We start from the raw sequence: 197,329 nt of genomic DNA, 5'->3' as shown, positions 1-197,329 counted from the left end.
AAGCTGCCGTAAAAGGCAATGGAGGACCGAACGCACATCCGTTGAAAAGGGTGGCGATGAGTGTGGATAGGGGAGAAATTCCAATCGAACCCGGAGATAGCTGGTTCTCCTCGAAATAGCTTTAGGGCTAGCCTCGGCAAAGGTTTATGGAGGTAGAGCACTGAATTTCCTAGGGGGCGTCAAAGCCTACCGAAGAATATCAAACTCCGAATGCCATGAAACTGATTGCCGGGAGTCAGACTATACGAGATAAGTTGGATAGTCGAAAGGGAAAGAGCCCAGACCTCCAGCTAAGGTCCCAAAGTACGTGTTAAGTGGAAAAGGATGTGGGATTTCAAAGACAACCAGGATGTTGGCTCAGAAGCAGCCATACATTCAAAGAGTGCGTAATAGCTCACTGGTCGAGAGGTCCTGCGCCGAAATGTCCGGGGCTGAAACACGACACCGAAGCTGAGGAATCCTGAAAAGGATTGGTAGAGGAGCATTGCATAGGGAAGAAGCAGTACCGGAAGGAGCTGTGGACTTTATGGAAGAGAGAATGCCGGAAATAAGCGAGATAGAGTGGGAATCCTCTAGGCCGAATATCTAAGGTTTCCAGGGTAAAGCTGATCTGCCCTGGGTAAGTCGGGCCTAAGGCGAGTCGAAAGACGTAGCCGATGGACAACAGGTTGAGATTCCTGTACTACGATATGACAGAACTGTGGGGACACGTGTGGAAAGCACAACCCGGAATGGAAGCCCGGGCAAGCGGGTAGGAGTCACATAGGAAAAACCGTGTGGCAATCTGAAGACGTGAAGCGGACCGAAAGAAGTAGGAAGTGTGTGAGCCATGCGTCGAGAAAAGCCGCTATTGTTTATATCGTACCCGTACCGTAAACCGACACAGGTGGATGAGGAGAGAATCCTAAGGCCGGCGGAAGAAGCATTGTTAAGAACTCGGCAAAATGACCCCGTAACTTCGGAGAAGGGTGCCACAGAGATGTGGCCGCAGAGAATAGGCTCAAGCAACTGTTTAGCAAAAACACAGGTCTATGCAAAACCGAAAGGTGAGGTATATGGGCTGACGCCTGCCCGGTGCTGGAAGGTTAAGAGGAGAGGTTAGCGCAAGCGAAGCTTTGAATTTAAGCCCCAGTAAACGGCGGCCGTAACTATAACGGTCCTAAGGTAGCGAAATTCCTTGTCGGGTAAGTTCCGACCCGCACGAAAGGCGTAATGATTTGAGCGCTGTCTCAACAATGCATCCGGTGAAATTGAAATACCAGTGAAGATGCTGGTTACCTGCGCCAGGACGGAAAGACCCCATGGAGCTTTACTCCAGTTTGGTACTGGGACTCGGTATTGCATGTACAGGATAGGTGGGAGGCTGAGAACACATAACGCCAGTTGTGTGGGAGCCGCTGTTGGGATACCACCCTTGCAGTATTGGGTTTCTAACCAGCCGCCGTGAACCGGCGGTGGGACAATGCCAGGCGGGGAGTTTGACTGGGGCGGTCGCCTCCGAAAGGGTATCGGAGGCGCCCAAAGGTTCCCTCAGAATGGTCGGAAACCATTCGAAGAGTGCAAAGGCAGAAGGGAGCTTGACTGCGACACCGACGGGTGGAGCAGGTACGAAAGTAGGGCTTAGTGATCCGGTGGTATTAAGTGGGAATGCCATCGCTCAACGGATAAAAGCTACCCTGGGGATAACAGGCTTATCACTCCCAAGAGTTCACATCGACGGAGTGGTTTGGCACCTCGATGTCGGCTCATCGCATCCTGGGGCTGTAGTAGGTCCCAAGGGTTGGGCTGTTCGCCCATTAAAGCGGTACGCGAGCTGGGTTCAGAACGTCGTGAGACAGTTCGGTCCCTATCCGGCGTGGGCGTAGGATATTTGAGAGGAGCTGCCCTTAGTACGAGAGGACCGGGGTGGACGGACCGCTGGTGTACCGGTTGTTCTGCCAAGAGCATGGCCGGGTAGCCAAGTCTGGAAGGGATAAACGCTGAAGGCATCTAAGCGTGAAGCCCCCCTCAAGATGAGATATCCCATTCGAAAGAAGTAAGACCCCTTGAAGACGACGAGGTAGATAGGACAGAGGTGGAAGTACAGCAATGTATGGAGCTGACTGTTACTAATCGGTCGAGGGCTTGACCTGATAGTGGAGAAAGCGGCGAAGGTGAAACTGGAACGGAGAGGAATGTTTACATTCCGAAACGTGGAAGTGGCACCGGAGTCATTTGCGAAGCAAAGGACATGAGTAAATGCGGAGCATTTAGGAATGACCGCTTCGGAACGGAAGAAGCCGAAGACTCCATAAAACGGTAAGTTGGAAATGGTTTGGTTTTGTGTATGCGGTTTTGAAGATATATATGAAAAACTTCTATAAACAGGTGATGTTTATAGAAGTTTTTTTGTTGTTTGGAAAAAAATAATCTTTTTCCAAACCCACACCCCCACAGTCTTCTGTGGATTTACCGCCTGGCACACAAAAAGATTCCCCACAAGCGAAAGCAGCATAACAGCATCTTCAGACGTAAACTCCATTTCGCTGACAAGAAAATCACAGAATGCTTCCGCAGCAGCTTCACACGCTTCGTCCAGGGTCTTTCAGGACGCCAAGATGATTAATTTCTCCTCTGTTTCCACAATAGGATAAGGTTTCTGTTGTCCGGAAATCACAGAAACCCGCAGTGTAACCTCACCTGCAATTTCTGCACCGCAGCCCCCGATTTCCCCGTCACCCATACAGGCATGCAAGTCACCCAGAGCCAGCAGGGCGCCGGGAACCTGTACCGGGAGGTACAGACAGGAACCTTCCCGAATTTGTGTGCAGTCCAGATTTCCGCCGTGGATATCAGGGGTGTCTGTTGGGATACTGCCCTCCCTTGGTGAAACGCCAATCACTCCAATCATTGGCTGCAAATCAAATTGTAAATCAGAGCGGGAATCCCTGTGAAAAAGGATTTTGTTTTCCTGTATAGGAAGTGTTTTTGCAAGGCTATTTTTTACCAGATGGGGCAGAACACCGAAATCTGTATCAATTTCCGTAATTCCCTGCTTTTCCACATCTATTTTTAAAATCTCAATTTTCAGCGTATCTCCGGGCATAGCCCCATTGATATATACAGGACCTGTGGCAGGATTACAAGGCTGGTTTAAAGCCTCCGGAGGGCAAATGCCATCTTTTTTCAGACGGCCGCAAAAGCAGTCCAGGGTCTGGAGCTGAAAGATTTCCTGATTATTCACATACAAAGCCGGCTTGTTCTCCGGGGACATGGAAAAAATGTGGTGTTCTTTTGCTAAATATTTCATAGATACTCCTTTCAGAAATGAAAAATTCCTTCTATATAATGTAATAGAGGTATGGTTCAACGGTCTTTTTTCGCGCTTGTCTGAAACTGTTTTTTGTAAGCACGGGAAAAAGTAGAATAATTTTGGAATCCGCTGGCGTAACAGGCGTCTGTGACAGAAGCGCCGCCACGAATCAAGGCACGGGCGTAGAGTAGTCGTTTGGTTGTAATATAGCTTCCGATAGTATATCCGGTGGCGTCTTTAAAACTGTGCATCAGATGATAGCGGCTGATAAAAAAACGGGAGGATAGCGTGTCAATAGACAAAGATGCAGCCAGATTGTTGTTGATGTAGTTTAAAATCTGTGTGATTTTTTCATTTTTAAAGGTATTTTCCGGATAAACACTGCAATGATTCAGAGTGGCTCGGTTCAGCAGAATCATAAACTCTCCTACCAGATATTTAGGGCGGAGAGTTCCGGCAAAAAGGGAGGGGGCTTTCAGCTCTTCTTCCAGGCAGGAACAGAGATGAGACAGATTCTTTTGAAAAGTGGATAGAAGCCGCATAACATTGTTCTGATGTTTTTTTGCCTGAAGGAAACAGTGATTCAGGTCTGTATCTTTATTTCCGGCAGCAGTCAGGAAATCAGGGGAAAGGTATAAAATAATCCGCTCATAAATCTGGGCGCTGTTTAGAACCGGCTTATGAATTTCTCCGGCAGGAATCAGCACCACATCTCCCGGAAACAGATGAAAAACTCTTCCTTCTATATGATAGGAAACATCTCCCTGCAAAAACAAAAGCACCTTATGAAAATCATGATAATGGTATTGAAATTCCTGCATTTTTCGGGTATGCAGATGAAAATATTGAAAATCTTCTTTGAGATAGCCGGATTTTTCGTAGGTATTCATATGTTCCTCCTGAAAACAGCATTATTTGCAATGTTTATGACACTATATGGATATTATAACATAAAAGTGTCTGATACACTAAAAGTAATATAGAAAATATACTGATAATAAGAGAAAAAAATTTGGTGTTTTGGAATGTGAAAGTTATCTCAAATTGGAGGAAAGGATTATATGGAATTTTATAAATATCACAGTCTGGGAAATGATTATCTGGTATTTGACTGTCAGAAAAATACAGAGGAATTAAATACAGAAAAAATCAGAAAAATCTGTGACCGTAATTTTGGAATCGGTGCAGATGGAATTGTAGCAGGACCGTATATGGACGGAGAAAAGATGTATGTCAAGGTCTATAATGCAGATGGCTCAGAGGCGGAGCAGGGCGGCAATGCCATTCGTATTTTTGCTCATTATTTAAAGATTACAGGCGTTGTGCAGAAGGAGAAGTTTTTTCTGTATACCAAAAGCGGAGAGGTAGAACTGCGCTATTTGAATCGGGATGGCAGCAGAATTCAGATGTCCATGGGACAGCTTTCCTTTAACAGCCGCAAATTAGGGCTTACAGGTCCGGAAAGGGAGGCAGTCCATGAATATTTTAACTTTGGCGGGGAAGAATATGACTGTACCTGTGCGTCTATTGGAAATCCTCATTGTGTGATTATTACCGATGAAATTTCCAGAGAAAAAGTGTGCCGTATCGGAAAGTATTCCGAGGGTGCAGATTATTTCCCGGAAAGAATTAATACTCAGATTGTGAAGGTTCTTGATAAAAATAATATTCAGATAGAAATTTTTGAGCGCGGCGTAGGGTATACACTTTCCTCGGCCACCTGTAGTTGTGCGGCAGCAGGGGCGGCGCTGAAGCAGGGGCTTATCAGTTCTGACGTTATGGTGCATACACCGGGAGGAAAGCTGTGGACACAGATTGATGAAAACTGGAACGTAAAAATGATAGGAAGTGTGAAAAGAGTCTGTAAAATAGAGCTTTTTGAGGATTTCTTTTCTATATAAAATGTGTTATACTGACCAACGAGAGGTTTTTATATTGGGATTAAGGGGCGGAAATGGATTTTCGTCCCCTTTTGCAATGTTTTATCCGTAAGTTATTATTTTATAGAAAGAACAGAAGGGAGAAATGTAACATGACAAAAATTGATATTTTTTCCGGTTTTCTCGGAGCAGGAAAGACCACTTTAATCAAAAAGCTACTCACTGAAGCATACAAAGGAGAACAGGTGGTGCTGATTGAAAATGAATTTGGAGAAATCGGCATTGACGGTGGATTTTTAAAAGAGGCGGGAATTGAGATCCGCGAAATGAACTCTGGTTGTATTTGTTGTTCTCTGGTGGGAGATTTTGGCGAGGCGTTAAAGGAAGTCATTCAGAAATATAGCCCGGACAGAATTATTATTGAACCTTCAGGTGTAGGTAAGCTTTCTGATGTAATCAAGGCAGTACAAAAGGTAGAAGGAGAAGTTGACATAAAACTTAACAGCTTCACTACAGTTGTAGACGTGACAAAGTGCAAAATGTATATGAAAAACTTTGGTGAGTTCTTCAGCAATCAGATTGAATACGCAGGCACAGTGATTTTAAGCCGTACAGACACACCAAAGGCAACTGATGACAAGGTGCAGGCAGCCGTTGAATTAATCCGTTCTCTGAATCAGACAGCGGCAGTGATTACAACACCTGTTGAGCAGCTTTCCGGTGCGAAGATTCTGGATATCATGGAAAATAACCGTTCTCTGGAAAAAGAACTGATGGAAGAGGAAACCTGCCCGGTATGCGGCGGACACCACCACGACCATCATCACCATGACCACGAGCATGAGCATCATCATCACCACGACCATGAGGAGTGTGGCTGCGGCCATGACCACGAGCATCATCATCACCATGACCATGAAGAATGCGGTTGCGGCCATGACCACCACCATGGTCATCACCACGCAGATGAGGTGTTCACAAGCTGGGGCAGAGAAACTGTGAAATCTTTCAGCCGTGAAGAAATCGAGCAGATTCTGAATACGCTTTCCACAGATGAGTCCTATGGTATGATTCTGCGTGCAAAGGGAATGGTTTCCAGTGAAAACGGAGAATGGATTTACTTTGACATGGTTCCGGGCGAGGCAGATATTCGTACAGGTTCCCCGGATTATACAGGAAGACTGTGTGTCATCGGCTCTAAAATTGATGAAACAAAACTGGCAGAATTATTCGGAATTTAAGAAAGGACAGGAAAATGGAAGACGAAATCAGAGTTCCCATATATTTTATGGCAGGTTTCCTGGAAAGCGGTAAGTCCACATTTCTGGATTTTACCATAGCTCAGGACTATTTTCAGATAGACGGCCCTACTCTTCTGATTCTCTGTGAAGAGGGAGAAGTGGAATTTGATGAAAAGCAGCTTAAAAAGAGCAGAACCTCTGTAGAGGTTTTAAACAGCCTTGAAGAGCTGACACCGGAGAGATTGGTGGCATACGATGCCTTTTACAGCCCGGAGCGCGTGATTATTGAATACAATGGTATGTGGCAGGTAAGCAAGTTTGAAGAAATGCAGCTTCCAAAGGACTGGGGCATTGTGCAGCACATTGTTACCGTTGATGCCAGTACTTTCCAGGTATACATGAACAACATGAAATCCCTGTTTGTGGAAATGGTGCGAAACGCAGATATGGTGCTGTTTAACCGCGCTTCCATGGACATGCCGCTGGCTTCCTTTAGAAGAAGCGTGAAGGTGGTAAATCAGGGCGCAGAGATTATTTTTGAGGACGAGGAAGGCGAAATCGAAGATATTTTTGCAGAAAAAATGCCCTTTGATGTGGACGCAGATGTGATTGAAATTATGGATGAGGACTATGGCATCTGGTTTGTAGACGCCATGGATCACCCGGAAACTTATGAGGGAAAAACCGTATCTTTTACCGGAATGGTATTAAAATCCAGAGAATTTGCAAAGAATGTGTTTGTACCGGGAAGAATGGCAATGACCTGCTGTGCAGATGACACCAGCTTTATTGGCTATGTCTGCAAAAGCCCGGAGGCAAAGCATCTGAAAACCGGAAAATGGGTAAAGGTCATCGCAGTTGTGGACTATGAATATGTGGAATCCTATCACAAGGAAGGTCCGGTTCTGAATGCTTTGTCCGTAGAAGAAGTAGAGTCTCTGGAGCAGGAACTGGTATATTTTAACTAAGGAGTATCATATGTTTTTAATAGCAGGGCTTGGAAATCCAGGCAGACAATATGAAAAAACCCGTCATAATATGGGATTTGACACCATTGACGAGCTGATTGACCGTCACAGGATTCCCCAGGGCGGCATTGCCCATAAAGGAATGTATGGCAAGGGTATGATTGCAGGCGAAAAGGTGCTTGCAGTGAAACCTCTGACCTACATGAATTTAAGCGGAGATTGCATTGCGGAATTTGTGAATTACTATAAATTAGATCCGGAATCAGAGCTGATTGTTATTTACGATGACATCGATTTGGAACCGGGACAGCTTCGGATTCGGAAAAAGGGAAGTGCGGGCGGACATAATGGAATAAAGAGCATGATTACCCGTCTGGGTACACAGAATTTTTACCGGATTAAGGTAGGCGTAGGCGCCAAGCCCCAGGGTTGGGATTTGGCTGATTATGTGCTGGGAAGATTTTCAGCAGAAGACAGAGAAGTTGTAGATATTGCCATTAAGCAGGCAGCAGACGCTGTGGAAATGATTCTGGAAAAGGGTATTGACGCTGCCATGAATCATTATAATGGTGCAGGCAAAAAGAAGAAAACACAGGAGTAGGCAAAATGCAGGTATTCATGCAGCCCTTGGAAAAACTCAGCGAATACGGGGAGTTGAAAGACCGGCTCCCCAAACATAAAGGTATCCTCCAGCTTTCGGGCTGTGTGGAATCTCAGAAAGCCCATATGATATATGGGCTTTTAGAAGGTTTGCGAAAAGACGGCAAAGCGTGTGGGAAAAACTGTTTGATTGTTGCTGAGAATGATTTAAAGGCAAAGGAATTATATGAAGATTACCGTCTTTATGACAGGGACGTATATTTGTATCCAACAAAGGATTTGATTTTCTTTCAGGCGGATATTCACGGGAATCTCCTGACCAGAGAGCGAATGAAGGTTATTGCCGCTCTTTTACAGAAAAAAGGCGTGACAGTGATTACCAGTATGGGCGGGTGTATGGATTATCTGCTTCCCCTTTACGTACTGGAGGAGCATACGTTGCACTTTGGCGGGGACAGTCCTCTTGATATGGAAAAATTAAAGAAAAAGCTGCTGGGCATGGGGTATGAGCGATGTGCCCAGGCAGAGCTTCCGGGACAGTTTTGTTTCCGGGGTGGAATTATTGATATTTTTCCTCTCACAGAGGAAAATCCGGTGCGTATAGAACTGTGGGGCGATGAAATTGATTCAATCCGCAGCTTTGATGCAGAGAGCCAGCGTTCTATAGAAAATCTGGACGAAATCACCATTTATCCTGCCTCAGAAATCGTGTTAAGTCCGGAGGTTTTGAAAAAAGGTCTGGAAAAAATAGAAAAAGAGAAAAATCTTACAGTAAAAAAATTCCGGGAGGATTTTTTGACAGAAGAAGGCGCCAGATTGAAACAGAGTGTGGAAGAGGCTGTGGACTGCCTGAAGGAATTTGAAGATTTTTCTGTGGCAGAGCATTTTTTACGGTATTTTTATAAAGATGCCGTAACCTTTACCGATTATTTCCAGACAGAGGAAACCCTGGTAATTCTGGACGAAACAAACCGTCTTGTGGAGCAGGGGACTGCAGTAGAAGCAGAATTTCAGGAGAGCATGAAGCACAGGCTGGAAAAAGGCTATCTTCTGCCCGGACAGACAGACCTTCTCATTAGCTGTAAGCAGGCGGTTTCCAAATTAAATAAGAAAAAATGTGTATCTCTCTGCACTATTGAGCAGCAGAAGGGGGATTGGGACATCAAAGATCAGTTCCACATTTCTGCCCAGTCTGTCAGCCCTTATAACAACAGCTTTGAACTTTTGGTAAAGGATTTGAAGCAGTATCGCAAAAACGGCTATCAGGTGCTGCTTTTATCCGGATCCCGCACAAGGGCAGCCCGACTGGCGGAGGATTTAAGAGAAGAAGGGCTGAACAGTTTTTATACAGAGGATATGAACCGCGTTCTTGCACCGGGAGAGATTATGACCGCCTTTGGACGTATGCGCCGGGGCTTTGAGTATCCTCTTGTAAAATTTGTCATGATTACAGAGTCTGATATTTTCGGTGAGGCGAAGAAGGAAGCGGCGGAAAAAAGCAGAGTACAGCGGAAAGAAAATACAGAATTTTTCAGAATTGAGCATTGGTGATTATGTGGTGCATGAAAATCACGGTCTGGGCATATATAAGGGAATTGAAAAGATTACTGTAGACCGGGTGACAAAGGATTATATCAAAATCGACTATGCCGGGGATACGACCCTGTATATTCTGCCGAACCAGTTAGACGTACTGCAAAAATATGCAGGTGCAGACGCAAAGGTTCCGAAGCTGAACCGTCTGGGCGGTCAGGAATGGAAGAAGACCAAGACAAAGGTGCGGGGCGCAGTAAAAAATATTGCCAAAGACCTGGTAAAGCTTTATGCTGCAAGACAGGCGCAGTCAGGATTTCAGTATGAGCCGGACACAGTCTGGCAGAAGGAATTTGAGGAAATGTTTCCTTACGAGGAAACAGAAGACCAGCTTCTTGCCATAGAAGCAGCCAAAAAGGATATGGAAAGTCCGAAGATTATGGACCGCCTGATTTGCGGGGACGTGGGATATGGTAAGACAGAGGTAGCAATCCGCATTGCCTTTAAAGCTGTGCAGGAGGGCAAGCAGGTGGTGTATCTGGTGCCAACCACGATTCTGGCACAGCAGCATTACAATACCTTTGTTCAGCGTATGAAAGATTTTCCTGTGCGGGTGGATTTGCTTTGCAGGTTCAAAACTCCGGCGCAGCAGAAAAAGACTATTGCAGACCTGCAGAAAGGTCTTGTGGATATTTTAATCGGAACCCACAGAGTGCTTTCCGATGATATTAAATTCAAGGATTTGGGGCTTTTGATCATTGATGAGGAGCAGCGGTTTGGGGTAACTCATAAAGAGAAAATCAAGAAAATGAAGGAAAATGTTGATGTACTTACTCTGACTGCCACGCCGATTCCCAGAACCCTTCATATGAGTCTTATCGGTATCCGTGATATGAGTGTGCTGGAGGAAGCCCCCATGGATCGTATGCCCATACAGACTTTTGTCATGGAATACAACGAAGAAATGGTGCGGGAAGCTATCAGCAGAGAAATGGCGCGGGGCGGTCAGGTGTATTATGTATACAATCGCGTCAATGATATAGATGAGATTACAAATAGGGTAGCCAAGCTGGTGCCAGAGGCAAATGTAGCTTTTGCCCATGGACAGATGCATGAGCATCAGTTGGAAAAAATTATGTATGGTTTCATTAACGGGGAAATTGATGTGTTGGTTTCCACCACCATCATAGAAACCGGTTTGGATATTTCCAATGCCAATACCATGATTATTCACGATGCAGACCAGATGGGCTTATCCCAGCTTTATCAGCTTCGGGGAAGAGTCGGACGTTCCAACAAGACTGCTTATGCTTTTCTCATGTACCGGAAAAACAAAATGCTGAAAGAGGTTGCGGAAAAGCGTCTTCATGCTATCCGTGAATTTACAGATTTGGGAAGTGGTTTTAAAATTGCTATGCGGGATTTGGAAATCCGCGGAGCAGGAAATCTTCTTGGTGCAGAGCAGCATGGACATATGCAGGCAGTAGGATATGATTTGTATTGTAAAATGCTGGAAGAGGCTGTGCGGGAGGAAAAGGGACTGAAGAAGCAGGAGAGCTTTGAAACTGCCATTGATTTAGAGGTAAACGCCTACATTCCGCCCTCTTATATTCCAAATGAATATCAGAAGCTGGATATTTATAAGCGGATTGCAGGAATCGAATCTCAGGAAGAGTATGAGGATATGCTGGAAGAGCTTTTAGACCGTTTCGGAGAGCCGCCGAAGACTGTGCAGAATCTTCTGACCATTGCAAATCTCAAGGCGTTGGCGCATAAGGCTTATATTCAGGAAATCAAACAGAACGGAAAAGAAGTGAAAATATCCATGTTTGAAAGGGCAAAGGTAAATCCCGCAGGTTTCCCGGCCATTCTGGACAAATATAAAAACAATCTGAAAATGAAACTGGAGGAAACTCCGTACTTCCTGGTATCCCTAAAAGGACGCAGACCAAAGGAAATTCTGGACGTACTGGAGCTTTTGGGGAAGATTTTGCAGGATTTCCAGACTGTCATAGAGGAAGCAAAGTAATTTCACATTTTCCCGTGAAAATTTTCTTGCCCCTTCAGGAAAAAGCGTCTATAATGATAAAAGACATTGCAGACAGGGAGGAACATATGAAGAAACTAGCGAAAAAGCTTGCATGTGCAGTGCTGGCAGGAACCATGGGATTGTCCATGCTGGCAGGCTGCGGCAGTGACAAAATAGATGGAACCAAACCACTGATTACAGGAGGGGAGGAAACAATAACCATAGGAACCGGAAATCTGATGCTTCGTATGAATCAGGCACAGATGGCATCTTATTATGCCATGATGGGAGGAAGCACTGCTGGTATGTGGGAGCAGGACGCAGGAAACGGCAAAACCTATGCAGATACTACCAAGGAAAGTGTAACAGACCAGTTAAAAACTATGGTGCTTTTAAAGCAGCATGCAAAGGATTATGATGTGACAGTTTCCGAAGAAGAGAAAAAAAGTATTGAGGAAGCAGCAAAGGCATTTACAGAGGCAAATGACAAAGCAATTCTGGAAAAGCTTGCTGTGACACAGGCGGACGTAGAAATGCTTCTGGAACTTTACACTTATCAGAATAAAATGTATGCCCCAATGACAGCAGATGTGGATACCAATGTGGAGGATTCTGAAGCTGCACAGAGTAAAATTACTTACTGCAGAGTAGATACAGGTGATAAGCAGAACGAAGACGGAACGACCACACCGCTGACTGATGAAGAGAAGAAGGCAAAGAAAAATCAGGCACAGGCTGTTCTGGATAAAGTAAAGGCAGCAGAAGATACAGGAGCGGCTGATATGGACGCCCTGGCAAAGGAAGTCGATGAGAATCTCAGCGTTTTGGACACCACCTTTGGAAAAGACGATACTCTTGTGGACGAGAAAGTGAAGGAAGCAGTAAAAAATCTGAAGGACGGCGAGCTTTGCGGTGAGGTTGTAGAAGGCGAAAACGGCTACTATGTTGTGCGTATGGACAGTGTACTGGACAGAGGGGCAACAGACCAGGAGAAATTAAGCATTGTAAATGAGCGTAAGCAGGAGGCTTATAATGATTTAATAGAGGACTGGGAAAAAGATACAAAGCTCACCGTAGATGAAAAGGAATGGAAAAAGGTGACACTGACCGATGCAGATCAGTATACCATTAAACAGCCGGAAGTAGAAACAGAGGAGCCTGTAGAAACGCAGGTGGACAAGGATGCAGAGGACAAAACAAAAGAGAGTACAGAAACTGCAGAATAGTGGAAGGATGCTTTGATACATACGGAGCAGATAACGGTTTTGCCTTTTTGGTTTAATCCCTGCACATACATTAGAAAATGTCAGGCGCAGCTTGAGGGCTGTTGCCTGGCGTTTCTTTATTGTATAGGAAATTCCTTCGGAAACCTATACAATAAAAAACACATTTCGTGTGAAAATATGCAGTTCGCAGAAGGGAATTATGTTGCTGATGTGACATAAAAATAGTGTAAGAGAGAATAAAATTATAGACGGATAGATAAACCTAGGGTATAATGTAGAAATTCAAAAACCCAAAAGGGAAAAGAAAGGAGAGAAGATAGTGAAAAAATTATTCAATAACTTACCTTTTCGCCTGCTTTTAGGAGTGATAATCGGTATTCTCGCAGGGCAGGCAGCAAATCTTCCAGTGATGCACGTAGTGGTAACTGCCAAGTTTATTCTGGGGCAGATAATTACCTTTTGTGTGCCACTGATTATTATCGGTTTTATTGCGCCGTCTATTACAAAATTAGGAAACAATGCGTCTAAGATACTGGGAGTGGCAATTCTTTGCGCCTATTCCTCCTCTGTTTTGGCAGCTCTGTTTTCTATGGGAGCGGGGTATGGACTTATCCCTCATTTGTCCATTGTTTCAGAGGTAGACGGATTAAAAGAACTTCCTGAACTGGTATTTAAACTGGAAATTCCTCAGATTATGCCAGTTATGAGCGCCTTGGTCTTATCTGTTCTACTTGGCCTTGCGGCAACATGGACAAAGGCAAAGACCACAGTAAAGCTTTTGGATGAATTTCAAAAGATTGTGCTTTTAATCGTATCAAAAGTACTCATTCCGATTTTGCCATTTTTTATTGCCGTTACTTTTTGTGCATTATCTTATGAAGGAACCATTACAAAACAGCTTCCTGTATTCTTAAAGGTAATCTTAATTGTCATGGCAGGGCATTATATCTGGCTGGCGCTTTTGTACCTCATAGGAGGCATTTATTCCGGCAAAAATCCGTGGAAGGTATTGAAAAACTATGGTCCGGCTTATTTGACAGCCGTGGGAACGATGTCATCTGCGGCTACCTTAGCGGTTGCCTTGCGTTGTGCCAAGAAATCAGAACCGGAGCTTCGTGACGATATGGTAGATTTTGGAATACCTCTTTTTGCCAATATCCATCTTTGTGGTTCTGTACTGACAGAAGTTTTCTTTGTTATGGTAGTTTCCAAGATTTTATACGGAGAACTGCCGTCTGTGGGAAGTATGATACTGTTTTGTATTCTTTTAGGCGTATTCGCCATTGGAGCGCCGGGAGTACCGGGTGGTACGGTTATGGCATCTCTGGGGTTGATTATCAGCGTTTTAGGATTTGACGAAACAGGTACAGCTTTGATTTTAACAATTTTTGCATTGCAGGACAGCTTTGGTACGGCTTGTAACGTGACTGGTGACGGAGCATTGACTATGATTTTAACTGGATTTGCGGAGAAGCATAAAATCGAACAACAAAAAATAGAAATTGACTTATAAATGAAGCATATTGCACAGAAAGAGCCCGGAAACATGGAAATTGAACATGTTTCTGGGTTTTTTATTATATTTTTTTCAGCCCTGCATAGATATAATATAGACAAACAAAAGAGCACGTAAATAAAGGGAGGTAACTAATTATGAAATTTAAAAAAGTATTTGCAATGCTGATGACAGCAACTATGCTTACATCTATGCTGGCAGGATGCGGTGGCAGCACAGAAAACGAAGACAAAGAACCATCAAAGGAAGAGTCTTCCGAAGTACAAGGTGACAAGGAAAAAGGTGGAGACGGAAAGGTATATTATCTGAACTTCAAGCCGGAGCAGGCAGACCAGTGGGTAGAATTGGCAGAAACTTATACAGATGAAACCGGTGTGGAAGTAGAGGTACAGACAGCAGCAGCCGGTACTTATGAGTCTACTTTGAAATCTGAAATGGCAAAGGACGAGCCTCCTACACTGTTTCAGGTAAATGGTCCGGTGGGACTGGCTTCCTGGAAGGATTACTGCTATGATTTATCCGACTCTCAGATTTATAAAGATGTGAGCAGTGACGATTATGTATTAAAAGACGGAGATGCTGTTCAGGGGATTGCTTATGTAATTGAAACTTATGGTTTGATTTATAATAAGGCACTGCTGAATAAATACTTTGAACTTCCGGATGCAGAAATCAAATCCATTGATGAATTAAACAATTTTGAAGCGCTGAAAAAAGTAGCAGACGGCATTCAGAAAAACAAAGATGAGTTAGGTGTTTCCGGCGCATTTACATCTGCCGGTATGGATGCTTCTTCTGACTGGAGATTTAAAACACATTTAGCAAACCTTCCGGTTTACTATGAATATAAAGAAGACGGAATTACTTCCTCAGAGGCAATCAAAGGCACTTATCTTGAAAACTTCAAAAATGTATGGGATTTATATTTAAAAGACTCCACTTGTGAACCTTCTATGATTTCCTCTAAGACAGGTGAAGATGCGGCTTCTGAATTCGCACTTGGCGAGGCTGTTTTCTATCAGAACGGAACATGGGCTTACAATGATATTAAAGACATGGAAGTAGCAGATGAAGATATGGGAATGCTTCCTATCTACATTGGTGCAGAAGGTGAAGAAAATCAGGGACTTTGCACAGGTTCTGAAAACTACTGGTGTGTAAATAAGAAAGCATCAGAAGAAGATATTCAGGCAACCTTGGACTTCCTCACATGGGTTGTAGAAAGTGAAGAAGGACGAGATATGCTTGCAAATGAAATGGGATTTATTACACCGTTTAAGACCTTTGACGAGTATCTGCCGGAAAACCCGTTGGTAAAAGCAAATGATGAATATGCAAAAGCAGGCAAAACACCGGTAAGCTGGAACTTTACAACCATGCCTTCCGAAGAATGGAAGAATAAGGTTGGTTCTGCAATGCTGGAATATGCACAGGGAACAGGCGAATGGGACGCTGTGAAAACTGCATTTGTAGATGGCTGGGCTTCTGAATACGAAGCAGCACACGCAGAATAAAGAAGAGAAGAAACAGGGCTGCTGTGTAAAAGTTTTTTATACAGGCAGCCCTTTTCCTGATAAAAGGGGGAAGAAAATTGGAAAAATCAATTAAAAAATATTTTCCTGTGTTTGTACTGCCTACCATGCTGGCATTTGTTTTAGGATTTATTGCACCCTTTGCTTTGGGTATTTATCTTTCCTTTTGCAAATTTACAACAGTAACAGATGCCAGATGGGTAGGATTTCAAAATTATTTAAAAGCTTTTCAGGACACAGAATTTTATCACGCTTTATGGTACACGGTTCTATTTACAGCAGTATCTGTTATTTTGATTAACGTATTGGCATTTACAGTGGCAATGCTTTTAACAAAGGGAATTAAAGGAACAAACCTTTTCCGTACAGTATTTTTTATGCCGAACTTAATCGGCGGTATTATTTTAGGTTATATCTGGCAGCTTTTATTAAATGGCGTGTTAGCACAGTATGGAAAAACTTTAACCTTTTCCTCCACCTATGGTTTCTGGGGATTGGTTATTCTGGTGTGCTGGCAGCAAGTAGGTTATATGATGATTATCTATATTTCCGGTATTCAGAATATACCGGGTGAACTCATTGAAGCGGCAAAGATTGACGGGGCAAATGCAAGACAGCTTCTTCGTCATGTTACCCTTCCTATGGTCATGCCGTCTATTACCATCTGTACGTTTTTGACACTGACCAACGGCTTTAAGCTCTTTGACCAGAACTTAGCTCTTACCAACGGCGCACCGTCAAATATGTCAGAGCTTATAGCACTAAATATTTACAGAACCTTCTATGGTCGTCCCGGCTATGAAGGCGTAGGACAGGCAAAAGCCGTTATTTTCTTTGTCTTAGTGGGAATTATTGCTTTAATACAAAATAGATTGACCAGAACAAAGGAGGTGCAGCAGTAATGAAAGCAAGAAAAGCAAAACATGGTTGGCTGCTGACACTGATTTTCTCAGTTATCAGCGTACTGTATATGTACCCCATTATACTGGTATTTATCAACTCTTTTAAAAAGAAAGCGTATATCAGCCGTTATCCCTTTAAAATTCCAAAGGGAAATATGTTTGTAGGCTGGGAGAACTATATCCGAGGTCTGGAAAAGACGGGATTTTTCGAAGCATTTTTATGGACCTTATTTATTACTGTGTGCTCGGTGGCTTTGATTGTGGTCTGTTGTTCCATGTGTGCGTGGTATATCAGTAGAGTAAAAACATTGAGTACAAAAATTATCTATGTTTTATGTTTGTTTGCAATGGTAGTTCCTTTTCAGATGGAAATGTATACCTTATCTAAAATTGCAAATATGCTGAAGCTGGATAATCCTTGGGGATTGATTATTATTTATCTGGGATTTGGCGCAGGACTTGCAGTCTTTATGTTTACAGGATTTGTAAAGGCAATTCCGATTGAAATCGAAGAAGCAAGTATGATTGATGGATGTACGCCGCTGCAATGTTATTTTAAGGTTGTATTTCCTATTATGAAACCTACTTGTATTACTGTAGCAATTCTGGATGCCATGTGGATATGGAATGACTATCTGCTGCCTGTGCTGGTGCTGGACACAAAGAAATATAAAACAATTTCCATTGCCATTCAGTATTTGAAGGGCGGATACGGCTCGATTGACATGGGAGCCATGATGGGCGTTTTGGTATTGTCCATTCTTCCGATTATTGTGTTCTATCTTTTCTGTCAGCGTTATATTATCGAAGGTGTTGCAGCAGGCGCTGTAAAAGGTTGATTTCGTTGACAGAATAAAAATACATGTTACAATAAAAGAAATATAGGAAAACAGAAACAGGGCTGGCAGAGAACGTCAGTCCTGTTTGGTAATTATAAAGGTGGGAGATATGTACAGGATTTTAATTGTAGACGATGAAAAACTGGAGCGAAACGGCATTAAGTTTTTATTGAAAAAGACAGGAACAGAGCTGGAAGTTTTTGAAGCGTCAAACGGAAGGGATGCGCTGGAACTTTTGAAGCATCAAAAGGTGGAAATTCTTTTGACGGATATTAAGATGCCCTATGTGAGCGGTTTGGAGCTGGCAGAAAAGGTATCTTCACAATATCCGGAAATGAAAATCATGATGTTCAGCGGATACAGTGACTTTTCTTATGCACAGACAGCAATCCGATACGGGGTTTCTGATTATATTTTAAAGCCCGTAGATCCTTTTGAATTTCAGAAAACCATGAAAAAGCTGCTGGAAGAAATCGAAAGAGAGAAAGCAGAAGAAGTACAGCTGATTAAAACACAGGATTATTTATACCAGTTCTTTTTGCAGAATTATTTGTACGGGGGAAAAGTCGATATTGAGGAAATGAAGAGAAATCTGGATTTCCAACAGTATCATTACATGGTTTTAATTCAGACATCCAGCAGTTTTTTTGAAATGGAAGAAGAAATCTTTAAAGAAAAATTAAAAGAGGAAATTCGCCGTGATTTCTTTTATCTGAATTTAAATGCTGGAGAAGGACTTTTCTTCTTTAAGGAGAAACACAGCGATTATGAGCTTTTGTGCAGGGAAATTTATCAGTTTTTTAAGCTTCGTTATAATACAGAATGCTTATTGGCTGTCAGCGAGGAGTTAAAAAGCTTTGAGGAGCTGCCGGCGGTTTTCGCGGCGTTGGAAAAGGTGCTGGAAGACCAGTTTTATCAGCCGGAGGAGCATATTTTTTCTTTAAAAGAGAGCGAAGACAGAGAAACCAACACAGCGCTTGGAGATGCAGAGCTTTTAAAGCGAATTTTAGAAGACATTCATCATCAAGATATGGCGCATTTAAAAAATCATTTTGAACAGTTGAAAATCGTGTATCATCCGGAAAAAGCATATTCTGAAATGTATGTGAAATTTTTATTTTCCAGTATTATAAAAGAAATTTATGAAGCCATGGATCTGCCTGATGAGAAAAGATTGAGCAGAGAAATTGACCGCTTATATCGTGCCAGAAGGCTGCAAGATGTATGGAAGCTTACTGAGAAAGCCATGGAAGAGCTGGAAGAATATCTGGCAGAAGAAGAAAAGGGTACGAGAAGTGAAGTGACGCAGGTGAAAAATTACATTTATCAGAACTATCAGGAGGAATTAAGTGTAGATATTCTGGCGGAAAAAGTATATTTGTCACCAGGGTATTTAAGCTATATTTTTAAACAGGAAACAGGCATGAATTTAAACCGTTTTATTAAAGCCTTTCGTATGGATAAGGCAAAAGAGCTGCTGGAAAACAGTCAGAAAAAGATTTCTCAGATTGCCAGGGAAGTGGGATTTTCCAATAACTCCTATTTTTGCCGAAGTTTTCGGGAATATTTCGGAGTGACACCGGAGTCTTGCAGGAAAGGAACTGCGGAGTATGAAAAAATGGGTACAGAAATATAAAGACCTGAAATACCGCTATAAGCTGACCATTATGATGATTTTATGCAGCCTGATACCGGTATGCGTCATCAGTGCGTATACCCAGATGAGAACGATACAGATTATGCAGGAAAAGGAAGAAAGCGGATTAAATCAGGTGTTGGAGCAGTCTGTGGACAGCATTGATAATCGGGTACAGATTTATATAAATCTGATAAATTATTTAACCTATTCCTCTGACTTACGGGAAATTATGGAGAAAGAATATCGCTCGGATTACGAGGCATATCTAGCATATACAGAAATTGCCGATCCGCTGTTTACCATGCCGCAGCTTTATCATGAGGAAATCAGAAGTATTACCTTATACGCTGAAAATATTCAGGTAGAGCACGGAAATACCTTAGCGCCTTTGTTTGTGGCGCAAAATCAATCATGGTATACGGAAATCAATGAAAAGGGGACAGTGCAGTGGCTGGTAAAGCAGGGGAATAAAAAAGAAATTCTGGCAGTGAGAAAGTTTTACCAACAGGATAAGATACAGGCAATGTTGGTTTTAACTCTGGATTACAATAGGGTATTAGAGCCTTTTGCCGATTTGCTGACGGAAAACAGAGGGGGCTTAATCTTAGATGAACAGGGAAATGTGGTGTATTCCGGATATCACATGGATACTCCTTATAAACCGGATAAAGAAACTTCTCTAAACTATTTAAAAGAACATTATGTATGTATAGAGAAAAAAATAGAAGATACGAAATGGAATTTCTGTCTTTATCAGCCAAAAGAGGAGTTGGAGAAATCTGTTTGGACATTGCTTCTTGGAAATATTCCTGTTTTGCTTCTTTGTCTTTTCCTGATTTTACTTTTGGGATATTTTTTCTCAAGGAAAATGGTAGAACGATTGGAACAGCTTACAGAAAATATGAACCAAATCAATCTGGGGCTTCGTAAAGTTACGGTGGTGAGCCAATCTAAAGATGAAATCGGTGTGCTGGTGCGTACCTTTACCAGAATGATGGATGAAATCAATAAATTGATTTCTCAGGTATATGAGGCAAAAATTAAGCTGCAAAAGACAGAAATGAAAGCCCTTCAGGCGCAGATTAATCCTCATTTTCTCTATAATTCTCTTTCCATTATTAATTGGAAAGCCATTGAAGCAGATAATGAGGAAATCAGTCGGATTACGTTGGCATTGTCTACCTATTACCGTACCAGCCTGAACAAAGGAGAAACCATGACAATCGCTGCAAACGAAATCCGAAATATTGATGCCTATCTCCATATTCAGCTTATTATGCACGACAACAGTTTCCAGGTTATCAAAGAAGTACAGGAAGATGCTTTAAGCTACTCTGTTCCCAAGCTGATTTTACAGCCTCTGGTAGAAAATGCCATTGAGCATGGATTAGACGTATCGGAAAAGGAAGAAAAATGGCTGAAAATTTCTGTCCATAAAGAGGGAGATACCTTAATTATGGCAGTGGAGGACAACGGAATAGGAATGTCAGAGGAGCAGGCAAGGAGTATTATCACCTATCGTTCCAAGGGCTACGGGGTACGCAATGTCAACGACAGAATAACACTGCTTTACGGAGAGGAATATCATTTAAGGGTAAAAAGCCGTCAGGGAGAGGGATGCAGAATAGAGATTGTTATTCCTGTCAACAAGGAGGAAAAACGATATGAATAAAAAATTGTTCTGGGGAATTGTTGTGACAGCAATAATCATTTTTGGCATGCTCTTTTTTAGTATGAAAAAAGAGTCTGTAAAAGAAGAATCTCCAAAAACGGATAACAATGCAAAATGGCAGGAAGCAGTACATACTCCTTACGGAAAATATCCGGAAACGGTTACCTATACGCTGGGAAAAATATCAGGAGGCAATCATTCTAATCTTCCGGCAGGAGATACGTATGAAGACAATGGTTATACACGTTATTTAAAGAGAATGCTGAATATCCAAAACAAGGATGTATTTGAGCTGGAGGATGGAAATCAGTATGAGGAAGCAGTAGAAATCGCCATAAAGGATAACCATTTGCCGGATATTATGGTGGTGAAAGGACAGGAAACCGTGCAAAAGCTGGCAGAGGCAGATATGATAGAGGATTTGACTGAGGTTTACGAGGAATGTACCACATGGCGAATTAAAGATATGTATGCCAGTTATACAGATGCACTTTTAAATTCAGGAAAGTATGAGGGAAAACTTTATGGATTTCCGGATACGGTTATCGACCACGGTCCAACGTTTCTATGGATGCGAAAAGACTGGATAGACAAGCTGGGACTGGAAGAACCTGCCGACATGGACGAAGCAATGGACTGTATTTTAGAATTTGTCAATCAAGATGCAGCAGGCAATGGAGAAACTATTGGGCTTGCTTGTACGCCGGAACTGGTGGCAGGAAGCAGTGAAACCTATTCTGCTGACGGGATTTTTTCCATGTTTCATGCAAACCCCAGAAAGTGGGTGCAGGATGCAGGGGGAGAAATGGTATACGGTTCTGTAACACAAGAATGTAAAGCAGCCTTGGAGTATTTGAATATATTGTATACAAGAGGTGTGCTGGATAAGAGATTTCTTCTTCGGACCTCACAGAATATAGAGGACTTAATCAAAAACGGCAAATGCGGAGCTTTTTTTGGAAAGTGGTGGGCGCCAAACAATCCTTTGATGGAGTCTTATGACTATGACAGGGAAGCAGAATGGAAGCCTTATTTCTTTACAAAACAGGATGAAAATGTTTTGCAGGAATATGAAACCTTTGAAGACAGGATGTATGTGGTCGTGCGAAAGGGATATGAGCATCCGGAAATCGTGGCAAAATATATCAGCGTAATTTTTGACTATTCTCGTTATGATGACAAAGGGGCAAATGAAGTAAACGAATATTTTTCTTTAAATGTAGATCCCACGGCAAGACCTTTGAATATTAACGTAGATTATCGTGACACTTTGTATCAGACAACGGAGAACATTCGAAATGCGTTGAATGGAGAAAAGCCTCCGTCTTCTTTAACAGGACTGGAAAAGTCTTATTATGATACCTGCAAAGCTTATTTAAACGGAAGTTTGACAACGGCAAATGCGTGGGCTGCTTATACTTCACGTATCACAGCCGTAGGGGCACTGGTAGACTTAGGTTTTAAAAGCCGCCAGCCTTTGCCTCTTTCGGGAGAGGGATTAAAGGCGGAAGAAAATCTTTTAAAGCTGGAGCAGCAAACCTTTATACAGATTGTCTGTGGAGAAAAGCCGGTGGGCTATTTTGATACCTTTGTGAAAGAATGGTATGCGGCGGGAGGAAAGGAGCTGACACAAAAGGCAAGAGCAGCTTTAGTTATGTAATTTTCTGTGAATTTGTGAAAAAATAAAATTGAATACACAATTCTGAAAAATAATATTAATTTACAGCTTAAATAAAATATGAAATAAAAATATAAAAAAATAAAACTTTTTTTGAAAAAATATATTGACAAATACAGGCGGTTGGTGTATTATAAAATCAACAAAAAACAAAACACCTTATAACATTACTTCATATCCAATTTAAAATTTGAAACGAGAAATCAATTTTAAAGTTGGCTACAAGGTACAAAAGAAAAATCATTATGAAAAAACTTTAGGTGTACGGAGAATACAAAATAAGTGATAAAGATAATGATAAAGTACCAAGGACAAAGGTAATAAAAGGTGAAAGGGTTTTTGAATACGGATAAGGAGGTTCAGTCCAGTGGAAGTGAAAGAATCTAATTATCAATATGAGAGTGGTAAGGCATAGAAATCCCCTCGGAAAGACCTGAAAAGCAGATGAAAAAATAACTCCTCATAATAATAAGAATATAAAATGAAGGAAAAGATTTCAGGTAAATATCAAAAATGTCCTCATATTGAACATTTACCACAAAAGTAATAAGAAGGTTTTAAAATATATGTAAAGAAATATATTTTAAAAGGGCAAAGTATTTATACATCATTTGAAAGTATAACGAGTAAAGTAGTATGATGAGTTGTATTCGTTGAAATAAACCTGTTGTATTCCGTGAATCTGAAAAGATACGTTATATTCAAAAGAAATGTATAAAGAAAGGCTTTGAAAATAAATAGCCCGAACTATTTATTCAGAAACTTGTTATTATCTTAATATATAGATTGATAGAAACTTTCAATAAATTCTATAGGAATTTATCAAATGGGGAAAAAGAAAATCGTTGGTTCTTTAACTTATAAATGTCAATTTAGAAGTTTAGAAAGAAAGGAAAAAAGAAAATTGAATAACGCAGATCATTAGAACAACCGTTATATCAGAAAAGGTGAAGATATAGCGGTTGTTCGATTTTTGTGTTATGATAAAAGAAAAAATGAGATACGGGGTTATAATGAAAGAGATAAAAGCAGAAGATATCATATTATATGAAGATGAAGATTTGCTGGTTTGCCACAAGCCGGCAGGTTTTCCGGTGCAGAGCAGAAGAATGGGGACTATGGATTTGGAAAGCCTTCTGAGAAATTATCTGGCGGGAAAGGGAGAGCAGGCATATGTGGCAGTGATTCACCGTCTGGATCAGCCGGTGCAGGGGATTCTTGTGTTCGCAAAAAATAAAGAAAGCGCAGCAAAACTTAATCAGCAGATACAGCAGGGAAAAATGGAAAAAAGATATCTGGCGTATGTCCAGGGGAAACCGGAGAAAAAGGAAGCACATCTGGTAAATGAAATGGAAAAAGATGCAAGAACCAATACCTCCAGAGTCGTAGAAAATAAAACACCTATAAGTAAAAGAGCAGAACTTGTTTACCGTGTTTTGCAGGAAACAGAGGAGGGCAGTCTGGTAGAGATTCACCTTCTCACAGGGCGTCATCATCAGATACGGGTACAGATGGCACATGCGGGAATGCCTTTGTTCGGGGATACGAAATATAATAAAGAAGCAACAAAGCAGCAAGAGTGGCAGCAGATTTCTTTATGTGCCTATAAGGTTTCGTTTTTTCACCCGAAAACAAAGAAAAAAATGGAATTTCAGGTAAAACCGGTTGGAAACTTTCCTATAGTATAGGAAGGTTTTGTTTCACCATACTATGAATAACAGGATAAATGAAAGTATGGGAGGAACAGCAGATGAACCGGAGAAAAATTTTGATGATTATGGGAGTGACACTGGGGGTATTTCTGGGAATGAGATATCTGTTGCCTGTGCTGCTCCCTTTTTTGTGCGGCTGGCTTTTGGCAGAGCTCGTTTATCCAACCGCCTCCCGTCTGGCAGAGAGCAGAGTGGGAAAGGCTCTGCATGTGACAAAAACAGGTATTGGAGGAGTTTTGATTCTTCTGATTATTTGTGGGGCCGCCTGGGGACTTTTGGCAGGAGTGCAGTATCTTACAGGGAGAATCGGGGAGTGTCTGCGGTATTATCCGGTTCTAAAGAGCCAGATGGACGCATTGCTTGCACAGTGCTGTAAAGGTGTGGAGCGTATGACCGGAATTCCGGCAGAGAAAAGCAGCTCTTATTTTTATTGTCATATAGAAGAATTGGGAAATTATTTTTTTCAGGACGGGCGGGGAATGGACACTGCAGTGGACTCCATTCGTTGCTGTGTATTTGTAGTAGGTATGCTTATGGTGGGAATTGTTTCTGCTGTTTTGTTTTTGCAGGAAAGAGAAAAAATCAGGGGTTTTTTGGAAAAACAGCCGTTTTTTATGAAAACCAGGCAACTGATACGGGAATTATTTCAAAGTATGACACAGTATTTTAAGGCACAGATAAAGATTATGACTGTGATTTGTCTGCTGTGTGTGGCAGGACTGTGGATTTTAAGAGTTCGTCACTTTTTTGGCTATGGTCTGGCGCTTGGTATTTTAGATGCATTTCCGGTTTTAGGGACAGGTTTGTTTCTGGTACCTGCGGCGGTTTTTCAAATTCTTATGGGAAATCAGTTTCAGGGAATCGGGTTTCTTGTTCTATATGGAATTACCGCGGTGGTGCGTCAGCTTCTGGAGCCGAAATTCATCGGGAATCATGTAGGTGTGTCGCCGCTTCTGGTATTATTTTCTGTGTACGCAGGTCTGTTTGTATACGGAGGTACAGGATTTATTCTGGGACCTTTCTCTGCTTTGCTTATCTTTACAATTTCAAAAAATTTTATAAACAAAGGGGAATAGCTATGGACTAATAAGGGCTTTCGTGTATAATGGAAACGTAGTTTAAATCCAAAGATAAATTGTTGTAAAAGGCAGGTAAAATCATGAAAAAGCTAACGGTGATTTTTTTATGTGCCGTGCTGGCTCTGGGAAGTGTCAGCGCATGCGGGAAATCCGGGGCAGATACAGACGAAGAAAACAATGCTCAGGCACAGGCAGAGCAGGAAGATAAGACAGAAGAGAGTAAGACAGAGGAAAGTAAGACAGAAGAGAGTCAAATAAACGGAAAGCAGGACAAAGAAAACAAGGACAATCCGGAAGAAACAGATAAAGAACAGGAAAAAACTCAGGAGGAATCCGGGGAGAGGGACGATGCTCAAAAGAATAAGGAAGAGGTAAAAGAAGAGCAAAATGAGAAAACGGATATGTCACAGGATTTGACCATGCAGGTCTTAAAACAGGCAGGAACAGTTGACTATACTTCCTTAGAGGAACTGAATCCAGTGCCGGGAAGCCATATTGCAGTGGTGGTAAAAAATACAAAATCCGCTTTCTGGCAGACTGTAAAAAAAGGTATGACAGCTGCGGTAAAGGATTTGAATGAAAAGATGGGATACAAAGGAGAGGATAAGGTTAAACTATCCTTTGAAGGTCCGACAGACGAGCTGGACGTGGAGAGCCAGATTAATACTATTGATGCAGTTCTGGCAGAAAATCCTTCTGTTTTATGTCTGTCAGCCATAGATATGGAATCCTGCAGCGCACAGCTTGAGGAAGCCATGGGAAATGAAATCCCTGTGGTGATTCTGGATTCCGGCGTGGAGAGCGACCTTGTCAATACCATTTGCGCTACAGATAATTATGCGGCAGGAGCAGAGGCTGCAAAGAAAATGGCAGAGGCGGTTGGAAACAAAGGTCAGATAGCTGTCATGGCTCATGCAGAAACTTCTAAGAGCAGTCAGGACAGGGAAAAAGGTTTTACAGAGGAAATAACAAAGAATCACCCGGAGATAGAGATTGTCAATATTTCTCATGAAAATGGGGAACACAGTATGGCAGAAATGGCAGAAGCAGTTTTGGTGCTCTATCCGGAATTAAAAGGCTACTACTGTACCAATGAATTTGCGGCAAATGATGTTCTGGACATAGTAAAGGCTTCTGGTAAAGAAATTTCCATTATAGGATTTGATGCCGGAAAGAAACAGATTGGCGCTGTTAAGGAAAAGACAGAGCTTGGAACCTTTGTGCAGAATCCTTACGGAATGGGATATGCCACAGTGATTGCCGGTGTTCGTGCAGACCTGGGACTGGAGAATGACAAGTTTATAAATACAGGGTACCAGTGGATTGACAGTACGAATGTAAATTCATCGGAATATGCTAATTATTTATATGAATAAAGCGGTGGTGTGAAAGTGAATAAAAGAAGCGCTTTGCTAATATGATAATTTGTTACATTATACAAAAGATAAAGGGAGAGATTGTACAAAATCAACACAATCTCTCTTTTTGTCTTTTAAAATAAATGGAGGCTTTCATAAAATTAGCGAGAAAGTATACAAAATTCGTTATTAAATTGACAAAATGCATAATTCATAGTAATATCAAACTATGCGAAGGTGGTGATACTGTGGTAGAAGAAACAATCAGGGAAATCCGGAAAACTGAACAGGAAGCAGAGGAGATTACAGCCCATGCAAAAGGACAGGGGACGCAGCTTCTCGAGCAGACCAGGCAGGAAACGGAACAGGCGAAAGCCGCTATGATTGAACAGGCGCAGGAGAAGGCAAAAGCAGCCAGAGAAACTGCGCAGGCTGCCGGAGAGAGAAGACTTGCGGAAGCTCTGGAATCGGCAGAACGGGAAATTGCAGAAATAAGAAAAACTGCAAAGGAAAAAGAAGAGAAGGCAGTACAGACCGTTATTGCGAGTCTGGTATGAAGCTGTCAACAAAAACAGAAAATAAAGGAGTGATGCGAATATGGCAGTATTGCAGATGCAAAAAGTCAGTATCTGCGCGCTGAAAAAGGACAGAAAAGCCATTTTGGAGAAAATTCAGTCCATGGGTCTTATGGAGGTTTCCGGATTTGAGAGTGAGGAAGAAGGCTTTCAGATGGTAAATACCCAGGAAGAGAGAAGTGCATTTGAAAAAAATGCTGCTCTGGCGGACACAGCACTGGATATTCTTCAGGAATATGTACCGGAAAAGGTATCTATGTTTGCCAGTCTGGAAGGCAAAAACCTTATCGAAAAGAAAGAATATCTGGAAATTACTCAGAGGGAAAAGGAAATTCTGGATATGGCTGCACAGGTTGCAAGATTGCATAAGCAGATTGCAGAGTGCAAGGCCGGGGTGCAGAAGCTGGAAAACCAGATAGAAGCCCTGACTCCATGGTTAAAGCTGGATATTCCCGTAGACTTTAAGGGGACCAGAACCACTGCGGTTCTCATTGGTTCGATTCCGGGGACTATGACGCTGGACGAGATTTACAGTTTGCTTAATGAGCAGACACCGGAGCTTTCGGGAGCTGATATTTCCATTTTGTCTTCGGAGAGAGATGCCGTATATCTTGCAGTTTTGTGCCTGAAAAAAGATATGGCAAAGGTGGAAGAGGTTCTCCGGCAGAGCGGTTTTGCCAAGCCGTCCCAGAGTATGAGCAAAATTCCGCTTCAGGAAAAGGAAGAGCTGCAGAAGCAAATCGAAGCTCTGCAGAAGGAACTGGAAGAATGCCGAAAGGAAATTGCTTCCTATGCTTCTGAAAGGGAGAATTTTAAGCTGATTTCAGATTACTTCCGGGCAAGAGCTGAGAAGTATGAGGTTTTGGGGCAGCTCCCTCAGTCCAGGAAAACGTTTATTTTAAACGGCTATGTACCGGCAAAATCTCTGGAGGTTTTTGAAAAAACGCTGACAGAAAACTTTATTCTGAGTCTGGAGAGCATGGACGTTCCCAAAGATGAAGAAATGCCGGTGCTTTTGAGCAACAATGGATTTTCTGAGTCTGTCGAGGGTGTTTTGGAATCCTATGGACTTCCAAAGAGAGGAGAAGTAGATCCTACAACCGTGATGTCCTTCTTCTATGTGTTTTTATTTGGACTGATGTTATCAGACGCAGCATATGGTTTGATTATGTTCCTGGGCTGCTTTATCGTATTGAAAAAGTTCCCGCGTATGGAACAGTCTTTGAAAAAAGCAATTAAGATGTTTATGTATTGTGGTATTTCCACACTTGTCTGGGGTGTACTTTTCGGCGGCTATTTCGGAGATGCCATAGATGTGGTAGCCAGAACCTTTTTCCATGTAGAGGTGCCGGAAGGCGGGCTGGTGAAAGCTCTCTGGTTTGTTCCGCTGAACGACCCCATGCGTATGCTGATGTATTCCATGGCCTTTGGACTGATTCATTTGTTTACAGGTCTTGGTATGAAGGGTTATATGTTACTGAAAGAGAAAAAGGTGTTGGACTTTTTCTGTGATGTAGTATTGTGGTATGTATTTCTTATCGGATTAATACTCATGCTGCTTCCGAGTCCAATCTTTGCATCTATTTCTCAGATTCCGCCTGAAACGTTCCCTGCATTTGTGGGAACAGCAGGAAAGGTATTGACCATTGCAGGTGCGTTGGGACTGCTGTTTATGTCCGGACGTTCCAGTAAGAATTTCGGACTACGTCTGGCTCTGGGCGCCTATGACCTTTATAATGTAACAGGCTGGCTCAGTGATGTGCTGTCCTATTCCCGTCTTTTGGCCCTTGGTTTGGCTACCGGTGTTATCGCATCGGTTATCAATCAGATGGGAAGTATGGTAGGAGATGGCATTTTCGGCGCAATTGTCTTCATTTTGGTCTTTATTATTGGTCATGCCATGAATATGGCAATTAATATTTTGGGCGCGTATGTGCATACAAACCGTCTGCAGTTTGTTGAGTTTTTCGGCAAATTTTATGAGGGTGGAGGAAAGCCCTTCAACCCATTTAAGTTAAATACGAAATATGTGGATATCAAGGAGGAAATGAATTTATGAGTGGAGTTGTTTACGCATTATTAGGAGCTGCATTAGCAGTTATTTTAGCAGGTGTAGGATCAGCAATCGGTGTTGGTATTGCAGGTCAGGCCGCATCAGGAGTTGTTACAGAAGATCCAAGTAAGTTTGCAAAGGTTTTGATTATGCAGCTTCTTCCAGGTACACAGGGTATTTACGGTCTGTTGGTAGGGTTTATTACACTTTCTAAAATCGGTCTTTTAGGCGGCGGTTTACTGGAACTGACCAAAGGCGAAGGACTTCTGGTACTGTGTGCATGCCTTCCAATTGGTATTGTAGGACTGATTTCTGCATACTATCAGGGAAAAACCTCTGCAGCAGCTATCGGTATTGTGGCTAAGAAACCGGAACAGTTCGGTAAAGCGATGCTTTTCCCGGCTATGGTTGAAACTTATGCGATTCTGGCTCTGCTGGTTTCCATTCTGTCCGTTACAAACCTTCCATTCTAAGGGTTTGAGAAGAAGGAAGACGGAGGAAATTAAGTAAAGGAGAGCAGAAGAATGACTGGATTAGAAAAAATGAAAAGCCAGATTCTTGAAGAGGCGAAAGTTTCTGCGAAAGAGATTCTTGCAGATGCCGAAAAGCAGGCAGAAGCAATGAAAGAAAAAGCAAAAGAAGAAGCAGAAGCTGTGTGCAGAGAAATCTCCCAAAAGTCCGACGAAGAGGTAAAAGCCATTGAGGAGCGTGCCGTTTCTTCCTGTGATTTGCAGAGAAGAAAGGCGCTTCTGACTGCGAAACAGGAAATCATTGCAGAGGTGTTGGCGTCTGCGTACCAGACTTTGCTGGAGGCAGATGATGAAACCTATTTTGCAATGCTCCGGAAAATGCTGCATAAATTTGTGCTGCCTCAGGAAGGAGAAATCTGTTTTTCAGATGAGGATTTAAAGAGATTGCCACAGGGCTTTGAAGAAGAGATTCAGGCAATTGCAAAAGAAAAAGGCGGTGCGCTGGCACTTTCAAAGGAAAGCCGGAGAGTGCATGGCGGATTTGTCCTTATCTATGGTGGAATTGAAGAAAACTGTACCTTTGAGGCAATGTTCAGTTCCAAGAGAGATGAACTTTCAGATGAAGTTCACCGTTTATTATTTTTAGAAGCATAACCGCAAAAAGGAGGAATGGACTTGTCTAGTACGAAATATACCTATGCGGTTGCGCGGATTCGAGCGTTGGAAACAGCGTTGTTTACGTCTTCCGTTATTGAACAGCTTCTGGCCTGCAATACGGAGCAGCAATGTCTGCAGCTTTTGCAGGAAAAGGGGTGGGGAGATATGGACACGCCTGGGAATGCAGAGGCAATTTTAAACCGGGAACAGGAAAAAACGTGGGAAACCATTCGGGATATGCGGGTGGATATGTCTGTGTTTGATGTGTTTTCCTATCCGAACCTGTTCCATAATTTAAAAGCAGCTATTAAAGAAGCCTGTACCTCGGAAAAAGGAAGAAACCGGAAAATTTATTATGAGGATACCAAAATTTCGCCGGACGAAATGCTGGAAATAATCCGGAAAAAAGAATTTTCCAAGCTTCCTGAGGATATGTCGGAAGCAGCAAAAGAGGCGTATGAAACGCTGCTGCATACCGGGGACGGACAGCTGTGCGATGTGATTATCGACAAAGCGGCGCTTGAGGCGGTTTATAAAGCCGGCGAGAGGGCAAAAGACAGTATTATCCGGGATTATGCAGAATCCATGGTAGCAATTGCGGATATTAAAATTGCGGTGCGTTCACAGAAAACCGCAAAAACCATAGAGTTTATGAAGCGGGCGATGGTTCCCTGCCGTTCTTTGGACACAGAGCAGCTGGCAAGAGCAGCGGTAAGCGGCATGAATGCCATTGTGGAATATCTGGCAGGAACGGTTTATGCAGAGGGAGCAGCAGCTATTGCAGAATCCCCTTCTGCATTTGAGAGATGGTGTGACAATCGTATGATACCGCACCATGCAGCCCCAGAAGTATGAAGCCTTTTCCGTAGGACCGCTGGTAGCGTACCTGCTGGCAAGGGAAAATGAAATAAAAACCGTGCGGATTATTCTCTCCGGGAAACAGAATGGTTTCTCTGAAGAGGCTATCCGGGAAAGGGTAAGGGAAATGTATGTATAAGATTGCAGTGGTAGGTGATTACGACAGTATTTACGGATTTGCCGCACTGGGTCTTGAGATTTTCCCGGTGGCAGACCGCAAGGAAACAGAAGAAAGATTGATTGCTCTGGCTGAAAGCGGATATGGGATTGTCTATATTACAGAGGCGGCAGCAGCAGAGTGTGAACAGATTATCGGGAAATTTCAGGAACGGCTTTTACCTGCGATTATCCGTATTCCGGGTGTGTTTGGGAATACGGGAGATGGCGTGCAGGGAGTAAAAGATTCGGTAGAACAGGCTGTTGGCTCTGATATTCTGTTCAGTAATAATTAGAAAGCAGGTGATGCGTGACCATGAGCAAGGGTACAATTAAAAAAGTAGCAGGACCGCTGGTTATTGCAGAGGGTATGCGTGACGCGAATATGTTTGACGTGGTTCGTGTAAGTAATCAGCGTCTGATTGGTGAAATCATAGAAATGCATGGAGATGAGGCATCTGTTCAGGTATACGAGGAAACTTCAGGTCTTGGACCCGGAGAACCGGTAGAATCCACAGGCGAACCTCTTTCCGTAGAACTTGGACCGGGTCTGATTACCAGTATTTATGATGGGATTCAAAGACCTCTGGACGATATTATGAAGGTTTCCGGCACCAACTTAAAGAGAGGTGTAGAGGTTCCTTCTTTAAAGAGAAATCTGAAATGGGACTTTTGTTCCAACAGTAAAACCGGGCGATGAAGTAGAAGCCGGCGATATTATTGGTACAGTACAGGAAACCATTGTGGTAAACCATAAAATCATGGTTCCCTACGGTGTAAAAGGTACGGTAAAAGAGATTAAAGCAGGAGAGTTTACGGTAGATGAAGTGGTGGCTGTTATTGCCACAGAAAATGGTGACAGAGAACTTACTATGGCGCAGAAATGGCCGGTTCGTAAGGGACGCCCATATCTGAAAAAACTTCCGCCGGAAATGCCTCTGGTAACAGGACAGCGTGTTGTAGATACCTTCTTCCCTATTGCAAAGGGCGGTGTGGCAGCGGTTCCGGGTCCTTTCGGAAGCGGAAAAACTGTTATCCAGCACCAGCTTGCAAAATGGGCGGAAGCAGATATTGTGGTCTATATTGGCTGCGGTGAGCGTGGAAATGAGATGACAGACGTATTGAATGAGTTCCCGGAACTGAAGGACCCGAAGACCGGTCAGTCTTTGATGGAGAGAACCGTACTCATTGCCAATACCTCTGATATGCCGGTTGCTGCCCGTGAGGCATCTATTTACACTGGTATTACCATTGCAGAATATTTCCGTGATATGGGATATTCCGTAGCCTTAATGGCAGACTCAACCTCCCGTTGGGCAGAGGCGCTTCGAGAGATGTCGGGGCGTCTGGAGGAAATGCCTGGTGAAGAAGGTTATCCTGCATACCTGGGTTCTCGTCTGGCACAGTTCTATGAAAGAGCCGGACATGTGGTTTCTCTTGGAAAAGATAAGAGAGAAGGTGCACTTTCTGTTATTGGCGCCGTGTCTCCTCCGGGTGGTGATATTTCCGAGCCGGTTTCCCAGGCAACTCTTCGTATTGTAAAGGTATTCTGGGGTCTGGACGCTTCTCTTGCTTATAAAAGACATTTTCCTGCCATTAACTGGCTGACCAGCTATTCTCTGTATCTGGACAATATGGAAAAATGGTTTAATGAAAAGGTAGCGCCGGACTGGATGGAAGGACGTCAGAAAATGATGAGCCTTTTACAGGACGAGGCAGAGCTGGAAGAAATTGTAAAAATGGTCGGTATGGACGCTCTATCCGCAGGCGACCGTCTGAAAATGGAAGCAGCCCGTTCTATTCGTGAGGACTTCCTGCACCAGAACTCTTTCCATGAAATAGATACCTACAGCTCTCTGAAAAAACAGCATTTGCTCATGAAACTGGTAGTGGCTTACTATGAGCAGGGCAAAGAGGCGCTGGACAAGGGCGCCGGTATTCAGAGTCTTGTAAAACTGGAAGTTCGCGAAAAAATCGGACGTTTTAAATATGTAACAGAGGATAATCTGGACAAAGAATATGAAGCCACATTGAAACAGCTTGCAGAAGAAATTGCCAATGTATTAGGGAAGGAGGACTTCTAATGCCGAAAGAGTATAGAACCATACAGGAAGTTGCCGGCCCTCTTATGCTGGTGCGCGGTGTTGAAAATGTTCATTATGATGAATTAGGTGAAATTGAGCTTGCCAGCGGGGAAACACGCCGCTGCAAGGTTCTGGAAATTGATGGAAGCAATGCGCTGGTGCAGTTGTTTGAAAGCTCCACAGGTATTAACCTTTCAAACAGCAAGGTGCGTTTTCTGGGACGAAGCATGGAGCTTGGCGTATCTGAGGATATGCTGGGACGAGTTTTCGATGGTCTGGGACGTCCTATTGACGATGGCCCGGAAATCCTGCCGGACGAGAGAAGAGATATTAACGGTCTGCCTATGAATCCGGCGGCAAGAAGCTATCCGGAGGAATTTATTCAGACTGGTGTTTCTGCCATTGACGGTCTGAACACTCTGGTTCGTGGACAGAAGCTGCCGATTTTCTCAGCTTCCGGTCTGCCTCATGCAAACCTGGCTGCACAGATTGCAAGACAGGCAAAGGTACGCGGCTCAGGAGAGAACTTTGCCGTTGTATTTGCAGCTATGGGTATTACTTTTGAAGAATCTAACTTCTTTGTGGAAAGCTTTAAGGAAACAGGCGCCATTGACAGAACTGTTCTGTTTATCAACCTGGCAAATGACCCGGCGGTAGAGCGTATCGCTACGCCGAAAATGGCTCTGACTGCTGCAGAATATCTGGCATTTGAAAAGGATATGCACGTTCTGGTTATTCTGACAGATATTAACCAACTATGCAGACGCTTTGCGTGAGGTTTCCGCAGCCCGTAAAGAGGTTCCGGGACGCCGTGGTTATCCGGGATACATGTACACAGACCTGGCAACCATGTACGAAAGAGCCGGACGTCAGAAAGGTAAAAAGGGAAGTATCACCATGATTCCGATTCTGACCATGCCGGAAGATGATAAGACACACCCAATCCCTGACCTGACAGGATATATTACAGAGGGACAGATTATCTTAAGCCGTGAGTTGTACCGAAAAGGTGTGACCCCGCCAATCGATGTACTGCCTTTCCCTGTCCCGTCTGAAGGATAAGGGTATTGGAGAAGGAAAGACCCGCGCAGACCACGCCAATACTATGAATCAGCTTTTTGCGGCTTATGCCCGTGGTAAAGAAGCAAAAGAGCTGATGGTTATTCTGGGGGAAGCGGCGCTTTCTGATATTGACCTTATTTATGCCAAGTTTGCAGATGCTTTTGAGAAGGAATACGTTTCTCAGGGATATACGGCAAACAGGGATATTGAAGAAACACTGAAAATCGGTTGGAAGCTTTTGTCTATCCTGCCGAGAAGCGAACTGAAACGTATTGATGATAAGTTCTTAGATGAATATTACGGCAAATACTAGAAAGAGGTGATACTTTGGCATCTACGCAGGTAACTCCTACCCGAATGGAACTCACCCGCCTGAAAAAGAAGCTGGTTACGGCTGTCAAGGGTCATAAACTCTTAAAGGATAAGCGAGATGAGCTTATGCGCCAGTTTCTGGATTTGGTAAGAGAAAATATGGCTCTGCGCCAGAAGGTGGAAAAAGGGATTTTGTCGGCAAATAAGAACTTTGTTATTGCAAAGGCAGGCATGTCTGAACAGATTTTAAACACAGCCTTAATGGCGCCAAAGCAGGAGGTGTATCTGGAGGCAGATAAGAGAAATGTTATGAGTGTGGATATTCCGGTTTTCCATACAAAGACCAGAACCGCAGACGCAAATGATATTTATTCTTATGGTTTTGCCTTTACCTCCGGGGATTTGGACGGTGCAGTGAAATCTCTTGCCGACATTCTGCCGGATATGTTAAGGCTTGCAGAGGTGGAAAAATCCTGTCAGCTTATGGCAGCGGAAATCGAGAAGACAAGGCGGCGTGTCAATGCGCTGGAACATGTGATTATTCCGGAAACCCGGCAGAATATTAAATATATCACCATGAAGCTGGACGAAAATGAGAGAAGTACCCAGATTCGTCTGATGAAGGTGAAGGATATGATGCTGGAAGAAGCGCATCATTATAAAGAAAAGAATATGTAAAACAGGAATCTCCCGATGGGTCTGTGGTATGTAAGAAGTACGGCAGACTGCCGGGAGATTTTTTTTATTTCATCGGAAAGTGAAAGGAATGGTTGATTTCCTCTATACCGATTGGTATAATAAGGGCAGAGATATCAGGAATGCGAAGTACAAGGGTGGTGATTGGAATGGACAACAGGGCAGAAATCTTAAATGCGGCGCTGGATTTATTTCATGCCAGAGGCTATGATGCCGTAGGCGTGCAGGAAATTGTAGACCGGGCGGGAGTGACAAAGCCAACGCTTTATTATTATTTTGGCAGTAAGCTAGGGCTTTTGAAAAGTCTGTTGGAAAGCGGTTATAAGATATTGGAGGACGGTGTTTTAGAAGCTGCCGGAACCAATGCCGGGCTGCCGGAGGTTTTGTACCGGGTTGCAAGGGTGTTTTTTGATTTTGCAGCGACCCATGAGAAATTTTATCTGTTTATGCTGGCTCTGTTTTATTCGGGAAGAGAAAATGAAGCTTTCCAGACGGTTTCGCCGTTTATTGAGCGCTATTACAGAATTATTGTAGGAATTTTTGAAAAGGCGGCTCCTCAGCTTGGCAACATGAGGGGAAGACAGCGGTTGTTTGCCGTGGGATTTACAGGAATTTTGAATCATCATATTATGACAGTAAGCTATGGTCTTTCTGAAGATGAAGAGTTTGAGATATCCAATGAAACCACATACGAAATTGTACGTCAGTTCTTATACGGAATTTATTCATAAGCAGGAGGAATTATTATGGCATGGTATGAAGAGGCAGTGTTTTATCATATGTACCCAATCGGTATGACAGGCGCGCCCAGAGAAAACAGAGGGGAAGAGGTTGTACACAGATTTGAAGCGCTGGACAAATGGATTCCTTACATTGCGGATATGGGCTGCACCGCCATTTATATAGGACCGCTGTTCGAATCCAGCACCCACGGATATGACACAAAAGACTATAAGCTGGTGGACCGCAGACTGGGGGATAATGAAGACTTTAAGCGTTTTGTAAACAAGGCGCATGAGGCAGGAATTAAGGTTGTGGTCGATGGCGTATTTAATCACACGGGAAGAGAGTTTTTTGCCTTTCAGGATATTCAGAAAAACAGAGAACAATCCCCCTATTGCAGCTGGTACAAGGGTGTGAATTTTGGCTGGAACAGTCCTTACAATGATGGCTTTGGTTATGAGGCGTGGAGAAACTGCTTTGAACTGGTGAATCTGAATCTGTGGGAGCCTGCTGTGCGGGAATATCTTCTGGAAGTCATTGATTTCTGGATTGATACCTTTGATATTGACGGTATCCGGCTGGACTGCGCGGACTGCCTGGAGTTTTCCTTTATGGAAGAAATGAGAAGGAGAACCGGGGAGAAAAAGGCGGATTTCTGGCTTATGGGAGAGGTAATCCACGGAGATTACAGTCGTTATATTCAGGACGGTCAGAAAATGCTTCACAGCGTTACCAATTATGAACTGCACAAGGGGCTGTATTCCGGACACAATGACCACAATTACTTTGAAATTGCTCATACCATTCGCCGGGAATTTGATGAAAACGGCGGAATTTATAAGGGTATGAAGCTGTATTCCTTTGTGGATAACCATGATGTGGACAGAATCATCAGCAAAATTAACATAAAAGACCACATTTATCCGATTTACACGTTGCTGTTTACTCTTCCGGGAATTCCCTCTGTTTATTACGGCTCGGAATGGGGGATTGAGGGACGCAAAGAGGGTGGAAATGACAATCCCCTGCGTCCGGCAGTGGATGTAGAAGAGGTCTTAAAGCAGGAAAAGAATTCTGAGATTTTGAAATGGGTTCAGTGGCTTGGAAATCTGCATAAAAAGTATAGGGATTGTCTTGCTTACGGAAGATATCGGGAACTGATGCTGACAAACAGACAATATGCATTTGCCAGATTTACTCAGGAGCAGGGGCTTGTTGTTGCAGTGAACAATGATGAGCAGGAAGCAAATGTGAGCATTCCGGCACCATTTGAAAATAAGGTTTATATAAATCTGGAAACAGGAGAGCCGATACCTGTGGAAAATGGCAGAATTTCTCTTTGTATGAAGCCGGCAGGAAGTGTTCTCATAGAAATTCGGGAATAAAAATATCGGAAAAAACAATATACAGAAAACAAAAAGGTATGAAAAGGGGAAGAGTTTATGGGAAACAATATGAAATTTACAGAACTGGACAGATATTTGTTCGGGCAGGGGACACATTATGAGATTTACAAGCTTTTTGGAGCGCACCCGGGAACACAGAGGAAAAAAGAAGGCGTGTTCTTTGCCGTTTGGGCGCCCCATGCCAAAGCTGTGTCTGTGGTAGGGGATTTTAATGGCTGGAATCCGGAAGTAAACGTGATGAAATGTGATAATGATATGGGGATTTATCAGCTTTTTATTCCAAAGGTACGGGAAGGAGATTTGTATAAATACTGCATTACTACACAGAATGGTGAGTTATTATACAAGGCAGACCCTTATGGAAACTATGCGGAGATGCGTCCGGGAAATGCTTCCAGGGTTGTGAACCTGGAAGGATTCAAATGGGGGGATACTACATGGCTGAAAAACCGGCAGAATTTTGACCCGCAAAAGGACGCCATGTCTATTTATGAGGTACACCCGGGTTCCTGGAAAAAACACCCTGCAGCCCATGAAGACGACCCGGGCTTTTATAATTACCGGGAGTTTGCCCATGCTCTGGCAGATTATGTAAAGGAAATGGGCTATACCCATGTGGAACTTATGGGGATTGCAGAACACCCCTTTGACGGTTCCTGGGGATATCAGGTGACCGGGTACTATGCGCCGACTTCCAGATATGGAACGCCGGAGGATTTTCGGTATTTTGTAAATTATATGCATAAAAACAAAATCGGCGTAATTTTGGACTGGGTTCCCGCGCATTTTCCAAAGGACGCTCATGGTCTGGCAGATTTTGACGGAACTCCTACTTATGAATATGCAGACCCGCGGAAAGGGGAACACCCGGACTGGGGAACAAAGGTGTTTGATTATGGGAAGAATGAAGTGAAAAACTTTTTGATTGCCAATGCGCTGTTCTGGATTCAGGAATTCCATATTGACGGGCTTCGTGTAGACGCTGTGGCTTCCATGCTGTATTTGGATTACGGAAGGGAAAACGGTCAGTGGGTTCCCAATCAATATGGAGAGAATAAAAATCTGGAAGCCATTGAGTTTTTCCGCCACTTAAATTCCGTGGTTTTGGGTAAACATAAAGGAACCGTGATGATTGCAGAAGAATCTACAGCCTGGCCCATGGTAACGGGAAAGCCGGAGGACGGAGGTCTGGGATTCAGCCTGAAATGGAACATGGGCTGGATGCATGATTTTCTGGAATACATGAAGCTGGACCCCTATTTCAGAAAATACAATCATCATAAAATGACCTTTTCTACCTCTTATGCATACAGTGAAAACTATGTGCTGGTGCTTTCTCATGACGAGGTGGTGCATTTGAAATGTTCGATGATTAATAAGATGCCGGGTCTGGGACAGGATAAGTTTGAGAATTTGAAGGCAGGTTACTCCTATATGATTGGACATCCGGGAAAGAAGCTTTTGTTTATGGGACAGGACTTCGGACAGTATCAGGAGTGGAGCGAAGCCAGAGAGCTGGACTGGTATCTGCTGGGAGAAGAAAGTCACCAGAAGCTGCAGAATTATGTAAAGGCATTGCTTGCCATGTATAAGAAATATCCGGCGCTTTATGCCAATGACCAGAATCCTCAGGGACTGGAATGGATTAATGCAGACGATGCGTCAAGAAGTATTTACAGCTTTATCCGCTGGTCCCCTACAGGCAGAAACAATCTGCTGTTTGTGCTGAATTATACGCCGGTAGAGAGAGAAGATTACCGGGTAGGAGTGCCGAAGAAAAAGCAGTACAAGCTGATTTTAAACAGTAAGGAACCGGAATTTGGCGGTGATGTACATAAGGAACAGACGGTTTATAAGGCTGTGAAAAAGGAATGCGACGGAAGAGAGTTTTCCTTTGCTTATCCTCTGCCTGCTTATGGCGTAGCAGTCTTCCAGTTTTAAGAAAACGGGGCTGTTGTATGAATATAAAAGGCTTCATGCAACAGCCCTAAAAATAATCTTTATTTTTAGTAGATATGCCAGTTGTCAAATGCAAGAGAGTGTGATATGTTATATTGCACACAGAACATGTTTGTGAAAATCTTTTTTATTATATTCTTGTCAGGTGTTCTGCCTGAGATATTTTCCATTTGTTGTATGAAAAAATGTTTTTGGTGATACGGTATCAGGAATTTTGATGCAAATTAAGAATGAAGCGAATTGAAAAGAAAGAGTGAAAAATGAATTATTTGACAGCTGTCCACACAGATGTGGGAATTCGAAAAAAGACAAATCAGGACTCTGTGTTAATTGAAACAGCTGCTACAGATTACGGACAGGTTTTGTTGTCCGTGGTGTGTGATGGTATGGGCGGTCTTGCGAAAGGAGAGGTTGCCAGTGCTATCCTGGTAAAGGCATTTTCCAACTGGTTCCACAGGGAATTTCCGGAAATCCTTTATAAAGGCATGGAAGCCAATACCTTAAGAAGCAGTTGGACAAACCTGATTTTGGAACAGAATCAGAAGATAAAGGAATATGGTTTGAATTGTAATGTGAGTTTGGGAACAACAGCGGCTGCCATGCTGTTGACAGATCATATTTATTACATAATTAATGTGGGAGATTCCAGAGTGTATTACTTAAAGGACGGAATTACCCAGATGACGGTTGACCAGACCTTTGTACAAAGAGAAATGGATTTGGGAAGAATGACTTTGGAGGAAGCCGGAAATCACCCGAGAAGAAATGTTCTGCTGCAGTGCGTAGGCGCCAGCAGTGTCATTGAACCGGATTTTTATGTGGGAGAGTTTGAGAAGGATTCTGTATTTATGATGTGCTCAGACGGATTTCGACATGTGATTCAACCGGAGGAATTCTATGAAAGACTGAAGCCGGAATTGATGGTCACGGAAGAGAAGATGAAAGAAAGCGCTGTATATTTTACAGAATTAAATAAATCAAGAAGAGAAGATGACAATATTTCTGTCGTTTTGATTCGGGCATATTAGGGGGAAAGACCATGCTTGAAACAGGTTCATTGGTTGACGGAAAATATAAAATATTGAATAAAATCGGGCAGGGAGGTATGAGCATTGTTTACCTTGCCATGAACGAAAGAGCAAATAAGCAGTGGGCGATTAAAGAAGTGCGCAGAGACGGAGTGAAGAATTTTGAGGTGGTAAAGCAGGGACTGCTTGCGGAAACCGATTTGCTGAAAAAGCTTCATCACCCCAACCTGCCAAGTATTATTGATGTGATTGACAGTGACGGAACCTTCCTGATTGTCATGGATTATATTGAAGGGCGTCATCTGGAGAGTGTGATTAAGGAATACGGGGCGCAGAATCAGGAGGACGTTATTAAATGGGCGAAGCAGCTTTGTGAGGTACTGTCTTACCTGCATTCCAGAAAGCCGCCGATTATTTACAGGGATATGAAGCCCTCCAATATTATGCTGAAGCCGGACGGAAAGGTTATGCTTATTGATTTTGGAATCGCCAGAGAGTTTAAGGACACCGGTGTGGCAGATACCACCTGTCTGGGAACACAGGGGTATGCCGCGCCGGAGCAGTACGGCGGGCAGGGACAGACAGATGCCAGGACAGATATTTACTGTCTGGGGGCGACTCTTTACCACCTGCTTACCGGGCATAATCCCAGTGAGCCGCCTTATGAAATGTATCCCATACGGTATTGGAATCCTGAACTGTCTTCCGGGCTGGAGGAAATTATTCTGAAATGTACCCAGAAAAATCCGGACGACAGATACCAGTCCTGTGCAGAATTGTTGTATGCGTTGGAGCATTATAATGAGTTGGATATTGAATATAAGAGAAAGCAGACACTGAAATGGAGAAGTTTTCTTTTCGCCAGTATTCTTACTGTGCTGGCAGGGGCAGGATCTGAGGGATTTTATCTGGCAGAAAAAAATGTGACGGCAAGTACTTATGATGTTTACATAAAAGAGGCGGAAACGCTGGAAACGACCAGTCCAAAAGAAAGTGTGGAATATTACAAAAATGCCATTACCTTAAATCCCATGGAAGGAGAGGCATACGAAAAACTGCTGAAATTCTTTTTGTGGCAGAACAATGAAGAAGGCAGCAGTGCTTCCGACCAGGTTTCCTGTGTGTTTTCCGATACAGAGGAGCAGACGGTGCGGAAGGCTCTTGGCATTAACGGAAATGGAAAGAGAAGTAATGAGGAATATTTAAAGGGAAACAGCGACGCGTACAATAAGTTTGCCTATGATTTGGGAATTGCTTATTTTTATTCTTATAACGGTACCGGAAACAAGGCAGCGTCCCGGAAATGGCTGGGAATTGCGGCAGGGGCAGAGCCTACAGAGAAATTAAATGAAAAGAACATTGCCAGGGCGAAAAATCTCTATAAGATTGCAGAGTATTATGACAGCTTGGGAGTGAGAAATCAGGCGGGAGATTCCATGGTTTCTTATTCTGATTACTGGCTGGATTTAGTAAAGATTGTGGAAACCGATGTAAAGGCAGGGGACAATAACGTGAATATTTTGTTGTCTTACAAAGAACTGACTGCCAGAGTTGTTTCCAATGCCACGGATTTTAAGAGAGCAGGGGTTACAAAAAAACAGATGGAAAGCCAGCTTGATGAGGCGGTTTCCGTGTTGATTTCCATGGAGATTGTCACAGGAAGCGCCAATGCAGATTATGAGCAGGAAATGAAGGAAGCGTTACGGGAGAATATTGCGGTGGCAAGGGAGATTGTGGAATCCACCTTTAACACCTCAAATATTACAACGGCACAGGGAGGTGAGGAAGATGCAGCAGATACAGCAGCAGATTAATTTGTTTCACACGCTGTTTTATGTGTGTCTGGGATTGAGTATCTTCTGTCTGGTACTGAGCATTTTCTTTTTCTTTAAGTTCGACATCAGGAATATTTTCAATGCCAGAACAGGACGGTCTGTAAAGAAGACGGTGCAGAGAGTGGAAGAGATGAATGCGAAGACAGGACCTCTCAGAAGACCAGTAGGAAGAGGAAATACGGGAACTTTGAGTCGTTCGGGAAATCTGGGGAAAAGCCGGAAGCTGAGCGGTGTGCGTCAGGTAAATAGGGAGGATATTATACAGCCGCCAAGTCAGCCTACAGAACCGCTTTCTAATGCGTATACAGAGGAAGCAGGCGTTGCAGAGGTGCTGCATATGGAGAAAAGGGAAGCGCTGACTCCGGAAAAGGCGCAGCAGGAGGCTGATGAAAGCTTTGGCATGTTCAGAATTGAAAAATGCATCTTGCTCATTCATACAGACGAGGTGGAGGGGGGCAGATGAAAGATATTTTCGTATATAGAAAAAAGAAAAGTAAAGGAGTTGGGGGAACATGAAAGGAAAACGAAAGTTAAGGGAAAGACTCATGGTATTGGCGCTGACCTTTACAATGACAGCCGGAATGATGGTTGAGCCGGTGCGGATTCGCGCGGCACAGTCCGGTGAAACTGTGAATGTGACAGCAGTGAACAATGCGGAGGCAGTACCTGAGGCTTTAGAGGGCGGGGGAGGTCGGCCTGTAGAAAAATACCGTGTTTCCGTGTCCGAAAAAAATGGAGTTACAGAGGCTTATTCAGGTGATGTTTTAACCTTTGTGGCAGCTATTGAGGGTACAGCGCCGGAAAACCCTGGAATTACATGGAGTGCAGATAATAATGCAGTCGTAACTCCAAGCGGAAACGGTATGGAAGCAACTGTGACTGTACCGGAAGGACTGGCAGCAGGCACAAAGATTACAGTAACTGCAGTATGCGGAGATGTTTCAGGAAGTGCGTCTGTAACTGTAAAAGAGAAAACCTATAACGTAAGCGGAACAATTACCTCCGGTGAAAGTGTAGTTCCCGGTGCAGAAGTAAGACTGGGGAATTTTGAAGCCCAGACCACAGATGACAACGGAGCTTATTCTGTGAGCAATGTGCCAAGCGGAACCTATAATCTGGTGGTGAAAAGAAACGGATTTGAGGAGTATCAGGATTCTGTAAATGTGAATTCTGCAGATACTCCAGAGGTTAATGCTGCATTAATCTTAGCTGAAGGAAGTACAACGATTGATAACAGTAATATCGTAGTAGGAGAAACTATGCCGGCTGGATATACCTGCGGTTTGACAGAGAGTGAGATTCAGTCTGTGGAATGGCAGTCTGCAGATGCGACTATTGCAGAGGTTAAAAACGGAACAGTAAAAGGTGTAAGGGCAGGAACAACGACGATTACAGCGACAGTTCACTCGGTATATGGCGATGTACCTATGACAGGAATTGGCGTTACTGTTGAAGAATGTGGTACAGAGATTACAAAGATTACGATAAATAAAGAGGGTATTTTTAAAAAGAGATTAAACATTGATGTAACAGTAACAGCGCTTGCCGGAACATCAATACCTGGCGGTGGAGAAGTAGAATTTAAAATCAAGCAGTTGGGCGTCAATGATGATGCAGAAGAAAAAATTTATACAGAAACTCTTGATAATGGAACAACACGTCTGCAATTACAGAAGAAAAACTTTGATTTTTCCGGAGGATATCTGATAACAGTTACTTATAAGGGAAATCCTGGTTACTATTTTGCAAGTGCAGAGAAAACAACGAATTATAATTATGCCATCAGTGGATTAGAATATGAAGATGAAAGAGGAAAAACAATTGTTTCTGATGAAAAGAATCCATTGACACTTACGTATGGTGATGAAAAGAAGATTTGGATTTCTGAAGAGAATGAAACAGTGAATGAGTTGTTTTCAAAAGACCTTGCCAATGTCAACATTGTAAAACAGGACACATCTGAAAAAAAGGGATACACAGAATTTCTTATCACTGCACAAAAGGCTGGGACATGTGAGGAAGTATTTAAGAGAACAGCAGGAGAAGAAAGAATATATCCGTATTTATATATCAAGGTAGAACCTAAAGAGCTTGTTATTGATGAGGCGAAGGAAAAGACTTATATGACTTATTCTAAAATCTATGATGACAATAAGAAGGTTTTTGCAAAGGCAGATACAAACGATGTTATTGTACTAAATCGTATGAAATTTAAAGACGGAGTGAAACTCGGAGATACAGTAAATGTAGATTTAGATGCTGTGGGAAAGATCAATGGAAGTTTATCAGACGGTTTTTCCGGAAATGTAACACCTGGAACCGAAACAGAGATAACCTTTAACCAGAATCAGCTCAGTCTTAAAAACAATACTGATGGAAACTATGTTTTGGCAAATCAGGAAATTACGGTATCGGCAAATGTGATTGTAAACAAAAGACCTGTAGATATAAAAGTCAGTGATGCAACAAGGTCTTTTGGACATGCATACAAGAATGGTATTGGTAATACTGCGGACTATGTGTTTACACCTGCAGACTGGTTGGCGGTAGCTCTGGGTACCGGAGAGGGAATCAGCGGTGTCATTCAGAAAGGATATAAAGACCCGTCAAGTGAGCGTGCATTAATCGAGCAGCAGGAGGGTGGAAACGTAGCAAATCCGGGAAAATATCCGGGAGTATTATCTGTTGATACTGAAAACATAGAATATAATCAGGAAGATCATACCGGTATTAAAAATAAAGATAATTATGAATTTAGGATTACGGCAGGTGATTTGACAATTGTACCGGAAAAAATCAGTGAGCTTACAGAGTATCTTAATTTACAAAACACACCGGATAACCCGACGATGTATTTTGAGAATGAAAATAAGCTTTGGGTAAAGGCGGATAAAGGCAGGTTAAAATTAACTGCAAACGAGAAAAAACTGTACGACGAAGTATTGTTGAAAAAGATAGGCGAACAGGAGATTTCTCCGGCTGTTTCCTTAACAGGCAAAGGATATGAATTTAACCGTAAAGATGTTGTTGGGTCAGAGGAAGTAGCTCTGGCATTACAACTCAAAAATAAAGCCGGGGCTCTTTCTCAGGAATTTGATTATCGGGTTTCTCTGGATAATACAATTCCGAAAGTTCGTATCAGTGATGCAGAGGGTACAAATACTTCTTTGGGAGATTTTGTAAAAACGATATCCTTCGGCTTATTTGGTAAGACAAAGTATAAAGTAAATGTTCAGGTAACAGAAACAGAAACGTCAGGACTTAAAGAATGGACTTATATGGTTCTGCCCTTGAAGGAAGACATGGTAAATGATACAGATGGCGTCTATGATGTGGATAATCCTACAGAGGAGGAAATGTCTAAAAGTAAACTGTTACAGTATATGGAAAGCTTGAAGGACAGCGGAGAGTATACATGGAAGCCTATGGAAACATCTGCTGATATGACAGAGATTCCGATAGACAGAAAAGATGTGGGTGAAGATTTTGTTGCCAACAATTATGTAGTGCTTGTAAAACCCTATGATAATGTTAAAAACAGCAAAATTTACACCTCACTGGGAATTATTCTGGATAATAACGACCCATATGTGGAATTGGATTTGGACTATGAGGGCGGACAGGTTTACAGAGATGTATACAATGATGATGTAAAACTGCATATGTCTATTACAGATAATCATCAGCCAGCAGACAAAATGGTTTCGGGATTAAAGAGGGTTTATTATCAGGTAGCTATAGGAGAAAAGAATCTGGACAAGGCAGAACACGTTCCTTTGTATGATGCAGCGGAAGGGAAGATCTATACTTTAGAGGAGCTTCAAAATGAAATTTTCCAAAGAAATATTACGATTCAAAAGGAATTAAATTCCAATGATATCTGGGTGCGTGTTACAGCAGTAGATAATTCCGATAATGAATTTCAGGCATTTAAGCAGTTAAAAATTGATATTACAAAACCGAAGGTATCTGTGAGATATGAAACGAAAGCAACCGAACACTATGCGCCTTATTATAAGGAAAACCGGACAGCTATTGTAACTGTAGAAGAAAGAAATGCAGATATCAATAACGTGGAAGAACTGTGGTTTGACCTGAAACGAGAGGGAGAACAGAAGGCTTCAAAGTATACGGTGTCTTCACTGAAAAATATTGAAGGAATTACCGTGGAGTCTGTAACCGATTTTCAGGAAGGACAGGATGCATCGCAGTATACAGAAGGAAGAACCATAGAAATAAGAATCTGTTTCAGTGGTGACAACAAGTACAACTTTGATGTTCATTGCAAGGACAAAGGGGACTGGGAAAATGAGCAGGATAACAGCGCTTACTTTGTTATTGATAAGACTGCCCCGAAAGTAAATGTAACTTATTATAATGCGGATGGTACAATCAGTGTGACAGAAAACGAAGTGGGACGTTTTTACAGCCACAGGCAGATAAGCGTTAAAGTGGAAATCAAAGAACACAACTTTGCACTTGATGATAAAGAGGTTCCGATTGATGTAAAAGTGACTGCAGACAAAGTAGGAGCAGAGGAATCCATACCGGATTATGCAGCAGAGAATAAAAATCTGAAAGAATGGAGCCAAAACGGAGATATTTATGTAAATACATATGACTTTATTTCAGATGCAAACTATACGCACGCCATCACCTATACAGACCTTGCGGGAAATACCGCTTCCTACGGACCGGGATATTTCACAGTAGATAAAACTAACCCAACCGGTAAGGCAGAAATCAAAGGGTTTGGGTTCTGGGAAAGTCTGCTGGAAAAAATAACCTTTGGACTTTTCAGCCCATCAACCGTAGATGTGGAAGCAACAGGTTCTGATTATACCTCACCGATTCATCAGGTGCAGTATACAAGAGTACATGACCAGATGACAAGAGATGAGTTGGAAGCATACAACAGCTGGTCATCTGCTTCTGAGGACAGACCGGGTTTTGCAGGGTTTTCTGTAAGTCCTGACGAACAGTTTATTGTATACATAAAGGTAACAGATTATGCCGGAAACTATGAGTTCTTTAGCTCTGACGGTATGATTGTGGACAGCACCAAACCGGATCCGGTTGTTACCATTACAAACCTGAGTCCATCTCAGAATGGAATCTTTAATGAAGATGTAACTCTGCAAATTGATGTAGAAGACCCTACCGTGGGAGATACTTATTCAGGATTGGAAAAAGTGTGGTATATCGTAAGCGGTGCAGGTAATGTCAATACCAGTGAAACCATTGAGCTTTTGAACAACAGCAAAAACAGGACGCAGGGAAATAAAACGTTCCGTCAGGTCATTACAGTTCCGGCAAGCGTATATAACAGCAATGATGTAAAGGTACAGGCATTTGCACAGGACTTCTCCGGCAATCAGGGAGAGAGCGAAATTACAGAGCTGAAAATTGACGTGACAAATCCGACGATTTCTGTTTCCTGGGATTTGAACAATCCTTCCAACGGCAGATATTACAAAGATACCAGAACCGCGACGGTCACAGTCACAGACAGAAACTTTGATGAAGACAATGTGAGATTCAATGTCACAAACACAGACGGCACAGAGGCAAACATCAGCGGCTGGAGCAGCAGCAGTAACATTGGTGTTTCCGATCATGCTACAAGTACCTGTCAGGTGTCCTTCCCGGCAGACGGTGATTATACCTTTACCCTTGGCTGCACAGATTTGGCAGGTAACAGTGGGGAGTATGGACAGACAGACGAATTTACCATTGATAAAACCATTCCGGTCATCACAGTTTCTTATGACAATAACAGTGCAAGAAACGGCAATTACTTTAAGGAAGTCCGTACAGCAATTATCAAAGTTCAGGAACATAATTTTAATTCCGCAGACGTCCGCGCTGCAGTAACGGCTGCACTGCAGGGCAGAGGAATTTCCGCACCTTCTGTCAGCGGTTTTTCCGACAGCGGAGATGTGCATACAGCAACCGTGCGCTATGCCGCAGAAGGTGATTATACCTTTGATGTGGATTACATAGATATGGCAGGCAATCAGGCGGCAGATTACACATCGGACAGCTTTACCGTGGACTTAACAAAACCGGAAGTTGAGATTGTGGATATTAAGGATAAATCTGCGAATAATGATGTAGTTGCACCGGGAGTAAAAGTAACTGATGTAAACTATGATGCCCAAAATGTTACCATTAGCGTAATCGGAGCCAATAACGGCAAGGTGGATATCGGCAAAGCAGTCAGAGGGATTGAAAACGGACAGAGCATTAAAATGGATGATTTTGCAAGAGAGGAAAAAATGGACGACCTTTACAAGCTCACTGCAAAATCTGTAGACAGGGCAGGAAATGAAACAGAAAAATCCGTGATGTTTTCTGTAAACCGTTACGGTTCTGTTTATATATTGGACGATGATACATGGGCAGATAAGGGCGGCTGGCTTGATACAAAGGATTATACCTATATCCGCAAAGAACAGGATCTCGGCGTTGTGGAATACAATGTAGATACCATTGAATCCAATAAAATCACAGTCAACAGAGATGGTGAGCTGGAAACTTTGAAGGAAAATCAGGATTATACAGTGAAGAACTCCGGAAGTAATGTACAGTGGAAGGAAAATCACTATGTGATTGATGCAGAGAACTTTGCAGAGGAAGGCAATTACAATGTGCTCTTCAACACCCGTGACCGTGCAAGCAATACGATGAACAACACCAGTGTGAAGAAAAATAACAAAAATCTTCCAATCGAGTTTACGGTGGATAAGACAGCGCCGACCGTTGTGGTATCCGGTGTTGAAGACGGCGGACAGTACCGCTCAGCCGAAAAGAATATGATTGTTGATGCCAAAGATAATCTGGCGCTTGCAAAGGTTATCATCAGCGTAGATGGAGAGAAAACAGTATACAATGCAGAGAAATTAAGGAAGTTAAACGGTATGATTGAAACTGCTGTTTCCAGTGCAAACAGTTGGCAGAATATTGAAATTACTTCGGAAGATGCAGCAGGAAACCAGCTTGGTCAGACAGAAGAAAATGACAAGGCACAGCCGGTTGTTATGAAGATTCTGGTAACATCGAACATTGTAATTCAGTATTACATGAATAAGCCATTATTCTATGGTTCTATTGCGGTCATAGTTATCATGGTGGGACTGATTGTTTTGCTTGTATGGAGAAAGAAAAAGTAATTGCTTCGTTGATGCTGTTTAAGGCAGTTCTCCTATTCGTCATTTTTCCGATATACTTTCATTCGTTTCTTTAACTCCTGAAATTCCATATCCTCAGGATTTACCTGCAAAACATATTCTATTTTTCCCAGAAGCCGCTGCAGATATTTAGCAGAGCTGTCCTGACAGCCTGTCTGTTTTAAATGATTTTCCAGACCAAACTTTTGAATATAGTAACATTCCTGTCGAAGTTGTCGGCGGTAGTTTTTCGGAACCTGGAGTTTTTCATTTACAGTAATCCCGGTGACCTCCTGACGATTTTTCTGAGAAATTATATGGGTCTTTCGGGAATTCACTTCAAAACCAAGACGGTTTAAAAATCCTTTTGCTTTTCTGTACACTTCTTTGGGATTAAAGTCGCCGGAAAAAGTGAGGTCATCACAGTATCTTGTATAAGCAATCTCTCTTTCCCTGCACCAGTTTCCCATATATTCATCAAAAGGTTTCATTACAAGATTAGAAAGATAAGGGGAAGCAGGTGCGCCCTGAGGAAGCATATCCTTATAACAGCACAGATGTGCCAGCAGTGTGCGGACCGGGTCTGGTATCCGTTCGCAGGGAAACCCGTGCTGGTAGACACTGATATAGGAAATACTGCCAAAAAAGTCATGGATATCCAGCTTTAGCAACAGCTTCTGTCCTTTATGTGGCGCTGCGTTTTGGGAAAGGGAGCTTCCTTTTTGATAGGCACAGGAATAGGAAGATACAGGGATTTCCATTAATACCTGCCGCAATATTTGCTTTTGTACATGTTTTAACACACTATCCGGTACATGAAGTATTCGTTTGCTGCCGTCCTTTTTTGGGAGAAGCACTCTTTCGTAATGTTCTTCCGCGTGATTGGCAAGCCCGTATAAAAGCGCAAGTTCTGCCTTAGGCGAATGGGTTAAAGTACCGGTCAGATGCAGAGAAAGAAGGAAATCCTGTATTTGATTTTCTGTGCAGTAATTACAGAGGGAAGAATTCATAAGATATCTCCTGTGTTTTGATTGCTGTATGTTTATAAATTCGCTGAAAACACAGCAGACACAAAATGGTGATACCGGATTTGGCGAAGAGGTACTGCGCCGCAGGCGGGCAAAGCACATGAAATGTGCAGATGTACCTCGAAGCCAAAGAAGGGCTGGCAAAGCCATTCCTTTTATTGAAAAAATAGAAAAGCGACTCGCTTCTCTGACAGAAATCTGTCCTCGCTGTCTGCTGTGTATAAAATTACTGTAGCACAGCAGTATCAGAAAGTAAAGCGAGAAAACTTTGTGAGAGAAACATTCAGTTATTGTTTCGTCTGTTTACGATGTTTAAAAGACGAAGCAGCTGCATGAGGGAAACTGCCAGAGCCGCTACATAGGTTAAGGCTGCGGCTGTAAGCACCTTTTTGGAACCATAAATTTCATCAGAACTGAGGATTCCGCAGGTTTCAATGGCCCGTATGGCCCTGCGGCTGGCGTCAAACTCTGTGGGAAGCGTAAAAAGCTGGAACAGCGTGGAAAAACCAAAGCAGGCGACACCCACATAGGCCAGCATTCCCATAGAAGAGCCTGTACCGGCAAAAAGCAGACCAATTAAAATAAGAGGCATAGCCAGCTTGGACCCCAGATTGGTAATGGGAATAATAGCATTTCTAAGACGAATGGGTATATAATGCTGTGCATATTGGATTGCATGTCCGGCTTCGTGGGCTGCGACCCCAATGGCTGCTGTAGAGGTCTGGGAGTATACGCTGTCTGAAAGGCGTATCACATTGCTTCTGGGATCATAATGGTCAGTCAGACTTCCGTTGACCCGTTCAATGCGTACATGGTACAGACCATTGGCATCAAGCACCCGTCTGGCTGCATCATAGCCGGTCACATTTCGCATAGAGTACTGTGTGGAGTAGCGGCGAAACGTGCTGTTTACATGAGCGCTGGTCCACATGGCAAAAAGTACGGCAGGAAGTACATAAACGATATAAGAGTAGTCTATAAACATTTCTTTCATCTCCTGTAATGTAATCTATAATAAGTATACTACCTTAAAAATTTTTATATGCAAGAAAAAGAGTATTAAAATTTATAAAACTTATAGAAAAAAATATACAAATATATAGAGGAGATTTTAGCTAAATTTACAAGATTGAAATTTCAAGGAATGTGTGGTAATGTAAATATACAAGCTTTTTGGAAACGTTACCGATATCGTTACCGGAAACGATTCTCAGAGCCGTACAGTAAACTAAGAAGAGAAAGAATTGATACATGGATTGGACTGGCTGTTTGTTGTACGGGAACCGTAGGGAATAAAAGGAATAAAAAGGAGAAGATTATGAGAGCAAGCGGAATATTGCTTCCTGTTTCAGCCCTTCCGTCAAAGTACGGAATTGGCAGCTTTTCGAAGGAAGCCTATACATTTGTAAACCAGTTAAAAAGGGGAGGACAGAAATACTGGCAGATTTTACCATTGGGACCTACCGGGTATGGAGATTCTCCATATCAGTCGTTTTCCACCTATGCAGGAAATCCCTATTATATTGATTTAGAAACCTTAACAGAAGAAGGGCTTCTTACAAAAGAAGAGTGTGAGGCCTGTGATTTTGGAGATAATGCCTCTTATGTGGACTATGAAAAAATTTATTACGGAAGATTTGATATCCTGCGGAAAGCCTTTCACAGATTTGTACCAGATACAGATTTCGAAGAGTTTGTAAAGGAAAATGCTTTCTGGTTGGAAGATTATAGCTTATATATGGCTGTGAAAAACAGTCAGGACGGGGCAAGCTGGAGCGAATGGGATTCTGAACTAAAGCGAAGAAATCCTGAAGTGATGAATGCAAAGAGAGAAGAACTTTCCGAGGAAATTCAGTTTGTGCGTTTTCAGCAGTATGAATTTATCAAACAGTGGACAAAGCTGAAAGCCTATGCAAATGAGCTGGGAATTCAGATTATCGGAGATATTCCTATTTATGTCGCCTTTGATAGCGCTGATGCCTGGGCAAATCCTCAGCTTTTCCAGTTTGATGAGGCGTGTATTCCTCTTGCAGTAGCAGGCTGTCCGCCGGACGCTTTTGCTGCCACAGGACAGCTTTGGGGGAATCCACTGTATCGCTGGGAGTATCATGAGGAAACTGACTTTGCATGGTGGATTCAAAGACTCAGATACTGCTTTAAACTTTATGATGTAGTCCGGGTAGACCATTTCAGGGGATTTGATGAATACTATGCGATTCCGTATGGTCATAAGACAGCAGAGTACGGGGCATGGCAGAAGGGACCGGGTATTAAGCTGTTTGATGCAGTAAAAAAAGCCCTGGGAGAAGTAAATATTATTGCAGAGGATTTGGGATATCTTACGGAAAGTGTCCTGAAACTGGTAAGAGATACAGGATATCCCGGAATGAAGGTACTACAGTTTGCCTTTGATTCCAGAGAAGAAAGCGATTATCTGCCTCATAATTATAATAAAAATTGTGTGGTTTATACAGGAACCCATGATAATAATACAGTGCTTGGCTGGCTGGACGAAATGTCGCCGGAAGATAAGGAATTTGCACAGAGTTATATGAATAACCGGAATACAGAAAAAGAGGAGATGCCGTGGGATTTTATCCGTCTTGCTATGGCCTCTGTTGCAGATTTGGCAATCATTCCTGTTCAAGATTATTTATGTCTTGGAGCAGAGGCAAGAATTAATAAGCCTTCTACTTTGGGAACAAACTGGAAATGGAGAATTCGTTCAGAGGAGCTTACAGAAGAAATTCTGGAGAAAATGTACAATATGACAAAACTTTACGGAAGACTTTCCTAAGGAAAGCGGGAGGAAGATACCGTAATGGGAAACATGACAATAAAAGATATTGCGAAAAAGTGCGGGGTAGGTGTCAGCACCGTATCCAGGGCCATGAACAATCATCCGGATATTAATCCGGAAACAAAAGAAAAAATTTTGCAGACGATTGCAGAGTCTAATTATGTACCAAATAACAGCGCAAGAAATTTAAAGCGAACAGATGCAAAGGCAATCGCTGTCCTTGTAAAAGGAATTGGAAATACTTTTTTTAACGATTTGGTCAGCGGGCTGGAAAGAGAATGTCAGCGTATGAATTACAGTTGTATTTTACAGCATGTAGAAGAACAGGAAGATGAGCTGGATATTGCTTTGCATATAACAAAAGAGAAAAAGCCCCGTGGTCTGGTCTTTCTGGGAGGAAGCTTTTCACACCCCAGAGAAAAAATGGAGCAGCTTGAGATACCGTATGTACTCAGTACCATTCGAGCTGCAGATATGGAAGAAAAATATGCGGCTGTTTCTGTAGACGACTTTAAGGAGAGCTACAAGATGACAGAATATCTGATAAATCTGGGACATGAGAGAATTGCAATTCTGACAGCGCCGAAGGAGGATAAAAGTATTGGAAAGCTGCGTCTTTTGGGATATCGAAAGGCATTGCAGGATTATGGAATTCCTTACTCGGAGGAGTTGGTAAGCTACATGAATGCAGAGGAGGATCGTTATTCTTTTCGCTCCGGCTATAAGCTGACAAAGCAGCTTTTGCAGGATACAGAATTTACAGCTCTTTATGCAACTTCAGATACCATGGCCATAGGAGCCTGCAGGGCGCTTAAGGAAGCAGGGATTTCTGTTCCTGCGCAGTGTTCTGTGGCGGGATTTGATGGTATGGATACAGGGGAGTTTTATATTCCAAGTATTACTACTATACGTCAGCCTGTAGAAAAGATAGCAAAAGCAACCGCAGATTTGCTTTTTGATATGATAAAAGGGAAAGAAAAGCCCCATCAGTTAGTCTTTGAGGGAGAGCTTTTAAAAAGGGAATCTACTGTTCCGCCTGTAAAAAGGAAATTTTAAAATTCAAATGTTTATACAAAGACCATAAAAAGAGATTACAATAGAGGAGAAAAAACGTGGAAGAAAAATTAGAAGCATTACTTGCCGGCAGATTTCAGAAAAATTTGGATAACTGTACAAAAGAAGAGCTTTTTGAAGCATTGCTCCTGTTTACCAGAGAGGCAGCAGAAAAGCTTCCGGCAAATACAGGGAGAAAGAAATTATATTATATTTCTGCAGAATTTTTGATTGGAAAACTTTTATCTAATAATCTGATTAATTTGGGATTATATGAGGAAGCAGAAAAAATATTGAAAAAGCATGGTTATGAATTATGCGAGATAGAGGAACTGGAAGCAGAGCCTTCTCTTGGAAATGGAGGTCTGGGAAGACTGGCAGCCTGTTTTCTGGATTCCATTGCAACATTGGGTTTACCGGGTGATGGGATTGGGCTGAATTATCACTTTGGACTGTTTCAGCAGAAATTTCAAAATCATAAACAAAAAGAAGTGAAAAATCCATGGATAACAAAAGAGAGCTGGCTGATGAAACAGCCGGACAGCTTTTTGGTACAGTTTAAGGATTTTGCGGCAGAGGCTGTTTTATATGATATTGCTGTTCCGGGATATGAGTCAGGCTGCGGAAGACTGCATTTATTTGATGTGAAGACGGTTGATGAGAGGATTGTACCAGAGGACAGTATTGATTTTGATAAGGAAGCGATCCGTAAAAATCTCACTTTGTTTCTCTATCCGGACGATTCCGATGATGCGGGACGTAAGCTGCGTATTTACCAGCAGTATTTTATGGTGAGCAGTGGCGCACAGCTCATTTTAAAGGAATGTGAACAGCAGGGTTATGATTTGCGTAAACTTCATGAGCATGTGGTAATTCAGATTAATGATACTCACCCCTCTATGGTAATTCCGGAGTTGATTCGCCTTCTTCAGGAAAAGGGATTTTCCATGGACGAGGCCATTGACACGGTCAGCAAAACCTGTGCGTATACCAATCATACGATTCTGGCAGAGGCATTGGAAAAATGGCCATTAGAGTATCTGGAGGAGGTTGTTCCTCAGTTAATTCCGGTTATAAAAGAACTGGATAAAAAAGTAAGGAAAAAATATGCAGATGAATCTGTGTATATCATAGATGAAAATGAGCGAGTGCATATGGCACATATGGATATCCACTATGGATTTTCAGTCAACGGTGTGGCTGCTCTTCATACAGAGATTTTGAAAAAATCAGAACTTAAGAATTTCTATGATATTTATCCGGAGAAATTTAATAATAAGACAAACGGTATTACCTTCCGTCGTTGGTTTTTGCACTGCAACAGACAGTTAAGCAAATATGTGGAAGACCTGATCGGAAACGGATTTAAGAAAAACGCAGAGGAACTGGAAAAGCTGCTGGTGTATAAAGATGATGAAAAGGTACTGCAGAGGCTGGCAGAAATTAAGCTGGAGAAAAAACTGGAATTTAAAAAATTTATGGAGGAAACTCAGGGTATCGAAATAAATGAAAATTCCATTATTGATGTGCAGGTAAAACGTCTGCATGAGTATAAAAGACAGCAGATGAATGCTTTGTATGCTATTTACAAGTATCTGGATATCAAAGCCGGAAATAAACCAAAGCGTCCGATTACCATGATTTTCGGGGCAAAAGCAGCGCCTGCTTATGTTATAGCAAAGGATATTATTCATCTGATTTTATGTTTACAGGAGCTGATTGAGAATGACCCTGAGGTATGTCCATATTTCCGTGTGTTGATGATTGAGAATTACAATGTATCAAAGGCAGCAAAAGTGATTCCGGCAGCAGATATTTCCGAGCAGATTTCTCTGGCATCAAAGGAAGCCTCCGGCACAGGAAACATGAAGTTTATGTTGAATGGAGCTTTGACGCTGGGAACAGAGGACGGTGCAAATGTAGAAATCCGGGATTTGGTAGGAGAAGAAAATATTTATATCTTTGGTAAGAAGCCGCAAGAGGTTTTAGATTTGTATGCAGAATCCGCATATTGTGCAAAGGATATTTATAAGAAGGACAGTCTGATTCAGAAACTGGTAGATTTTATTACAGGCAAGGAGCTTTTGGCTATCGGAGAGAAGGAGAGCCTCTCTCGTCTGCATAAGGAGTTGATTGGAAAGGACTGGTTTATGACCCTTTTAGATACTAGAGAATATATCAGGATAAAGGAACAGGTATATGCAGATTACGAGAATCAGAAAGAATGGAATCAGAAGGTTCTTATAAATATTGCAAAAGCAGGATTTTTCTCCTCAGACAGAACCATTGCTCAATACAACGAAGGGATTTGGCATTTAAAATAAAAAGAATTTTTTAAAGCGCATATACAAGTATACAAAAGCAAAAAAGTGTGATAATTTTATAGGGTGAAAAATTTCAGCTAGGAGGATTCAGAATTGAAGGAACTTTTAGAATTATTCTGGGTTTTTGCAAGAATGGGCGCAGTGACCTTTGGTGGTGGTTATGCCATGCTGCCGATTATCCAGAGGGAGATTGTGGAAAAGCGAGGCTGGGCAACCGAAGAGGAGGTTATGGACTATTATGCCATTGGACAGTGTACGCCGGGTATTATAGCAGTCAACACCTCTACTTTTATCGGGTATCGAAGAAAAGGAATACTGGGAGGCTTTGTCGCTACCTTTGGGTTTGTGTTCCCCTCTCTTGTGATTATTATGCTCATCGCGGCATTTTTGCGTAATTTTGCCCATATTACTTATGTAAAGTATGCTTTTGATGGTATTAGAATCTGTGTATGCGCTTTAATTTTAGATGCAGTGTTAAAGCTTGGAAAGAAATCTGTCATAGATAAATGGTGTGCAGGAATCTGTATTGTCATTACTCTGCTAAGCGTATTCACCTCTCTTTCTCCGGTTGTGCTTGTTATTCTGTCTGCCGCAGCAGGAATCAGTATAAAAAGTATGCAGGAGATGAAAGGAGGAAAGGCATGATTTATCTTAGACTGTTTTTTGAATTTTTTAAGACAGGATTGTTTGCCGTAGGTGGAGGATTGGCAACACTTCCGTTTTTGTATGCCATATCTGAAAAAACAGGCTGGTTTACTGCAGCAGATATTGGGGACATGATTGCAATATCAGAATCCACACCGGGAGCTATGGGTGTGAATATGTCTACCTATGTGGGATTTTCTGTGAAAGGAATACTGGGAGGAATCATAGCAACGCTGGGTCTGGTACTGCCGTCTATTCTTGTGATTATTATTATCAGCAGAATGCTGGAAAAATTTAAAGAAGCCCGCATTGTGCAGAAGATTTTTTATGGACTGCGGCCAGCTTCTACCGGACTTATTATTGCGGCCGGAATCGGTGTAGCTATGGAAACCTTCCTTCCTGGAAGTAAGATTACTTCTTTGCAGAGTTTTCTGGATTTTCATTGGGAACGGCTCTTGCTGGCAGCACTTTTGTTTTTTGCCATTCAGAAATGGAAAAAACACCCGGTCATTTATATTGCAATCGCAGCAGCGGTGGGAATCCTTTTTAAACTGTAGCTTTATATCAGGATTTTTGGCAAAGGAATACGCCGGCTTCTTTTGTAATATGAAATCCTGCGGTTGTTTTTTTGGCTACATAAGAGCGAAATTCCTTATAGCGGTCCAGTAAGTACTGATTCTGGTTTCCGTGACAGGACAGAATATATTCAATAATAGGCTCTGGTGTATCAACGAAAAGGCTGTCCTCATATAATTTCCATTGAACAATATGAAAATAAGGGGAGAGAAGCTCTGCTCCATTTTCTTTCCCAAACTTTTCATATAGCTTTTCTGCGGATAAAATAATACGGCTGTCAAATTCCTGTACAAGCCGGCTGATTTCAATCATGTGCTGTGTGCCATATGCACTGCACAGGAAATGTCCCTGAGGCTTTAAAACTCTGGATACTTCCCGGCAGACCTGGGGAATATCACAGTAAAATAATACATGATTGGCAATGACAAGGTCAAATTGCTGGTCTGGATAAGGAATTTTATGACAGTCAAAGGCACGAAAAGAGAAACGGGAATCTTTGGTACCGATTTCTCTTTGGGTATCCCGCAGCATTCCCCGGGAGATATCAGAAAGGGTAATGGAAATCTCTTCTGGAATCAGAGAGAGATTTTCTTTCCATAGAGCTCCGTTTCCACAGCCTATTTCCAGAACGTTCATGTTTTTTTGAAGCTGGCATTGCTCAAAAAGCCAGGGAAACCACCCTTGTTTATTTTCTGAATAAAGGTTATGTAGATGAATTCTGGCAGAAATATTGCTGGAATTCTGGTACTGGCTTTTCATACTTTTTTCCATATTTGTAAGATGAATTAAATTCAGCATATGGCTCCAGTTAACAGCATGATTGGTGCGGATTTCTTCCGTGGTATCCTGTATGGCCTTTTCCACCATCTGAAGCTGCTCAATACGGTCTTTGATCAGCTTTTGCTGAAGGTTCAGGGAGTTCAGCATAAAGTGATAATCCGCATCATTAATGGTCATTTCTTTAATATCGTCAAGAGAAAATCCCAGATATTTTAATAGTAGAATTTGCTGCAAACGGGCGAAATCCCGGTCTGTATAAAAACGAGAACCAGAGGGTGACACATATGAGGGCTTTAAAATATTCTGTTTGTCATAGAAGCGTACGGTTCTTACTGAAATATTTGCCATTTTGGCAAATTCACCTGAGGTATAATAACCGGGAAGTTTCATTGGATCTGCCTCCTTTATTCTGAGTATGGTAAATATTATAATAAAAAACAGGAGAAATGGGAACCTTTTTTGTAAAGTATGAGAAAAATCAAAAGACAGAAAATAAACAGTTAAAAAAACAAAAAAAATCTGGTATAATGGAGCAGAAAGTGTAAAAAAAAGAAACAATTATGCAAAAAAGACATCAGGAGGCGGAAAACATGTGTGGAATTGTTGGATATGTGGGAAATGAAAATGCAGCATCTATTTTAATTGACGGTCTTTCAAAGCTGGAATACAGAGGTTATGATTCTGCCGGTATTGCTGTGCAGGATAATCGTGATGAGCAGGGAAAACTCGAAGTGATTAAGGCAAAGGGACGCTTACAGGCGCTTCGGGAGATGACAGATAACGGGAGTACAGTAAAGGGCTGCTGTGGAATCGGACATACCCGTTGGGCAACACATGGAGAGCCGTCTGTGGTTAATGCCCACCCCCATGTGTCAAAGGATAAAAAGATTGCAGTGGTACACAACGGAATTATTGAAAACTATAAGGAAATCAAGGAGTATTTACAGAAAAAGGGTTATATCTTTGTTTCGGAAACAGACACTGAGGTTCTCGCACATCTTCTGGATTATTATTATCAGGGAAATCCTTTAGAAGCAATTACAAAGGTTTTGGGAAGAGTGAGAGGCTCCTATGCATTGGGGATTTTATTTCAGGAAAACCCAGGTGTTTTGTATGCAGTGCGAAAAGACAGCCCTTTGATTATTGGGAAATCTGAACAGGGAAATTTTATTGCTTCTGATGTTCCGGCGATTTTGAAATATACAAAAACAGTATGTTATATTGAGGATAGGGAAATTGCAGAAATTACAGCAGATACCATTCAGTTTTACGACGAAGACCAGGAAGAAATACAAAAGGAATTTAAAACTGTAGAGTGGGACGCCAAGGCAGCAGAAAAAGAAGGCTTTGAGCATTTTATGCTGAAGGAAATCTATGAACAGCCAAAAGCAGTGGCAGACACCATCAGTCCCAGAATAAAGGACGGGAAAATTGTGATTGAGGAGCTGGAGATGTCTGATGAGGAGATTCAGAATATCAGCCGTATTCAGATGGTAGCATGCGGTTCGGCTTATCATGTGTGTGTTTGTGCAAAATATGTACTGGAGGAACTCACAAGGATTCCGGTTGATGTAGACCTGGCATCAGAATTTCGATACAGAAATCCCCTTTTGACAGAAAACACGTTAGTGGTAATAGTCAGCCAGTCTGGAGAAACTGCCGATTCCCTGGCTGCATTAAGGGAAGCCCAGAAACGGGGATATAAGGTTCTGGGCATTGTAAATGTAGTGGGGAGTTCTATTGCCAGAGAAGCAGACAGCGTTTTTTATACATGGGCAGGGCCGGAAATTTCGGTGGCAACGACAAAGGCCTATAGCACTCAATTGGCAGCTGTGTATCTGATTGGGCTGTTATTTGGAAAGGTTCGGGGTGTGTTGGCAGATGAGGAATATGAATCCTATATTCAGGAGCTTGAGGTGCTTCCGGAAAAAATACAGCATATTTTGAACGAAAAAGAAAGAATCCAGTGGCTTGCCAATAAATATTCTCACGCAAGAGATGTTTTCTTTATAGGAAGAGGTCTGGATTATGCTATTTCCCTGGAAGGTTCTTTGAAGCTGAAGGAAATTTCCTACATTCATTCAGAGGCTTATGCAGCAGGAGAATTAAAACATGGAACCATTTCACTTTATAGAGGATGGGGTTTTGGTTATAGGAGCAGCAACGCAGCCGAATTTGTTTGAGAAGGAAATCAGCAATCTGGTAGAGGTGCGAAGCAGAGGGGCATCTGTTTTAGGTCTTACTTCCTATGGAAACTATTCTATGGAGGATATTGCAGATTTTACGGTGTATGTACCCAGGACAAAAGATGTGTTTGCAACTAGTCTGGCAGTGATTCCCCTACAGCTTTTATCATATTATATATCTGTTGCAAAAGGTCTGGACGTAGATAAACCAAGAAATCTTGCAAAGAGTGTTACCGTAGAATAAGCCGGGGCTGCATTGACTTGAGGGGGATATTTTGCTAGAATAATTCTGCACAAATGATGATTCCGAAAGAAAGGTGCTGGTATGAATTATATTATTTTGGACTTGGAATGGAATCAATGTCCTTACGGGAAGGAAAGAGAAAATAAGAAGCTGCCTTTTGAAATTATTGAAATCGGTGCAGTGAAAATGGACGAAAACGGGGAAATCATCAGCTCTTTTCAGCAGATTATAAAGCCTGCTGTGTATCGAAGGCTGCATTTCCGTACAAAAGAGATTCTGGATATAGATGTGGCGATGCTGGAGAAGGGAATGTCTTTTGGAAAAGCAGCAAAACAGTTTTTCAGATGGTGTGGTCCAGAAGCAAAGTTTTGTACCTGGGGTTCTTCTGATTTAGTCGAACTGCAGCGAAATCTGAAGTATTATCGTATGATAAATTTTTTGAAGGGACCGATTTTTTATTATGATATACAAAAGCTGTTCGGATTGTATTTTGAAGGTGAGAAAACGGCAAGGTCTTTGGAATATGCCATAGATTTTCTGAATCTTGGAAAAGAGGGAAAGTTCCACAGAGCACTGAATGATGCGTATTACACTGCTGAAATTCTGAAGAAGCTTCCGGAAACTTTTGTTCAGGAACACTATTCTATTGACTGTTATCAAAATCCCAAAGCTAAAGGTGAAGAAATCTATCGTGTTTTTGAAAACTATTCCAAGTATATTTCCAGAGAATTTTATTCAAAAGAAGAAGCCATGGAAGACAGAGAGGTAACGAAAACGAAATGCTTTCTCTGCGGCCAGACAGCCAGAAAGAAGGTGCGCTGGTTTTCTCTGAATCCCAAATCTCATCTCTGTCTTGCTTATTGTCCGGAGCATGGATATTTTAAGGGAAAAGCACGAATAAAGAAGACGGATGAGGGAAGGTACTATGTAGTTAAGACCTTAAAGTGTATAGATGAGCAGGAAGCGGATTTTATTCGTCAGAAAAAAGAAGAGCTGCGTAAAAAAAGACAGATGAAGCGGCACAATGAAAAGATTCGGGGAAGCAAAAGTTCCCTGGAACAGTCAAATGAGGAAAACAGGAGCCGCAGTTCTGCCTTGAGGAAGAGGGAAGGAAAGAAGAAACGCAGGAAAGAGAGATAAGAGAAAATACAAAGGAAGGTGATATATTATGAAAGGACAGGAAATGCCCCAGGAAAATAAAATGGGGGTTATGCCTGTAAACAGGTTATTGATTACCATGTCTGTGCCTATGATGATTTCCATGCTGGTACAGGCATTGTACAATGTAGTAGATAGTATGTTTGTGGCACAGCTAAACGAAAATGCATTGACAGCGGTTTCTCTGGTATTCCCTATACAGAACCTTATGATTTCTGTGGGAGTGGGTACCGGAGTAGGTATCAATGCTTTGTTGTCCCGAAGCCTTGGAGAGCGGGAATATGACAGGGCAAATAAGGCAGCGAATCATGGTGTGATTCTGGCAATCCTCAGCTATCTGGCATTTGCGGTGCTGGGACTTACCATGGCAGAATTCTTTATGAAGGTGCAGACCCAGGATCCGCAGATTGTGGCGTATGGTACCTCTTATTTGAGAATTTGCTGCGGTTTGTCCTTTGGTATGTTTTTGCAGATTACTTTTGAGAGATTGCTACAGTCCACAGGAAAGACCTTTTATACAATGATTACACAGTCCCTGGGAGCTGTAATTAATATTGTTTTAGACCCAATTATGATTTTCGGTTTGTTTGGCTTTCCGAAAATGGAGGTTGCCGGGGCAGCGGTTGCAACTGTGGCAGGACAGATTATTGCAAGTATTGTAGCTCTTTGTATTAATTTGAAAAAGAACCATGAGATACATTTGAATTTACGAGGATTCAAATGGTCAGGAAACATTGTGTCCGGTATTTATGCAGTAGGCGTTCCATCTATTGTGATGTCCTCTATCGGCTCTGTGATGACCTTTGGAATGAACAAAATTCTGATTGCATTTTCTTCTACAGCTACGGCTGTATTTGGTGTGTATTTCAAGCTTCAGAGTTTTGTATTTATGCCCGTCTTTGGACTGAATAACGGTATGGTTCCTATTGTGGCTTTTAATTATGGGGCAAAAGAAAAGAAACGAATTACCAGAACTATTTTTTTGAGTGTATGCTATGCTACAGGCATTATGCTTTTGGGAATGCTGCTGTTCCAGTTTATGCCGGGGCAGCTTCTGAGTATTTTCAATGCTTCTGAAACCATGAAGGAAATCGGGATTCCGGCTCTTAGAATTATCAGTATCTGCTTTATATTTGCAGGCTTTAATATTGTGAGTTCTTCGGTATTTCAGTCTATGTCCCATGGAATGCTGAGCCTCTGGGTTTCTCTGGTAAGACAGCTTTGTGTGCTTCTTCCGGTGGCCTTTGTACTGGCAAAGGTGGGAGGCCTTCACGCTGTATGGTGGGCGTTCCCCATTGCAGAGATTTTTGCTCTGACGATGTGCGGGGGATTTTTGCGATATGTGTATAAGAAGCAGATATTACCGCTGGAAAAATAAGAAAAATTCAGGGCGTTGCAAATTTATGAATCATAAAATTTTGCAGCGCCCTGAATTTTCTCTATTCTGTTTTTATCATTTCTTCAAAATCTTTTACAAAATCCTTGACTGCTTCTTCATTGGTAGCCCAGGAGGTACAAAATCTCAGACAGGTATGTGCTTTGTCAGGCTTGCATTGAAAGGTTGTCAGATATTTTTTGTTGATTTTCTCTGCCAGTCCATCTGGGAATATAGGGAAAATCTGGTTTGTAGGCGCCTCGCACAGAAGAGGAATGCCCGCTTTTTCAAAAGCTTCCTTTAAAGGCTGCATGCGTTCAATACTTTGCTGTCCCAGACGGACATAAAGGTTATCTTTGAACAATTCTTCGAACTGCACTCCCATAATCCAGCCTTTGGCTAAAATAGCGCCATGTTGTTTCATGTTAAAACGGAAATGTTCTTTAAAGTCCTCATTTACCAGAACCAGTGCTTCTCCAAACATGGCTCCTACCTTGGTGCCTCCAATATAAAAAGCATCACAGAGCTTTGGCATATCCGGAAAGGTCAGATGTGTATGTTCGCTGGCGGCAAGGGCAGCAGCAAGACGGGCGCCGTCTATATAGAAATAAAGCTGGTGGCGTTTACAGAAAGCATACAAGTTTTCCAGTTCTTCTTTTGTATACACAGTCCCCACCTCTGTAGGGTTTGATACATAGACCAGACGCGGCTCTACCCAGTGTTCATTCTCATGTAAATCCAAAACCGGACGGATTAAATCAGGGGTCAGTTTTCCGTCTTCTGTTAAAACCGGATAGACTTTATGGCCGGTTGCTTCAATAGCGCCGGTTTCATGGGTGTTAATATGTCCGGTTTCTGTACTGACAACTGCTTCATAAGGCCGCAGAATGTGAGAAATAAAAGTCAGGTTTGTCAGAGTTCCGCCAGCAATAAAATGAATATCTACGCTGTAATCTTCCAGTACCTCCTGTATCAGCTCTCTTGCAGAGTCAGAGTGCGTATCCAGACCATAGGAATTATTTTGGTGATAATTAATCATGTCTAATGCCCGGAGAATATTCGGGTGTGCGCCTTCACTGTAATCATTCTGAAAACTATACATAATAAAATCCTCTCTTCCTGCGTGAAACTTTATATCCATTCTAACACAGAAACTTCCCTATGCACAGAGAAAAAGCAGCAGAGTATTCAGTTTTTTGAAATCCCCTCATTCCTCTGCCTTGTATCTGGAACAAAGATTCTGCTGTTATTCGTTGTACGAGTGTGTGGTCTTCCTGCGAAATTTCCCAGGTGTAGTGCCATTTTGCTGCTTAAAGCTTTTGATGAAATGGCTTTCGCTGGAAAAACACAAAATGGTGCTGATTTCCGAAACAGAATAATCGTTATAAAGCAACATACTCTTGGCAGTGTCTATTTTTTCCTGTTGAACGTAAACCATGGGACTGCGTCCTGTTTCCTCACGAAAAAGATGGGAGAAACGGCAGACACTCAGCTCGGAAGCAGCAGCCAGGTCCTTTAAGGTGATTTTTTCCTGAAGATGGCTTTGGATATAATTGATGGCCTTTCGCACTGCGCGGGAATAAGGCGGAGAAAGTTTTTGATGCTTTACTGCATTGGAAAAATCCCGCACAGCACGATTTTGCAGCTTATGAATTTGTTCCACGCAGGTACAGGATTCGGAGGTCTGAATATAGCTGTCGCTCATAGCATAGGCCAGATTTTCCGGTACGCCTGCGTCCATGGCAGCTCTGGTAATCTGAGTGATAAAGGAAATCATTAAAATCTGTGCCTGCCGCAGGGGATTTTTGGAAAGAGTTCCAGCTTTTCCTGTGTGTTCCATTAAATGCAGCCGCTCTACAGCCAGATGGACATCGCCCATGCGGACGGCCTCCAGCATCTTTTTTTCATAGAGATAGGGGGTATGAGGGATAAAAGCTTCCCGGCTCTCCAGTAATATTTTTCTTGTTTTCTTATCTAAAAAGTCAAAGGAATCTGTATTGTAAATTTCCATAAAAATGCCTCTCCTTTTTTGTATATTATACCAGAGAATTGACAGCAATAATATATTAAAAACAGCAAAAAAATAATATTTTTCCTTTGGAAAGTGTGGTAAGTTTATTTCATAAAAGAACCGTTTAAGAATTAGGAGTGAAGAACTGTATGAAGCGAGATGTAAAAGCGATTGTAAAGGAAATGACACTGGAAGAAAAGGCGGGAATGTGTTCCGGAAAGGATTTCTGGCATCTGAAAAGTGTAGAACGTCTGGGGATTCCGGAGGTCATGGTCAGTGACGGCCCTCACGGATTGAGAAAACAGGCAGATGAGGCAGACCATCTGGGATTAAATGACAGCATTAAAGCCGTGTGTTTCCCTACGGCCTGTGCAACAGCCTGCTCTTTTGATCGGGATTTGCTGGAAGAAATGGGAGAAAGACTGGGAGAAGAGTGTCAGGCAGAAAATGTATCCGTCATTCTGGGACCGGCAGTAAACATCAAACGTTCCCCTCTGTGCGGAAGAAATTTTGAATATTTTTCCGAGGATCCGTATCTGGCATCACAGATGGCAGCAGCACAGATTAAGGGGGTGCAGTCTAAGCATGTGGGAACCTCAATTAAGCATTTTGCCGCAAATAACCAGGAACACAGAAGAATGTCCTGTTCTTCTGAGATTGACGAGAGAACCTTCAGAGAAATTTATCTGGGTGCCTTTGAAACAGCGATTAAAGAGGCAAAACCGGATACGGTTATGTGCTCTTATAATAAGATTAATGGGGAATTCGCATCTGAAAACTATCGTCTGCTCACAGAGATTCTGAGAGATGACTGGGGATTTGAAGGTTATGTGATGTCTGACTGGGGTGCAGTCAATGAGCGTGTGAAGGGATTGAAGGCTGGTCTGGATCTGGAAATGCCGGGAAGTGGCGGCTGCACAGATAAAGAAATTGTGGAAGCTGTGAAAAACGGTGATTTAGACGAAGCAGTTTTGAATACAGCGGTGGAAAGAATCCTGAATATTATTTTTAAATTTACAGATAACCGTCAGGAGGCAGTCTTTAACCGGGAAGAAGATCATAAGCTGGCAGCCAAAATCGCAGCAGAATCTATGGTGCTTTTGAAAAATGAGGGAATTCTGCCGATTCAGCCGGAAGGAAAGAAAATTGCCTTTATCGGAAAATTTGCAGAACAGCCCAGATTCCAGGGCGGCGGAAGCTCTCATATTAATTCTTTTAAGATTACAGGCGCTTTAGAGGCAGCAAAAGAGATTGCAGAGGTTACCTATGCACAGGGCTATGAGGTTAAGGAAGATAAGGTTGATGAAAAATTACTGGAAGAAGCAGTGCAGACAGCAAAAGAGGCAGATGTTGCCGTGATTTTTGCAGGTCTTCCTGATGCTTTTGAATCCGAAGGCTACGACAGAACTCACATGAGAATGCCGGAATGCCAGAACCTTTTGATTTCTGAAATTGCCAAGGTCCAGAAGCATGTAGTGGTAGTCCTGCACAATGGTTCTCCGGTGGAAATGCCATGGGCAGATGACGTGGAAGGCATTTTAGAGGCATATCTGTGCGGAGAAGCAGTCGGACAGGCAGAAGTGGGTTTACTTTTCGGACAGGCAAATCCATGCGGTAAGCTGGCAGAAACAGTGCCGTATAAGTTATCAGACAATCCTTCTTATCTGCATTTCCCGGGAGATGGAAAAACTGTGGAATATAAAGAAGGTGTGTTTGTTGGTTATCGCTATTATGATACAAAGGAAATGCCGGTGCGTTATCCCTTTGGCTATGGTTTAAGCTATACAACCTTTGAATACAGCGATATGCAGGTGTCTGCAGAGGAAATCAAAGATACAGAAACACTGAAAGTTTCTCTGAAGATAAAGAATACCGGAAACATGACAGGTAAAGAAATCGTACAGCTTTATGTGGCAGATAAAACAGGCGCTGTAAGCCGTCCGGTAAAGGAATTGAAGAATTTTGTGAAGGTGGAATTACAGCCTCAGGAAGAAAAAACGGTGGAAATGGAACTGGATAAGAGAAGCTTTGCATGGTACTGTACAGAGCTTGCAGACTGGTATGCAGCAACCGGAGAGTATGAAATTCTGGCAGCAGCCTCTTCCCGGGATATCCGTCTGAGAAAGACCGTGAAGGTGATTTCTTCCCAGAATCTTCCTCTTTCCGTAAGTCGAAATACAACCATCAGCGAACTTCTGGAAAATCCCGGAACCGCAGTTATGATCAAAGAGCTGGCAGAAAGTCTGGTAGCGCATATGGGAGGTTCTCAGGAAGCAGAAGAAGGAAATGCGGCAGCAGAGGCAATTACGCCGGAGATGTCCATGAAAATGATGGAAAATGCGCCTCTTCGTTCCATGAGAAGCTTTATGGGAATGAAGGAAGCGGAATTAGATGCGTTGATTCAGAAATTGCAGGACGCAGTTGTATAAAATTGTTTTTTGAAAAATAGAAAAAGGGCTTAGACAGACCGCATAAACAGCAGAAAAAGGAGGTTGCTGTTTATGCGGTTTTTATTTCATAGGAAAATCTCTCAAGCGAGATTCTTTGTGAATCCATACGAATGCCGCATTGTCTTTCATTTTCCCCCATGATATAATCGACAATAAAGTATAAAGTTTGGAGTACCCCATGATGAAAAGAAAAATGATGTTGCTTTTGTGTGCCTGTATGCTGGTGTTCTCCGGGTGTCAGAAGGAAGAGCCGGTGCCTGAACAGGAAAAGATTCGTCTGGAATTTTACAACCGAAAACGAGAGGTTTATGCTGTTCTGGAGGAAATAATCGGAAAATTTAATGCATCTCAGGACGAAATTGAGGTTTATCAGAATATGAACACCAATGCCGACACAGCCTTGCGGATTTCTGCGGTAGAGGGGGAGTTTCCCGATCTTGTAGAGCTTGGGGGCCTGCAGAGTGTGGAAACCTTTGAGTATGTTATGGGGAACTGTCTGCGCCCTCTTGAGGATATGGAGTGTGCCGGGAGGATTAAGGAGGAATATCTGCCGTACCTGCACTACGATTCCCATCTTTACCAGATGCCTCTTGCTATGAGCTTTGAAGGGATTTATGTAAATAAAGACCTGTTTTCAGAGGAAGGCTTAAAGATTCCGGAAACCTATGAAGAACTGTGCCAGGTGTCCGAAGAAATTCAGAGCCGAGGCAAGGTTCCCTTTTTGTTTGCGGACAAAGAGAGCTGGACCGTGCATCAGAATTGGGAAAGCATAGAAGGCGCAATACGGGGAAATTTTGAGGAGATTTGGGCAGAGGTTGCCACCGGAAAAACCTCTTTTACCGAAGACCCCATAAGCCGGGGTTCTCTGGAAAAGCTGATTGCCCTGCATCAATATACCACAGAAGAATGCAGGGATTTAAACTATGACGAGGCCATGACCCAATTTGCCCAGGGGGAGGCATTTATGTTTATGCAGGGAAGCTGGGCTTACGGAAGTATTATGGAGAGAAATCCACAGATGAACCTGGAGTTAATTCCATTTCCTGTGGATAACGGACAGGAACAATTTGTGACCATGTGGATAGACAGCAGCGTGGGGATTTCCAGGGACTGCAAATATCCCGAGGAGGCAGAAAAATTTGTGGAATTTCTCATGAAGCCGGAAATTCTTCAGCTTTATCTGGATGCAGAATGTTCTCTTAGCAGTATGGAGGGAAATAAAAATCGGGCAGAGTATGCTCCGCGGGTGCACCAGCTTATCAGAGAAGGCAGAGCAGGAATGGATGCTTCCTGGTTGCCTCTGCAGACCAGTGTTATCCGGGATAAGGATATTCTCTCTCTGATGCCGGACGCAGGGAAGGTGGAGATAGATGACTATTTGGATACTTATACAAAAAGCCTGCAAAAGCATAAGGACTTATATCTGGAAGCAAAGGAGAAAAGAGAATGAAACGCAGAAAAAAGCAGTCTTTTCAACAGAAAATGCTGTACGGATTAGGCGCCTTGTTTGCAGTTTCCCTTCTGGCATTTTTTGCCTTTTTTATAGGAAGCTACCGCACAGAATCTCAGACAGAGATAGGGCGCATGGAGGAATACAACGAGCAACTTGCCATGAATCTGGACAGTGTTCTGGATAACACAAAGTCTTTTTTGTACTTGCATTTTTCAGAGGATAAAATCCGCAACCTGCTCACCTGCGACGACAGTGATATTGACCCGGAAGGACAGAAGCAGACAGAAAAGGCTTTGGAAAAATATTTAAAGGTGCTGGTGGATATGGGGCAGGACGCACTGCGGGCAGCCATTGTAACAAAGGATGGCAGAGTTTATAAAAGTGTAGAGGAAATCCAGGACGATTACATAGAGAGAATGGATTTTTTGACAAAGGACGTTGTATGGGAAAAGGGAAAGCCAGGGTATTTCAGCCCGGTGCATAAGGAAACCATCAGCCTTGTGAAGCATAACGTTGTATCTTTTGTCAGTCCGATATGGAATATTATGCAGGAAGAACCCATAGCCACTATTTATGTGGATTTGGACTTTGATAAACTGTCAAATCAATGGTATCGCTCTGCAAAATCAAACCAGAGCTTTGAATTTTTGGTTTTGGGAAAAGAAGAAGTGTTGTTTGATTCTGAGGGCAAAAGAATGGGAAAAGCAGAAAGCCAACAGGAGGCGGAAAAACAGTGCAATGCCCTGCTGGAGTCCGGAAAACAGCATGGAGTTTTAGAGCTCCACGGAAAGAAATGTGTGGTTTCTGTGACAGGACATAAGGAAACAGGCTGGTGTTTTGTGCAGTATCTTTCGGTGTGGAAAATGGCATCTAAGATTCTGGATAACATGTCGGTGCTTTTGATTATTCTGGCAGCAGTCATTGTCATTACCGCAGCGGGCAGTTATATTCTGGTAAAGCGTGTCAGCCATCCGGTGCGGGAACTGTCAGACTTTATGGGCAATGTGGCAGGAAATACAAGGGAGGAGCAGGAGATTGCCTTGTTCCCGGAGGGGCAATCCCAGGGAACAGAGGAAATTCTGCAGATGATAAACAGCTATAATGCCATGGCAAAGCGAATAAACGATAACATTATTAAAGAGTATATTTATAAGTTGAACCAGAAGCAGGCAGAGATGAAAATGCTGCAGTTCCAGATAAACCCTCATTTTCTGTATAATGCTTTAAACACTATAAGCTCCATTGCCCAACTGCAGGACGTGGAATATATTCCGGAGATTGCATCCGGGCTTTCGGACATGTTTCGCTACAATATTGACGGCAGGGAGATTGTTTCTCTTCGGGAGGAGCTTGCCCAGACAGAGAATTATATGTGTATCCAGAAGATTCGCTTCCCGGAACGTTTTTTAGTGGAAATTTCCGTGGAGGAAGAGTTGCTGGATTGTCGGGTATTGAAGTTCATTTTACAACCTATTGTGGAAAATTCTTATAAATACGGTTTTACCGGGAAAAAGAAGCAGGATATTCTGCGAATTACAGGGCATCGGGAGAACAATGGAACGATTCTTCTTACTGTAGAGGATAATGGCATGGGAATTTCAGTAGAAAAGCTAAAAAGGATTAATGAATCTCTGGCAGGAGAGAGTGGATTTGAGGCAGCAGCAGGAATTGGACTTCGTAATGTAAATGCCAGAATTAAGAATTATTATGGAAGTTTTTGTGGCATTTGGCTGGAAAGCGAGTTGGGAAATTATACAAGGGTGCATCTTCGCATAAAAGACATATCAGTTATGGGAGAAAGAGAGGAGAAAGGATATGCGGGTGATTGTTGCAGATGATGAGTTTTTTGCCAGAAAGGCGCTGGTAAAAAGAATTGGGGAACTTTCAGAAGAAATTGAAGTCTGCGAGGAGGCAGAAAACGGCAGACAAGTTATGGAGCTTTTGAAGAGTCATGGAGCAGATTTGGTCGTTACCGATATCCGTATGCCGGATATGGACGGGCTGGAGGTTGCAAAACAGGTAAAGGAGCAGTTTCCGGAAACCAGCGTGATTATTGAAAGCGGATATGCGGATTTTGATTATGCTACCACAGCAATTCGGTACGGGGTAAAAGACTATCTTACAAAACCAGTGAAAAAGGAAGAACTGGAAAGAGCCGTACAGAGAGTAAAGGAGGAGAAGAAAACGCTGAACCAGAAGCTGGAAAAACAGCTTGCAGTTTATAAGGGGCAGCTTATGGACTTTTCACGTATTCTGGAAAATGAAACCGCAGCCAGAGAAATTCTGGGAGATTTGTTTGAAAAAATGAAAGCAGAAGCCTGGTATCTTCTGACAGCACAGAGCTGCAATAAAGTTGTTGGAAAAGAAGAAATCAGTCAGATTTTGGAGATATTCAGAAAAGAAGGGGAAACGGGAGGCGCTTATTTTTATCCAAAGAATGAATTTATTTTTGTAGTAAAGGCAGGAGAGAATGGGGACTTTCCGGAAGGCTTTGTGAAAAAGAAGCTGATTGCATGCTGGAATCAGGCAGGAGTTGCTTTACATATGGGAGTCAGCCAGTATCATGAGAAGACAGAAGCTTTTACCAAAGAGGGAGCAGGGGCGTACAGGGAGGCAGTGTATGCCATAAATCAGAGGCTCTTGCAGCCGGAACAGCAGATATACCGCTATGAGGCAGAGGTGAATGTGAATCAGTTGTTTTCTCAGGCAGAGGAAAGAGAATTGGAGAAATATCTTACGGAAAATAAGGAGCAGGAGGCAATAAAAATTGTAGAGCGGCTCTTCAGACAATGCGAAAACAATCCGGAGGTCAGTATTTATTCTTTATTTACTTCTCTGATACAGATTATGAATGTGATTAACCGGGTGTATACTATGCGGAAGGAACAGGAAAATACCGAGGCAGACAAAAGCTCTTATCTGTTGTTTAACTTTAAGGCAGATTTGTATGCTTTTCATTCCCTGGAAGAACTGAAAAAATACATTTTTGGATTGCTTTCCGACGTATCAGAGGAGGAAGGGCAGAAATCTTCGATTATTGAGGATTTGTTGAAATATCTGGAATGGAATTATCAGTATGACATCAGTGTAAATGAGCTGGCGGCCCATAAATATTTTGTGAATCCCAGTTATTTAAGCCGTTTGTTTAAGTCAGAAACAGGGAAGACCTTTTCTAAATATCTCACGGAGCTGCGGATTCAGAAGGCAGCAGAACTCTTAAAGGAAAGCAGCCTTAAAATCGGAGATGTGGCGCTGTGTGTAGGGTATAATGATGTGTCTTATTTTATACAGACCTTTAAAAAGCGTTACTGCATGACACCGGAGCAATATCGAAACGGGTAAGAAAATTCTTATGCGTTACATCAGATAAATTATACTGAAAAAAGGACGTTCTCCTTATAATAAATTCCAGAAAGAGGGCAAGAGAGCCCAAAAGGAATGTTATAAGGAGGACTTTTTTTATGAAAGGGAAGAAATTAACAGCCCTGGCAATAACAGCTGTCATGGGTATGAGTGTATTAGCAGGCTGCAGCGGCGGAAGTGCAGAATCAGGAAAAGAAACAAAAAAAACAGCAGACGGAAAGACAGAACTGGAGCTTTTCAGCACAAAAGCAGAAAACAAAGAAACCTTACAGAAACTGGTAGACACTTACAACGACTCTCAGGATAAAGTAAAGGTAACACTGACACAGCCGGCAGATGCAGGTACGGTATTGAAAACCCGTATGACTAAAAATGACTTGCCGGATATGGTTGCCATGGGCGGTGACTTTAACTATGCGGAATTACAGTCAGCAGGCGTCTTAACAGATTTATCCGGGGAAGCGTTCTTAGATAATATCAACGAATCCTACATGGAAATGTTGTATGCATTAAACAAAGACCAGGAAGAAAAGAGCTATGGTGTACCATATGCAACCAATGCTTCCGGAATTATTTATAACAAAGATATTTTTGCAGAGAACAGCATTGAAATCCCTACGACTTTCTCAGAATTGCTGGCAGCCTGCGAGAAACTTCAGGCAGCAGGGGTGACACCTTTTGAACTGACTTTTAAAGATGCATGGACCATTCTTCCTGCATGGAACGCCATGGCGCCGGTAATGCAGCCGGAAAACTTCTACACAGACAGAAAAGAAGGAAAGACTACTTTTGAAGGAACACATGAGGCAGTTCTGGAAAACTATCTGAAGCTGGTTCCATATGCACAGAAAGACTACATGGGAACTTCTTATGACGACGGAAATAAAAAGTTTGCAGCAGGCGAAGCAGCTATGATGATGAATGGAAACTGGGCAATCACAGAAATCAAAAAAGCAAATGCTGATGTAAATCTTGACATGTTCAAATTCCCTTCTACAGATGATGCAGAGGCAAATAAAGTAACCTCAGGTGTGGACGTGCTTTTAGGCATTACTACAAACTGTGGTGATGAGGAAGGTGCAAAGGATTTCATTAACTTTATGGTTCAGAAGGAAAATGCACAGCTTTATGCAGAAGAACAGTTTGCTTTCTCCGCAGTAAAAGGTGTTGAACAGAATGACCCAAGCGTTGCAGGTGTAAAGGCAGACATTGAAGCAGGTAATGTTGTAGACTTCCCGGATCACTACTACCCAAGCGGATATGATTTAAGCGCAGCGCTTTCCAACTTCTTCCTGGAAAAAGGAAACGGAAAAGATGATGCAAAAAATATTGCAGATACATTAAAGAAACTGGATACAGATTATGATACATTGAACGTCAACTAATGAGGTAGAAGAATGAAGAAAAAACGCGGAAAGAAACCTGCAGTCAACAAGGCATTTTATTTCATGGTGGTTCCGTTTATGATTCTGTTCTTCCTGTTCCATACCATACCGTTTCTCCAGGGTATTTTCTACAGTTTTACCGACTGGAAAGGGTATGGTATCTGGAATACCGTGGGACTTCGGAACTACATTCAGTTTTTCAAAGACCCGGCCATGGGACAGACCTATGCATTTACCATTAAATTTGCCCTGTGCGCGACTATTTTAGTAAACGTACTGAGTCTTGCTCTTGCCTGCGGACTGAATGCAAAGATTAAATTTAAAAATACCATTAAGGCAATTTATTTCCTGCCTTATATGCTGGGAACGCTGATTATCGGTTTTGTATTTAACTTTATTTTCGGCAATGTGATTCCTCTGTGGGGACAGAAGCTGGGAATTGAAGCGTTAAGCACCAACATTCTGGGTACAAATAGCGCATGGCTTGGAATTTTATTTGTCACCGTATGGCAGGCAATGGCGTTTAATACTCTGATTTACCTGTCCGGTCTGCAGACCGTGGATCGTGACGTATACGAAGCCGCAGACCTTGACGGCGCAACAGGATTTAAGAGATTTACCAAGATTACCTTCCCGTTAATTGCTCCGTTCTTTACCATTAACATGGTTTTGAGTGTGAAAAACTTCCTTATGGCATTTGACCAGATTATGGCAATGACAGGCGGCGGTCCAGGTACATCTACCACAAGTATTTCTGTATTGATTTACAAACGAGGCTTTGACGGCGGACAGTTTGCGTACCAGTCAGCCAACGCGGTTATTCTGTTTCTGATTATTGCGGGAATTTCCATATTCCAGTTGAAGGTACTTGAGAAGAGGGAGGCGAAGATGAACTAATGGGAAAAAGTAAATGTAAGATAAAAGAAAAATACAACTGGCCCATGACGATTCTGCTGATTGTTCTGGCAGTGGTGTTTATCCTCGGACCTTTATATATCGCTGTTTTAATTGCAGTAAAAGACCCGTCAGAAATGGCAAATGTGCTGTCTTTCCCGAAAAAGCTGCGTCTGCAGAACTTTGTAGACGCCTGGGTAATGACAGATTATCCCAGAAAATTTATGAATACCCTGTTTATCACAGTTGTGAATCTGGTATTTACCATTCTTACAAACTCTATGGTAGCTTATGCGATTACAAGAAACAAAGACAAGAGTAAATTATTTAACCTGGCATATTACTATTTTGTCAGCGCTATGTTTATTCCCTTTAACGTAATTATGCTGCCATTGGTAAAACAGGCGTCTGCTTTCCACATGGACAATATTTTCGGAATTACCTTTCTGTATATTATTTTCGGTCTTCCAATGAATATTTTCCTGTATACAGGCTTTGTAAAATCCCTGCCTGTTGCCCTGGACGAAGCCGCGTACATTGATGGTGCCACACCGTTTCAGACCTTTTATAAAATTGTATTTCCGTTAATGAAGCCTATGAGTGCAACTGTAGCCATTCTGTCCTTTATGTGGACCTGGAACGACTTCTCCATGCCTCTGGTGCTTTTAAGCGAAGAGAAATATCAGACCCTGCAGCTTGCACAGTATGTATTCAAGGGACAGTTTAACACAGAGTACAACCTGGCGTTTGCCTCTTATCTGCTGGTGCTGATTCCTATTCTGCTGGTATATATTTTCTGCCAGAAATGGATTATTGCAGGTGTTACAAACGGAGCTGTGAAAGCGTAAAAATTAAAGAAGTATGTTGAAAGCTGCCGCATAAGAGAGCAGTTGGGAAGTTTCCTGACAGCTGCCCTTATGCGGTAGCTTTTTTCTGCTTTCTATTGCTATAGTATTTTTAAAATGTTAAACTTATGGAACATTATTTTGTAATAGCAGACAGGAGATTTTCATATGAACGATCTTGATAAAGCCCTGTACCAATACAGCCGCAGTGATTTTTATCCCTTCCATATGCCGGGACATAAGCGGCAGGTACAAAATGAATATCTATGCAATCCCTATGCTGTAGATATCACAGAAATTACAGACTTTGACAATCTGCATCATGCAGAAGGCATTTTAAAAGAAAATCAGGACATGGCGGCAAGCCTGTATCATACAGAGAAATCCTGGTTTTTAATTAATGGAAGCACTGGAGGGATTCTGGCGGCTGTTTCGGCCTGTACTTCCCGGGGAGGTAAACTGATTATGGCGCGAAACTGCCACAAAGCGGTTTATCATGCAGCATATCTGCGGGGATTGGAAACTGTATATTTATACCCATCGTATGAGCCTTTTTGTGGATTGAACGGAGGAATCTCGTCCATAGATGTGAAAAAAGCCCTGCAGGAAAATCCGGATACAGAAGCTGTGATTTTAACCTCTCCCAGCTATGATGGTGTGGTATCTGATATCAGGAAAATTGCAGAGCTTGTTCACAGTCGCGGAATTCCTTTGCTGGTAGATGAGGCTCATGGCGCTCACTTCCCTTTTTATAAGGGATTTCCTACATCAGCATTAGACCTGGGGGCAGATGTGGTGATTCACAGCTTACATAAGACACTCCCGGCTATGACCCAGACAGCTCTGCTTCACAAAAAGGGAAACAGAGTATCAGAAGAGAAGCTGGAGGAGTTTCTGGATATTTACGAAACCAGCAGCCCTTCTTATGTACTTATGGGCGGGATTTCTTTTTGTCTTCGATATATAAAGGAGCAGGGAGAAACAGCATTTCGGAAATTTTGGCAGAATCTGCAGCAGTGCCGAAAATCTCTGGAAGACCTCAGGGTACTGCGGTTAATTGGAAAAGAGCTGAAAAATCAGGAGGACATTTTTGATTTTGATGATTCTAAAATTGTGATTTCCACAGCATGGGCAGATTTAAGCGGCTGCCAGCTTCACCGGATACTGCGCGAGAGATATCATCTGGAAATGGAAATGGAGGCAGAGCAGTATGTACTGGCGCTTACCAGTGTGATGGACAGCAGGGAAGGATTTCGGAGATTGACAGAAGCGCTTCTGGAAATTGACCGGGAACTGGCAAAGAGGCGGTCAGGCAGGGAGGGGAGCGCTGCAAGAGAACTGTGCTTTATAGAAAGTAGCAGTCAGACCTGTAGGGAACAGGCGCTTCCTATCTGGAAAGCCATGGAAAGTTCCTGTGAAAGCATTCTGCTGGAAAAAAGTCAGGGCAGGATTTCTGCAGAGTATGCATATCTGTATCCGCCGGGAATCCCCCTTCTGGTACCGGGAGAAAAAATTGACAGTGAATTTTTAAACCATGCAGAGAAATTAAAGCAGCAGGGGCTTCTTTTGCAGGGAATGAAGGATTACAGTCAGAAATTTATCAGAGTTTTGAAAAAAGAGGAGAAAACAAATGGGTAAGATTTTTTATATTATGGGAAAAAGTTCTTCAGGAAAGGACACGATTTACAGCCGTTTGCTGCAGGACAGCGAGCTGGGACTTTCCAGAATTGTATTATATACCACCAGACCTATGAGGGAAGGGGAAACGGAGGGAAAGGAATATCACTTTACAGACAGGGATTTCTATGAAAAGCTGCAGGCAATGGGAAAGGTGATAGAGGCTCGTACCTACCAGACCGTGTATGGCCCCTGGACCTATTTTACCGCAGATGACGGAACGTTGGAGCTTAAGAAAAACAGCTATCTTGGTATTGGAACTCTGGAATCTTATCAGGGTATGAGGGAATATTATGGAGAGGACAAAGTGGTGCCTGTGTATGTGGAGGTGGAAGACGGAGAACGTCTGAAACGTGCCATTCGCAGAGAGGAACAGCAAAAAGTGCCGAAATACGAGGAAATGTGCCGACGTTTTCTGGCTGATGCAGAGGATTTCAGCGAGGAAAAACTGCGGGCGGCAGACATCAGGGAAAGGTTTTTCAATACAGAGCTGGAGAATTGTATAAAAGAAATTAAAAACAGGATACAAAAGTTGCAGTAGACGGAAAATATATGCTATAATGTGCTATAACAAAGATAAGAAGCCCTTTGGGGCTGTGGGAATTGAGGTGAATTGCAATGCAGGAGATAGAGAAAGTATTGGGACACGAGGAAGTAATTAAACATTTGCAGAATGCAGCGGCCATGGATAAGGTTTCCCATTCCTATATTTTTGCAGGAGAGAAGGGAAGCGGTAAAAAGCTGCTGGCAAAATTGTTTGCCATGACCTTGCAGTGTGAGAAACATGGAAAAGAGCCATGTCTGCAGTGCAGTTCCTGTAAAAAAGCGATGAACCGGAACCAGCCGGACATTATTTATGTAACACATGAGAAGCCCAATTCTATTGGGATTGAGGATATCAGAGAGCAGCTGATTGCAGATGTGGATATTAAGCCTTATACAGGGCCTTATAAAATCTATATTGTAGATGAGGCAGAGAAAATGACAGTGCAGGCACAGAACGCTCTTTTAAAAACCATTGAAGAGCCTCCGGCTTATGCAGTGATTATATTGCTGGTAAATAATGCGGCTGCGCTTCTTCCAACCATTGCGTCCAGATGTGTGACTCTGAATTTCAAACCAGTCCGGGACGAGGTGATTAAGAAATATCTTATGGAAGAGCTTCATGTGCCAGATTATCAGGCAGAGGTCAGCGTGGCTTTTGCCCAGGGAAATGTAGGAAAAGCAAAGCAGATTGCAACGGCTGAGGACTTTACAGAGATGATGGACGCAGCCTTTCGAATTCTGAAAAAGGGCAGGGATATGGAAGTCTATGAAATGGTAGACGCCATAAAGCTGCTGTCTGAGCAGAAACATACGGTTTATGAATATCTGGATTTGTTCCTGGTATGGTTCAGAGATGTGCTGATGTTTAAAGCTACCAGGCAGATGGACGGTCTGGTTTTCAAGCAGGAATACAATGATATAAAAAGGCGGGCAGACGTCAGCTCCTATGAGGGGCTGGAAACCATTATCAAGGCCATTGAAACAGCAAAGCAGCGTCTGCAGGCAAACGTGAATTTTGACTTAACTATGGAACTTCTGTTCCTTACAATCAGGGAGAACTAATCATGACAAGAGTAATTGGAGTAAGATTCCGCAACGTGGGTAAAATTTATTATTTTTCCCCCAAGAATCTGGACATCAAGGCCGGAGATCACGTTATCGTAGAAACGGCAAGGGGTGTGGAATATGGCAGTGTTGTGCTGGCGCCCCGTGATGTGGAGGACGAGAAGGTGGTGCAACCTTTAAAGGAGGTTATCCGCATTGCCAATACCCAGGACGATAAAAAAGAAGAAACCAATCGGAAAAAGGAAAAAGAGGCATTTCGCATCTGTCTGAAAAAAATCAGGGAACACAGCTTAAATATGAAGCTGATTGATGTGGAATACACCTTTGACAACAACAAAATTCTGTTTTATTTTACTGCGGACGGAAGAATTGATTTCCGTGAGCTGGTAAAGGATCTGGCGGCTATATTCAAAACCAGAATTGAGTTGCGTCAGATTGGCGTGAGGGATGAAACAAAGATTTTAGGAGGAATCGGTATCTGCGGCAGACCTCTTTGTTGCCATACTTATCTTTCTGAGTTTGTACCAGTGTCCATTAAAATGGCAAAGGAACAGAATTTATCCTTAAATCCAACCAAGATTTCCGGTGTGTGCGGACGCCTGATGTGCTGTCTGAAGAATGAGGAAGAAACCTACGAGGAGCTGAATAAAAAGTTGCCCAATACAGGGGACCGAGTGACGACTTCTGACGGCCTAAAGGGTGAAGTACAGAGCGTCAATGTCTTAAGACAGTTGGTAAAAGTGATTGTGGATGTAGAAGATGAGAAGGAAATCCGGGAATATCCGGCTTCTGAACTGAAATTTAAAGCAAGACAGAAAAGAGAGAAAAATCCGGCTTTCTGAAGAAGAAATGAAAGCATTGAAAGAATTAGAAAGAGATAAATAAGAAAGACAGAGAGGAAATTTCATGGAAGAGAAGAGTCTGCTTCTGGAACATGAAAGACTGGACGACCTGCAAAACGGGTATAAGCTGATACAAAATCCGAAGCAGTTCTGCTTTGGAATAGACGCAGTGCTACTCTCCTGGTTTGCCAATGTAAAACCAGGGGAGAAAGTACTGGATATGGGGACGGGTACAGGAATCGTCCCTGTTTTATTAAAGGCAAGGTATCCCAAAGGGCATTTTACCGGTCTGGAAATACAGGAAGAAAGCGCAGATGTGGCGAGAAGAAGCGTACAGTACAATCATTTAGAGAAAGACATTACCATTACAACAGGAGATATTAAGGAGGCCGCGTCTATTTACGGAGGGTCTTTTTTTGATGTGGTGACAACCAATCCGCCGTACATGGTGGGAAACCACGGGCTGACAGGGGAAAACAGGGCAAAAATCATTGCCAGACATGAAACCCTGTGCAGTCTGGAGGATATTATCAGTCAGGCTGCAAAAGTATTAAAGCCAAGGGGCAGATTTTACATGGTGCACAGACCCTTCCGACTGGCAGAGATTCTGTCTGTGATGGTGAAATACGGCATAGAACCCAAGCGCATGCGTTTGGTACACCCTTATGTGGATAAAGAACCGAATCTGGTGCTAATAGAGGGCATGAGAGGCGGAAAATCCAGAATTACAGTGGAAAAACCATTGATTGTATATGAGAAACCGGGAGTTTATACCCGTGAGGTATTGGATATTTACGGACAGGAGAAAAAGAAATGAGCGGAAAACTATATCTGTGTGCAACCCCCATCGGCAATCTGGAGGACATTACCTATCGGGTGCTTCGGACACTGAAGGAAGTGGATTTAATTGCAGCAGAGGATACGAGAAACAGTATTAAGCTTTTGAATCATTTTGAAATCAAAACCCCTATGACAAGCTATCATGAATACAATAAATTTGACAAGGGGCGGTATTTAATCCGCAAACTGCAAGAGGGATTGAACATTGCTCTGATTACAGACGCCGGAACGCCGGGAATCTCAGATCCGGGGGAAGAACTGGTTTCCATGTGCTATGAGGAGGGGATTGAAGTTACGTCCCTGCCTGGGGCGGCGGCGTGTATCACAGCGCTTACCCTCTCAGGACTGCCCACCAGACGGTTTGCCTTTGAGGCATTTCTGCCTTCGGATAAGAAGGAAAGAGCCGGTATTCTGGATTCTCTGAAGACAGAAACCAGAACCGCGATTCTCTACGAAGCGCCCCACAGACTGATAAAGACTTTGGAGGAATTGTGGGAAAACCTGGGAGATAGAAAAATTTCTGTGTGTAGAGAACTGACAAAAAAGCATGAAAATATATTTCGCGGTACGCTTGCAGACGCAGTCTGCTGGTACAGGGAACATACGCCAAAGGGAGAATGCGTACTGGTGCTTGAGGGTAGGAAAAGGCAGGAGCTGGAAGAAGAGGAACGGCGCAGATGGGAAGATATGTCTTTAGAGGAGCATATGGAATTTTATCTGAATCAGGGAATTGAGAAAAAAGAAGCCATGAAAAAAGTGGGAAAAGACAGAGGGATCAGTAAGCGTGAGGTTTATCAGGCGCTTTTAAAGGACTGATAAAAGCAACAAAAGAGGAAGAGGCATATGAGTGGAAGAGATAAAGAATACGAAAGACGGTTAAGAGAACGAAAGCTTAAGCAGGAACAACGAAGAAAAAGAAGTCTTAAAGCAGAGGATTATTCTGGGGACAGTTACAGGAGTTCTGGCAGTTTTGCTGGTAACAACGGCTGTGGCAGGAGGAAGGAAAGCTGCAAAAGAAGCAAAGGAAGAACAGAAAAAGATTGAGGCAGAAAAAAAGGCGGAAGAAAAGGCTAAAAAAGCAGAGGCAGCAAAAAAAGCTCAGGACGCAGTAATTACCATTAGTGCGGCAGGGGATTGCACTCTTGGTACAGATGAAAGCTTTGATTATGAAAGCGGTTTTACCGGAAAATACGATGCTGTGCAGGATCCCTCTTATTTTTTCAGAAATGTAAAACCTGTCTTTGAGGCAGACGATTTGACTATTGTCAATATGGAGGGGACTCTGACACAAGAGGAAACAAGGGCAGACAAGCTATATGCCTTTAAAGCAGATCCCGAATATGCGAAGATTTTGACAGAGGGCGATGTGGAAGCTGTAAATCTGGCAAATAATCATACTTATGATTATGGAGAAAAAAGCTATACAGACACCATAGCAGCGCTGGACGCAGAAGGAGTTCTTTCCTTTGGAAATGACAGAACTGCCCTTGTAGAAATCAAAGGCACTAAAGTAGGGCTTGTGGGAACTTATGAACTGCGGGATCACATGGGCTGTGAGCAGGAGATGAAGGATAACATTGCCAGCTTGAAGGAGCAGGGGGCAAAGGTGATTATTGCCACTTTCCACTGGGGAGAAGAGCGGGAGAATATTCCCAATGAAACTCAGGTGGCACTGGCACATTCTGCTATTGACAATGGTGCAGATTTGGTGCTGGGACATCACCCTCATGTTTTGCAGGGAATTGAAGAGTATAAAGGGAAAAACATTGTATACAGTCTTGGGAATTTTTGTTTTGGGGGGAATTCCGCACCCTCGGACATGGACACCATGATTTTTCAGCAGACCTTTACCATTGAGGACGGAGAATTGCAGAAGGATAATGTGACAAATATTATCCCATGTAAGATTTCTTCCGCATATGCAGAGGGCTATAACAATTATCAGCCCACCCCGATGGAGGGAGCAGAAGGAGAGGCAATTTTTGCAAGGATTAAAGAATACAGCCAGGCTGTGGGAACCGACCTTGATGTGACTGGAATGGGTGTAGGAAAAGCAGGAATACAGGAAAAGCAGACAACAGATACCAAAGCTGCGGAGGAAAATATAACAGAAGGCCAGGCTGTGAATACTGCTGAGAAAAAGGCGGAAAAGGACACAAAGAAAAGTAAGAGCGATAAGAAAAAGGAGAAAGATTCTTCTTCAAAGGACGAATAGAATACGGAATATTTTCATAAGCTGGTACAAAAGCAATTTTGGGAGATTTTATGCTGGATATACTTTGGGCAGGAATGCTTCTTACAGGAATTTTGTACGGTGCGCTTACAGGAAATATGAATGAAGTGACGGACGCTGCTCTTTCCTCAGCAAAGGAAGCAGTGTCCCTTTGTATTACTATGGCAGGAATTGTGGCTATGTGGGTGGGGGTGATGCAGATTGCCAGGTCTTCGGGACTGGTGGACAGAATGACGAAAGGTATGCAGCCCCTTCTGCGGTTTTTATTTCCCTGGATTCCCAAAGAACACAGAGCTATGGAATTTATTTCTGCTAATATGATAGCCAATTTTCTGGGACTTGGGTGGGCGGCAACCCCCTTTGGTCTGAAAGCTATGGAAGAGCTTGGAAATCTGGAAGAGGAGAGAAGACAGGGCAAGGCTTTGGGAACTGTGCGGGAGAAAGGCATTGCCAGCAATGAGATGTGTACGTTTTTGATTTTGAATATTTCCTCTCTGCAACTGATACCTGTGAATATTATTGCATACAGAAGCCAATACGGAAGTGTGAATCCCACGGCGATTGTAGGACCTGCCATTGTGGCAACCCTGGTGAGCACAGCGGTGGCAGTGGTGTTTTGTAAGGGAATGGAGAAAAGAATCCATTGACGTATGTTCCGGTAGGGTGTATAATAACGTCATTATAGCTTTGTCACGTTGAAGCGTAACGGTTTTATTTGATAAAGCAATAGGGTGACAGGGAGGAAAAGAAAATGAAGTTAAAGAAATTATTAGCCCTTATCATGACAGCGGCAATGGGAATCTCTATGGCAGCCTGCGGAGGGGATTCAGGCTCAGGAGAGAGCAGTGCAAAAGCAGAAGCCGGTAAAGAAAGCGGCGGGGATATTTATAAAATCGGCATCTGTCAGCAATTGGAGCATGATGCTTTAGACCAGGCAACAAAGGGATTTGAAGAGGCATGTAAGGAAAAATTCGGAGAAGATAAGGTGGAGTTTGACAAGCAGAATGCCCAGGGTGAGCAGGCGATGTGCAGCACCATTGTCAATAATTTTGTGTCTTCTGACGTGGATCTGATACTGGCAAACGCCACACTGCCTCTGCAGACAGCAGCGCAGGCAACCTCAGAAATTCCGATTCTGGGAACTTCTATTACGGATTATGCATCAGCCCTTGGCATTGACCCGGCAGACTGGACAGGAGTTACCGGTGTAAATATTTCAGGAACCAGTGATTTGGCACCCATTGACAAGCAGGAGGATATGCTTCTGGAGTTAGTGCCGGACGTAAAACAGGTAGGAATTCTGTACTGTTCCGCAGAAGTGAACTCTGAATATCAGGCAAAGCTTTTTGCAGAAGAACTGGAAAAAGACGGCATTGCCTATAAAGAATATACGGCAGCAGACTCCAACGAAATTCAGTCTGTTGTGACAAATGCAGTAGGTGAATGTGATGCCCTTTATGTTCCTACAGATAATACCATGGCAAATAATACAGAGATTATCAATAATGTGTGTCTTCCGGCTAAGGTTCCGGTCATTGCAGGAGAACAGGGCATCTGTGCAGGCTGCGGTGTGGCAACCCTGTCCATCAGCTATTATGATATTGGATACAAAGCAGGCGAAATGGCTTATGAAATCCTGGCAGAAGGCGCAGATGTGTCTGCAATGGAAATCGCAACAGCACCGGAAGTAACGAAAATGTACAATTCGGCTATCTGTGAGGAACTTGGACTTACTATTCCGGAAGGATATGAGAAAATTGCAGAATAAAAGCAGAAAGGATATGGGAAAATGATAACAGGTTATTTGGCATTAGACCCCATGGCCTTGCTGCGGGCGCTTCCCGGCAATGTGGCGCAGGGTCTGATATGGGGAATTATGGCTTTGGGAGTGTATATTACCTTCCGAATTTTGGACTTTGCAGATTTGACAGTAGACGGTTCACTGGCAACAGGAGGCGCAGTGGCTGTCATGCTGATTCAGGGCGGTATGAATCCGGCGCTTTCCCTGCTTTTTGCATTTCTGGCAGGTATGGCAGCAGGCTTTGTCACCGGATTTCTACACACAGCGCTGGGAATTCCGGGAATTCTGGCAAGTATCTTGACCCAGATTTCTCTGTACTCTGTAAATTTGGGTATTATGGGAAAGGCGAACCAGAGTATTGGGCTGGGACAGAAAAATCTGGTGGCTTCCTCCAGATATGTGACTGCTGACGACAGTGTTTTCTTTTTTATTAAGCTGGTCTTAGGCTGTCTGATTTTGGTGGCAGTAGTGTATTGGCTTTTTGGTACAGAACTGGGTTCTTCTATAAGAGCTACAGGCTGTAACTCACAGATGGCAAGAGCACAGGGCATTAATACAAATTTTACAAAAGTCATTGCACTGATGATTTCCAACGGTCTGGTAGGTCTGTGCGGAGGTATTTATGCACAGTATCAGGGTTCTGCGGACGTCAATGCAGGCCGTGGCGCCATTGTTATCGGTCTTGCTGCCGTGATTATCAGCGAGGTTATTTTTGCGAAGCTGTGTGCAGGTAAAAAGATTGCCTTTGCCTATACCCTGTCTGCAGTTTTTGTAGGTGCAATTCTTTACTTTGTAGCTTATACCCTGGTATTGTGGCTGGGTGTAAAATCTGATTATATGAAACTGTTTTCCGCTTTTGTTGTGGCTGTTTTCCTGGCGATTCCTTATCTGAAGGGAAAATATGCAATGAAGAAGAGGAGGGCAAAATAATGGGATATATGCTGGAAATTCAAAACGTACATAAAACATTTAATCTGGGAACCATTAACGAAAAAGTTGCTTTAAACGGTGTAAATCTGAATCTGAATCCAGGAGATTTTGTAACCATTATCGGAGGAAACGGAGCAGGAAAATCCACGACTTTAAATGCCATTGCAGGGGTCTGGCCCATTGATGAAGGAAAGATTATTGTAGACGGCGTGGATTTGACAAGGCTTTCCGAACATAAGAGAGCCGTACATCTGGGCAGAGTTTTTCAGGACCCAATGATTGGCACAGCATCAACCATGTCCATTGAGGAAAACATGGCTATTGCAGCCAGAAGAGGAGAGCACAGAGGGCTTCGATGGGGCATTTCCCGAAAAGAGAGGGAGAAATATAAGGAGCAGTTAAAGGAGTTGAATCTGGGACTGGAGGAGCGGTTAAGCAGTAAGGTAGGACTGCTTTCCGGTGGTCAAAGACAGGCGATTACCCTTTTAATGGCTGCTATGAAAAAGCCGAAGCTGCTGCTTTTAGATGAACATACGGCAGCCCTTGACCCTAAGACAGCGGCAAAGGTACTGGAGATTTCGGACAAGATTATTGAGGAAAATCAGTTGACTGCCATGATGGTGACACACAATATGAAGGACGCCATTGCACACGGAAATCGTCTGATTATGATGCATGAGGGACGGGTGATTTACGATGTGTCAGGAGAAGAAAAGAAAAAACTGCATGTTTCTGACTTGCTGGCAAAGTTTGAGGAGGCCAGCGGAGGCGAATTTGCCAATGACAGAATGATGTTAGCGTAAAACTTGCAAAATTCCCTTTCTTTGGATATACTGTTTTATCAGAAACCAAAGGAAGGGAGTTTTTATGGAAACAAAAGAATTTCTGGAAAAACCCGTGAAGGGTTTGTTTTACCGTTATCTGATTCCTTCTATTATAGGAACCATGGTAACGTCTATTTATGTTCTGGCGGACACGATTATTATCGGTAAAGGGCTGGGAAGCGTGGCTATGGCTGCCCTGAATATTGCTCTGCCTATTTACAATATGTTCTTTGGCATTGGTCTGCTTTTTGGCGTCGGTGGTTCCGTACTGATGTCTGTATACCGGGGGCGGGCTATGAAAAAGGAAGCAGATGCCTACTACACAGCCGCCTTTTTTATGAATCTTTTGATTTGGCTGGTGTGCCAGGTACTGTGTACCGTGTTTATGGAAGATTTGGCATGGATTTTAGGCGGAACAGAAGAAACCATGCCTTATATTATGGACTACATTCCCTATATTATCTGGGGCATGGGCGGCTATTTTCTCTCTGCTTTTTTGCAGACTGTTGTCCGAAATGACGGCGCGCCCAAGCTTGCCATGAATGCCGTAATCGCAGGCGGTGTGACGAATATTATTCTGGACTATGTGTTTGTATTCCCTATGGAAATGGGAATGGCAGGAGCGGCCATTGCAACCGTTATCGGTTCCTGGCTGACTGTAGGAATTTTATTTTTCCATTTCTTTACAAAGAAGAATCAGTTGAAATTTAATTTTAAGGGAATCCGTCCTGTATTTATAAAAGAGATTGTGGTGAATGGATTTGCCAGCTTTCTGATTGAGGTTTCCGCGGGAATTACCATCTTTATTTTTAATCTGCAGCTTTTAAAGTATGTGGGCAATACAGGAGTGACGGTATTTGGCATTATCTGTAATGTTTCCATTGTGATTATGGGTCTTTGCAAAGGCGTAAACCAGGCGGCGCAGCCGATTATCTCTATTAACCACGGGGCAGGAAACAGACAGCGTGCAGAGGAGGTGCGGGGACTGGCCATGAAAAATTCCCTGCTTATCTGTGCTGTTCCGGTGCTTTTGGGCATTGTTTTCCCCAATGTCTATACTTATATTTTCCTGAATCCGGATAAGGAAATCCTGGCGCTTTCTGCAGAGGCTGTGAGGGTATACTTTATAGGATTTATTTTTCTGTCTGTAAATATGGTGTATATTTCTTATTTTCAGTCAGTAGTAAAAAATGCACATGCGCTCCTTATCTGCCTTTTGAGAGGGTGTATTCTGGTGGTGGTGTTTGTGTATCTTCTGCCTGTATTTTTGGGCGTGACCGGAATCTGGCTGGCGTTTCTGGCAGCTGAACTGTTTACCATGATTGTGGGAAAAATGATGATGAAGAAAGGGCTGAAGGTATAGGAGAAAAATTAGAATTCAGTTCCTCTTTTTCAGATATCTAAACGATTTGAATCTTGTTTTAACAAGGTTATGTGGAAGTCTTCTGAACTAAATTAAGAAAAAAGTTAGTACAAATTAAAGGAAAGCAATATAATTTATCGGAAAAAGAGCATAGGTTATATAGAAGAAGTGTATCTATTCATGGATTCTTAGCTTTGATGTTCTTTTTAGTTTTTCTGTTTTTTATAAAGAACAATAGCTTAGGGATTATTATCTCTTTGATTATTATTGTTATACTATATATTTTAAGAATTAAGAACAATTTACTACAAATAAAATAATTATAGAATTTTCCTCAATTAGATTATATTGTATCTTCTGTACAAACATTTGTAATTCAGGGATTGACAAACCGAAATCAGGTGCTATAATAAATTACGTTATTTGCATATTGTGCCAATCGAAGGGTGCAGGAAAGCGGCGAAATGCCCACCGAAGGAGTAATACTCTCAGGGGTCTTTGAGAAGACGGGACTGTATCTGGATGGCTCTCTGGAGAATCCCATGTATGGGTGCCGAAGGTGTAAGCAGAAGGAAAACTTCTGTGAATCTCTCAGGCAAAAGGACAGTGAAGTTTTAAACAGTTGTATTTTTATGTTTCTTTTTGAAAGCAAAGAAGGATAAAAAAAACGGCTGCAAAAACGCATTTGCGCTTAAACTGAACTTGAAGAGAGGCTGTGGCAGGACGCAGAAGCCGGAATCGAATGTTCGATGTCGGCATGCTGATTGCAGCAGCCTTATTTTTTTCATTTGTTCTTCCAAACAATATGCTCTCATTCTAAAAAAAGGGAGATAGAAAAATGGAAATGGTAGCATCTGTTGTAGAAGTAGTAAACAAGTTTTTGTGGGATTACGCGCTTTTAATCCTGCTTCTGGGAACCGGAATTTTTTATTCCTTTCGTCTGAAATTCATTCAGGTACGAAAATTCGGCGCAGGAATGAAAAAGATGTTCGGAGGCTTTTCCCTTCACGGAAAGAGCAGTGAAAACGGTCTTAGTTCCTTCCAGGCTCTGGCAACTGCCATTGCAGCTCAGGTAGGTACCGGAAATATTGCCGGTGCGGCAACTGCCATTGCTTCCGGCGGTCCGGGCGCGATTTTCTGGATGTGGGTCAGCGCCTTTTTCGGAATGGCAACCATTTATGCAGAGGCTGTTATGGCGCAGCACACCAGGGTAAAGGAAAACGGTGCGATTGTGGGAGGTCCTGTATACTACATCAAATATATTTTTAAAGGAAAATTCGGGAAATTCCTGGCAGGCTTTTTCTCTGTTGCCATTATTCTGGCTCTGGGATTTATGGGAAACATGGTACAGTCTAATTCTATTGGAAGCTCTTTTTCCACAGCTTTTGGCGTAGATCCTCTTGTAGTGGGCGTTATCATTGCACTGATTGCAGCCGTTATCTTTATTGGCGGAATCAATCGAATCGCAAGAGTGACAGAAAAGGTTGTACCTCTTATGGCTCTGGTTTACATTGTAGGCTGTCTGATTATTCTTTTCATGAATCTGGAAGGAACGGGAAGAGCGTTTCAGGATATCTTTGTGGCAGCATTTAATCCCAGCGCAGTGCTTGGCGGTGCGGCAGGTGTTACGGTGCAGAAGGCTATGCGTTTCGGTGTGGCAAGAGGTCTGTTTTCCAATGAAGCCGGTATGGGTTCCACACCTCATGCACATGCAACTGCAGATGTAAAACACCCGGGCGACCAGGGAATTATCGCCATGGTGGGTGTGTTTATTGATACTTTTGTAATTCTGACTCTCACAGCTCTGGTAATTCTTTCCACAGGGGCTTTGGCAAGCGGAGAAACTGCAGCGGCTTTGGCTCAGGTGGCGTTTGATTCTGCCTTTGGTTCTTTTGGAAAGGTATTCATTGCCATTTGTATGCTGTTCTTTGCCTTTACGACGATTATTGGCTGGTATTATTTCGGAGAGGTTAATGTACGCCATCTGTTGGGAAACAAAGCCGTAAAGATTTACGCTTTTCTGGTAGTTATCTGCGTACTGGTTGGCTCTGTTCTGAAGGTGGATCTGGTATGGAATATGTCTGATATGTTTAACGGACTTATGGTGATTCCAAACCTTATTGCGATTTTAGCATCTGTGAAGATTGTTGCGCGTCTTAGTAAGGAATATGAAAAGCAGATGTAAGCTTTCATTTTTATAGGACATTCGTTTTAAAATATGTTTCGGAAACAGTTGAAATATTTCCTGTTTTGATTTATTCTATAGTTTGGCGCGAAAAACGACAAAATTTTAGAAGGCTCAGGGAGGAAATGAAGATGTGTGAAAAAACCGTGTGCTTTCAGCACATAGATGAAATAAAGGAATTTGTAAATGCAGCATGTCGCTGCAGCTTTGACATTGATATTGTCCATGACCGTATGACCATTGATGCAAAGTCCATTCTGGGGGTTTTAAGTCTGGAGTACAATAAAAAGCTTTGTGTCAGATATGAACAGCCGGACGATGCGTTTGAAAGTGTCCTGGGAAAATTTGCAGTAGCATAAAAACAGACTGCACAGAGAAAAAATCCGGGCGGGGTGTTTACAAAGACTATAAGATGTGTTAGCATGATAAATATATGTAAACACAGTGACAAAGAGAGTACATGTATTTCTTATTTTACAGAGAAGCTTTTATATGCTGAGAGAAAGCGAATGAGGGTATGTGGAAGATGGCTTTTGAGAGGCGCACCGAAGTATGGTATCGTACCAAGGCTGCGACAGGTTCCGCCTGTTATAGCGGTAAGGTATGAACGTACCTGGTGAGGTCTGAACCGCAAGGAACAGATGAACAGAAGTGGTAACACGGGTGAATACAGCTCGTCTTCTTTGGAAACAGAGGAGGCGGGCTTTTTTTGTAATAGGAAATTACTGCGTAATGCTCCTATTACAAAAAACACACTTCGTGTGGAAATGCGCAGCTCGCGGAAAGGAAATTAGCCATACTCTCTTAGAACAGGAGGAAGAAAAGTGGATAAGAAGAAATATTATATTACAACAGCCATTGCCTATACATCAGGCAAACCTCATATTGGAAATACTTATGAGGCAGTGCTGGCAGACAGCATCGCAAGATTTAAAAGACAGCAGGGTTATGATGTCTTTTTCCAGACAGGAACAGATGAGCATGGACAGAAAATTGAATTAAAGGCAGCAGAAGCCGGTGTGACCTGCAAGGAATTTGTAGACAATGTGGCAGGAGAAATTAAGAGCATCTGGGATTTGATGAACACTTCCTATGACAAATTTATCCGTACCACAGACGAAGACCATGAAAAACAGGTGCAGAAGATTTTCAAAAAGCTGTATGACCAGGGGGACATTTACAAAGGCTATTATGAAGGTATGTACTGTACTCCCTGTGAATCCTTCTTTACAGAATCTCAGTTAGTAGACGGCAAATGTCCGGACTGCGGACGTCCGGTAACTCCTGCAAAGGAAGAAGCATATTTCTTCAGAATGAGCAAATATGCACAGCGTCTGATTGATCACATCAATACACACCCGGAATTTATTCAGCCGGTATCCAGAAAGAATGAGATGATGAACAACTTTCTTCTGCCGGGATTACAGGACTTATGTGTATCCAGGACTTCCTTTAAATGGGGAATTCCGGTAGATTTTGACCCAAAACATGTGGTCTATGTATGGTTGGACGCTTTGACAAACTATATCACAGGAATCGGTTATGACTGTGACGGAGAAAGCACAGAGCAGTTTAAAAAGGACTGGCCTGCAGACCTGCACTTAATCGGAAAGGACATTATCCGTTTCCATACTATTTACTGGCCGATTTTCTTAATGGCTCTGGATTTGCCGTTGCCGAAACAGGTTTTTGGACATCCATGGCTTCTGCAGGGTGACGGAAAGATGAGTAAATCCAAAGGAAATGTAATTTATGCAGATCAGCTTGTGGATTTCTTTGGTGTGGACGCAGTGCGTTACTTTGTACTTCACGAAATGCCTTTTGAAAATGACGGTGTGATTACCTGGGAATTAATGGTAGAACGTTTGAATTCCGAGCTGGCAAACACTCTGGGAAATCTGGTAAACAGAACTATTTCCATGTCCAACAAATATTTTGGAGGAGAAGTGAAAAACACCAATGTCTGCGAACCAGTAGATGAGGAATTAAAGGCAGTTGTACTGGAAACAAAGGCAAAAGTAGCGGCAAAAATGGAAGAGCTTCGAGTGGCAGACGCCATTACAGAAATCTTTACTCTTTTTAAACGTTGCAATAAATATATTGACGAAACCATGCCATGGGCTCTGGCAAAGGATGAAGAAAAGAAAGACCGTCTGGCAACAGTTCTCTACAACCTGGTAGAGGGTATCTGCATTGGCGCTTCTCTTCTGGAATCCTTTATGCCGGAAACTACAGAAAAGATTCTGGCACAGTTAAATGCAGGAAAGAGAACTTATGAAGAACTGGATACCTTTGGTTTATATCCGTCAGGCAATAAAGTGACAGAAAAACCGGAAATCCTCTTTGCCCGTCTGGACGTAAAAGAGGTGTTGGAAAAGGTAGAAGAAATGAGAGCAAAGGAAGCTGCTCAGAATGCACCGGAGGAGGCAAAGGAAGAAGCTCCTGTCATTGATATAGAAGCAAAAGAAGAGGTTACCTTTGACGACTTTATGAAAATGCAGTTCCAGGTAGGAGAAATCATTGCCTGCGAGGAAGTGAAAAAATCAAAAAAACTGCTGTGTTCTCAGGTGAAAATCGGAAGCCAGGTAAAACAGATTGTGTCCGGAATCAAAGCGCACTATAAACCAGAAGACATGGTGGGCAAAAAGGTTATGGTTCTGGTGAACTTAAAACCTGCCAAGCTGGCAGGAATCCTGTCAGAAGGTATGATTCTCTGCGCAGAAGGGCAGGACGGAGAGCTGGCGCTTATGACACCGGAGAAAGAGATGCCGGCAGGAGCGGAAATCTGCTAAAAGGTGGATATCGTGAAATGAGGGAACAGTATGGAAAGAGATCCGTTTAAGGAATATCTAAGAGAATCTGAACCTGACAAATGCAGAAAAGGATATGCCTGGAGTACAGCTATTGGACTTCAGGCAGTGGACGGTCTTAAACCTTCGGAATATTTGGTGGATACTGCTATTAGAAATATTGAAGGTGAAATTACCTTAAAAGAAGTCCAAAGCCTTCTCGATAGTTATTATGAAGAAAAACCGGTGGATTCAGAAAATATACGTACAGAAGAAGCGGATAAGGTATCTGCTCGAATAGCGGAGATATTATCCGAAACAGCGTTTTCTTTTTCTCCCAATGAATATATTTCCATTCATCGCAGGCTGTTTCGGGAAATTTACAGTCATGCCGGGAAAATACGAGATTATAACATCACAAAAAAAGAATGGATTTTAGACGGAGCAACGGTTCTGTATGGAAGCGCTTCGGAATTGAGGGCTACCCTCGAATACGATTTTTCTCAGGAGAGAGATTTTTGTTACAAGGGACTTTCCATGGACGAAATCATTCATCATCTTGCAATATTTGTTTCAAGGCTGTGGCAAATTCATGTTTTTAGAGAAGGCAATACAAGAACCACAGCCGTATTCTTCATTAAATATTTGAGAATGCTTGGTTTTTCAGCAACAAATGATATTTTTGCAGAAAACGCCTGGTATTTCAGAAATGCCCTTGTTCGTGCAAATTATACAAATTTGCAGAAAGGCATTTACGAAACAACAGAATATCTGGAGGCGTTTTTGAGAAATTTGCTTCTGAATGAAAAAAATGAATTGCGGAATCGGAATCTTCATATAGATGGAGTTTTGAGCATGAAAAAAATAGATATTGATGAAGAAAAAGTACACATTCAAGCTGAGAAGGTGGATATTCGAGAGAGAAAAGTACACATTCAGACTGAAAAAGTGGATATTGAAGAGGTGTTTGGGTTCAGAGCAGAGCATTTTTCTGATAAAACAAAAGGGCATATCTGCAAGCTGTTTAAGCAGTTTGGATATGAAGAAATTTTTGGCAGAAGTAAAGCTGCAGCACTTTTGGGACTTGGGGAGTCAGGCGCTTCTAAACTCCTTTCAAAACTGGCAGAGGCAAGACTTATAGAGCCGGTAGCCGGCCATGGAAAGGGAAAGTACAGATTTTTAAAAGAATAGACAAAAAACGAGAGGCTGTCGCAGGAAATGCAAAAGGGAAATGTCCCTGATTGCTGTTTTGCGGCAGCCTCTCGTTTGAATTTTATCGGAGAAATTTATACAACACGTCCGATGTCATAAACACTTCTGACACGGAGATTTTTTGCTTCGCCTCTTACAATTTTTACTCTTCTGGAACCTCCGTTCATGTCAAAGTAATTATCTTCCAGAACAAGGTCTTCATGTTCATTGAGAATTTCCACACTCTTTGCATAGGCGTCAGCCTGAACTACGATTTCATCGCCCTCTACGCTTACCTGCAGATTGGGATTCTCATAGGAGAAATATTTCGGGTAAGAGAAAATCACAGTTCCGGAGGAAATCACAGCCCCATTTTCCACTGCTTCATAGCTGACGTATTGACGGAACGCATCTGCTTCCGGCAGCAATACCTTGTCCAGCCACAGAGCAGAAAACGGAGCAACCGACACTTCTGCAGACTCCTCACGGACAACAGAGGCATCTGCATTTCGCAATGCCCAGCGCACAGTGAGTTTTTTCTCCTTAGAGGTTTCGTTGGTCACATTTAAGCGAATGGATTTCTCAAAGGTAAAGTGCTGGCGGTTCATATCTGCGCTGGCTGTCAGCCAATTTTGCTCTTCGCAGGAAATCATCACAGGAGCAAAGAAGCGTTTGGCATAATAGTGCAGGGCTTTCCAGCGTCCGTAGTAGTCAATAGAGGACCAGGAGGTCACAGGCCAGCAGTCGTTTAACTGCCAGTATACAGCCCCCATGCATCTGCCCCGGTTTCTGCGGAAATGCTCTACGCCGTAGCGGATTCCGTCTGCCTGCAGAAGCTGGGAGGCATAAATCATAGAAGAAAAATCGTAGGGGTATTTGTAGGTCTGCTGCAGATAGCCCATGATTTTTCCGTTTGCAGCATTGTTTCTCTGATGCTTTTCCATTATGTAAGAGAAAATATTCCAATCCTGCGGCTCATCGCTGATGCCTTCTTTAATGGTTTCCAGAGAAGGGAATGCCTGAAATCCAAATTCTGAGAGGTAACGGAAGTAATATTTCCGGTATTCGGAAAACGGTTTGTTGTCGTGCCATACTTGCCAGAAATGTACATCGCCACGGTTTGGATCCTGCGGTTCGTCAAAAGAGCCCCCTGAGGAAGGGCTGGAAGGCCAGTAAAAGGTTTCCGGGTCATATTTTTGCAGTACGTTTGGAATAATGCGCTCGTACATAAAGAGGTAATCCCGAACTTCGGAGGGCTTGGATACCCATTCCCCGTCTTTCACAAAGGATTCCATCTCATTATTTCCGCACCACAGACCAAGGCTTGCATGGTGGCGGAGGCGTTTGATATTGTCAATAAATTCCCGGGTGATGTTTTCTTCAAATTCCGGTGTCAGTTCGTAGACTGAGCAGGCAAACATAAAGTCTTCCCATACAACTAGTCCCAGCTCGTCGCACAAATCAAAAAATTCATCGTCAGGATAATAGCCGCCGCCCCATACGCGGATACTGTTAAAATTCGCCAGCTTGGCGTCCATAAGGAGTTGTCGCCGTCTGTCAGAATCTATTTTCCCCAGAAGGTGTTCTTCCGGTATGTAGTCAGCTCCCATGGCAAAAAATTTAATTCCGTTTACCACATGAGCAAAGGTGTTGCCCCACTCATCTTTTTCTGTACACATGGTCATGGTACGCAGGCCGATTCTGCGTTCCCAGGTATCCAGTAAGTCTTCTCCTGCATAAAGTTCCAGCTTTACGGTGTAAAGGGGCTGTGCGCCCAGCCCATTGGGGAACCAGAGTTTTGGTGAGAGGATTTCCAGTTCTGTAGGATTGCCGGAAATCGTCTGAGAATTCCCCTCCGGGTCTGTGACAGTTACGTTATAAGTAAAGTCTGTATCGGCAGCATGGGTTAAGTCTTCAAAAGAAAACTCTTTTTTAAATTGGCGGGGCAGGAAGAAGGAAGGGGAAACGTGAAGCGTCACTTTGTCTTCCTCGTGCCGTTGTGTGACATATACGGAGTCAATCCGTGCTTTTTTAACGCCTAAAAGGGTGACATCACGGAAAATTCCGGCGTCAGGAAGATGTGCGCCCCAATCCCAGCCATACATATAGTGGGCTTTTCGGATATGGCTGAAACCGTCCCAGGCATCTTCTGTTCCCCGGGTGGCGCATTTGGCAAAGGCATCATCGGCTGCTTTTAAGGGAGAATGCAGAACCACCTTTAAAAGATTTGTTTCTTTTTGAATCAAGTCTGTAACATCATATTCCCAGGTGCGGTGCATATTGGCAGTATGACCTAAAAGGACGTCATTGAAATATACATCGCCAATGGTGTCAATTCCTTCAAAACGCAGGATACAGGCGTCTTCCTGCAAAAGCTCCGGCAGGGGAGTAATGCTGCAGGTATAAGTGTAGTCTTTGTCTATCACATCTCTTACGGTATCTTCATTGTCTTTCCAGTAAGGGTCCGGTATCTGCCTGTTTTCTGCCAGTACGGTGTAGACGCTGGTAGGAATCGTGGTTGGGAAAGGTGTATTGTGGTTCTTTGAGTGCAAAAACCAGTTTTGGTTTAAAGATTGTTTTATCATAATATTCCTCCGATTTTTCTATAAAATATTTGAATAGTTTTAACCCATAGCAGCTTCCACATAGACGTCGGTCTTGCCGGAATCAAAAGGTATGATATTTCCCTGTACAGCAACGCCGTCTACCAGGAGCGTGGAGATACCCCTTTGCACATGGTGGGGATTGCGGACGGAAATATGGTAGCAAACACCTCTGTACATGCGGGTTACAGTAAAGTCGCCGAAATCTTCGGGTACACAGGGGTCAATACACAGACCTTCCAGTGTGGGCTGGATACCGAGGATATACTGGGAAACATTGACAAAGGTCCAGGCAGCTGTTCCGGTAAGCCAGCTGTTTTTGGCTTCTCCGAAACGGGGAGCGTCTTTTCCGGCAATCATCTGGGAGTATACATAGGGTTCTGTCCGATGGATTTCACTGATATCTTCCAGGAAGGCAGGGCAGATTTTTCGGTATACGTCAAAGGCACGGTTTCCGTGACCGAGGACAGCCTCAGAGATAGAAACCCAGGGATTGTTGTGGCAGAAAATACCTGCATTTTCCTTATATCCCGGCGGATAAGAAGAAATCTCACCCAGATTCAGATGATAATGAGTGTAAGGCGGCTGCAGAATGGTAATACCGTACTGTGTATCCAGCCATTCTTCTGTGGATTTCAGAGCTTGCTCGGCAAGGCCTTCTTTAATGCCTACACCGGAAAGAGGGAGGAAGCCTTGTGGCTCAATAAAGATTTTTCCTTCCTGACAGTCAGCAGAACCAACCTTCTCTCCATTGGCATCATAGGCCCGCAGGAACCATTTTCCGTCCCAGCCGTGCTGTAAGATAGAATCGTAAACTTTCGCAACTTCTTTATGAGCATGCTCACTTTCTGCCGGATTTCCAACCAAATGACACAGGTCGGCATATTCCCGTCCATATTTGACAAACATACCTGCAATAAAAACAGATTCTGCCACAGGACCTTCGCTTGGACCAAAGGTCTGGAAGGACTCTCCCGGGTGTCTGGAATAGCAGTTCAGATTCAGACAGTCATTCCAGTCTGCGCGACCGATAAGAGGAAGTCCATGAGGCCCTTTGTGGGATACGATAAAATCAAAGGAGCGTTTCAGGTGTTCCATGAGAGGCACGGCCGTTTCCTCTTCATTGTCAAAAGGTACCGGCTCTTTCAGGATAGAGGTATCCCCTGTTTCCCGGATATAAGCAGAAACTGCCGCAATGAGCCAGAGTGGGTCGTCATTAAATCCGCTTCCGATGTCAGAATTTCCTTTTTTCGTTAAGGGTTGGTACTGATGATAAGCGCTTCCGTCTGCAAACTGTGTGGAGGCAATATCAATAATTCTGGTGCGGGCCCGTTCCGGAATCAGATGGACAAATCCCAGAAGATCCTGACAGGAATCCCGGAATCCCATACCGCGGCCAATGCCGGATTCATAATAAGAAGCAGAGCGTGACATGTTAAAGGTTACCATGCACTGGTACTGATTCCAGATATGTACCATGCGATTTACTTTTTCGTTTTCTGTTGTGACCTGGAAACGGGACAAAAGGTCTGTCCAGTAATCTTTCAGTGCAGAAAAAGCCTGGTCTACAGACGCTTCAGAGCTATATTTTTTCAGAATAGTTTCTGCCGGTTTTTTGTTTATGATATTCTCTGCTTCCCATTTTTCCTCTTCCGGATTTTCTGCGTATCCCAAAACAAAAACAAAAGTTTTGCTCTCTCCCGGCTTCAGGCAGAGATTTATCTGATGAGAAGCAATGGGATACCAGCCGCTGGCAATAGAATCCGTCAGTTTTCCGTCTATAATTGCGGTCGGTTTTTCTGCGCTTCCGTAAACTCCCAGAAAAGCATCTCTGCTGGTTTCAAAATGATTCACAGGCGCATTTACACCGTAAAAAGCATAGTGATTTCTTCGTTCTCTGTATTCTGTTTTGTGGTAGAGAACAGAATCTTTTACTTCTACTTCACCGGTGCTTAAATTTCTCTGAAAGTTTCTGGAATCATCGTCTGCATTCCACAAACACCATTCCGCATAGGAGAAGAGGCTGATATTCCTTTCCTTCTCAGAATCATTGGTTAAGGTAATTTTCTGGATTTCACAGGAATCTTTTAAAGGAACAAAAGTTAAAAGATTGGCTGTGATTTGGTTTTTGCTGCTTTTAAAAATGCTGTAGCCCATGCCATGACGACATTCATAAGAATCCAGAGGTGTTTTGGAAGGCTGCCAGCCGGGATTCCATATGGTGTCCCTGTCTTTGATATAAAAATAATGTCCGTTGGTATCGTAAGGGACATTGTTGTAGCGATACCGGGTCATGCGAAGCAGTTTGGCATCTTTATAGAAGCAATATCCGCCGCAGGTATTGGAAATTAAAGAGAAAAAATTGTCAGAACCGAGATAATTAATCCAGGGAAGAGGGGTATCCGGCTGTTGGATTACATATTCTCTGGATAAATCATCAAAAAAACCGTATTTCATAATAGAAGACCTCCTGATATATAAGGGATTTCAAGAAAACGATTTAGTAATCTCAGCTCATATAATCAGTCAGTATGTATAGAAAAAGATGAATAACTTTAAAATTCAAGGCAATTATACCAAAGGAAATAAGAAAAAACAAGAGAAATGCGTGGAAAAATTTAAAATACCAAAAATTTTACGAAACTATTTCGTTGTCAAAGAAAAGATGAAAATAAAAATTCACAAAATAATATACCATACTCCTAAAAAAGTATGGTAATATTATGTAAAAGTATACAAAAAACTTGAAATTACGAAAATAGTATTGCGAAAGTATTGGAGATTGTGGAAAATATGTTGCAAGAAAACGATTTAGTAAATGTCGAAAATTATACATGTTGTCAGAAGGCGAGGAAACGGAGGCGTAAGAAAATGGGAGAAAGCATTTCGCTAAAGGATATAGCCAGAATGTGTCATGTTTCTGTTTCTACAGTCAGCAAGGCTCTGAATGACAGACCGGATATCAGCAGTTCCAAGAAAGAGGAGATTTGCAGGATTGCAAAGGAAATGAATTATATTCCCAATTACATGGCGTCTACTTTAAAAAGCAAGCATACAAGAAACATTGGAGTGTTGCTCTCTGAACAGACGGGACAGGGACTTTTACATGAGCATTTTGCCAGAATTTTAAACAGCTTTAAAGTCACTGTGGAAGAGCGGGGATATGTTATGACATTTTTAAATGCCAGCAATTCGCCCAATCGTCTTTCTTATATGGAACAGTGCAAATACATGCGGTTTGATGGGATTTTCATTCTTTGTGCAGATTATCAGCTAGACGAAGTCAGAGAAATCCTGGATTCCGATATGCCGGTGGTAGTGGTGGATAACACCTTACCAAAACATGTCAACATTGCTTCAAATCAGTACGGAGATATGCGAAGGCTGATGCAGTTTGTGTATGACAGAGGACATCGAAAGATTGCTTATATTCACGGACAGAACAGTGAGGTTACCCGGGGACGTCTGGAGGCATACATGGGATTTATGAAAGAACATAAGCTTCCGGTACGCAGAGAGTATGTTTATACCTGTCCTTACAGAGATGCCGAGCGTTCCGTTTCGCTTACAAGAACTCTGTTGTCTGTACCGGACAGACCAAGCTGCATTCTTTATCCAGATGACCTGGCAGCCATTGCCGGAATGAATACCATACGGGAAATGGGAATCCGGGTACCGGAGGAAATATCGGTGGTGGGATATGACGGGCTTAGCCTGGCGTCCTTTGTAAGACCCAGAATCGCAACCATTCATCAGGATACCGTATCCATGGGGATTCAGGCAGGAAATAAATTAATTAATCGGATTGAATTTCCGGAAGAAAAGTTACATGCAGAAACCGTTGTGGTAGACGGTATGGTAGAACCGGGTGAATCCGTTGCAGTATGGAAAAACATTAGTTAAAAGCAGACAAAAAAGTTTGCTGAGATTATAGTCCGCAGGAGAGCCTGTGGGTTATAGATATATATTTTTATCATTTAAGGAGGAATATGGTATGAAAAAGCGCAGTAAAGTACTCAGTATCTTATTAGCAACAGCGATGGCGGGAAGTATGCTGGCCGGTTGCGGGGGAAGTTCAGACTCCGGCGAAAGCACAAGCGAACAGTCTTCAGAAAGTAAGGAAGAGGCAAAAGAAGAAAAAACAACAGAAGCCAGTCCAAATGCATCAAAAGAATTGGCTTACAAAGGCGAATTAAGCATGATGCATTATTCCACTTCCGAAGAATCAGAGGGAAACGGCGGTTCTGATGGTTTTCGTACCATGATTGCCCAGTGGGAAGAGGGGCACCCGGACATTGAGTTAAGCCAGACCGTTTTAGCGAATGATGATTACAAAACACAGGTTGCTACACAGGCTGCGGCAGACGATTTGCCGGACGTATTTTTGCTTCAGGGTATGAATACAAGAGCGTGGGCAGACCAGGGTCTGGTATTGGATATGACAGATATTATTAAGGAATCTCCATATTACGACACCTACAATCAGGATTTCTTTGTTCCTTATAACTACGATGGAAAAACCTGGGGTCTTCCGGTGCTGACAGGCGGAACCTGTTCTGTTGTTATGTATGATAAACAGGCATGGAAAGACGCAGGATACGATACTTTCCCGGATAACTGGGAGGACGTAAAAGAAGCAGATAAATACTTTAAGGACAACGGATATTCCGAAACTATTGCTTTCGGAAATGGCGGTAAATGGCAGATTAACTCCTGTTTCCTCTCTGTTATCGGAAACCGTTATACAGGAAAAGACTGGTTCCAGTCCCTGATTGACAAAGGCGGAGCTGCTTTTACAGATAAAGAATTTGTAGATGCACTGAGCTTTACACAGGATATTTTTGCATCAGGAATCTTTAATGAAGATTTCAATGCAATCGGAAATGAAGACGCTCGTGAATACTATATTTCCGGTGATGCACCGGCTTATATCTGCGGTAACTGGGACGTAAGCTACATTCAGGCAACTCTGCAGGAAGAAGATCCTGAACTTTTGGAAAATACAGGATTTGCCGTAATTCCACAGCCGGCAGATGCAAAAGGGGCAACAAACACACAGGCTATTGGACTTGGCTATGCGGTAGCTATTAATGCAAAGCTGGCAGATGACCCGGAAAAACTGGCAGCAGCCGTTGACCTTGCAGAATATGTAACAGGACCGGATTTCTCACAGTACTGTGCAGAAAACTATGCGTTACAGGGTCTTGCAAAAGTCGATGATGTAGATTTAAGTAAATTTGATCAGTTGACACAGGATTTCTATAAATGGTCTTATGAAGATACAGAAGCATGCGATATTTATGACTCCTTTATTAACGGAGCCGTATGGGAAGTACTGAATACAGAAGTACAGAGTATGTTAAACGGAGATACCACACCGGAAGATGTGGCAAAGAAAACACAGGAATCCTACGAACAGAATTATTAAGACATACAGACATAAAACCCGGAGGGGCGGCAGCATAAGCCACCCCTTCTCTTGGAAAAGGGGGCAGAATTCATGTTATCAAAAAAACCGAAAACCCGTGTCATTTTAGGTTATTTGTGTATTCCGCTTTTATTATATATTTTTGCGGTATTTGTACCATTAGTGACTTCTTTATTTTACAGCTTTTTCGAATGGAAAGGCGGACCGAATAAAACTTTTATTGGAATTGAAAACTATATCACATTACTGAAAGATTCTACTTTCTGGAATGCGTTTGGACATAATATTTATCTGGTTATTCTCTGTGTCATCGGACAGGTGGGAATTGCTTTTGTCTTTGTTATGATTATCAGCACCAGATTTGTAAAAATGAAGGGAATCCACAGAACTTTTGGATTTTTCCCAAGTACGGTTTCCGCTGTTGCCGTAGGTTTTATCTGGACCATGATTTATGACAACAGAAGAGGTATTTTAAACTGGTTTCTGGACTTAATCGGACAGGAAGATAAGAAACAGGTGTGGCTGAACAATCCGGATATTGTTATGACGCTGGTAGCAATTCCGTTAATCTGGCAGTTTATCGGATATTATATGGTTATCCTTCTTTCCGCTACCTCAGCCATTGACAAGGAAATACTGGAATCTGCGGAATTAGACGGAGCAAGTGCAGTGCAGAGGGCGCTTTATGTGGTAATTCCCATGATTAAAAACACCATTGCCGTATGTATTGTACTCTGTGTATCCGGTAATATGAAAGCCTTTGACAATATCTATGTTATGACTGCCGGAGGTCCCGGAGATGCCTCTATGGTTATGGCAATGTATGGCTACTCAGTATCCTTTAAGCAGCAGAATATGGGATACGGAAGTGCAATTTCTGTCGGTATTTTTGTACTGGGAATGTTGGTTATCGGGCTTATGCAGCTCTTCCAGAGAGCGGTCAACAGGGAAAAGGAGTGATGAGGCATGCGTGGAAATAGTTATGGTATGACAACAGGTAAAAGAATCGGAAAACGGAGTGAAATCAGTAGTTCTGAACCTGCTTATGCTGGTGTTCTCTTTCTCCTGTATTTTTCCGTTAATCTGGATGGGATATTCTTCTTTAAAGGTAAAGAGAGAATTTAACAGGAATATTATGAGTCTTCCTGAAAATCCCACAATCGAAAACTTTGTAAAAGTGCTTACAAACCCGGATTATCACATTGGTGATTCTATTTTAAACAGTGTGAGAACAACTTTGATTTCCGTGTTCTTTATTGTATTATTTGGCTTTATTGTGGGATATTTCCTTGCCAGAATCAAATTCAAAGGAAATAAAATTATCTGGGTAATGCTTTTAATGGGAATGCTGATTCCGGTACATTCTCTGTTAGTACCTATTTATGTAGTGTTTAATAAGACAGGACTTTCAAATCAGTGGTTCACCCTGATTATTCCTTATGTGGCGTTTGGATTGCCGATATCGGTATTCCTGTGTCAGGGATTTATTAAAGAAGTTCCTACAGCACTTGAAGAGGCGGCAGCTATTGACGGCTGTTCTTTTTCAGGAACTCTGTTTAAGGTCATTATGCCTATCTGTAAGCCTATTATGATTACAGTTGCAATCCTTCAGACCTTTAGCTGCTGGAATGAATTTTCCTTTGCTTTGGTACTGATTAAGGATACTGCTTTGCAGACCGTACCTCTTGCCATGACACAGTTTACAGGACAGTTCTCTTCCGACTATCCGAAGATTATGGCAGCTATGCTGATTACCATGGCGCCCATTGTTATTTTATATTTTTGCATTCAGTAAACACATTATTAAGGGAATGGTTGCAGGTGCAGTGAAAGGTTAAAGAAATGGAAAAACAAATCGTAATAGAAGAAAACGGTATACATATTGTATTTGAAATCGAAGAGGACAGAAGTTTTAAATTGCTTCATTTTTCTGCACTTCCGTTTCAGAAAGAAAAAATAACCCAGGCCATGAAAGAAGCAGGATTCAATTTTATCGAAATGAATCTTTATGGGTTTGACCGCCCTCACGAAAGACATGGGAATAAGTATATTGTAACTTCTCATGGATTCCGCATGAAATATGTATCTCACACAGATGAGAGAAATGAAAAAGGACGTGTTTTAAAATTTCTTACTACAGATGAAGAAACGGACATGCAGGTGGAATCTGTCTGGCAGTTTTACGATGGTATCCCCATTGTCCGAATGGAACACAGGGTAGAAAACCGGGGGCAGGAAATGCAGACCCTGGATTACATTTCCACCTTTAATTATATGGGAATTGAAAAAGAAGGTGTGAAAAGACAGGACGAAAAACTGCTTTTGAAGCTGCCTCACAATGGCTGGCAGAGAGAAATGAACTGGAAGGACTATACTTTAAAGGATTTAGGTATGGATTTGGTTCAGCCAAAAGAGATTCAGCGATCTTCCAATCATTTCCATGTGAGCAATACGGGAAACTGGTCTTCCAAAGAATTTCTTCCCATGGCTTATCTGGAAAATCAGGAAACAGGTTCCTCTTTGTACTGGCAGATAGAACAGAATGGTTCCTGGCATTGGGAAATCGGCGACCAGAACGGACATCTGTATCTGGCGCTTGGAGGTCCAAACGAGCTGTATTCCCATTGGTTCAAAAACCTGAAACCAGGGGAAAGCTTTACAACCGTGCCGGCGGCAGTAGGAGTATCTTTAGGCGGATTTGACAGTTCTATAGCTGAACTGACAAAGTACCGCAGAAGAATCCGCAGGAAAAATCAGGATAATGAAACCTGTAAGATTATTTTTAACGACTATATGAACTGTCTGTTTGCAGACCCTACAACAGAAAAGGAAATTCCATTAGTCGATGAAGCGGCAAAGGCCGGCTGTGAATATTTCTGCATTGATGCAGGTTGGTATGCAAAAGGCTTTTGGTGGGACGCAGTTGGTGAGTGGAAGGAAAGCAGAGAGCGTTTCCCTAATGGTCTGAGAGAGGTTACGGATTATATCCGTTCCAAAGGCATGATTCCCGGTATCTGGCTGGAGCCTGAGGTTATGGGAATCAACTGCGAACTGGCAAAGAAATTGCCGGATACCTGGTTTTTTGTAAGACACGGAAAGCGCATTTATGACAGAAGCCGTTATCAGTTGGATTACAGAAATCCTGAGGTACGGGAATATATGACTTCTGTGGTAGACCGTCTGATTCAGGAATACGGAATCGGATATATCAAAATGGATTACAACATAGAACCCGGAATCGGAACAGAGTATCTTGCAGACAGCCCGGGAGAGGGCATGCTGGAGCATGAGCGGGCTTATCTGAAATGGCTGGACAGTCTGTTTGAAAAATATCCGGAACTGGTGATTGAAAATTGTTCCAGCGGAGGGCTGCGAATCGACTATGCCATGCTTTCCAGATACAGCATACAGTCTACCTCAGATGAGGAAGACTATCGGTATTATGCAACTATTGCGGCCAATTCACCCAGCGGACTGACTCCGGAACAGAGCGCTGTCTGGTCTTATCCATTGCCGGACGGGGACAGAGAAGCCACGGTGTTCAATATGGTAAACGCCATGCTTTTGAGAATCCATCAAAGCGGACGTCTGGATAAAATTTCCGATGATGAAAAAACGCTGGTTAAAGAAGGACTGGATTGCTACAAATCCATACGAGGGGATATTAAAAATGCGCTTCCCTTCTGGCCTTTGGGCTTATCTGATTTTGATGATGAGTGGGTAGCTCTGGGACTTCGGACAGAGGAAAAAATATATCTTTCTGTGTGGAGGAGAAGTGGAAACACACCATGTATTTCGATACCAATTCCCAACGGAAGGGGAAAAAATGCAGAGGTTATCTGTAAATATCCTTCTTTCAGTGAAAGTGCATATGAATGGAATCCGGGAGCAGGAAGCCTGAGCGTGAACTTTGAAAGAGAAAATATGGCAAGATTTTATGAAATAAAGTTATGTGAAGAAAATTAAAATAAGGGCAGGAGGGTGGTAACAGATACCTTCCTGTCCCTTTGCTTTTGAGAAAACGGAGGAATGGACATATGACAGAAAAAGACTTAAAAGCATTGCTTTCAGATATGAGTTTAAAAGAAAAAATAGGACAGCTGACCCAGTTGGACGCTAGCTGCTTCAGCGAAGAGGAAGGCCCGGTGACCGGCGCGGAAACAGAGCTTGGATTTTCTGCGGAAGATTTTCCTTATGCAGGGAGTATTTTGGGTGTGGTAGGCGCAGAGCAGATTGAAAAGCTGCAGAAAAAGTGTATGGAAAAACAGCCTCATCACATTCCGGTTTTATTTATGGCAGATATTATCAATGGATACCGCACCGTATTTCCCATTCCTCTTGCTCTTGGCTGTTCTTTTGAGCCAAAAGAGGCAAAGGAAGTGGGAGATGTTATGGCAAAGGAATCCGCGGCTGCAGGTCTGCATGTGACCTTTGCGCCCATGGTGGATTTGGTTCGCGATGCCAGATGGGGCAGAGTTATGGAGTCTACGGGAGAGGACCCGTATCTGAATGCACAGATGGCGGCTGCCATGGTGCAGGGAATCCAGGGGGAAGCAGCAGATTATGACAGTCATTTAGGTGCGTGTACCAAGCATTTTGCAGCATACGGCGCACCTACGGCAGGGCGGGAGTACAACACCGTGGAACTGTCAGAGAGAACCTTAAGAGAGGATTATCTTCCCTCTTATCAGGCAGCCATTGACGCAGGAAGCGCAATGGTTATGACCTCTTTTAATACCTTAGACAGGATTCCTGCCACAGCAAATCAGTGGCTGATGAAAGATGTTTTGAGAGAAGAAATGGGCTTTCAGGGCGTTTTGATTTCTGACTGGAATGCTATAGGAGAGCTGATTACCAATGGTGTGGCAGAAGGCAAAAAAGAAGCTGCCAGACAGGCAATCCAGGCGGGAACAGATATGGATATGATGAGCGGCTGTTACATGTCACAGCTGGAAAATCTGGTACAGGAAGGAACGATTTCCGAGGATAGCATTGATACAGCAGTGCTTCGAGTTTTGGAATTAAAGAATAAAATGGGACTGTTTGAAAACCCGTATAGAAGTGCCGGAACAGACAGTGAAGAAAAAAATATTCTCACAGAAGAAAACAGAGAAGCAGCCAGAAAAGTTGCAGCTGACACCATGGTGCTGCTGGAAAATAAAGACCATTTTCTGCCTCTGAAAAAAGAAGAAAAAGTGGCGTTTATCGGTCCTTATGCAGAGGAAAAACGTATGCTGGGTGCCTGGTCTTTCTTCGCAAATCCGGAGGATACAGTCACCTGTCGGGAGGCCTTAGAGGAAAAAACAGAAAATGGAGTTTTCGCAAAGGGCTGCGGCATTTTAAATCCCGGACAGACTGTGTATGGATTCCGGTTTAACATGACAAATGAAGACAGTGAAGAAGATACAGAAAAGATGATTCAGGAGGCAGCAGAAGAAGCGGCAAAATGCGAAAAAGCAGTGCTGTTTCTGGGTGAATCTTGTCTGCAGTCCGGAGAAGGCGGAAGCCGGGGAGATATTACCATTCCTGAAGTGCAGAAAAAACTTTTAAGAGCGGTTGCACAGGCAAATCCCAATCTGGCAGTGGTAGTGCTGGCAGGTCGTCCGTTGGATATCAGAGAAATCAAAGAACATGCAAAGGCGATTGTGTATGCATGGTTCCCCGGAACAGAGGGCGGTCATGCCATTGCAGATATCCTTTATGGGGACAGAAATCCCCAGGCAAGACTTGCCATGTCCCTGCCGTGGTGCGTTTCTCAGGTACCGGTCTTTTACGGAGAATTCCCCACCGGACGTCATGTGGAGGACGGAGAGCAGATAGAAAACCGTTTCTTATCACGCTATACAGACATGCCTAATCAGCCGTTATATCCCTTTGGATATGGATTGAGCTATACAGAGTATTCTTACGGAGAGGTGCAGGCAGATAAGCAGGAATTTTCCGCAGGAGAGAGTGTGCAGGTCTGGACAACGGTAAAAAATACAGGAAACAGGGAAGGAACAGAAACCGTTCAGCTTTATATCACAGATGAATGCGGAAGTGTGGCAAGACCTCTGCGGGAATTAAAAGGATTCCAGAAGGTAACCCTGAAACCCGGGGAAGAGAAAAAAGTGTGCTTTACCATTGAGGAGAGTATGCTGCGTTTCTACAGGGCAGATATGAAATTTGCTGCAGAACCGGGGACTTTTACGGTTCGTATTGGCGCTGACAGCAGAACAGAAAACAGAGTGAAGATTTATTTGAAATAAGATTTGGAAGCAGCAGAAGGGAGAACAAACTTATGAAATTTACAGACGGTTACTGGAGTGTGAAAAAAGAAATGACCCCTCTTTATGCAGTGGAGTATGCAGACAGCAGGAGAAATGGCGATGAGCTGACTATTTACGCCCCGGCAAAGCACATCGGCAGCAGGGGGGATATTCTGAACCTGGGCATGCTCACTATACGGCTTTCCAGCCCCATGGAAGACGTCATTAAGGTATCTGTGGTGCATTTTGAAGGAACTGCTTATAAAGGTCCTTTTGCGGAGGTTCGCTGCACCAGCCCTCATGTGACAATCGAAGAAACAGAAGAATTCCTTACTTATCAGACCGGGCATACAAAGGCCGTGGTGGACAAGCGTCCCAATTCCTGGGGAATCCGTTTCCTGGACGGGGAGCGGGAGCTGACCAACACCGGTTTCCGAAATATGGCAAACATTTTAAATAATGAAACCGGCAGAACATACACCGTAGACGCCCTTGCCATTGATGTGGACGAGTATATTTACGGCCTTGGGGAACGGTTTACCCCGTTTGTAAAAAACGGCCAGGTGGTAGAGATGTGGAATGAGGACGGCGGTACTGCCAGTGAGATTTCCTATAAGAACATTCCTTTCTATATTACAAACAAGGGATACGGAGTGTTGCTGGATAATGAGGGAGATGCCTCCTATGAGATTGCCAGCGAGAAGGTAGAGCGAATCCAGTTTTCCGTGGAGGGTGAACGTCTGGATTACTATGTGATTAACGGGCAGACCCCTAAGGGAACCATTCAGAAATATACAGAGCTTACCGGAAAACCGGCGCTGCCCCCTGCCTGGTCTTTTGGACTCTGGCTCACTACTTCCTTTACTACCAATTACGATGAGGCAACCACAAGCAGCTTTATCCAGGGCATGGCGGACCGTGATATTCCCCTTCATGTGTTCCATTTTGACTGCTTCTGGATGGAAGGCTTTGAGTGGTGCAACTTTACCTGGGATCCCAATACCTTCCCGGACCCGGAGGGCATGCTGAAGCGTTACCATGACCGGGGACTGAAGATTTGTGTGTGGATTAACCCTTACATTGGACAGAAATCCCCGCTGTTTGCAGAGGGCATGGAGCATGGCTACCTGGTGAAAAAGGCAAACGGCGACGTATGGCAGACAGATATGTGGCAGGCGGGCATGGGTCTTGTGGACTTTACCAACCCGGAAGCTGTGAAATGGTATCAGGGCAAGCTAAAGACCTTGCTGGATATGGGTGTGGATTGCTTCAAGACAGACTTTGGGGAGAGAATCCCGGTAAAAGACATTGCTTACCATGACGGCTCTGACCCGGTGAAAATGCATAATTACTATACCTTCCTGTATAATAAGGCAGTCTTTGAACTGTTGGAACAGGAGAGGGGAGAAGGGGAGGCCGTGTTGTTTGCCCGTTCTGCAACTGTAGGGGGACAGCAGTTCCCGGCACATTGGGGCGGCGACTGTTCAGCCAGCTACCCGTCCATGGCGGAAACCCTGCGAAGCGGACTTTCTCTTGCCTGCGGAGGCTTTGGCTTCTGGAGCCATGACATCAGTGGATTTGAGAATACAGCTCCTGCAGATATTTACAAGAGATGGTGCCAGTTTGGGTTATTGAGCTCTCACAGCCGTCTGCACGGCTCTACTTCTTACCGTGTGCCATGGCTGTTTGATGAGGAAGCCTGCGCGGTACTGCGGAAGTTTGTGAAGCTGAAATGCAGCCTGATGCCGTATCTGTACCGTCAGGCAGTGCTTGCCCATGAAGAGGGAACCCCGATGATGCGGCCTATGTTTGTGGAATTCCCGGAGGACAGAGCCTGTGAAACATTGGATAAGCAGTACATGCTGGGAGAATCCCTGCTGGTGGCGCCAATCTTTAAGGAATCCGGGGAAGTGGAATATTATGTGCCGGAGGGAATCTGGTATAACCTGCTTACCGGAGAGAATGTAGAGGGCGGAAAATGGCAGAAGGAAACCTATGATTATTTCCATATGCCTTTATTAGTAAGACCGAATACCATTCTGGCAGTGGGAAGCAACAGTGACAGACCGGACTATGATTATACAGAGGGAGTAACCCTTTACCTTGTGAATATGGAAGACGGAAAAGAAGCAGAAACCGTGGTTACTGATTTACAGGGGAATGCGGTACTTACTGTGAAAGCGGTGAGAAAAGGAGAAACTGTGACGGTATGTACAGAAGGAAGAAAAGGAAATATATCCTGCAAACTTCTGGGCAAAGAAAATCTGAATATCCTTGCAGAGGAAGCATAGAGGAAACGGAGTATGGAGAAGTATCGCTTATTAAAACAGGAAGAATGTAAGGTGAACAGTTCTTTCTGGAATTCTTATGTAAAGCTGATAAAAGAAAAGGTGATTCCCTATCAATGGGAAATTTTAAACGACCGTGTGCCGGATTCAGAGCCCAGCCATGCCATTGATAATTTTCGTATTGCGGCACACCAGATGGAAGGACATTTTTACGGTCAGGTTTTCCAGGACAGCGATGTGTACAAATGGCTGGAGGCAGTTGGCAACGTTCTGCTCTTGGAGAGGGACGAGGAGCTGGAAGCAAAAGCAGACAGTGTGATTGATATTATTGAGGCAGCCCAGGAAGAGGACGGATACCTGAACACCTATTTTTCCATTGAAGAGCCGGACAAAAAGTGGACAGACCTGCTGGAATGTCACGAACTTTACTGTGCAGGACATTTTATTGAAAGCGCTGTGCGTTATTTTCAGGGACCGGAAAGAAAAAAATTCTGGATATTGCCTGCCAGACTGGCCAGACTGCCTTTGCCGCACCTTTGGAGAAGAGGAAGGAAAAAATCACGGATATCCGGGACATCAGGAGATTGAACTGGCTCTGATAAAACTGTATGATGTTACAGGAACTCAGAAATATTTGGAACTTGCAGAATATTTTATCAACCGGAGAGGAACGGACGAGTTCTTTGAGCAGGAGTTTGAGCAGAGAGGAAAAATTTCTTTCTGGAACAAGGCTGTGCAGAAGGAACCTAATATTACTTATAATCAGTTTTCCTACAAAACGTATAATCAGTTCCATTCGCCGGTGCGTCAGCAGGAAGAACCCACAGGACATGCCGTAAGGGCTGTTTATATGTATACTGCCATGGCTGATATTGCCGCCAGAACCAGGGAGAAGGAGCTTTTGCAGGCATGCAAAACCCTTTGGGATAATATTGTAAAGAAGCAGATGTACATTACTGGGGGAATTGGCTCCACACATTCCGGTGAGGCATTTACCGTACCATACGATTTGCCCAATGATACCAATTACTCAGAAACCTGTGCGTCTATCGGACTACTGTTTTTTGCCCAGAGAATGTTAAAGGCAGAGGTAAACCGTTCCTATGCAGATACGATGGAGCAGGCGTTATATAATACTGTACTGGGAGGTATGAACCGGGAAGGAAACCGTTTCTTTTATGTAAATCCACTGCAGGTGGTACCGGAAACCTGCCTGGGAAATCCGGAGAGATTTCATGTGAAGCCGGAACGGCAGAAATGGTTTGCCTGTGCCTGCTGTCCTCCCAACATTGCTAGAACCTTGCCGGATTTGTGGGAATATCTCTACACAGCAGAAGAAGATACGGTTTATGCCCATCTGTTTATGGGAAGCGAAGCAAAGATACAGCTGGAAAGCGGTACTTTAAAGATTGTTCAGACCACAGAATATCCGTGGAGAGGAACTGTTTGCTTCCAGGCATCTTCCGATACGGAAAAACCGCTTACTCTGGCAATCCGTATCCCTGCATGGAGTAAGACATGGACGTTAAAGACAGACGGACAGGAAACAGAGGCAGTTATACAGGACAATGGATATATTTATATAGAAAGAAATTTCAAAGACGGAGTTGTTCTGGAAGTGGAGTTGGATATGGAACCCAGATTTGTACAGTCCAATCGGAGAGTGCATTACAATGCAGGAAAAGTGGCAATTATCAGGGGACCGCTGGTATATTGCATTGAGGAAGCAGACAATGGGAAATACCTGTCCGAGCTTTCTGTAGATATTCAAAAAGGACTTACAGAAAAGGAAAGTGATGAACTGGGAACCTGCGTGGTGCTGGAAGGAAAAGGTATTCAGAGGAAAAACGGAACAGAGGGTGAAGAATTATATGCGCTCTGTGCTATAGAGGAAGAACCGGTGGATATTAAAGCAGTGCCTTATTTCCTGTGGAACAACAGGGGGCTGGGAGAAATGCAGGTCTGGATAAACAGAAAGTAATGAAACAGGAGGAACACAATGAGGAAATTAGTTATTGGAAATACAAATTTAGAAGCACCGGAAATCGGGCTTGGCTGTATGCGGATTACTGGGCTGAAAGACAAAAAAGAGGTAAGAAGCCTGATTGATACAGCAATGGACTGTGGAGTGAATTTTTTTGACCATGCGGATATTTATGACAGCGGTCATGCGGAAGAGGTATTCGGTGAGGTTGTGGAACCCGCCATGCGTCAAAAAATGATTATACAGAGCAAATGCGGAATCATTCCCGGTAAGGCATATGATTTCTCAAAAGAGCACATTGTGGAATCTGTAGAAAAGAGTCTGAAAAGACTGAAAACCGATTACCTGGATCTTCTTCTTTTACATCGCCCGGATACTTTAATGGAACCTGAGGAGGTTGCAGAGGCTTTTGAAGAACTGGAAAAATCCGGTAAGGTTCGATATTTTGGCGTGAGCAATGAGAATTCCATGCAGATGGAATTGCTGAATAAATACTGTGGAAACCGGATAAAAGTAAATCAGCTGCAGTTTAGCATTGCACACTGCGATATCATTGATTCCGGGCTGAACGTAAATGTGCATGAGGAAGCCGGGATAAACCGGGACGGAAGTGTTCTGGAATACTGCCGCTTAAAGGACATCACCATTCAGGCATGGTCCCCGTTTCAGTACGGCATGTTTGAGGGCGTTTTTCTGGGAAATGAGAAATTCCCGAAATTGAATCAGCTTATTGACGAACTGGCAGAAAAGTATCAGGTGACGAATAATGCCATTGCTGTGGCGTGGATTTTAAGACACCCGGCAAGGATTCAGACCATTGTGGGAACAACCAATCAGCAGCGGCTGACAGATATCTGTAAGGCATCAGAGGTGAAACTGAGCCGTGAAGAGTGGTATGCGCTGTATATGGCGGCGGGGAAGGTGCTGCCGTAAGGGAAATAGGAGTGATAAAGCAAAGGATTTGTGCCTGTATCGAATTTTCCCCATTGACAACCCCGCCTTTATCGTTTATTATTCTCTTTAATGAAAGGGAGTAGCTGGCACCGCAAGGTGTTTACGGCGTCGTCAATCTCGATGAGAGTATTCTCGTCCGTGTCGTGATGAAACAGCGAGACTTTTATTGCATAGCAGACTGTGCAGTAAAGGTCTTGCTGTTTTTTATTTCACAGGAAAGCGTGTTCTTTCCTGCGATAAAAAAGACCTTTACGAAGCACACTATAAAAACAGAGTCCTGAGAAGGCTCAAAACGAACGGAGGAAAAAGCATGAAAGAGTATTATCAGATGTCACGAGCAGAAGCCCAGAAAACTGTGAATGGCAGCACCCACCCTTTAAGCGAGGACCAGATTAAGAAAAATCAGCAGAAATATGGTCCGAATGCCCTCGTAGAGGAAAAGAAAAAATCTATACTTCAGATTTTTCTGGAGCAGTACAAGGACTTTCTGGTTATTATCCTGATTGTGGCAGCCATTGTATCCGGACTGCTGGGCGAAACAGAAAGCGCCATTGTTATTCTGGTGGTTATCACCATGAACGCAATTTTGGGAACTGTTCAGACGGTAAAGGCAGAACAGTCCTTAGACAGTTTAAAGGCCATGTCGGGACCGGAAGCAAAGGTATTCAGAAACGGCGATGTGATAAAAGTGCCGTCTTCAGAAGTTACCATTGGTGATATTGTTATGCTGGAGGCAGGTGATTACGTTCCGGCAGACGGACGTATTCTGGAAAACGCCAGTCTGAAGATTGATGAAAGCGCCCTGACGGGGGAAAGTCTTGGCGTAGAGAAGACAGAAGAAGCCATCAGCGGAGAAGTGCCTCTTGGCGACAGAACCAATATGGTATATTCCGGCAGCTTTGTTTCCTACGGAAGAGGTTCTTTCCTGGTAACAGCTATTGGTATGGAAACCGAGGTTGGTAAGATTGCCAAACTTTTGAAGAGCACTTCTGAGAAGAAGACTCCGCTGCAGATGAACCTGGACAACTTCGGACAGAAGCTTTCTATTTTAATCCTTGTGTTCTGTGCAATCCTGTTTGGAATCAGCGTATTCAGAGGAGAATCCATTGGAGATGCCTTCCTCTTTGCAGTTGCCCTTGCAGTAGCGGCAATTCCGGAAGCGTTAAGCTCTATTGTAACCATTGTGTTGTCCTTTGGTACACAGAAAATGGCGAAAGAGCATGCCATTGTCCGTAAGCTGCAGGCAGTAGAAGGTCTGGGAAGCGTGTCCATTATCTGTTCAGATAAGACAGGAACATTGACACAGAACAAGATGACAGTGGAATACTACTATGTAGATGGAAAAGAAATTCCGGCAGAAGCCATTGACCTGGAAGACGATGCTCAGAAACAGCTTCTGCGCCACAGTATTTTATGTAACGACTCTACCAACAAAAACGGTGAGGAAATCGGTGATCCCACAGAAACAGCCCTGATTAATCAGGGAGATAAGCTGGGTGTTCCGGCAGAAACCGTAAGGGAAAAATATCCGCGTTTCAGCGAAGTTCCTTTTGACAGTGACCGAAAGTTGATGTCTACCCTGCATACCTTAAAAACAGGCTCTACCATGGTGACAAAAGGTGCGGTAGACGTGCTTTTAGGCAGAGTAACTACCATTCAGAAAAACGGCAAGGCAGAACCTGTTTCTCAGGCAGATATTCAGGAGATCGAAGAGCAGAACCAGAAATTCTCCAGAAATGGTCTGCGTGTACTGGCATTTGCCTATAAGAGCGTACCGGAAGGTACCACCCTTACCGTAGATGATGAAAAGGATATGACCTTCCTTGGATTGATTGCCATGATGGACCCGCCGAGAGAGGAATCCAAGGCTGCAGTTGAAGAATGTATCAAAGCCGGCATTAAACCGATTATGATTACAGGTGACCATAAGGTAACAGCAGCAGCCATTGCAAAGCGTATCGGTATTTTGAAAGATGAATCCGAGGCCTGTGAAGGCGCTGTGATTGAAAACATGACAGACGAAGAACTGAAAGATTTCGTAGAAGGAATTTCTGTCTATGCCCGTGTTTCACCGGAACACAAAATTCGTATTGTCAAGGCATGGCAGGATAAGGGAAATATTGTATCCATGACCGGCGACGGTGTAAATGATGCTCCTGCTCTGAAACAGGCTGATATTGGTGTGGCAATGGGTATCACAGGAACAGAGGTTTCCAAAGATGCTGCATCTATGATATTGACAGATGATAATTTTGCGACTATTGTGAAAGCAGTAGAGAATGGACGTAATGTTTATAAAAACATTAAAAGCGCCATTCAGTTCCTGCTTTCCGGAAACTTTGCAGGTATTCTGGCAGTGCTTTACGCTTCTATAGCAGGTCTTCCGGTACCGTTTGCACCTGTGCATCTGTTGTTTATCAACCTTTTGACAGACAGTCTTCCGGCAATTGCCCTGGGACTGGAGCCTCACAGCAAAACGGTTATGAACGAAAAGCCAAGACCAATGAATGAGTCCATTCTGACAAAAAATTTCCTTTCCAAGATTGGAATCGAAGGTCTGGTAATTGGTATTATGACTATGATTGGTTTCTATATCGGATATCAGGAAAGTCCGCTTCTGGCGTCTACCCTGGCATTCGGAACTCTGTGTACTTCCCGTCTGGTACATGGATTTAACTGTAAAGCAGACGAACCTGTATTATTTACAAAGAGATTTTTCAATAACGTTTACCTGGCAGGAGCTTTTGGAATCGGTGTGCTGCTCATTACAGCTGTTATGACAGTTCCGTGGCTGCACAGCATTTTCCAGGTACAGACTCTGAACCTTACACAGCTTTTGATTATGTACGGTTTATCTCTTGCCAACCTTCCGATTATCCAGTTTATTAAATGGGTTCGTAAGAAAATCGGAAAATAAAAGATTCCGGGGAGGGTATTTATGGAATTTAATAAGAAAAACATGAAGAATATGATGTTTCTGATTGTTTTTGCAGTCTTGTTTTATGTAGGAGTGCAGAGAATTGAAAATCTGGCGGCAGGATTTGTGTTTGTGGGCAGAATTGTCTTTCCTTTTATTCTGGGCGGCGCTATGGCATTTATTTTAAATCTGCCTATGAGTTTTCTGGAAAAAAGGCTGTTTGGAAAAGTCAAGAAGAGAAAACTGGTAAGACTGGCAAGTCTGGTGCTTTCCATTCTGTTCGTGCTGGTGGTGGTTCAGATTGTGCTTCTGGTAGTGATTCCGGAGGTTGGAACAACGGTTGCCAGCATCAGCAACAACATCGAAGCGCTTCTTCCGGAATTGCAGAAATGGGCGGTAAGTACCTTCCCGGACAGTGAGGAAATCTCACTGTGGATTCAGAGCCTTGAATTTAACTGGGATAAAATTATTCAGACAGCCATTGATTTCCTGAAAAACGGAGCCGGAAATGTATTAAATTCTACCTTTACAGTGGCAAAAACCGTGATTAATTCTCTGATGAATTTCTGTGTGGCATTTGTTTTTGCCTGCTATATTCTGCTTCAGAAAGAAAAGCTGTCTGTGCAGGTGAAAAAGGTGCTGTATGCGTTTGTGCCTGTAAAATTTGTAAAGAAAACTTTAAAGGTGGCTTCTTTAAGCTATAAAACCTTTGCCAATTTTGTGACAGGACAGTGTCTGGAAGCCGTGATTCTGGGAACTATGTTTTTTATTGCCATGAGCCTTCTGAAATTCCCGTATGCGCTTTTGGTCGGCGTTGTCATTGCCTTTACTGCGCTGATACCGATTTTCGGAGCGTTTATCGGCTGTGTGCTGGGAACTTTTCTGATTTTTGTTTCCAACCCCATGCAGGCAATTGGTTTTGTGATTTTATTCCTGATGCTGCAACAGATAGAAGGAAATCTGATTTATCCTCATGTAGTGGGCGGTTCGGTAGGACTTCCTTCTATCTGGGTGCTGGTTGCCGTTACCGTGGGCGGAAGCCTTATGGGAGTCGTGGGCATGCTGATTTTTATCCCGCTGTCTTCCGTGGTCTACGCTTTATTCAGGGAAATGGTATACAAAAGACTGAAGGAGAGAGGAATCCATGATATTTGAAACACACGCACATTATGATGACGAAGCTTTTGAAAAAGACCGGGACTTACTTCTGAAATCCATGCATGCAGAAGGCGTGGGAACTATTTTAAATGTTGGCGCGTCTTTTCAGGGAGTTCTGGATACCGTAAAGCTGACAGAGCAGTATCCCTTTGTGTACGGAGCTGTGGGTATTCACCCGGACGAGGTAGGCGTGCTGGACGAAGAAAAAATGAAGGCGCTGCGTGGTTTCTGCGATTTGGAAAAAATCGTGGCAATCGGCGAAATCGGTCTGGATTATTACTGGGACAAGGAAGGACGGGACGTGCAAAAGAAGTGGTTTGTGCGTCAGATGGACCTTGCCAAGGAAACAGACTTGCCTGTTATTGTACACAGTCGGGACGCGGCAAAGGACACCCTGGACATTATGAAGGCAGAGCGGGCAGATTATTTAAGAGGCGTGATTCATTGTTATTCCTACTCGAAAGAACAGGCAAGAGAATACATGAACATGGGATATTTTCTTGGCATTGGCGGCGTGGTGACTTTCAAGAATGGAAAGAAGCTAAAGGAAGTAGTGGAGTATGCACCCCTTGATTATCTTCTGCTGGAAACAGACGCGCCTTATCTGGCGCCGGAACCACACAGAGGGGAGCGGAACTGTTCTGCTTATTTTGACCTATGTGGCAGAGATGATAGGAGAGATAAAAGGCGTTTCCGCGGAAAAGGTCATAGAAGTGACACGGAAGAATGCAGAGAACTTGTTTGGAATAAAATAGGAATGGGAAAAGCTGTTGCTAAAACTGTCAAAGAAGTAGTTTTGGCAGCAGCTTTTGACTTTCCGGAGCCTTAAGAAGCTCCCTCTTCTCCTTTCATTTTCTGGATATATTCTTTTGGTGTCATTTTTGTATATTTTTTAAACAGATGGCTGAAATACTGGGGATTATTTCCGCACCCAACCTGTTCTGCAATAGTATAAATTTTCTCAGCGTCGCAGTTAATCAGAAGCTGTTTTGCCTTTTTGATACGCAGTTCATTGAGATAGGCAGAAAATTTAATTCCTGTCTGCAGGACAAACTGACGGCTGACATAGTCCACATTCATAAAGAGCTGGTTTTCTACAATCCATTTCAGGGTCAGATTACAGTCGCCGATATGTTCGTTGGTATAGTCCAGAATCTCCTGGATAAAGGGTTTTAGATTCCCCCCGCTGATAACCGGAGCCGGATACAATACTTCCAGTTTTTCAAAAAGAAAGTCGCAGATTTCCTGATTAGAGGATACGGAAGCAGCGAATTTCATAAAGTTCGTTAATTCGGCAGCAGGCAGGGAAGTGAAAGTCTGCATGGCTCTCAGCAAAAGACTGTTTACCAGAGAGCGGAGAAAGTCTAAATCCTTTACAGAAAGCAAAAGTTGCTTCAATTCTTCAAGAAGATTTTTGTGTGCGGTTTCCTCGGTTTCTTTTGCCAGACAGTCAGAAATTTCCAGGGTTTTCTGAAATACATAATTATAATTACAGATAGTAATGGGGTGAGTCCCGGAATACAGATAAATGGTTTCATAACGTTTTACCTTCCGACGCAGAGTTTCCAGAAGAGGAAGAAGGGCGTCATAGGTTTCTTCCAGAAAGGAACAGGGCGTTTGGGGCATTTTTTCTTCCAGAAAGGAGCCAAGCTCTGGTAAGAAGGAAGCGCCTTCGGGAGGTTCTGCAAAGAAAAATACAAGAGTATTTTTCACATAAATATAGGCAAAGGAAGCCGTAATCCCGTAGGATTTGAAAAAGGATTGTATCAGGGAGATACAGGAGCTGACAAAGACCTCTTCCAGGAAAAACACATAGCATAAATGATAGGGCGTATGGTAAAAGTCCAGGTAAGATTCATAAAGAGGCGGCAGCTTTTCTGTTGGCAAATCTGAGGATAAAAGCTGAAGTAAAATATTATACATCAGATTTTTTTGCAGATATTCTCCGGAAAACAGAGGATTTTGTCCTATATTTTGAGAGGGAAGCTGTCTGTAATGCTCTTTTATAGCGTCCTGCACTGCCTCTATGATTTCCTGTTCATTACAGGGTTTTAAAATATAATGTTTGATACCATACCGCATAGCTTCTCTGGCATAAGAAAAATCGTGATATCCGGAAAGAATAATAAATTGGATATTGTCCCGATTTTGGGTGATTTTCTGTATCAGTTCCAGCCCGGATAATTTCGGCATATTAATATCTGTAAGCACAATGTCCGGATACTCGTCTAAAATGGCGTCATAGGCCTCCAGTCCGTTTTTGCATACGCCCACCACTTCTATATTCAGACTTTTCCAGTCTATAATACTGCACATGGTTTCCCGAATGATTTTTTCATCGTCAGCAATCAGTAATCGAAGCATGTCCGTTTCTCCTTTTTTCCTCCGTTCCTGTCAGGTACGGTTATTTTTACAGTTGCAAAATTTTCTTCGTTGATAAATTCCAGACTGCAGGCATCTCCAAATGCAAGTTCCAGTCGTTTGTGAACATTTAAAATACCAATGCCAAATCCGTTTGGAAGGATTTCCTTTGAAAGCAGTTTTTCTAAAAGATGCTCTTCAAAACGGGATTCCGTGTTGGAAACAGTGATGACAATACCGCAGAGTTCCTGATGAGCCTGAATGGAAATAAAGCATTCATCGCTGTCATCTTCCAGGGTATAGTGAATGGCGTTTTCAATCAGAGGCTGCAGGGTAAACTTGGGCAGATAAGTATCCAAAAGCTCAGGCGGTATGTTTACCTTGTATTGGAGGGTGTCCTCAAACCGGATTCCCTGAATGTTCATATAGTATCTTACCAGTTCCAGTTCCTGCGCCAGGGTGGAGTCCTTGTTTTTCCGGCTGAGAGTAATCCGCAGCAGTTTGCCCAGTGATTCGGTCATCAGGGAAATGGGTTCATCTTTTAACAGCTTGCCTCTCCAGTTTATGGTCTGCAGAGTGTTATACAGAAAATGAGGGTTAATCTGCATTTCCAGAGCTTTTAACTGAGATTCCTTCGCCAGCAGCTTGTTTTCATAATTTTCCCGGATAAGGGTTTGTATTTTCAGTGCCATGGAATCAAACTGCTGGTGAAGCAGACCGATTTCATCATAACGATTTTCATAAGAATAAGGACAGTGGATAATTTCAAATTTTTCATTGCCAAATGCCTTAATTTTTGTGATTAATAAATCAAAGTGTGCCACCAGAGGTTTTAGAAGCGCTTTGGTGAGCAAAATACAGAGCAGAAGGCTGCAAAACAAAAGAAAAATAAAAAGCTGTTGGAAAAACCGGAAATTTTTGTACATGCTTTCATAAGGAGAAAGACAAAAGTAATCCCAACCGGTAGCTGCAATACGTCCTCGTATGGTAAAGTAGCGTTTTTCGGCTATTTTTTGAATAGAGTATTCTCCGTCTGGAATCTGCTCCAGGGCAGATTTTTGATAATCCTTTAAGGCAGGCGGCGCATAGAGGGTTTGGCTGTCCTCACATAAAATATAAGAAACAGAATCCTGTGTCCGGTTTGGAGCAGAAATATCTTCTATCATATTTTTGATGTTGACATTAATAATCAGTACCCCCAGTTCGTCCAGTTTCAGATGCTCAATCCTTCTAAGACTTCTCACCAGAAAAATTCCATAAGTATCGCAGTAATCCGTAATCCAGCAAAGTCGTCCGTCTTGTACCCGGGCAGTTTCGATTAGTTCTTTCTGCAGTTCAGGAGGAAGAACGTGAGAGTCAATACCAGAGGACAGGACGGAAAATTTATTGTTGACTACCTGTACATAGTCCACATAGTGGGACTTATATTTCTGATAGTAGGTATTTAATGTTGCGTGAATCCGGTTATACGCATCAGAAGGAATCTTATTTTCTTTCTGGTCTTTGCTTTCTGAAAGAGCGGTCTGCATGGTAGAGTCTTCCAGAATAAAGTTTGCCATACCCTGTACGGACTGAAGATTCCGGGAAATATCTTTAGCAGAATAGGAGAGCAGTTCTCCGGAAGTCTGGTACAGCATATGGTTGCCGGAGCGGATAATCAGGAGAAAGCCTGCAAGGATAAAAAATGCAAACAAAAGAATACCCGGAAGCAGCATCATTAAAAATTTCTTTGATAAAGGTGCATTTGCAACTTTTTCTCTTATTTTACAAAACATAAAATTTGCCTCATCTTTCTTAACTAACGGTGTTGTTATTATAGCAATAAATACGAAAAAAACCAATCTGAGAGCAAAAAATGCACGGTTTCGTCTAAAAAGAACTAGGTTTTGTTTCTTTCTTCTAAAGAAAAGATTGTCTATAATAAAAATCACAAAACGACGTCGTGAGAAAATGTGAGGAAAAGAGGTTGAAGAGATTATGAAAAGAAGAATATTAGCAGTGGTTTTAGGTATGGCTATGGTGTGCAGCATGGCAGCCTGCGGCGGAAGCAGCGGTGAGAAGGAAAGCAATGATGCAAAAAAAGAGGATTCCGGGAAAATGACCTTTGCCTGGTGGGGAAATCAGGTGAGAAATGAGCGTACCAGCAAGATTCTGGAAATGTATTCCGAGGAAAATCCGGGCGTGACTTTTGACGGACAGTTTTCTGAATGGAATGATTACTGGAACAAGCTGGCAACTGCGTCAGCAGGACATACCATGCCGGATATTGTACAGATGGATTTGCAGTATTATGACCAGTATGTAAAGAACGGACTGCTTCTGGATCTGACACCGTATATTGAGGACGGAACTCTGAATCTGGAAGATGCGGACGAAAGCATTCTGGAATCAGCAAAAGTAGATGGAAAAACCTATGCAGTATGTAATGGCGTCAATGCGCCGGCGCTTCTTTATAACAAAACGGCTTTGGATAAAGCAGGAATTGAAGTAAAGGACGGAATGACCATGGATGAGTTTGTAGAACTGTCTAAAGAAATAAAGGAAAAAACAGGGCTTCGTACCAATATCGGATACAACCATGAAACTTTGCCCGAATACTGGCTGAGAGCAAAAGATCAGATTTTCTTTGAAGAAGGAAAGCTGGGAGCCAAAAGTCCGGAAGACATCAATACCATTTTTGCATTGGAAGAGCAGGCAGTAAAAGAGGGCTGGCATGTAGATCCAAGCGTGTTTACAGAGATTACCATAGGTTCTGCAGAACAGGATCCCATGGTTTACGGAAGCAGCGAAGACAGCATGTCCTGGTGTGCCTTTGCTTATTCTAATCAGTTGGCAGCCATTCAGCAGGCAGCGCCGGAAGGTGTGGAAATCGGGATTACAACCTGGCCGTCTGATGATTTGACAAAATCCAATTATCTGAAACCAAGCCAGTTCTTTGCCGTAACCACAGACTGCAAGAACCCGGAAGAAGCAGTGAAGGTACTGGATTATATTACAAACTCTGTAGAATGTAACAAGGTATTGCTGGGAGAACGAGGGGTGCCTATTTCTCAGAAGGTATCTGAGGCAATCACACCGGAATTAGATGAAACAAATCAGAAGATTGTCCGTTATATCAATGAAGTGGTAACTCCTTCCTGTACGACAATTAATCCAGCTGCACCAAACGGAGCAAATGAGGTTTACGATTTATTGAAGAACCTGGAAGAACAGGTGCTTTACGGTCAGATTAGCGCTGACGATGCTGCAAAACAATTATTTGAAGAAGGAAATGCCTTTATGGAGGCAGGCGCACAATAAAGAAAAGGAGTCGAGAAAAGTATGAAGAAGACAAAGCAGATGTCCATACGGAAAAAGCTGAATACCGAGAGTGCAGCAGGCGTTATCTGCACCATGCCCTTTATTATCGGCTTCCTGTTATTTATGATCGTTCCCATGGGAATTTCCCTTTATTATTCTTTTTGTAATTATGATATCCTTTCCGCACCTCAGTGGTGCGGTCTGGATAACTACATTAAGATGTTTACCGATGACCCGAAATTTTGGAAATCCATTGGCGTAACCTTTTATTTTGCCCTGGTTTCTGTGCCGCTGAGGCTGATTTTTGCCTTGATTGTTGCTATGATTCTGGTAAAAAGCAGTAAGGCTTCTGCTTTTTACAGGGCTGTGTATTATCTGCCTTCCATTATCGGTGGTTCTGTAGCAGTGGCAATTTTGTGGAAGAGAATGTTTGCGGCAGACGGGGTGGTAAACAAGATTTTGTCTGTGTTTGGTTTTCCCGCAGATTTTGCCTGGCTGGGAAATACCAAGACAGCCATCTGGACGCTGATTATTCTGGCGGTCTGGCAGTTTGGTTCTTCCATGCTGATTTTCCTTTCTGCATTAAAGCAGATTCCGTCAGAATTGTATGAAGCCGCAGATGTAGACGGGGCAAATAAATTTAACAAGTTTTTCAAGATTACCCTGCCTCTTTTGACACCAACCATTTTCTTTAACCTGGTTATGCAGATGATAAACGGATTCCTTGCCTTTACCCAGTGCTTTATTATTACACAGGGAAAACCTATGGATTCCACTTTGTTTTACACCGTATACACCTATTTCCAGTCCTTTAAATTCTACAACACAGGATACGGCGCAGCCCTTGCCTGGGTTATGCTGCTGCTTATTGGGCTGATTACACTGGTGCTGTTTGCAACAAAGAAATTTTGGGTTTACGATGAAGGGAATTAAGGGCTATGAAGAAGAAAAAAATGCACAGAAAAATTATTTATCATGTCATCGTTACCATATTCGGCCTGATTATGATCTATCCGCTGGTATGGATGATTATGAGTTCCTTTAAAGATACAAATACTATTTTTACTACAGCAGGACAGCTGATTCCTGAAGAATTTACGCTGGACAATTATATTAACGGCTGGAAAGGCTTTGCCGGAGTAGGCTTTGGAACCTTTTTCAAAAACTCCCTGTTTATTTCGGTAGTGGCAACTGTAGGAACTGTTTTTTCTTCCTCTATTGTGGCTTATGGACTTGCCAGATGCCGATTCAGAGGAAAGAAGATTTTAGTGGTTGCCATGTTGCTTTCCATGATGCTTCCTGCACAGGTATTGATGATTCCTCAGTATCTCTGGTATCAGAAGCTTGGCTGGGTAAATTCCTATATGCCTTTGATTATTCCTTATTGCTTTGCTGTCCAGGGATTCTTTACCTACCTGATGATGAACTTTATTCAGGGAATTCCCAGAGAGCTTGACGAAGCAGCAAAGATTGACGGCTGTTCTTATTACGGGATTTTCGGAAGAATTATTTTCCCGCTGATGCTGCCTGTGTTGATTACTTCCGGTATTTTTTCCTTTATGTGGAGATGGGACGACTTCCTGTCCGCCCTTCTTTACATTAATGATTCAGCAAAATATCCGGTGAGCCTTGCGCTGAAGCTGTTCAGTGACCCGGGTTCCTCTTCGGATTACGGAGCCATGTTTGCCATGGCAACTCTGTCGGTATTGCCGATTATGCTGATATTTATTTTCCTGCAGAAGTATATTGTAGAGGGTATCAGCACCTCGGGCTTAAAGGGATAAGTATAACAATGAAATGGAAAGAAAAGGAGAATGTCTTATGATTTACAGAAATGGAAAAGTGTCTGATGTACAGATTGCTTATATAGGAGGCGGTTCCCGCGGTTGGGCGTGGACCTTTATGACTGATTTGGCGTTGGAAAAAGATATGAGCGGAACCATTCGCCTGTATGATTTAAATGAGAAAGCGGCAAAGGCTAATGAGGAGATTGGAAATCGTGTTTCCGAAAGAGAAGAGGCTGTGGGCAAATGGAAGTACGAAACCTGCACGGATATGGAACAGGCTTTGACCGGGGCGGATTTTATTGTGATTTCTATTTTGCCTGGTAGCTTTGATGAAATGGCAGTTGACGTACATACGCCGGAACGCCTTGGTATTTATCAGTCTGTAGGGGATACGGCCGGACCGGGTGGTATCATACGTGCTTTGCGTACTATTCCCATGTTTGTAAAAATTGCAGAGGACATTAAGAAATATGCGCCTTCTGCCTGGGTTATCAATTATACCAACCCTATGAGCCTGTGTGTAAAGACACTGTATCACACCTTCCCTGAGATTAAGGCTTTTGGCTGCTGCCATGAGGTTTTTGGAACGCAGAAGGTTTTAAAAGCCATTGCAGAAGAAAAATTGCAGGTAGAAAACATAGACAGAAGAGATATTCATGTCAATGTACTGGGTATTAATCATTTTACCTGGTTTGACTATGCATCTTACAAAGGCGTTGATTTTGTTCCCGATTTACAGAGAATACATTGACGAACATTATGAGGAAGGCTACAATGAGCCAGATAAAAACTGGGCGAACAGCGCTTTTAACTGCGCGCACAGAGTAAAATTTGATTTATTTAAGCGATATGGACTGATTGCGGCAGCAGGCGACCGACACCTGGCTGAGTTTATGCCTGGAGATGAATACTTAAATGACCCGGAAACAGTGACAGGCTGGAAATTCGGTCTGACAACTGTGGATTGGAGAAAAAAGGACTTAAAGGAACGCCTGGAAAAGAGCAGCAGGTTGTTAAAAGGCGAAGAAGAAGTAGAACTGAAGCCTACAGGAGAAGAGGGAATCCTTTTAATAAAAGCTCTCTGCGGTCTGGAACGGGTTGTGAGCAATGTAAATATTCCCAATACAGCGCTGCAGATTCCAAACCTCCCTGCTTCTGCTGTGGTGGAAACCAATGCGGTCTTTGAAAGAGATGCAATCCGTCCGGTGGTGGCAGGAAAAATTCCGGAAAAGGTAAGAGCACTGATGATGCCTCATGTGGAGAATCATGAAACAACCTTAAAGGCAGCGCTGACCTGCGATAAAGAGCTGGTTGTACAGGCATTTTTGAATGACCCTTTGGTAAAAGGCAAGAAATGCACAGAAGCACAGGTAAGGGATCTGGTAGACGATATGATTCAGGGAACCCTAAAATATCTGCCTGAGGGCTGGAAAAATTAAATTGTTAAACCTTTCATTTCAGGGGGTGCTGCACGAATTTTCGTGAGGCAGCCCCGTTCCTTATTTCAGGAGGAAAGCTCCTCGAAAGATTATTGCTTCTATAAGAAAAATCTCACATATATTCCCGCGCAATATTAATAAAATCCTTTGCATATACCGGAAGATATGCGCCTTTGCGGTATGCAATGGACAATGTACTAAATACTCCCTGTTCTCCGATAGAGAAGCAGGCCGGACTCTTTTTCAATTCCAGGTTTTTCATATAATTTTCAGGTATGAAACACATTCCAAATCCACGTTGACACAATTTTACACAAGTTACAGTATTTCGGCTTCTGATTGAAACCGGCGGTTGGATATGGTATTTTGCAAACAGCTCCAATGCTATCTGTCCTGTATTCTGTTCCGGAAAATGCAGGACAAAGGGCTCATCTTTCAGTAGTTTTAAATCTATCCACGGATAGCCTTCTTTTTCATTTCCCATAGAAGCCAGTGGGTGGTCTTCCGGCATGACCAGCAAGATTTCTTCATGAAACAGGGTTTCGTATTCCAATTTAGAATGAGGCTTTACTTCATTGAAAATCGCAAAATCCAGCTGATCGTCCAGGAGCAGCCTTTCTTGTATTGCATAAGCTTCTTCAAGAAGATTTACTTTTACTCCCGGATATTTTTCATGAAAAATCTGCATAATCTGGGGAACCATACAGGAACTTCGCATAAGTGGAAAGGCAATATTCAGTTCTCCTTCGCTGTGAGAAGTTAAATCCTGTAATTCTTTTTCCCAGTCCTGATTCACTGCCAGCACCTTTTTTGCATATTCCATGTATCTTCTTCCGAGATAGGTAGGCGTATAACTGTTACCGCTTCGACTGAATAATTTTCCGTCCATTTCTCGCTCTAGTTTTTGTAAATATTTCGTAAGTGTTGGCTGGGAAACATATAGCTCCTGTGCGGCTTTCGTTAAATTTTGATGCTTTGCAATACATAGGATATAGTTTAATTCTGTAAAATTCATAACAACCTCCTATTCCATTTTGGCATAGTTTTTATGGAAAATATGAATTGGACTTCCCATTTTTTCTATCATACAATAGATACATTCGGATTATCAAGAGATTAATAAAAGAAAAGGAGAGTTTCTCAAATGAAAAATTGGTTTGAAAAACAATTTAAACTTTCAGAATTTCACACGAATGTGAAAACAGAATTGCTGGCAGGAATTACCACGTTTGTCACAATGGCCTATGTTTTAGCAACTGTTCCGAACATCTTAAGCGGTGCTGGTTTTGACAAACATGTGATGCTGACTGTTATGGTACTGCTTATTATTCTTACAAGCTGCGCCATGGCTCTTTATACAAATCGTCCGTTTGCTCTTGCACCGGGACTGGGAAGTGTTGGGATTGTAGCCTCTATGATTTCAAACGAAGGAATCAGTGCGCCTGTTGCGGCAGGAGTTATTTTCTGGAGTGGAGTTTTATTTATACTGATTTCTTTCCTGGGGCTTAGAGAAGCAGTTGTCCGTGTGATTCCGGTCAGCTTAAAACACGCAGTCAGTGCCGGAATCGGCCTTTTTATCGCATTATTAGGCGCTAAAAACTGTGGTCTTATTATTGCAAATGCAGACAAAAACAATCTTGCTTTTGGAGAGCTGACTTCTCCTTCTGTACTGGTTGCTGTCATTGGATTTTTCCTTCTTCTTGTCATCAAAGTCAGAAATGTACCTGGTGGTATGATTTTGGCGATTCTTATTACAACCGTAATCGGAATTCCTTTTGGTGTAACGAAATTACCGGAGAGTATTTTTTCCCTTCCGGCAAATATCGGAGAACAGTTTTTAAACATTGATTTTATAGGAGCTTTAGATTTTGCCTATATTCCATTCTTAATTGCCTTGTTTGTACCGGATTTTTTCTCAACATTTGGAACTGTATTAGGCGTTGGGGCAACAGCAGGATATTTGGACGAGAATGGAAACCTTCCCGGAATCGACAAATGTTTTAAAGTTGATGCGATAGCTACAAGCTTTGGCGCATTATTCGGTATGCCAAGTATGACAACTTATCTGGAATCCTCTGCCGGAGTAGAGGCAGGCGGTAAGACAGGTCTTACTGTGATTTTCACAAGCATCTGTTTTGGACTTGCTCTGTTTCTTGCGCCGCTGGCTCTTATTATTCCATCAGCAGCAACCAGTCCGGTTTTGATTTTTATCGGAATTAATATGTTAAGCGGAATGAGAAATATTGATTATTCAGATATTACAGAATATATTCCTGCATTTATCTGTGTGACCTTCACTATTTTTGCAAATAATATTGCAAATGGTATTTGTGTAGCGCTTCCAGCTTATTTACTCATGAAAATCGCAGCCGGAAAAATGAAAAAAATCGAACCAGTTATGTATGTATTAGTAGCGGTTTGTCTGCTCTATTTCTACACACTTGTTTAGAGGTGAAGTGTTATGGAACACGTTTCTTTATTTATAAAAAATGTAAACGTATTTAATTCTTATCTTAAAAAATTTGTGAAGGCAGATGTATCTGTTTTAAATGGAAAATTTTATTATATTGACCGAAAGCAGAACACGCCATTCCAGGCAGACAAAGTTGTGGACGCTGACGGTATGTATATGATACCGGGATTTGTAGACATTCATATGCACATTGAAAGTTCTATGACAACACCGGTTCCGTTTGGAAACTGTGTGGCGCAGTATGGTGTGACAACCCTTGTATCAGAACCACATGAAATAGCAAATGTAAAAGGGGTTCGCGGTATCCTGGAAATGATATCTGCAGCTAAAAACGCGCCTATTGATATTTTTTATGGTATTCCAAGCAGTGTACCTTCTACCAATGAAATGCTGGAAACAACCGGGGGCAGTATTAACTATCAGGATATGAAGCATTTGCTTTCAGAAAAAGACGTGGTTTGTGTAGGCGAAATCATGAATTATCGAAAAATTATTCAGGAAAATGAATTAGAAATAACAAAATTTCTTGAATACCTCCATGAGGAATATCCGGGATATGTGATAGAAGGCCACTGTCCATCTCTCGTTGACCTGGAACTTGCAAAATTTTTATACCTGGGGATTAACGGTGACCATACGGAACATGCCCTTGAGGAAGTACGGCAGCGTATGGAAAATGGAATGTTCTTTGAAATCCAGAATAAAATGGTGAAGCCGGAAATCCTGAAATATATTTGCGAGAATCATCTGTATGAGTATTGCTGTTTTGTGACAGACGATACAATGGCGGACGTGCTGCATGAAAAAGGGCAGCTCAACTATGTTGTGGAGCGTGCGCTTAGTGTTGGATTTCCTTTGGAATACGCAATTTATTGCGCCACCTATACACCCTGTCAGCGTATGCATTTATATGACCGTGGTGTCATTGCTCCAGGAAAGTTGGCAGATTTCCAGTTACTTCGTGATCCATCTGTGTTAAAACCGGCTTATGTGTATAAAAACGGGTTGGAAATATTTTCTGAGGACTTTGCGGAAAAAGAATTTGTTTCCTATGCTTTTCCGGAGGATTTTTATCGCAGTGTGCAGCTTCCTGCAATTACTTTAAAAGATTTTCAGGTACCCCTTCCTGCGGCTTTGAGCCCTGACTGTACAGAAGTGACAGTTCGCGTGATGGAAATTCATTCAGACAGAACGCAAACCACAGAAAAGCTGGTGACAATGCCTGTAAAACGGGGAAAGCTTCAGTGGCAGGAGAGCGGTTGCCTTCTTGCAATGGTAATCGAGCGGCACGGAAAAAATGGAAATATCGGTTATGGATTTATGACAGGAGCCGGACTGAAAACAGGAACCGCTGCGACAACTTATTTTCATGATCACCACAATCTGTTTGTTGTAGGAGATAATCCTTCGGATATGTTTTTTGCTGTAAACCGTCTTCGTGAGTTACAAGGCGGAATACTTACAGTAAAAGACGGGACAGTTCTTTCAGAACTGGAGTTGCCTGTTTGCGGGATTCTTTCAGAAAAAAGTGTAGAAGAAATTGCCTGTTCTTTAAAAAGAGTGCGGGAATCACTGGAAGAATTAGGATATGAGCACAACAATCCGATTATGTCTTTGGGAACGCTTGGGCTTCCGGTAAGTCCTGCCCTCAAAATAACGGATAAGGGATTGATTGATGTGAAAAATGGAAGGATTACAGACCTGATTATACAATAGAAAAGAAGCCCTGTATGTGGAAATTTTTGTTCCCGTACGGGGTTTTCTGTTTTGAGTTATAGGAAAGTGTGTTCCATGAACAAAGGAGGGTATATCAGGTTGGATATTGGCATGAAAGATTATTTCCCATTACCGGTTGAAAAATTCCCCTTTTTCGGATAGAATAGAGTGTACTAAAACGGATACAATATACAATATCGTTATTTTGCTTCGGCATATTGTATACGAAATACAAGATTGCGGGAGGAACACACATGAGATTAAGAGCACTTGCAAAGATTAATCTGGGTCTGGATGTCTTACGCAGAAGAGAAGACGGATATCACGAGCTGCGTATGATTATGCAGACCATTAATATGTATGACCAGTTAGATATGGAAATCAGCCGCAGACCGGGTATCAGAATTACCACGAATCTGCCCTTTGTGCCGGTGAATGAAAACAATCTGGTACATAAGGCGGCAAAGCTTTTGATGGACGAGTTTGAGATTCAGGAAGGACTGACTGTGGATTTGCAGAAATTTATTCCTGTGGCAGCAGGTATGGCAGGAGGAAGTTCAGATGCTGCCGCTGCCATGATTGGAGTCAACCGTTTGTTTCATCTGGGATTGTCTGTAAAGGATTTAATGGAAAGAGGTGTAAAAATCGGAGCCGACGTACCCTATTGTCTGCTTCGGGGAACCGCGCTTGCAGAGGGAATCGGAGATAAGCTGCGTCCTCTTCCTGCCTGTCCGGACTGCTATGTACTCATAGGAAAGCCGGGCATTAGTGTATCAACCAAATTTGTCTATGAAAACCTTCATGCAAATGAGCTGAAATATCACCCGCCCATTGATGAAATGCTGGAGGCAATCCAGTGGCATAATCTGAATAAAATTGCTGACCTTATGGGAAATGTTCTGGAAACCGTGACCATTCCCAATTATCCGATTATTGAGCAGATTAAAAATCATATGAAAGACCATGGCGCCTTAAATGCCATGATGAGCGGCAGCGGTCCTACGGTATTCGGATTATTTGACGATAAAAAGCTGGCGGAACATGCCTGTGAGGCATTGAGAGAAAGCCGTCTTGCACGAACCGTTTTCCTGACAACAGTATTTAACAACGGCGGAAGGAGGAAATAGCATGGAGTTAGAAATGCAGATGGACGAATATCTCCCTTTGCGAGATGTTGTCTTTAATACGCTGAGAAGAGCAATTTTAAAGGGAGAATTAAAGCCAGGTGAAAGATTAATGGAAATTACACTGGCAGACCAGTTGGGAGTCAGCAGAACCCCCATTCGGGAAGCAATCCGTAAGCTGGAGCTGGAAGGCCTGGTAGTCATGGCGCCCAGAAAAGGGGCAAAGGTGGCGTCTATTACAGAGAGAGATTTAAACGATGTGTTGGAAGTGCGTAAGGGCATGGAGGTGCTGGCAATTTCTCTTGCCTGTGAGCGGATTACCAGAGAGGATTTGGAGAAGCTGCAGGAAATTGAAGGGCGTTTTCAAAAGCTTATTGAAGACGGCAATCTCACAGAACTGGCAGAGGTAGACGTGGAGTTTCACGATACCATTTACAATGCCACTAATAACAAAAGACTGGTGCAGCTTTTGAATAATTTAAGAGAGCAGATGTATCGCTACCGCATGGAATATCTGAAAGATATTGCAGTGAGAAGAACTCTTGCAGAGGAACACCGTTCTATCTGTGAGGCATTAAGAGAGAGGGACGAAAAGAAAGCCCTGGAATATATCAAAGTGCATATTGATAATCAGCAGAAAGCCATTATCCGCAGCCTGAATCAGGAATAGCAGGCAGCAGAGGAATAGAATGGAAAAATCGCGGGATACTAAAGGAGAGGTGAAAGCCTCTCTTTTTTCTTGCATAAGAAAGCCTTCGGAATCCTATGCAAGAAAAAAGCACACTTCGTGTGAAGAGGCACAGCTCGCGGAAAGGAACTTAGCCGAGAACGGCACCGCTCGCGCGCGGAGAATCTCGCAAGCGAGATTCTTTTTAGATGCATAGGAAATCCTTTCATAATCAGGAGGAAATTTATGGACAGTAAGATTTCAATTCATATAGAAGAAAATGAAACATACATCAGAAACAGACTGAAAAATTGTGATGACTGCATTATACGCCCTATGCTTTTGGGAGAAGAGAAGAAGATTCGATGTCTGGTGGTCTATATAGAGGTGGCAGTCAGCAATATGATGCTGGAGGATTCAGTAATCGGCAAGCTGGTGAATCATATGTGGGAAATGCCTGCAGGGGAGATTCTCCAGTTTGTAAAGGATAATGGTATGGGAATTTCTGATGTACAGCCTCTGGATACCATGGACGCAGCATTCGCTTCCATGCTGGCAGGAAATGCGGTGTTTTTTCTGGACGGCTATGCAAAGGCAATTAAGGTGTCCAGCAAGGGGTATCCCAATCTCTCTGTGGCCGAGGCGTCCAGAGAAAAGGTTCTGCGGGGATCAAAGGAGGGCTTTACAGATGCGGTAAAGACCAATTCTGCCCTGGTGCGGAAGCGGATTCGGGATACCAGATTAAAGGTGAAGCAGAAAACTCTTGGGGAGAGAAGCCAGACCGTGGTGCAGCTTTTATATATGGAAGATTTAATACGCCCGGAACTTTTGCAGGACATAGAGGATAGGCTGGATTCCTTTGTCATTGACGGCGTGCTGGACTCGGGGATTCTGGAACAGTTGACAGAAGACAGCTGGCTGTCCCCCTTTCCCCAGTTTCAGACCACCGAACGTCCGGATAAGTGTGCGGCAGAGATTTTAAACGGCAGAATCCTGCTTTTGTGCGACCATTCCCCCATCGGCATGCTGCTTCCGGCAGCTTTCAGTGATTTTCTGCAGGTCAGTGAAGACCATTACAACCGGTTTGAGATTGTGTCCCTTCAGCGTCTGATTCGCTATGCGGCTGTTTTGTTCACCATGCTGTTTTCCGGTACTTATCTGGCAGTGACAAACTTTCACACTCAGGTGCTTCCTGCCAGCCTGATACTTTCCTTTTCAGAGGCGCGTCAGGGCGTTCCCTTTCCCGGTGTGCTGGAGATACTCTTTATGGAACTTGCCTTTGAAACCATTCGGGAGGCGGGCGTGCGTATGCCCGGTCCTCTGGGGGGAACCATTGGGATTGTAGGCGGACTGATTGTAGGGCAGGCAGCAGTGGAGGCAAATCTGGTAAGTCCCATTGTGGTGGTGGTGGTGGCAGTGACAGCCCTTTGCTCCCTTGCCATTCCAAACGAAGAATTTTCCGCGCCCTTTCGGCTTTTGAAGTTTGGATTTCTTCTTCTGGGAGGAACCCTTGGGGTGTTTGGAATCCTTCTGGGGTTGTACCTGACTGCCAGCCATCTGGCAGGGCTGAAAAGCTTTGGAATTCCTTATCTGACGCCTTTTGCTGCCCGGATAAAGGCAGGCTACAGGGGAGAAAGGGACAGTGTGATTCGGGCGCCTTTTCGCTTTCTCACACGAAGACCCCTGTATGCACAGAAAGACCAGAAAGTGCGTCTGCGTATGGAAGCATCTTCTGCGGAAGGGAGAATCAGGCAGCGGGAAAAGAAGGGAGGAAAATAAATGTTTGCAGACAATGCACAGATTTCTCACAGACAGCTTTTCAGGCAATTACTTTTAGGGCTTATGGGAATTTATTTTCTGGCTGTTCCGGTGTGCAGTCAGCTTCGGGGCAGACAAGGGATTTTATCCCTTTTAACCGGAATGGGAATCTATCTGTTTTTGTGTATTTACTTTATTCGTCTGAAAACGGTTTTTAAAAATCCCATACAGTATATGGGAAAAATCATGGGGAGAATTTTTATCCTGGTCTATCTGTCCTGGCTGTGGCTTATGGGAATCTATCTGCTTCTTTTGATTGTTGGTATTACGGATCGCTTCTTTATAGAAGGGAGCGTATCCTGGGCTGTGCTTCTGCTGGCAGCCGCAGCGGCGTATCTGGGAAGTCGTCAGGGTCTGGAAAGGCGGGGCAGAATGGCGGAGCTTTGCTTTCCCGCGATTTTCGTGATTCTGGTGGGAATGCTGCTTCTCGGAATCCTCCGCATGAAACCGGAATATCTGAATGAAACTGGGGAATTGAGTGTAAAAGGCTGGCTCATGGGAACGTATCAGGTGCTTTGCCTATTTCTTCCCTTTGTTTTTTTACCGGTTACTCTGGGAAATGTACGAAAACCTCAGGAAACAGGCAGAGTCATCGGGGGCGCTGCAGTGCTGCTGACCGGCATTCAGATACTGGTGCTTTTGCTTTTGCAGGGCAGCTTCGGGTTGGGAGGATACGAGCATAAGGCATATCCGGTGGTGGATTTTATGTCCGGTATCCGTATCCCCGGGGACTTTTTGGAGCGTGTGGATATCTTCTGGCTGGCGGCAGTGATGTTCAGTGTTCTTTTTTCCCTTGGTAGTGTATTCTTTTATAATCATGAGCTACTGGTGCGGATAAAAATGGAAAAAACTGCCCGGTTTGCAGCTGGAGGAATTGTGCTGGGGGGCATTGGTATGCCTGAATCAGGACATTTCTCCTCAGGTGTTTTTAAAAATTACTGCCAGCATCTATGGACCGCTGTTTTTCTTTTTGCTTTTTTACAGTATGTGTGCAGGGAGAAAAAAGAGAGTTCTTGCTGCTCTGATTTTATGTGCGTTTTTCCTGTCCGGCTGCGGCGTGTCTTTGGAAAACAGAATCTTTCCTCTTTCTATGAGTGTGGATTATCGAAACAGAGAATATGAAATCATTTATGGGATTCCGGGACTCTCCCGGATTACGGGCCAGGAAAAGGAGTCAGAATCAGAAAGTCAGGCGCAGGCAGTTTCCTACAGGGGAAGAACCATAGAGGAAGCAGAGGAACGTTTTAATCAGAATCAGGAAAAATATCTGGATATGGGGCATTTAAAGGCGCTGATTCTGGGAGAAGAGGTGTTAGAGGAGGAAGAGGCGCTTACAGGACTTTTGGCGTATCTGGAGGAAAAGCCGGCTGTGGCAGGAAATCTCTACGTTTTTTGTCTGTGGGGACAATAAAGCGTTGATGAGTCTGGACAGTGAAAATGAGGTTTCCGTAGGCGAATATCTGACGGGAATCCTGGAAAACAATCTGGAGGGAAAACCAAAGGACGCAGTCACCTTACAGGATTTATATAATGCATGGCACAGGGGGGAAGAAATGCCCAAACTTCCCATTGCAGAGGCTGTGAATAAAAGACCGCGAATCCGTCAATACTCCCGGTAAAGAAAAAACCGGGAGGTACATAGAAATGAAGGAAGAGGAAAAGAAAAGCTTTGCACTGCGGGCAGGGCTTACAGCATTGGCAGCACTCCTGTTTTGTACAGGAATTTATCTGATACACTTGAAACAGGAAAACAGAGAAATCAGGCAGAGGTTAGACAGAGAAATTCAGCAGGGGATTGCAGGAGAGGTCTTTCGTTTTCATGTAATTGCCAACAGTGACCGGCAGGAGGACCAGGAGATAAAACTGGAGGTAAAGTCAGAAATTACGGAATATCTGAAGGAGCTGCTTCCGGGGGACAGTGATTTGGAGAAAACAAAGGAAGCAGTGCTGACCCATTTGCCGGAAATAGAGGAAAGAGCAGAGCAGGTTATGAGAAAAAAGGGTTTTGCTTATCAGGCTCAGGCTGTGGTGGAAAAGACCTGGTTTCCGGAAAAGACGTATGGGGACTGTACCTTTCCGGAAGGCGAGTATGAGGCTCTGAAGCTGAAGCTTGGAAAGGCAGAGGGACAGAACTGGTGGTGTATGCTGTATCCTTCTCTTTGCTTTATAGATGAAACTTACGGCGTAGTTACAGAGGATAAAAAGGAAGAGCTGGAAGAAGTGCTGACAAAGGAGGAATTTCTGGAAATCCTGAAAAATCCGGAAGAAAAGGAGAAGGTACGCATAGGATTTCGTTGGTTTTAATCTTGCAATCTATCTCTGTAAAGGGTACAATGAGAGTCAAACGAGAAAATGACAGGTAAGAGGTTATCCTATGAATCAGAGAAAAACTGCGCCTATCGGTGTTTTTGACTCAGGAGTGGGCGGATTAACAGTGGCACGGGAGATTATGCGGAATCTTCCGGGTGAGAGAATTGTATATTTTGGAGATACGGCAAGAGTACCATACGGCAGTAAGTCAAAAGAAACGGTTATCCGGTATTCCAGACAGATTGTCCGTTTTTTAAAGACACAGGAAGTAAAGGCTATTGTAGTTGCCTGCAATACAGCAAGTGCACTGGCTCTGGAAACCATTCAGCAGGAAATAGATATTCCCATGTTGGGGGTGGTAGAACCGGGGGCAAAGGTGGCAGCCCAGACTACGGTAAACAAAAAAATCGGTCTGATTGGCACAAGAGCAACTGTGAAATCAGACCTGTATCGGATGTTGATTCAGAAATCAGACCCGGAAATACAGGTGATTGGTCAGGCCTGTCCCTTATTTGTTCCTCTGGTGGAGGAAGGTTGGCTAAAAGATCCGGTAACCATAGAAGTTGCAGAAAGGTATTTGCAACCTCTTTTAGAGCAGGACATTGATACCCTGATTTTAGGCTGTACCCATTATCCTCTCCTGCGTTCTATGTTAAGAGAGCTGGTGGGCGATAAGGTAACATTGGTAAACCCTGCCTATGAAACAGCCAGAGCACTGGGGCGTTTGTTAAAAGAACAGGGACTGGAAAATGAAGAGCAGACAGAAGAGGAATTTCCTTACCGTTTCTTTGTCAGTGATGAGGAGGAGTATTTTCAGGCATTTGCCAATTCGATTCTGCCATATGATGTGAAGATGACGAAGCAGATAAATATTGAGGAGTATTAATCATGACAAAAGATGTATTAGTAACAGTGAAAGGACTGCAGAGCATAGATGCAGGAGAACCGGAGGAAGTGGAGCTGGTGTCTAAGGGAGATTATTATTATAAGAACGGGCATCACTATATTTTCTTTGACGAGGCAGTGGAAGGCTTTACGGAAAGCACCAGAAACAGCATTAAGGTTTCTGAAAACAGCGTGGAAGTAAAGAGAAAGGGGCTTACTAATGTGCAGATGATTTTTGAAGAAAATAAGAAGAATCTCACCTATTATGCAACCCCTTTCGGCAATCTGCAGATGGGGATTGCTGCCACAAAGATTGATGTGAAGGAACAGCCGGAAGGCCTGGATATTTCCATTGATTATGCATTGGAGATTAATGCAGAGCATGCGGCAGACTGCCGGATTTCCGTGAATGTAAGGCAAAAGGACGCAGGAGAATTTTCCCTGTGAGAACAGGAAAGCAGCAAATTATGTTATACAGAGTTGTGTGAGATGTGAAATCTGGTTTACTGTTTCGCGCAAATAAAACCCCTTTCATCAGAAGCGTAAATTCTCTGAAAGGGGTTTCTGCATATCCTTATTATTTTTCTTTGCTCATATTTGTAGCCTTTTCTTTCATTCTCTTGAACCAGCCCTTTTTCTTTTCAGGCGGTGTAAGAGAACCACGCAGACCTCTGACGCCGATAATATAGATACCGCTCACATCAGCTTTTACTTCCTTTTTTACCGGAATTAAGTCATAAATAGATTCGTCTGCAACTAATGTCATAATTTTTGGTCCGATTTTTGCCTTTACGATAGGCAGTTTGGAACGCCTCATAAGTTTTGGTGTCTGGTCAATGACCATCTGGGGAAGACCGGACTCCTTAATGGGAAGCCGTTTTTTGTCAATAATCAGCATGGAAACCGTCTGTTTTGCTGCCTCCATTTGTTCCTGTTGTGCTTCCTGTTTTTTCTGCGCTTTTTTTCCCAGAAAATACAGGACAACAAGTCCGATAATTAAAATAATCAAAATTATCAGTAACACTTTTGTAAGCATTTGTGTTGACCCTCCTACTATTTCGCTAAATTCATACTTCAATTATTCTAGCATTGTTTCAGGGAAAAGGCAACTGAAAAGTTGACGGTTGCAGGGACTTTGTGGCATAATTGCTCTTAGAAATGTAAACAGAACAGAGAGGAATTTATAGATATGAAGAAAAGAATCGTAACGCTTTTGCTGACCCTGACGATTCTGGGACTGGCAGCAGGCTGCGGAGAAAAAAAGAGTGAAGAGGATAAAAAAGAAACCACAAAGACAGAACAGGCAGCAGAGGAAGAGTTTGTGCTGACCAATCAAGAGGGAAAAGTAGTTGCTGCAGACGTGGAAAACCTGGCGGATTACATTACTCTGGGAGAATATAAAAATCTGGAGGTAGAGGAGAAGTTTCCAAAGCAGAAAATCACAGACGAAGATGTTGAGAACAGTATTCACTATAACATGTTAAGAGCGGTTAAGCAGGTAGAAGTCACCCAGGACAGACCTGTAAAGAATGAAGATACGGTAAACATTGACTATACGGGATATATGGACGGCAAAGAATTTGAAGGCGGTTCTGCGAAAGGTGAAAATCTGCTCATTGGTTCCGGACAGTTTATCAGCGGCTTTGAAGACGGGCTCATCGGACATAAGAAGGGTGAGGAGGTTACGCTTGATTTGACTTTTCCTCAAGATTATAAGGCAACGGAAATGCAGGGAAAAGCGGTGCAGTTTAAGGTAAAAATCAACAGTATTTCAGAGGCGCCTGAGCTTACAGATGAATGGGTGGCTGAAAACACACAGTATAAGACCGTAGAAGAATATAAGAAAAAACAAAAAGAGCTTATGCAGAACAGCGCGGATCTAGATTATGAAAGTCAGATAAATTCAGATTTGTTTACTCTTGTAGTAAATGACACCAAATTTGAAAAATATCCGGAGGATATGCTGGAAACTGCTAAAAAAGAAGTCAGAGAACAGCTTGATGCCATGTATCAGGCACAACAGGGCATTACGCTGGACGATTACATCAAACAACAGAATATTTCTGAGAAAGAAGAGGACAAGGCGCTTACCGACCAGGCGCAGAAATTTTTGCAGCAGAATCTGGTGGTACAGGGGATTTTCAATGCAGAGGGAATTGAACTGACAGAAGAGGATTATAACAAGGAGCTGGAAAAATTTGCAAAGACCAGCGGTTTTCCGGATGTAAAAACTCTGGAAACCTATTACACAGATAAAAACGTGATTAAAGACAGTGTACTCTGGAATCGTGCATGTGAGATTATCCGTTCTACAGCCACGATTAAAGAGAAGGCTGTAGAAACAGGAGATGAATAATCCATGGAAAAAAAGAAAGGAACAAAATCCAAAAAGAGAAGGCGTCTGCTACTGTTGGAAATCGGAGGAGTTGCGGTTTTAGCAGCTCTTGCTGCAGGCATTGTTCTGTATAAAAATATTTTTTCTGATACAAGAGATACTGTTTTAGAGGAGTACATGGGATATATCGAGAAGCAGGAATATGATAAAATGTACGCGCTTTTAGATACAACATCAAAAGACAGTATAGAGAAAGAGGATTTTGTAACCAGAAATAAAAATATTTATGAGGGAATTGAGGCAGAAAAAATTTCCTTGGATATTCCTGAAAAGCAGGACGTAAGCCAGCCCTTATCTTATCGTGTCACCATGGAAACTCTGGCAGGGGAAATTGTTTATGATGCCAACACCTTTTTTGAGAAGGAAAAGGGAAAGTGGCGCATTGTATGGCAGGATTCCATGATTTTTCCGGATCTGGGAAAGGACGATAAAGTAAGTGTGACTTCTCTGGAAGCAAAAAGAGGAAGTATCTATGACCGAAATGGTACGCTTCTGGCAGGACAGGGAACTGTACAGTCTGTAGGACTTGTACCGGGAAAAATGAATGTGCAGGCAGAAGCAGACATCAAAGGAATTGCAGAGGTTCTGGGAACCTCACCGGAAAATATAGAAGCTCAGCTACAGGCATCTTGGGTAAAAGAGGACAGTTTTGTGCCTTTAAAGAAAATGACCCAGACCCAGCTTAACGAGCCTTATGTCAGCCCGGACGGAACGTCAGCAGGAGCCAGTATTCAGGACAAGCTTCTGGGCTATCCGGGAGTTTTGATTACAGAAGCAGAAAGCAGAGTTTATCCATATGGGGAAAGCACTGCACATTTGCTGGGCTATGTACAGCAGATTAACGCAGAAGAGCTGGAGAAAATGAAGGATAAGGGATACGATGAGCAGAGTGTAATAGGAAAAAGCGGTCTGGAAAAGCTCTACGAAGAGCGGTTAAGAGCTAAAGAAGGATACAAAATTGCCATCGTGGATGCAGAAGGCAAGGAAAAGACTGCGCTTGCCATGAAGCCGGCTGAGGACGGAGAGGAAATCCATTTGACCATTGATGCCAAGTGGCAGCAAAAGTTATATGAGGCATATAAAGAGGATAAAAGCTGTTCTGTAGTGATGAAGCCCAAGTCCGGAGAGGTTCTGGCTCTGGTGTCTACGCCTTCTTTTAACAGTATGGATTTTGTACTGGGAATCTCACAGGAGAAGTGGGACGTTCTGAACAACAATCCTGATAAGCCCATGTACAACAGGGTGAGAGAAACCTGGGCGCCAGGTTCTTCCTTTAAACCAGTGACTGCAGGAATCGGTCTTACCACAGGGGCATTTACCCCAGAGGAAGATTTTGGTGCAAGCGGATTGTCCTGGCAAAAGGACGAAAGCTGGGGCAGCTATAAGGTGACAACCCTTCATGAATACAATGGAGCAGTGCTGAAAAACGCGCTGATTTACTCTGACAATATTTATTTTGCGAAAGCGGCTTTAAAAATCGGTGCAGATACTTTTGGAGAGCAGCTTGAAAAGCTGGGCTTTGGACAGGATATTCCCTTTGACATTGGTATGACTCCTTCGCAGTATTCCAATGGAGAAACCTTTGCAACAGAAGTACAGCTTGCAGACAGCGGCTACGGACAGGGACAGATGCTGGTAAATCCCCTTCATTTATCCTGTATCTATTCTGCATTCTTTAATGAAGGAAATATGATTCTGCCTTATCTGGAGCTTGAGGAAGGAAAAGCGCCGTCCTATTGGGTAGAGCATGCATTTACCCCAGAGGCAGCGACAACAATCTATGAAGATTTAAAAGAAGTGGTAAGCAATCCGGAGGGAACCGGACACGCTGCTGCGCAGGTACCCGGTGTAGCTCTTGCAGGCAAAACCGGAACTGCAGAAATTAAGGAATCTCAGGAAGATACAACCGGAACCGAGCTTGGCTGGTTTGCAGTCTATAATACAGAAGGAATGAACAACGAAACCGTGCTGATGCTGAACATGGTAGAAGATGTGAAAGGCAGAGGCGGAAGCGGATATGTAGTGAACAAGGACTCAGAAGTCTGGAAGCAGGTTTTGGCAGAGTAAGCGAAAAAGCAACTCATACCCTCTAAATCCCCCGCATACATTGTAAAAACAATGTTTTCGGGGGATTTTTCCTTGAAAGATTATATTGAGGAACGGGCAGTTGACATAGCAAACTATATTATTGAAGAGAAGGCTACGGTAAGACAGACAGCGAAGAAATTTGGAGTTAGTAAGAGTACGGTACATATAGACGTAACAAAAGAGATGTTTTTGTGAAGGTTGTTTATGAGGTGAGATAAAGAGAGGGGATAGAGTAGGGAAAGATCGCAGAAATGCGGTCTTTTTCTTTTAGGTGAATTTATTGTGTTATGGATGAAAATCGGTTAAAATAGAATATAGAAAGCAGGTGGAAGAATCATGGCTAAAACTTTTTTATGGATAGAAGATCGGAAAGGAAAAGCAAGTTATATATTTTGGGAAAATTTCATGAAACAACTCTATCCGGATGTAATAGTTGAAAGTAAAAAGAATAATAGTGAATTGGTGAAATCGGTAAAGGCATTGCAGGATATAGAGAATAAATATATTATTGTTTTTGATAATTCTTTTGATAATCTTCAGGTTGTAATGGAACAGAAGCGTTTGAAGAGATATGTGAGTGAGAAGAAAAATGTTTTTCTGTTGGATATTATTTGCTTTGAGTATATTCTTTTAGAGTTTAAAGAATTGATAGAATGGATTTATGCTCCAAAAGATGAGTTTTTAGAAAAAAGAGCCGGAACAATCACAGCAAGACACAAACTTGTAAAATTCTTGCAGGATGATAATTTCGATTATAAAGGAATACGAGAAATTGTGGAATATGATAAAAATATTGAAGAACATAATATTGAGCAATTATCGGCAAAGTTACTATTCGATTTGACAAGAAATACTGGATTTGAAGTGTCAAAAGGTGTGATTGGCGAATGTTGGATAAAGTCATGTTGTGAATGGAAAGAACGGCAGGAAGACGACATCTGTGGGTTAGATAATAGCAGATTATCTGTATTTGATAAAATGAAACGAATTTATATGGGAAGTTCATTGAAACTACAGTTTTCGAAAGTTGGATTGGAGGTAGTGACATGATAACGATTTTTAAGCACAAGAAAGATATACCTCAAGATAAAGAATATATAGAATTGAATGATATCTTTTTTAATCAAAATACGGCAACGAGACTAGATGATAAAGCGGCAAAGTATATTCAACTGATAGATGTTTCGGAACTTATCAGCAAATATAAAATTCGATCACGTTTTGAAGATATTACGCTGAATATAGATCAACTTTCTACGGGATGTAAAACAGTATTGAATGTATTGTATTTTCCGGACAAGGTGTTTTGCTTAAAAGAATGTGGAAATAATGCTTTGGAAACATTGTATAGTTTCGAAGAGGGATATGTATATAGTGAATATGCAATGATTCCGTTTAACATGAAACGTGTGAAGGCTCAGACTAGTAGAGAATGTCAAGTGATCGAGGATTACGAAGAACTAAAGGAGTGGTGGGAAAATGAAGAGTAAACCGGTTGTAATGGAACACTTTTCAACAGTGCATACTTCGTTTATGGTGGATTTTACATTTACCAATAATATAACAATTTTAATGGGGGATTCTGGGACAGGGAAAACAGCAACATTTTCGTTTATCAGAGAATGTATGGCGATTAATCCTCAGATTTTGTGTTTGGATAATTATGACTATCAAAAAGATATAAAAGAAATACTCAGCCAGACAGAGGGAAAACTGATTGTCATTGATAATGCAGATATTTTGTTGAATGACGATACACGGAAGTATATTTCGTTAGATGATAAAAATCAGTATCTGATTATCGGAAGAAATCCTAAAAATCTGTTCGCAACGAAAGAAAATCTATTTGAATTGGCAAGTGAAAAGGTCGGAGAGCAGACGGTGTTTACGATAAAACCGTATATATAAAGTGGAACTTGTGTGTTGAGAATTGCAGGTGGCGGTATGAATATAGAAGCATATGATACGGAAACTTTGAGGAAGATTGTTCGGTTACTTGAATATGAAAATAGATTATTAAAAGATAAATTGAAAAAAGAAAATATTCCATATGATGAGACTAATCCTTTTGAAGAGACAATAGAAAATGCAGAAGAGTATGATCTCGATCAGGGAGCGCGTATTGTCCATCCTACGTTTATTACGGAGAAGATGGCGATACGCTTCTTTTCTATGTTTTGGGGAAGAGAGGATGTCTATGCCAGGCGCAGCAAAAATGGCGGTTATTTTCCACAATGTGATAATAGATGGGATGTTAAACTTTGTCCGAAACAGCGTGGAGAAAAGATATTTTGCGATGAGTGTGAAAATAAAAAATGGACAAAACTGGACGTGAAGAAAATCGTTTCGCATTTGCTGGGATATAAGGAAGATGGTTCGGACGTAATCGGTGTATATCCACTGCTGCCAGATGGAACATGCAGATTTCTCGTGTTTGATTTTGATAATCACGAAAAAGGTGCAGAAACAACAGATTTTGCCAACATGGATAATGAGTGGCATAAAGAAGTGGATGCTCTTAGAAAGATGTGTAAGATAAATGGAATTAAACCGTTAGTGGAACGATCACGCTCAGGGAGAGGCGCTCATGTATGGATATTTTTTCAAAAAGCAATAGCGGCTTCCGTTGCCAGAAACTTTGGATTTTTACTGTTAGATAAAGGGGCGGCTTCTGTCAATTTAAAGTCCTTTCATTACTATGACCGTATGTATCCGTCTCAGGATGTGGCAAGCAGTATTGGCAATCTGATTGCACTGCCATTGCAGGGACAGGCGCTTAAAAATGGAAACAGCGCATTTGTAGATGGAAATTGGAATGCTTATCCTGATCAATGGGACATTTTGCTTAATAGGACAGAAAAACTCAGTATAGAGGATATTGAAAAATATATGGCAAAGTGGCAGGCAGAATTAGCGGAAAGCAAAGGAAAGATTGCAAGTATTGATATAAATAGCAGACCAAAGCCATGGAAAAAGAAGTGCGAGTTTGTGAAAACGGATGTGGTTGGAAAACTTCATATGGTACTCAGTAATGGTGTTTATGTCGATACGCTGAATCTTATGCCAAGAATACAAAATCAAATTCGTAGTCTGGCGGCGTTTGATAATCCGGAGTATTATAAGAACAAGAGATTAGGATATTCGAACTACTATAATTTTAGTGCTGTTTATTTAGGGAAAGATATTGATGGCTATATCCGAGTGCCACGAGGATTAAGAGAACGAATTACTGAGGAATGTACGAAAGCAGAAATTCCAATCGAGATATCTGATCAAAGGGAAATCGGTCTCCCAATTAGAGTCTCATTTAAAGGTGATTTGCGGTTGCAACAGGAACTTGCGGCGGAGAAGTTGCTAAAGGATTCAGATGGTGTGCTAGAGGCCGCAACCGCATTTGGTAAAACAGTTGTGTGCAGTTACCTGATTGCGGAACGAAAGGTGAATACACTGATTTTATTACAGAGTAAAGATTTGCTTAGTCAATGGGTAGATGAACTGAATAAATTTCTTGATATCAGGGAAGAACCGCCGGAGTATGAAACGAAGACGGGACGAAAGAAAAAAAGAGACAGTGCAATTGGTGTTCTGCATGGAACTAAGAATACTTTGACGGGTATTGTAGATGTTGCAATGGTTGGTTCCATGTACAGCAAAGGAAAGTTTCAAAATTTAAAACATGCTTATGGAATGATTATTGTGGATGAATGTCATCATGCAGCATCACATACATATATGGAAGTGTTGCAGAAAATTAATGCCAAATATGTTTATGGGGTATCAGCAACACCGAAACGTGGTGATCATCTGGATAAAATTATATATATGATGCTGGGACCATTAAGGCATCGCTTCACAGCATTGGAAAGAGCCAAAGAGCAGGGAATAGGACATTATTTTGTTCCAAGATATACAAGAGTGATCGATACTGTGGATAGTAGGAATGATATCAATAAAGCCTATAGTTTAATCAGCACTAGCAAAGAGAGAAATGAAATGATTGCAAATGATGTAAAACAAAGTATTTCACAGAGTCAGACTCCGGTTATATTAACTCGATACAAAGAACATGCAAAAATCCTGTATGATATGTTAAAAGACGAAGCAGACCATGTATTTCTCTTGTATGGCGATAATTCGGATAAGGAAAATGCAGAAATACGGATACGATTAAAAAAGGTTCCACGTACAGAAAATCTTATATTGATTGCGACTGGTCAAAAGATAGGGGAAGGATTTGATTTCCCGAGATTGGATGTACTGATGCTTGCGGCACCGGTATCTTTTGAAGGGCGTTTGGAACAGTATATAGGAAGACTGAATCGTGATTACGAGGGAAAAGAAGCGGTTTATGTGTATGATTATATTGATACGCATATGAGAAAATTTAATAAAATGTATGGAAAGAGACTTCGAACTTATAAGAAAACAGGATTTTCTGTTTGGACAGGAGACTTGCAAGAGAAACAGGTTGTTCATGCGATATTTGATTCTGGCAATTATACGGAAAAATTTGAGCAGGATTTGGTGGAGGCAGAAAAATCAATCGTGATTTCCAGTCCCAATATCCGGCAGGAGAAGATTGATAGGTTGTTAGTATTGGTAAAAGAACGCCAGGAAAATGGTGTGAGTGTTACAGTCATTACAACGGCTCCAGAGAAAGTTATATATGGCAATGCAGATATGTGTTATGAGCTGATCCGGGAGATGCAGAATGTGGCTATCAATGTTGTAACAAAAGAAGAAGTAGAGGAACGATTTGCAGTCATAGATGAGGAGCTGGTGTGGCATGGAGGTATGAATCTGCTGGGAAAGGAAGATGCTTGGGATAATTTGATGCGTATTAAAAACCATCAGGTGGCGGCGGAACTGTTGGAGATTGCATTTTGTATTACAGAAGAGAAAAAGGAAGGAGAAAATTGATGATTGCACCGAGAAAAGTAAGATTTGAAGCAAAGAAAAAAGAAAATGAGAATTTGGAATTTCGTACATTTTTAAAATGCCATGCGGATGAAAAGGAATTGGACAAACAGTTTAAAAGACTTCACGATGAATTGTTTTCAACTTATGATTGTAGCAGATGTAGAAACTGTTGTAAAATGTATCATGGAAGTATTCCAAGTGAAGATTTGGAAAGAGATGCGGAAATTTTGGATTTGACAAAAGAGCAATTTGTTGAGAGGTATTTGATTAAAAATGAAGTAGAAGATACATATGAGACAAAGAATAAGCCGTGCGATTTTCTGCAAGAGGACGGTAATTGCAAATTAGGAGAATGCAGACCGGAGAGTTGTAAAAAATATCCTTATACGGATCAATCGGATAGATTGCAGAGTCTGTATAGTGTGCTGAATGCGGTGGAAGTCTGTCCGGTAGCGTTTGAGATATATGAGAGACTGAAAAAAGAATATGGATTTCGGTATAGATAAGATGATTTTCTAATGAGAAAAATTCAAGAAGAAAAAATATAGGAAGGAGCTAGAATGGTATGGGAATTTGGAGAAATGTGACTGATACTTTTTCGGAAGAAAGAAGACATTATTCAAATACATATTTAGAAATATGTGAAGTTTATGATGAAGCTGTTGAAGTGAGTATATTTTCGGCAGATAATAATCAGTATGAAATTTATGTTTCCTATGGAATCATGTATGGAATTATTTATTGCAGTCAGGAAGAAGCTTATGAAAAATTTGAGGAAATTAAGAGAGTTCTTGAAAAAGATTATGAAGAAAATAAAGAACCGTCAAATCAATTTATAAATGAATTTGCAAAAATATATGGTTTGTGTTTGCCCAATGATATATTTTTTGATGCACCATCCCTGTTTGAACTGTTCTAACATAATCTTTATTTCCCCTGCATACATTGTAAAAAGATGTATCCAGGGGAATTTTTGTGAAAGATTATATCGAAGAAAGAGCAGTGGAAATTGCGGAGTATATTATAGAGACAAAGGCGACGGTGCGACAGACGGCGAAGCGATTTGGGGTAAGTAAGAGTACAGTACATATAGATGTAACAAAAGAGGAGTTTTTGTGAAGGTTGTTTATGAGGTGAGGTAAGAGTGTTTAGTGGGGTTAAGACTTTTATATGTAACAACACGTGTTCAAAAGGTACGATTTAAGCGAAAAAAGCCTCGTGACCATGAGAAAAATAAAAGCAAAAAGTATTCTGTGATAAAGTATAAAGGATTAGAAGAGAAAATGTCTCTTCTAGTCTTTTTTAGTGAGAAAGTAGTTGGTGTGTTTGCTTTTGAAGCTATAAGAAGTATAGTAAAATTTGCACCGGAGGGAACGAGTTATGAGCAAAGAAAAGATTTATAATGCTGTATTCCTTTTAGTGCATATTGGGTTGTATAAAAATCTGTGTTGAATGAGATGAACTAATGATATCGTGAGAAAAAAAGTTGCCATAATACGCTCTTTATGATAGACTGATATGACACAATGATGCGAATGGAGGAAGAGTTGTGGGAATTTGTTATAATAAACTTTGGAAGCTTTTGATTGATAAAAACATGAACAAAACAGACTTAAAAGAAACAGCGGGCATAAGTTTTAATGTACTAGCAAGAATGGGAAAAAATGAACCAATTTCTTTTGAAAGTATGGAAAAAATTTGCACTACTTTAAATTGTGATATTGGTGATATTATAGAAATTGAAAAGCCGATGAATATGGATAATAATAGAACAGGATTTACAACTATAGAACTCTTTGCTGGTGCGGGTGGATTAGCGTTGGGGATTGAAAAAGCTGGTTTCGATACGATTGGATTGATTGAATTTGATAAAGACGCTGCTGAAACCCTTAAAGTAAACAGACCTAATTGGCGTGTTATTCATGATGATGTTGCAAATATATCGTGTCTTAATCTTGAAGAATATTTTGGAATCAAAGCCGGTGAATTAGATTTACTTTCTGGTGGAGCACCATGTCAAGCATTTTCATATGCTGGCAAAAGGTTAGGCTTGGAAGATGCAAGGGGAACACTTTTTTATCACTATGCTACATTTTTACAAAAATTACAGCCCAAAATGTTTTTGTTTGAAAATGTACGTGGTCTTTTGACACATGATAAAGGAAGAACTTATGCTACAATTACTAGTATTTTCGAACAAGCGGGTTATTCAATTCAGAAGCAAGTTTTGAATGCATGGGACTATGGAAATCCACAGAAAAGAGAACGTTTAATAACTATTGGAATCAGAAATGATTTGTTAGAAAAGGTTCATTATCAATTTCCGAAACCACGTGATTACAAACCAATATTAAGAGATGTTTTGTTGGATTGTCCAGATGGTCCAGGTGTTCAGTATGGAGAAAAGAAACGTAAAATATTTGAATTAGTACCACCTGGTGGCTATTGGCGAGATATTAATCCTGTAATTGCAAAAGAATATATGAAAAGTTGTTGGGATATGGAAGGCGGCAGGACAGGTATTTTGCGTAGGATGAGCTTGGATGAACCATCTCTTACTGTGTTAACATCACCATCACAAAAACAAACTGAACGATGTCATCCGTTAGAGGCTAGGCCATTTACTGTAAGAGAAAATGCAAGATGTCAATCGTTTCCAGATGATTGGGAGTTCTGCGGAAATGTTTCTTCTCAATATAAACAAGTAGGAAATGCTGTTCCGGTTAATTTGGCTTACGATATAGCAAAAGAAATACATAAAGCATTGGAGGCGATTAAATAATGACATGGAATTTATCTTTTATTTCAGAAAATAATTTTAAGAAGCATGTACAGGAAACTATTTTAAAATATGGCGAAAAATTAGAATCTTTCGACCTAAAAAGATTTAACAGTAATATTATTGACCCTATTAAATTGATTTTCGATAAATCTGTTTATAAAATAAGTTGGGAAGAAATTGTAAATAATGAAATATTCCGTCAGAGAGATAAGTCTAATAACAATGATATAGGATATTTTCATCAGAATATATTTTCTTATTTTGAAGGATGTGAAGTGCCACAGACAGGCTGGGATGTAATCTATAGAAATCCAGATGGTATTGTAATGCCAGACGGAGATATCGTCCACACACTATATGTGGAAATGAAGAATAAACATAATACTATGAATTCAGCATCTTCTGCTAAAACATACATAAAAATGCAGAGCCAACTTCTAGATGATGATGATTGCGCTTGTTTTTTGGTTGAAGCTATTGCAAAACATTCGCAGAATGTTAAGTGGACAACAAAAGTAGATGGTAAGAACGTACAACACAGACGAATTAGACGTGTGAGTATGGATCAATTTTATGCAGTTGTCACTGGCGATGAAAATGCATTTTATAAAATGTGTATGGCCTTGCCAGAAGTAATAAATGAAGTTGTTAATGAAGAAGGGACAGTATCTGTTCCAAAAGACACTGTAATTTCAGAATTAAAAAGGGTAGCTGAACTTTATACTGAAGAGACCGATGATTTAGCGATGGCAATAGCTGTTTATATGCTAGGATTCAATTCGTATCTTGGATTTTGTAGGCAAGAAAAAGAGCCATTTGCTGGCACATCAGAAGGAATGTTAAAGCGTATTTACGAGTATGCAAAATGTTTAACAGAATAAAAAATTTGCATCGCGGATAAGGAGATATAATAGTGGTAGTTGATAAAGAAATTAAAAGTTTAGCGTCCTATGTCACTTATAGACAATTGTTTGATGATGGAAAAAGAGATGTATATTTTGTGATTTCCCAGTTTGCTGAAAATGTAATTATGGAGAAAAAATTATATTCTTTTGGAATCACTGAACTTACCGAAGAGATAAAAAATCAATTTGGTTTCGAAAATTCCAGAGTATGTAGTTCAATCTTCGATAAGAAGGTTGAATTATGTTCAACGTAGTAATCATGTGTATATTGTGGATGTTACGTCTTTTCCAACAGATGAGAATGGCATAACAGAAAATATGAAAAATGCATCAAATAAGAGTAAAGAGTTAATAGATTCTCTTGTTGGATATGTTGAACAAAAGCGAGGTGCATTGCGTGAAGAGCAAATTAGAACATTAGTAAGAGATTTCACTTCTTTTTTGTTGGATAATTCGCTTTCAAATGGGTTTTCAGATCTAATAAGTGCTTTTATTTTAGAAAATGAACATAACGAAGACTTCCAAGCTCATTTACTACAGATAAAGGAAGGGGCAGTGCTTTTCGCAGGGTTAAATTATAATAGTAATATTTCTGATACATCTGCATGGAAAAATGAAATAATTATTTATGTGGAAAATGAAATACTATTTCATTTGGCCGGATATAATGGAAGTGTATTCAAGAAATTAGCAGAAGATTTATTTTCCCTTATTAATGAAATGAATTTAAAAAGTAAACACAATGTGATAAAAGTTAGGTATTTCGAAGAAGTATTTGATGAAATTAATGATTTTTTTGATAAAGCAATAGATATTGTGGATGGAAAAGAATATGTTTCCCTTGAGAATTATGCGATGTCTGAAATTGTTAAAGATTGCAAAAGCTCATCGGATGTTATTTCAAAAAAGACAGCATTTTATTCACTTTTAAGAAACAAATCTATCTTAAAAGAAGAAAAGAGAAATTATTATACGGCTTCAAACCATGAATATAATCTAGAAAGTCCGGAAACAATTGCAAAATATAATATATCAGATGATAAACTAAGATATATTAAACATTTAAACTATGTTAATATTTTGAGGAAAGGTAAATATACATGCGATTTAAGGAAAAGCAACTTTATTGTACTAACTGAAACGGGGAAGATGTTAAAAATGGCTATGGAGTTTGCTGACAATAAAGCATACGCACCATTAGCTATTAATATGAATGTTTTGACAAATAGGTTGTGGTATGATTTGAACAAAGGATTTGGTGCTAGTGCTTTTCCTTCAACATTTGATGTGATATTAAAATCGCGTATAGTATTATCAAAAATTTTAACGCAAAATGTAGCGGATAAATTTGATGAAGCGAAACAGAAATTTTATAGTAAAGAGATTGATGAAGAACAATTAGCTGATAATATTTTGATGTTAAGAGAAGAAGTCAAACGTCCAGAAGATATTAAGGTAGGCGATTTAGAAGATGTGCTATCATTCATTTCTGAAGATAAACTTGCAATATATAAGTCAGAAAAAGAAACGTTACAAAGTAGATTACGGCAATCAGAAAAAGAAAAAACTTTGTTAGTATCAACAATTCGGAAAGGTGAATCTGAAAGAGAAGAAATGCGAACTCAAGCGGAATTAAAGAATAAAGCATTGAAAGAGAAGAATAACGAACTAAATGAACAACGTAAAGAAGATCTTAAATTACAGATTTCAGATATTGAACAAAGGAAAGAAAAAGCCGATAGTAAAATTTCAAAGAAATTAAAGATTTCAAAATATTTTATTATATGCGTAGTTGTTTTGTATTATGCAAGTATTCTATTTATCTTCTTAAAATCAAATGAAACAATGCAGATTATTATTCCAATGTTGCTTACAATTATTCCGCCAGCAATAAGTATTGTTTTTGTCACTACAATCAGAAAAACGAATTGATTTTTTGGAATTATATGAAAGAACAATGAGAAAATTAGAAGAAAAATATACTCTTAAATTCTATGACGAATATTCGATAAATCCAGTTAAGCTATCTGATTTGAAACAGGATTTGAGTGCGCTAGAAATAATACATAAATAGTTTTTGGTTTGAAAAATTGAATAAAATCAGTTTACTTGCTTTTTATTTTGCCAGAAATTAGTTGTATAACTGTCCTTTCCCTTATAGATGAGAGGGTACCCCTATGATTTCGATTTTGAAGTCATAGGGGTATTTTTGTGCAGAAAAATAAAAAATTTCCTTTTCCACCCTGTATTTTCCCCTCTGAACCTTTCGTTATATGAGAGAAAAAAATAAAATTCATTTTTATTTGTAAAAACCCCTCTCTACGTTCTGATATATGAGGAACAAATTACATTTGCCTTAAAAGAATCGGGCCTGATTCAAGAACAAAGAAAAAACGAAAAGAGAAAGGAGAAATTACATGAACAAAACAATCTTAATGGGAAGATTGACAAAAGATCCGGAGGTGAAATATCTCCAGGATGAAAACAGTACTGCAATGGCACGATACACGCTGGCAGTAGACAGACGATATCGAAAGGATGGAAAGGCAGAAACAGATTTTATTTCTTGTGTTACCTTTGGGAAAAATGCTGAGTTTGTAGAAAAATATCTGCAAAAAGGTTTGAAGATTTTAGTAAGCGGACGGATCCAGACAGGAAGTTATGTGAATCAGGAGGGGAATAAAGTTTATACCATCAATGTGATCGTAGAAGAACATTATTTCGCAGAAGGGAAGAAACTGTCAGGATCAGAAAAGAAAGAAGATACCGATCCGGATGGATTTATGCATCTTCCAGACGGAGAAGAACTTCCGTTTGAGTAAGAAAAACTCGGATGCTGAAAGCAGAAGAGCGCACTTATATACCTTACAAGGTATGTGCGTCCTACGGAAGTAGCATCTTTCTGAAGGGGAATTCCGAAAGTGTTTGCGGATGATCCATCCGAAGAAGGGTTCCCCTTCCGGCAGAAATGCCTATCCCGTAACAGAGAAAATGGAAGAGTTGAAAAAGGAGAAAAAGAACTATATGGCGAAGAAGAAAACATTTCAGGAATATACCCAAGAAGCACTTCTTGAGATTGAAAAAACAGAAGCTGCATTGAAACAGGCAAAGCTTGAGAAGGAACAGGCAGAGCACAGGATCCAGAGATCCTTGAATTATATAGACACACAGAAAAAGAAAAAGCGAAAGGCACGAACCCATCTGTTGATCCAGAAGGGAGCAGCCATAGGAGCAATCTGTAAAGATACCAAATATCTGACCGAGGCAGAATTTTATCAGTTGATGGATGAACTTCTTCATAATCCCGCTTGTAAGTTTTGTGATGTCGTTCATGAAATGGTTCGTGGACGGGCGGAAACTGCAGAAGCAAAAGAACGAGAATTAGCAGAAGAGGAAGCATTATTAAAGGCGATGCAACAAGGTGAACTGCCACAGGGAGATGAGTAAGATGGGATGTTATCACTTTCATCTGAATCAATTATCCAGAGGAAAAGGGCAGTCTGCCATTGCTAGTGCTGCTTACCGAGCCGGTACAAAACTGGAATGTACGTATTATGGAGAAGTGAGTGATTATACGAGAAAAGGCGGTGTGGTATTAGCGGAGATCCATCTTCCAAAACAGGCTCCGGAGAGATTCAAAGACAGGGAGACCCTTTGGAATGAGGTAGAATGGATCGAAGGGAATAAGAAAGCACAGCTGGCACACAGCTTTGATATTGCCTTGATGAATGAGTTTTCTATGGAAGAAAATATTGAGCTTGCAAGAAGATTCGTAGAAGAACAGTTAGTCGCAAGAGGGATGATCGCAGATCTAGCGATCCATGATCCGAAGAAAGCAAAGGATAAAATACCCAATCCCCATATGCACATCATGGTTCCCATCCGCCCTTTACAGGAAGATGGTACCTGGGGACAAAAACAAAAAAAGGTTCCAGTATTAACACCGGATGGACAGACGGTTTTGAATCAGAAAGGACAACCGGTATTTCGGGCGGTACATACAACGGATTGGAGCAGGAAAGAAACCTTGGAAGAATTGAGAAGTGTCTGGGCGAAGATGTGTAACGAACTGTATGAAGAAAAAGGACTTACAGAAAGAGTCGATGCCAGGTCTTATGAGGAACGGGGGATTGATAAGATCCCGATGGTGCATGAAGGACCGAATGTACAGGCAATGGAAGCAAGAGGGATTTCAACCGCACTGGGAAGTTTAAACCGACTCATCCGAGCCTTAAATGATATGAAAGAACGGGCAAAGAATCTTCTTCAATGGTCCTTGTTTCGAGAAAGCCAACTGATGGAACGGATGGTGTTCTTACATCAGCCAACCTTAGCGGATTATCTGAGAAACTATTGTGATAAGAGAAATGCAGTTGCAGAATCCTACGCTTATGGAACACAAAAGGCGAAGAATACAAATCTGAAACAATTTGCAGAGACGATCCGCTTTCTGGAAGAGCAGGATGTGAGAACCCCAGAACAGCTGACAGAGAAAATCCAGGAATTAGATACTCAGCTAAAAGAGGTAAGTCAGCGGTTGAATCAACAACTGTCTGCTTTGCGAAGTGTCAACAGCAATCTTTATGCAATGAAAGAGTATTTTGAAACAAGACCTGTTTATCTGGAATTAAAGAACAAATATTTTGGCAGGGAAAAATTCAAAGAGGAACATAAGAAGGAACTTAGCGGATATTATCGTTCGGAAAGAATCTTAAAAGAAAATCTAGACCCAAGTGGGAAGATTCCGGAAGGACAATGGAAACGAGAAGCCGCTCGTTTATCAGAAGAGATAGCTGCTTTACGAAAAGAAGATAAACGGATCCATGCCATGTTACGAAAGTATGAGGGAATCAAAAATCATGTGGAAGCTTTGATGGCAGAGGAAGGAGAAGGTGTCTCTCTTCCAGAAACAAACAAACGGGAGCAATCCACAGAAACAAAAGAAGCAGTGAGAACCATGAAACGAAAGAAGAAACATCATGGAATGGAGTTATAGGAGGAATTTTAGAAGATGGAAGAATATACAAGAGAACAGATTCAAAGAGCAGATGATACTGATTTATATGTTTTTCTTTCTGGGAGAGGAGAACAGTTCAAACGATGTGGGAAGGAATACCGATGGTTGCGACATGACAGTGTGATAATCAACAAGAACGAATGGTATCGTTTTAGTCAGAATAAAGGTGGTCATGCCATCGATTTTATGAAAGAATTTTACGGTCTTTCTTTTGCAGAGGCAGTCAAAGAATTATTAGGAGAAGAGGGAGTTGGAGAAACCAACAGAAGAACGGCCAAGGAAGATGCAGGCAGACAGAAGGTCTGCCCCATCCCCTTGCCTGGATTGGAATTGCCAGAAAGAAATGAAAGCTGTGAGATTGCAAGGAAGTATCTCATTGAGCAGAGGAAACTATCGGAATGGCTGATAGATCAGATGATTGCAAAGGGGGATATTTATGAAAGTAAAAACTATCACAATGTGGTATTCGTCGGAAGAGACAAAGAACAGAATCCTAGATATGCAGCTATGCGGGGAACCGATGAGAACCGATATCGTGGGGAGGCAAGAGGTTCGGAAAAAGCCTATGGATTTGGCCATATAGGAACGGATGAAAAACTGTTTGTGTTTGAATCCCCCATTGATCTTTTGTCTTATATCACTGCAGTTCCGGAAGACTGGGGAAAGCATAGTTATATTTCTCTGGGCGGATTGAGTGAAAAAGCAATGAAACGGATGTATACAGAATATTCTCATATCCATTCCATCTACTTGTGTCTGGATAATGATGAGCCTGGAAATGAGAGATGCAGGCAGTTTGTTTCTCTTATTCCGAAGGAACTGAGTGTGTACCGATTAGAACCGGTGAAGAAAGACTGGAATGAATGTCTGGTAGCAGAAGTTCCAGTAGAAAGTATGGCAAAGCAGATGTGTTGGAGAGATGCCAGGGAAAAACCAGTTCCGGTCATGAAAATGTCGGAGGTTGAGGAAACGGTGGTCCAGTGGTTATGGTATCCCTTCATTCCCTTTGGAAAGGTTACTTTGATCCAAGGGAATCCGGGAAAAGGAAAAACATGGCTTGCAATGGCAATCGCCGCATACTGTACCAACGGAAAGGAACTTCCCAATGCACTTCCCATAGAACCCTTTAATGTGTTGTATCAAACAGCAGAGGATGGGATTGCAGATACCATTAAACCTAGATTAGCAAAATGTAGTGCAGATATGACAAGGGTACGATTCATCAATGAAGAAGAAAAACAGCTTTCTATGACGGACGATCGGATTGAAAAAGCCATCCGACAGAATAATGTACGACTCATGATCATGGATCCCATACAGGCTTATCTGGGAGCCAATGTGGATATGAACCGGGCAAATGAGATCCGTCCCTTATTTCGACATCTCAGTACGATTGCAGAGAGAACTGGATGTGCCATTGTTCTCATTGGACATTTGAATAAGTCGTCGGGAAGTCAGAGTGATTACCGTTCCCTGGGATCCATTGATATCGCAGCGGCAGTACGAAGCATCTTATTTGTAGAAAAGGTGGAAAAAGAGAAGGAACAGGATATCCGAGTGGTATATCAGCAAAAGGATTCTCTTGCTAAGAAGGAAAATCCGGTAGCGTTTTCTTTAGGAGAAGAAGGCTTAAAATGGTTAGGAGAATACGATATATCCATTGAAGATCTGCTGATGGGGAAAGCAGGAACGAAAAAGGAAACGAAACTGGAAAAGGCACAGAAGTTGATCCTAGAATTATTGAGCAAACGGAAAATGATGTGTTTAGAAGAATTAGAGGCAGAACTGCTAGCCTATGGGATTTCTTCCAGAACAGGAAGAGATGCAAGAAAGCAATTGGAAAGTAGATTAAGCTATGACTGGTGTCAGGGAAGAAAAACAGTTGCGTTAATCACAGAATAAAAGATGGCATTGGCAAAAAAATACTTTGGCATTGGCAGTCTTTATAGATACCTTTGCCAGCCGCCAATGTCAGAGTAATTACGAATAGATGATAGTTAAGGTCTATTTTAATAGGTATTTTCATAGTAATGGACAAAGAGAAAAGGGAGGTGGGAGCACCGCTATGAAGAAACAAAAACTGAATTATCGTTTTCATAATCCGAATACTGCGGAAGTGACCGCCGATTACATATTAAAAGTATTTATTGAGGTGAATGCGAAGAAAGTTGAACGAGTTATGCAGGAGGTAGCTGGAAGAAGTTTGGAAGAGGACAAGCAGGAGGAAAAATAAAAGATTTTTTGATTGAAGAGTTTCAAAGGGAATAGTAAAAATGGTTGAAATATGATTACAATTAAGCGTATAATGACGATAAAATACATTGAAAAAGTAAAGAATGTGGGGGGAATATGCAAAAAATGTATAGTGCAAAAGAACTCAGCAAATACATAATAAATAAGTGTACAATAGATGAAGAATATATTTCAAATTTACAGTTACAAAAAATATTATTTTATATTCAAGAATATTATTTGAAAAAGGAGAAAAGAGCAATTTTTGCTGATGAGATTTATGCGTGGCAATTTGGTCCGGTTGTCCCAGAAGTGTATTATGAATTTTGTGGATATGGTGCAATGCCTATATACAATGAATATAATGTAGAAATAGATAATGAAGATAGAAGAATTATAGATAATATAATTGAAGCTAAAAGAGCGATGAAGCCATGGCAATTAGTTGAAGAAACACATAAAAAAAATGGTGCATGGGATAGAGTGTATAACCAAGGAAGAGGTAATAAACAACTTATACCGATTGAATATATTGAGGAATATTAAAAATGATAGAGAAAGAAGAACAACAGAGGAGAAAACTGTTTCAAGAAGTGATTCGAGAAATGGCCCAATCACAAGAAGTTTTTAAGAATCCAACAAAACTTGAAAAAGTATATAAACAATTATGCAAAGTTTATAAGGGTACTTCTAATACAGTTGATTTTAGACATTATTATTCAGATATTTTTTCTACATTATGTTTATTGAAAAGAGAGGGCATTCAGTTAGAAATTGTAAGTCAAAATCTAAATGAGGTATATAAATACTGTAAGAAAAAAGATGATGAAGAATTTTGTGATAAAATTAAAAAATTAGTAGATCATACTAATTTAGAAGTCGCTAGAATAAACTATGTGGATGACTTTGAAAAAAAGTTAAATATTAATGGTGAAAGTTTTAGCTTGAGAATTACTGAAATAAATGAGCAAATAAATGATGTAACTACAAAATTGGAAGATGCAAAGAAAAAAATGAATAATTCGTATTCAGATTTTATCGCAATCTTGGGTGTGTTTGCGGGTATTGTGTTAGTGTTTTTTGGCGGAACCTCAATTTTGGGAAATATCATTGGAAATATGCAGAAAATGGAAACAGTAAAGGCTGTTATGATGTGTTCGATAACTGGAATAGTAGTTTTTGATATTATTTTTATGTTTATATATTATATTGCAAAACTGTTAGATAGAAATATTGCAGCAACTAATGCTCCAGTTTGGTGGGAATCAATATTTGTCAGATTCAAAGAGAGATATCCTTTAATTTTTTGGGTAAATATTATTCTAGGCACTATTATTTTTTTATGTGTGATATATTATCTGCTAAAAATACCGTTTGGAACAATCACATTAAAAGAAGTAGTTATTTATGGGATTAATAATCTGTATGTGAAGCATAGAAATTTATTTTATGTAAGTTTAATCGGCGTATTAGGAAATATAATATTCCTTATAGCTTATATAATTTCCAAAATTTGTAAAGTTGATATTGGGTCAAGCGTTTTTAGAAGCCATGCACAGTGGATAGATTGGGAATACAACGAGGAAGAAGATAAATATTTTGTAAGAGATGGAGAAAAAAATGTAAAGAAGTTTAATAGTGCAAAAAAGGCTATATGGTATACAGACACTGTTAGAAATATTCGAGAGTTTATGGCAACAATGAAGACGGTTATTACAATTAGCCTTTTAAGATATCCGTATTTAACAATTTTTAATATTGTAATTATTGGTTTGGTTGTCTATTTACTTAAATAATAAAGAGTAACTACGAGAAGTAATGGATAGTAAGAAAACAATAGCTCTTTCATAATTTTGCTGTATGTGCGAACAGGTAAAAAGCAAATGCGTTTGGGCGGAGAATCTGATCCCCGAAATAAATCGCTTATGAAAATGTTTAATTTGATTAATATAGGTGAACGAGCTGGCAGTGGTGTTCCCAATATTTTCAATGTATGGAATGATGAGGGATTTGTTGAACCAGAGATAGAAGAAAGATTTGATCCTGACAGAACAATTTTGACGCTTTCTTTTGCGAAAAAAGCGACGAAAAAAAGTGATGAAAAAAAGCGACGAAAAAAAGTGACGGAAAAAAAGTGACGAAAAAAACGCAAGAACAGTACGATGCTATTTTAGCCTTTATGGAAAACGGAAGATGGTATAAGGCTAATGAATTGGCAGAGTTGCTGGGAGTGAAAGAAACAAGAACGAAAATGTTACTTCGAGCATTGGTTGCAGATAAAAAACTTGAAGATAATGGAGTAACGAAAGGGAAAACATATAGAAAAGCCAATAAAAATTGAACAATGTAATTGGTTTTCGTCAAGACTTAGATGTGTGTTATTACAAATCGACGAAAATAGATAAGAAGGAGTAGATTATGACGGTTTGGCGTGTTAAGAAATTATATCATGGCGATGATGCAAAATATACCGTATTGCCATATAATTTGTTTTCTGCAATAAGAATAACATTAAGGATGAAGAATGGTTTTAAAGCAACAATGGAGTTTTTGAAAAATAGTCGTTTTACAGAAAGTGCAGCAGAAAAGTTGAGTAGAAAACTTGAGAGGAAGCTTCTGAAAAATAATATGGTCATAAAATGATTGGATTATAGGAAAATCATCAAGCTTTAGACAAGATATTATTGAATTTATCAGTAATATCTTGTTTTTCTGTTTACGAATCTTTATTTTGATATATAATATAGATGTAACAGAAAATAAATTTAATACAGAGAGGTAACACTATGAAGATAGCAGCATATTGTCGTGTTTCCACAGATAAAGCCGACCAGATTAACAGCTTAGAGGCACAAAAGGAATTTTTCTCCGAATACACCCAGCGTACCGGAGATGTTTTAGTAAAATTATATGCAGATGAAGGTATTTCCGGAACGAAAATCAAAAATCGCAAGGAATTTCTTCGCATGATGTCCGATGCGGAAAAAGGAATGTTTGATATGGTTGTTGTAAAGGATATTTCTCGCTTTGCCAGAAATACCGTAGATCTTTTACAGAATGTTCGCAAGTTGAAAGCGTTAGGTATTGAAACACAGTTCCTTACAGCGAATATGACAAGTATGGGAAATAGTGAGTTTGTTCTCACCATCTTTGGAGCATTAGCTCAGGAAGAAAGTGCGAATACATCTAAGCGAGTGAAATTTGGAAAGAAACTAAACGCGGAAAAAGGACGAGTTCCTAACATTGTGTACGGATACGATAAAACAATCGGAGACTATTTCAATCTTGAGATCAACAAAGAAGAATCAAAGGTTGTAAAGCAAATTTATAAGTGGTACACAGAAGAAGGTTACGGTGCTGCCAAGATTTCTAATATGCTGAATGAAAAGGGATATCGGACAAAGAGAAACTGCAAATGGAGTCAGAATGCCATCTGCCGGATTTTGACCAATGAGATTTATACGGGAAAGATTATCAATGGAAAGCAGGAAATCAGTGATTTTCTGACTGGTCAGAGAAGAGAGAAGGATGAAACGGAATGGCTTGTTGTGGAACGTCCGGAGCTTCGTATGATTGAAGATGAGGTATTTGAAAAAGCACAGGAAATTCTTCGTGGAAGAAACGATGCATTCAATCTGAATCATGAGAGGCAAAGCAACAAGTATCTGTTTTCTACATTGATTAAATGTAAAGAATGTGGCTGGTCTTTCCGAAGAACAGTTCGTACTTACAAAAATACGTATGTGCGTTGGGTTTGCTCTGGAAGAAATGGGAAAGGAGCAGATAGTTGTCCAAATAAAACAGCTGTAGATGAAGAAGAATTAATTTCAGGTTTTACAGGAATATTTTAATCGGGTTCTTCAGCAAAAAAATAAAGTAATTGACTATGTTGTGAAAGAATTCCAAAGAGTGTACAAAGCGAAAGATGAAAATGCAGAGTATGAGAAGGAACTGAATTTGCAGATTGCCAGATTACAGAGAATGCGACAGAAATATATGGATATGTATACCGATGATTTGATTTCAAGAGAAGAATTGAATGATAAGTTGGGTGGTACTCGTCAAGAACTGGCTCGTCTGGAAAATGAATTGAAAATGGTATCTAGCAATTTGACAAAAGGAGATCAGATGGAAAAAATCTTAAATGATACCTTTAAGCAGATTGAGGATATTACAGATGTTCATGAGATGACCAATGTACAGTTAAAGAGACTGATTAAGAAAATAGAAGTAGACAAAGATGGAAATGTGGATATATACCTTCGTTTACTAGGTGATTTGGGATTAAATGAGAGCATTTTAGTGGAAGACGAATGTGAAAATAAAACAGCTCTAAATAGTAACGACCAAACATAAGGACTGTACAGAACGCCTCCTTCAGATAAATCCGGCGCTGGCGGCAGAGGCAAGAAAAATTCTGGATTTAAACAAGTCAGAACGTCATATTCGCGGTGGACTGGCTACCAGAGAAAAATATCTGCATATGGGACAGTCCTGAAAGTCTGAATATACATGTTTAAGAGATATTGCAAACACCGCATGGAGCGTACTCTTCATGCGGTGTCCTTATACTTGGAATCAAAATATGTTCACCTCTACTGTGCCAAAAAACTGAGCATACTTCTTCGGTGACACGCTAGTGGCCTTTGTAAAAGCCTTGAAAAAATTGCTGTAGTCGTTAAACCCGCATTTTGCGCTGGTTTCTGTCACTGTATATCCTTCTGCCAGCAATTCTTTGGCATGGGAAATCCGTTTTGCAGTGATGTATTTATTAATGGTCGTACCCGTAGCAGATTTAAAAAGCCTGCACAGATAGGAAGAGCTGATGAAGAAGTGGGAAGAAAGCTGTTCCAGACTTAAAGGCTCTTCAATGTGCTGGTTAATGTAGGATAAAATGCTGTCCACCTGCGCGTTAGAATTAATCTGTGTTTCCGTATCTGCAATGTGATTTTTCTGAAAACGCTTATTCAGAAATACCATAAGTTCCAGAAAAGCAGCCTGTTCCAGAATATCTGTGCCATACCCTGAGGTGTGAGTAAGCTTATGGATATAGTAAAGGAAATTCTTCTGCTCTTCCAAAGTCAGGGACACCTTGTGATTGGAACGCAGGGAGCGATTCTGAAAACAGGCGTTCAGATTGGTGTTTGCAGTGCTTAGGGATTTCACATATTCCGGGTAAATAGACAGAATAATCCGTTCATGAATCTGGCTGTCAATCTGAGTCAGGTGGTGGCTTTCATACTGGTTTATGAAGAAAATATCTCCGGGAAAAATGTTGTAAAAACAGTTGTCAATAAGAAACTGCTTTCCTCCGGAAATGGAATAATAAATTTCATAACAGTCATGAATGTGCATATCCATTGGTTTTTCATCGCTGTACAAATGAGCGATGGCAAAGGTTTTCTGCTGCAGGCAGTCCGCAATGGACTGTTTACAGGAATTGAGAAGCTTCATATCCGAATCTCCTTTCTATCGATTTCTTGTTACATAAGAAATTCTTTGGGAATCTTATATAATCCGTATGCATAATCAACGCTTTGTTTATTCTCATATCTTTATATCCAGTATATAAAAGAATGTCTTCAAAAGCAAGGAAGAAAGTTCAATATTTGCAAGGTTTTAAACAGGAAAAGAAACCTTCCCAAAAGCACAGTCTGTTATAATAAAAACATATAAAAGATATCGTACAGGAAACAGAAAGGGGAAACAAAATGGAAGTAAGAACAGCAGCATCACCAAGAGATGTAAAACACTATACCACAGACCGTTTAAGAGAGGAATTTTTGATTCAGAACCTGTTTGTACCGGGGGAAATCAAAATGGTTTACAGCCATATTGACCGCATTATCACAGGTGCAGCAGTGCCGGCAGAGGAGGCTCTGGTGCTTACTGCAGGGGCAGAATTAAGAGCAGAATATTTTCTGCAAAGACGTGAAATGGGAATTATTAACATCGGCGGTGCAGGTGTGATTGTAGCAGACGGAAAAGAATATGAAGTGGGACATAAGGAAGGCATGTACATTGGAATGGGTGTAAAAGATATCACTTTTTCCAGCAAAGAAAGTGCAGAACCGGCGAAATTCTACTTTAACAGTACACCGGCACACCATACATATCCCACCGTGCTGATTAAGCCGGAAGGAACACCAGAGGAAGGCGTTGTAATTGTAAAAGACGAAAATAAAGTAGAGCTGGGAACCCTGGAACAGTCCAACCACAGAACCATTTGTAAATACATTCTTCCGGGACAGGTAGAAAGCTGCCAGTTGGAAATGGGTATGACAAAATTAGAGCCGGGAAGCGTATGGAACACCATGCCTTGCCACACCCATGACAGAAGAATGGAAGTTTATCTGTACTTTGATATTCCGGAAGATGCTTTTGTTATGCATTACATGGGAGAGCCTGCAGAAACACGCCACATTGTTATGAGAAATGAAGAGGCAGTTATCTCTCCAAGCTGGTCTATCCACTCCGGTTCCGGTTCACAGGCTTATACCTTTATCTGGGGCATGGCAGGGGAAAATCAGGACTTTGATGATATGGATCACATTGAAAATCAGGAATTAAAATAAAAGAAGACAAGTAGAAAAGGAGAAGAAAAATGGACGTTATGAAGAGTTTTTCACTGGAAGGAAAGGTAGCTTTAGTAACAGGTGCTGCCTATGGAATCGGTTTTGCCATTGCAGAGGCTTATGCAAAGGCAGGGGCAAAAATTGTGTTTAACTGCAGAGGCCAGGAGCACATGGATGTTGCAATGAAAGCATACGAAGAAAAGGGAATTAAGGCAAAGGGATATATCTGTGACGTAACAGACGAGGCACAGGTAGCAGACATGGTTCAGGATATTGAAAAGACTGTAGGAACCATTGACATTCTGGTAAACAATGCAGGAATCATCAAACGTATTCCAATGACAGACATGAGCGCAGAAGAGTTCCGTCAGGTCATTGACGTAGACTTAAACGCACCGTTTATTGTGTCAAAGGCAGTCATTCCAGGCATGCTGAAAAAAGGTCACGGAAAGATTATTAACATCTGTTCCATGATGAGCGAGCTGGGAAGAGAAACCGTATCTGCTTATGCGGCTGCAAAAGGCGGACTAAAAATGCTGACAAAAAATATTGCTTCTGAATATGGAGAATTTAATATTCAGTGCAATGGTATCGGACCTGGCTATATTGCAACTCCTCAGACTGCACCTTTAAGAGAGATTCAGCCGGACGGATCCAGACACCCCTTTGATCAGTTTATTATCAGCAAGACACCGGCTGCACGTTGGGGAAACCCGGAAGACCTTATGGGACCTGCAGTATTTCTTGCTTCCGAGGCATCTGATTTTGTAAACGGACAGATTTTATATGTAGACGGCGGTATTCTGGCTTACATCGGAAAACAGCCAAAATAAGCGGGAACAAAGGATAGAGAATAAACGAAATTAAGAGGAGAAAAAAGACCATGAGAATTGCATTAATGAATGAAAACAGCCAGGGCGCAAAAAACGCTATGATTGAAAAATCCCTCAGAAAAGTAGTAGAACCAATGGGATTTACGGTAGATAATTACGGTATGTATACAGCAGAAGATGAAGCACAGCTGACTTATGTACAGGTGGGAATCCTGGCAGCTGTATTGTTAAATTCCGGCGCAGCAGACTATGTGATTACAGGCTGCGGGACAGGAGAAGGAGCGATGCTTGCCTGCAATTCCTTCCCGGGAGTCATCTGCGGACATGTAGAAGATGCTCTGGACGCCTATACTTTTGCACAGATTAATGACGGAAATGCTATTTCCTTACCATTCGCAAAAGGCTTTGGCTGGGGCGGAGATCTGAATCTGGAATACATTTTCGAGAAGCTGTTCTGTGAAGAAAGCGGACAGGGTTATCCAAGAGAAAGAGCCATACCGGAACAGAGAAATAAGAAGATTCTGGACGAAGTAAAGAAAGTAACTTACAGAGATTTCACAGATATTTTAATGGAAATGGACAGAGAACTGGTAAAAGGCGCACTGGCAGGAGAACATTTTCAGGAACTGTTTTTCGCAAATTGCAAATGTGAGAAAATTGCTGCCTGCGTAAAGGAAATCCTGGGTTGCTAAAGGAGAAAAACATGTTTAGTTTGAAGGTAATTGATAAAAATGAGCGGACCGTAGCATGGGCAAGAGGGGAAGAAGAAGTCAACCTTATGGTTGCAAGAACTTACGAAGAAGGGGACAGAATCCTTCTGGAAATCTCCAAAGAAGGAGAATATGCATGGGTACAGTTTGATGATGCTCTGGGGAAAAATCTGGTTTATCTTACCGGAATCGCACATTATAAAATTCCTTTTGGAGAGAAGAGAATCAATCTCTCTCCAAAGGCATTTTCCGGAAATAAGCACTTAATCAGTGTACGCAAGGCAAAAGATTTTGAAGTAAAGAGCTATCGAAATCTGGCGTTGAACGTCAATGATACACATGAAAATACGACCTGCTTTCCTCATGCATTTGCTAATGTAGAAACAAGAGGAGAAGCTGTTTTTGCAGCAAAAAATGCCATTGACGGCGTAACGGCAAACGAATGTCATGGAGAATGGCCCTATGATTCCTGGGGTATTAATCGAAATCCGGACGCGGAAATGACGTTGGATTTTGGAAGGGAAGTAGAAGTTGACCGCATTATTCTCTATATTCGTGCGGATTTCCCTCATGATAACTGGTGGAAAAAGGTGACAGTTACATTTTCTGACGGGGAGGAGAAAGAATTTTCTCTGAAAAAGACAGGCTGCGGACAGGAATTTACTTTTGAGAAGAAGAAAATTACCTGGCTGAAGCTGTCAAAACTGATTCCCTCCCCAGAACCTTCTCCATTCCCGGCGCTGGCTCAAATAGAAGTATATGGTACAGATTTATAAAAGACAGAACAGGGCTGCTGTGCAGAGAGGAAACTCCGTACAGCGGCTCTGTTTTTTCATGGGATTTTCCTTTTAAAAATCCGGCCCCTGTGATAAGATGGACGTATCATAGATTGAAAGACAGGACGGACTTATATGACACAGGACTATTATGAAGAATTAAGGCAGTTCCTTCCCGGTCTTTCCGCGGACATGCCGGAAACTATTTTGAAGCTGGCAGAACTGTTTCGGGCAGAGGCGTTTGAACTGCATATGCGGAAAGAGGCCGGGGAAACAAAATATTATATTCCGTATATGATGAACGATGCGCTGGAATGTTTTCTGATTCTGGAGAGCTGCCGTATGACAGGCATCTGCCTGCCGGATTTTAAAGGCGCTGTACAGGCACATCTGGCAAGAGAGAATGGAGAGTATCTTCTTGTAGTAAGGCAGGGGGAGGACAATGTGTTTACCCTCTGGTTTTCTTCTGTTCAGGAAAAAACCACCTGTTATCAATACCACTGTATCGGGCATTTTTGGGTAAAAGGACAGGAACAGTGGAGACGTCTGGTATATATTGCAGGAACCCTTTACGATAAATATTCCTATATGGGGGATACGGTGTGTACGCAGGAGGAAAAAGAGCTGCTTCCGCTTATGGAATTTGCCCCGTTTCGTGCTTTTTCTCCCATAAAAGAATCTTTGGAAGAGATGTATACAGATACCCTGGAAGGGGTAGCCTGCATGAAAAGATTTGCTTTAGAAGCGGGAGATATCCGGCTTAAAAATCTGTTGGGATTTTATGAAAAGCACCCTTTTCCATGGGTAGAAAAATGGATTCAAAGGCATATGGAAAGCAGAGCAGGTATTTCCCTTTATGAAACATTGTACAGGAAAATTGAGGCTGCATCAAAGGTATATACTGTTCGTGATTATGGTAAAGAGGGAAACGAAAAAGCAGAGAAGGAAAGACAGAAGGTAACAAAAAAATTGGAGGAAAAGGGTTTTACAGGAACGTATCCTTTTTTTAGAAAGGGCCATATGCAAATACTGGCTATGGAGGAACACCCCTTTACCGTATTGGAGGCAGAAGACTTTTCTTTTCGGATTCAATTTATGGTATCCGTGAGCAAAAAAGACAGTGAAAGATACAATGGGGGCTTTTTTAAAGGCAGAAAGAATCGTGGGTGGATAGAGGAAAATCTGGAATTTCTGGAGTAAGGGCTTTGTGCCAATAGAAAGGGCACTTACTCGGATTATAACTTCGTTTCTTTAGAAAATGGGGATTTTAAGAAAAAAGAGGAATAAAAGGAACTTCTAAATACCAATACTAGTATAGCAGAAATTTAGTTTTTGCTACATCGGTAGAAAAGAAAGAGGGTATTTCAGATGGATTCACAGACCAGAAATCTGCTGCGAGAATGCAGTCTGGGGTGTAAAATGGCAATCAACAGTTTTAATCAGATACGGGATTATGTAGAGGACGAGAAGCTGAAAGAGCTTATGGATACTTATGATAAAAAACATAAGGAATACGAAGAGCAGGCAGGAAAAATGCTGAAGGAAGCAGGCATTGAAGAAAAGGAACCGGGGGTTGTAACCTCTGTTTTTTCCAGAATTTCCACAGATATAAAGCTGTTGAAAAATGCAGACAGCAGTCAGATAGCAAAGCTTCTCATGGACGGTTGCAATATGGGACTGCAGTCCCTGGGCGGTTTTCTCCATCAGTATAAAAATGCTTCCGGACAAAGCATTTCTCTGGCAGAAAATATCAGAAAAACAGAAGAAAAGCTTATGAAAGAAGTCCAGGAATTTTTATAATTTTGTGGGAGATTTATAGAAAAGGAAGGGGAAAAGGATATGGACAAGTACAGGGTTTTAAAGGAAGTTTTCGGATACGATACCTTTCGGGAAGGGCAGGAAGGCTTGATTGACCATACGTTAGCCGGACGCGACGTTCTGGGAATTATGCCTACAGGGGCGGGAAAATCTGTCTGTTTTCAGATACCTGCCCTGCTTTTTTCCGGGATTACCATTGTGGTATCCCCTCTGATTTCTCTGATGAAGGACCAGGTGGCAGCATTGAATGCCGCAGGGGTGCATGCGGCTTTTATAAACAGTTCTCTCACAGAGGGCCAGTACAGAAAGGCAATGGAATTTGCCGCGCAGGGGAGATATAAAATCATTTATGCAGCGCCGGAACGATTGATGACAGAGTCTTTTCTTGCGCTTACCAGGCAGGCGGAAATTTCCATGGTTGCAGTAGACGAAGCGCACTGCATCTCCCAGTGGGGGCAGGATTTCCGCCCCAGCTATCTGAAAATTGCGGAATTTCTCAGGATACTTCCCAGGCGTCCCGTACTTGCCGCCTATACGGCGACTGCCACAAAAGCGGTAAAGGAAGATATCCTCTGTATACTGGGGATGCAAAATCCCTTTGTGACAGTCACAGGATATGACAGAAAAAACCTTTATTTTGCAGTGGAAAAGCCAAAGGACAAAGTGCAGGCGCTGCTTGATTATCTGGACAAAAACCGGGAAAAAAGCGGCATTATTTACTGCAATACCAGGAAAAACGTAGAAGAAATTCATCAGCGTCTGGTACAGGAGGGATACGGGGCAGTGCCATATCATGCCGGACTTTCCGAGGAGGAAAAGAAGAAAAATCAGGAGGATTTTATCTATGACCGCACACCGGTTATGGTGGCTACCAATGCCTTTGGCATGGGGATTGACAAGTCCAATGTGCGCTTTGTCCTGCATTTTAATATGCCCAAAGATATAGAGAGCTATTATCAGGAGGCAGGACGTGCAGGAAGGGACGGAGAACAGGGAGAGTGCATTTTGTACTATGGGGGACAGGACGTAAAGATGAATGAATTTCTCATTCAGCAGCAAATGGAAAATGAGGAATTTGACTGGGAGGAAAGAATCCTGATTCAGGAGAGAAATCTGGAACGGCTGCGGAGAATGACCTTTTACTGCTTTACCAATGAGTGTCTGCGAGAATACATTCTCCGTTATTTTGGAGAGTATGGGGGAAATTACTGCGGAAACTGCAAAAACTGTTTGACTGAATTTCAGGAAACTGACGTAACAGAAGAGGCAAAAGCCATTCTGAATCTGGTAAAAACCAGTGGACAGCGGTACGGAATACAGGCAATTACAGATGCAGTACACGGTTCAGATAATGCAAAGGTACGGCAGTTTCATCTGAATGAAAATACATATTACGGTACATTAAAAAACAGAACCATTGTGCGGATTCGTCAGATATTAAACGACCTTTTGGTAAAGGAATACCTGGTGCTTACCGCAGGAGAATATCCGGTTCTCCACCTTGGAAAAAAGGGAAAAGAGTTGATTGAAGGGACAGAAGAACAAGTGCTTCTCAAATTTCCAAAAGAGCAGCCAAAGACTTTAAGTACAGAAAAGAAAACAAAGCAAAAGGTAACAGAAGAGGTGAAATATCCGGAGCTTTTTCAGCGACTGCGGCAGAAACGGTATCAGATGGCACAGGAAAAAAAGGTGCCGCCGTATATTATCTTTTCGGATAAAACCCTTCGCCAGATGAGCACATACTTGCCGGTTACAAAAGAGGAAATGCTGTCTATAAACGGTGTGGGAAGCAGTAAGTATGAGAAGTATGGAGAGGCATTTTCTGAGGAAATACAGAAGTTTATAGAAGAAAACAGAATTGAAAAAGAATGAGAGGAGAAGAGGCTTCCGTATTCAGCGCTATGAGAACTATTTCCGGCGCTGTTTCCCGGAGTACCTCTTCTTTTTTTGCGTTTTCCTGCGTAAAACTGAAGAAAAGACCAATAAGGAGTCAGGAAGGCCAAGATATGAAGCTTCTGATTTTTCTGTCTGAGGTCAGCATTCCTCTGATTTTATTTTACATAGTAGGATTTGGTGTTTTGATGAAGTGTCATGTATACGAGGAATTTGTAAAAGGTGCAAAGGACGGTCTGAAAACCGTAGTGAAAATTTTGCCTACGCTGATTGGACTTATGGTAGCAGTGGGAGTTTTGCGGGCATCGGGATTTCTGGATATGCTGGGAGGGGTTCTGGGCAGTCTGACAGCCCGGATGGGATTTCCGGCGGAGCTGGTACCCCTGACTATTGTAAGAATGTTTTCTTCCAGCGCGGCTACCGGTCTGGTACTGGATATTTTCCGGGAGTTTGGAACCGACTCCCATGTAGGATTGATAGCTTCTATTATGATGTCCTGTACAGAAACTATTTTTTATACTATTTCCGTGTATTTTATTGCTGCAAAGGTAAATAAGACCAGATATACGGTGTGGGGAGCGCTTCTGGCTTCTTTTGCCGGAATTGCCGCCAGCGTGATTCTGGCGGGAATGATGTAAAAGAAAAGTTGTTGACAAAAATACATCGTAATGCTAATATGGTAGCACGCTAAAGCGAAGGGAGATAAATATGAGATATTACGACAAAATAACACCGGACGGAACCAGAGATTTGCTTTTTGCAGAGTGTGAGCAGCGTTCTCAGGTGACAAAAGCTTTAAAAGATTTATTTGTTTCCCAGGGATACCGCAGGGTTATGACACCGGCATTGGAGTTCTATGATGTCTTTGGAAAAGCAGCAAAATATCTGCCAAAAGAAACCATGTATAAACTGACAGATTCCAAAGGAAGACTCCTGGTGCTGTGTCCGGACTGTACAGTTCCTGTGGCGAGGCTGACGGCAACCAGACTGAAAGGAATGCCGCTGCCTCTCAGACTGTATTATAACCATAATATTTACCGTGGATTTCCTGAGAGAAAGAGTAAAAGTGTAGAAATTAATCAGGTAGGAATTGAATTAATCGGCGGTTCTTCCTGGAGAAGTGACCTGGAGGTTGTGGAGCTTGCAGCAAGAAGTCTGGACAAAATCAGCGGTGGAAAATACCGTCTGGAGCTTTGCCATATCGGTTATTTTAAGGCGATTATGGGCAGTCTGGATACAGATGAAGAAACAAAAGAAGAAATTCGGCTTCTGATTGAACAGAAGAATTATGCAAGTCTTACGGACATTTTAGGTAAGGCGCAGGAGAATAAGGCTGCCAGAGCCCTCAGAAAGCTTCCGGGGCTTTTTGGAGGAGAAGAGGTCTTTGAAAAAGCTTATGAACTGTTTGATGAAAACGGCGCAAAAGAAAGTCTGGATTACTTAAAAGAGATATATGAATATCTCTGCAGACTGGGACTTTCTGATAAAGTAATCATTGATTTGGGGCTTGTAAATCTGGCGGAATATTATACAGGAATTATATTCAGAGGGTATTTTGACGGTGTGGGAGAGCAGGTACTTTCCGGGGGACGGTATGATACACTTCTGGGGCAATTTGGAGAAAATCAAGGCTCTATTGGATTTGGAATTAATGTGGATTTGGCAAGCCAGATGGTGAAAACAGAGCCGGAAAAAGTACCGGAAATCCTGGTTTTTGCCAAAGATATACAGGCAATACCAAATAGTGTACATTATAGAAAAGCTTTGGAGAAACAGGGAAAAACAGTTGAAAACAGCGTGTTTGATACGCTGGAGGAAACACTTTCCTATGCCCGAAAAAAAGGGATTTTGAAGGTTCATCTGGTAGGGGAAGAAATCATGGAATATGAACTGGGGAAAGGAACAGACGCAGATGAAGACAATTAGAATGGCCCTTACAAAAGGTCGCCTGGAGGAGAAAACAGTAGAGATGCTGGAAAGGCTGGGATATGACTGTACCAGCGTAAGAGAAAAAGGAAGAAAGCTGATTATGCCCATTGGTGACGGTAGTATTGAGATTGTCCTTGCAAAAGCAGCAGACGTAGTTACTTATGTGGAAACAGGTGTCTGCGATATGGGGGTTGTGGGGAAAGATACCATTATGGAAAAGGGTGGTACTTTTTATGAAGTTGCAGATTTGGGATTTGGAAAATGCAGGTTTGCCCTGGCTGCTTTGAAGGGAAAAGATGTGTATCACGGCTACAAAACAAGAACTATTGCAAGCAAGTATATGAATGTGGCAAAAGCCTTTTTTGAAAGTAAAAACATGGATATTAATCTGGTGAAAATTGAAGGCTCTGTAGAACTTGCTCCTGTACTGGGACTGGCTGATGCCATTGTAGATATTGTAGAAACAGGCACAACACTCAGAGAAAATGGACTGGAAGTTAAAGAAGATATCTGTAATATCAGTGCCCGCCTGATTGTTAATATTGCCAGCATGAAGTTACGGAAAAAAGAGATAGAAGACCTTATGAATAAGATAGAAAAAGATGTAAAAAGCAGGGGGGTAGTGTCAACTGAGTTATGAAAAACTGAGCGATAAGAAAAAGGCTCAGATGAACCTTGAAAATTGCAGATATGTTAGTTTGAGGTAAGTTTACGCCACCCTTGACAGCACGCCAAGAACTGCTGTAGATAAATCACCGACGGCGAAGAACTCAAGAACAGTTAGAACTTCTTCCGTCGAATACCAGCAGTGTAGCAGTTCTTTTGCGTGCCATCAAGGGCAAGCCGAAAGCGTTGCTTTCGATGGCTGGATATATTACCTCAGGCTCGGAATCTAAGACAATTAGAACTTTCCAGTTTGAAGGTTTAAGATGGTCTGTTGTCCTAAGAAAATGAGCAGTTGCCATTTACCTGGCATATTATCAGCGCCATTTAGCATATCAGCTTTGTTGAGTACCTGATAATGATTGTGCTTGTGTGGGCGCAGAAAATTATAGTAAGCAACCCATAAGGCTAAATCGTAATTGGCACCTTCATAATTATCAAAACCATTGGTAGTTCGGTAGGAACTTTGTAGGTGCGATTGAGACGTTCGATCATCTGTTTATAAGGACGAAATTCTTTTGAAACTTCGTCATCATTGGTTAAACCGATAACCTGTGTGATGGTAAATTTAAAATCATCTTTAATTTTTTAGCAAACTCCATGGCAGCTAGTGGATATGCACTATATCCATCTGCAATGAATTTAAATTTTTTCGGTAGTTCTGTGAGATGTCGAAAAGCCATTCTCATTGCAAGGATACAGGGACCGACACTTCGGTTGTCTGAGACCTGGTATCCGATGATAGAACGACTTGCAGCATCCATGATAAACCAGATATAAGCTTTGATTCCTCTTACTTTGATATAGGTTTCATCAGCGGTAAAAACATCTCCTGTTTTATAGTCATAATGATCAACAAAGGGCTTAATGCAAACAGCCGCAGTTTTGCCAATAGTTAGCAATCTGCTGATGGGAGATGCTGAATGTTGTAAAGGTCTTTTAGTGCTTGGGATGTTTTTCTTAGAGATAATCCAAGGTTGATATGTAGGGTCAGGCAAAGAGACATGACGTGTGCGTTGTGTTTGGAAAATTTTAAGGATGAAGCATTCTTAGGTAGTGAATTTAAATCCATGGTAAAGAAATCTACCAGTGAATTCACGGTAGATGTAATGGAGTTTATATTTATTTTTGCCATAGTCCTCTTTTAGATCCTTCTTCTCAACTTTTTTGAGATTGTGCAGATAATAAGGACATTTCGGATTTACACATTTATGTATACGAAAGAACTTGCGATCTTTTTTAGCTACAAGGGTCTTACCACAGTGAGGGCAGATGAAACGAACAGGTGCAGAAGCTACTTCACCTGAGATGAAAGTCTGACCACAAACTTTACACTGGTATTGTCCGTTTCCACCATTGTTGTCATAGATGAAATGGTGTGGAGCACCGCATAAGGGGCAGATGGTATCTTCAGGAATGGATTTTCCATTGCGTCGTTGCACTGGTTTGAGTGATTTGTGATACTTCCATGTATAGTATTCTAGAAGGAATTGCCAGTCCTGTTTGACAAAGGTTTTAATGACCGGAAGTTCATCAACTTTGAATTTTTGATATTTGGGAGAATGAGAATCATCGAAAGCCCACTGTTTAAGAGGGATATATCTGCAGATAAAATTTAAAAGCCAGCAGATTTGTTGGTGTTGGTATTGAATAAAAGAAAGTAAGTATTGTATAATGTCCATGAGCATTGGCTCCTTTCGGGGATGTTGGTTTGGCGATTGACATTATACCAAAAAAGGGAGGTCAATGCTCTTTTTATTGCAGATTTCCCTAAAAATCAAGGTTTTTAATAGATTTAAACAATAAAAAATGGGTAGTTTTTGACACTACCAGCAGGGGATAGGAGGAAAAATTATGGCATATGAGATACCGGAAAGACTGAAAAAGCTTCAGTCCTATCAGCCGGTTACAGAAGTTTATCAGGTTCGTCTGGACGCAAATGAAAGCTTTCTGGATTTGCCGGAAAATATCAGAAAAGACGTTTTAGAGGCAATCAGACAGGTGGAATTTCATCGTTATCCCGACCCTGAAGCAAGAGAACTTTGTCAGTGCTTTGGGGAATTTTTTCACATTCCTTCAACACTTATTACGGCCGGAAACGGTTCGGACGAGTTGATTTCTCTGATTATTCAAAGTTTTTTAATCCCCGGAGAAAGTATGGTAACCGTAAGTCCTGATTTTTCCATGTATGAGTTCTACGCACAGGCTGCAGGCGTAAAGGTTCAGGTATTGGAAAAACAGGATATGCAGCTTTGTGCAGAGGATTTGATACAAAAGGTTCGGGAATGCAGCGCAGGGCTGCTTATTTTTTCAAATCCCTGTAATCCCACAGCATTGAAGTTAGAAAGGGAAGACGTTTTAAAGGTAGTAAGAGAGATAGATGCACTGGTAGTCGTAGATGAAGCCTATATGGACTTTTCAGAAGGCTCTGTACTTAATGAAGTGGAAAATTATACAAATTTAATTGTATTGAAAACCTGTTCAAAGGCCTTTGGAATGGCAGCTATCCGTTTGGGCTTTGCGGCAGCAAACAGGGATATTACAGGAGTTTTAAAAGCAGTAAAATCTCCATACAATGTCAATTCGCTGACACAGGCAGCCGGGTGTGCTGTGTTGAAACATCAGGATTATCTTCGGGAATGTACAGAAAAGATTCGGGAAGCAACAGCAGAATTGTATACAGGATTAAAGAAGATTGAAGAGAAAAAAGAAAGAATCCGAAAAATTTATCCAACCAGTACAAATTTTATTTATATAGAAATTGAGGGAGCAAAGAGTCTGTTTGAGGCTTTGAAAAAAGAAGGGATTTCGGTGCGTTTTATGAATGGATATTTAAGGATTTGTGCAGGAAATCATAAGGAAAATAAAGCAGTTTTACAGGCGGTAGAAAAGATTTTATAGAGGAATTACTGCCGGAATGGAAAGGAGAAAAGAGCGTTGAGAAAGGCAAAAATAGAAAGAAATACAAAGGAAACACAGATAGCTTTATCGTGGGATATGGACGGACAGGGCATCTGCAAAGGTACCTGTGGAATTGGATTTCTGGACCATATGCTCCAGGCTCTGTGTGTACATGGAGGGTTTGATATACAGCTTTCCATGCGAGGGGATTTGGAAGTGGACTGTCATCACAGCGCAGAGGATTTGGGGATTGTTCTGGGACAGGCTTTTGCTAAAGCTTTAGGAGAAAAAGGCGGAATCCGCAGGTATGGAACTGCATGTATTCCCATGGACGAAGCTCTCAGTTTTTGTTCTCTGGACATCAGTGGCAGGGCTTTTCTGGTCTACGAAGCATCGTATGAAAATGAAAGAATCGGTACTTTGGACTGTTGTATGATAAAAGAATTCTTTCGCGCCTTTGCTTTTCAGGCAGGAATTACACTGCACATGAAGGTTTTATATGGAGAGAATGATCATCATAAGGCAGAAGCTCTTTTTAAAGCCTTTGCTCATGCACTAAGGGAGGCAGTAACAGAAACAGGCAGGGGTGTTCTTTCATCAAAGGGAGTGTTGGAATGATAGCGATTATTGATTATGGAGCAGGAAATCTTTTCAGTGTAAAAAATGCTTTAAGCTACCTGCAGATAGAGCATTGCATAACAGAAGACGCAGAAATAATAAGGCAGGCAGACGCCTTGATTCTGCCGGGTGTGGGAGCTTTTCCGGACGCCATGGAAAGGCTGGAAAGGAAAGCCCTGGTATCCGTGATTCAGGAGGAAGCAGGAAAAAAACCTCTTCTTGGGATTTGTCTTGGCATGCAGCTTTTGTTTGAAGAAGGTTATGAATTTAAACAGACAAAAGGGCTTGGTCTGATACCGGGGCAGATTGTTAAAATAGATGGAAAGGAAGAAAAAATTCCCCATATGGGCTGGAATGAACTGCATCTTGTAAATCCATGCGTAATGACAGAGGGAATGGAGGAAAGTGCCAGAGTGTATTTTGTCCATTCCTATCGGGCAGAAACAGAGCAGGAATATCTTTCCTGTACAACCTTTCATGGAGAGGAGATTCCGGCTCTGGTACGAAAGGATAATATATATGGAGCTCAGTTTCACCCTGAAAAAAGCGGAACTGTGGGACTGAATATGCTGAAAAAATTTGCAGAGGTGGTGAATGCATGATTATCTTACCGGCGATTGATATTAAGGACAAAACCTGTGTGCGATTGATACAGGGGGATTACAGTACCGCTCATCAGGTAGCGGAAGACCCGTTAGAAACAGCAAAGAATTTTGCCAAACAGGGAGCAAAATGGATACATATGGTAGATTTGGACGGTGCAAAAGCAGCCTGTCCGGTGAATGGAGAAATCTTTTTAAAGGTGGCAAAGGAATCCCCGCTTTTGGTAGAAGTAGGAGGTGGGATACGGGATAATGAAGACCATAGAATGGTATTTGGAAAATGGGATTTCCCGTGTGATTCTGGGGTCTACAGCAATTAAAAATCCTGCTCTGACGAAAGAAGCCGTGAAAACCTTCGGAGATAAAATTGCAGTGGGAATTGATGCGAAAGAAGGCATTCCGGCAGTAGAAGGCTGGCTGGAAAAGAGTACATTTTTTTATCTGGAGCTGGCAAAAACAATGGAACAGATGGGTGTGAAAACCATTATTTATACAGATATTGCAAAAGACGGAACCCTGCAGGGTGTAAATCTGGAACAGCTGGAAAGGTTGAAAGAAACCGTATCCTGCAGGATTATTGCCAGCGGTGGCGTCCGTTCTATAGAGGATATTGAGGCGTGCAAAAGGCTTGGGTTATATGGTTGTATCTGCGGAAAAGCTGTTTATACCGGCAATCTCAGCCTGAAGAAAGCCATAGAGAAGGCAGGTGAGCAATAATGCTGGCAAAGAGGATTATTCCCTGTCTGGACGTCAGGGACGGAAAGGTGGTAAAAGGCATACATTTTACGGGAATCCGGGAGGTGGGCGACCCGGTGGAATGTGCCATTGCATACGACAGGCAGGGGGCAGATGAAATCTGCTTTCTGGATATTACGGCAACCCATGAAGGCAGAAAGACGATGGCAGAGGTAGTGCGAAAAACCGCGGAAAAGGTTTTTGTTCCTCTCACCGTGGGAGGCGGGATTTCCAGTGTGGAGGACTTCCGGGAAATTTTGAGGGCAGGGGCTGATAAGGTAGCGGTAAACTCTGCGGCAGTGAAAAAATCCGGAGCTTATTAAAGAGGCGGCGGAGGTGTTTGGAAGTCAGTGTGTGGTGGCAGCCATTGATGCAAAAAGAGATGAAAGGGGAGCTTTTCGCGTGGTTATTCATGGAGGGCGGAAGGATACAGGACTGGACGCTGTCCGGTGGGCAAAAGAATGTGAAAGACTGGGAGCAGGAGAAATTTTGCTGACTTCTATGGATACAGATGGGGACAGAGAAGGTTTTGATTTGGAACTTTTAAATGCCGTATGCGGCCAGGTTTCCATTCCGGTAATTGCCAGCGGCGGCTGTGGAAAATTACAGCATTTTTCTCAGGTGTTTGAGGAAACCGGTGCAGATGCAGCCCTGGCAGCTTCGTTATTCCACTATAAGGAATTGACAATAGACGAAGTAAAAGAATATCTGCAGAAGGAGAATATACCGGTAAGGAGATTTTGAAAAATGAAGGATATAGAGGAATATTTCAGAAAGTCAGAGCTGCTTCCCGCGATTATACAGGAAGCAGAAACAGGAGAAGTGTTGATGCTGGCTTATATGAATCAGGAAAGTTTTGAGAAGACCTTAGAAACAGGATATACCTGGTTTTATAGCCGTTCCAGACAGGAGTTGTGGAACAAAGGAGCTACATCAGGACATGTGCAGAGGGTTGTAGATATAAAGGGAGATTGCGATAAAGATACGGTTCTGATTACCGTAATTCAGAGTGGAGCAGCCTGTCATACAGGCTCGCACAGTTGCTTTTTCAGACAAATAACAGGAAAGGAAGAAACGCTATGACAGATGTATTCAAAGGATTATATGAGGTTATCGAAAAGAGAAAAGAAGAAAAACAGGAGGGTTCTTATACCTGCTATCTCTTTGAACAGGGCATGGATAAAATTCTGAAAAAGTGCGGGGAAGAGTGCAGTGAAGTAATTATAGCAGCAAAAAACGGAAACAATATAGATACTGCAAATGAAATCTGTGATTTGCTGTATCATCTTCTGGTTATGATGTCTGAAGCGGGTATTTCCGTAGAGGAAGTAGAAGAAATTCTGGAAGCAAGACGGCAAAAAATAGGAAATCTGAAAACTTTTCATGTCAGTGACCACAATACCTGATATACATGAAAAAATTCCGTGGTTTTCCTGTGAAAATCCTGCCAGATGTGGTAGACTGTGAAGCATAGAGAAGAAAACAGTTTAGAGAAAAGCAGGTAAAATAATGAAGAAAAAGAAGATGTGGCGGATACTGTTTATCTTGTTGAAAATCTTACTGGCAGTGCCTTTAATCGGAGTGTTTATTCTGATTCGGGGAATTCAGTTTTTCCTAAAATTATGCGGGCCGGTGGTTTCCTTTGTGTGTATTGTGTCGGCAGTTATGGTTTCTATTGGCGCAGCAGCAGAAATTATTCTGCAGGTACAGGGAAAGGGTCCCGGAATTGCAGTGATTTTTCTGACTATGGCTCTGGCAGGCGGACTGGCTTATATTCCGGCAGCAGGCGTGGGCATGGCTATGGTGATTCTGGAGGCAGTCTGCAGTTGGATATGGAAATTTTATATGGGAAATTCAGACAGCTTAAAGGCTTTTTATCGGCGTCCGGATTATAAATGGTCTACTTTTTCCGAGGAAGACAGGAATGGAGAAGGCAGGGATAGCGAAGTACGCCTTCACTATTTTAAAGGAGTGAAAAATCTGGAGGAACTGAAAAAGAGATACAGAGCCTTGCTTCGGATTTATCGTCCGGTAAAAGGCTTTGGCGAAGATGAGATTACCAGAGGGATTGTAAAAGAATATCATTATTTAAAAGAGAAGTTTCTGGAGGAAAACAAGAATATAAGTTGACAAGCACCGGGAAAAAGTTATAATAAAAGATAGTGAATATTTCAAAAAAACTGGAGGATTGAAACATGAAAGTATTAGTAGAAACATCTGCAAGACATGTGCATTTATCACAGGAACATCTGGAAGTGCTGTTCGGAAAAGGACACGAATTAACCGTGAAAAAAATGTTGAGCCAGCCGGGTCAGTTCGCATGTGAAGAAAAAGTAGAAGTTATCGGAACAAAAGGCAGCCTGAAAATGTCTGTTTTAGGACCGGTAAGAAAGGATACACAGGTAGAAGTTTCTTTAACAGATGCAAGAAGCATCGGTGTTGTTGCTCCAATTCGTGAATCCGGAGATATTAATGAATCAGGTGCATGTAAAATTGTTGGACCTGCAGGCGAAGTAGAGCTGACAGAAGGCGTTATCTCTGCAAAACGTCATGTACATATGACACCGGAAGACGCTGAAAAAGCAGGCGTAGCTGACAAACAGATCGTAGAACTTGCTATTGAATCTCCAAACGGCAGAAGCCTTACATTTGGTGACGTTGTTGTTCGTGTAAGCGCATCTTACGCAACAGCAGCACACATTGACACAGATGAAGCAAATGCTCTGGCTCCTGGAAAAGAATGCTATGGAGAAATGATTGTAAAATAATCTGAGGTCTTGTGACAGAGGAGAAAAAGAAAGCAGATACTGTATTCCGTTTGGGCTTTACAGTATCTGCTTTTTTCCGCAAAATCTCATTGTGTTTAAGGGCTGAATCGGCTATAATGAAAGAAATAGGAACATAAACTACAATAAAATCAGAAAAGGCGTGATAGAGTGAAACATTATGAGGTTTTTCATGATATCCTGGTAAATCTTTTTCAGGAAATCATGGATATTGAAGGAAAAGCGCTGATTACTCCTGAGTTTAAAGATATTTCTGTGAATGATATGCATATTATAGAAGCTATTGGAGAGGAAAGTCCGAGAAACATGTCTTCGGTTGCAAAATCCCTGTCTGTGACGGTGGGAACTCTGACTATAGCAATCAACGGTCTGGTAAAAAAAGGCTATGTTCATCGGGAACGAAGTGAAGAAGACCGAAGGGTGGTGCTGATTTCCCTTACTGAAAAGGGGCGAAGAGCCAATGCACATCATACGAAATTTCACGAGGGAATGATACAGGCAGTGCTGAAGGATTTGGACGAAAGCCAGCAGGAGGTGTTGGTAAAATCGCTGCTGAATCTTCGAGAGTTTTTTGATTCGTATCAGAAGGAAAAAGTATAAAAAGCTGCCGCACAAACAGCAAAGGGGAATACAGAGGGATTCCGGTGCTGAACTTGTGCGGCGGCTTTTTATTTTATAAGCCCGGGGTTGCCGGCCGGCTTGGTAGTTCAACTCAGTATTTCATAAGAAGATATTTTTTCACAACAGGGAAGGGCGCAGGGCCGATTTCCAAAAGATTCTGGTGAAAGGCTTTCAGATGAAAAGCATTGCTCTGGATTTCCTGTACGCTGTTTTTTAAAGCCTGAAAATTCAGAAAGCCCAGATAATATTTTAAATAGTTGGCAGGGTTTTCTACAATATACTGGAAGATTTCTTGACAGACAGAGGCGTCTGTGATGCCAAAGCCTTCCAGGAGTTTTTGCACCGTGGCAAAATTCCAGCCTGTGTAGTGAATCCCGGTATCCAGAATGGAATACAGACACAGGGTAATAGAACGGTTCAGTCGGAGAAATTCCATTACTTCTGGATCTGTTTTCAAAAAATCGCAGGCATAGCGGTAGGACATGTCTTCCACATAAGTTGCCCAGCCTTCTGTATAGCCGCTGCAGCCCAACAGGTGACGGGCAGGAGGGCAGTCCTGTTTTCCAAAGGAAACAGTTTGATACAGATGTCCCGGAAATCCTTCGTGTGCAAGGGTGGTGAAAAGCTCCGTGGAGGAAACCGTGCTGCTTTGGTTAATGTAAATGGTATTTGGGGTCAGAGTATCCACCGGAGGCGTAAGATAAAAGGCAGGACTGGAGAAACTTTCCATGGATTCAGGCACATATTTTACTTCATAATCCTCGACCGTAAGAGAAGGAAAGTCATCTGTCATAACGCGGTTTAAGTAATCCAGCATCTGTTCCGGAGAATAGGAGGAAGTTTGAGGAAGCTGGGAAGCCTTTATGAAAATATCAGGGTCTTTTTGAACCAGTTTCTGAATTTCCTCAAAGTCAGAAAAAAGCTGACGGTACAGGGTTTGCTGGATTTCTTTGATGGAGCGGTAATCTCCCGTACTGCTTTTTACCAGATAAAGATAATAGTTTTTTCCATTTGGAAGAAACGCAAGTCCATTTTCATTTTTTCCGGTTCCCTTTAATTTCTCCAGTTCTTCTGCCAGAGTCTGGTAAGCAGGAAAAATACACTTTTTTAAAATTTTTTTCTGGGTCTTTATGTAGGAATCAGCCTGCTTTTGGGTGATGAGTTTCTTATTTTGAAGTTCTGTTATCCGTTCCTGAAAAGTTTTGGAAAGGTAATGGGAATTTTGATTTTTGCAAAATTCTCTGCATTGCTGAATGACTCGGTCAGCGCTTGTATTGCTCATAAAAAGTCCCTGATTGGATTTTTCCTTTTCAAAACTGAGAATTTCAGAGAAGTAATCAGGAAGGGAGGAAAGCAGGGAAAGATAATCTTTGACATCGGTTGGAGTGCGGAAGGTATATTCTGCCAGCAGGACAGGAAGCTGTGCCTGAACCCCCAGATTGGGACCAAGAGGCTCCTGCAGCATATAGCAGTCTTTGCAGGAAAGCTCTGTGGAAAGATGCAGACGCAGTATGTCATAGAGGATTTGATTTTCCGGTGACAACTTGGATATGGGATATTCCTCTAATTCCTTTTTTAACGTTTTTATAGAAGTAAAATTTTCCTGCAGTTTGCTGGGGTTCATGTTTCCAAAGCTGATGTCGTAATCTTTTATATGGTACTTTTCCGGATACGCCAGCGTATAATGCAAATTCAGGGTATTTGCAGAAAGTTCCTCGCGGAAAAGCGCATTGGTAAAGCGCTCAAAGCGGGTATCCCAGGAGGGGAAAAGCCGGTCTTTCAGAAAGAAAAGGGAGAAAAAGCCCAGGAAGAGAAGGGAAATCAGCAGCAGAATTTTTCGGGAGAGCCGTGGGAAAAATTTTTTCAAGGAGATGCCTCTTTATACACAGATATTCTTTACAGTCTATGAAAGATCAGAATGGAGATATGCATTTTCCGTAGAAAAGACAATTCCTTTGTGTTAAGATTTCTGATATAGGGAAAACTTATTTATTACATGGGAGATTCTTTTATAGAGCAGGAAATTTGTCAGGGAAGGAGAGATTTTTTTGAGAAAGAAATTTGTGTTTCTGGCAGCAGTTTTGCTGTGTCTGGGGGGCTGTCAAAGTGAGGAAAAGCAGCCGCCACAGGCGGAGGAAGCAGTGCCGCTTACGCAGGAAACAGAGGAGGATTTGCTGGAGTATGATACAGAACTTCCGGAGCAGCTTTCCGACTTTCAGTTTGCCATAGATGAAGAGGTATATACTCTGCCGGACAGTATAGAAGCCTGGAAGAAACAGGGTTGGGAACTGGAAGGAGAGAATAAGGAAGAACTTTTGGAGGCAGATTCCTTTGTGGAGGGGAAACGTCTGATAAGGGGAGAGGATTCTCTGGATGCTGTCCTTGTGAATCTGGAGGGAGAAAGCAAAAGCATGGACACCTGCTCTGTAGGCGGCATTGTTCTGGATTATCAGGAAGAGGGCAGGTTATACGAACTTCCGGGAGAGATTTACCTGGGCAGGACAAAGCTTTCTCAGGTGGAGGAGCAGTACGGAACACCAACAGACGAGTACGAGGAAAAAGAGGATATCTATCTTACCTATGAATACGGCATTTACAAAAAGGCAGAGTTGGTTTTTCATATGGAGGACGAAACTTTGTATAGGGTATCTCTGCACAATTACAGGGAACTGCCTGAGGAAGAGGCGGAAGTAAGCCGGGAAGAGCCTCAGGAAGTCAGGGATTATCAGGCACCAGAGGATTTTTCGGAAAATCCCAGAGATTATGTGGTATCTTATGACAACCAGTGGTATCAGATTCCGGCACCGGTTTCCGAATTTGAGAAAAACGGCTGGAAAATCCAAAAGGACGGTTCTGATGTTTATGTAAAACCGGGACGCCATGGATATGTGACACTGGAAAAGGACGGACATATCCTTTACGCAGTGGTGAAGAATTATTCAGAACAGACGCTTGATGTGAAGTATGCTTTTCTTACAGGTTTATCCGGAGATTTTGATGTGACAAAGGTTCCTATTGCAGTGGGGAACAACATTACCCTGGGTATGTCAGAAGAAGAGATGAAAATTCGTCTGGGAGGAAATGCTTTTGAAGAGGAGGAAGAAGAGCAGGGAACTTCCTATTATTTGTATTCTGATGAAACAAAGAAAAATTTTATCCGTATTTTTGTGGATAAAGATTTGAAGCTGATACGGGAAATTCAAGTGTCTAACAGTCCGAAAACGCTGATTTCAGAGGAAAAGAAAGTGTCTGCAGATTCATAAATCCAGTGGCAAAAATCTACAGGGTATGGTATGCTTTTATACAGATACAAATTTTTAAAATTTACAAAGCCAAGGAGGAAGCGAACATGAAGAATTCCGCAGTTTTAAAAGGAGAATTACTTCAGGGAAAACACAGCGCATTATTTAAAGATATTTATCTGGACGAAAGTCTTCTGGATTATCAGAACAAAAGATACGCAGATGCAGTAGCAAAATTTGAAGAATTATTTGGAGAAAAAGAGGTAGAAATCTACAGTGCGCCGGGACGAAGCGAGGTAGGTGGAAACCATACAGACCATCAGTTGGGTATGGTGCTTGCAACCTCTATTAACTTAGATGCCATTGCAGTTGTAAGCAAAACAGGAGAAAACATCATTCGCGTGGTATCCGAAGGCTACGATATGGTAGAAGTAGATATTGAAGACCTGGAAGAAAAGGCTTTTGAAGAGGGTACAACCATTGCCCTGATTCGAGGAGTAGCAGCAAACCTGAAAGAAAGAGGTTATGTAATAGGCGGATTTGAAGCTTATATTACCAGCGATGTTCTGATTGGAGCAGGTCTTTCCTCTTCCGCTGCGTTTGAAGTTATTATCGGAACCATTCTTTCCGGTCTGTTTAATGATATGAGTATCAGCCCTGTTTTGATTGCACAGGCAGGACAGTTTGCAGAAAATGTCTACTTTGGAAAGCCAAGCGGACTTATGGACCAGATGGCTTGTTCTGTAGGCGGTTTGATTCACATTGATTTCAAGAATCCGGAAGAGCCGGTAGTGGAAAAGGTTCCGTCTGACTTTGAAGCATATAAATACAGCCTTTGTATTGTAGATACCAAGGAATTCCACGATGATTTAACAGAGGATTATGCAGAGATTCCGGCAGAAATGAAAAAGGTGGCAGCTTTCTTTAAGAAAAAAGTGCTTCGCGAAGTTGATGAAGAAGAATTTTTCCAGCAGATTCCGGGACTCAGAAGCGTGTTAGGCGACCGTCCGGTACTGCGCGCCCTTCATTTCTTTGAAGAGGAAAAACGTGTGGAATCACAGGTACACGCTTTGAGAAATGGTGAATTTGAAGAATTTTTAAGTCTGGTGAAGGCTTCCGGAGATTCTTCCTTTAAATATCTGCAGAATATTTATACCAACAGAGCCGTGCAGAAGCAGGCAATGTCTGTAGCCTTAGGCGTCAGCGAAAGCGTTTTGAAAAAACATGGCGTCAGCCGTGTGCATGGCGGCGGATTCGCAGGAACCATTCAGGTCTTTGTGGAAAACAGCTTTGTAGAAGAATACAGAAACGCTATGGATAAGGTATTCGGAGCAGGTTCCTGTCATGTGCTGAAAGTACGTCAGCATGGAGGAATCCAGGTATTGTAAAAAAAAGATTCGGGATTTTAGGTTACATAAAAATCCCGAATCTTTTTTTATCTTGTCGAATGTAGAAAAGAGCCGAAACACTTCTTATTTTCTCTAATATTGTCAGAATATTCGCGTTTGTAAAAAATACACAAAGAATGTCGAATTGTGGAAAGTTGCCCACATCTTATCCTCAAAGTTATACACATGAAAAAAATCAGAAAATAGTGGAAAAGTCTAGTTATACACCAAGTTATCCACATTATCCACAAAAATCCGTGTGGACGAATGCGATTTACATAATTTAATAAAGAACAAAGGTTTTGTGTACTTGTTATAAATAGGGGTTTTTTGGGGAAAAAAGCAGAAAAAGATTTGCTTTTTTTATAGTCAAATTTTTAACAAGACTAAAAAGAATTTGGTGAAATAAGAAAAAAATTAAATAAATTATCAGAAAACAAAGGTTTACCATAATTTTTATAAAATTGGCAAATTGTAAAGAACAGATGAAATGTAAAAAACAGTGTCCGGTTTTGTAAAATTTGGATTTTACAAATATTTAACTGTTTTACGATTGGTAATTTTACAAAACTTTTTTATAGTAGGTGGTGTCAACAGGAAAGCAAAACAAATTTAGAAATAAAAATCAATCAAAAGCGAAAAGGAGATTTTGGTAATGAAGAAGAAAGTATTAGCAGCAGTATTAACAGGCGTTATGGTATTTGGTATGACAGCATGCGGTGGAAGTGAGTCCGGAGCTGCAAACAGTGATTCCTCTTCAGAAAAAGGAAGTGAAGAAGCAGGTGCAGAGGCGCCTACAGGAGAAATTTCCGTAATTTCCAGAGAAGACGGTTCCGGCACAAGAGGTGCATTTATTGAACTTTTCGGTATTGAAGAAAAAGATGAATCCGGAGAAAAAATTGATAATACAACAGAAGATGCGCAGGTTACAAACAATACCTCTGTTATGATGACAAACGTTGCAGGTGACCCGCAGGCTATCGGCTACATTTCTCTTGGCTCCTTAGATGATTCTGTAAAAGCATTAAAGGTAGACGGTGCAGAAGCGACAGCAGAAAATGTAAAGAGCGATACCTACAAGATTTCCCGTCCATTTAATATTGCAACCACAGATAAAGCAAGTGATGTAGCAAAAGATTTCATTTCTTATATTTTAAGTGCAGAAGGACAGAAGATTGTAGAAGACAGCGGTTATATTGCAGCTTCCGCTGATGCAGAGGCTTATGCGGGAAGCAAGCCAAAGGGAAAAATTGTAGTAGCAGGTTCTTCTTCTGTAACACCGGTAATGGAAAAATTAAAAGAAGGATATGAAACTGTAAATCCTGATGCAGAAATCGAAATTCAGCAGAGTGATTCTACAACAGGTATGGAATCTGCAGTGAGCGGTGTATGTGATATCGGAATGGCTTCCAGAGAATTAAAGGATTCTGAAACAGAAGCAGGTCTTGTGGGACAGGAAATTGCCATTGACGGTATTGCCGTGATTGTCAATAATGAAAACCCTATGACAGATATTACTTCTGACCAGGTAAAGGATATTTACACAGGGGAAGTAACAGACTGGGAAGATTTACAGTAATCACAGAGGAATAGGAGTAAATGCGATGAAAGACATCAAAGAAACCGTTATGAAATATGTGTTTCTCCTGTGTGCATGCGCTTCCATTCTGGCAGTTGTTTTGATTTGTCTGTTCCTGTTTGCCAATGGTATTCCTGCCATTGGCAAAATAGGAATTTTTGACTTTCTGCTGGGGGAAAAATGGAAGCCGGGAAATGATATTTACGGGATTCTCCCTTTTATTTTAGGAAGTATTTATGTAACGGCAGGAGCTATTTTGATTGGTGTGCCGGTGGGGATTCTCACGGCTGTGTATATGGCAAAGTTCTGTCCGCCTAAGCTGTACCGCTTTATGAAGCCGGCGGTGGATTTATTGGCAGGAATTCCATCTGTTGTATATGGATTTTTCGGTCTGGTGGTGCTGGTTCCCTTTGTACGTGAATTTTTCGGACGCACTTTGGGCTTTGGTGGAAACGGAGCCAGTATGTTTACAGCCTCTGTAATGTTGGGAATTATGATTCTTCCTACCATTATCAGCGTAGGGGAATCTTCTATCCGGGCAGTCCCGGACAGCTATTATGAGGGTGCGCTGGCGCTGGGGGCAACCCATGAGAGAAGTGTGTTTTTTACTGTGCTGCCGGCAGCCAAATCCGGTATTATGGCAGGGATTATTCTGGGCGTGGGAAGAGCCATTGGTGAAACCATGGCAGTGATTATGATTGCAGGAAATCAGCCCCGTATGCCAAAAGGAATTTTTAAAGGTGTCCGCACACTGACCTCCAATATTGTCATTGAGATGGGATATGCTACAGATTTACACAGAGATGCCCTGATTGCAACGGCAGTTGTTTTATTCGTATTTATTCTGCTGATCAATCTGTTATTTTCGTTAGTAAAGAGGAGAGGAAGCCATGTATGAGGCAGTTGGGCCAATAAAGCCAATTAATGTACAAAGTACAAAACAGAAAATGAAATCCTATTCCCACAGTCCGGGTTCTCTGATTCTGGCAGGGCTTGTGGGACTTTCCGCGCTGCTTACAGTGCTGACCTTAGTGTTTATTGTGGGATATATTCTGATAAAGGGAATCCCGAATCTCACACCGGAATTATTTCAATTAGAGTATAATTCAGAGAATGTTTCCATGTTTCCGGCAATCATTAACACCATTTGCATGACTGCGCTGTCCCTGCTCATTGCAGGCCCTCTGGGAATCCTGGCAGCGGTTTATCTGGTGGAGTATGCCAAAAAGGGAAACAAGCTGGTTTCTCTGGTGCGTGTCACAGCTGGAAACTCTTACCGGTATTCCTTCGATTGTTTATGGGCTTTTCGGTATGTTGTTTTTTGTAACTACACTGAAATGGGGATATTCCATGCTGGCAGGCGCCTTTACTCTGGCGATTATGGTGCTTCCGGTTATTATGCGAACCACAGAAGAGGCGCTTTTGTCTGTACCGGATACTTTCCGCGAGGCAAGCTTCGGACTGGGTGCCGGACGGCTTCGGACAATTTTTGTAGTCATTTTACCTTCTGCAGTGCCGGGAATTTTCTCTGGTGTAATCTTGTCTATTGGGCGTATTGTAGGAGAAACAGCGGCTTTGATGTACACAGCTGGAACGGTTGCAGAGCTTCCGAAGAGTGTGATGTCTTCCACAAGAACACTGTCTGTACATATGTATTCCCTGGCAAGCGAGGGTCTGTATGTGAATCAGGCATATGCCACAGCTGTGGTTTTGTTGCTGATTGTGTTGCTGATTAACTGGGTATCCGGACGGATTGCACGAAAGATTAAGAAAGGATAAGCAAAAAACATGAGTAAGTTTTCGATTTCCAATTTGGATTTGTATTATGATAACGGAGCGTTTCACGCGCTGAAAAACATTAATCTGGAACTGCAGGAAAAGGAGATTACGGCCTTTATCGGGCCTTCCGGTTGTGGGAAATCTACACTCTTAAAGTCCTTAAACCGTATGAATGACCTGGTAGAGGGGTGTAAGATTACGGGAAAGGTGCTGCTGGACGGAGAGGATATTTATGGGAACATGAACATCAATCTTCTGAGAAAAAGAGTGGGTATGGTGTTTCAGAAACCAAATCCCTTCCCCATGAGTATTTATGACAACATTGCCTACGGACCCAGAACCCACGGAATCCGTTCAAAGGTAAAACTTGACGATATTGTGGAGCGTTCTTTAAGAAATGCGGCTATCTGGGACGAGGTAAAAGACCGTCTGAAATTAAGTGCGCTTGGTATGTCCGGGGGACAGCAGCAGCGACTTTGTATTGCAAGAGCTTTGGCAGTGGAACCGGAGGTGCTGCTTATGGACGAGCCAACTTCCGCCCTTGACCCGATTTCCACCTCTAAAATCGAAGAACTGGCTGTGGAACTGAAGAAGAATTACACCATTATTATGGTTACCCACAATATGCAGCAGGCTGCTCGTATTTCTGATAAAACGGCATTTTTCCTTTTGGGAGAGGTTGTAGAGTATGGGGAAACAGAGCAGATTTTCTCCATGCCGAAGAATAAAAAGACAGAGGATTACATTACAGGGAGGTTTGGATAATGAGAAAAAGATTCGACCAGCAGCTTGAAGAACTGAACGTAGAATTGATTAAAATGGGTTCTTTGTGCGAAAGGGCAATCCGAAGGGCAGTAGAGCTTTTGCAGAACACGGAGGATACCAGGGTTGCTGATGTGGACAGGATTGAAGAAGAGGTCAATCATAAGGAGAGGGAGATTGAAACGCTCTGTATGAAGCTGCTTTTGCAGCAGCAGCCTGTGGCAAGGGATTTAAGGGAAATCTCTTCAGCGCTCAAAATGATTTCTGATATGGAGCGAATCGGGGACCAGGCGCAGGACATTGCAGACATGGCAAGATTCATGCAGGTAAAGGAAATTGCACATAAGATTCACATTGGGGAAATGGCAGAGGCCACCATTAAAATGGTAACAGAAAGTATTGACTCCTTTGTAAAAAAAGATTTAAAAGCAGCGGCAGCTGTAGTAAAATATGATGATGTAGTAGATGAGTTGTTTATGAAAATAAAGACAGAGCTGCCTGCCATGATTGAGAAGGATTCCAAAAATGCGGAATATTATATTGACCTTATTATGATTGCAAAGTATTTTGAGCGCATCGGAGATCATGCGGAGAATATTGCCCAGTGGGTAGAATATTCCATTACAGGCTCGCACGAAGAACTCAGACAGGAGTAGTGAGAATGGTTTATTTAGTTGAAGATGATGAAAGTATCCGGGAACTGGTAGTCTATACCCTGAACAGTCAGGGGATTGAAGCAGAGGGCTTTTGTGTACCCTCTGATTTCTGGGAAACCCTGGAAAAAAGAGTGCCGGATTTGATCCTTCTGGATATTATGCTGCCGGAAGAAGACGGACTCAGTATGCTGGAAAAACTGAGAAAACGCAGCGACACGAAGCAGCTTCCCATTGCCATGCTGACAGCAAAGGGCAGTGAATACGATACCGTAAAGGGTCTGGACAGCGGAGCAGACGATTACATTCCAAAGCCCTTCCGTATGATGGAGCTGGTGTCCAGAGTGAAGGCTCTGCTGAGAAGAAGCGGAAAAAGCGAAGGCACAGACACGGAGTATACCATGGGGAATCTGTATGTTTCAAAGAAAAAGCATCAGGTCAAGGTAGACGGAAAGGAGATTACCTTAACCATGAAGGAGTTTGAAATGCTGCTTTTGCTGCTTTCCAATCCGGGCATTGTGTTTACCAGAGCCCAGCTTCTGGATAAAATCTGGGGCTATCAGTTTGACGGAGAGAGCCGAACCGTGGACGTACATATCAGGACTTTGCGTCAGAAGTTGGGAGAGGCAGGGCATTATATTGAAACTGTTCGCGGTATGGGGTATAAAATAGGAGGGACGTCATGACAAAACGAATTTTTAAATCCATTTTTGTGGTGTCCTTGCTGGTATTGGCAGGAAGTACAGGTCTGACCCTTAGTATTCTGTACCACTATTTCGGAAACCAGTTGGAAAAGGAGCTGAGAACCGAGGCTGCTTATCTTGCCATAGCAGTGGAAAAGGAAGGACTTGAGGCTTTTGAATCCCTTCCGGCGCAGGCAGAGCGAGTGACTTATGTTGATAAGGACGGAACCGTGCTTTTTGACAATCTGGCAGATTCCAGGGATATGGAGAATCACGGACAGCGTGAAGAAATACAGGAAGCACGGGAAAAGGGTTTTGGCACAGCTGTGCGGAATTCCCATACGCTTTCCAGGAAGACCATGTATTATGCTATGAAACTGGAGGACGGAACTATTCTCAGAGTTTCCAGTGTGCAGTACAATGTTCCGGCGCTTTTAGGGGGCATGGTCCAGCCAGTTCTGATTATGCTGGTGGCTATGACCGCTCTGGCAGCATGGATTGCCTCCAGAGTATCCCGACATATTGTAGAACCGGTGAATGCTCTGGATTTGGAACACCCGGAGGAAAATCAGGTTTATGATGAAATTGCGCCGCTTCTGACAAAAATTAACCGTCAGCAGAAATCCTTAAAGCATGAAATCGCAGAAGCAAAGCGGCAGCAGGAAGAATTTTCCATTATTACGGAAAATATGGAAGAGGGATTTCTGGTGATTGATGCACATACAGAAGTGCTTTCTTATAATTCCAGCGCTTTGAGATTGTTGGGAGCAGGGACTCAGAACGGACGGCAGAGTGTGCTGACTCTGAACCGAAGTGAAGGCTTCCAGAATCTCATCGAGCGTGTGCTGGAAGGAAAACATATGGTAACAAATCTGGATTTTCAGGGAAGAAGCTGCCAGGTAGCGGCAAATCCGGTCTGGCAGGAGGACAAGGTGACAGGCGCAGTCATAGTGATTTTGGACGTGACGGAACGCATGAGGGGAGAGCAGATGCGCCGGGAATTTACTGCCAATGTTTCTCATGAACTGAAAACACCGCTAACCTCTATTTCCGGTTTTGCGGAGATTATTAATGACGGATTTGTAAAGCCGGAGGATACGAAAAAATTTGCCGGCAGAATCTTCAAGGAAGCCCAGAGATTGATTACCCTGGTGAATGATGTCATTAAAATTTCCCAGTTAGACGAGGGAAAATTCTTTTGTGAAAAGGAAGCAGTTGATTTGTATGAGGCAGCCAGGGAAATTTTGAAACGGCTGGAGGAGCGGGCAAAAGAGAACAATATTCATCTGTATCTTTACGGACCGCATGTGAAAGTAAATACGGTGCGGGTGATTCTGGAAGAAGTGCTTTATAATCTCTGTGACAATGGATTAAAGTACAATAAACAGAACGGCAGCCTGACCGTAACTATTTCAGAAGAAGCAGGAAGAACACAGATTGTTGTGGAGGATACGGGAATTGGTATCTCAGAGGAAGACAAGATGCGTATTTTCGAGCGGTTCTACCGTGTGGATAAGAGCCATTCCAAGGCTATAGGAGGAACCGGTCTGGGACTGTCCATTGTAAAGCATGGAAGTATGTTTTTAGGTGCAGACGTGAAAGTGGAGAGCACCCTTGGCGAAGGCAGCAGATTTGTGCTGACCATGCCGGAAGAAGAGAAGTAAAGACATTAAAAAAAGGCAGCAGCCTGAAACGATTTGCAATACATGTTTCAGGCGCTGTCCTTTTTTATTCACTCTGCATCTTTTAATCACCTTCAGTCTGGTGAATTCTTCCCTTTCTTTTTCCTCCAAAGCGTTTGAAATGCTTTTTGTTAACGCCTCAAACTTGGGAATGGTAATGTTTTTCAGCGCATTGGCGCGCTTCTGGGTTTTTTTAATATTCACAGCCAGACGGTAGGCAGAATTTTCCACCATGGACAGGCGAATCGTCAGCTCTTTCACTTTTCAAAGGCAGCCCGCGCCTCGTCAGATGCCTTGTCCCTAGTAGGCATAGTAGGCTCGTCTGAGAAGGCTCTGAGCGCACCAGAGGGATTTCCGTTCCCATAACACTGCGGGTTTTTATGGAAATAGAGTTTTCCACAGGCACAGTTCTGGAGATTTCCTGTACATGGCTGATGCCGATTTCCATATTGGCTTTCTGCAGCATAGGCAGTACGGAAGGTTACGTCAATCTGGGACTGAATATCCTTTGCCTGGTCAATTAAATCCATCAATTCCCGGATAAGGATATTTCTTTTTTTGTCCATAAGGTCAAAGCCCTGTCTGGAAAGCGCCAGAGAGTTTTTTGCCAGTATGAGGTTTCCCTTGGTAGGAAAGGTATTCGGATCCATGAAATCACCTCTCTTCTTCTATTGGGTGATAGTATTTATCCAGAATTTTTGTATCAATACGATCCAGTTCTTCTCTTGGAATCATGCCCAGAAGCTCCCAGCCCTTATCCAGGGTTTCCTGAATCGGACGGTTTTCATCTGCTCTCTGTCCCACAAATTCCTCTTCAAAGGCAGTACCGAATTTCAGATATTTTTTATCCAGAGGAGAAAGCTCGTCTTCACCAATAACAGAAGCCAGAGCCCTGGCGTCCCCTACCTTGGCATAGCAGGAGAAAAGCTGATTTGCTACGTCCTGATGGTCTTCCCTTGTAAAGCCTTCTCCGATACCATCTTTCATAAGACGGGAGAGGGAGGGGAGTACATTAATGGGCGGGTAAACAGCCTGTCCGTGAAGCTGTCTGTCCAGAACAATCTGTCCCTCTGTAATGTATCCCGTAAGGTCGGGAATAGGGTGGGTAATGTCATCGTTTGGCATGGTGAGGATTGGTATCTGTGTTACAGAACCAGTGCCGCCACGGACAATGCCTGCCCGCTCATAAAGGGTAGCCAGCTCACTGTACAGATATCCGGGATAGCCTTTTCTGGAAGGGATTTCTCCTTTGGAGGAGGAAACCTCACGCATGGCCTCGCAGAAGGAGGTAATGTCTGTGAGAATTACCAGAATGTGCATACCCTTTTCAAAGGCCAGATATTCTGCAGCAGTCAGGGCAACCTTTGGGGTAATCAGACGTTCCACCACCGGGTCATTTGCCAGATTCAGATACATAACCACATGGTCAGATACACCGCTTTCTTCAAAGGTACGGCGGAAAAATTCAGCCACATCATATTTTACGCCCATGGCAGCAAAGACAATGGCGAATTTTTCATCGCTGTTGCTTCCCAGAGATGCCTGCTGTACAATCTGTGCGGCAAGCTGGTCATGGGGAAGGCCGTTTCCTGAGAAGATTGGCAGCTTCTGCCCGCGAATCAGGGTTGTCAGCCCGTCAATGGCAGAGATACCGGTCTGAATAAAGTTTCGAGGATATTCTCTTTTTACCGGATTTAAGGGCAGACCGTTGATGTTCAGCTTCATTTCCGGGATTACGGGACCTAAGCGGTCAATGGGTTTTCCGATACCGTTAAAGGTACGTCCCAGAATGTCCGGGGAAAGCTCTACTTCCATGGGGTGTCCGCTGAGCCTTGTATGGGTGTTTAAGAGGGACATGTTTTCTGTTCCCTCAAATACCTGAATCACAGCCTTATCCTCGTAGATTTCCACAATACGTCCCAGCTTGCGGCTGCCGTCCTCTATGCGAAATTCCACGATTTCATCAAAAGCTGCGTCTTTTACGCCTTCCAGAACTACCAGAGGGCCGTTGATTTCACTTAAACCAAGATATTCTATTGCCATAATCGTCCCTCCTTAAGCATTCTTTTCCATTACAGTGTTGTAAAAATCATCTACAGCCTGTTTATAATCGTCCATCATATCCAGGCGGTCGTTTGGAACATCATATTTAATGGAAATGATTTTTTCAAAAATGTTTTCCTGCTTTAACACAGAAACCGGCATCCCCATATTGATTAAGGCGCGGCATTTTTTGTACAGATACAGAATAATCTCCATCATTTTAAACTGCTTTTCCAGAGATACGCAGGTATCGTCCGGGTGGAAGGCATTCTGTTGTAAAAAGCCCAGACGCACCACACGGGCAATTTCCAGGGTCAGCTTCTGGTCATCAGGCAGCACATCGCTTCCGATAAGTTTTACAATTTCCATAAGACTGCTTTCGGAGTTTAAGATTGCCATAATGCGGTTTCGGTATTCCACAAACTTTGGAGATACATGCTCGCTGTACCAGTAGGATAAATCCCCCAGATATTCGCTGTAGCTGGTGAGCCAGTGAATGGCAGGGAAATGTCTGGCATAGGCCAGGGATTTGTCAAGTCCCCAGAAACAACGGACAAAACGTTTGGTGTTCTGAGTAACCGGTTCGGAGAAGTCACCGCCCTGTGGGGAAACTGCACCGATAATGGACACAGAGCCTTCGGTTCCGTTCAGATTTTGCATCATGCCGGCTCTTTCATAAAAGGCAGAAAGCCGGGAAGCCAGATAAGCCGGGAAGCCTTCCTCAGCAGGCATTTCCTCCAAACGGCCGGAAAGCTCTCGAAGGGCTTCTGCCCAGCGGGAGGTAGAGTCTGCCATAATTGCCACATCATACCCCATGTCCCGGTAATATTCTGCCATGGTAATCCCTGTGTAAATAGATGCCTCACGGGCAGCCACAGGCATGTTGGAGGTATTGGCAATGAGGGAGGTACGGGCCATTAAGGCATTTCCTGTCTTGGGGTCATGGAGTTTAGAGAAATCCTCCAGAACCTGGGTCATTTCGTTTCCCCGCTCTCCGCAGCCAATATAAATGATAATGTCTGCATCAGACCATTTTGCAATCTGGTGCTGTGTCATGGTTTTACCTGTACCAAAGCCTCCGGGAACGGCTGCAGTGCCGCCCTTTGCAATAGGAAACAGGGTATCCAGGATACGCTGCCCGGTTACCAGAGGTTTGGAAGCCGGGTAACGTCTGCTGGTAGGCCGGGGAATGCGGATTGGCCATTTCTGCGCCAGCTTTAAAGGATATTCTGTGCCGTCTTCTAAACTCAGGACTGCAAGAGTCTGTGTGATATTATATTTTCCGTCAGGTACCACGGATTTTACAACGCCGTGGAGATTGGGCGGAACCATGGATTTGTGTACAATCGAAGCTGTTTCCGGCACTTCTGCGATAATGGTACCGCCGTAGACTTCCATGCCTTCTTTAATGGTCATATGCACGTCCCAGAGTTTTTCTGTATCCAGAGAAGAAACCTGCATACCTCTGGAAATGTATTTTCCGGACTGCTCTGCAATGACGGAAAGCGGTCTTTGGATACCATCGAAAATATTGTCCAGAATACCGGGGCCAAGGGTAACAGAAATCGCATCTCCGCTGGCAGTGACCGTTTCTCCCGGCTTTAATCCGCTGGTTTCTTCGAAAACCTGTACAGTGGTAGCGTCTTTTTTCAGCGAAATGACCT

Annotated in this window: 151 protein-coding genes, 1 rRNA gene, 17 pseudogenes and 1 riboswitch (2 of these 170 only partly in view); of the genes and pseudogenes, 150 read left to right on the top strand and 19 right to left on the bottom strand. The window is 42.2% G+C overall.

All coding sequences use genetic code 11. From position 1 onward, the window contains the following. Positions 1–2,132 (top strand): 23S ribosomal RNA (locus DQQ01_RS15270) (it extends 722 nt beyond the left edge of the window). 452 nt (positions 2,133–2,584) lie between these two features. Here DQQ01_RS15270 and DQQ01_RS15265 read toward each other — a convergent pair. Next, positions 2,585–3,289: an acetamidase/formamidase family protein gene (locus DQQ01_RS15265; RefSeq protein WP_111920694.1), complete on the bottom strand. Its 705-nt coding sequence runs from the start codon at positions 3,287–3,289 to the stop codon at positions 2,585–2,587. Positions 3,290–3,345: 56 nt separating this feature from the next. Beyond that, entirely contained in the window at positions 3,346–4,182 is an 837-nt protein-coding gene (locus DQQ01_RS15260; RefSeq protein WP_111920693.1) for an AraC family transcriptional regulator, read from the bottom strand. A gap of 171 nt (positions 4,183–4,353) precedes the next feature. Between DQQ01_RS15260 and dapF the strand changes: the two genes are divergently transcribed. The 32 genes and pseudogenes from dapF to DQQ01_RS15100 all read left to right on the top strand — a co-directional run bounded on the left by dapF (position 4,354) and on the right by DQQ01_RS15100 (position 49,742). After that, positions 4,354–5,193 carry a diaminopimelate epimerase gene (gene dapF / locus DQQ01_RS15255; RefSeq protein WP_111920692.1) on the top strand — a complete coding sequence of 280 codons (840 nt, stop codon included), beginning with the start codon at positions 4,354–4,356 and terminating at the stop codon, positions 5,191–5,193. 131 nt (positions 5,194–5,324) lie between these two features. Continuing rightward, entirely contained in the window at positions 5,325–6,413 is a 1,089-nt protein-coding gene (locus DQQ01_RS15250) for a CobW family GTP-binding protein (RefSeq protein WP_111920691.1), read from the top strand. 14 nt (positions 6,414–6,427) lie between these two features. Beyond that, positions 6,428–7,381, top strand: coding sequence for a TIGR03943 family putative permease subunit (locus tag DQQ01_RS15245; protein WP_111920690.1), 954 nt, complete (start codon positions 6,428–6,430; stop codon positions 7,379–7,381). 10 nt (positions 7,382–7,391) lie between these two features. After that, a complete protein-coding gene (pth, locus tag DQQ01_RS15240; RefSeq protein ID WP_111920689.1) occupies positions 7,392–7,982 on the top strand; it encodes an aminoacyl-tRNA hydrolase in 591 nt (196 codons plus the stop codon). A gap of 5 nt (positions 7,983–7,987) precedes the next feature. Then, positions 7,988–11,543 (top strand): annotated as a pseudogene (mfd, locus tag DQQ01_RS18305) (transcription-repair coupling factor). Positions 11,544–11,629: 86 nt separating this feature from the next. Then, on the top strand, positions 11,630–12,769 hold the full coding sequence (locus DQQ01_RS15230) for a peptidylprolyl isomerase (protein WP_111920990.1): 1,140 nt from the start codon (positions 11,630–11,632) through the stop codon (positions 12,767–12,769). A gap of 319 nt (positions 12,770–13,088) precedes the next feature. Further along, complete coding sequence (locus DQQ01_RS15225) at positions 13,089–14,282, top strand: dicarboxylate/amino acid:cation symporter (RefSeq protein ID WP_111920688.1); 1,194 nt, start codon at positions 13,089–13,091, stop codon at positions 14,280–14,282. Positions 14,283–14,422: 140 nt separating this feature from the next. Then, a complete protein-coding gene (locus DQQ01_RS15220) occupies positions 14,423–15,799 on the top strand; it encodes an ABC transporter substrate-binding protein (RefSeq protein WP_111920687.1) in 1,377 nt (458 codons plus the stop codon). 77 nt (positions 15,800–15,876) lie between these two features. Next, positions 15,877–16,719, top strand: a complete 843-nt coding sequence (locus DQQ01_RS15215) for a carbohydrate ABC transporter permease (protein WP_009246110.1) — start codon at positions 15,877–15,879, stop codon at positions 16,717–16,719. Then, entirely contained in the window at positions 16,719–17,558 is an 840-nt protein-coding gene (locus tag DQQ01_RS15210; RefSeq protein WP_003021290.1) for a carbohydrate ABC transporter permease, read from the top strand. Before DQQ01_RS15215 ends, DQQ01_RS15210 begins: the two co-directional genes overlap by 1 nt. 109 nt (positions 17,559–17,667) lie before the next feature. Then, the gene (locus DQQ01_RS15205) at positions 17,668–19,194 is read left to right on the top strand and encodes a response regulator transcription factor (RefSeq protein ID WP_111920686.1); all 1,527 of its coding nucleotides are present in this window, start codon (positions 17,668–17,670) and stop codon (positions 19,192–19,194) included. Further along, positions 19,169–20,869 (top strand): cache domain-containing sensor histidine kinase, encoded by a 1,701-nt coding sequence (locus DQQ01_RS15200; protein WP_111920685.1) that lies wholly within the window; start codon positions 19,169–19,171, stop codon positions 20,867–20,869. The genes DQQ01_RS15205 and DQQ01_RS15200 overlap by 26 nt, the downstream gene beginning before the upstream one ends. Next, positions 20,862–22,529, top strand: a complete 1,668-nt coding sequence (locus DQQ01_RS15195; RefSeq protein ID WP_111920684.1) for an extracellular solute-binding protein — start codon at positions 20,862–20,864, stop codon at positions 22,527–22,529. Before DQQ01_RS15200 ends, DQQ01_RS15195 begins: the two co-directional genes overlap by 8 nt. 1,031 nt (positions 22,530–23,560) lie before the next feature. Next, entirely contained in the window at positions 23,561–24,235 is a 675-nt protein-coding gene (locus tag DQQ01_RS15190) for an RluA family pseudouridine synthase (protein ID WP_111920988.1), read from the top strand. Between the two features lie 62 nt (positions 24,236–24,297). Then, positions 24,298–25,335, top strand: coding sequence for an AI-2E family transporter (locus tag DQQ01_RS15185; RefSeq protein ID WP_111920986.1), 1,038 nt, complete (start codon positions 24,298–24,300; stop codon positions 25,333–25,335). An 83-nt stretch (positions 25,336–25,418) separates the two neighbouring features. After that, positions 25,419–26,714 carry an ABC transporter substrate-binding protein gene (locus DQQ01_RS15180; protein ID WP_111920683.1) on the top strand — a complete coding sequence of 432 codons (1,296 nt, stop codon included), beginning with the start codon at positions 25,419–25,421 and terminating at the stop codon, positions 26,712–26,714. A 230-nt stretch (positions 26,715–26,944) separates the two neighbouring features. Continuing rightward, positions 26,945–27,253, top strand: coding sequence for an ATP synthase subunit B family protein (locus tag DQQ01_RS15175; protein ID WP_242980437.1), 309 nt, complete (start codon positions 26,945–26,947; stop codon positions 27,251–27,253). A gap of 40 nt (positions 27,254–27,293) precedes the next feature. Further along, complete coding sequence (locus tag DQQ01_RS15170; protein WP_111920681.1) at positions 27,294–29,330, top strand: V-type ATP synthase subunit I; 2,037 nt, start codon at positions 27,294–27,296, stop codon at positions 29,328–29,330. Continuing rightward, positions 29,327–29,797, top strand: coding sequence for a V-type ATP synthase subunit K (locus tag DQQ01_RS15165; protein ID WP_111920680.1), 471 nt, complete (start codon positions 29,327–29,329; stop codon positions 29,795–29,797). The genes DQQ01_RS15170 and DQQ01_RS15165 overlap by 4 nt, the downstream gene beginning before the upstream one ends. A 51-nt stretch (positions 29,798–29,848) precedes the next feature. Then, a complete protein-coding gene (locus DQQ01_RS15160) occupies positions 29,849–30,448 on the top strand; it encodes a V-type ATP synthase subunit E (RefSeq protein ID WP_111920679.1) in 600 nt (199 codons plus the stop codon). Positions 30,449–30,469: 21 nt separating this feature from the next. Next, a pseudogene (locus tag DQQ01_RS15155) lies at positions 30,470–31,448 on the top strand (V0D/AC39 family V-type ATPase subunit). Then, positions 31,441–31,761 (top strand): V-type ATP synthase subunit F, encoded by a 321-nt coding sequence (locus tag DQQ01_RS15150; RefSeq protein ID WP_111920678.1) that lies wholly within the window; start codon positions 31,441–31,443, stop codon positions 31,759–31,761. The pseudogene DQQ01_RS15155 and the gene DQQ01_RS15150 overlap by 8 nt, the downstream one beginning before the upstream one ends. Positions 31,762–31,781: 20 nt before the next feature. Continuing rightward, positions 31,782–33,549 (top strand): annotated as a pseudogene (locus DQQ01_RS15145) (V-type ATP synthase subunit A). Further along, a pseudogene (locus DQQ01_RS18300) lies at positions 33,549–34,924 on the top strand (V-type ATP synthase subunit B). The pseudogenes DQQ01_RS15145 and DQQ01_RS18300 overlap by 1 nt, the downstream one beginning before the upstream one ends. Positions 34,925–34,938: 14 nt before the next feature. Continuing rightward, complete coding sequence (locus tag DQQ01_RS15135) at positions 34,939–35,601, top strand: V-type ATP synthase subunit D (protein WP_111920677.1); 663 nt, start codon at positions 34,939–34,941, stop codon at positions 35,599–35,601. A 140-nt stretch (positions 35,602–35,741) separates the two neighbouring features. Next, positions 35,742–36,350 (top strand): TetR/AcrR family transcriptional regulator, encoded by a 609-nt coding sequence (locus tag DQQ01_RS15130; RefSeq protein WP_242980436.1) that lies wholly within the window; start codon positions 35,742–35,744, stop codon positions 36,348–36,350. Between the two features lie 12 nt (positions 36,351–36,362). Next, positions 36,363–37,727 carry an alpha-amylase family glycosyl hydrolase gene (locus DQQ01_RS15125; RefSeq protein ID WP_111920676.1) on the top strand — a complete coding sequence of 455 codons (1,365 nt, stop codon included), beginning with the start codon at positions 36,363–36,365 and terminating at the stop codon, positions 37,725–37,727. Positions 37,728–37,784: 57 nt separating this feature from the next. Beyond that, entirely contained in the window at positions 37,785–39,689 is a 1,905-nt protein-coding gene (glgB, locus tag DQQ01_RS15120; RefSeq protein ID WP_111920675.1) for a 1,4-alpha-glucan branching protein GlgB, read from the top strand. Between the two features lie 278 nt (positions 39,690–39,967). Beyond that, complete coding sequence (locus DQQ01_RS15115) at positions 39,968–40,735, top strand: PP2C family protein-serine/threonine phosphatase (RefSeq protein ID WP_111920674.1); 768 nt, start codon at positions 39,968–39,970, stop codon at positions 40,733–40,735. Positions 40,736–40,746: 11 nt separating this feature from the next. Beyond that, on the top strand, positions 40,747–42,549 hold the full coding sequence (locus tag DQQ01_RS15110; RefSeq protein ID WP_111920673.1) for a serine/threonine protein kinase: 1,803 nt from the start codon (positions 40,747–40,749) through the stop codon (positions 42,547–42,549). Next, entirely contained in the window at positions 42,524–43,033 is a 510-nt protein-coding gene (locus DQQ01_RS15105) for a hypothetical protein (RefSeq protein WP_111920672.1), read from the top strand. Before DQQ01_RS15110 ends, DQQ01_RS15105 begins: the two co-directional genes overlap by 26 nt. 49 nt (positions 43,034–43,082) lie before the next feature. Beyond that, positions 43,083–49,742: a carboxypeptidase regulatory-like domain-containing protein gene (locus DQQ01_RS15100; RefSeq protein ID WP_111920671.1), complete on the top strand. Its 6,660-nt coding sequence runs from the start codon at positions 43,083–43,085 to the stop codon at positions 49,740–49,742. Positions 49,743–49,774: 32 nt separating this feature from the next. On the opposite strand, the gene DQQ01_RS15095 is transcribed toward DQQ01_RS15100, so the two are convergent. Together DQQ01_RS15095 and DQQ01_RS15085 are read right to left on the bottom strand one after the other, a co-directional pair. Continuing rightward, a complete protein-coding gene (locus tag DQQ01_RS15095; protein WP_111920670.1) occupies positions 49,775–50,749 on the bottom strand; it encodes a reverse transcriptase family protein in 975 nt (324 codons plus the stop codon). A gap of 301 nt (positions 50,750–51,050) precedes the next feature. After that, positions 51,051–51,752 (bottom strand): zinc metallopeptidase, encoded by a 702-nt coding sequence (locus tag DQQ01_RS15085; protein ID WP_199797969.1) that lies wholly within the window; start codon positions 51,750–51,752, stop codon positions 51,051–51,053. Between the two features lie 333 nt (positions 51,753–52,085). Here DQQ01_RS15085 and malQ point away from each other — a divergent pair, with 333 nt between their 5' ends. The 5 genes from malQ to DQQ01_RS15060 all read left to right on the top strand — a co-directional run bounded on the left by malQ (position 52,086) and on the right by DQQ01_RS15060 (position 58,146). Then, positions 52,086–53,564, top strand: a complete 1,479-nt coding sequence (gene malQ / locus DQQ01_RS15080; protein ID WP_111920667.1) for a 4-alpha-glucanotransferase — start codon at positions 52,086–52,088, stop codon at positions 53,562–53,564. A 24-nt stretch (positions 53,565–53,588) separates the two neighbouring features. Next, complete coding sequence (locus DQQ01_RS15075; protein WP_111920666.1) at positions 53,589–54,623, top strand: LacI family DNA-binding transcriptional regulator; 1,035 nt, start codon at positions 53,589–53,591, stop codon at positions 54,621–54,623. 56 nt (positions 54,624–54,679) lie between these two features. Continuing rightward, entirely contained in the window at positions 54,680–56,944 is a 2,265-nt protein-coding gene (locus DQQ01_RS15070) for a glycogen/starch/alpha-glucan phosphorylase (protein ID WP_111920665.1), read from the top strand. A gap of 93 nt (positions 56,945–57,037) precedes the next feature. Further along, positions 57,038–57,589, top strand: a complete 552-nt coding sequence (locus DQQ01_RS15065; RefSeq protein WP_111920664.1) for a chromate transporter — start codon at positions 57,038–57,040, stop codon at positions 57,587–57,589. After that, positions 57,586–58,146, top strand: coding sequence for a chromate transporter (locus DQQ01_RS15060; protein WP_111920663.1), 561 nt, complete (start codon positions 57,586–57,588; stop codon positions 58,144–58,146). The genes DQQ01_RS15065 and DQQ01_RS15060 overlap by 4 nt, the downstream gene beginning before the upstream one ends. Before the next feature lie 7 nt (positions 58,147–58,153). Here DQQ01_RS15060 and DQQ01_RS15055 read toward each other — a convergent pair whose 3' ends face one another. After that, complete coding sequence (locus DQQ01_RS15055) at positions 58,154–59,335, bottom strand: MerR family transcriptional regulator (RefSeq protein WP_111920662.1); 1,182 nt, start codon at positions 59,333–59,335, stop codon at positions 58,154–58,156. Positions 59,336–59,535: 200 nt separating this feature from the next. Here DQQ01_RS15055 and glmS point away from each other — a divergent pair. From glmS to DQQ01_RS15040, 3 genes and pseudogenes are all read left to right on the top strand, one after another. After that, positions 59,536–61,375: pseudogene (glmS, locus tag DQQ01_RS15050) on the top strand (glutamine--fructose-6-phosphate transaminase (isomerizing)). An 81-nt stretch (positions 61,376–61,456) separates the two neighbouring features. Beyond that, positions 61,457–62,515: a 3'-5' exonuclease gene (locus tag DQQ01_RS15045; RefSeq protein ID WP_111920661.1), complete on the top strand. Its 1,059-nt coding sequence runs from the start codon at positions 61,457–61,459 to the stop codon at positions 62,513–62,515. A gap of 28 nt (positions 62,516–62,543) precedes the next feature. Then, entirely contained in the window at positions 62,544–63,911 is a 1,368-nt protein-coding gene (locus tag DQQ01_RS15040) for an MATE family efflux transporter (RefSeq protein WP_242980435.1), read from the top strand. A 61-nt stretch (positions 63,912–63,972) separates the two neighbouring features. On the opposite strand, the gene DQQ01_RS15035 is transcribed toward DQQ01_RS15040, so the two are convergent. Both DQQ01_RS15035 and DQQ01_RS15030 read right to left on the bottom strand, forming a co-directional pair. Next, positions 63,973–65,010 (bottom strand): threonine aldolase family protein, encoded by a 1,038-nt coding sequence (locus DQQ01_RS15035; protein ID WP_111920982.1) that lies wholly within the window; start codon positions 65,008–65,010, stop codon positions 63,973–63,975. A 144-nt stretch (positions 65,011–65,154) separates the two neighbouring features. Beyond that, on the bottom strand, positions 65,155–65,919 hold the full coding sequence (locus tag DQQ01_RS15030; protein ID WP_111920660.1) for a helix-turn-helix domain-containing protein: 765 nt from the start codon (positions 65,917–65,919) through the stop codon (positions 65,155–65,157). A 149-nt stretch (positions 65,920–66,068) separates the two neighbouring features. On the opposite strand from DQQ01_RS15030, the gene DQQ01_RS15025 reads away from it, so the two are divergent. The 23 genes and pseudogenes from DQQ01_RS15025 to DQQ01_RS14915 all read left to right on the top strand — a co-directional run bounded on the left by DQQ01_RS15025 (position 66,069) and on the right by DQQ01_RS14915 (position 94,595). After that, complete coding sequence (locus DQQ01_RS15025) at positions 66,069–68,348, top strand: glycoside hydrolase family 3 C-terminal domain-containing protein (RefSeq protein ID WP_111920659.1); 2,280 nt, start codon at positions 66,069–66,071, stop codon at positions 68,346–68,348. A gap of 199 nt (positions 68,349–68,547) precedes the next feature. Beyond that, a complete protein-coding gene (locus DQQ01_RS15020) occupies positions 68,548–69,819 on the top strand; it encodes an ABC transporter substrate-binding protein (RefSeq protein WP_111920658.1) in 1,272 nt (423 codons plus the stop codon). Next, complete coding sequence (locus DQQ01_RS15015; RefSeq protein WP_111920657.1) at positions 69,816–71,660, top strand: cache domain-containing sensor histidine kinase; 1,845 nt, start codon at positions 69,816–69,818, stop codon at positions 71,658–71,660. Before DQQ01_RS15020 ends, DQQ01_RS15015 begins: the two co-directional genes overlap by 4 nt. After that, positions 71,638–73,164 carry a response regulator transcription factor gene (locus tag DQQ01_RS15010; RefSeq protein WP_111920656.1) on the top strand — a complete coding sequence of 509 codons (1,527 nt, stop codon included), beginning with the start codon at positions 71,638–71,640 and terminating at the stop codon, positions 73,162–73,164. Before DQQ01_RS15015 ends, DQQ01_RS15010 begins: the two co-directional genes overlap by 23 nt. A gap of 119 nt (positions 73,165–73,283) precedes the next feature. Continuing rightward, complete coding sequence (locus tag DQQ01_RS15005; RefSeq protein WP_111920655.1) at positions 73,284–74,570, top strand: ABC transporter substrate-binding protein; 1,287 nt, start codon at positions 73,284–73,286, stop codon at positions 74,568–74,570. Between the two features lie 12 nt (positions 74,571–74,582). Further along, the gene (locus DQQ01_RS15000) at positions 74,583–75,467 is read left to right on the top strand and encodes a carbohydrate ABC transporter permease (RefSeq protein ID WP_111920654.1); all 885 of its coding nucleotides are present in this window, start codon (positions 74,583–74,585) and stop codon (positions 75,465–75,467) included. Continuing rightward, positions 75,467–76,312: a carbohydrate ABC transporter permease gene (locus DQQ01_RS14995; RefSeq protein WP_111920653.1), complete on the top strand. Its 846-nt coding sequence runs from the start codon at positions 75,467–75,469 to the stop codon at positions 76,310–76,312. The genes DQQ01_RS15000 and DQQ01_RS14995 overlap by 1 nt, the downstream gene beginning before the upstream one ends. Positions 76,313–76,477: 165 nt before the next feature. Continuing rightward, positions 76,478–77,947: an aminotransferase class I/II-fold pyridoxal phosphate-dependent enzyme gene (locus tag DQQ01_RS14990; protein WP_111920652.1), complete on the top strand. Its 1,470-nt coding sequence runs from the start codon at positions 76,478–76,480 to the stop codon at positions 77,945–77,947. After that, the gene (locus tag DQQ01_RS14985; protein WP_111920651.1) at positions 77,940–78,527 is read left to right on the top strand and encodes a nucleoside/nucleotide kinase family protein; all 588 of its coding nucleotides are present in this window, start codon (positions 77,940–77,942) and stop codon (positions 78,525–78,527) included. Before DQQ01_RS14990 ends, DQQ01_RS14985 begins: the two co-directional genes overlap by 8 nt. A 77-nt stretch (positions 78,528–78,604) precedes the next feature. Continuing rightward, positions 78,605–79,594 (top strand): DNA polymerase III subunit delta', encoded by a 990-nt coding sequence (gene holB / locus DQQ01_RS14980; RefSeq protein ID WP_111920650.1) that lies wholly within the window; start codon positions 78,605–78,607, stop codon positions 79,592–79,594. A gap of 2 nt (positions 79,595–79,596) precedes the next feature. After that, a pseudogene (locus tag DQQ01_RS14975) lies at positions 79,597–80,482 on the top strand (PSP1 domain-containing protein). 21 nt (positions 80,483–80,503) lie between these two features. After that, positions 80,504–81,256, top strand: coding sequence for a tRNA1(Val) (adenine(37)-N6)-methyltransferase (locus DQQ01_RS14970; protein WP_111920648.1), 753 nt, complete (start codon positions 80,504–80,506; stop codon positions 81,254–81,256). Next, positions 81,253–82,095, top strand: a complete 843-nt coding sequence (gene rsmI / locus DQQ01_RS14965; protein WP_111920647.1) for a 16S rRNA (cytidine(1402)-2'-O)-methyltransferase — start codon at positions 81,253–81,255, stop codon at positions 82,093–82,095. Before DQQ01_RS14970 ends, rsmI begins: the two co-directional genes overlap by 4 nt. Positions 82,096–82,249: 154 nt before the next feature. Continuing rightward, complete coding sequence (locus DQQ01_RS14960) at positions 82,250–83,494, top strand: CapA family protein (protein WP_242980434.1); 1,245 nt, start codon at positions 82,250–82,252, stop codon at positions 83,492–83,494. A 50-nt stretch (positions 83,495–83,544) separates the two neighbouring features. Then, a complete protein-coding gene (locus tag DQQ01_RS14955; protein ID WP_111920645.1) occupies positions 83,545–84,159 on the top strand; it encodes a nucleoside recognition domain-containing protein in 615 nt (204 codons plus the stop codon). Between the two features lie 104 nt (positions 84,160–84,263). Beyond that, on the top strand, positions 84,264–85,280 hold the full coding sequence (locus tag DQQ01_RS14950) for an ABC transporter substrate-binding protein (RefSeq protein ID WP_111920644.1): 1,017 nt from the start codon (positions 84,264–84,266) through the stop codon (positions 85,278–85,280). 21 nt (positions 85,281–85,301) lie between these two features. Next, entirely contained in the window at positions 85,302–86,243 is a 942-nt protein-coding gene (locus tag DQQ01_RS14945) for an ABC transporter permease (protein ID WP_199797968.1), read from the top strand. An 8-nt stretch (positions 86,244–86,251) separates the two neighbouring features. Next, a complete protein-coding gene (locus DQQ01_RS14940) occupies positions 86,252–87,046 on the top strand; it encodes an ABC transporter ATP-binding protein (RefSeq protein WP_199798013.1) in 795 nt (264 codons plus the stop codon). A gap of 64 nt (positions 87,047–87,110) precedes the next feature. Further along, complete coding sequence (locus DQQ01_RS14935) at positions 87,111–88,430, top strand: MATE family efflux transporter (protein WP_111920642.1); 1,320 nt, start codon at positions 87,111–87,113, stop codon at positions 88,428–88,430. 520 nt (positions 88,431–88,950) lie between these two features. Next, positions 88,951–89,047: riboswitch (glycine riboswitch) on the top strand. Positions 89,048–89,268: 221 nt separating this feature from the next. After that, positions 89,269–90,615 (top strand): alanine/glycine:cation symporter family protein, encoded by a 1,347-nt coding sequence (locus DQQ01_RS14930; RefSeq protein WP_111920641.1) that lies wholly within the window; start codon positions 89,269–89,271, stop codon positions 90,613–90,615. A gap of 131 nt (positions 90,616–90,746) precedes the next feature. Continuing rightward, on the top strand, positions 90,747–90,974 hold the full coding sequence (locus DQQ01_RS14925) for an HPr family phosphocarrier protein (protein ID WP_111920640.1): 228 nt from the start codon (positions 90,747–90,749) through the stop codon (positions 90,972–90,974). Positions 90,975–91,439: 465 nt separating this feature from the next. Next, positions 91,440–93,407 (top strand): methionine--tRNA ligase, encoded by a 1,968-nt coding sequence (metG, locus tag DQQ01_RS14920; RefSeq protein WP_111920639.1) that lies wholly within the window; start codon positions 91,440–91,442, stop codon positions 93,405–93,407. A 30-nt stretch (positions 93,408–93,437) separates the two neighbouring features. Continuing rightward, the gene (locus DQQ01_RS14915; protein WP_111920638.1) at positions 93,438–94,595 is read left to right on the top strand and encodes a Fic family protein; all 1,158 of its coding nucleotides are present in this window, start codon (positions 93,438–93,440) and stop codon (positions 94,593–94,595) included. 95 nt (positions 94,596–94,690) lie between these two features. Here the strand turns inward: DQQ01_RS14915 and DQQ01_RS14910 are convergent, their stop codons facing one another. After that, the gene (locus DQQ01_RS14910; RefSeq protein ID WP_111920637.1) at positions 94,691–97,180 is read right to left on the bottom strand and encodes a beta-mannosidase; all 2,490 of its coding nucleotides are present in this window, start codon (positions 97,178–97,180) and stop codon (positions 94,691–94,693) included. A 39-nt stretch (positions 97,181–97,219) separates the two neighbouring features. Then, positions 97,220–99,655, bottom strand: a complete 2,436-nt coding sequence (locus tag DQQ01_RS14905) for a glycoside hydrolase family 94 protein (protein ID WP_111920636.1) — start codon at positions 99,653–99,655, stop codon at positions 97,220–97,222. A 414-nt stretch (positions 99,656–100,069) separates the two neighbouring features. Here DQQ01_RS14905 and DQQ01_RS14900 point away from each other — a divergent pair, with 414 nt between their 5' ends. The 13 genes and pseudogenes from DQQ01_RS14900 (at position 100,070) to DQQ01_RS14845 (ending at position 118,930) form a co-directional block, all read left to right on the top strand. After that, positions 100,070–101,101 (top strand): LacI family DNA-binding transcriptional regulator, encoded by a 1,032-nt coding sequence (locus DQQ01_RS14900; protein WP_162624337.1) that lies wholly within the window; start codon positions 100,070–100,072, stop codon positions 101,099–101,101. Between the two features lie 91 nt (positions 101,102–101,192). Further along, positions 101,193–102,626 carry an ABC transporter substrate-binding protein gene (locus tag DQQ01_RS14895; protein ID WP_111920634.1) on the top strand — a complete coding sequence of 478 codons (1,434 nt, stop codon included), beginning with the start codon at positions 101,193–101,195 and terminating at the stop codon, positions 102,624–102,626. 72 nt (positions 102,627–102,698) lie between these two features. Next, complete coding sequence (locus DQQ01_RS14890) at positions 102,699–103,586, top strand: carbohydrate ABC transporter permease (protein WP_111920633.1); 888 nt, start codon at positions 102,699–102,701, stop codon at positions 103,584–103,586. Between the two features lie 58 nt (positions 103,587–103,644). Beyond that, on the top strand, positions 103,645–104,421 hold the full coding sequence (locus DQQ01_RS14885; RefSeq protein ID WP_242980433.1) for a carbohydrate ABC transporter permease: 777 nt from the start codon (positions 103,645–103,647) through the stop codon (positions 104,419–104,421). A gap of 47 nt (positions 104,422–104,468) precedes the next feature. Next, positions 104,469–106,592 carry a glycoside hydrolase family 36 protein gene (locus tag DQQ01_RS14880; RefSeq protein WP_111920632.1) on the top strand — a complete coding sequence of 708 codons (2,124 nt, stop codon included), beginning with the start codon at positions 104,469–104,471 and terminating at the stop codon, positions 106,590–106,592. Between the two features lie 71 nt (positions 106,593–106,663). Continuing rightward, the gene (gene bglX / locus DQQ01_RS14875) at positions 106,664–108,874 is read left to right on the top strand and encodes a beta-glucosidase BglX (RefSeq protein ID WP_111920631.1); all 2,211 of its coding nucleotides are present in this window, start codon (positions 106,664–106,666) and stop codon (positions 108,872–108,874) included. A gap of 32 nt (positions 108,875–108,906) precedes the next feature. Then, entirely contained in the window at positions 108,907–111,165 is a 2,259-nt protein-coding gene (yicI, locus tag DQQ01_RS14870; protein WP_111920630.1) for an alpha-xylosidase, read from the top strand. A gap of 12 nt (positions 111,166–111,177) precedes the next feature. Beyond that, a complete protein-coding gene (locus DQQ01_RS16985) occupies positions 111,178–111,750 on the top strand; it encodes a beta-L-arabinofuranosidase domain-containing protein (RefSeq protein ID WP_278278157.1) in 573 nt (190 codons plus the stop codon). Then, positions 111,665–113,143, top strand: coding sequence for a glycoside hydrolase family 127 protein (locus DQQ01_RS14865; protein WP_278278191.1), 1,479 nt, complete (start codon positions 111,665–111,667; stop codon positions 113,141–113,143). Before DQQ01_RS16985 ends, DQQ01_RS14865 begins: the two co-directional genes overlap by 86 nt. Before the next feature lie 18 nt (positions 113,144–113,161). Further along, the gene (locus DQQ01_RS14860; RefSeq protein ID WP_111920629.1) at positions 113,162–114,079 is read left to right on the top strand and encodes an aldo/keto reductase; all 918 of its coding nucleotides are present in this window, start codon (positions 113,162–113,164) and stop codon (positions 114,077–114,079) included. A 331-nt stretch (positions 114,080–114,410) separates the two neighbouring features. Beyond that, positions 114,411–117,017: a cation-translocating P-type ATPase gene (locus DQQ01_RS14855; RefSeq protein WP_111920979.1), complete on the top strand. Its 2,607-nt coding sequence runs from the start codon at positions 114,411–114,413 to the stop codon at positions 117,015–117,017. 21 nt (positions 117,018–117,038) lie between these two features. After that, on the top strand, positions 117,039–118,172 hold the full coding sequence (locus tag DQQ01_RS14850; protein WP_111920628.1) for an AI-2E family transporter: 1,134 nt from the start codon (positions 117,039–117,041) through the stop codon (positions 118,170–118,172). Continuing rightward, a pseudogene (locus DQQ01_RS14845) lies at positions 118,162–118,930 on the top strand (TatD family hydrolase). Before DQQ01_RS14850 ends, DQQ01_RS14845 begins: the two are co-directional and overlap by 11 nt. Before the next feature lie 70 nt (positions 118,931–119,000). Here DQQ01_RS14845 and DQQ01_RS14840 read toward each other — a convergent pair. Next, positions 119,001–120,539, bottom strand: a complete 1,539-nt coding sequence (locus DQQ01_RS14840; protein WP_111920627.1) for a response regulator transcription factor — start codon at positions 120,537–120,539, stop codon at positions 119,001–119,003. Beyond that, positions 120,524–122,311: a sensor histidine kinase gene (locus DQQ01_RS14835; RefSeq protein WP_162624336.1), complete on the bottom strand. Its 1,788-nt coding sequence runs from the start codon at positions 122,309–122,311 to the stop codon at positions 120,524–120,526. Before DQQ01_RS14835 ends, DQQ01_RS14840 begins: the two co-directional genes overlap by 16 nt. 202 nt (positions 122,312–122,513) lie before the next feature. On the opposite strand from DQQ01_RS14835, the gene DQQ01_RS14830 reads away from it, so the two are divergent. The 4 genes and pseudogenes from DQQ01_RS14830 to DQQ01_RS18295 all read left to right on the top strand — a co-directional run bounded on the left by DQQ01_RS14830 (position 122,514) and on the right by DQQ01_RS18295 (position 127,062). Further along, positions 122,514–123,836 (top strand): ABC transporter substrate-binding protein, encoded by a 1,323-nt coding sequence (locus tag DQQ01_RS14830; protein WP_111920626.1) that lies wholly within the window; start codon positions 122,514–122,516, stop codon positions 123,834–123,836. Positions 123,837–123,857: 21 nt separating this feature from the next. Further along, entirely contained in the window at positions 123,858–124,769 is a 912-nt protein-coding gene (locus DQQ01_RS14825) for a carbohydrate ABC transporter permease (RefSeq protein ID WP_111920625.1), read from the top strand. Between the two features lie 5 nt (positions 124,770–124,774). Continuing rightward, positions 124,775–125,620, top strand: coding sequence for a carbohydrate ABC transporter permease (locus DQQ01_RS14820; protein ID WP_111920624.1), 846 nt, complete (start codon positions 124,775–124,777; stop codon positions 125,618–125,620). 37 nt (positions 125,621–125,657) lie between these two features. Then, positions 125,658–127,062: pseudogene (locus tag DQQ01_RS18295) on the top strand (alpha-glucosidase/alpha-galactosidase). Between the two features lie 112 nt (positions 127,063–127,174). Here the strand turns inward: DQQ01_RS18295 and DQQ01_RS14810 are convergent. Then, entirely contained in the window at positions 127,175–128,077 is a 903-nt protein-coding gene (locus DQQ01_RS14810) for a LysR family transcriptional regulator (protein ID WP_111920623.1), read from the bottom strand. Between the two features lie 129 nt (positions 128,078–128,206). Here DQQ01_RS14810 and DQQ01_RS14805 point away from each other — a divergent pair, with 129 nt between their 5' ends. The 11 genes from DQQ01_RS14805 to DQQ01_RS14760 all read left to right on the top strand — a co-directional run bounded on the left by DQQ01_RS14805 (position 128,207) and on the right by DQQ01_RS14760 (position 138,502). Beyond that, positions 128,207–129,511 carry an NCS2 family permease gene (locus DQQ01_RS14805; protein WP_111920622.1) on the top strand — a complete coding sequence of 435 codons (1,305 nt, stop codon included), beginning with the start codon at positions 128,207–128,209 and terminating at the stop codon, positions 129,509–129,511. A gap of 12 nt (positions 129,512–129,523) precedes the next feature. After that, a complete protein-coding gene (locus DQQ01_RS14800; RefSeq protein WP_111920621.1) occupies positions 129,524–131,251 on the top strand; it encodes an adenine deaminase C-terminal domain-containing protein in 1,728 nt (575 codons plus the stop codon). A 254-nt stretch (positions 131,252–131,505) separates the two neighbouring features. Beyond that, positions 131,506–132,378 carry a 4-(cytidine 5'-diphospho)-2-C-methyl-D-erythritol kinase gene (ispE, locus tag DQQ01_RS14795; RefSeq protein WP_111920620.1) on the top strand — a complete coding sequence of 291 codons (873 nt, stop codon included), beginning with the start codon at positions 131,506–131,508 and terminating at the stop codon, positions 132,376–132,378. 1 nt (position 132,379) lies between these two features. Further along, positions 132,380–133,045, top strand: coding sequence for a GntR family transcriptional regulator (locus tag DQQ01_RS14790; RefSeq protein ID WP_111920619.1), 666 nt, complete (start codon positions 132,380–132,382; stop codon positions 133,043–133,045). A gap of 243 nt (positions 133,046–133,288) precedes the next feature. After that, positions 133,289–134,821: a spore germination protein gene (locus DQQ01_RS14780; protein ID WP_111920617.1), complete on the top strand. Its 1,533-nt coding sequence runs from the start codon at positions 133,289–133,291 to the stop codon at positions 134,819–134,821. Continuing rightward, entirely contained in the window at positions 134,822–135,982 is a 1,161-nt protein-coding gene (locus DQQ01_RS14775; RefSeq protein ID WP_242980431.1) for a GerAB/ArcD/ProY family transporter, read from the top strand. Next, on the top strand, positions 135,924–136,271 hold the full coding sequence (locus DQQ01_RS16800) for a Ger(x)C family spore germination protein (protein ID WP_242980430.1): 348 nt from the start codon (positions 135,924–135,926) through the stop codon (positions 136,269–136,271). The genes DQQ01_RS14775 and DQQ01_RS16800 overlap by 59 nt, the downstream gene beginning before the upstream one ends. Positions 136,272–136,278: 7 nt before the next feature. After that, complete coding sequence (locus tag DQQ01_RS16795) at positions 136,279–136,479, top strand: hypothetical protein (RefSeq protein ID WP_242980429.1); 201 nt, start codon at positions 136,279–136,281, stop codon at positions 136,477–136,479. 25 nt (positions 136,480–136,504) lie between these two features. After that, complete coding sequence (gene spoIIR, locus DQQ01_RS14770) at positions 136,505–137,164, top strand: stage II sporulation protein R (RefSeq protein WP_111920616.1); 660 nt, start codon at positions 136,505–136,507, stop codon at positions 137,162–137,164. A 70-nt stretch (positions 137,165–137,234) separates the two neighbouring features. Next, positions 137,235–138,056 (top strand): glutamate racemase, encoded by an 822-nt coding sequence (gene murI, locus DQQ01_RS14765; RefSeq protein WP_111920615.1) that lies wholly within the window; start codon positions 137,235–137,237, stop codon positions 138,054–138,056. A 2-nt stretch (positions 138,057–138,058) separates the two neighbouring features. Beyond that, the gene (locus DQQ01_RS14760) at positions 138,059–138,502 is read left to right on the top strand and encodes a YwiB family protein (protein WP_111920614.1); all 444 of its coding nucleotides are present in this window, start codon (positions 138,059–138,061) and stop codon (positions 138,500–138,502) included. Positions 138,503–138,632: 130 nt separating this feature from the next. Here the strand turns inward: DQQ01_RS14760 and DQQ01_RS14755 are convergent, their stop codons facing one another. Beyond that, positions 138,633–139,091 carry a hypothetical protein gene (locus DQQ01_RS14755; RefSeq protein WP_111920613.1) on the bottom strand — a complete coding sequence of 153 codons (459 nt, stop codon included), beginning with the start codon at positions 139,089–139,091 and terminating at the stop codon, positions 138,633–138,635. Between the two features lie 153 nt (positions 139,092–139,244). Here DQQ01_RS14755 and tig point away from each other — a divergent pair, with 153 nt between their 5' ends. From tig to DQQ01_RS14625, 28 genes and pseudogenes are all read left to right on the top strand, one after another. After that, positions 139,245–140,411: a trigger factor gene (gene tig / locus DQQ01_RS14750; protein ID WP_111920612.1), complete on the top strand. Its 1,167-nt coding sequence runs from the start codon at positions 139,245–139,247 to the stop codon at positions 140,409–140,411. Positions 140,412–140,414: 3 nt separating this feature from the next. Continuing rightward, entirely contained in the window at positions 140,415–142,517 is a 2,103-nt protein-coding gene (locus DQQ01_RS14745; RefSeq protein WP_111920611.1) for a penicillin-binding transpeptidase domain-containing protein, read from the top strand. A gap of 72 nt (positions 142,518–142,589) precedes the next feature. After that, positions 142,590–142,724 (top strand): annotated as a pseudogene (locus DQQ01_RS14740) (sporulation transcriptional regulator SpoIIID); the annotation flags it as partial. A 150-nt stretch (positions 142,725–142,874) separates the two neighbouring features. Beyond that, positions 142,875–143,588, top strand: a complete 714-nt coding sequence (locus tag DQQ01_RS14735; RefSeq protein WP_111920609.1) for a hypothetical protein — start codon at positions 142,875–142,877, stop codon at positions 143,586–143,588. After that, entirely contained in the window at positions 143,585–144,028 is a 444-nt protein-coding gene (locus tag DQQ01_RS14730) for a DUF4869 domain-containing protein (RefSeq protein WP_111920608.1), read from the top strand. Before DQQ01_RS14735 ends, DQQ01_RS14730 begins: the two co-directional genes overlap by 4 nt. After that, a complete protein-coding gene (locus tag DQQ01_RS14725) occupies positions 144,018–144,446 on the top strand; it encodes an ABC transporter ATP-binding protein (protein WP_111920607.1) in 429 nt (142 codons plus the stop codon). Before DQQ01_RS14730 ends, DQQ01_RS14725 begins: the two co-directional genes overlap by 11 nt. Positions 144,447–144,482: 36 nt before the next feature. Beyond that, positions 144,483–147,458 carry a TOTE conflict system archaeo-eukaryotic primase domain-containing protein gene (locus tag DQQ01_RS14720; protein WP_111920977.1) on the top strand — a complete coding sequence of 992 codons (2,976 nt, stop codon included), beginning with the start codon at positions 144,483–144,485 and terminating at the stop codon, positions 147,456–147,458. Beyond that, positions 147,458–147,964 (top strand): YkgJ family cysteine cluster protein, encoded by a 507-nt coding sequence (locus DQQ01_RS14715; protein WP_111920606.1) that lies wholly within the window; start codon positions 147,458–147,460, stop codon positions 147,962–147,964. Before DQQ01_RS14720 ends, DQQ01_RS14715 begins: the two co-directional genes overlap by 1 nt. Before the next feature lie 59 nt (positions 147,965–148,023). Then, positions 148,024–148,377, top strand: a complete 354-nt coding sequence (locus DQQ01_RS14710; protein ID WP_111920605.1) for a hypothetical protein — start codon at positions 148,024–148,026, stop codon at positions 148,375–148,377. A 56-nt stretch (positions 148,378–148,433) separates the two neighbouring features. After that, positions 148,434–148,562 (top strand): annotated as a pseudogene (locus DQQ01_RS14705) (sporulation transcriptional regulator SpoIIID); the annotation flags it as partial. Positions 148,563–148,609: 47 nt separating this feature from the next. After that, positions 148,610–148,861: a hypothetical protein gene (locus DQQ01_RS14700; protein ID WP_111920603.1), complete on the top strand. Its 252-nt coding sequence runs from the start codon at positions 148,610–148,612 to the stop codon at positions 148,859–148,861. 194 nt (positions 148,862–149,055) lie between these two features. Beyond that, a pseudogene (locus tag DQQ01_RS18470) lies at positions 149,056–149,196 on the top strand (helix-turn-helix domain-containing protein); the annotation flags it as partial. A gap of 12 nt (positions 149,197–149,208) precedes the next feature. Continuing rightward, positions 149,209–150,240 (top strand): DNA cytosine methyltransferase, encoded by a 1,032-nt coding sequence (locus tag DQQ01_RS14695; RefSeq protein ID WP_330407744.1) that lies wholly within the window; start codon positions 149,209–149,211, stop codon positions 150,238–150,240. Then, positions 150,240–151,121 (top strand): Eco47II family restriction endonuclease, encoded by an 882-nt coding sequence (locus tag DQQ01_RS14690; protein WP_111920601.1) that lies wholly within the window; start codon positions 150,240–150,242, stop codon positions 151,119–151,121. The genes DQQ01_RS14695 and DQQ01_RS14690 overlap by 1 nt, the downstream gene beginning before the upstream one ends. Before the next feature lie 32 nt (positions 151,122–151,153). After that, complete coding sequence (locus DQQ01_RS14685; protein WP_111920600.1) at positions 151,154–151,399, top strand: hypothetical protein; 246 nt, start codon at positions 151,154–151,156, stop codon at positions 151,397–151,399. Between the two features lie 7 nt (positions 151,400–151,406). Then, positions 151,407–153,077, top strand: coding sequence for a hypothetical protein (locus tag DQQ01_RS14680; RefSeq protein WP_111920599.1), 1,671 nt, complete (start codon positions 151,407–151,409; stop codon positions 153,075–153,077). Positions 153,078–153,562: 485 nt separating this feature from the next. Continuing rightward, positions 153,563–153,967: a single-stranded DNA-binding protein gene (locus DQQ01_RS14675; protein WP_003019276.1), complete on the top strand. Its 405-nt coding sequence runs from the start codon at positions 153,563–153,565 to the stop codon at positions 153,965–153,967. Between the two features lie 202 nt (positions 153,968–154,169). Beyond that, positions 154,170–154,592, top strand: a complete 423-nt coding sequence (locus DQQ01_RS14670) for a DUF3847 domain-containing protein (RefSeq protein ID WP_111920976.1) — start codon at positions 154,170–154,172, stop codon at positions 154,590–154,592. 1 nt (position 154,593) lies between these two features. After that, positions 154,594–156,141 (top strand): MobQ family relaxase, encoded by a 1,548-nt coding sequence (gene mobQ / locus DQQ01_RS14665; protein WP_111920598.1) that lies wholly within the window; start codon positions 154,594–154,596, stop codon positions 156,139–156,141. 15 nt (positions 156,142–156,156) lie between these two features. Then, positions 156,157–158,064, top strand: a complete 1,908-nt coding sequence (locus DQQ01_RS14660; protein WP_111920597.1) for an AAA family ATPase — start codon at positions 156,157–156,159, stop codon at positions 158,062–158,064. A gap of 163 nt (positions 158,065–158,227) precedes the next feature. Further along, the gene (locus DQQ01_RS16130) at positions 158,228–158,395 is read left to right on the top strand and encodes a hypothetical protein (protein ID WP_199797967.1); all 168 of its coding nucleotides are present in this window, start codon (positions 158,228–158,230) and stop codon (positions 158,393–158,395) included. Between the two features lie 116 nt (positions 158,396–158,511). Further along, positions 158,512–158,940: a Panacea domain-containing protein gene (locus DQQ01_RS14655; protein WP_242980428.1), complete on the top strand. Its 429-nt coding sequence runs from the start codon at positions 158,512–158,514 to the stop codon at positions 158,938–158,940. A 2-nt stretch (positions 158,941–158,942) separates the two neighbouring features. Then, entirely contained in the window at positions 158,943–160,190 is a 1,248-nt protein-coding gene (locus DQQ01_RS14650; RefSeq protein ID WP_111920596.1) for a hypothetical protein, read from the top strand. An 87-nt stretch (positions 160,191–160,277) separates the two neighbouring features. Next, positions 160,278–160,532, top strand: coding sequence for an ATP-binding protein (locus DQQ01_RS16790; RefSeq protein ID WP_111920595.1), 255 nt, complete (start codon positions 160,278–160,280; stop codon positions 160,530–160,532). Further along, positions 160,529–160,735 carry a hypothetical protein gene (locus DQQ01_RS14640; RefSeq protein ID WP_111920594.1) on the top strand — a complete coding sequence of 69 codons (207 nt, stop codon included), beginning with the start codon at positions 160,529–160,531 and terminating at the stop codon, positions 160,733–160,735. Before DQQ01_RS16790 ends, DQQ01_RS14640 begins: the two co-directional genes overlap by 4 nt. Positions 160,736–160,812: 77 nt before the next feature. Further along, a complete protein-coding gene (locus tag DQQ01_RS14635; RefSeq protein ID WP_111920593.1) occupies positions 160,813–161,037 on the top strand; it encodes a hypothetical protein in 225 nt (74 codons plus the stop codon). Between the two features lie 143 nt (positions 161,038–161,180). Continuing rightward, positions 161,181–162,750, top strand: a pseudogene (locus tag DQQ01_RS14630) (recombinase family protein). Continuing rightward, positions 162,737–162,892: pseudogene (locus DQQ01_RS14625) on the top strand (sporulation transcriptional regulator SpoIIID); the annotation flags it as partial. The pseudogenes DQQ01_RS14630 and DQQ01_RS14625, both read left to right, overlap by 14 nt. Before the next feature lie 80 nt (positions 162,893–162,972). Here DQQ01_RS14625 and DQQ01_RS14620 read toward each other — a convergent pair. Beyond that, positions 162,973–163,848, bottom strand: a complete 876-nt coding sequence (locus DQQ01_RS14620) for an AraC family transcriptional regulator (RefSeq protein ID WP_111920592.1) — start codon at positions 163,846–163,848, stop codon at positions 162,973–162,975. 257 nt (positions 163,849–164,105) lie between these two features. Between DQQ01_RS14620 and kduI the strand changes: the two genes are divergently transcribed. The 10 genes from kduI (at position 164,106) to hisG (ending at position 173,568) form a co-directional block, all read left to right on the top strand. Next, entirely contained in the window at positions 164,106–164,969 is an 864-nt protein-coding gene (gene kduI, locus DQQ01_RS14615) for a 5-dehydro-4-deoxy-D-glucuronate isomerase (protein WP_111920591.1), read from the top strand. A gap of 29 nt (positions 164,970–164,998) precedes the next feature. Then, positions 164,999–165,802: a gluconate 5-dehydrogenase gene (locus DQQ01_RS14610; RefSeq protein ID WP_111920590.1), complete on the top strand. Its 804-nt coding sequence runs from the start codon at positions 164,999–165,001 to the stop codon at positions 165,800–165,802. Between the two features lie 50 nt (positions 165,803–165,852). Beyond that, positions 165,853–166,494 (top strand): RpiB/LacA/LacB family sugar-phosphate isomerase, encoded by a 642-nt coding sequence (locus tag DQQ01_RS14605; RefSeq protein ID WP_111920589.1) that lies wholly within the window; start codon positions 165,853–165,855, stop codon positions 166,492–166,494. 11 nt (positions 166,495–166,505) lie between these two features. Further along, on the top strand, positions 166,506–167,288 hold the full coding sequence (locus tag DQQ01_RS14600; protein ID WP_111920588.1) for a DUF7402 domain-containing protein: 783 nt from the start codon (positions 166,506–166,508) through the stop codon (positions 167,286–167,288). Positions 167,289–167,423: 135 nt separating this feature from the next. Continuing rightward, the gene (locus tag DQQ01_RS14595; protein ID WP_111920587.1) at positions 167,424–168,488 is read left to right on the top strand and encodes a DUF3878 family protein; all 1,065 of its coding nucleotides are present in this window, start codon (positions 167,424–167,426) and stop codon (positions 168,486–168,488) included. Positions 168,489–168,656: 168 nt separating this feature from the next. Beyond that, positions 168,657–169,088, top strand: a complete 432-nt coding sequence (locus tag DQQ01_RS14590; protein ID WP_111920586.1) for a hypothetical protein — start codon at positions 168,657–168,659, stop codon at positions 169,086–169,088. A gap of 39 nt (positions 169,089–169,127) precedes the next feature. Continuing rightward, positions 169,128–170,978: a DNA helicase RecQ gene (recQ, locus tag DQQ01_RS14585; RefSeq protein ID WP_111920585.1), complete on the top strand. Its 1,851-nt coding sequence runs from the start codon at positions 169,128–169,130 to the stop codon at positions 170,976–170,978. A gap of 134 nt (positions 170,979–171,112) precedes the next feature. Further along, positions 171,113–171,637, top strand: a complete 525-nt coding sequence (locus DQQ01_RS14580) for a spore maturation protein (RefSeq protein WP_111920972.1) — start codon at positions 171,113–171,115, stop codon at positions 171,635–171,637. 70 nt (positions 171,638–171,707) lie between these two features. Beyond that, positions 171,708–172,925 (top strand): ATP phosphoribosyltransferase regulatory subunit, encoded by a 1,218-nt coding sequence (gene hisZ, locus DQQ01_RS14575; protein ID WP_111920584.1) that lies wholly within the window; start codon positions 171,708–171,710, stop codon positions 172,923–172,925. Then, complete coding sequence (gene hisG / locus DQQ01_RS14570; RefSeq protein WP_111920970.1) at positions 172,912–173,568, top strand: ATP phosphoribosyltransferase; 657 nt, start codon at positions 172,912–172,914, stop codon at positions 173,566–173,568. The genes hisZ and hisG overlap by 14 nt, the downstream gene beginning before the upstream one ends. A 261-nt stretch (positions 173,569–173,829) precedes the next feature. On the opposite strand, the pseudogene DQQ01_RS18290 reads toward hisG, so the two are convergent. Next, a pseudogene (locus DQQ01_RS18290) lies at positions 173,830–175,273 on the bottom strand (DDE-type integrase/transposase/recombinase). Positions 175,274–175,445: 172 nt separating this feature from the next. On the opposite strand from DQQ01_RS18290, the gene hisC reads away from it, so the two are divergent. The 11 genes and pseudogenes from hisC to DQQ01_RS14510 all read left to right on the top strand — a co-directional run bounded on the left by hisC (position 175,446) and on the right by DQQ01_RS14510 (position 181,833). After that, entirely contained in the window at positions 175,446–176,492 is a 1,047-nt protein-coding gene (gene hisC, locus DQQ01_RS14555) for a histidinol-phosphate transaminase (protein ID WP_111920582.1), read from the top strand. A 36-nt stretch (positions 176,493–176,528) separates the two neighbouring features. Then, a complete protein-coding gene (hisB, locus tag DQQ01_RS14550; protein WP_111920581.1) occupies positions 176,529–177,110 on the top strand; it encodes an imidazoleglycerol-phosphate dehydratase HisB in 582 nt (193 codons plus the stop codon). Further along, positions 177,107–177,712 carry an imidazole glycerol phosphate synthase subunit HisH gene (gene hisH, locus DQQ01_RS14545; protein ID WP_111920580.1) on the top strand — a complete coding sequence of 202 codons (606 nt, stop codon included), beginning with the start codon at positions 177,107–177,109 and terminating at the stop codon, positions 177,710–177,712. Before hisB ends, hisH begins: the two co-directional genes overlap by 4 nt. Next, positions 177,709–178,032 carry a HisA/HisF-related TIM barrel protein gene (locus DQQ01_RS17865; protein WP_330407542.1) on the top strand — a complete coding sequence of 108 codons (324 nt, stop codon included), beginning with the start codon at positions 177,709–177,711 and terminating at the stop codon, positions 178,030–178,032. Before hisH ends, DQQ01_RS17865 begins: the two co-directional genes overlap by 4 nt. Beyond that, positions 177,965–178,429, top strand: a complete 465-nt coding sequence (locus DQQ01_RS17860) for a HisA/HisF-related TIM barrel protein (protein WP_330407541.1) — start codon at positions 177,965–177,967, stop codon at positions 178,427–178,429. Before DQQ01_RS17865 ends, DQQ01_RS17860 begins: the two co-directional genes overlap by 68 nt. Beyond that, positions 178,429–179,191: pseudogene (hisF, locus tag DQQ01_RS18285) on the top strand (imidazole glycerol phosphate synthase subunit HisF). The gene DQQ01_RS17860 and the pseudogene hisF overlap by 1 nt, the downstream one beginning before the upstream one ends. Before the next feature lie 3 nt (positions 179,192–179,194). Further along, positions 179,195–179,530 carry a phosphoribosyl-AMP cyclohydrolase gene (gene hisI / locus DQQ01_RS14530; protein ID WP_111920579.1) on the top strand — a complete coding sequence of 112 codons (336 nt, stop codon included), beginning with the start codon at positions 179,195–179,197 and terminating at the stop codon, positions 179,528–179,530. Beyond that, positions 179,527–179,853, top strand: a complete 327-nt coding sequence (gene hisE / locus DQQ01_RS14525) for a phosphoribosyl-ATP diphosphatase (RefSeq protein ID WP_111920578.1) — start codon at positions 179,527–179,529, stop codon at positions 179,851–179,853. Before hisI ends, hisE begins: the two co-directional genes overlap by 4 nt. A 103-nt stretch (positions 179,854–179,956) precedes the next feature. Then, positions 179,957–180,577, top strand: coding sequence for a hypothetical protein (locus DQQ01_RS14520; protein WP_111920577.1), 621 nt, complete (start codon positions 179,957–179,959; stop codon positions 180,575–180,577). Positions 180,578–180,642: 65 nt separating this feature from the next. After that, on the top strand, positions 180,643–181,215 hold the full coding sequence (locus tag DQQ01_RS14515; RefSeq protein ID WP_111920576.1) for a phosphate propanoyltransferase: 573 nt from the start codon (positions 180,643–180,645) through the stop codon (positions 181,213–181,215). A gap of 168 nt (positions 181,216–181,383) precedes the next feature. Continuing rightward, entirely contained in the window at positions 181,384–181,833 is a 450-nt protein-coding gene (locus DQQ01_RS14510; RefSeq protein WP_111920575.1) for a MarR family winged helix-turn-helix transcriptional regulator, read from the top strand. A 112-nt stretch (positions 181,834–181,945) separates the two neighbouring features. Here DQQ01_RS14510 and DQQ01_RS14505 read toward each other — a convergent pair whose 3' ends face one another. Further along, positions 181,946–183,721 carry a DUF885 domain-containing protein gene (locus tag DQQ01_RS14505; RefSeq protein WP_111920574.1) on the bottom strand — a complete coding sequence of 592 codons (1,776 nt, stop codon included), beginning with the start codon at positions 183,719–183,721 and terminating at the stop codon, positions 181,946–181,948. 181 nt (positions 183,722–183,902) lie between these two features. On the opposite strand from DQQ01_RS14505, the gene DQQ01_RS14500 reads away from it, so the two are divergent. From DQQ01_RS14500 to DQQ01_RS14460, 9 genes and pseudogenes are all read left to right on the top strand, one after another. Beyond that, a complete protein-coding gene (locus DQQ01_RS14500; protein WP_111920573.1) occupies positions 183,903–185,117 on the top strand; it encodes a hypothetical protein in 1,215 nt (404 codons plus the stop codon). A gap of 86 nt (positions 185,118–185,203) precedes the next feature. Further along, on the top strand, positions 185,204–186,484 hold the full coding sequence (locus DQQ01_RS14495; protein ID WP_111920572.1) for a galactokinase: 1,281 nt from the start codon (positions 185,204–185,206) through the stop codon (positions 186,482–186,484). 655 nt (positions 186,485–187,139) lie between these two features. After that, on the top strand, positions 187,140–188,063 hold the full coding sequence (locus tag DQQ01_RS14490; RefSeq protein ID WP_111920571.1) for a substrate-binding domain-containing protein: 924 nt from the start codon (positions 187,140–187,142) through the stop codon (positions 188,061–188,063). A 25-nt stretch (positions 188,064–188,088) separates the two neighbouring features. Further along, complete coding sequence (gene pstC, locus DQQ01_RS14485) at positions 188,089–188,961, top strand: phosphate ABC transporter permease subunit PstC (RefSeq protein ID WP_111920570.1); 873 nt, start codon at positions 188,089–188,091, stop codon at positions 188,959–188,961. 49 nt (positions 188,962–189,010) lie between these two features. After that, positions 189,011–189,842: pseudogene (pstA, locus tag DQQ01_RS18280) on the top strand (phosphate ABC transporter permease PstA). Between the two features lie 9 nt (positions 189,843–189,851). Then, a complete protein-coding gene (gene pstB, locus DQQ01_RS14475) occupies positions 189,852–190,607 on the top strand; it encodes a phosphate ABC transporter ATP-binding protein PstB (protein ID WP_111920569.1) in 756 nt (251 codons plus the stop codon). Then, a complete protein-coding gene (gene phoU, locus DQQ01_RS14470; protein ID WP_111920568.1) occupies positions 190,607–191,260 on the top strand; it encodes a phosphate signaling complex protein PhoU in 654 nt (217 codons plus the stop codon). The genes pstB and phoU overlap by 1 nt, the downstream gene beginning before the upstream one ends. A 5-nt stretch (positions 191,261–191,265) precedes the next feature. Then, positions 191,266–191,943 (top strand): response regulator transcription factor, encoded by a 678-nt coding sequence (locus DQQ01_RS14465; protein WP_111920567.1) that lies wholly within the window; start codon positions 191,266–191,268, stop codon positions 191,941–191,943. Then, positions 191,940–193,604 (top strand): sensor histidine kinase, encoded by a 1,665-nt coding sequence (locus DQQ01_RS14460; RefSeq protein WP_111920566.1) that lies wholly within the window; start codon positions 191,940–191,942, stop codon positions 193,602–193,604. The genes DQQ01_RS14465 and DQQ01_RS14460 overlap by 4 nt, the downstream gene beginning before the upstream one ends. A 78-nt stretch (positions 193,605–193,682) precedes the next feature. Here DQQ01_RS14460 and DQQ01_RS14455 read toward each other — a convergent pair. The 3 genes and pseudogenes from DQQ01_RS14455 to DQQ01_RS14445 form a co-directional block, all read right to left on the bottom strand. Continuing rightward, a pseudogene (locus DQQ01_RS14455) lies at positions 193,683–194,272 on the bottom strand (V-type ATP synthase subunit D); the annotation flags it as partial. A gap of 4 nt (positions 194,273–194,276) precedes the next feature. Next, complete coding sequence (locus tag DQQ01_RS14450; protein WP_111920565.1) at positions 194,277–195,665, bottom strand: V-type ATP synthase subunit B; 1,389 nt, start codon at positions 195,663–195,665, stop codon at positions 194,277–194,279. Between the two features lie 12 nt (positions 195,666–195,677). Further along, positions 195,678–197,329, bottom strand: partial view of a V-type ATP synthase subunit A gene (locus DQQ01_RS14445; protein ID WP_111920564.1) — the 3' portion only. Its footprint extends 115 nt past the window's final position; the window shows 1,652 of its 1,767 coding nt (coding positions 116–1,767); its start codon lies beyond the right edge, outside the window — the gene reads right to left on this strand; it ends in the stop codon at positions 195,678–195,680.

The organism is Blautia argi (genome assembly GCF_003287895.1).
GTDB classification, from domain to species: domain Bacteria; phylum Bacillota; class Clostridia; order Lachnospirales; family Lachnospiraceae; genus Blautia; species Blautia argi.
The sequence above is the reverse complement of the archived record's forward strand: the minus strand, read 5'-3'. Positions and strand labels throughout refer to the sequence as shown.

Excerpts from the sequence above, each read along its gene's own strand:
- DQQ01_RS15265 (WP_111920694.1), bottom strand. The coding sequence starts at position 3,289 with ATGAAATATTTAGCAAAAGAACACCACATTTTTTCCATGTCCCCGGAG.
- DQQ01_RS15260 (WP_111920693.1), bottom strand. The coding sequence starts at position 4,182 with ATGAATACCTACGAAAAATCCGGCTATCTCAAAGAAGATTTTCAATAT.
- dapF (WP_111920692.1), top strand. The coding sequence starts at position 4,354 with ATGGAATTTTATAAATATCACAGTCTGGGAAATGATTATCTGGTATTT.
- DQQ01_RS15250 (WP_111920691.1), top strand. The coding sequence starts at position 5,325 with ATGACAAAAATTGATATTTTTTCCGGTTTTCTCGGAGCAGGAAAGACC.
- DQQ01_RS15245 (WP_111920690.1), top strand. The coding sequence starts at position 6,428 with ATGGAAGACGAAATCAGAGTTCCCATATATTTTATGGCAGGTTTCCTG.
- pth (WP_111920689.1), top strand. The coding sequence starts at position 7,392 with ATGTTTTTAATAGCAGGGCTTGGAAATCCAGGCAGACAATATGAAAAA.
- DQQ01_RS15230 (WP_111920990.1), top strand. The coding sequence starts at position 11,630 with ATGAAGAAACTAGCGAAAAAGCTTGCATGTGCAGTGCTGGCAGGAACC.
- DQQ01_RS15220 (WP_111920687.1), top strand. The coding sequence starts at position 14,423 with ATGAAATTTAAAAAAGTATTTGCAATGCTGATGACAGCAACTATGCTT.
- DQQ01_RS15210 (WP_003021290.1), top strand. The coding sequence starts at position 16,719 with ATGAAAGCAAGAAAAGCAAAACATGGTTGGCTGCTGACACTGATTTTC.
- DQQ01_RS15205 (WP_111920686.1), top strand. The coding sequence starts at position 17,668 with ATGTACAGGATTTTAATTGTAGACGATGAAAAACTGGAGCGAAACGGC.
- DQQ01_RS15200 (WP_111920685.1), top strand. The coding sequence starts at position 19,169 with ATGAAAAAATGGGTACAGAAATATAAAGACCTGAAATACCGCTATAAG.
- DQQ01_RS15195 (WP_111920684.1), top strand. The coding sequence starts at position 20,862 with ATGAATAAAAAATTGTTCTGGGGAATTGTTGTGACAGCAATAATCATT.
- DQQ01_RS15190 (WP_111920988.1), top strand. The coding sequence starts at position 23,561 with ATGAAAGAGATAAAAGCAGAAGATATCATATTATATGAAGATGAAGAT.
- DQQ01_RS15185 (WP_111920986.1), top strand. The coding sequence starts at position 24,298 with ATGAACCGGAGAAAAATTTTGATGATTATGGGAGTGACACTGGGGGTA.
- DQQ01_RS15180 (WP_111920683.1), top strand. The coding sequence starts at position 25,419 with ATGAAAAAGCTAACGGTGATTTTTTTATGTGCCGTGCTGGCTCTGGGA.
- DQQ01_RS15170 (WP_111920681.1), top strand. The coding sequence starts at position 27,294 with ATGGCAGTATTGCAGATGCAAAAAGTCAGTATCTGCGCGCTGAAAAAG.
- DQQ01_RS15165 (WP_111920680.1), top strand. The coding sequence starts at position 29,327 with ATGAGTGGAGTTGTTTACGCATTATTAGGAGCTGCATTAGCAGTTATT.
- DQQ01_RS15160 (WP_111920679.1), top strand. The coding sequence starts at position 29,849 with ATGACTGGATTAGAAAAAATGAAAAGCCAGATTCTTGAAGAGGCGAAA.
- DQQ01_RS15150 (WP_111920678.1), top strand. The coding sequence starts at position 31,441 with ATGTATAAGATTGCAGTGGTAGGTGATTACGACAGTATTTACGGATTT.
- DQQ01_RS15130 (WP_242980436.1), top strand. The coding sequence starts at position 35,742 with ATGCGAAGTACAAGGGTGGTGATTGGAATGGACAACAGGGCAGAAATC.
- glgB (WP_111920675.1), top strand. The coding sequence starts at position 37,785 with ATGGGAAACAATATGAAATTTACAGAACTGGACAGATATTTGTTCGGG.
- DQQ01_RS15115 (WP_111920674.1), top strand. The coding sequence starts at position 39,968 with ATGAATTATTTGACAGCTGTCCACACAGATGTGGGAATTCGAAAAAAG.
- DQQ01_RS15110 (WP_111920673.1), top strand. The coding sequence starts at position 40,747 with ATGCTTGAAACAGGTTCATTGGTTGACGGAAAATATAAAATATTGAAT.
- DQQ01_RS15105 (WP_111920672.1), top strand. The coding sequence starts at position 42,524 with ATGCAGCAGATACAGCAGCAGATTAATTTGTTTCACACGCTGTTTTAT.
- DQQ01_RS15100 (WP_111920671.1), top strand. The coding sequence starts at position 43,083 with ATGAAAGGAAAACGAAAGTTAAGGGAAAGACTCATGGTATTGGCGCTG.
- DQQ01_RS15095 (WP_111920670.1), bottom strand. The coding sequence starts at position 50,749 with ATGAATTCTTCCCTCTGTAATTACTGCACAGAAAATCAAATACAGGAT.
- DQQ01_RS15085 (WP_199797969.1), bottom strand. The coding sequence starts at position 51,752 with ATGTTTATAGACTACTCTTATATCGTTTATGTACTTCCTGCCGTACTT.
- malQ (WP_111920667.1), top strand. The coding sequence starts at position 52,086 with ATGAGAGCAAGCGGAATATTGCTTCCTGTTTCAGCCCTTCCGTCAAAG.
- DQQ01_RS15075 (WP_111920666.1), top strand. The coding sequence starts at position 53,589 with ATGGGAAACATGACAATAAAAGATATTGCGAAAAAGTGCGGGGTAGGT.
- DQQ01_RS15060 (WP_111920663.1), top strand. The coding sequence starts at position 57,586 with ATGATTTATCTTAGACTGTTTTTTGAATTTTTTAAGACAGGATTGTTT.
- DQQ01_RS15055 (WP_111920662.1), bottom strand. The coding sequence starts at position 59,335 with ATGAAACTTCCCGGTTATTATACCTCAGGTGAATTTGCCAAAATGGCA.
- DQQ01_RS15045 (WP_111920661.1), top strand. The coding sequence starts at position 61,457 with ATGAATTATATTATTTTGGACTTGGAATGGAATCAATGTCCTTACGGG.
- DQQ01_RS15040 (WP_242980435.1), top strand. The coding sequence starts at position 62,544 with ATGAAAGGACAGGAAATGCCCCAGGAAAATAAAATGGGGGTTATGCCT.
- DQQ01_RS15035 (WP_111920982.1), bottom strand. The coding sequence starts at position 65,010 with ATGTATAGTTTTCAGAATGATTACAGTGAAGGCGCACACCCGAATATT.
- DQQ01_RS15030 (WP_111920660.1), bottom strand. The coding sequence starts at position 65,919 with ATGGAAATTTACAATACAGATTCCTTTGACTTTTTAGATAAGAAAACA.
- DQQ01_RS15025 (WP_111920659.1), top strand. The coding sequence starts at position 66,069 with ATGAAGCGAGATGTAAAAGCGATTGTAAAGGAAATGACACTGGAAGAA.
- DQQ01_RS15020 (WP_111920658.1), top strand. The coding sequence starts at position 68,548 with ATGATGAAAAGAAAAATGATGTTGCTTTTGTGTGCCTGTATGCTGGTG.
- DQQ01_RS15015 (WP_111920657.1), top strand. The coding sequence starts at position 69,816 with ATGAAACGCAGAAAAAAGCAGTCTTTTCAACAGAAAATGCTGTACGGA.
- DQQ01_RS15010 (WP_111920656.1), top strand. The coding sequence starts at position 71,638 with ATGCGGGTGATTGTTGCAGATGATGAGTTTTTTGCCAGAAAGGCGCTG.
- DQQ01_RS15005 (WP_111920655.1), top strand. The coding sequence starts at position 73,284 with ATGAAAGGGAAGAAATTAACAGCCCTGGCAATAACAGCTGTCATGGGT.
- DQQ01_RS15000 (WP_111920654.1), top strand. The coding sequence starts at position 74,583 with ATGAAGAAAAAACGCGGAAAGAAACCTGCAGTCAACAAGGCATTTTAT.
- DQQ01_RS14995 (WP_111920653.1), top strand. The coding sequence starts at position 75,467 with ATGGGAAAAAGTAAATGTAAGATAAAAGAAAAATACAACTGGCCCATG.
- DQQ01_RS14990 (WP_111920652.1), top strand. The coding sequence starts at position 76,478 with ATGAACGATCTTGATAAAGCCCTGTACCAATACAGCCGCAGTGATTTT.
- DQQ01_RS14985 (WP_111920651.1), top strand. The coding sequence starts at position 77,940 with ATGGGTAAGATTTTTTATATTATGGGAAAAAGTTCTTCAGGAAAGGAC.
- holB (WP_111920650.1), top strand. The coding sequence starts at position 78,605 with ATGCAGGAGATAGAGAAAGTATTGGGACACGAGGAAGTAATTAAACAT.
- DQQ01_RS14970 (WP_111920648.1), top strand. The coding sequence starts at position 80,504 with ATGGAAGAGAAGAGTCTGCTTCTGGAACATGAAAGACTGGACGACCTG.
- rsmI (WP_111920647.1), top strand. The coding sequence starts at position 81,253 with ATGAGCGGAAAACTATATCTGTGTGCAACCCCCATCGGCAATCTGGAG.
- DQQ01_RS14955 (WP_111920645.1), top strand. The coding sequence starts at position 83,545 with ATGCTGGATATACTTTGGGCAGGAATGCTTCTTACAGGAATTTTGTAC.
- DQQ01_RS14950 (WP_111920644.1), top strand. The coding sequence starts at position 84,264 with ATGAAGTTAAAGAAATTATTAGCCCTTATCATGACAGCGGCAATGGGA.
- DQQ01_RS14945 (WP_199797968.1), top strand. The coding sequence starts at position 85,302 with ATGATAACAGGTTATTTGGCATTAGACCCCATGGCCTTGCTGCGGGCG.
- DQQ01_RS14940 (WP_199798013.1), top strand. The coding sequence starts at position 86,252 with ATGCTGGAAATTCAAAACGTACATAAAACATTTAATCTGGGAACCATT.
- DQQ01_RS14935 (WP_111920642.1), top strand. The coding sequence starts at position 87,111 with ATGGAAACAAAAGAATTTCTGGAAAAACCCGTGAAGGGTTTGTTTTAC.
- DQQ01_RS14930 (WP_111920641.1), top strand. The coding sequence starts at position 89,269 with ATGGAAATGGTAGCATCTGTTGTAGAAGTAGTAAACAAGTTTTTGTGG.
- DQQ01_RS14925 (WP_111920640.1), top strand. The coding sequence starts at position 90,747 with ATGTGTGAAAAAACCGTGTGCTTTCAGCACATAGATGAAATAAAGGAA.
- DQQ01_RS14915 (WP_111920638.1), top strand. The coding sequence starts at position 93,438 with ATGGAAAGAGATCCGTTTAAGGAATATCTAAGAGAATCTGAACCTGAC.
- DQQ01_RS14910 (WP_111920637.1), bottom strand. The coding sequence starts at position 97,180 with ATGATAAAACAATCTTTAAACCAAAACTGGTTTTTGCACTCAAAGAAC.
- DQQ01_RS14905 (WP_111920636.1), bottom strand. The coding sequence starts at position 99,655 with ATGAAATACGGTTTTTTTGATGATTTATCCAGAGAATATGTAATCCAA.
- DQQ01_RS14900 (WP_162624337.1), top strand. The coding sequence starts at position 100,070 with ATGGGAGAAAGCATTTCGCTAAAGGATATAGCCAGAATGTGTCATGTT.
- DQQ01_RS14895 (WP_111920634.1), top strand. The coding sequence starts at position 101,193 with ATGAAAAAGCGCAGTAAAGTACTCAGTATCTTATTAGCAACAGCGATG.
- DQQ01_RS14890 (WP_111920633.1), top strand. The coding sequence starts at position 102,699 with ATGTTATCAAAAAAACCGAAAACCCGTGTCATTTTAGGTTATTTGTGT.
- DQQ01_RS14880 (WP_111920632.1), top strand. The coding sequence starts at position 104,469 with ATGGAAAAACAAATCGTAATAGAAGAAAACGGTATACATATTGTATTT.
- bglX (WP_111920631.1), top strand. The coding sequence starts at position 106,664 with ATGACAGAAAAAGACTTAAAAGCATTGCTTTCAGATATGAGTTTAAAA.
- yicI (WP_111920630.1), top strand. The coding sequence starts at position 108,907 with ATGAAATTTACAGACGGTTACTGGAGTGTGAAAAAAGAAATGACCCCT.
- DQQ01_RS16985 (WP_278278157.1), top strand. The coding sequence starts at position 111,178 with ATGGAGAAGTATCGCTTATTAAAACAGGAAGAATGTAAGGTGAACAGT.
- DQQ01_RS14860 (WP_111920629.1), top strand. The coding sequence starts at position 113,162 with ATGAGGAAATTAGTTATTGGAAATACAAATTTAGAAGCACCGGAAATC.
- DQQ01_RS14855 (WP_111920979.1), top strand. The coding sequence starts at position 114,411 with ATGAAAGAGTATTATCAGATGTCACGAGCAGAAGCCCAGAAAACTGTG.
- DQQ01_RS14850 (WP_111920628.1), top strand. The coding sequence starts at position 117,039 with ATGGAATTTAATAAGAAAAACATGAAGAATATGATGTTTCTGATTGTT.
- DQQ01_RS14840 (WP_111920627.1), bottom strand. The coding sequence starts at position 120,539 with ATGCTTCGATTACTGATTGCTGACGATGAAAAAATCATTCGGGAAACC.
- DQQ01_RS14835 (WP_162624336.1), bottom strand. The coding sequence starts at position 122,311 with ATGTTTTGTAAAATAAGAGAAAAAGTTGCAAATGCACCTTTATCAAAG.
- DQQ01_RS14830 (WP_111920626.1), top strand. The coding sequence starts at position 122,514 with ATGAAAAGAAGAATATTAGCAGTGGTTTTAGGTATGGCTATGGTGTGC.
- DQQ01_RS14825 (WP_111920625.1), top strand. The coding sequence starts at position 123,858 with ATGAAGAAGACAAAGCAGATGTCCATACGGAAAAAGCTGAATACCGAG.
- DQQ01_RS14820 (WP_111920624.1), top strand. The coding sequence starts at position 124,775 with ATGAAGAAGAAAAAAATGCACAGAAAAATTATTTATCATGTCATCGTT.
- DQQ01_RS14810 (WP_111920623.1), bottom strand. The coding sequence starts at position 128,077 with ATGAATTTTACAGAATTAAACTATATCCTATGTATTGCAAAGCATCAA.
- DQQ01_RS14805 (WP_111920622.1), top strand. The coding sequence starts at position 128,207 with ATGAAAAATTGGTTTGAAAAACAATTTAAACTTTCAGAATTTCACACG.
- DQQ01_RS14800 (WP_111920621.1), top strand. The coding sequence starts at position 129,524 with ATGGAACACGTTTCTTTATTTATAAAAAATGTAAACGTATTTAATTCT.
- ispE (WP_111920620.1), top strand. The coding sequence starts at position 131,506 with ATGAGATTAAGAGCACTTGCAAAGATTAATCTGGGTCTGGATGTCTTA.
- DQQ01_RS14790 (WP_111920619.1), top strand. The coding sequence starts at position 132,380 with ATGGAGTTAGAAATGCAGATGGACGAATATCTCCCTTTGCGAGATGTT.
- DQQ01_RS14780 (WP_111920617.1), top strand. The coding sequence starts at position 133,289 with ATGGACAGTAAGATTTCAATTCATATAGAAGAAAATGAAACATACATC.
- DQQ01_RS14775 (WP_242980431.1), top strand. The coding sequence starts at position 134,822 with ATGTTTGCAGACAATGCACAGATTTCTCACAGACAGCTTTTCAGGCAA.
- DQQ01_RS16795 (WP_242980429.1), top strand. The coding sequence starts at position 136,279 with ATGAGTCTGGACAGTGAAAATGAGGTTTCCGTAGGCGAATATCTGACG.
- spoIIR (WP_111920616.1), top strand. The coding sequence starts at position 136,505 with ATGAAGGAAGAGGAAAAGAAAAGCTTTGCACTGCGGGCAGGGCTTACA.
- murI (WP_111920615.1), top strand. The coding sequence starts at position 137,235 with ATGAATCAGAGAAAAACTGCGCCTATCGGTGTTTTTGACTCAGGAGTG.
- DQQ01_RS14760 (WP_111920614.1), top strand. The coding sequence starts at position 138,059 with ATGACAAAAGATGTATTAGTAACAGTGAAAGGACTGCAGAGCATAGAT.
- DQQ01_RS14755 (WP_111920613.1), bottom strand. The coding sequence starts at position 139,091 with ATGCTTACAAAAGTGTTACTGATAATTTTGATTATTTTAATTATCGGA.
- tig (WP_111920612.1), top strand. The coding sequence starts at position 139,245 with ATGAAGAAAAGAATCGTAACGCTTTTGCTGACCCTGACGATTCTGGGA.
- DQQ01_RS14745 (WP_111920611.1), top strand. The coding sequence starts at position 140,415 with ATGGAAAAAAAGAAAGGAACAAAATCCAAAAAGAGAAGGCGTCTGCTA.
- DQQ01_RS14735 (WP_111920609.1), top strand. The coding sequence starts at position 142,875 with ATGGCTAAAACTTTTTTATGGATAGAAGATCGGAAAGGAAAAGCAAGT.
- DQQ01_RS14730 (WP_111920608.1), top strand. The coding sequence starts at position 143,585 with ATGATAACGATTTTTAAGCACAAGAAAGATATACCTCAAGATAAAGAA.
- DQQ01_RS14725 (WP_111920607.1), top strand. The coding sequence starts at position 144,018 with ATGAAGAGTAAACCGGTTGTAATGGAACACTTTTCAACAGTGCATACT.
- DQQ01_RS14720 (WP_111920977.1), top strand. The coding sequence starts at position 144,483 with ATGAATATAGAAGCATATGATACGGAAACTTTGAGGAAGATTGTTCGG.
- DQQ01_RS14715 (WP_111920606.1), top strand. The coding sequence starts at position 147,458 with ATGATTGCACCGAGAAAAGTAAGATTTGAAGCAAAGAAAAAAGAAAAT.
- DQQ01_RS14710 (WP_111920605.1), top strand. The coding sequence starts at position 148,024 with ATGGGAATTTGGAGAAATGTGACTGATACTTTTTCGGAAGAAAGAAGA.
- DQQ01_RS14695 (WP_330407744.1), top strand. The coding sequence starts at position 149,209 with ATGAATATGGATAATAATAGAACAGGATTTACAACTATAGAACTCTTT.
- DQQ01_RS14690 (WP_111920601.1), top strand. The coding sequence starts at position 150,240 with ATGACATGGAATTTATCTTTTATTTCAGAAAATAATTTTAAGAAGCAT.
- DQQ01_RS14675 (WP_003019276.1), top strand. The coding sequence starts at position 153,563 with ATGAACAAAACAATCTTAATGGGAAGATTGACAAAAGATCCGGAGGTG.
- DQQ01_RS14670 (WP_111920976.1), top strand. The coding sequence starts at position 154,170 with ATGGCGAAGAAGAAAACATTTCAGGAATATACCCAAGAAGCACTTCTT.
- mobQ (WP_111920598.1), top strand. The coding sequence starts at position 154,594 with ATGGGATGTTATCACTTTCATCTGAATCAATTATCCAGAGGAAAAGGG.
- DQQ01_RS14660 (WP_111920597.1), top strand. The coding sequence starts at position 156,157 with ATGGAAGAATATACAAGAGAACAGATTCAAAGAGCAGATGATACTGAT.
- DQQ01_RS16130 (WP_199797967.1), top strand. The coding sequence starts at position 158,228 with ATGAAGAAACAAAAACTGAATTATCGTTTTCATAATCCGAATACTGCG.
- DQQ01_RS14655 (WP_242980428.1), top strand. The coding sequence starts at position 158,512 with ATGCAAAAAATGTATAGTGCAAAAGAACTCAGCAAATACATAATAAAT.
- DQQ01_RS14650 (WP_111920596.1), top strand. The coding sequence starts at position 158,943 with ATGATAGAGAAAGAAGAACAACAGAGGAGAAAACTGTTTCAAGAAGTG.
- DQQ01_RS16790 (WP_111920595.1), top strand. The coding sequence starts at position 160,278 with ATGCGTTTGGGCGGAGAATCTGATCCCCGAAATAAATCGCTTATGAAA.
- DQQ01_RS14635 (WP_111920593.1), top strand. The coding sequence starts at position 160,813 with ATGACGGTTTGGCGTGTTAAGAAATTATATCATGGCGATGATGCAAAA.
- DQQ01_RS14620 (WP_111920592.1), bottom strand. The coding sequence starts at position 163,848 with ATGAAGCTTCTCAATTCCTGTAAACAGTCCATTGCGGACTGCCTGCAG.
- kduI (WP_111920591.1), top strand. The coding sequence starts at position 164,106 with ATGGAAGTAAGAACAGCAGCATCACCAAGAGATGTAAAACACTATACC.
- DQQ01_RS14610 (WP_111920590.1), top strand. The coding sequence starts at position 164,999 with ATGGACGTTATGAAGAGTTTTTCACTGGAAGGAAAGGTAGCTTTAGTA.
- DQQ01_RS14605 (WP_111920589.1), top strand. The coding sequence starts at position 165,853 with ATGAGAATTGCATTAATGAATGAAAACAGCCAGGGCGCAAAAAACGCT.
- DQQ01_RS14600 (WP_111920588.1), top strand. The coding sequence starts at position 166,506 with ATGTTTAGTTTGAAGGTAATTGATAAAAATGAGCGGACCGTAGCATGG.
- DQQ01_RS14595 (WP_111920587.1), top strand. The coding sequence starts at position 167,424 with ATGACACAGGACTATTATGAAGAATTAAGGCAGTTCCTTCCCGGTCTT.
- DQQ01_RS14590 (WP_111920586.1), top strand. The coding sequence starts at position 168,657 with ATGGATTCACAGACCAGAAATCTGCTGCGAGAATGCAGTCTGGGGTGT.
- recQ (WP_111920585.1), top strand. The coding sequence starts at position 169,128 with ATGGACAAGTACAGGGTTTTAAAGGAAGTTTTCGGATACGATACCTTT.
- DQQ01_RS14580 (WP_111920972.1), top strand. The coding sequence starts at position 171,113 with ATGAAGCTTCTGATTTTTCTGTCTGAGGTCAGCATTCCTCTGATTTTA.
- hisZ (WP_111920584.1), top strand. The coding sequence starts at position 171,708 with ATGAGATATTACGACAAAATAACACCGGACGGAACCAGAGATTTGCTT.
- hisG (WP_111920970.1), top strand. The coding sequence starts at position 172,912 with ATGAAGACAATTAGAATGGCCCTTACAAAAGGTCGCCTGGAGGAGAAA.
- hisC (WP_111920582.1), top strand. The coding sequence starts at position 175,446 with ATGGCATATGAGATACCGGAAAGACTGAAAAAGCTTCAGTCCTATCAG.
- hisH (WP_111920580.1), top strand. The coding sequence starts at position 177,107 with ATGATAGCGATTATTGATTATGGAGCAGGAAATCTTTTCAGTGTAAAA.
- DQQ01_RS17865 (WP_330407542.1), top strand. The coding sequence starts at position 177,709 with ATGATTATCTTACCGGCGATTGATATTAAGGACAAAACCTGTGTGCGA.
- DQQ01_RS17860 (WP_330407541.1), top strand. The coding sequence starts at position 177,965 with ATGAAGACCATAGAATGGTATTTGGAAAATGGGATTTCCCGTGTGATT.
- hisI (WP_111920579.1), top strand. The coding sequence starts at position 179,195 with ATGAAGGATATAGAGGAATATTTCAGAAAGTCAGAGCTGCTTCCCGCG.
- hisE (WP_111920578.1), top strand. The coding sequence starts at position 179,527 with ATGACAGATGTATTCAAAGGATTATATGAGGTTATCGAAAAGAGAAAA.
- DQQ01_RS14520 (WP_111920577.1), top strand. The coding sequence starts at position 179,957 with ATGAAGAAAAAGAAGATGTGGCGGATACTGTTTATCTTGTTGAAAATC.
- DQQ01_RS14515 (WP_111920576.1), top strand. The coding sequence starts at position 180,643 with ATGAAAGTATTAGTAGAAACATCTGCAAGACATGTGCATTTATCACAG.
- DQQ01_RS14495 (WP_111920572.1), top strand. The coding sequence starts at position 185,204 with ATGAAGAATTCCGCAGTTTTAAAAGGAGAATTACTTCAGGGAAAACAC.
- DQQ01_RS14490 (WP_111920571.1), top strand. The coding sequence starts at position 187,140 with ATGAAGAAGAAAGTATTAGCAGCAGTATTAACAGGCGTTATGGTATTT.
- pstC (WP_111920570.1), top strand. The coding sequence starts at position 188,089 with ATGAAAGACATCAAAGAAACCGTTATGAAATATGTGTTTCTCCTGTGT.
- pstB (WP_111920569.1), top strand. The coding sequence starts at position 189,852 with ATGAGTAAGTTTTCGATTTCCAATTTGGATTTGTATTATGATAACGGA.
- phoU (WP_111920568.1), top strand. The coding sequence starts at position 190,607 with ATGAGAAAAAGATTCGACCAGCAGCTTGAAGAACTGAACGTAGAATTG.
- DQQ01_RS14465 (WP_111920567.1), top strand. The coding sequence starts at position 191,266 with ATGGTTTATTTAGTTGAAGATGATGAAAGTATCCGGGAACTGGTAGTC.
- DQQ01_RS14460 (WP_111920566.1), top strand. The coding sequence starts at position 191,940 with ATGACAAAACGAATTTTTAAATCCATTTTTGTGGTGTCCTTGCTGGTA.
- DQQ01_RS14450 (WP_111920565.1), bottom strand. The coding sequence starts at position 195,665 with ATGGCAATAGAATATCTTGGTTTAAGTGAAATCAACGGCCCTCTGGTA.